We start from the raw sequence: 164,103 nt of genomic DNA, 5'->3' as shown, positions 1-164,103 counted from the left end.
GATGAGCTGAGGGTAGGGGTGAAAGGCTAATCAAACTGAGAAATAGCTCGTACTCCCCGAAATGCCTTTAGGGGCAGCGTGCGGGTTGAGTTTAGTACAGGTAGAGCTACCAATTGGACTAGGGGGAGTCACATCCTACCAAATCCAGATGAACTCCGAATGGTACTAAATATACCGTGCAGTGAGGGCATGGGTGCTAAGGTCCGTGTCCGAGAGGGAAAGAACCCAGATCTACAGCTAAGGTCCCAAAATGTACACTAAGTTGAACTAAGGCGGTTCAGTTGCTTAGACAGCCAGGATGTTTGCTTGGAAGCAGCAATTCATTTAAAGAGTGCGTAACAGCTCACTGGTCGAGCGACAGAGCATCGATAATAATCGGGCATCAAGTGTACTACCGAAGCTTAGGATTTGATAGCAATATCAACTGGTAGGGGAGCATTCTAACATCGGAGAAGCAGCCTGGTAATGGGTTGTGGAGAGGTTAGAAAAGCAAATGTAGGCATAAGTAACGATAAGACGGGTGAGAAACCCGTCCACCGATAGACTAAGGATTCCGCGGCAATGTTAATCAACCGCGGGTAAGTCGGGGCCTAAGGCGAACCCGAAAGGGGTAGTCGATGGACAACCGGTTAATATTCCGGTACTACCGTATCAAGCGAAGTGGAGACGGAGGAGTGACAGTTCCGCGAACTGACGAAATAGTTCGTTGAAAGGCGTAGGTATATTTTCTGCAGGCAAATCCGCAGAGAATGCTGAAACCCAATAGTACCTGGAGGCTTCGGCCAAAGGGATAGAGGACGTAATCAGACTTCCAAGAAAACCCGCTAGCGTTAATTGATAAGGTACCCGTACCGCAAACCGACACAGGTAGTCAAGGAGAGAATCCTGAGGTGCTCGAGTGAATCATGGCTAAGGAACTAGGCAAATTAATCCTGTAACTTCGGAAGAAGGGATGCCTCCCCCGAGCAATCGGGGAGGTCGCAGTGAAAAGGCCCAGGCGACTGTTTAACAAAAACACATGGCTTTGCGAAATCGAAAGATGAAGTATAAGGCCTGACACCTGCCCGGTGCTGGAAGGTTAAGGGGGGATGTTAGTGGGGGCAACCTTGCGAAGCATTGAACTGAAGCCCCAGTAAACGGCGGCCGTAACTATAACGGTCCTAAGGTAGCGAAATTCCTTGTCGGGTAAGTTCCGACCTGCACGAATGGTGTAACGATCTGGGCACTGTCTCAGCCATGAGCTCGGTGAAATTGTAGTCACGGTGAAGATGCCGTGTACCCGTCACGGGACGGAAAGACCCCATGAACCTTTACTATAGCTTCACATTGACATTGGGTGGATGATGTGTAGGATAGGCGGGAGGCAATGATCCCGGGCCGCTAGGTTCGGGGGAGTCAACGGTGAAATACCGCCCTTCGTTTTCTTGATGTCTAACCCCGATTAATCGGGGGACAGTGTGTGGTGGGTAGTTTGACTGGGGTGGTCGCCTCCGAAAGTGTATCGGAGGCTTTCAAAGGTATGCTCAGTACGCTTGGTAACCGTACGTGGAGTGCAATAGCATAAGCATGCTTGACAGTGAGACCGACGGGTCGAGCTGGATGGAAACATGGATATAGTGATCCGGTGGTTCTGTATGGAAGGGCCATCGCTCAAAGGATAAAAGGTACTCTGGGGATAACAGGCTGATCTCCCCCAAGAGCTCATATCGACGGGGAGGTTTGGCACCTCGATGTCGGCTCGTCACATCCTGGGGCTGGAGAAGGTCCCAAGGGTTAGGCTGTTCGCCTATTAAAGTGGCACGCGAGCTGGGTTCAGAACGTCGTGAGACAGTTCGGTCCCTATCTGTGATGGGCGTAGGAAGTTTGAGAGGATCTGACCTTAGTACGAGAGGACCGGGTTGGACTAACCGCTGGTGTACCAGTTGTGGCGTCAGCTGCACCGCTGGGTAGCTATGTTGGGACGGGATAAGCGCTGAAAGCATCTAAGCGCGAAACCCACCTCGAGATGAGACTTCCATTAAGGGGCGTCAGAGATGATGACGTTGATAGGCTGCAGGTGTACAGGCAGAGATGTCAAAGCTGAGCAGTACTAATTACCCGGGAACTTCTTTTCGGGCAAGCCCTATGTTCGTGGTTTAACCTTTACGGTACATACATTGAAAACATCTACCTCTTCCGGTGGTCAAAGATATTGGAGCAGCCACGCTTCACCAATCTTAAAGGTGATCCCGAGCAATCGGGACGTTGGGGGTCAAACCTCAATGAAAATCACTGAAGGTCTTAAGGTGACTATAGCGGTGGGGATCACCTCTTCCCATTCCGAACAGAGCAGTTAAGCCCACCAGCGCTGATGGTACTACGGTAAAACGTGGGAGAGTAAGTCGTTGCCTATTTTTTATTCAAAAGCCTCACAGAAATGTGAGGCTTTTTTGTTGGGTAAAAGTCTGTACTTTTTCTAGAAAGTAGATTTTTACACCAATTGTGGGTAAGTTGAAGACTAATTAGAAATTCAAAATCTACTAGTGAAAAGAACTCCACTGGTTTTGACGCTGCTGATTATCCTTACGATAGCAGCATTCCTTTTGTATAAGGGTTATTTTGAGACGCGTACTACAACCATTTGGGATGTAATTGCTGAGCAAACAGTCTTGGTCTACGAGGTTGGTGATTGTAAAGAGTGTCAAAGTCAAATCCAACAAATTGCAATTTGGTCAGCGGTTCAGAAAGTTATTATTGGTTCAACAGCTGACGGGGATGCCAGGCAATTGTGGGAGGTTATAGTAAAGTCAGCAGATAAGTTATTGGTATCCCTTCACATCACCAAAAAGGATGATTTCGATTTTGTTTATTACTTACCTGATAATAAAGCTAAGGGTGTTGAAGCTTTTTTGCTCTCTCTTGGAGAGAAAGGTTCTAAAGTTTCACAGCGCGAACTCAATGGAATACAAATTAATGAAGTAAGAATTGGGGAGCGTGTATTTTCATGGACGGCTTTCGAGGGAATTTGGGTAGGTAGTTTTACTCCGTTTTTGGTTGAAGATATCATCCGAACCTATAAGTCGGGAGTAAAGAGAAATTTTGGTACAACGCTGTCCGGAGTTCAGCAATTTCCGAATGTTAAGCATGATGCGGGTAACCTTTATGTAAATCTTAATGGATTTTCGCAGTGGTTAATAACCTTTTTGCAAGAGGGAAAGATTTCAAATTCGGGCCAGGCCTCTTTACTCGATGTAAAAATTAATTCAAATAATATCATTTTAAATGGCTTTAGCTCCGCAGACAGAGCTAATACGGATCAATTGCTATATTATTTTTATGATCAATCCCCTGTGCCTTATTCTTTAAAGAGATATACGTCAATGCGTGCATTGGCTGTAACGAGTTTCGGAGTAACAGATGGAAAAATTCTTTTTAACAGATTGCCGATTAGTAAGAATAGTGCTTTTCTCGACTCAATTCGGGTAATCGGAGAAATAGACCCAGAGGAACTTTATTTGGGTCTAGGCAAGGAATTGGCAATATGTTATTTCGAAGACCGGGGTGACAAGCTCTCAAAAGTTGTTTTGCTTTCGGCATCAAATACCGAACAATGGTTGAATACGTTTGATCGCCTGGCGGCAGCTACTGAAAAGGAAGATTCTCTTTATTTCGAGCGATATTCCACCTATGAAATAAAGGAAATTGATTTGATGAATTTACCCCAAAAACTATTCAAACCTTTGGTAAATGGATTTGAAAGAACTTACTATTGTCAAATAGAGAACACGGTAATATTAGCAGAACAAGTTGAAGATCTTCGTAGATTTTTAGACGACATAGATCGCGAAGAAGTTTGGGGTAAGTCTGTATTGTTTAATCAACATCTTGAATCTACTTTACTTGAGTCCAATTACAGTATTTATATAAATCCACCTCGTGCGTATGGTTATCTTCAGAAGCGACTAAATTCCAGATGGACAAATGTGTTGAATAAATCAATACGAGGAGAGTTGAATACATTGAGTTTTGCTGCAGTTCAATTCAGTTCGTTGAATAATAATTTCTATACGAATGTTTCATTTATAATAGATGATCAGAATAACATTGCGCAACAAGAGCCCAATCGAATCCAAGCAAATTTAGAGCATCGTATAATTAACGGGCCTTTTCTTGTTAAGAACCACGTGACCAAGAAAAATGAAATTGTGGTTCAGGATTCAATATATGGACTTCATTATTTCTCGTTGGATGGAAAGCGCCTATGGAAGCGTAATCTTCAGGGGGAAATTATCGATCGGATTGATCAGGTTGACTTCTTGAGTAACAATAAACTCCAATTGTTTTTTATGGCTGATGGTAAATTGGAGATTATTGATCGCCTTGGTAACACCGTATCTCCATTCCCTGTTGCTGCTCCAAATCAATTAATTGAATTTGTTCAAGTTGTTGATTATGATAACAGCAAACGGTATCGATATCTGTTAACCGAAAAGTCGGGCAAATTATGGCTACTGGACAAAGAGGGAAAGAATCTGGATGGTTGGAAGCCCCGATCCATTGATGGTCCGCTTTTGGTTTCTGCGCAACACCACCGCATTCGGGGAAAGGATTTTATCCTTGCTATTCGAAAAGATGGGATTGTTCATCTCTTTAATCGAAGAGGTGAGGATATTAAGGGCTTCCCGCTCAATCTGGAAAACAAACCTGCAGGGGGATATTTTCTTGAACCGGGAAACACCGTAGCAACAACCAATTTTGTTGTGGTGACGAAAGATGGTGTAAAAGTTAAATTCAATGTTGAAGGAAAGATCGTTAGTCGGGAGCCGCTTGTAAAAACTGCAGTTGACGATGTGTTTGCGCTGATACCTGAACACACTGGGAAATCTTTCGCCATAGCCAGACAAAATTCAAAGCAATTTGAACTGTTGAATGAACAAGGTCAGCGAATTTTGATTAATGATTTTGTCGGAAAGAATACCATTGATGTTCAGTTTTATGATTTTGGTTCTGGCCGGGTTTATTATGTGTTGGCAGATGTTACTCAGGATTTAGCATACCTATACGATGCGGCAGGTCAACTGCTGACCTCTGTTCCTGTTGAAGCTGAATCAATTGCGTTGTTTTTGGACGGAAACAATGTGTACTATTGTTCGGTATTTGCAGATCAACTTACTATACAGCCCATTCAGAATTAATCATCGGCCCCGTTGCTTTTCCAGCATATCCCACATTTGTTCAGGTATGTGTTCAAGGTGACTGAATTCACCACCATTTCTAAGCCATTCGCCTCCATCAATAGTGATCACCTCTCCATTAATGTAGGCGGAATAATCTGACATGAGGTATGCTGCAAGATTGGCCAACTCCTGATGTTCACCAACCCGTTTAAGGGGAATACGATCTGCCGGATTAAATTTTTTTACCAAATCACCCGGCAGCAATCTGCTCCACGCTCCTTCAGTAGGGAAGGGGCCTGGGGCAATCGCGTTGCTTCTGATGTTGTATTTAGCCCATTCAACAGCCAACGATCTTGTGAGGGCTAATACTCCGGCTTTACCGCAAGCCGATGGAACCACATAACCTGAGCCTGTCCACGCATAGGTGGTAACAATATTCAGGAATACGCCTGGCTGTTTTTTGGCAATCCAATTTTTACCTGCAGCCAGTGTTGTATAATATGTTCCTTTCAGCACAATGTCTACTACAATATCGAAAGCGCGGTGAGAAAGACGTTCTGTAGGGCTGATGAAATTACCGGCAGCATTATTAAGTACTCCATATATTTGTCCAAATGTTGCTTCAGTTTGACGTATTACATTTTCTATTTCCTCATATTTCCGGATGTCGCAGGCTACAGGCAAGACGTTGCCACCGGTTTCGTTTTTTAGCTCCTCTGCTGTTTTTTCCAATACAGCTTGCTTTCGACTCGTAATCACAAGATTTGCACCCAACTCCAGCATATATTTCCCCATCGATCGGCCTAAGCCCGTGCCACCCCCCGTAATAATTACTGTTTTGTTTTTCAGCGTTCCTGGTTTCAGCATTCCTTCCATATATAACTTTTTAGATTTTGTGAGGACATGAATTTAGCCTAAACTTAGTATTGTGCGTACGGCTGATGGATTTTTATTTCCGTTAGGTTGTACGATATTTGTTTCACTAATTTTTTAAACTGATGAGCTTACGATCTACAACTGCATTTTTAATTCTTATCCTCTTTTCTTCTTGTGTGGTTACCAAGAAGAAATACGATGATATTCTTGCGCAAAAAGTAAGACTGGAAGCAGATTTAGCTGACAAGGAAGGTCAGCTTGAAAAAGCTAATGAATCTTTGCAGCAACTAGATGAGCGTGTAAAGAAGCTTTCAGCTGACACCACTTCAATGGCGGAAACCCTTCGTGCGCGTGAAGCCCGTTTGAATGACCTAGATAAGGAATATACCCAGCTCAATGCTTATTATAAAAATTTACTCACCAGTAGTGGTAAGCTTAATCGTGATTTGGCGCAGCAGCAGGAGCAATTATTGGCTATTCAGGCAAACCTTGATCGTACACGTAGAATGAACGATTCTCTTAATGTAAGCCTGACTGAACGTGAAAAGAAGGTTCAAGAGTTGGAGAGTGTATTGGCAGCCAAGGATAAGGCTGTGAACGATCTTAAAAATAAAATTTCGAATGCCTTGTTAAATTTTAAAGAGAATGATCTAACAGTAAATGTTAAAAATGGTAAGGTATATGTTTCGTTGGCGGAGCAACTTCTTTTTGCTTCCGGTAGTACTGATGTGGACAGTAAAGGAATAACAGCTTTGCAGCAATTAGCCAAAGCCATTAAAGATCAAAAAGATATTAACATTTTGATTGAAGGGCACACAGACAACGTGCCGATCTCCAGAAAATCGCAATACATGCAGGATAACTGGGATCTTAGTGTGATGCGCGCCACAGCCATTACAAAAATTTTAACCAAGGCTGGTGTTTCTCCCAAGCAAATCACCGCTTCTGGTAGGGGTGAGTATATTCCCCTGGCAGCAAACGACACCCCTCAGAATAAACAGAAAAACAGGCGGACTGAAATTATCATTACGCCTAATCTTGATGAATTGTTTAAAATACTGGAGTCAAACTAAACTTGTACTTTATGGTAAGGATATTAGGACTGTTAATCATCGTTATTGCCATTTTGGCAATAATTGATGTATGGAAAAGGGAGTCCAGCGTGGAGAAAAGGCTGCTATGGACAGTAGTTATTATTTTTTTACCAATTGTTGGTTCGCTTGCCTGGTATGCGATTAGTCGCGGTATAATTAAGCTTTAATTGGTATTCAGTTTTCCGATTGCTGGCAGGCTAACGGTAAATGTAGTTCCTTCATCAAGTTTTGATGAAACACTGATCTCGCCACCTAGCTTTTCAACTGTTTCGTTTACAATGTACAATCCAAGGCCTGATCCCTTGATAGTTTCATTAGCACGATAGAACATCTTGAAAATGTTTAGCATGTGCTGCTCGGCAATCCCAGATCCATTATCAATTACCCTAATGGTTGCCAGGTGGTCGTCATAATCAACTTTTACCTCGATAAAAGGGTTTTCTTTTCGGACGTTATGATATTTGATTGCGTTGGAAATAAGGTTAGCCAGAATGATTTTTAACCTTCGGCTGTCTGAATGGAAAACTCCGTGACCGTTTACGGTAACCATTCTTAGTATTCGGTTTTTTTCATCCAGGTAACGGAGATCATCCAGCACTTCGTGAATCAGGGTATTAAATGAAATTTCTTCCCGGATAATTTCCATACGGGCGTTCCGTGAGAAGTCAATAATGTCGCGTATAAATCCATCTAATCGTTGAATACTCTTTTCAATAAGATCAAGGTAGAGTGGTATATCCTTACCATCGCTTAACCGGGCAACATTGACAAGGCCAAGTACTGATGCCAGGGGGGCGCGTAAATCATGTGAAGCGCTATAGACAAATTTATCCAATTCACTATTTACCTTTTTTAGCTCACGGTTTCGCTTTTCAATATCGGCTATCCTCCATTTGTATATGCCAAAAAGTGAACCGGCTACAAGTAAGGTAAGTAAAAAATAGAACCATTTTGTTTCATAGAAGAAAGGCTTTACATGAAATCTTAATTCGGCCCCTTGTGTATTCCAAAGTTCATCATTATTTGAGGCTATGACTTTAAACGTATACTCACCTGGGGGCAGATTTGTATAAGAAGTTTCGCGTTCCAGTCCGCCATCAATCCATTGTTTATCAAAGCCCTCCAGCATGAATTTAAAATGATTTTGCCCGGGGGCAACCAAACTAAGGCTGGTAAATTGAAAGGTGTACCGGATGTTGTCAGACTTGATTTCTGTTTGTTCACTTTTCTGAAACGTTTGCTCATCCGTAATCAAGCGGGTAATGTAAACCGGAGGAATAATAGGGTTTTCAATTATTCGATCAGGATGAATTACTGAGGCACCACCAATTGTAGGAATCCACACTTCACCGGAGGAAGCCAGCGTAGCACGTGTTGCCCCGGTGCATTCTTTATTTTTCATGCCATCGTAGTTGTTGTAAAGCCGGGTTTTTATTGGATTATTTTTGTTTCGGATGTAGTTAATGGCTTCATCTTTTCGAATGCGAAGTATCCCTTTGTTAGTGGTTATCCATACATTTCCAGCATTATCTTCTACCCAATCGAAGTAGCTTTCGCCTTTAACCTGATGTTCAAGGCCAAGCTGAATAAAATGATTGCCATCGAAATGAAATATGCCGGTATTAGCCACCAGCCAAATGTTGCCCTGTTTGTCAATGTGGATATTAAAAATCAATACACCGGAATCATCATCGGTAATGTGATGCGTTGCCAGGTTTCCATTCGTGTCTACCAACGCTAATCCGCCACCATTGGTGCCGAGGTAGATTGTTCCGTTTTGATCTTGTTCAATGGAAAGAATATAATTGGCACCCAATCCATTTTCTTTGTTGTAGCTGGTTTTTACTTTTCCATTTGAAAATACAATGGCGCCTCCCGCACGTGTGGCCAGCCATAAATCTCCATTTTTATCTTTTAATATCCTTCGGATGTCCTGAGCGGGTAAACCTGATGCAATGTTATACAGGATTTCTTGATCACCTTGCTTTCGAAGCAGCCCGCTGTATGAACCAATCCAAAGAATATCTTTATCAACGCAGATATCCCGAATACCAATATTGTTTAGCGAATGTTTAAGGTCAAGCTTTGCGAATTTACCATTGATGAAGACATCAATGCCTCCACCATCTGTGCCAATGTATAGTTCTCCTTTATTTCCCTCTGCGATGGTGTTTACCAGGTCGAGCGAAAGGCCGTTAGCTTCTGAATAGGTTACGATACCGGTATCTTTCAATCGCAGCAATCCGGCTTTACTCGTTGTGAGCCAAAGACTGCCTTCTTTATCAAACGTAAGTGAAGTAAGTTCAAGTGTTGGCAATCCTTGTGTTTTCGTAAACAGTTCTTCCGTTCCGACAGCTTCATTTATTCTTGCCAGGCCGCGTTCTGTGGCTGCCCATACTGAGCCGTAGCTATCCATGGTAAGAGCGTTGACCTGAATGTTTTGTAATAATGCGACACTTGTAATGCGATCATTCTCCAACACATCCAGCCCGTTAGTTGAGCCTATCAAGATGCGCCCATCGGAAGTTGCATATAGAGCATTGATTACATTTCCGGCAAGTCCGTTTTTGGTTGTGTAGTGGGTGAATACGCCATTTTTAATTTTAACAACACCATTACCATTGGTTCCAACCCATATTGAGCCATGAGTATCTATTGCGAGGGCCATAATGCTGGTGTTGCTTATCGGATCGAAATCTGGTTTTTCAACAATTTCATTTCTTAAAATGAACAGGCCATTATTGTTTGATCCGACATACATGGTACTGTCGGTGACCAACAGGCATCGAATTGAGCTTGGTAATGTGCCCCCTTTGGGTTGATAGGGTTTCAGTGTATTTTTTTCATAAACTACAATGCCGCTGCCCTGAGTGGCCAGCCAGAGTTTATCTCCTTCTTTATAGGTTTGATAAAAAGCATCTGACTGCAGAAAGGGAGTGTTGTCACGATCGAATAATTCAAAGTGGTGCCCATCAAAGCGTAGCAGACCATTGTATGCGGTAATCCAAAGAAAGCCATGATTACCCTGAACCACGCTTGTCAGGTTATTGGAGATGAGCCCATCGTCACCCGTCCATTGGTCAATAGAACTTTGTGAAAGTGGCTTTGATGGCGGAAATGTATTGAGCCTTTCTTGTGCCTGCACATTGGCAGACATAATCAGCACACAGGCCAGCAAAATCCGAGAGATACTCACCTTCATTTCAGAAGTAAATTAGAAAAAACCTGTGGAATTTGAGGATGTGTGCAAAATGTTGTTGAAATAAAAAAGGCCAAATCCGTTAAGAAATGGCCTTTAAAAGTTCACCCGTTGGCATGCTATTCTTTCAGCACCACGGCATCAATATTCCTTTGTTTTACCAGGTTATTGAAGGCCGGGATTTCTTCATCAAAGATTTTCTTCAGGCTGTTCAGGTGTTTGTCAATTTCGGCTGTGATTTCGTTTTTGAAAGCTACCATTTGCTCCGTTGGCGCAAAGTTTCCTGAGCTTGCCAATGAATTCAGGTGTGCCAGCTTGTTGTTAAGCCTTATCGGGAAGTTTAGCGGATCCTGACCACTTCTGTTCTTGGTTTGATACAAGGTTTCTTCAATGGTTTTCATTTGATCCTGAATTGATTTGGCTTTATCAAGAACATCTTTCATGGCTTCCTTCTGATCTTTAATTGGATCAATGGCCCGATTGATTTGCTCGCGGGCCTGCCGTATCTTTTTAATGGCATTGTGGGTTTCGCTTACTTTCGCGAGCACATCCTGTGCAAATTCAAATTGAGCTTTCATATCCGCATCGGTAGCATCCGATCGTGGATCTTTCAGGATTTCAAATTCAGTCTCCTGTGCTTTTCCATTCACGGTAAGCCTTACTTTATAGGTTCCGGGTAAAGCGCGCGGTCCGTTCAATGAAGAAGCCCAAAGGATCAATCCATCAAAGCGATCGGCTTCCGGGTAGCGCATGTTCCAGTTAAACTTGTTCATTCCCGGCTGCTTTAGCGATAGCTTTTCAACTTTGTCTTTTGGATTTGGCTTTGTTGAATATTTCTTGATCAGCTTTCCATCAGGTTGTAGAAACTCCAAACTTACCTCAGCCTTTGCTGTATCTTTTAAGTAGTAATGCACCATAACACCACCTGGGTGATTCTGGCCTGCTGTTCTGGACGCACGACCAAAACTGAAGGCCGGGCCCATGCGATAGGATGGCATGGGCTTGAATAAATATGAGTCACTTGCTGCAACCTGATCACTGAGTTGGTGTAAAGGAGTAAGATCGTCAATTAACCAAAAACTTCTTCCTTGCGTGGCTGCAATCAGGTTATCATTTTTGATGGTAAGATCGGTAATCGGTACGATTGGCAGATTTAACTGGAAAGGTTTCCAGCTAGCGCCATCATCAAACGAAATGTACATGCCTGATTCTGTACCGGCATATAATAAACCTTTTCTTTTCGGATCGGCACGCAGTACGCGGGTAAAATGCCCGGCATCAATACCATCTGTAATTTTTGTCCAGGTTTTTCCGTAGTCTTTTGATTTGTAGAGATAGGGTCTGTAATCACCAAGTTTATAGCGTGTTCCGGCAACGTAAATTCCTCCTTTTGTATGCGGATCAAATTCAACACTGTTGAACATCATAAATTCAGGCATACCTTGGGGTGTAATATTTTTCCATTCTTTTCCGCCATCGGTTGTGGCATACACAAGTCCGTCATCCGATCCGGTAACGATAAAATCTTTTTCGTATGGCGATTCGCCAGCAGCAAATATGGTACAGTAATATTCAACACTGGTGTTGTCTTTGGTAATCGGTCCGCCAGAAGGGCCGAGTTTGGTTTTATCGTTGCGGGTTAAATCCGGGCTTATTGTTTCCCAGCTCTGCCCACCGTTTAATGAAACATGCACATGATTTGAAGTAGTGTAAAGCTTTTTAGGATTATGCGGTGAAAAGAAAATCGGGAAGTTCCACTGAAAGCGATACTTCATATCCTCTGCGCCATGCCCCATGGGGTTGTTTGGCCAAACGTTTACGGCACGACTTTCACCCGTACGGTGGTTTTGCATTTCCAGCAAGCCACCGTAGTTACCGCCATAAACCACATCCGGATCGGATGGATCAGGTGCAAGGTGACCGCTTTCACTGCCGGCCGTTGTTTCCCAATCTTGTTCAGTAATGGCAAAGCCATCGGTACGATGATAGATTCTTACGGTTGAGTTGTCCTGTTGCGCGCCATAAATCCTATATGGAAAAACATTATCCGTTGTAACACGATAGAATTGCGCTGTTGGTTGATTGTGGTAGGTGCTCCAGTTTTCGCCACCATCAAACGTTACCTGTGCGCCACCATCATCGGCCATGATCATGCGCTGGTTGTCTTCGGGTGCTATCCATAAGTCATGATGATCGCCATGTGGTGCATTGGCTGATTCGAATGTGCGGCCTCCATCTTTTGATTTGTGATACGAAACGTTTAAAACATAAACGATGTCTTCATCTTTGGTATCGGCATAAATGCGCGTGTAGTACCAGGCACGCTGCCGCAGATTACGGTTGTCGTTCATCTTACGCCAGGTTTCCCCGGCATCATCCGAGCGGTACACACCACCATTTTCGTTTTCAATAATGGCATACACACGATTGGAGTTAACAGGAGAAACCGAGATGCCCACAATTCCCCAAACGCCTTTTGGTAATCCCTGGTTTGATGTGATGTTTGTCCACGTTTCTCCGCCATCCGTACTCTTCCACATGGCTGAACCATCGCCACCACTTTCAAGGCTATACGGTGTTCTTCTTATTCGCCATGTACTCGCATACATAATGCGCGGATTATTGGGATCAAAGCAAAGATCAATGGCGCCTGCATCGGCATTGGCAAATAGGGTACGCTTCCAGGTTTTCCCTCCATCAATTGATTTATATACTCCGCGCTCATCGGAAGATTTAAATAGATCACCTAATACTGCTGCATAAACAATGTCAGGATTTTTCGGATGTATTCGTATGCGTGGAATGTGGCGTGAATCTTTTAAGCCGATGGCAGTCCATGTTTTGCCGGCATCAACCGATTTCCACATGCCATATCCATACGACACATTACCGCGAACTGTTTTTTCTCCACCTCCAACGTAAATCACATTATTATCCCACTCACTTACAGCTACGGCACCGATTGATCCACCGAAAAATCCATCAGAAATATTTTCCCAACTGTTGCCGGCATCGGTAGTGCGCCAAACACCACCACCTGTGGCTCCAAAGTAGAAGAGGTTGGGTTTACCAGAAACACCGGTTACGGCAGCAGAACGGCCACCCCGATATGGGCCAATGCTTCGCCATTCTATGCCGTTGTAAAGTTTTTCATCATAGCTAACCGTAGTTTTTGCTGTTGATGTAGCGCCTTTTCGTTGTGCCCAGGTTGGCATCCACACCAGGAAAAGACATAATGCGATCAGGTAGAGCTTCTTCATAGGTTTTAGGATAAATTTTTGACGATGATAGCCTTAAATTACTAAATCATGTTGCATTTTTTTATCAATGGCAATTAAAGGCTTTGCACTTGCAAAAGTATTTTTTGACTTTGCCTGTTCAATGCTTTAATCCTATGAAGGAAGGAGACTTTAAGAAGCTTTTCAGTATTCCGGTTATTGTTGCAGCACTCGGTTATTTTGTGGATATCTATGATTTACTGCTCTTCAGCATTGTGCGAATTCCCAGTCTTCGTGGGTTAGGTGTACCCGATGCAGCCCTGTTTGACCAAGGTGAATTTTTGCTTCGGGTGCAAATGGGTGGCTTGCTTGTGGGTGGAATTATCTGGGGCATAATGGGTGATAAGCGTGGTCGCTTGTCCGTTTTATTTGGATCAATTCTATTGTATTCGCTGGCAAACATCGCCAATGGTTTTGTAACAACCGTTGATCAGTATGCATGGCTTCGTTTTATTGCAGGCATTGGTCTCGCGGGTGAGTTGGGCGCTGGAATAACGTTAGTTTCAGAAGTTCTGCCAACACGCTTACGCGGATATGGAACCACGTTGGTGGCCAGTGTGGGTTTATTAGGAGCCGTACTGGCAAATGTAGTTGCCAAGCATTTCGATTGGCAGGTGGCGTATTTTATTGGTGGCGGACTAGGTCTATTATTGCTACTGGCGCGGGTGAGCGTTTTTGAATCGGGCATGTTTTTAACAGTGAAGCAACAAACTGTTGAACGCGGAAATTTCATTTCTCTGTTTACTTCGTTTGATCGGTTTAAGCGGTTCGTGAATTGTATTCTTATTGGATTACCGATTTGGTTTACCATTGGAATATTGATCACCTTCTCTCCGGAATTTTCCCAGGAGATCGGAATTCTGAACCCGATTGTGGCTGGTGATGCTGTCATGTTCAGTTACCTCGGCCTGGTAGCCGGAGATATGAGCAGTGGATTGCTAAGTCAATGGTTCCGATCCCGAAAGAAAATTGTTTTTGTATTTATTCTTCTCACATTAGGATTTGTTTTGCTGTACTTGTATCCTCCTTTTGCCACCGATACATTCTTTTATTTTACCTGTTTTTGCCTCGGTTTTGGTGTTGGCTACTGGGCTTTATTTGTAACCATTGCGGCTGAGCAATTCGGAACGAATCTGCGTTCAACTGTTGCTACCACCGTACCTAATTTTATTCGCGGAACGGTTGTACCCCTAACGTTTGCTTTCAAGTTTTTACGGGATGATACGGGTATAATTATAGGTGCCCTTATTGTAGGAGTTGCTACAATCCTTATAGCATTGCTTGCCCTTCGATCATTGCGGGAAACCTTTGGACGGGAATTGAACTTTGTAGAAGATTGACAGGTTAATATTCCGGTCGGTTGTTTTGAGGCTTTAGAATCTTTTATAATTTGCTGTAGTATGAAAAGTGTTGGAGTTATTTTGATCGCATTCGTTTTGGTCATGGTAAATGACCAGGCTCAAGGTCAGAATATTTCCCTTATCGACAGCTTGCGCAAACAACTTAAGCAAGCAACAGGAAGGGCCCGATTTAATTTACTGAATGATATCGGATTTGAGTATCGCCTTTCCTACCCCGATAGCACCATTTTTTATTGTAATGAAGCGTACACCCTTGGCCTTGAACTGAAAGTTGATAAAGAGCTATCAAAACCACTAAGCTTTATTGGTTTGGCTAATGCCTATAAGGGTGATTATAAATCTTCATTCGATTATCATTTAAAATCTGTTGAAGTGGCTCAGGAGCAAAATGACTCTTCGCAACTGGCTTTTTGTTACAACAATTTTGGGCGCTTGTTCTATGATCAGGGAGATATGACGCGCGCTTATGATAATCTGATCAAAAGCCAGGTCATATTTGAAAAGCTAAAGGATCCTGTAGGTCTTGCTTATGTGTACAGGAGTTTGAGTAACATCTATCGTTCACAACAAGATTACCCAAAGGCCTTGGAAATGGCACTGAAGGCTTACCAGTTGCGTAATCAAATTGGCGATCCCCGTGGGTTGTTATCTGCCTTGATGGAGTTGGGTACGGTATATAGTGAGATGAAAAGTGCTCTTGACGCAAACAGTTGTTTTCAACGAGCCGATTCAATCGCTGTGAAGATTGATGATCATATCAGTTTGGCGGAAATTAAATTAGGATGGGGTGAATTTCTTTCGGCTAATGATAGCATGGATCATGCAGCTGAATTGGCTGACGAGGCCTACACCATTATTATTAAAACGGATAACATTCGTCTGTTGCCAAGGGCAAATCTATTAAAGGGCATCGTTTATTATAAACAGAAGGATTTTAAAAACTCCAGAATTTTTTTGGACAAAGTCGCCCGCATTAATAATCAAACTCATCTTGATCTGCAGCGTGACGCAAATTTTTATTTAGGAAAAATCAATGAACGTGAGGGTCGGTTGGCCGAGGCTACGGCCTACACAAATAAGTACCTAATTTTAAAGGAGTCATTACAAAGTGTTGAATTGGCTCGCCAGATTGAGAAACTTCAGTTTCAATTGGAGATTGAAAAGAAGGAACGTGAAAATGAGATGCTTAAAGTAAAACAGGCTGAGGCCGATGCATTGGTTCGTCAGAAGCAATTGGAGAATATTATTCTTATTGTCATAACCGGTTTTGTTACCGCTTTGTTTCTGATGCAGTGGCGCAACAGTAAGAAGCGGCAAGGTGCCAATGTTAAGCTCGCTAATCAGAACGAGAAAATTGAAAAACAGCGTCAGGAGATATCGCAACAAAATGAGAAACTGGAAAAACGTAATACAGAGCTCTCAGATATCAATCATGAGAAAGATACACTGATGAATATTGTTGCTCATGATTTAAAATCTCCATTGAATCGGATAAAGGGTTTATCAGACTTAGTTGAAATAGAGGGCGAACTCAATACAAATCAAAAGAAATATCTTGGGTTGATTAAAGATTCTACGCGTTCGGGATTGGATTTGATTACGGATTTGCTGGACGTTAATGCGTTGGAAGTAAATCGTGAACCCGAATTTTCAATATTTAATTTAAGTACGTTTTTAACAGAACGTGCTAATGCTTTTCGGCCGGGCGCTTCGGCCAAGGCAATTGAGATTGCACTGGAACAGCATGTAACTGAACCTATCGAATCTGATCAGGAGTATTTGTCTCGAATTATGGACAACCTGATATCCAATGCCATTAAATTCTCTCCACGGAATACGATTATTCAAATCAACTCTGAAATGAAAGGTGATCTTTTTTCTATCTCTGTAAAAGATCAAGGCCCGGGATTCAACCCGGCTGATATTAAGTTCATGTATCAGAAATTTAAAAAACTGACTGCTCGCCCAACAGGTGGTGAAAGCTCCAACGGCCTTGGATTGGCCATTGTAAAAATTCTTGTCGATCGGTTGGGTGGTAAAATCGATTTGAAAACAGAGGTTGGTAAGGGAAGTGCATTCGAAATACTCCTTCCTATTCGACCAATAAGTTCGCTTGTTTAGGATTTATTACAGCGAGAACTCGACAGCCAATATAAAGCAATTAACTTCATTAAGGGGGTAATGCACTAGAATGCCTGATTCTAAAGTCATTTATCGAGAAAACTGATAAAAATACTACACGCTTGCACCTGGGTATTTTTTCTATGAGTAGTTTTGCGGTATGAAATGGTTAATAACTGTAGGGTTTGTATTGATTTCAGTTAGTGTTAAGGCACAAACAGGTCATTTACCGAAAGAGGAAAGTTCACGCATGACGCAGGATCAACGGGTGGTTTATGAAACCGATAGAAAAACAAAGCGTGGCAAAAAAGACATCAGCCTGAAGAAACGCGTTAAGGTTGCAAAGAAGACTGATAAAAAAAGCAGAAAAATTTCGCAGCCAAGAAAACAAAAATCCAAAAAGGCGAAAGGCAAGTAAAGAACCCGAGTTACACCCGATCCAGTGCTTGCTGCAGGTCACCTATCAAGTCCTCTCCATCTTCAATGCCAATGCTCAGGCGGATGAGTGAATCCACGAGTCCGTTCTTGATGCGCTCTTCTTTGGGAATGCTGGCGTGCGTCATGGATGCGGGGTGATTGATCAGTGACTCCACACCACCAAGCGATTCAGCCAGGGAAAATAATTGAACACTTTTCATTAACGTAATAGCCTTTTCAAGGCTATCGTCTTTCAGGGTAAAGGAAAGCATCCCTCCAAAGTCGCGCATTTGTTTTTTTGCAATGGCATGATTGGGGTGATCGCTAAAGCCAGGCCAATATACCCTGCCAACTTTAGGATGATTCTTTAAAAACTCAGCCACTTTTTTTCCATTCTGGCAATGACGTTCCATGCGCAGGTGTAATGTTTTAATTCCTCGTAGTACCAGAAATGAATCCTGTGGGCCAGGAACAGCGCCACATGAATTTTGAATGAAGGCCAATTCCTGATAAAGCTTTTCGTTGTTGGTTGCAAGCGCACCCATAATGACATCCGAATGTCCGCTCAGGTATTTGGTTACCGAGTGCATCACAATATCAGCACCGATATCAAGCGGATTTTGTAAATAGGGTGAAGCAAACGTATTATCAACGGCAACCAGCAAGTTGTGTTTTTTGGCGATGGCGACACAAGCTTCAATATCGATGATGTTCATCAATGGATTGCTGGGTGTTTCCAACCAGATTAAACGTGTTTTACTGTTTATATGCTGATTAATGTTTTCAGCATGTGTCAGGTCAATGAAATGAAATTTAATCCCCAGTCGCTCATACACCCTTTTAAACATTCGGTATGATCCACCATACAAATCATTTGAGGTGATCACCTCATCACCTTGATTCAGCAACTTAATAACCGTATCGGTGGCCCCCATTCCGGAAGAAAAGCAAAGTGCGAATTGCGCATTTTCCAGGGCGGCAATGCTTTTTTGCAGCGCATTTCGGGTAGGGTTGGCTCCACGGGCATAGGCATATCCCTTATGTTTTGCAGGTTCCTCTTGTACATATGTTGAAGTCTGGAAAATCGGGGTCATAATGGCCCCGGTTGAAGGATCGGGCTCTACCCCTGCGTGAACTGCTTTTGTACCGAATTTCATCTTATTTGAATGGTTTCAAAGTAAATCGCTAAAGTAATAAATAGTTTGATCGCCAAATTTTGTAGCTTACTAAAATAATCTCTCCTAACCCTATGAAAAAAATTACCCTCTCATGGCTCACAGGCAGCCTTTTGCTCGTGTGTGTATTTACTATTTCTTCTTTTGCCCAAGTCGGTATTGGCACAAATAACCCAAATCCACGTGCAGTACTTGAACTAAGGTCTCCTAATAATAACCAGGGGTTTTTGGTGCCACGTTTAACCACAGCGCAGCGAACAGATGCCGCATTTGTTTCATCGCTTACCGATGGGGATAAAGGTTTGCTTGTATTTGATTCTGAAACTGATAAGTTTTATTACTGGAGTGGAGCAGGGTGGACAGGTATTGAGGATAGTGCCGGCACAGACAGCCAGACACTCAGCTATAATTCCGGCACAGGCTTGCTAACTATTTCAGGTGGCAATAACGTTACGATTACTGGAACTTTACCAGGTGGAGCAGCAGGAGGAGATTTGAGTGGAACGTACCCCAACCCCACGCTCGCCAATAATGCTATAACTTCGGCTAAAATTGTAGATGGTACAATCAGTACCGTTGATATTAGTGATGGATCTGTTACTGACGCTAAAATTTCAAGTGTTGCTCCAGGTAAATTAAGCGCTGCTGGCGCAGTTGCCGGGCAGGTGCTCAAATGGAATGGAACATCTTGGGCTCCGCAAGCCGATAATACTGGCACGGGTACGGTAACAAACATTTCAACGGGTGCAGGGCTTACAGGTGGCCCAATAACCACAACAGGAACCATTACTTTATCGAATACGGGTGTAACCGCAGCATCGTATGGAAATGCCACAACCGTTCCTCAATTTACAGTCGATGCCCAGGGAAGAATTACTGCCGCATCAGGCATTACAATAGCGGGTGTTGCGCCAGGTGGTACGGCAGGTGGCGATCTTACGGGTACGTATCCTTCGCCAACAGTTGCCAACAATGCGATTACCACTGCCAAAATTTTGGATGGCGCTGTATCGGATGTAAAAATTTCTACAGTAGCTCCCGGTAAGATTACACAAAGCGGAGCAGCACCGGGACAGGTGTTGAAATGGAATGGAACGGCATGGACTCCCCAAGCCGATAATACAGGAAGTAGTGGCACAGTTACGAGCATAACAACGGGTGCGGGATTAACGGGTGGGCCTATAACTACAACCGGTACAATTGCTTTGACAAATACAGGAGTAGCGGCAGCAACATATGGAGGAGCAACAACAGTTCCGCAATTAACGGTCGATGCACAAGGGAGAATTACGGCTGCATCAGGCGTTGCGATTGTAGGCGTTACTCCGGGAGGAGCCGCATCAGGTGATTTAACAGGAACCTATCCTGGTCCTACAGTTGCATCAACTGCCGGAAATAATGTGGTTACAGCCGTTAACAACGCGGCAACAACCGGAACGATAAATTCAAACCGTCTTAATGCCGCAGTTGTGCTGGATACAGAATCTCCTTCAGCAGGAGATGTGTCAGGTTCTTATTCTGCAGGGTTGAATCTGGGGAATACTACCGTTACAGCGGGATCGTACGGATCGGCCACGCAGGTAGCCACGTTTACCGTTGATGCAAAGGGAAGACTAACAACTGCCGGCACTGCAGCAATTTCTGGGGTAACACCAGGCGGTGCAGCAGGCGGTGATCTGACGGGCACCTATCCGAGTCCTTCAGTTGCATCAACTGCCGGAAATAATGTGGTTACTGCTGTTAACAATGCAGCCACCACCGGAACGATAAACACAAACCGATTAAATGCAGCCGTAGTGTTAGACACAGAATCGCTCGTAGCCGGAGAGGTAATAGGCTCATATTCTGCAGGATTGAATCTTGGTAACACCACAGTTACAGCGGGATCATACGGATCGGCCACACAGGTGGCCACGTTTACCGTTGATGCAAAAGGAAGATTAACAACTGCCGGCACTGCAGCAATTTCTGGTGTTATACCAGGTGGTACAGCAGGTGGTGATTTGACAGGAACGTATCCCAATCCAACAGTAGGAAACAATGCAATCAACTCGGCAAAAATTGCCGATGGGTCAATTGTAAATGCAGATATAAGCGGTAGTGCAGCGATTGATGTAAGTAAATTGTCGGTAGGAACACCGGGGCAAATTTTAACAACCTCTGGAGGATTGATTGCTCAATGGTCTGCGCCTGGCGGAACTACGTTGATAACTGCTCCTGGAACGAGAAATTTATTTGCCGGCTCACCAATTGGAACAACAACAACCGGAGAGGATAATGCATTCTACGGTTCGAATGCTGGAGGAACAAATACATCCGGAAGCTACAATGTTTTTATTGGACGCGGAGCTGGTCAAAATAATAGTACGGGCGGACTAAATACAGTAATTGGTTGGTTAGCTGGCTCCGCTACAACAACCGCTACATTTAATGGAAATACATTCGTTGGTGCTCAGGCTGGCCAAGTTACAACTGGAGGTCCTAATACATTTATTGGAGAAAGGGCAGGAATTGCAAATACAACCGGAACACAGAATTTATTTGCTGGGAATAGAGCTGGTGATACCAACACTTTCGGCACACAACATACTATTCTAGGGTATTTTGCTGATGTTAGTGCCCCAGGTTTACAAAATTCAACCGCTATTGGATACAATACAACAGTTGATGCAAGTAATAAGGTAAGAATTGGCAATACTGCTGTCACTGTAATCGAAGGCCAGGTTGCATTTACTGCTGCATCTGATCGAAGATTAAAATCAGAGATAAAGTCACTTGATGTTGGTCTCGACTTCATCATGCAGTTGAATCCGGTTAGCTATGAAATGAGGAATTTTAATGATGGTAAACTGAACTGGGGATTTCTTGCTCAGGATATTGAATCATTGGTTGGCGATGAAAATGCTATACTCACTATTGGCGGTGACGCTGAACGCACCCTTGGCTTGCGTTACACAGATTTTATTGCCCCGTTGGTAAAAGCCGTGCAGGAGCAACAGAAGCTGATTGCTGAGTTAAAGGAGCAAATTGAGCAGAACAGACTGGAACTCGAAACCCTGAAAATAGATGTCAAGGCATCAAAACAACCGGGTTCAGTCAGTAATTCAGCCGGCAACGACTAGATTTTAGCTAAAATAACTCAATCAAGTTACCTATACGCTTAATCTCAGATCAATATTCCGTAATTTAGTGTTCACTCGATTAATTCCGTATTTGAAATGCACCTGAAGACAATGAAGTGGTTAGTTTTTATTGTTATTCTTTGCCCGATCGTACTGTTCGGACAAGGATTTTATATCAAGAATGGGGCCACCGTGAGTGTTGAAGAGAACTTCATACTTGCTGTCAGTGATAGCCTGGTTAATCAAGGCACATTAATTAATAACGGGTCGCTGGTTATGGGTGGCGTATGGCTGAATACCGGAACGTATATTCCCGGTGACGGCAGGATCACATTCAATAGTACCAGCACAGAACAGATTATTAACCACAATGCCCAGGCGTTTAGTTGGCTAACCATTGAGGGGGGCGGAGTAAAAAAGTTTCTGGCAGATATTGTGGTGGAACGCGAGCTGATTCTCAACGATGGTATTATGGTGGCTGAGAATAATTCCAAAATTATTTTTGATAGCGATGTAATCATTACTGGTGGTTCAGACGTAGCACATGTTAATGGTGCGGTGCAACACTCCGGTGCGGGCACAAAATTATTTCCTCTAGGAAATGGGTCCGTGTATCTGCCTGTTCAACTTAATAATTTAACAGGCTCACCAGAGGTACGCGTTTCTGTCACTGAGCTAAATGGATCGATTATCTTACCTACATCTAGTTCACTAAACGCAATTTCTGACCAGCGTTATTTCACCGTTGAGCCTGTCTCGGGCTCTCTTCAAAATGCAACGGTAACACTTCCGGTTCGCAATGAGGATGCATTAGGAGTTGGAAACATTGTTATTGTTCAATCTTCCAATCTTACAGATCCGTTTACTAATCTTGGTCCGGCTACACTTACCGGCTCACTTTCGAATGGAACAATAACCAGTACATTGGCTCCGACTGAAGTGCTGTTGGCATTGGCGCGCGCAGACGTATCCGGAATTTTGGTGTATAACGCTATAGCGCCAAATGGCTATGAAGCCAATCGCTACATGCAGATTGCCAATTTGCCGGAAGGAAGTATGGTTACGATTTACAACCGCTGGGGCGACAAAGTTTTTGAAATGGCAGGGTATGATGATACCGTTGCAGGCAAACGATTTGAAGGCGTTGGATTGGATGGAAAAGAACTTCCTTCAGGTAATTATTTTTACAAAATAGAATTGCCAGATGCCTCTCCGTTAACAGGATTTCTTTCCTTAAAGCGGTGACTTTTAGTTACAGTTCAGGTATTTAATCAAACAAAATCAGTATTGTCATGATTCGAAAGGTAAAGATTCTTTTTGCGTTAATAGTTGTATCAACGTGTGCATTTGCACAGGTAGGTATTGGAACGGATAACCCCAACGCAAAGGCTGTATTGGATTTACAATCACCCGGAAATAATCAGGGGCTTTTGGTACCGCGACTTACAACTGCTCAGCGGACTTCCATAACGGGATTAACTGCTGGCGAAAAGGGTTTGTTAGTTTTTGATACCAGCGATAACAAATTCTATTACTGGAGTGGAAGCGCGTGGATTGTTATTGAAGATAGTTTTGGGACGGGCACAGTAACAGCGATCAATACAGGGGCAGGCCTCACAGGCGGGCCGATAACCGTTACCGGAACCATTGGCCTTGCTGATGGAGGCGTAACAACTGTTAAACTGGCTGATGGATCGGTAACAACTGCAAAAATTGCTGATGGTACAATTGGCACGGCTGACATTGCCAATGGTGCTGTGACCGGTGCAAAACTTTCGAACACGGGTGTAACGGCTGCAACATATGGTAGTGCTACTACTGTCCCTCAGTTTACAGTGGATGCCCAGGGGCGGATTACATTAGTAACAAATGCCACTATTGCAGGTGTTGCTCCGGGTGGCGCAGCAGGTGGCGATTTAAGTGGAACTTATCCAAATCCAACGGTTGCCAATAATGCTATAACATCAGCAAAAATTCTTGACGGCACAATTGCTACCACAGATCTGGCCGATGGTTCTGTTTCTTCAGCAAAAATTGCTGACGGAACAATTGGAACAGTTGATCTGGCTAATGCTTCCGTAACGGACGCGAAGATCAGTAATGTGGCACCTGCAAAACTGACGCAAAGTGGTGCTACAACCAATCAGGTTTTGAAATGGAATGGAACAGCCTGGGCTCCTCAAACCGATACTCAGGGAGTTACCAGCATAACTGCCGGAACAGGTTTATCGGGCGGAACAATTATATCCACAGGCACCATTGCCATTGCTGCCAATGGTGTTACCGCTACGGAATTACGAAGCGATGCTGCTACGGATGCGAATCGTGCGGTTACCACTAATCACATCCGCGATAACGCCATTACTACGGCAAAAATTACTGATGGTTCGGTTACCAGTGCCAAACTTTCAAACTCAGGAGTAACCGCTGGTGTATATGGCAATGCAACGCTTGTTCCCAGAATTCAAGTGGATGCGCAAGGTAGAATAACTGTTGCTTCCAACGTTACCATTGCCGGTGTTGCTCCAGGTGGCGCTGCGGGAGGTGACCTAACCGGAACGTATCCGAATCCTACGGTAACGACCGGTGCGATTACGTCAGCAAAAATTCTGGACGGTACAATAGCAACAGCTGATCTGGCAGATGCTTCAGTAACAACGGCAAAAATTCTTGATGCGACTATTGCCACCGCTGATCTGGCCAATGGAGCAGTTACCGATATAAAAATTGCGAACGTTGCACCAGGTAAAATTTTGCAGGGTGGTGCCGCAGCGGGACAGGTGTTGAAATGGAATGGAGCTACCTGGGCCCCCGGAACGGATAACACGGGTGGTGGAGGTGTTGGCGGAAGCGGAACAGCCGGTCAGGTGGCGTTCTGGACGGGCACGTCCAGTATTGCTGGTGATGGTAATCTGTTGTGGGATGAAAAGGATCTTAGATTAGGCATTGGGTTGCCGCCACAATTTAATTTCCATTTTGGTGGCTCGCATGGCGTTGTTTTTACGATAGCTGCTCAAGGGAATTATTTGGTTGACCCGAAGGATTACGTAATTATTGCAGACCCTGAAACCAATGAAATATTATTACCAGATTCAGATGCTGAAAGAGGACGTATTTTAATCATTCGCGCGTCTGGAGCAAAGGCAGTGACCATACGTTCAGCGAGTGGAAAGGATACGATTGATCAACTGGCAGGTATACAAATATCAGCAGCTGATAACGGTAGCCTTTATTGCATTACATTAATAGCAGTAGGGAATGGAAACTGGTTTACGCTTAATAGGGCAAGGCTCTAACAAATCAGAGCGCCCGATCAGTATCAAACTTTTCCAGGTAATCGGCTACACGTCTTACAAAGCTTCCGCCAAGTGATCCATCCACTACGCGATGATCGTAGGAGTGTGAGAGGAACATCTTATGACGGATGGCAATTACATCTCCATAAGGAGTCTCCAATACGGCCGGTTTTTTCTGAATGGCACCAACAGCCATTATACCTACCTGGGGTTGCACAATAATGGGCGTGCCCATCACATTGCCAAATGAACCTACGTTGGAGATGGTGTACGTTCCGCCCGATAGTTCATCAGCTTTGAGTTTATTATCACGGGCTCGCGATGCCAGGTCGTTTACAACTTTTGCCAAGCCTGTAAGACTATATTGATCAGCATTTTTGATTACCGGAACAATCAGGTTGCCGGAAGGCAACGCAACGGCCATACCGATATTAATATCTTTCTTCTTAATGATACGATCGCCATCTACCTGAATGTTGATCATCGGAAGATCTTTGATGGCCTGTACGAGCGCTTCAATAAAAATCGGGGTGAACGTAAGCGCTTCATTGTAACGCTTCTGAAATTCGCCCTTCATTTTGTTTCGCCAGAAAACAATGTTGGTGACATCGACTTCAACAAATGAAGTAACGTGTGGTGAAATACGCTTTGAATCAACCATGCGCTCCGCAATCATCTTGCGCATGCGGTCCATCTGAATGATTTCATCACCACCACTAATGGAAACCGGAACACCTTGTGGAGCCTTATATGCCTGTGCAGTTTGTATACCCTTACCTAGCTTGCGGTTTTCGAGGTAAGCCAGTATATCTTTCTTGGTTACCCGTCCTTCCTGGCCTGTTCCAGGTATGGTTTCCAGTTCAGCAACAGCAATGTTCTCTTCTTTTGCAATATTTTTTACCAGGGGTGAGTAAAAACGCGAGGCCGACTTAAAATCGGAAACATGATGCGTGGATCCATTTCCATTCACCGGTTGGCTGACAACCTGCTCTTCTTTTTTGATTTCCGGGCTGACTTGTTTAGGCTGATCTTTTTTCGGTTCGCTGGTGGTAACGGTATCACTTTCGGTAGAAATAACGGCAATGGGTTTGCCCACTTTCACCACGTCACCTTCTTTGGCCAGAATTTCTTTCAGCACACCGGCATGAGTGGAGGGAACTTCCGTATCCACTTTATCGGTGGCCACCTCTAATACCGACTCATCCTGCTCGATTTTATCGCCCGGCTTTTTCAGCCATGACAAAATGGTGGCCTCCATAATACTTTCGCCCATTTTGGGCATTACCAGCTCAACAAGCGCCATAATTCAATCGTTTACGGGGGCAAAGTTAGCATTTTTGATGTGTTATAGAACAGCATTTCCGGGCTGTATTCAACCGTAAAATCAAGCCCTAAAACTGATTTCAATCGCGTGCTGGAGTGACGATTATCATTCTGTTTAAGTATATGCTGGGGTAGCTTCAAACACGTTTAAACACAATTAATTATGGATACGCTAACTGTTGATAGACCGACTTCAAAAGCCACCAAAACCATGACTACTGAAACCAAATTTGTATACGCTTTTCAAGAGGGCGATGGAAAGAATAAAAAACTGCTGGGCGGCAAAGGCGCCAACCTGTGTGAAATGACACAAATCGGGTTGAATGTGCCGCCCGGATTTGTGGTAACCACCGAAGCTTGCCTGACTTACCTCGATACCAACAAAAAATTGCCGGCTGGACTGATGGATCAGGTTCATATTCAGATGAGTGAATTGGAAAAAGCTACGGGAAAAAAATTCGGAGATGGAGAAAATCCATTGCTCGTGTCCGTTCGGTCCGGCTCTGCGATGTCAATGCCGGGTATGATGGATACCATTCTGAACCTGGGATTGAATTCAGTTACCCTGCAGGGATTGATCAAACAAACCGGTAACGAACGATTTGGCTATGATGCGTACCGCAGGTTTATTCAGCTGTTCGGCAAAGTGGCATTGGGTGTGCCCGATGAAAAATTTGATATTCATTTTGAAGAAATCAAGAAACGTGCAGGGGTGAAGGTTGATGTTGGATTAAGCACGGAAGATTTAAAAGAGATAGCCGATCGGTTTTTATTGGTTGTAAAAGAACAAACCGGCAAACCATTCCCTGAAGATGTATACGAGCAACTTGAGATCGCCATCAAAGCTGTATTCAATTCATGGATGGGTAAACGGGCTGTCGACTATCGCAGAGAATTCAAGATTACACCGGAGATGGCCAACGGTACTGCGGTAAACGTGGTGACCATGGTGTTTGGCAATATGGGTAATGATTGCGCCACAGGGGTTGGCTTTACCCGCGATCCGGGCACCGGAGAAAATGTGATGTATGGTGAATATCTTACTAATGCCCAAGGCGAAGATGTCGTTGCCGGTATCCGCACACCTAAACCCGTTGCTCAACTGGCGCAGGAAATGCCAGAGCAATACAGGCAATTAGAAGAGCTCAGAAAAAAACTGGAATCGCATTACAGAGAAGTTCAGGATTTCGAATACACCATTGAAAAGGGTGTGTTGTATTGTTTGCAAACGCGCAATGGAAAAATGAACACCACCGCGTTGGTGCGTACATCTGTGGAAATGGTAAAGGAAAAACTCATCACAAAAGAACAAGCCTTGCTTCGCATTAAGCCCGACATGCTGGAGCAGTTGCTTCATCCACGTCTTGATTCCTCCAATAAAGAGGAACCATTGGCACAAGGTTTACCGGCATCACCGGGAGCAGCTTCCGGTCAAATTGTATTTGATGCAGACAGGGCAGAGACGCTCGGAAGGGCTGGTGAGAAGGTGATTCTTGTTCGTGAAGAAACCAAACCGGAAGACATTCATGGCTTCTTCGCATCGCAGGGGATACTTACAAGTCGTGGTGGAAAAACTTCGCATGCTGCGGTTGTAGCCCGAGGCATGGGCAAACCTTGTGTAGCGGGTGCGGAAGGTATTCATGTAGATGTAAAACTTCGGCAGGCCACTATCGGTGATAAGATTTTGCATGAAGGCGATTACATTACCATAGATGGTGGAACCGGTAAGGTGTACAAAGGCATGATACCCATGGTTGAGCCAACGTTTTCAGATGAGTTGAAAACCTTATTGGGATGGGCGGATGAATTGGCGATGTTGAAAGTGATGGCGAATGCCGATACACCCGAGGCTGCTCAGAAGGCGTTGAACTATGGCGCTATGGGTATTGGCTTGTGCCGTACGGAGCGCATGTTCAATGCGGTTGATCGGCTGCCTATCGTGATTGAAATGATTTTAGCAGCTACTACCGAAGAACGGGAAAGCGCACTCAACAAGTTGAAAGAAATGCAGCGTCAGGATTTTGAGCAAATTCTGACCACAATGGCCCCACGGCCTGTTACCATCCGGTTGTTGGATCCTCCCATTCATGAGTTTTTGCCTACCGAAGATGTGCTACGGGATGAATTGGATCACCTGGTGCATTTGAAGGAAACGGTAAGTGGTGTGAACAACCTGTTCAGTAGTCTGCGGTTGCTGCATGCCGACTTGAAAATTGCTGAAAACGCAACGCATCCATTCAATGCCTCGGGTGCTGAATTGGTAGGACAAGCCATTCAGAAGAAGGAACAGATGTTACGGAAGGTAAAGGAACTTCATGAAGTAAACCCAATGCTGGGTCATCGTGGTGTTCGGTTAGGGATTACGTATCCTGAGATTTATAAAATGCAAATACAAGCCATACTGGAAGCTACCGCTGATTGTCAGTTGAAAGGCGTGAAGGTTCACCCTGAAATTATGGTGCCGCAAGTTGTGGCTGCAGAAGAATTAAAGCTTATCTCTGAATTTGTTCAGGTAGCAAAATCGAAGTTAGAACAGGAACGAAGCATCAAGCTTATGTTTAAATTTGGTACTATGGTTGAAGCTGTTCGTGCTTGTTTACAGGCAGAAGAACTTGCCGCCACAGCCGACTTCTTCTCATTCGGTACCAATGACCTTACGCAGGCCACATTTTCTTTCTCTCGCGAGGATGCCGAGAATAAATTCCTGCCTTACTACATCACACATGGAATTCTGAAAGAAAATCCGTTTGAAGTATTGGACAGCAAGGCGATGGGAAAACTCATGCGAATGGCAGTACAGGATGGTCGCAAGGGAAATCCGGAGCTTAAGGTTGGTATTTGCGGTGAGCATGGCGGTCACCCCGAGTCAATCAGGTTCTGCCATCAGATAGGACTTAACTATGTTTCTTGTTCCGGACCAAGAGTGCCTGTGGCACGACTGGCTGCTGCGCATGCCAAACTTGGTGAGTCGGGTTACAACAGTTTGTAGTCAGTCAATAACTCTATATGTCACCCTGATCGATAGGTTGGGGTGACATTTTATTTTGGTAAACTCAGCCGGATAAGATTCAATACCGCTACCGATGACATGCGTATGTTGATCATACGGTCAGTGGAGAGTTGAAGTTTACGCGTAACGGTTTGGTGTTTATCTGAATAAGCAATCCAAACCGTGCCAACAGGTTTTTCAGGAGTTGCACCACCCGGGCCAGCAATGCCGCTGGTGGCAACACCAATGTCGGTATTGAACTTGGCGCGAACAATATTAGCCATTTCAATAATGGTGGGTTCACTAACGGCACCATGCTTTTCCAACGTTTCAGGTTTAACGCCAAGCTGACGCATTTTTATTTCGTAAGCGTACGGAATCATCGTGCCAAGAAAATATTCCGAGCTTCCGGGTATTGAGGTGATGAGATGCGACAAATATCCACCGGTACAACTTTCAGCGATTGAAAGCGTGAGTTTGCGATCACGCAACAACTGACCAATTACAGCCTCAAGCGGAGTTTCGTTGTAACCATAAATGTATTGCGATGCTAGCGGTTTTAGTTTTTCAACACACTCCTTTAATTCGGCATCCATCGCTTCAGCCGATTGCCCGATGGCTGTGAGGCGTAGCTTTACTTCACCCAGGCTGGGTAGATAGGCCAATTTTATATGCGATGGTAATGCATTTTCCCATGATGCAATTTTTTCAGCGAGAAAGGATTCACCAATACCAACCGTTTTAATGATCTGATGACGTATAGTTGGAGTTTGATATTTTTGAAGCAGCTGCGGTATAACGTTGTCCGTCATCATCTTTTTCATTTCGTGCGGTACACCCGGCATCGAAACGAAAACTTTATCACTACGATCGAACCACATGCCGGGAGCTGTTCCCAACTCGTTGCGCACTGCCTTGCAGCATTCTGGAAGTGCCGCTTGTTGACGATTAAGTTCCGTCAGTTCGCGGCCACGACTGGCAAAGAATGTTGTTACATCACGCAAGGCATCTTCAAATATCACAATCTTGCAGTTGAAATATTTCGCCAGACAAGGCTTAGTAAGGTCATCATTGGTAGGACCTAATCCACCAGTTATCAAAATAATGTCGGCACGTTTTTCTGCTTCCGCGAAAGCGGTAAGAATTTCAGATTCAATATCACCAACGGTAGTTCTTCGAACAACTTTTATCCCCACCTTATCCAGTTCTCCGCTTATCCAATGTGAATTTGTATCGAGGGTTTGGCCATACAGCAGTTCATCGCCTATGGCAATAATTTCAGCAAGAATTTTTTTCATAGTTGTAACGCGGACAAATATCAGATAAAAATTAAAAAATGGATATTTTGTTCGGGTGATTCCTTATCTTTTATCATAATTCCCGCATTATGAATCCGTTTTCGGCTCTGGATTGGCAAAAGAAAATTTACCTCTCAGGTTTTTCAGGAAAACTTCCGCTTGTTAAGATTGATCCGGTTCACCTGGAAGCAGCAGCTAAAGCGACTATGTCGCCACAAGCGTATGCCTACATTGCTGGAGGTGCCGGTGTGGAAAGCACGATGCGTTCAAACCTGAATGCGTTTGAATCCTGCAAGATTGTTCCGCGCATGTTGAAAAATGTAGGTGAGCGCGACATCAGTATAGAGTTATTTGGTAAAAAGCTGGCAACGCCTTTTCTGTTATCACCGATTGGTGTGTTGGAAATGGTTCATCCCGAAGCTGACCTGTCTGTTGGTCGCGCGGCAGCGCAATTAGGTATACCGTATATTTTTTCCAACCAGGCCTCGCGGCCGATGGAAGAAGTAGCCAAAGCGATGGGAAGTTCACCTCGATGGTTTCAGTTGTATTGGAGCAAATCGAATGAATTGGTAAAAAGTTTTGTACAACGCGCTGAAAAATGTGGTTGTGATGCTATTGTGGTTACGCTAGACACCACCATGTTGGGTTGGCGTACACGCGATCTTGAATTGGCGTACCTTCCCTTTCTTGAAGGAAAAGGAATTGCGCAATACACATCCGATCCGGTTTTTCAGCAGATGATGGATGAACCCGATACGCAAGAAAATGCTAAGCGTGAAATAACCTGGCAAACTTTACGAGGGCTTGTGAGCATGGTGAACCGATATCCCGGTAAGGGCTTTTTCAAAAAACTTAAATCCGGCCGACCGATTAAAGCTGTACAGAAATTCATCAGTACCTATTCCAATCCGTGCACCACCTGGGATGATTTAAAATTTCTGCGTGAGCAAACGAAACTTCCTGTTTTACTAAAAGGCATACTTCATCCGGATGATGCCCGAAAGGCTGTTGACTATGGGATGGACGGTATTGTGGTTTCCAACCACGGTGGCCGACAGATTGATGGTTCTGTTTCAACGTTTGAGATGTTGCCAGAAATTGTCAACGCTGTTAATGGACGCATTCCCGTAATTATTGATAGTGGCATTCGTGGAGGTGCAGATGCATATAAATGTTTGGCTATGGGCGCCAAGGCCGTTTGTATTGGAAGACCTTATGTGTATGGTCTTGCACTAGCCGGAGAGGAAGGTGTATATGAGGTTTTGCGAAATTTCATGGCCGATTTTGAGCTTACCATGGGCCTTGCGGGATGCAAGCATGTTTCCGAGATCAAGCGCGAAACACTGCGCTGAAACCCTGTAGGTTTTTACAAATTGTTGGGTAATTTGGAGCCCTTAAAGATAACGATTATGCGGTATTTGCTATGGATTTCAGCGTTTGTACTGGGTGCATGCACCTCAGCACAAATCAATCAGGCGTTGGGTGATTTGAATAAGTCGCTTGGCGGAGGTGAACTTACCACAGCTGAAGTGGCTGAAGGACTAAAGGAAGCTTTAGTTAAAGGAATTTCTACCGGTTCAGATCAGGCCTCGCAACTGGATGGTTACTTTAAAAATCCACAGATCAAGATTCCATTTCCACCCGATGTGAAAAAAGTAGAAGACAAGCTGCGTCAGATCGGCTTGGGCAATGAAGTGGATAAATTTGTCATGACTCTGAATCGCGGAGCAGAAGATGCTGCCAAAGAAGCAAAACCAATTTTTGTTAATGCGATCAAACAAATGACCATACAGGATGCGTGGGGAATTTTAAAAGGAGATGAGAACGCAGCTACTGAATACCTGAAGCGCACCACATCAGCCCAGCTTCGCGAAAAGTTTGCACCGGTTATCGCCAACTCACTAAATAAAGTGAATGCCACAAAATATTATGGGGATATCATTAATACGTACAACAAAATTCCATTGGTGGAAAAGGTAAATCCTGATTTGAATGATTACGCTACAACAAAAGCAATGGATGGATTGTTTTTGCTCATAGCGGGTGAAGAGAAAAAAATCAGGCAAGATCCGGTGGCACGTACAACCGAATTGTTAAAGAAAGTTTTTGGATACAACAAGTAAAAGATATAACTGAATTTGCGATATGGGATTATTCGAGAAACACAGCACACTATTGAATCAGGCGATTGATGCTTTACACAAACGCACATTCTTTGCCGCCTACCCGGAGCATCCTGCACCGGCAGTTTATGGTGAAACGGCTGATGCTGATGGACAAGCTGCTTTTAAAGCAGCATTGGGAAAGAAGTTTGAGTTATTGAAGCAGGCAGATGCGGCAGCGTGGATTGGTGTTGAAGAATCACCCTATACACAAGAACCTTTGGGTATTACCTATCCGGCTTTTTCAGTTGATACATTGATTAATCGCGCACAAAGTGCTTATCATGTTTGGAGGAAAGTCTCTGTTCAGGAACGAACCGGAATTTTGATTGAATCGCTGGAACGCGTTCGTGCCCGGTTTTTTGAAATTGCATATGCCACCATGCACACTACCGGTCAGGGTTACATGATGGCATTTCAGGCATCGGGTCCGCATGCTGCAGATCGCGCGTTAGAGGCCATCGCAGCAGGTTATGAAGAATTGCAACGATTTCCCTCCGCCACATTGTGGGACAAACCGATGGGAAAATTCAACATTCAGTTAAATAAAGAGTGGCGTGCCGTACCAAAAGGAATTTCGTTGGTTATCGGATGTTCGACTTTTCCTACGTGGAATACTGTTCCGGGACTTTACGCAAGTCTGGTAACAGGAAATCCTGTTATCGTAAAGCCGCACCCCGGTGCTGTATTGCCGATCGCGTTAGTGGTTGCAGAAATTCAGCAGGTATTGAGTGAGCAAAATCTTGATCCGAATATTTGTCAACTGGCGGTTGACGCATACGATAAGACGATCACTAAGGAATTGGCTGAGCACCCATCTGTTAAATTAATTGACTTTACCGGAAACAGTGCATTTGGAAGTTATCTCGAAGGCTTACAGGGCAAGGCTGTGTTTACTGAAAAAACAGGTGTGAATTCAGTTATTCTGGATTCCGTGGCTGATGCAGATAAAGTGGCTTCCAATCTTGCTTTTTCATTGTCGTTATATTCAGGCCAGATGTGCACCGCGCCACAAAACTTTTATATTCCTGAAAGTGGAATAAAAACAGCTTCCGGCACGGTAAGCTTTGAAGAGTTTGCGCAGAAATTGGTGGACAACATCAACAGCCTGGCCGATAACCCGAAGGCGGGACCATTTGTGTTGGGTGCCATTCAAAATAAGAACACGTGCACACGCGTGGCAGATGCCGAAAAGATTCCTGGCAAAGTTTGGGTTAAGTCGCGTGCTATAGAAAACCCGATGTTTAAAAATGCGCGTATCAATACACCCATTTTAGTGGAGGTTGATGCAGCGAAGAAGGAAATCTTCAGCAAAGAATTATTCGGCCCCATTGCGTTATTGATTAAAACCAAAGACACCGATCACGCCATTGCCTTAGCGCAAGAAATGGCGCTACATCATGGAGCTATTTCATGTGGAGCTTACACAACCGATAGTTCAGTTCGCGAAAAGATTGCAGATGCGATGGCGTTAGCGGCTACACCTGTATCGTTCAATTTAGTGGGGGGCATTTATATGAATCAAAATGCCAGCTTCTCCGATTTTCACGTAACGGGTGGTAATCCTTCGGGTAACGCGTCATTTACGAATCCAGAATATGTAATAAAGCGATTTACATGGGTTGGTCATCGTGAGCCGGTAGCTGCGGGTTAATAACCCTCAGTAGCTGTAGCGAGGCATTCGCAGGCCGCAAAGGGGAGGTGGATAGGGGCGACTGTGTCGCCCGCTTTAGATAATTTTGGTGTGTGCTATTCCTTCACGTAAAGCTTGGTTACAGATATAACTTAAGCCAATTGAGATGTTAAGAGGAGGGATATTAGTGTCCCTGTAATGGCAAGTTTACTATGCTGCGCAACTCAATTCTTCATTGGCAACCTCTCTTCCCAGGTCAATTTGTATGGAAGCTTTAGGTTTTGAGCGAGTTTGTCAAATGCTTCTCTAAATTCTCGTAAAGGTTCAATATTGCATAGTCCAGAAGCAGCAGAAAGCTTAATGTTCTTCCCATTGCAAGCCAATTGCTTGTCGGTAGGTTCGTTTCCACTCCTCCGTCTTTGTGTTGATATAAATAATCTGTCGGTCGTTAACTTGTCCGAGGTCTTTCATTTTTTTGTCTTGTCTTGCCGCCAACGTTTGTGTTTGCGCAGTGGTGGGACTTTGAAACGCTTCATTGTCCCACGTGACCAAACGTTGAACGAAGATAGAAACTTATAGAAACACCAAACCCCACCATTGCGCAAACATTTTGTTAGCAGCTGCTCTTTTTCTGTTATAGTTTAAATTTCTCAAATGCCTGTCCATCAAATTTATATGCTCCGTTTTCGTGAGTTCCAAGCCAAAGGTCACCATTGTTGTCTTTGAAAATGCTAAATAGCGTAATGTCTTGTGCGTTATTTTGAACGGGATAATGAGTAATTTTCGTTCCATCGTATTTCCAAACGCCACTGCGATAGGTTACAAACCACAAATTATTATTGTTGTCTTTAACTGTTGATAGGTACTCATTTAGACCACTGCTATTCTTTCCATCTAAACTGCCTATACTTCCATGTCTTGTATAAAACTTACTACTTTTTAAAGTTGTGCTATCGTAAACACTATAACGATTTTCGGTATTAAACCAAAAGTCACCATTTTTGTCTTCCGTAATTGAACGTACTCCGTTTGCACCTTCGTTACGAAATTCCGTTACATCTTCTTCTGTTATCCAATCAAACGATTTTCCATCATATCGGCAAACACCAACAGGGTTTGTACCAAACCAAATATTTCCTTTTATGTCTTTATAAATACTGTAAACTCCAAAAGGATTGGGCAGACTTGGTGGCTCAGGCAACTGCAATTTATGTAAACTTGTACCGTCATACCGATAAACGTAATTTTCTAAATCGTACGTATGTTTAAACCATAAATCTGTGGATTTAAGTTGCCAATCATTGCTGGAGATTGGAGCTAATGTTGTAAATGTATTTCCGTCAAACTTAACAATGGTCGGCTTTGAATAAAAGCTGGTGAAGTATATATTACCAGATTTATCTTGTTGTATTTCATCAACTCTATTGTTTGGCAAGCCGTGATTTGATGTGTAATTAATCAATGCCTTTCCATCAAATCTATAAACTCCTGTTTCCCAACTGCCAAACCAATAAACGTTTTTCTTGTCTTGGTAAACAACCATTATACTGTTTCCAAGTTCCTTTACTGTGTCGCCATTTACAATTTGGTTTGCAATATTTTTCTTATCAGTTGTCTGTCCATTGCACGATGTCAACAGAGTTAAAATGCTCAGAAATAAAAGTATGATTAATCTCATTATCGTTCTGTTTAATCTTTGAAATGTCCGGTCAGAGTTGCTGCTAACGTTTGTGTTTGCGATGTGGCCGGCTTCCGAAGCCGCGCGTTGTCCACGAAACCAAACGTTGGTTTTATAAAAATACTAAAATTTAACTGGTCGCCCGGCCATAGCGCAAACATGTTGTTGGTGGCTGGCTTTTAATCCCTAATTTCAAAATAGTTCTTAGTTTCGTCCACGGTTAAGTCAACTGTCGAGATAATTTTTGGTTCTTTGGTCGGCTTAAAGAAAATTAAATTCCATGCTGGCAAATTCTTTTTTCTTATGTCCAGGTCCCAAGTTTTATTTTGTCCCCTTAATCTTAAATAGCGTCCGCTTGCGGTAATTGTCTTAATACCTGCGGAGTCAATTTTCTCAATTGCCATTGCTTGATACCAATTACTATCGTCAGCCCCAATATAAAAATCTTCTTCTCCTTCATTCTTTTTCTTTTCGTCAATTTGTTCAGAAGTTGGATAGATTAAAATGGCACATTCGAAGTCTATTAAGTCATTTGTTTTTTCGTCAAATGAGTCTGTCGTTAAATAATTGTCCAACTTGAATTGCGCATCATAATCAAACTCATAAGTCGTGGTACTGTCAATTTCAGTTTTTAATGAGTCCGCTTGCTGTAAATTGGATGAAGTGTCTGCCGGTTTAGAGCAACTCAAAAGTCCAAGTGATATTATTGCTATAATTAGAAGTCTCATCTGTCCAAAAAAGCTTGCCACCAACGTTTTGTGTTTAAGATGCTGGCGCTTGCGAAGCCGCCAGTATCCGCGTGGGAAAACGTTGTTAAGCAAATGTATTAAATATTTGGTCGTCCACCGCCAGTAGCTTAAACACGTTGTTGGCGGTAGTACGCGTCCGCTTATCTCCTATGTCTTAACCCTAAGTCCTTTTGTTAATAATTGTCGGGATATGATAATTGTCTCAATTACTATTGCTAATGTTGTTACAAGAGATATTACCACTGTCGGCCACATTGTATCACTTACTGCAAGTGCCGAACAGACTAATGATAAAATTATTGTCCCAGTGAAACTCCGTTTGTAAAACTCGTCCACGTCTAATTTCTTTGTCACTAGATATTTTACTCCGGAAGTAATTAATATTGTCGGCAGTATCACTATCGGGACGAATAAAAGGTAAAGTCCGTCATTTTGAGAGTTCCCCCATTCGAAAAAGTCCAGCCTTAAAGTCGCCATGTACGCCAAATTATAGAAGGCAAGTCCTAATAATGTCTGACATATATAAAATAGAATGATTCTCATTTTAGGTTGTCTGATTTTTCTTGTCAGCGTATTACCGCCAACGTTTTACAATATGAAACGGTTGGGTTTTCGGAGCGCGTTCCTATCCACCGTTGGAAAAAGTTGGAGCGAGAACTAAAGCCTCGCAAACCACTGAACCCCAACTGTTTTATATTGTGTGTTGGCGGTTGTTAATATTCATATCTATAAATATAGTTTCCATAACAAACATCAAATCCTGGGTCAATTCCGAAATAGTAAGTTCTTTTTTCAATCAGTTTTTTATCAATGTAATCATTTTCCTCAATAATATTTTCTCCGTCTTGAATTTGAACTAATCGGTTTTGAGAATCATACTTGTAGGTTTTTAAATACATTAAACTGCCAGCTTTTGTCTCCTTTTTTTCTTCAGTCAATAAATCTCCAAAATATTTATAAGTCGTAATGTGGTGTTTTTCACCATTCTTGGTATAGTCAATCTTTTTAACAACCTTATCACCACTATACTCATATGTATTAAATCCACCCCAATATTCCCATTCTTTAACTAATTTATTGTTATCATATTCTCTCGGAGCTTCGTTTTCACTTGTGTTTGTTATTTGTCCATCAGTGTCATAGTCAGTGAATTTGTATAAAATATTAATTAGTTGGTTATCCTCATTATAAATATAGGTCATCTCAGTTTTTTTCCAATCAGTCAGATATATTTCTGAGGTTATCTGATTTTCTGAATTATATTCAAAAGTTGTCTCGCTATGAACCTCTCCATTTAGAATTGAGGTTTCTTTTATCAAATTAGCATTGTCATACTCGTATTCAACTATTCTTAAGGTATCATCTATTGAAGCTTGGCAGAATACTATCATACCACTTGGATTATCAAGTTCGGCAGGAATCAATAAGTCGTCATCTTTTGAACAAGATATAACTATCAGGAAAATTGATGTTAGTGTTATTATTTTTTTCATGTCAATCTAATCTTTATTTACTAATCTAAGATGAATATCACTGATTTGAGGTTGCGTTGCTGTCTCTTAATTACCGCCAACGTTTGTGTTTGCGATGTGGCCGGCTTCCGAAGCCGCGTGTTGTCCTACGAACCCAAACGTTGTTGTTTAAAATTACTAAAATTTAATTTGTCACCCGGCCATAGCGCAAACATGTTGTTAGGGGCTGGCCGCATTTACTCCAAATCTCTTACAAGAACCTTCAATTCGTCAAATGTCCGCTTAACATCAAGTAACATCTTTTCCTTGTTTTCTCCGGTCAGCCCTCTTTTTCTTTTGTTCTCAGTCACAAAAATTGTCGGCTTGTCGTCAAATATTATCTCTGTCACGATACAGTTTGTTTTTCCATGGCACTTGTAACAATTGTCGATTGATTTGTGCTTTGTATAATATTCTTTCCATTCGTCATTCGAGTCAAATGTTGCCTCCATCACGAATACTTTCTTCAGAGTCCCGTCTTTAATGAAATATAGAGTCTCTGTCCCCGCTGCTTCTGCGTCTGTTAAACTACTTATTAAAACAATTGAGTCCTTGTCGTAGTAACCTGTCACGGAACCTACAAATGTTTTGTCGATAGAACTCTTTGTCGTCAGTTTTCCTTTACTTCTTAATTTCTCAATTGTCTTTGCGTAGTTGTCTGTCGTCTGCGACCAACCTTGTCCCGATACCAAAAATGTCAGTGCTATTAGTAAACGTATCATTGTCCAATGCGGCTTGCCCCTAACGTTGGTGTTTATTTTGTTGCGGGTATAGGAGGTTTTAAAAATGGAGCGTAGCGGAATGTTAAAACCGACCTGCTCCGTCATTGTCCCCCGACACCGAACGAAATTAAGAAACAAAAACTACAACGCAACACTGCACCCCGCAATAAAATAAACATAGTGTTGTGCACCGTGCGGTCTGTCGAACGTTATAATGAAAACGAATCGTAGTCCACCGTTACGAATTTTATTTTGAAAACAGGTCTAAGTCCACCGTTATAGACAGACTGTACGGTGTCAACACGTGAGCGCGGGCAAATGCCGAAACTGTCCGCGGAACGAACTCTTGTCCACCGACTGTAAAACTCCGCGTAACCGAGTCCATTGTCTTTTGTTTTTCAGTCCGTCATTGTCTGCCGAAGCCGAAGTTGTCTCGCAGTCAGCAAACGTAATTGTGAAACTTGATTGTCGCGCGATGGCAGTGTGAACCTAAAACTTTATTGATTTCTTATCTGCCGTTATTGTCTGCGGAGACGAATTTATCTCGTTAACGTTGTCACCCGTTGCGTAGGACTTTTCTGTCCGACCGCATGGTGCACAACGTTTGGGTTTGGGCAGTGGCGGGAATAGGAGCGCTAAAAAATGGAGCTTTAGCGGAATGTTTAGCGCGACCTTCACGTCACAGTCCCCCGTGGGCAAACGTTGTAGCGAATATAAAACTTTTTACACTCTCGTCACCCCGCCATTGACCAAACCTGGTGTTGGGCGCTGGGCGGTTAGTCGACCGAAATTTTCTTCTCAAGTCTGAGTCTTTTGCTTAATCATTTTAGTCGACCCGAATCGCTATCGCAGTTGAAGTCAAGGTCGTGCTGACTGTCCAGTGAACACTTGTCTAAATTACTGTTTTACGTTTTTGTCCGCTTGGTCAAATGTTTTATTGAAGTCCCGAATTCTTTTTATTTTCTCCCCTTGTCCGAGGTTTGTGTATTCGGCCCACAGCATAACGTCACGAGGGTCATAAATGGCGCTCTCAATGTTCCTCTTTATTTTTTCCACGTCTTTGTCAGCCAAGAATAGAATGCAACGTATTATTCTGTCATGATTCAAGTAGTCAGTCTTGGAAAGTGCGTCCTTGAAAATTTTAAAAACTTCCGAAGCTCTGTCCCCAAAGTCTGATTCAATTCTTTCTTTTATGTCCTTAGTACTGATCATTAACTCTTCTCTATCGATGGACTCTTACCGCCTTGCGCCCAACGTTTGGGTTTGGGCAGTGGCGGGCTTAGGAGGCCTTAGCAATGGAGCATCGCGGAATGCTAAGGCCGACAAGGTCGTCACTGTCCGCAGTGGGCAAACGTTGTAGCGAAGATAACACTTTATACTTACACATCACCCCGCCATTGACCAAACCTGTTGTTGGCAGCTGCGCACACTTATGTAACTCTAAAATATCCAGCGTATCACAGTCACGAGTCCAATGATTGTTAAGATAACCACAGAGATTAGAACCCCAAATATTAAAACTGCACCAAAGTCCCAAGTTCCCTTTTGTTTTGTCCGCGGCATCCCAATTTTTTTCCTTCTAAATGTTGGAATGTGTCCAGTTTCTTTTTTACTCCATTCCTCAAATTGAGTCAGCTGTTGTTTGGCAAAGTTATTTAAGTTGTCTTTGTTACCTTGAAATTGAATGTCGCTAAGAATTTTCCAACCACTTTTGTTGACCGAGTCAAGGTAGATTGTCACAGCTTCGTCCATTTCTATTGTTCTATCTTTTTCCAAAAGAAAATATTGTCCTGCGTTGTCCTTAAAACCAATGCCTAAGTAAATATGTCCAAGTTTTGTTCGAAATCTTAATTCGTCTGGGTAGGTTTTAATCAGTCCGTGCAGTCGGTCAATTGCTCTTTTCTTTAATCCTTTGTCGAGGTCGTTGTCAACCCGTCCTATTTTTTCTTCGAAGTCCATCTCTGTCCAGTGTGCGTTGCTGCCAACGCTTGTATATAAAACGTGCCGGCACTCCAAATTAATAAATTAAAATCAACCGTGCCGGCATGTTTTATATACGTTGTTATGCACCGTTTTTATACCTGCTCTCTAAATGTTTGTCCTTATCAAAGGCTTTTGTTTCTATGTCGGCTAGAATGTCGGCAAGAGAGTAATTCAATTTTTTGGCCATCGGTTGGGCGTCATGAACCAATGAATACACATTTAATTTTTTGTCTGTCGCCAAATAATTCCCGTCCTCTAAGTCATAGAATGCATAATACGTCCGATTACCGAAATCAATGTCAAATATATTGTCCGGATTCAATTTCGATTTCAAATTGTCGTCAAGTCGTTCGAAGAACAAGTCTAGCTCGGAAGGTGGAAATTCCACTGGCGTCTTTTGAATGCTCTTAACTTCGATTCTTTTTAAATCAAATTCGTCAGCTTGATAATTTGAGTTTTCAACTCTTAGTCCCGCAAGATAATTATCGTTAATTATGAACTCTACATTGACAAAGTCATTTACCCTCTTTGAAAAAATTCTCTCTCCTGAAAGTCTGTAATTTTGTCCCCGTTTTTTAAAGTCATTCAGTGTCGTCCCGGGATATCCAATCGACATAAATTTGAATCCCGGGAACAAAGCCCAGTCACTCAAGAAGAATAAATTTGTTCTTCTTCTTTGTTCCTTGAGTTCGTGAAATTCCTCAGGTAAGCTATTAATCAGGCTATCCACCAACAAAGTCAACTCTTGTCGCTGAACCTTGTTTTTATAAGGTGGGAATACCAGTCCGAATATTTTTTGAAGTCCTGTCATTCAATTAAAAATGGTGCATAACGTTTGGGTTTGGGCAGTGGCGGGCGTAGGAGGCCTTAGCAATGGAGCATCGCGGAATGCTAAGGCCGACAAGGTCGTCACTGTCCGCAGTGGGCAAACGTTGTAGCGAAGATAACACTTTATGTTTACACATCACCCCGCCATGGACCAAACCTGTTGTTGTGGCCTGTGGGCTACACCGACACTATTTTTTAGATGTCTTTGAAGAATCAAACGTTATACCAACAACATATTTTTGTTTGACCTGTTGCCCTTTTATAGTTCCGGGTGTCCAGTCGGGACATTCCTTCATTAATCTAACAGCTTCCCTGTCACAATACTCATTTAGTCCTCTGACTACTTTTATTGAAAAGTCGTCTATTGAACCGTCTTTATTAATAACAAATTCTACGAAAACCTTACCGCTGATGACCTTCTTCTCTGAGTTCTTTGGGTAAATGAGATTGCTGTCAACATACTCTTTAAATTTCCCGAACCCTCCTGGGAATAGCGCGGGATTCTCCACGATAGTAAAAATTTCGTCTGATGACCATGTCGTATCAACTTTAAAAGTATTTTCAGTTGTTTCTTCTCTTATTTGTCTAGCGTTTATTTTGTCCAAAGTCTCACCGTTTATTTTTACTTTCTTTTTGTCAAGTGTTTGAAGTCCCCTAATCGTATAGTTGAATTTAAAAATGCAGTCGCACATAGCTACTTCAATGAACTCTTCTATTTCCCCCGTCTTTTTATTTTTAATTCTCGTTACCTCTGTTGAATAAATTAAGTTAAGTGTGTCATTTATTATTTTAATTTGCCCTTTTAAATTTCCGATGCAGTTAGCGTATGCTGTCAGATATATTTCTGTTACGTCATTTGTCTGAGTAACCATGTCTATAGTTGTACTGTCACCAATACATTCAGTCATGCAGTCGGAAAACTCAAACTTCTCTAGGATTTGTCCTTGGGATACAGTTAAAGTCGTTGTAAATAATATCGTAAATATCGTTCGTGTCATTCTCTATTTGCCCATTGGCCACAACGTTTGGGTTTGGGTAGTGGCGGGAATAGGAGCGCTAAAAAATGGAGCGAAGCGGAATGTTTAGCGCGACCTTCACGTCACAGTCCCCCGTGGGCAAACGTTGTAGCGAAGATAATACTTTATGTTTACACATCACCCCGCCATTGACCAAACCTGGTGTTGGGCGCTGGCCGCTAGTCTTCTTTTAATTCATTAAGTATCATCTCTTTATATCTTAACTTGTCATCAGTTAATAAGTCAGAGAGATTTTTGCTAATTATTTGGTCAAGTAATTCATCTACTGTCTTAGCAGGAAGAACTGTCTCGCCAACTGACGCGATTAGTCCAAAGGGAATTATTGCAGTCATTAGTATGACTGGTATTAATGACATTTTACTGAGAGCTGAATGAATGAACAATTCAGTTTGTCCAAAGACCAACCACAAAATAATTAACCCGACTCCTAATACAATAATCGTCATTAAGATAATTGAGATTAATGTCAGCTTTAGTGAGGGAACTTTAAAGTCTAAATAGTATGAAAATTTAATCCACTCTGTCCTTCTGCTTTTTCTCGGAAACAGTTTTGTTAAGTCGTCAGATGGTTTTATTGTCTCATTGTCAAAATATGCTTGAATATCTTTAAGAAGTATATGCTTTATGGTCTTACGGAAAAGTCGATTTGATGAAGATACGTATTGAATTATGTCGTCAACGGAAGATAATTCTTCGTCTACGTCAGAGTCCGTTAGTCCAAGAGTATCTAAATGTGTCGTTAGATTGTTCATGTCGTTAGCGGCTTGCGCCCAACGTTTGGGTTTGTTTAGTGGCGGATAAATCCAACGGATTTGTCCGCCTACACGAATATAAATAAACTTGTTTACACTACGGGCGACTGTGTCGCCCGCCATTAAACAAACCTGGTGTTGGCGCCAGTTAATCGCAAGTCCTTTCACTAAAGTCAAGGGTTTCAATTGATGTTGAAAGTTCTTTGATATTTACTCTAGTCCAAATGTCACCGTTCACCTTTTCAAATCTTAATAGTCCAATATTGTCAGCGATGATACATTCCTTTACTATGTTTTTGTCACTTGGGTCGTTCCAAATATATTTTCTCTGTCTTGAATAGTTATTTCCTTCGATTTGTATTCCTGTAAATGTAGAGTCTTGATAAACTTCAGTAAATCCATTTTTTATGTTGTCTAGGACGAACCAAACTTCAAAATACTGTTTTTCTTTTTGGTCATAGATATAATTTAATTGAAGCTTGGTCCAAATGGAGTCTTGTCCACTTATATACAGCATTTGCACGAAATCATGACAACTACAACCCGTGTCGGAAATGTATCTTGTAGTATGTTGCGCTCTTTTGTCATTAATGATGAAGTGTCTAACATTGCCCTGTTTGTCTGCGAAGCTAATTGTATCATTTAGTTGTCCGGGAAATAGGCTTAAATTCTCTGCCTTGAATTCTCTGCACTTAATCTCTTTCCAAAAGAGGTATCCGCAACTTGTTAATGAAAGAGTCAGTATTAGTAAGATTGCTTTATGTATCATTTCGTGTCAATTGTTGATTAATTGGCGCCAACGTTTTGTGTTTATTTATTTGCGGGAATAGGAGTGTTTGTTAAATGCGCAGCATGACAAACACGACCAACCACCGAAAGTATCCACCGTTGCAAGCTAAATTAAGAAACTGATTTAAATAAGGACACAAAACCCCGCAATTATTTAAACACGGTGTTGTGCGCTGTTTTCTAATTCAAGTTTTTAGTAAAGAATTTCTCTAGTTTTTCAAAAGGAATTTTATCCACTTTATCATATAGGTCTGTGTGAACAGAATCAGGAATGATCATTAATTCTTTTGGTTCATTAGCCGCTTTGATGGCATCTTCACTAAAGTATCTCGAGTGTGCATTTTCACCTGCTATGATTAAAATTGGTCTTGGTGAAATCTCTTTGATATAAGTTAAGATTGGCATGTTCATTAATGAAACAGGAGAAGTCACTGTCCATGAACTATTAGAGTTGATAGATCTTGGGTGGAAACCTCTATCTGTTTTGTAATAGTCAAAATACTCCTTAACAAATTGTGGTTCTTCACCAGACAAGTTATCAGGCAAACCAAGAGATGTTAACGCTGGTGAGCCATTCTCGGCATCAACCCACCGTTGAGCGCTAATTTGCTTTAACATTTTGGTGCGTTCTTCTGGCTTCATGCTATCAAAATAACCTTTAGCACTTACTCTCGACATGTCGTACATGCTGGTAGTTGCTACAGCTTTAACACGTTTGTCTACTGCTGTTGCATTTAATGCAAATCCTCCAAAACCACAGATGCCAATGATACCGATCTTCTCACGGTCTACATTGTTTTGAAGGCCAAGAAAGTCGATTGCGGCACTGAAGTCTTCTGTGTTAATATCCGGTGAAGCTACATTTCGTGGCTCACCACCGCTCTCACCTGTATAAGAAGCATCAAATGCTAAAGTGATAAATCCTCTGGCTGCCATTTGGTTGGCATATAATCCTGAAGATTGTTCTTTCACCGCACCAAAAGGTCCGCTGATAGCTAAAGCTGGTAATTTATCGGTTGCTTTATTTTTAGGAGTGTATAAATCACCGGCCAGTAAAATTCCATAACGGTTTTTAAATGTTACTTTTTTACGTTTTACATTTTCATTCAACTCGAATGTGTACTGTTCTAATTCTAATGTTTGATTCATTGCTTTTGAATTTTTAGTGTTTGTATTTTTTTGACTAAAGACATAGCCCATACTAAAGAGTAGTGCTATTACTAAAATTGATTTTTTCATTTTCCTTGTAGTTGATATTCATCATCGGTCACCGCTTCTTTCCAATCCACGATTCCTTTTTCAATATTCGGAACGATGTATAGTTGCTGTAGCCCCACTTCAGAGCTTGCCCCATGCCAGTGATTTACATTGGGTGGACATTTTACCACATCACCTTTTTTTATGATTTCGATAGGTTGACCTTCTATTTGGTGATAGCCAACACCATCGGTAATGATTAAAATCTGTCCGGCAGGGTGGCTGTGCCAGTTGCTTCTTGCACCTGGTTCGAAATACACATTACCTACTGCGGTAGTAAATATTGAGTCAGGTGCTACCAAACCATAGTTGTAAGCATTACCGGTAAATAATTCATTTGATCCTTTCTCCCCTTTAGGGAAAATTGCTGTTAGTTCTTTCTCTAAATTTTCCATTTCCTTTTCTGTTTTCTTTGTGTTCGCTTGGCAAGCCATAAGTAATAAGCAACCTCCTATGAGTATCGCGGTTGTCGTTTTATTTAAATGTTTCATTATCGGTTTGTTTAGCTATAGTGATTTTCAATGACCCTTTTACTTTGAAATTCTCCATTCCGCTTGTGATTTTACCAAGTGAAACTAATCCTGGAGCGTAAGGAAATGCTTCATAAAAGAGTGCCATGTTTCCCCAAGGAGAGTAGTAGGTTATATCTCCCATCGCAGCTTTAAATCCGGATGGAGCATTTTCTAATGATAACTTCTTAGGCAGCGTGGCCACTTTCTCCGTTTGCGCATAATCATCTAACGTTAGTGTAAGTGGTAATAGAGAAACAAAGTCTCTACTAGCAGGGTTATCGTATAAGATGGCTTCCGCCTTTTTGTCTCCAATTGTTATTATAAGTTTCATAATATGTTGATTGATGTGATAGCCACTTGCAGCTCCATCCAATCCGTTGATTTGGGAAAGGATGGTAATTATTAGGGTTGTGCAGATAGCTTTTATTTTGCTTTGTTGTTTGACTACAATGCAAATCTAAGGGAGCTTTTTACGATAAATGTTACACATAAATCGTATTTTGTGCCACAAATTACGTATTGAGTGAAATTAGACCATATATATGGAGAAAAGTGAGTTACAGAAAGTCTTGTTATTTGAAGCATCAGGTAAGATTGAGTTCCCGAAAAACTTTCTTGATCATTACCACACGCATATTTATTGCCATAGTGGGTTTATAGAATTTGGGTTTAGGGGTAGAACCCTCAAAGGTTCTGCGGGGGAGTTTGTATTCTGGTATGCGCATAGTGCTGTTTCGCAATTGGTGTTTTCCAATAACTTCACCGCTACGGTTTTATTGGTAGAGGAAAACTTTCTTAACGGCAATCTGCCTGACTTGAGTTGGAGTATTGATGTATTGGTGAGTACACGCGATAATCCAGTGCTACATTTCAATGAATTGAAGAACAAGGACAAAGTGATAAGCAACTTCCAACTGCTGTATGATAAATACATGGAATCAGACCATACCTTTTATGAAAATGTGGCCAGCACTCAAATGCAGATTTTTACGATGGAAATGTGGCATGTGTTTGCAGCTGAGTTTGAGCGAAACAAAAGGACGTTGCTCAGTGGTTCTATCTATGATCGATTTGTCCATCTGGTGCAAGAGCACTGCATGATCCAACGTGAGGTACAGTTTTATTCTGATAAACTGAATATCACACCAAAGCATTTAAATTTTGTGTGCAAACAAAATACAGATGTTTCAGCTTCCGAATGGATACAGCGCTTTGTTCGAGAGCGATTAATTATTTTATTGGAAAATGAGAATCTTGGCATTGCCCAAATTGCTGACATGATGGAGTTCTCCAGCCGATCTTTTTTTACGAGGTATGTGAAGAAGCTAATAGGCATCACGCCAACAGAATATAGAAGTCGAATGGGATAATTATTGAAATGACGTTGTGTGTGTGAAAATAGCGCACAACGTTTTGGGTTTATGACGGCTGCGGTTTTCGAAGCCGTCATTGTCCCCCGTGGGCAAGCGAAATTAATAAAACAAAACTATATTTTAGTGTATCACCCGCAGCTGGCATAAACCTTGTGTTACCGGCCGTGCGCGTCAATCGTCACTTAATTTTGCACTTATCTCAAGTCTACAGTTATTTTTCTTTGACGCGGACGGTCTCCATTATAAAAAAACGTTGTCTCAGTAACCACTTACAATCTGTTTTCTTGTCTTTATTTTTTTATTGTCCTTATAAAATGTCGCTTTTTTGGTGTTTAAGTCAAAATAAATGCTGTCAGTCGGGCGCTCAATTTTAAGTCTAACGTAAGGTCCAATAAAACTAATTTCAACCAAGTCTTTATTGTTTGGAATGATAAGAGTTGCGAGTCCGGTCATGTCAGTTGCTGTCCCTATGATTGGTGTATGGTCTTTTACAACAACATTAGCTCCCCGAATTATTTCTTGTCCAGCGACCAATTTAATTTTAATAGTGTCGGATGATTGTCCCAGAGCAACAGTCTCAGTTACAATAAATAAAATTGTCAGTAGTCTCAAATTCATTTTTCGTCTTTGCGCATGGCCGGTAACGTTTGGGTTTGGGCAGTGGCGGGCTTAGGAGGCCTTAGCAATGGAGCATCGCGGAATGCTAAGGCCGACAAGGTCGTCACTGTCTACCGTGGGCAAACGTTGTAGCGAAGATAAAACTTTTTACAGACTGGTCACCCCGCCATTGACCAAACCTGGTGTTGTGCACTGTGCGCCTTAGTTCCTCCATTCAATATAATCTGTCGGTTCGTCCGCATCGTCCCACTTAATTGTCATCGAGTCCTTTGTCACTTTTAACACTCGTCCTTTTTGAATGAAGTCGTTGTAATAAATTGTCAAAGAGTCTTTATCGAGTATGTAGGGCATTCTGCCGTCTCCGTCATAGTCCACGATATAAAAATGTTCTTTTTTTATCCAAAAGTCAGCGTGAGGTCCGTCTGGGTCTAACGTCCATATTCTAAAAAGTAATGCGGTGTCAACTGTCGGATTATTAATTATTGTTTTCTCGGGTCGTTTAACATTATCAACGTTCTCCAAGTCGGTGTTATATTCTGAAACTGTGTAAACAGTCCTGTCATCTTTGCCTAAAAGTTCATTATATCCGTGCAGCGTGTCCACCGTGTCCGACTTAGCAGTCGTCTCTAATTCACACTCATTAGTCTCATAGTTCCATCGTCCACCACGGTCGAGGCAAGAGTCTACCTTCAAAAACTTGTCAACCTTGAAGTACCCAAAGGTCAAACCGGTCGTTGTCAAAAGTCCGATGATTAATATTTTAGTTGTCCGTTTACTCATCTGTCCTGGCGCATTGTGCACAACGTTTGTGTTTGCGATGTGGCCGGCTTCCGAAGCCGCGCGTTGTCCCGCGAAACCAAACGTTGGTTTTATAAAAATACTAAAATTTAACCGGTCACCCGGCCATAGCGCAAACATGTTGTTATGGCGCGTTTTTCAACTGAGACTCCTTTCGAGTTCCTTGTTTACAGCGTCCCAGTCCGCGTCACCTATTCTATGATACGAAGCTCTTGATGGATGATTAATCCCAAAAACTTGAATTCCCTCAAATTGTCCACGTAGAAGTAGTGGTTTAGTTGAATTTGGTTTTGTTAAAATAGTCTCTTCAATATTACTCAAGCTCCTAAATGTCCCGAAGGACTCTGCTAAAATATTTCTGGGCTGAATTGTCTTGATAATGTCAACTAGGATATTTTTACAATAGTCAATAATTTTATTCTTGTTCTCCATCGATTCCAACGTATTTAAGTCGGGAGTTCTGAAAAATATTCTATTGGTTTTCACCGAGTCAATTAGAACTTTGTGTAGGATTTCACCTTTCAATATTTTTTCCCTAATCATCCTAGCTATCTTATAATCTTGGGCGGGGTCAATGTACTCGTGGATTTTGGGGATTTCGTAAAGTCCAGGCTCGTCCATTTGCCCACCAGGATTATCTCCAATTATCATTAATCTGGGATTCTGTCGTAGTGGGGAATAGAAGATTGAAAACTCTAGAGGTTTTTGTCTGAGTTGTATTCTCTCTTTTTTTACTTTTTCAATCAGTGCGTTACCCCACTCTGTCAGCTTGTCTTTGCTCATAAACTATTTCTCCAATGTCTGATAAATAGAGTTCTTCATCATGGTAGGCTGCTTCAACGTCAAACCGTTTGAGTTTGAAATTATAGATGCCCGCCTTACCGTTCAAGATTACTTTACCCCGTCCGTTACTGAATACATGACCAAGCCAATCGAATTCAAATTTTGAAATTATTTCGCCTGATTGACTTAGTAGGAGAGGTCTGTTAGTTATATTCTCATGGAAAATTATATAGTCCTCGTTCTCTTTAAAACTTTCTTTCCCAAGTATGTCTTCAATAAAGGAACATCTACTTTCTCCCTGATATTCAAATTCTCTGAAACCTTCTAAGCAAGGTTCAATGATAGTGTCACCATTTGAGTTTAATAGTCCGAAAACAATACCATATCGAAATGCAATTAAGTTGTCTGTCATTTCCCAAATTGCATGATACTCCTTTTTAAGAATTTCATTTCCAATGTCGTCCAAAAGTCCATATTTATTTTGAAACTGGAATTCTCCTTTGTCAACTGTTAGTGTGAACCTGTCGAGGAGTTTAATATTTTCTGCGTCCATGTCTGTAACTTTTACTGTCCCCGAAAAATGCGCCATAACGTTTGGGTTTGGGCAGTGGCGGGCTTAGGAGGCCTTAGCAATGGAGCATCGCGGAATGCTAAGGCCGACAAGGTCGTCATTGTCCACCGTTACCAAACGTTGTAGCGAAGATAACACTTTATGTTTACACGTCAGCCCGCCATTGACCAAACCTGTTGTTGTGGCCTGTTGGGCTTCGTCCATGATTGTCACACAACTCTTAGTTTTATTATCGATAATTTGAAGTCATAACAGTTGTCCTAGGGCTTTTACGGTCTGATTACTGTCGGGTAAAATGTTTTCCAATACCATAGAAGTCCAAAAGCAACAATGATGAACTCAGTCAAATAAACAATTCTCTTAGGGTTGGTTTTTATTGCCTTGCTAATCACAAGTTGAATTATTAGGTCGGCAAAAAGAATTGTCAGTGAAAAACCAATAAGTATATATGGAAGGAATCCTCCTAAACCAAGTTCATAGTCAATTTGTGAGTCCTTGTAGAATGTATATATTCCATCTCCAAGAAAGTATAGGGCTACTAAATGAAATGGTGTAAATCTATATTTGAATGTCATTCCGTTTTTTAGTCCTTTAAAATATTCTCTTCATAGTCTGCAGAGACGTAACCCCGATGTGAAAACTGTCAACGGAGAAAAGTCATTTCTTTATTAATTTTCAGTCGTCCATTTTTGTTGGCTTATACGTCACTGTCCACGAGCCGGCCCAATTGGCCACAACGTTTGTGTTTCTGCAGTGTGGGGATTAGGAGGGCTTAAAAATGTAGCGCAGCGAAATGTTAAGCCCGACCATCTCCAAACTGTCCACCGTTACTGAACGAAATTAAGAAAATACTTTTTATACCCACACTGCAACCCCACATTGCAGAAACATTTTGTTGTGGGCTGATGGGCCAACTCACTAGGTATTTTTTGTCTGTCATTCTTAATGTTATTGTCCTTATAATCCCAATCTAATTATTGGCATTTCCCCTTTAATTATTTGCGTTACTTTAGAATTTAATTCTGATAACATTCTCGCACCATTCATTGTAAATAATTGAATAAATGAATCTATATAATATTTACATACTTTCAACGGAATATCATGTCCGTATTCTTTAGCTAAGAGATGGAGTTTTTCATAGTCAAGCATAGCAACACCCCAATCATTTTCATAAATAGAAATCAAGCTTTTTAATTTAGTAAGTTTTGCTTCTTCCTCTTTTGTTAATGATACCTTGGCCTGAGTAGTTTCAGTGACTTGTAATGCTTTGATTTGAGCCAAATAAGAAGACTTAAATTTGGAAGGAGCAACAGAAGCAACAAAGCTTAGTTTATCAATTAAGACATCTGTTGTGCTGCTATTATTTGGAGAAGGAATATATTGCTTGCTACAGTAATAAACAGGACTTTCATACATTGGAACGAGAACCGAATCCATGAAATTCTTCATAAGTCTATAAGTTTGAGTGCCTTTTATTTTATCCAAATTATCGTACTCACCCATAGACAAATCATCTTGAAAAGCAACTATTCCAATCTGTTTGAACCGTTTTGACAAATCAAGATTGATAGTCCTCATTTCTTCTTTTGCAAAAAATTGGTCAAAATCATCAACATTCAACTCTCTCTTGTAATCTCTCCAAATTAAATTCAGATTTTTCACATTATTCAAATGCTCTAGATAATAAGTAAAAGATGATTGTTGGTCTTCAAAACTTGTAGGACTTCCGCAGGCGCGATAAAATCCAATTGTATTTTTGTGTTTTTCATAAAGCTCTTTTATGTTTTGCTGTGCATTTTGTGAGTATGCATTGAAAGAAATCAGAAGAGCAACAAGCGGCCAGAAAATAAGACTGTTTAACCGTTTGTAGGTTTTTAAAAAGAGAGACTCGGAACTTGATTCAATATATGTTTTCATTTTCTTGTAATTAATCCATCCAAATTGATTGTTGACTTTATGCCACTGACTTTCGGAGCAATGCTGCTCAGTATATATATCAGGGTGGAAGTCTTTAACTCCGATAAGTGGATTTTCATCCTCTTTTGTAACTACAATATGATAGTAGTTATTCAGAGATATTCCGGACAATTCTGGAACAATATCTTTCAAGACACTACTTTTTTTCAAATATCTCATTTCGGATTTTAATGAAGGCTTACTCTTTCTTTCTTCAACATATGGAGTCCTTTTAATCCAATCAGGTTCAACTAATTGGAAGTCCGATTGTTTAAACTTCGATAAAGCTAATGATAGGCAATAATTCAATTCCAGCTGACCTTTTAGAGTACTGTTATATCCCTTCTCTATTCTATCATTAACGGTGCAAGATTTTTCAAAAGATGATAGTTTTGCCTCAATAATAAAAACTTTCCGCTCGCCCGTTGTCCAATGAACCGCAATTATTGCATCGGGACTTCCAAATCCTTGTTTGCCCAAATCAGGTTCAATGATGATTCCAATTTTCTTGATGTTGTTGGGGTTTAAATTCAATGGTATTTTAAATTCGATAGTATTGGATAAAAAATCTATTAAAGAGGAAACTGACTTTTTTGACAAATCAATAAGGAAGGAACTAATTAAACCTCGTTCTCCACACATTTGTAAGTCAATAGTATCCATTGAATAATGTTATTGTCGGCTAACTCAGTCTTCAGTTTTTTGTTTTTCGTCAGCCGAGTCCGAATAATACTTGACATCTCTGTCCCCGGAACCCCCTGGCCCATTTGCCCACAACGTTTGTGCATAAGCAGTGGCGGGAATTCGAAGCACGTCACTGTCCCACGATACCAAATGTTATTTGAAAAACTAAACTACAAATTTACACCGAACCCCGCCATTGATTATGCACTTTGTTAGCGGGCGTTAACAACACCCACTCTTATTTAGTCATTCAATTCTTTTTCTCTCGTCAGTTGACTAAGCTCTGATGCATTACAACCATCGTACTTTGGAAATCTATACTTGTCATCAAACAAGTAAATAGGGAACTTAACCATTGTCCCATGATTGTCATTGTTAAAGCTTATTTCGTAATATTTCTTTTCGCCCACTTTCCATATATGGTCAAGTATAATCTTGTCCCCCGCCTCATTATTTTCAAACACTCTCTTCTCTCTGAATAAGTCTGGATGAAAAATAAGTACAAATTTGAAATAGACATTCTCCCTCAATAATTTCTTGGCTAATTCAAATTTCCCTTCTGTTATAGCTTTCTCAATTGAGTCTTGTGGAATTCTAAAGAAACTCGTTAGTTGAAAAAGTGAGTCGTTCTCAATTTTAAATTTCTTGGGCAACAATGAAACTAAAACAACATTTCCTTGTTCGTCTAGTCCCTCGACATAGTCTGTTCGTCCAAAAGATTCTTTTCTTATTTGTTTGTCGAGTTCCTCTATGTCATTATCAAGATATAGCCCACCAGTCACAGACCATTGTGACTTAGTCCAGAATATTAAAGTGTCTCCTTTTATCTGCTTTATGATTGGAATGGAGTCACAGTCATAAATTAATTCGTCTGGGTTAGCTTTTGGTAATTGTCGGAATATAATGTCGTTTTTATTGAGCCACTTTGTAAATACCTCAATTCGTTTTTCCTTGTCCTTGTCTCTTTTCTTTGATTCTTTCCCTTGTCCTATTGAATAGGTTGTCCACGATAAGAAAATCAGATTTATAATTAGGAGTTTCATCTCGATTAGTTAATGCCCGCTAACGTTTGGGTTTGGGCAGTGGCGGGCTTAGGAGGCCTTAGCAATGGAGCATAGCGGAATGCTAAGGCCGACCAAGTCGTCACTGTCCGCAGTGGGCAAACGTTATAACGAAGATAATATTTTAAATTTACACATCACCCCGCCATTGCCTAAACCCGGTGTTGGCAACCGTTTTACCCCACTGTAAGTATTTCAATGCTGTCATTATTCTTAATCGCAAGTCCTTTAAGTCGTTTATTGTAGGCCACTAAAGGTAATTCATCTTTTATGTTTTGGATTATCGAAGATTTTTGAAGACCTGTCTGAATGTCTTGAAATGTCTCTATAACTTTTCCGGTATTAATGTCGATAAGTTTCGGGTATTTGTATATGTCCCAACAATAGTCTTTGTCTATCGCAATTATATTACCATGTTCTTCTTCTATTTTGACTGATTTAGACACAGTGTTATTGGAAATGTTCCATATAGCAATGTGTCCAGGGAGAACAGAACCTGGGTTCTCGTCATCTAGCAATTCGTCTGACGCACATACCAGTATACTATCATTGTCGATAAAACTGGCTGAACAGATTTCAGCCAACGTGCCTGGTAAAGTAATTCCTTTATCAAGTAGTAGCGGATTGTCAATGCATGCATTCACTTCATAAAGTTCAAGGGTGTCAAGAGGATGCCAAACCCACCCTTTACTGATTAGATATCTATTGTCTTGACTCACTTCCAGTCTTGAGTGAAACATGTCTTTAGGTTTTCTGTCTGGAGTGTCAGTTACGATTTTACCAGTTTCAACGTCTTCAAAATCAAGTCTGCAATATTCAAAGGGGCAGTGGGCTAAATAAGTCTTGTTGTGTCCAACAGAAATAAACGCAGCTGGATACTCATAAATGTCTGCACAGTAATAACTACGATTTATTTCTCTTAGAATTTCTCCATTTTTAAGGAGTAGCCCCTTTGTCCCAAGCCTTTTATATATAAACGAGTATGTTCCATCTTTGGACGAAATGGCACTGTCAAATTTGAAAGCGAATGAGTACTTATTTAGCTGTTGTCTTTGACCGTCAAGACTGTATGTTGTACCGGCATTAGCCCAATCAATTATCTTGTCTTTGTACCAATCTATTGTTCCAAGGGAATCTACTTTTATCTTCTGTCTCTTGATTGTCATTTGTCCAAGATGTCCGGTAAAATGGTTGCCAACGTTTGGGTTTGGGCAGTGGCGGGAATAGGAGCGCTAAAAAATGGAGCGAAGCGGAATGTTTAGCGCGACCTTCACGTCACAGTCCCCCGTGGGCAAACGTTGTAGCGAAGATAAAAATTTATACTTACACATCACCCCGCCATTGCCCAAACCTGTTGTTGTGCGCTGCTTATTTTAATCTCACATTTTGATATGTGTGTATAACTCCGTCACCGAAAGTTCTCGGAGACACCGAAACAAATTCGATTGGTCTTATTTGTCCTTTCTTGGCTGCCCTAATCAATTTTTTGTCTTTTATAGCTGTTAAATATGGGTCGCCAATTTCCGTCCATTCGTCAAAGTCCTCGTCCTTCTTTCCTTTGTCCCACTTTTGTTTGAGTTCTAAGATGTTGTCGTAATAACCGAATCGTAGTCCCGCTCCGTTTTTAAAGAATTTACTTTTTACGAAACCTGTCTCAAGTTTTATTGAGTCAAATTGAAGTCCAAATTTTACAGAGTCTGGTAAATTGTCAAACATAAATTTGTCGTCCTCGGTTTTCTTTGATTCATATGTCTGTTGTCCGTTTGTTGCATAAAATCTTGCACCGTCTGGAATTGTTGTCTGTTGATGATTTAACTCAAGAGTGATTTTATAAAATGGAGGAACTGAATTGAAGATAGTTTCTAAACTGTCCCGATGCCGTTTTAATTTTTCACTCCTTTCAATCCTTTTATTCCATGTCTTAAGTTTAACACTGTCGGTCACCTGTCCCTGAGTCGTCCATGAAGTTAGTGTCAGTAGAAATAATATTAAGAAACGAGTCTTCATTAAAAATAAGTTGCGCACAACGTTTGGGTTTGGGCAGTGGCGGGCTTAGGAGGCCTTAGCAATGTAGCATCGCGGAATGCTAAGGCCGACAAGGTCGTCATTGTCCACCGATACCAAACGTTGTGGCGAAGATAACATTTTATGTTTACACATCACCCCGCCATTGCCCAAACCTGGTGTTAGCGTGCGTACCTTTTCTTGGATTCCTTAGTGAAAAATATTGGTATTGTCCACCCTTCATTCAATGGTTCTCCTCTTGAATAAAAAACTTGAACTAATGGGAAGTCTCTAATAATCTGCTCAAGTTGATTTCTGTACTCTCCTTCAAGATGTCCTTTTATTTCAGATTCACCGATTTCTCCATTTCCATTAACTTTAATGGTGACATATAATTTTTTCTCTTTGGAGAGTTCTGGTAATTTATCCCAATTAATTTGTTTGTAAATCTGTTCTTGTATGTCCTCGGGTTTTCTTGAAAATCTTTTGTCCTCAGGACTTACTCCATTTTTGTATTCCATTTCGTTTTCTACTTTACCATCTTTGACACTAACAATGAATTCTGTCTCATAGTGTCTATCGTATCCCATATGGTTATATCTTATAACTTTTCCTTTCTCTATAAACAATGGTCCGGTATACCATTCGGCAGGTATTTTTGATGGTTGTCCCTTGAATATATTTTCTTTTATGCTTTGTTTCCTGTCTCCACACGCAAAAACGTCAATTAGAAAAAGTCGGTCTTCTTTTATTTCCCAAAGTCCAACGTAACCTCTCCACAATGCTGTCGAACAGCCGTCTTTTAGAAATGGATGGAATTTCTCCCTCGGTTCATGTTTTTGAAGAAAAGTCTCCAGTGGTTCACATAACATTGTCAGCGTGTCGCCTTTGTAAATTATTAGTTCGCCTGTCTGGCCAGTCGCAAAACAATTAATTGTCCAAAAGAAGATTATAAATGTCGAAGCGAGTCTCATCTTTCTGTCGTCCAAAGGTATGCACGCTAATGTATGTGTTTGTGCAGTGGCGCTGAATCAAAAATAAAAAAATTAAATTAATTCAGCGCCATTGACACAAACATGGTGTTGTGTGCTGTTGGTGCAGCGGTCAACACTGAATTTAAAGTCAAGAAGTGTTTTTAAGTCCAAATTATGAACATATAGATGGGTCTATATGTCTGTTGTTTGGACGGTCAAAAGGGATTTTACGGCTCAATAATCGTCTAAGTAAGTCGTAAAAGCCGTAATTAACCGTTTGTAATCGGTTGCCATCTGGATGATGTCCTCGATAACGGCTAACTTCGTCCCCAAGTCCTTGGAACGGGGTCACCCGTTTGAAAGTGCGAACTTTCCACGGTCTCACCGCAAGGACTTGAATCGAAATCATACTGATTTCTCTACCGTCTTACTTTTAGAAAACTGAGCTGAAATATAAAATCCTCTTTTGTAAAAACACTTTTTATCATTTCAGCTGCACCAATTGCACACAACGTTTGGGTTTGGGCAGTGGCGGGCTTAGGAGGTCTTAGCAATGGAGCATCGCGGAATGCTAAGGCCGACAAGGTCGTCACTGTCCGCAGTGGGCAAACGTTGTAGCGAAGATAACACTTTATACTTACACATCACCCCGCCATTGACCAAACCTGTTGTTGGCAGCTGCGCACACTTATGTAACTCTAAAATATCCAGCGTATCACAGTCACGAGTCCAATGATTGTTAAGATAACCACAGAGATTAGAACCCCAAATATTAAAACTGCACCAAAGTCCCAAGTTCCCTTTTGTTTTGTCCGCGGCATCCCAATTTTTTTCCTTCTAAATGTTGGAATGTGTCCAGTTTCTTTTTTACTCCATTCCTCAAATTGAGTCAGCTGTTGTTTGGCAAAGTTATTTAAGTTGTCTTTGTTACCTTGAAATTGAATGTCGCTAAGAATTTTCCAACCACTTTTGTTGACCGAGTCAAGGTAGATTGTCACAGCTTCGTCCATTTCTATTGTTCTATCTTTTTCCAAAAGAAAATATTGTCCTGCGTTGTCCTTAAAACCAATGCCTAAGTAAATATGTCCAAGTTTTGTTCGAAATCTTAATTCGTCTGGGTAGGTTTTAATCAGTCCGTGCAGTCGGTCAATTGCTCTTTTCTTTAATCCTTTGTCGAGGTCGTTGTCAACCCGTCCTATTTTTTCTTCGAAGTCCATCTCTGTCCAGTGTGCGTTGCTGCCAACGTTTGGGTTTGGGCAGTGGCGGGCTTAGGAGGCCTTAGCAATGGAGCATCGCGGAATGCTAAGGCCGACAAGGTCATCACTGTCCGCATTGGGCAAACGTTGTAGCTAAGATAACACTTTATGTTTACTCATCACCCCGCCATTGACCAAACCTGTTGTTAGCAGCCGTGCATCACGTCAAAGTCAAGATAAGTCTCTCAAAGAATGTTAAAAATTTTGCCTTTTTTGTCCGAAAGCATAAGTGTGTGGTCATGAATTTGTCCACCGTCTGGTCTTCCAGTCCCATTATCAATTTTTTATCCGTCCGATATGCATAAACAATATAATTTTGATCATAGTCAAACCAATACCCACAGTCTGCCTCATTTCCAGTCGTTACGATAGTAATCTGCTCCTTAAATTCCTTCAATTTTCTTCCTTTATAAATCTTCACCACCTCCATCACAAATTCAACACGTCTATATTCTATTTCATATTCACTACTTGAGAATTTCTCTTTAGTCTTTATTTCATTGAAGTCAATGAGCCGTCCTTTAAATACAAAATCCGATTTCTTTTGAGTTTTTAGAATTCCAATGTGTCCGCAAGAACAAGCTAGCAAGCTTAGCGCGTTGAATACCAGTCCAACAGTAAATATTGTTCTTAAATAATGCATGGCTGCTAACGTTTGGGTTTGGGCAGTGGCGGGCTTAGGAGGCCTTAGCAATGAAGCATCGCGGAATGTTAAGGCCAACTAGGTCGTCACAGTCCACCGTGGGTAAACGTTGTAGCGAAGATAATATTTTATACTTACACATCACCCCGCCATTGACCAAACCTGTTGTTGTGGGTAGTTTTTTCAACTCGCTTTTAATACTTTGACTTGGTTTCCGAATATGTCAATGTAACCATCTTGTATAGTTATTATGATATGGCCGTCTTTAGTCGTAATCACGTCATTGTCGTAAGTCCATGTTCGTTCACTTGTGATTAGCGCAACCATTACGAAGCTTTTATTCTCTATTTTAGCTATATAGGTTTTTCTAAAATCTGTTATTACATGAAAAAGTTCTTGTTCAAAAATGAAACTTGCTAAAGCTAAAACTCCAATGCTATCTACCAGGGTCTCGGTCCCTTTCTTCGATTTTGATTCATCGTCCCCAGCGTAGCGAAATATCTTTTTCCCTTTTTTCTTTCTTGGCGGTGGCATTTGGAAGATGTCCATCGATTTAGGGTCAGAAATTTTAATTATCTCAGTAAAGCCACTCAAGTGAGCAAGGGAACTTGTTACAATGTAGTTGTCATCAATTTTGTTAACAGAGACAGGACATGTCGCCTCACAAGAATATTCTTTGCCATTTATTTTGTCCTTAAATCTTATCGTCCCTCCCCACTCTCCACTGCAAGTTTTGCTGACAGTGTAATCATTGTCCTCATAGAAACTAAGTTTATTTTTTTTTAATTTTTCAATTTCAGTCCTTTTACTGTCAGTTAATACGGTGTCGGTAACCTGAAAAAATGCTGCAATTTGTCCGCTAGAAATGAATGGTGTCAGTAAAGCGAAGGTTATGTAAATGGTTGTCCGCATGTCTTTAGAAAAAATTACCCACAACGTTTGGGTTTGGGCAGTGGCGGGAATAGGAGCGCTAAAAAATGGAGCGAAGCGGAATGTTTAGCGCGACCTTCACGTCACAGTCCCCCGTGGGCAAACGTTGTAGTGAAGATAGAAATTTATACGTACACATCACCCCGCCATTGACCAAACCTGGTGTTGTGCGCTGGTTTTTTTTAACTGGTTGTGTAATAGTCTATCAATAATTCCTCACCACGTCTCCACTTTATCCAGCCACTCTTTATTTCAATCCTATTTTGTCCTTCGTCACAATGGTCAGTCGTGAAAATTTCAATCCAGTCTCCTTTTAAAGATTTCACTTGAAAACAGTCCCGACCTTCATATTTTATTTCGTCAGCCGTGTCACTAGGTTGTTTTCTTATTATTTGTTTATGATCGGCAAGTCTGCCCACCCCAAACATTTGCTTTAAGTATTCTTCCCAAGTCAAGAATATTGTCGTCTTATTCTTTTTAATCCAGTAAGTCTGTCCGTTGTCGTTGTTCACAATAAGTTCTAACCATTCACCATTTGTCGATTTACACCTAAAGTTAAATTGTGAGTAGTCAAGCCATAGTACTTCGGGTTTTAACCAAGTCTGTTCAGTTTTCAGATTCTTTATATTCCAACTCTTTATCTCTTTGTCGTCAAAGAATTCGATTCTCTTTGAATGTACTTTGTCAGTCGGCTTAGTGTAAAAGTCAATTATTGTCTTGTCGTCAAATTCTATTTTTACAATTCCCGTCCCAAGTGTCACTTGTCCGTAACTCCGTGTCAGAATTGTCATTAATAATATTGCAGTCCAAACTCTCATAAAAAAACTTGCGCACAACGTTTGTGTTTCTGCAGTGTGGGGAATAGGAGCGCTAAAAAATGAAGCGAAGCGGAATGTTTAGCGCGACCATCTCCAAACTGTCCACCGTTACTGAACGAAATTAAGAAAACTAAACTTTATACCTACACCGAACCCCCACATTGCAGAAACATTTTGTTGCCGGCTGTGCTCATTCTCCGTCCTTAATGTGTCCATGCTTTTTTAATTCTATGAAAGCTTTGTCAAAGTAGTCCGGACTTAATAATTCACTTGTCTTTACCATTGGATTTACATGAATTCCTCTGTCCAAATTTTTAATGTGGTCTACAAGTCGTTGTTCTTCTTTTGTTAATTTTTGTCTCTTGTGTTTTTCTAAGTAATAAAGTCCTTGCACTCCGTAGGCTTGTTTTTCAGGATTCATAGATGTCAACCATTTTCTTAAGAGATTTCTGTTTTCATTTTCGTACGCGTCAATCATTATTCGGCAGTCCCTTAAAAGGGATTGATGTATCCCCATGTATGTCCCGAAATAGTCAAAATTGAATGGTCCGAATTCATTTTTATAGTCTTTGATTTTGGTTTTATAAAAGGTTTCATGGTCATGAACGAAACTGTAAAACCTCTTTTCAAAAATGTGGTCGTACAAATCTCTTCCGGATTCTGATATTTTAACTCCAATAATTGTGTCATTTCGTATTAAGAAGTTAAAGTCAAACCAAAATTTGGTTGTTATAACCCCTCGAACTAATTGTGAAACATTGAAGTCCAAATTTCTCCATACTTGATAGTAGAAATACCATTTAGTTGGGTCTTGTCTCTCAAATCTTGGTGGAAGGTCGTGGTAAGTTGAGTCTCTGTTTTTAATTTTTAGTCCAAGTTCCTTTTCAAACTCTGTCAGAGTAATTGATTCTCTTGAAAATAAGTCCTGAATTATCTTTAACTCTTTACTGTCGGCAAACTCCTGCCGTCTTTCTTTATCAATTTGTTTTCCAATGTTTCTTTGTCCCCAACTGTCCAACGTTGAGAAAATTATCATTAGGATTATTAGTTGTCTCATTTTATTTCAGAGCATTGCCGGCAACGTTTGGGTTTGGGCAGTGGCGGGCTTAGGAGGCCTTAGCAATGGAGCATCGCGGAATGCTAAGGCCGACAAGGTCGTCACTGTCCGCATTGGGCAAACGTTGTAGCGAAGATAAAACTTTATACATACACTTCACCCCGCCATTGACCAAACCTGTTGTTGGCAGCCGTACCTTCACCGCTCCACTTTTGTTGAGTCCTTTGATTTTCTCAGTATTGTCATCACGGTGTCAGCAAGTCGGTAAACTGGGTCATGTTTTACGAGGCTATCTCTCTCTTGCACTGTCAGTTTTTTAAATTCAGTTGTGTCGGGTGGTTGAACAAAACCCTTTTGAATTTCTTTTGTGTCCATTAATTCTTGATTTTCGGCAAGGTCGATTTCTACACGTCTCGTCCCCAACAAGTCTGCGTGAATTGTAAAAGTCGAACCTTTTGTCAATTTAATGTTTCGTCCCACCCAAATTGTCGCGAGTATCTTCTTTTCATTGTCTAACTCCAAGTCCTTTACTTGTCCGACCTCCATTCCTTTTAAAATCACTTTGTCTCCTTCCGTCAGTCGGTCAACATTGTCAAACTGAACTTTGTAGTATTCAGAGTCCGAACAACTAATTAGTCCCAGTAGTAAAATGTAAGTCAGAATATTTTTCATTGTCTAATATGTCCAAAGGTATGGCTGCCAACGTGAGTGCATAAGCAGTGGCGGGTTTAGGAGGGCTTAGCAATGAAGCGCAGCGGAATGCTAAGACCGACCTGCCGCGAAACTGTCCCACGACACAGAACGTTGTTTGAAAACTAAAACTACAAATTTACACTGAACCCCGCCATTGATTATGCACATTGTTGCCGGCTGGCCCCGTTGGTCAAATCTTTTTTGTCGTCCTTAATTCTGAAAAGTCAATGTCGTAGCTTTTCAATAGTTCTATGTCCAACTTCCATTTCTTTTTACTTCTGATTCTCCACTCTTTAAATACAGCTCTTTTCATCTCAAGGGCTTTCTCGTTGTCAAGTTGGTTAATCTCTTTGAATCGGTTTAGAGCCCTTTCTCCGTTCCCTCTTATTCCTGCAAGTCCAATGTGTTTTACTTCATGACAAGGTGGGCATATTGCTTGGAAATAACTTAGTCGTTGAGTAAGAGTCTGCATGTCATAAGTCCATACTTCGTGACACTCAACAGCATGAGTGTCGCCAACACCTTTACAAATTTCACATTTGTTGTCCGCTTTTAAGTATGTTCCTTTTCTAATTTTGTCCCAATGCTTAGGTCTTACATTACTTCTAACATTTGAAAACCAACTTGTCCGTGGAACAAGTTCGATTTGTAGCAATAAAGTCTTGTGTAATTCAAGAAGTTCTTTCTCTTTTTTGGTCAGTCGTAAGACTGTCGGCCTGCTCTTAACGAGTTTTTGTTTCTTAGTTCTCTTCGAAGTCGTCCCTTTGATATTTTTCTTTGTCTGTCTCATGGCTTGCTTGTCACAGGGGCTTGCCGGCAACGTGTTGTGTTTATTTAGTTGCGGGAGTAGGAGGGCTTAAAAATGGAACGCAGTGGAATGTTAAGCCCGACTTGCTCCGCAACTGTCCGCCTACAGCGGACTAAATTAATAAGCCGCTTTGAATAGCCAACACCGAACCCCGCAATTAAATAAACACGGTGTTGTGCGCTGGTTTGCTTCTCCTAAATTGGTTGTCCAAACAAATCTTTATTTCCTGTAAAAGCCCAATCTTTTTTGTCTAATAGATTGAACGGGTTATTGCAACTCTTAAGTTTGAATTTTCGAGATAGTATTTCTATGGCTTTCTTGTCATTAGTGGCAATAAATATGTTTTGTTCATTATCACTTTGTTCATGCAAAAATCCAATTGATTGTTTGTCAATGTTGTATAACTCATTCTTTACGTATTCAAAGAAGTCATTCCATTTGCTTTGAGTCTGATAGTATTGCATCTTATTTAAATTAGGTCTTTTGCCTTTTTGGTTGATTCTTGTTCTTTTCTTAATCTTTCACTGTTAATTTTTGATTCAATGTCGGGTTGATAAATTGTTAGATTTACCATATATGATGTTGTATTGTTATCAATTGATATTTTTATTCTCTTCCGTCCAACGTCCCATTGTTTGATTAAATAGCTGTATCCACTTTGAAGTTTATGTCTTGGTTCAACTTCGTTTGAGATTGTTGGTTTCCCATATTTTTGTTCGATTACGTCACTTATAAATTTAACTTGATTTGGAACTTCAAAATCATACTTTTCCCAAAGGATTGGTGTCCCCTGAATTAGTAAATAGTATAACTTGTCCTCATGGTAAAAATCTAATATTTGAAAGGACTCATATTCTCCAATGTAGTAGTAGCTCATGTATGTGCTACCTGGGGGTTTTCTTTCAATTGATTTTTTAAATTTTAGAATTTCATTTTTTGCCACTTTTTTTGTCATTGTGAATTTCACGTCCCCAATAACCTTGTCTTGTTCAATTAGTATTAAACTGTCTTTTATTTTTCTTTGTCTTTCTTCATTCACTCTTTTCAAACTGTCTTGTGTGAATGCACGTCTTTGCTCAGCTTTCTCCTGTTGTCTTTTTGAGTCCGAGTTACAGGAAAGTTGAATGATGAATATTATTGCTAAAACTATTGTCTTAAGTCTCATATGTTTTTTTTGTTTTTGCAAACTTGCGCACAACGTTTTGGGTTTATGACGGCTGCGGTTTTCGAAGCCGTTTTTGTCCCACGTGGGTGAACGAAATTAGTAAAACCAAACTACATTTCAACCTGTCACCCGCAGCTGGCATAAACCTGGTGTTGTAGCCCGTGCGCATCCACCGAAATTAATTGTCGACACTAATGTCGACCCGTTTGTCTTGAAGCGCCACGGGTCTACTTTAGTAAAACGTTGTCACCGGATTGAATCAAACTCGATTTTTATCTCAATTCCGAAATTTTGTCTATCAATTTCTAAGAGCGTCTGTCCGTTTACTGTAATGGATTTTGAGTCAATGTTAGGAAGTCCCTTTATTTCATAGGTAAAGTCAAAATGGCAATTACAGTCGGCAATCTCTAACAACTCAGTCGTCTTGCCTTTTTTGTCTTTTATAATTGTTGGCTTAACTGAAAATTTTAAGTCCAACGTCCCCGATTTTGTTAATTCAAAGTCTCCTTGGAAGTTACCACCACAAGGGGCAAATGTCCTTAGTTTAATTTTCGTCAGTCCAGAAGTCTTTGTAAAACTTTGAATTTTTGAGCTGTCCCCAATACAGTCTTTTAAGCAGTCCGAATAATTAAATTTATTCAAAGTCTGTCCGAAGAGTCCAGTTGTTGTGACTGTAAATAATAATGTCCAAAGTGTCCTTGTCATTTTTTTAGCGCATGGGCTACAACGTTTTGTGTTTATTTAGTTGCGGGAGTAGGAGGGCTTAAAAATGGAGCGCAGCGGAATGTTAAGCCCGACTTGCTCCGCAACTGTCCGCCTACAGCGGACTAAATTAGAAAACGATTTTGACTTTAAACACAAAACCCCGCAATTAAATAAACACGGTGTTGGTGGCTGGCGCTTAGTCCCTCACTTAATTTTGGAACCTGTAACATTGGAATGGTATGTTGTCATTCGTGTCATTAACTAAGTTCACGGTCACGGGAAATTTCCAGTCCATTTGTCTATTGTTGAGATGGTCGGGAAGGTCAATTTGAATGTTTTCTCCTTTCTTGTCAACGAACTCCTTTGTCACCGTAGCTGAAATTTTCTCTCCCTGTTCAGATTTGTCCAAGTTCAATAACCATTTAAGTTGGTAATAGTCACAGAAAATGTTTGCGTAAACAGGTTGGTCGTAATTGTGTTCATGAAACATAACGTTTGCAGCAATTGTGATTTTGTCGTAGTACTGAATTGCTATTGATTCAATTCCCAAATATTTTGTTGTCATTTTTTCTTGAGTCTTTTAGTCCTTTATTAAAGCCATACATGTCAATAATTTTAGCTTTTGGGTATTTAATTCCTGATTTTACTCCAGTCAAAAAGTCTATGGTCTCAATATTATTTGCCTCATTGTCAATTGTATCTTTATTCTCATTATAAAATAGTTCAATGCATTTAAGTGATTTTCTATTCACTTTTCTGAATCCGCAGCTACCTTGAAATATCTCTCTAAAGGAATTGGCAAAGTACTGGTCATAAGCTGGAATGAAACCGAAAACACCTAAAAGTATTTTAGTCGTTAAGGTCAAGTCAGCATTACTATTTTCTATCACATGTGATTTTACATTTTCATAGATGTCCAGTATTTGGTCGGCATTGCTTGAATAATTATCAACGTCAATTAACCAAATATCTTTAGGAAGTGAAGCTATGTATTCAATTACACCTGCATAATATCTAGCACTTTTTCCCAGTAGGAAACTTGACCCTCTTAACATTCCCCAACTTGCAAGATAAAATCCAAGTGTTAGACAACTTCTTTCTAAATTCTTCTGGATTTCTGATGAACTTGTTGTTTTGAAAAAGTTATAACAATAGTCAAACGATGTATATCTATCAACTGGATTGCATTTAGTCCTAAAATCGGAAATAACTAATTGAATGTCACCTTGTCTTAAATTCATGTTATCTAAGGGGTCTTATTTTTTTACAGCGCTTGCCACCAACGTTGGTGTTTATTTTGTTGCGGGTATAGGAGGTTTTAAAAATGGAGCGTAGCGGAATGTTAAAACCGACCTGCACGTCATTGTCCCCCGACACCGAACGAAATTAAGAAACAAAAATTACAACACCACACTGCACCCCGCAATAAAATAAACATAGTGTTGTGCACCGTGCGGTCTGTCGAACGTTATAAAAGAAACGAATCTTAGTCCACTGTTGCGAATTTTGTTTTGAAACCAGGTCTAAGTCCACCGTTATAGACAGACTGTACGGTGTCAACACGTGAGCGCGGGAAAATGCCGGAATTCTCCGCGGAACGAACTCTTGTCCACCGGCTGTAAAACTCTCCGCGTAAACGAGTCTTTTGTATTTCATTTTCAGTCCGTCCTTGTCTACTGAAGCCGAAATTGTCTCACAGTCAGCAAACGTAATTTTGAAACGTTAAAGTCGCGCGTTGGCAGTGTGTACCTAAAACTTTATTGATTTGAAGTCTGCCGTTATTGTCTGCGGAGACGAGTTTATGTCGTTAACGTTGTCACCCGTTGCGTAGGACTTTTTTGTCCGACCGCATGGTGCACAACGTTTGTGCATAAGCAGTGGCGGGAATTCGAAGCGCATCACTGTCCCACGGCACAAAACGTATTTTGAAAAACTAAACTACAAATTTACACTGAACCCCGCCATTGATTATGCACTTTGTTGTGTGCTGGCCGCTTTACAGGTGCTTTATTTCAACTCCTAAATTCCCTACTCTTAAAGTTTTAACATTTGTCAGTTGTCCGTCTTTAAAGTCCAATTGAACTTTAATTAATCCTTTGTCATAAAACCAATACAAGAATTCATTTTCACCTATATGGTTTATAAATCCAAAGTCCGTTATTGTTTTGTCCTCATCTATCATTGGAGAATGAGTCTCTCCATGAGAGCTTAAAATTGGTTCAATGTCACCGCTCTGTTTTATTTTTTTGAAGTCAGTCGAGTCTAAGGTGTTTGTCAGAAGTTCAGCATACTTATCTGCAATTTCTTCACTTGTCTTTAAGTGAGGCTCGAATATTTGTTTAAAAGTTGAAATGTCAATGGAGTAGGAGTCAATCGTGTCAAAGTCAATGTTGCTAGGGTCTTTAACTCTTCTTAATAGATAATTTGATTTTAAGTCGTTTATTTCTCCGTTGTCCTTGTTGTAAACTACATAATGTATGTCAGGGGTCCCGCCATAAATATCATTGTTTACTTTGTATAGGTTTAATTCTTTGCTGTAAGGTTCGATGATTTCAATGTCTATCATCGTGTCATAGAGAGTCGGTATTTTTCTAAATAGAACTTCAAGTGGTTTTGCTGTCTTTTGACTGTAGATATGAAATTTAACTTTAAAGTCCGAGTCTTCAGTAAATCTCTTGTATAGATTTACTCCAGTCAGTCCAACGATGATTATTAACAGTCCTATTAGTATTCTCCTCATGTCATTAAAGCGGCTTGCACACAACGTTTGGGTTTGGGCAGTGGCGGGCTTAGGAGGCCTTAGCAATGGAGCATCGCGGAATGCTAAGGCCGACAAGATCGTCACAGTCCACCGTTACCAAACGTTGTAGCGAAGATAAAACTTTTTACATACTCATCACCCCGCCATTGCCCAAACCTGGTGTTGGCAACCGTGCTATTCCTCACTCTCTATGTCCATTGGTCGCGAAATAAATAGATCGTCACCGTCTGGTTTAAAGTGCCCAAAATATATTGTCGTGTCCTTATTCATTATTGTCAGCCAAGAACCGCCATTTATTTGAAATTCAAATGTCCTGTCTTTTTGTCTTAATTGTCCTGTTATAGAGCAAGGTAAATGCTCAAATAAATGATGCCAGTCCGGTCCGCTTATTATCTCCGAGTCCTTTATTATTTGTTCAATGTGTTTGACCGTTAATGCCCAAGTTTTACAAATTGTCGTGTCCGTCTCGGATGAGGGATAGTCGTTTGTCTTTTTATGATTTAGTATCTCAAATATGTCTGCGTGATTAAAATCGATCAAATTGTCTTCGGCAACCATGTCTTGTGACTTGTTGTAGTTGTCATCTTTTTGTTTTGAGATGTCACACGATACACAAGTCAAAATTATGGTCAGGTTAATCAGTTGTCTCATAGCATGGTTGCCAACGTTTGTGTTTCTGCAGTGTGGGGAATAGGAGCGCTAAAAAATGAAGCGAAGCGGAATGTTTAGCGCGACCTGCTCCGTAACTGTCCACCGTTACTGAACGAAATTAAGAAAACTAAACTTTATACCTACACCGAACCCCCACATTGCAGAAACATTTTGTTGGTAGCTGTAGGGCCCTTCTCCGAACTTCATTCGTAGCCTTGTCTTTCGTCCCCCGTTAATGTTACACGTTACTTTATCATTTAGTCGTGCGGTGGGGCATTTTTTGTTGCCTACTTTGTCAACAGACACTGCACTTAGCACACTTATTGACTGGCTTTGGATGTGTGCCGCATGTGTGGCCAGACAATGTGTGTGCGAATCTATTCAAAAAAATAATTGTGGACTTACTATAATCTTGATGCCTAAATGATTTGGAAATAATGGCATAATGTCTTCAATTAACTTTTCATTGCAAATATGAATTTCATTTATGTAATAAAGTGGAATCAGTTCTTTGACTAAAACTTCTGAGCACTTGATTCTCTTGCCGTCAATGTGATTTGTCCAGTATTCATCTTTAATTACTGTCCAGTTTAGTTTGTTGAAGTCATCTATGTTAGTATAAAAACTTGTTGACCGAACGGCTGCGTTTCCGTCTGAAAAGGCTACGTTTTCTGTGAGCAGAATATGCAGATTAACTTTGAATAGAATTAGATTGTCACGATAACCATTCTTGCAAAGGAAAAACAACATTGGATTTTTAGGATTAATATACAAAGGTGCAAAATCATGGATGTTACCTATTGTCGGGTCAATTCTATTTCTTCTGTTGTTTACCTGTTGATTTGATATGTCAATAGCAACAACACCTTTGCTATGAGCGGAATTGTGAGATAAAATTCCTAGTTTAAGTATGCTCTGTATATTTTTTAAATGTGTGATATAGAATAGTCCCCCAAAAGGAATTTTAGATAGTTGATGTTCCTCTAGTTTTTTCTTTTTTGAAATGACATCTCGTTGTTCGGCAAATTGAAGAAACTTTAAAGTTTCCTCTTTAATTTGAGACAGTAAGTTCCCATATATTTTAATTTGCTCAGGATTTAAAGAAACAAAGTAGTTGTCAATTTTGGCAAATAGATGTTTATAGAATTTGACAATCTTCGAAAGTGAACCGCCATATAAATTATCAAGCCAAATAATCTCAGGTGAATTTAGTTTGAGCTTTAGATGATAATAAGAATTTCCCTTATCATATGTCGATGGAAATCTTAAATGTAAAGAGTTATGAATTCTTTGAATTTTAAAATCTATGCATCCAAATAATTTAGTGTCAGTAAATATATTTTGATATTTCTCTGTAAGGTGGTCAATATTTCGAAAGTGCTCTGGCTGAACAATTGAAGCGAGAAAACTTTCAACCGGAAATAGTTGCTCATAAAGAAATCTCAATATTTCTATATAAGTGTTTCTGTTGTAATGTTCAAGTCTCGGGTCTTGACTATTCAAAGTAGATAATTTTTAACGAGCGATTTGGCATTTCAAGCGTAAACTGTTCTATTTCCTGCAAGCCGTCCATTTGTAGCGTAAATAGGTAATCGGGGTCATATCCTTTGTATTGAAGTAAATTTGATTTGCTTGAAATCAAATAACCCTTCTTAGGCGATAAAGTAGGTTCGATACTAACAACTATTTCTTTTTTGTCATCTATTAGATTGATGTTTATTGTTCGGTCTGCTGGTGTATCAGCTACTAGATTTCCCTTTTCAAATCGTTTATGGCTTGTTGAGTAAAAAACAATGGCATTCGTAGGGACATTATCGATTTGGATGCCATGATGTTTTTGAAAGTAGTCTCGGAGATGGTCCCACATTCCTTCCCAAAGGATGTTTTGTGGTACGCCAACAAGCGCAAATGTTGCTTCACTTTCACCATATTCAGGGATGAGTTCTCTTGCGGCTTGAGCAAAGGCCGCAGCATAATGAATGCTATTTGCTAGGTCTCCATTTTGCAATACGGCAAGGCATGCGTTATTAATGACTTCAGTTTCAATATCAGGAACGGTAAGTTGGCCTCTTCTCTTTTGTAGATTAACTATTGACCTAAGCAGAATTTGTTTTGCTGTATTTACATCCATGTTAGAATAGATTTAATTGGATATTTATCGGGTCTGTCCTCATCGCATAACTGAAGCACTTTTCAATTGTTGATTCACCTAGGCCATCAACGGATATTAATTGCCCCATGCTTACTAACTCCTCAGTTTCAATGATATTCTTGATTTTTTGAATTTTGTCAGATTTTAAATGTGTCAATTTTTTAAGTGTCTCCTCTGAGTGGGTAAGGAATGCTAATTTAAAGTCTTTAAAAAGGTCATCAGGTGCGGTTGAATCGTACTCATAAACTTCACAAGGAATATCTATTTTAGATAGGTACTTGTCCAATAGTGAAAGTGATTGCTCCTTGGTAAGCCCACCGTTTTGAGCACCTAATAGAGGAAACGCAATTGATTCGATACCTTTTATCTTATAAGTTTCTATGAATTTTCTGAGTCCCTTTTCTATATAATCGGGCTTTGTATCGTATTTCCAATGCTTTTTAGTCGGGAAGTTTAAAATCCATTTTTGATGTGTCTTGTATAAATATAATCTTCCAATATCTAATAGTTTGCTATCACACATTTCTTTGTATCGTACGAACATGTCAGGATACCTGTTTTTAAATTCAAGTGCCAAACCTGCTCCCATTACACCAAAACAGTTAACAGTGTTAACCAAGGTTTGATTTTTTGTTGTGAATATGTTTCCCTTAACTATTTTCATTAACAAAAAAATTATCCGCCAAATGTTTGTAAGTAAAGAGTGAGTTCTTCTTCTGGAATATCACCAGTAGGAATAAAACCAGTTCCATCGCTTACAATTACAGGGGCAACAACATATTCTGTTGCAGAAACTATTGCGGCTCTTACTTTCCTGCCTTGATACACCATTTCTTGGTTGATTTCAATGATATGGTAAATTCTTCCTGCTCTATTTCTATTTATTACCTTAAGTGGCTTTTCTAAAAGAAGTTTAGCAATCTCTGTATTCATAGTGATAGGAATTATTGACTGAATATAGAATTAAGTTTTTTTACTTACAAAATAGTGTCTTGTGTGGTTGAGATTTGGCTCTTGCCATAGCTTTGGTGTCGCGGTGGGTTTGAGCGGCTATGGCATGTACCAAATGCGCGGGGAGAATCGAAGCACAATCTTCCAAAAAATGCGAAGGGTCGGCTGTTAGTTTTCAGTCTGTCCCACGTTTTAATTTTTCCAAGTCCAAGTTGTCTGCGAAGCCGTTAACTTGTCCACGTGGGAAAACTTTCTCAGAAAATTGTCGTCCGTTTTTTTTTTGAAACACAAATTTGTCCGGGCCCTATTGCTACCAACGTTGGTGTTTCTGCAGTGGTGCCTTATCGAAGCCGCGTCCTGTCCACGAAACCAAACGTTGAACGAAGATAAAACTTTAGACCAACTCGTCACGGCACCATTGCAGAAACATTTTGTTGGCGGCTGCTGGCATTCATACCGAGTCTGTGTACGAAGACGAAAATTAGCTAATCAATTTTTTTGAAAGTCAATATTTCTCCCGATGGAGAGTCGTAAAAATTTCCAATATTTAATTTGTCCCCTGTAACTTTAAAATAATATTCATTAAATGTCATTGTACTTGCTAATGACCAACGTATTGAAATTTTATTATCGGGTAAAATACTGTATTCATAAGGTCCAGTGCGGTAGAGTTCAGCCCTTTTTAATATTATAAATTCTGTATCATTAAACAGAGTTTCGAAAGACATTGTATCTGTCGTGTTTTTAATTTCAACCCAACTTCCCCTCAAATCTTTAATGTCAATTATTTCTGTTTTGTCGTCCGTACAGCTCAATACAGTCAATGCAAAAAGTGCTAGTATTCCGTATTTCATATTTTTGAATTTTAAATTCAGTCCCAATCAGTCAGATAGACACATTTTTTTGTCAAATGGTTGTAGTGTTTTTAAGGCTTCACTTAAATCCTTCTCTGTCCTCCAGTTGCCGCCAACGTTTGGGTTTGGGCAGTGGCGGGCATAGGAGGCCTTAGCAATGAAGCATCGCGGAATGCTAAGGCCGACAAGGTCGTCACTGTCCCCCGTGGGCAAACGTTGTAGCGAAGATAAGACTTTATACTTACTCTTCACCCCGCCATTGACCAAACCTGGTGTTGTGTGCTGGCGCTATTACACCAAGCTAATTCCAGTCCTCTTGTCAAACAAGTAGTAAATGTCTCCGTCACTTGTTACAATACGAACTCTATCAAAGTCCAGCGAGTCTACAAATTCCTTTAAGTCCTTGTCCTTGATTGCGTTTTTATTGTCTGCTGTTACTTTTATTGGAAAATTGTCCGCGTTGGGATTTTTGGTATGAATGTAAACGCAATCGTCTCCGCTGTCATTTTCGTCAATCATTATCCATAATTGAAAGTCATGGGGGTAAGTCCTCAATTTTAGTCTTAATTGGTCGAACGTCTCAAGAAGTTCTCTTAGGTATTTCTTTCTTGTCAGCCAGTCCTTGTTTCCTTTTCTGTCCCAGTCAACGTGTGTATGCCAAAGGTCAAACCAACTTTTTGGTCCACCGGAGAAGTCCAAATTCAATTCTTTGTTCATTGGTCTAATTTGTCCGAGAGCGCTTGCACACAACGTTTGGGTTTGTGACGGCTTGCTGATAGGAGGGCTTAAAAATGAAGCGTAGCGAAATGTTAAGCCTGACCAGTTGCAAACAGTCTACCGTTACGAAACTAAGTAAAGAAACGAAGACTTCATAGCCACAAATCACCCGCAAGCTGGCACAAACCTGTTGTTAGGCGCTGGGCGTTTCTGTCGACCGTTTATTTTACAAATCTTTGTCACGTAACGAAAGCATATTTGTTTAATGAGTCCGGTTTGCCAATTATATTTTAGGTCAGACTGAAACGTCCAGTGTCAACAACATTTATTTTTACTTAGTACCACTTTCTTTCATGTCCAATGTCAGTAATCCATGATTCAACAATCTCATAAGCTTCATTAAGACTGTCTTCCATGTCTTTTTTATTTACTTCTTTCTCCCATGTCTTTTTGTTCTTTAGTCTTAAAATTCTCTTGTCATTGTCGTCACTCCAGAACAAATGCAATTTAAAACTCGAGTTGCCTAATGGTACAATTGCTAATTCATATTTAGTCCCTTGATTATCAATTATTGGTATGTGTCTGACTTCTTCGTCTTTGTACTCCTTGTAAACAATTAGTCCGTACTTTTTTAACCAATTGTCCAGTGATTTATCAATTTCCTCAAATGAGCTTGTTGTCATGAAGTAAAAATGTTTCGTCAGTCGTCTTTCTGTCTAAACGCCTTGCGCCTAACGTTTGGGTTTGGGCAGTGGCGGGAATAGGAGCGCTAAAAAATGGAGCGTAGCGGAATGTTTAGCGCGACCTTCACGTCATTGTCCACCGTTACCAAACGTTGTAGCTAAGATAACACTTTATGTTTACACATCACCCCGCCATTGCCCAAACCTGGTGTTGGCAACAGTAGCCTTCTCACTTCTGTTTGGTTAAAACTTTAATGTCATCTATTTCCTTAAAAACCCTATCTGTCTTTCTGTCATGGATATAATAAATGAGTGTCCCTACGTATGGATACACAAATCCATTATTGTCGATTGTTATACTTTTCGGGTCATAATTAAGTCGGACTGTCGTTTTTAGTATGTACCTATATTTTTCAATGTCTTTAGTTTGATAGTCTTTTTTGTCTAAATAAACTGTCTCGAATTTCGGGTCTTTTAATAGAGATGTCTTTTTCTTTTGATATTTTTTAAATTCCCTTTTTTCTGCCTTCGTATCTTGAGGAGTCCTAAACTTGTGTTTCCATCTATTTAGAAAGTCTGAGTAATTGTCAAAAGTTTCGACAACCAATACACATTCGTTTAAGTTCGATGGAATTGAAGATTCGGCAGAGTCGATTTGTCTAATTAAAGAGTCCATTTGTTTTGCAATTGGACTGTTATTAATGTCAGCATACAACTTAGCTTGGTGGTCAGGGTCTCTATTTGCGTTGTCGGAGTAAACACCAAGTATTCCACAAGAAGAGTTGGTCAGTCCAATTATTATGAATAGAAATATTGTCTTAGTCGTCATTGTTCGAAATTGTCGCAGGCTATTGTTGCCAATGTATGTGTTTGTGCAGTGGCGCTGAATCAAAAATAAAAAAATTAAATTAATTCAGCGCCATTGACACAAACATGGTGTTGTGTGCTGTTGGTGCAGCGGTCAACACTGAATTTAAAGTCAAGAAGTGTTTTTAAGTCCAAATTATGAACATATAGATGGGTCTATATGTCTGTTGTTTGGACGGTCAAAAGGGATTTTACGGCTCAATAATCGTCTAAGTAAGTCGTAAAAGCCGTAATTAACCGTTTGTAATCGGTTGCCATCTGGATGATGTCCTCGATAACGGCTAACTTCGTCCCCAAGTCCTTGGAACGGGGTCACCCGTTTGAAAGTGCGAACTTTCCACGGTCTCACCGCAAGGACTTGAATCGAAATCATACTGATTTCTCTACCGTCTTACTTTTAGAAAACTGAGCTGAAATATAAAATCCTCTTTTGTAAAAACACTTTTTATCATTTCAGCTGCACCAATTGCACACAACGTTTGGGTTTGTGATGTTGCGAAATATAAAATTAAAAATTATCCACCATGAAAAAAAGTAATAAAAAACCAAAAATTAATACTGACTCTTCACAGAGCAATAGCACAAACCTGCTGTTGTGTGCTGTTAACTTGTCCTCATCTAATTTAAATGAATCAAATTCTCCAAAGTGTGATAAGGACTTAGTAGTTGCAACTTACTTTGGTCGTCCCTGTAAGCAGTTGTCACATGAGTTAATTGTTGATTCTTCGCCAATTTTACTACTGGAAAGTTGTCCTCAGTATAGGCAGTTTCAAATCCAATTAGTCCCCCTTCTTTAAAATCTAATTGAAAAGTATAAGTTTTAAGTTGTCCCTTTTGAATAATACCAAGGTTAAATTCTTTACTCTTTAATATTTTTAAAAAATAGTCAGCACTTGAATTGTCCGATGATACTAAAATTAAAATGTTTTTGTTAGCTTGTTTAGCAAACTGAACTTCTGTCCAATTGAAATCTTTTAATTCTTTATCAGTCATTGTCGCTAATTATAAAAGTCTAATTTGTCCAAAGTTAATAGCACACAACGTTTGGGTTTGTGACGGCTTGCGGATAGGAGGGCTTGCTAAATGAGGAACGAATGGCAAGCCCGACCAGTCCAAGCTGTCTACCGTTACGAAACTAAATAAAGAAACGAAAACTTCATAGCCACACATCACCCGCAAGCTGGCACAAACCTGTTGTTACCGCCAGTACGCGTCCACCGCTTAATTTTTATGACTCAATAGAGTCTACCGCTAACTTTTTTTGGGACGCGTCTGGCTCCACCTTTACCAAACGTTGTCTGTTGGGTCGTCATTTAAGTCAAAATTGTCTGAAAAAAATTTTTAAGGCGATTTTTCAAAATATCCTTCGCCAAACCTAAAAAAAATTCGCGCTTACGCGCGTTCTCTTTAGTCGCTCGGGGGGGGCGCTGTCTCGCGTTACTCAAATGTCTGCTGAAACTTTAGCCAGGGATTTTTCACCAAGTCAAACGTTACGTTACTGTCTACGAGAACGTGCGAGTCAAATGTTGCCTGCTACGTTACTGTCTGCGGAAACGAACAAGCCAAAAGTTGCCGTCATTGTCTGCGGACGAGTCAGTTGTCTTTTTATTTTTAATTTCCCTGTCCGCGTATTGGCGGTAACGTTTGGGTTTGGGCAGTGGCGGGCTTAGGAGGCCTTAGCAATGGAGCATCGCGGAATGCTAAGGCCGACAAGGTCGTCACTGTCCGCAGTGGGCAAACGTTGTGGCGAAGATAAAAACTTTATAAATACACATCACCCCGCCATTGACCAAACCTGTTGTTGTGTGCTGGCCCGCATTTCCGAAATCTTTGTTAGTAGTCATTAATAGTTGTCTAAAATGTCATCCTTGTTTAATCTCCTGTCTGCCATAAATAATATCCTGTCAGATAACTCAAACGGTATTTTTAACTTGTCGGCCACAGTCCTTAAATCTGTCAAGTATTTTAGATATAAATCAATTTGCTCTGGCAGATGTCTGTTATAGGGTAACTTTAATTTCTCGTCATATATAATTCTGTAAACTCTCTGGTCAATAATCTGAAATATTCTTGGATTTCGGAATCTAAGAATTGTAGAAGCCATTGGAAGTTTAACCCCTTTAGTCTTCAACAACTCAGAAAGAATCTCCCTTGTCAATGTTTCGTTAATTCTCAAGTCCGTCTTCTTGATTTGATTTATTTTGCTGATAAGTTCATTATCTAATTCAGCGTAGCGATTTACTTTCCAGAGAACAATTTCATTGATTATTTCTTGATTGAAGTCAACGTCAACGTTATCTAGCTTAGATGTTAACTTCGTTTGGTAGTCAAAGTCGTTGTCGGATTGAATTATTTTAAAGTCTGAATTCAGAATTGATTTCACAGTCTAATCCTAATTTTAATTTGTTAGCATTTAAAGTCTGTAGCAAATGAATTCGTAGCCCTCAGAGTCCACTTGCTCCAGTTTGAATTTTGTTTTGGGAGTCCAGGGCTTATTGTCGTTTATGTCTTGCATGTCAATTTGCCAAGCTCCATGTTCATTGATTTTATTTTCTTTCAAACTGTCAAATATCTTTTTTGCTATTAAGCTATTCTCCTCAAGTAAGAAGTTAACAAATTGGTCTTTGTCGCAAAAGATGTTTGTATAAATAGGTTTATCGGCTTGCAAGTTCGCTGCAATTGTCACGTCATTGTCCGTGATGCAAACAGTTTCAAGCTCTATTAATTGTCTCTCCATATTAGTTGGGTTCACTGTCCAATGCGGGCTTGCACACAACGTGTTGTGTTTATTTAGTTGCGGGAGTAGGAGGGCTTAAAAATGGAGCGCAGCGGAATGTTAAGCCCGACTTGCTCCGCAACTGTCCGCCTACAGCGGACTAAAATAAGAAACAAAACGTAATTGCCACACCGTACCCCGCAATTAAATAAACACGGTGTTGGCAGGCGTTTTTTCAACAGCAATTATAGTAGAGAACCACTTTTCCTTTTTTCTTTGAAAAAGCAATTTGTCGGCCGTCCTCTTCTCCGATTAGATAATAGAATCCAATTGAAGTCTGGTCGGAAATAATGTCGTCCCAAATTTCCTTATCCCCGTAGTCCTCGTCAAAAGTGTCAGTTTTTGAAATTGCCGGTTGATGAAAATTGTCTGCGTTGAAGAACTTGTCAATTCTTGTTTTTATGTAATCTTCTATTTCACTGTCGGTTGAATTAGCTTTAAGTCCATAGTCCAAAAGCATTGTTGTCTCGTAGCTCTCATTAAGAATTACTTGTCCGTCTTTTGTAATTACTTGAAATCTGAATTGTCCGTTTTTGAGAGATTGTCCTGTTACAACGATTTTAAATGAATCCTTGTCTGTCGTTGATGAAAAGTAATGAAGTGTCTCACTTTTATAAAGAACTGAGTCAATAGTCTTTACTTCAGTTTGTTCAACATTGATGTCATTGTTTAAAGTGTCGGCTTGAGTAAAGGTCTGAGTGTCCGATTTTGTCGTGCAACTCAAAAGTGTCCAAAGTCCTAAGATTAGTAGTTGATTTTTCATAGAAAAAATGACTGCCAACGTTTGGGTTTGGGCAGTGGCGGGCTTAGGAGGCCTTAGCAATGGAGCATCGCGGAATGCTAAGGCCGACAAGGTCGTCACTGTCTACCGTGGGCAAACGTTGTAGCGAAGATAAAACTTTTTACAGACTGGTCACCCCGCCATTGACCAAACCTGGTGTTGTGCACTGTGCGCCTTAGTTCCTCCATTCAATATAATCTGTCGGTTCGTCCGCATCGTCCCACTTAATTGTCATCGAGTCCTTTGTCACTTTTAACACTCGTCCTTTTTGAATGAAGTCGTTGTAATAAATTGTCAAAGAGTCTTTATCGAGTATGTAGGGCATTCTGCCGTCTCCGTCATAGTCCACGATATAAAAATGTTCTTTTTTTATCCAAAAGTCAGCGTGAGGTCCGTCTGGGTCTAACGTCCATATTCTAAAAAGTAATGCGGTGTCAACTGTCGGATTATTAATTATTGTTTTCTCGGGTCGTTTAACATTATCAACGTTCTCCAAGTCGGTGTTATATTCTGAAACTGTGTAAACAGTCCTGTCATCTTTGCCTAAAAGTTCATTATATCCGTGCAGCGTGTCCACCGTGTCCGACTTAGCAGTCGTCTCTAATTCACACTCATTAGTCTCATAGTTCCATCGTCCACCACGGTCGAGGCAAGAGTCTACCTTCAAAAACTTGTCAACCTTGAAGTACCCAAAGGTCAAACCGGTCGTTGTCAAAAGTCCGATGATTAATATTTTAGTTGTCCGTTTACTCATCTGTCCTGGCGCATTGTGCACAACGTTTGTGTTTGCGGTCGGGCGGGGTTTTTGAAAACGTAAACGTCACCCAAACCCGATACGAACTAAAGATACAAAAACTTTAATTTACCCAACACCCCCGCCTGACGCAAACATATTGTTGTAGGCCAGGGCGGTTTGATTTCCATAGAAACTTCAGTCTTTGTCGTTGGTCAACTCGTCATAGAAACTTTGAAAGTTTTTTTTAAGATCCCTGTGTCGGGCGTAGGAGAGATGTCATAGTTTACACGAAAACGTTTAGCGTAGAGTTAAACCAAAAGTCAGCGGTAGCGGCCCATCAGTTCGTTAATAAAAAAAAGCGCGCATCGCGCGACCATATTATTTTATAATTCATTATTTGATTAATTCCTTATTTGATTGGTTGGATTTACTCTGCATTAGAAGTCGTCAGAGCCAGAACTTAAACGTTTACTAAAACGTCATTTGAAAGTTACCGCCTTGCCTACAACGTTTGGGTTTGGGCAGTGGCGGGCTTAGGAGGCCTTAGCAATGGAGCATCGCGGAATGCTAAGGCCGACAAGGTCGTCACAGTCCACCGTGGGCAAACGTTGTAGCGAAGATAAAACTTTAAACTAATACATCACCCCGCCATTGACCAAACCTGGTGTTGTGGGTAGTTGCCGTCAACAATCTCTATTCGTTGTCCGTCAATGTTGTTCAACCCAAAATTTATCGGCAACACTATCAGGTCTAAATTTGATTACCAAAAAGTTTGGGTCAATTGTTGACCAACCAACCGGATAAAACATTAGAGTGTCCGGTTGTCCATGTGCGGCATACCAGTCATTAAAGTTTTTTAATGCTCTGTCCCGATTTTCTACTCTAAAATTTACAGAGTCGACCAAGGATAGTGAATCCGGAACTTGAAGTCCTTTTGGAAGTCTATTTTCAATTTTCTCCAAATATGGTCTGCCTAGTAAAATTATTATTGAGTCTCTGTGTATTCCAGGTTTTAAATAATTCTCGATTAAGTCCTTGGTCATTTGGGCTCTCGGATTGTATCTGTCGGCCATGTCATTATTTGATAGCCATACATTTTTGTTGAATTTGTCCGTGTTGTAATTACTTGAACAACTGTCCAACGTTACTACCAAGATGAAAGTCAAAATTGTTAATTTCATTTTCTGTTGTCCGTCCGTTTTTGGCAATTACCCACAACGTTGGTACATATGACGTGCAGGGTTTTTGAAACACGTCACAGTCCCATGTGGATACACTAAATTAGTTGATTACACGTAAATGGCAACACTTAACCCCTGCATGGCATATGTATTTTGTTAGCGCGCGTTTACTTACTCAAACTCCCATGTTACAACTATTGTCTCTCCATAGTCAATAGATGGTGAGTCAATTACTTGAGCTAATGTCGGCCGTACCATTGATGTCACTAAGTCCACAGTATTAACTTCTACATTTGGAGTAAAGCTTTGTTCACCGTATCTAATTTTTATTATCCTTTTCAATTTTACATTTGATGAATTTGCAATTATCTCAGCTTTCGTCTTGGCGTCAATTATTGCTTTCTCCATTAACTCTTTTCTTATTATTTCTTTTTTCGATTCCGATAACTCGAATTCAAATTTGAAATATGGTCTTAATGGATGAGTCGCCAAGTGCTCAGTAACTTTTGCGTTGAACTCATAGTCAAAGTTGTACTTTACTAGTACTCCTCTGTATCCCTCGAACCTCTTTCTCCCTTTTGGTGGCCTTCGGTATGAGTTATTGTCATTAATATTAAAGTCTGTCACGGTAATTTGGTCTTGTTTAAAGCCATATGCCAATAAATCTTTTCTAATCGTCTCTGAGTCGCTATTTAACTTTCTAACAACTTCACTTCTGTCGTCACTGTCAGCGGTCAGACTGATAATCATTTTCGCATAGTCTGCCTTAGTCGTCAGTTTCCCCACTCCTAAAACTTCAATTTCTTGGGTCTTTGTTTCTTGTCCGAAAACCAGACTGTGAATTGTTGTTGCTAAAATTATCGTCAATAGTTGTTTCATGGTCTGAATGTCAACAGTAAATGCGCGCTAACGTTTGGGTTTATGACGACTGCGGCTTTCGAAGCCGTCTTTGTCCCACGTGTGCGAAACGAAGTTAGTAAAACCGAGCTACATTTCAACCTGTCACCCGCAGTTGGCATAAACCTGGTGTTAGCGCCAGTACGCGTCCACCAGTACGTTAGTTTTGGACTCGATAGAGTCCACCGCTGATTTTTATGGACGCGTCTGGCTCCTACTTTACCAAACGTTGTCTGTTGGGTTGTCATTTGGGTCAGAATTGTCTAAAAAAAATGTTTAAGGAGATTTTTCTAAATATCCTTTGCCAAACCAAAAAAAATTCGCGCTTCGCGCGATTCTCTTGTCTACGTTGGGGGGCGGGTTTCGCGCGTGTCGCGCGCGGCACTGAATTTTATAAGTCTTTTATTAATTATTTATAAGCCCAAAACGTTCCCGCGTGTCCGCGTACACCAAACTAATTGGAAGTCTACGTCAGAAGTTACGTTTTTGTCTGCGTGAAAGAGTCGTTAACGCTAGTCAGTTGTTGCCTGCGGACATGTCTTTATTTTTTTGTCCGCGTATTGGCGCTAACGTTTGGGTTTGGGCAGTGGCGGGCTTAGGAGGCCTTAGCAATGGAGCATCGCGGAATGCTAAGGCCGACAAGGTCGTCACAGTCCACCGTGGGCAAACGTTGTAGCGAAGATAAAACTTTAAACTAATACATCACCCCGCCATTGACCAAACCTGGTGTTGTGGGCTGGCCGCTTATACTAATCTTCATAATTTTCTTTGAGTCGGACAGCTCTTGTCGTTTCGTCCAACTCGTCCAAGAAGTCGACTTCGTAACTAAAGTTCTGTATTCTCCAGCCGTTACCCGGTTGATAAAACTTAAAATTAAACCTTAAAGGCTGTCGGGAGTATTTTACAATGTAAGTCAAGTGGGTAATGCTCTTACCGTATGTACTCTCTTTTATTTTTTCCTGTCCTTGGAAGTCCCCTAGGTCAACTGCGAGTCGTTCAAGTTTTATTGCGACACTGTCCGCGTCTAGTGACGATATGTACTTATTTGTAGGTAAGAGTCTGTTCAATGCTTTTCTCGGTCCGTCCTGTTTATAGGTGTCGAAAAATTTGTTGACTATTTTCTCAGGCTCGGAGGTCTCCTTAGTCATTGTTGTTTTGTCCTCGCACGAGTTTAAAGTCAGTACTGCAATTAAAATTAAAATCCTTCTCATTTGTCGTTAGTTGTTAATTTGTCCAGCGGCTTGCCCACAACGTTTGGGTTTGGGCAGTGGCGGGCTTAGGAGGCCTTAGCAATGGAGCATCGCGGAATGCTAAGGCCGACAAAGTCGTCACTGTCCGCATTGGGTAAACGTTGTAGCGAAGATAACACTTTATGTTTACACATCACCCCGCCATTGACCAAACCTGGTGTTGTGGGTAGTGCCATCTTACTCCCATTTTTGGTTGTCGTTAATTATTAGCTCAAGTTTCTCTTGTCCTTCGTTTGTCAGTCCTCCAAATTTCATGTTGGGGGTAAATGGTCTGCTGTCGGTCATGCCACACCCGTCAAGACACAAATAAATTTTTCCAACAATCTTGTCATTACTGTAAAATCTAAGGATATACTCTGACCCTCTGTAACTCCATGTCGTTTCACCCCAGTCAAAGTTTGTCGAGTCGTTAAAAAAGTTAACAAAGTCAGTAGTGAACTTCTCTTTTAAAGTCTTTGATGTCAGAGAGCTAATGAACGGAGTGTTTTGAAATATTTTAACCTTGTCAACGGTTTGTCGTGGGAACTCGTATTTCTTGTTACCGATGTGCGAACGGTAAATCATTGTTGGGTCTGGCTCTGCTTCAAAAACTGAAGTCTCTTCTAAAGTTAAGTCGTTGTAGTCCGCTCTGAAATAGTCACTCTCCTCAGTCCAATACCAAAGTCCGAGGAGTATTATTAGTCCAACGAGTCCAATTAATCCTTTCTTCATGTGTCGTCACTGTCCGGTGGCATTACCCACAACGTTTGGGTTTGGGCAGTGGCGGGCTTAGGAGGCCTTAGCAATGGAGCATCGCGGAATGCTAAGGCCGACAAGGTCGTCACAGTCCCCCGTGGGCAAACGTTGTAGCGAAGATAAAACTTTATACATACAAATCACCCCGCCATTGACCAAACCTGGTGTTGGCGCCAGTTGCATTACTCAACTTGAATCTTGAGTTCATTAGTTTGTCGTCCGTGTACGCTTAAGGAAATGAAATATGTCCCAGATTTTAGTCCATGACCTTCGTAGCAGTCACAACCGGAAACAATCTCATTCACTTTTAAGTCCCTAGTTAATTTGCCTTTTGGTTTTATGTCTACATACTGTAAATCTTCTTTTGTAAACAATGTCGACCATAAGAAGTACTGTGTATTGTACTTACAATGACTTCTTCCTTTATCATCTTTTAACGAGGCAGTGATACATGTCGGAAACGGTAGGATTGTATGATATTTATGTGTCTCAATAAATTCTATCGTCTGAATAGAGTCAGTAGGATTGAGAATTGTCAGAGTAACTAGAATTGGTTTTCCCGCTGGATAAGGACCTTTTTGAGATATTTTAAGTTCTAATTTGTCAATCGTTTCAAGTTGTCCATATGTCAATGTTGTCCCAAATAGCAACAAAAGTAATATCTGTCTGGATTGTTTAATTTTTGTCATGCAATTGGCGGTAACGTTTTGGGTTTATGACGGCTGCGGTTTTCGAAGCCGTCATTGTCCCCCGTGGGCAAGCGAAATTAATAAAACAAAACTATATTTTAGTGTATCACCCGCAGCTGGCATAAACCTTGTGTTACCGGCCGTGCGCGTCAATCGTCACTTAATTTTGCACTTATCTCAAGTCTACAGTTATTTTTCTTTGACGCGGACGGTCTCCATTATAAAAAAACGTTGTCTCAGTAACCACTTACAATCTGTTTTCTTGTCTTTATTTTTTTATTGTCCTTATAAAATGTCGCTTTTTTGGTGTTTAAGTCAAAATAAATGCTGTCAGTCGGGCGCTCAATTTTAAGTCTAACGTAAGGTCCAATAAAACTAATTTCAACCAAGTCTTTATTGTTTGGAATGATAAGAGTTGCGAGTCCGGTCATGTCAGTTGCTGTCCCTATGATTGGTGTATGGTCTTTTACAACAACATTAGCTCCCCGAATTATTTCTTGTCCAGCGACCAATTTAATTTTAATAGTGTCGGATGATTGTCCCAGAGCAACAGTCTCAGTTACAATAAATAAAATTGTCAGTAGTCTCAAATTCATTTTTCGTCTTTGCGCATGGCCGGTAACGTTTATGTTTATGCAGTGCGGGGAACAGGAGGGCTTAAAAATGAAGCGTAGCGGAATGTTAAGCCCGACCTGCTCCGAACTGTCCCCCGTGACCGAACTACATTGTGAAACATAAACTTTAATTTAACACCAAACCCCCGCATTGCATAAACATTTTGTTGTGGGGCGTACTTTATTGAAAATCTTTTATGTTAAGGTCGTTCAAATGTTTGTCAATTATTTTTGCACCAATTGAGGCAGCCAATTTTTTCACATTGTCCCCCGGGAATGGGTCAACTATGAAACATTTCTTCTTTTTATAATCAAAATTCTCCAAAATCATTTTATTGACTTCTGAGTCTTTACTTCCGTATCCTATGATTATCAATATCTCCGCTTCTTTCAAGTTGTCACGGAACAACTGAAACAATTGCTTAAATAATAACGGCTCTTTATATCTTTCAATTTTTGACGTTGTCCCAGTCAAGAAGTCTGCATGATAGTTAACCCAGCATCTTTCGTAGCTTGAAATTCCCTTTGCGTCAGTAGTCTCCTTATAAAATTCTCCAAAACCAATTCCGTACCTAGTCTTTATGTAAGTTTCCGGAACCATTAAACTTCCATTCGACTTGTAATAAACTCCATAGTCAAAACTGCCGTGAAGTTTATACAGCTTGTACTTGCTGTTATACTTTCCTGTATAACTCCCTAGTCGGCAGTTGTAAGTTCTTCCATTGACGTCCAGTTGTCCATAATACGGAGAACCCAATTCCTCAAATCCGTCACATAGTTCTCCCTCTAACCATTCGGTGTTATTCAATCTTTCAAAAAACAAGTCATGATTTAGTGTATGGACATTGATGGAGTCAGTGTCTTTGCTTAAAGAATTTAGTGTATTCAAAAAGCCAGTGTATCCTGGGAAAATCGGTTTGAGACAATACGCTTCATCATCGTACCATTTTTTGTCGTCCTTGTCGTTTATATAAAATGAAACGAGTTGGTTGTAGATATTTTTTAGACTGAAAATTAATTGCTCAACATTGCCAAACTGAGATAGATATGGTTTAGCAATTTCTTTTACCTCAGGGTCTTTATGAGAGTCATCCATTAAGAAGTCGTAGAATTCCTCATAGTCAAAATGGCCATTCTTCTTATTGAAGTACTGAATCAGTGCTTTACAGAACTCAAATGATATATCATAACTGGTTTGATAACCCCAGTCAGGCTTCTTTCCGTCTTTCCTAACTGCAAGTACTCCACTTGAATGAAAAGCAAATTGGTCACCCGTTGATTTTAAAAGTAGGTCATTGAGTTTGTTTCCAATTGGATATCCCATGGGAGCAGAGAATCCCGCACCTAACAGAAATGAAATTGACTTTGGCATTGTTTAGTTGGTCTAATCTTTCTTAAAAGTATGCCCCACAACGTTTGGGTTTGTGCAGTGGCGCTGGACAAAAATAGAAAATACTTTATCCTTATCCAGCGCCATTGCCACAAACCTGGTGTTGGCGGCAGTTTGCCAATTCATTTCTAGTCAGAATTTTGAGGGTTGGTCTTGAATCATTTTATCCATGGGGCGGACGGCAGGTACATCTGCGGAAGGGACTGCGGCTGAATGTCGGAGCGGAGATGAGCTGTCAGGAAGTGGTTTGGTGTTCCGTGCGTTGGGAGTAATGTCCTTTCTTTTGTCCATGGGGCGGACGGCAGGTACATCTGCGGAAAGGACTGCGGCTGAATGTCGGAGCGGAGATGAGCTGTCAGAAAGTGGTTTGGTGTTCCGTGCGTTGGCCTGCATTCTTTTTTTCATCGGTCGTGTATGTCCTGGTTTTAATGGGACATACACTATGTTGGCGTCTGTTTGCTCACTAATCTTTTATCGCAAATTGACGCCAACGTTTTGGGTTTATGACGGCTGCGGTTTTCGAAGCTGTATTTGTCCCACGTGTGCAAAACGAAATTAATAAAACAAAACTACATTTCAACCTGTCACCCGCAGCTGGCATAAACCTGGTGTTGCCGCCAGTACGCGTCCACCGTTAATTTAATTTTTTGACTTGTCTCAAGTCAACCGTTAATATTTTGTGGACGCGTTTGGCTCGGCTTTACCAAAACGTTGTCTTGTTAACTTAATTGGTTCTTACCGGTCTGAAGGTCTTATAAATTACTGTCGCAATTATCAGCCCTATAAGTCCAATTAACACTGTCAAATACCAATGAGTTATAACAAATTCTGAAATTCTGTCTGTCTGCCCGTCTTGATTATGGAAATAGTAACCAGAGTCTTTCGTGTATTCATACACCCAATTGTAATACGGAAAGATGGTGAATAATATCAAAGTCAGAATTACGGTCATAATTATATTGACAAGTCTGCTATTCGATTTTCTATACAGTCCGCGAATGATGTAAGTGGCCAAAATAATTGTAATCCAAATGATTATTAAGTAAAATGTCTTTGGAAAGATGTAGTAAGTGTCGTGAATCTGTAGGTCTAGTGGTCTCCCATTAAATAATGTGTCACCGAAGCAGAGAAGTCCAATGATGAATGCAATAAATATTGTCCCAAGAATCCATATTATCTCTTTTGTCAACCGTGTCATTTCTTTTTTAGCGTATTGGCGGCAACGTTTGGGTTTGTGCAGTGGCGCTGGACAAAAATAGAAAATACTTTATCCTTATCCAGCGCCATTGCCACAAACCTGGTGTTGGCGGCAGTTTGCCAATTCATTTCTAGTCAGAATTTTGAGGGTTGGTCTTGAATCATTTTATCCATGGGGCGGACGGCAGGTACATCTGCGGAAGGGACTGCGGCTGAATGTCGGAGCGGAGATGAGCTGTCAGGAAGTGGTTTGGTGTTCCGTGCGTTGGGAGTAATGTCCTTTCTTTTGTCCATGGGGCGGACGGCAGGTACATCTGCGGAAAGGACTGCGGCTGAATGTCGGAGCGGAGATGAGCTGTCAGAAAGTGGTTTGGTGTTCCGTGCGTTGGCCTGCATTCTTTTTTTCATCGGTCGTGTATGTCCTGGTTTTAATGGGACATACACTATGTTGGCGTCTGTTTGCTCACTAATCTTTTATCGCAAATTGACGCCAACGTTTGGGGTTTGTTTAGTGGCGGGATAAATCCAACGGATTTGTCCGCCTACACGAATATAACTAAACTTGTTGACACTACGGGCGACTGTGTCGCCCGCCATTAAACAAACCCGGTGTTGTGGCGCGTGTTATAATCGCTTAACAAATCTACTACTAATCCACCCAACTACACGTCCGTATTGAGTTGTGTCAAAGTAGTTGTCCCCATAAAACACACTATTTTGAATTCTGTATTCAGGTAAGATTTCAACGAACCACCATGTTCGTCCTGTTGAGTCGATTTTCTCAGCAAGTGCCAATCCTTTTGTCCCCTTAGTTAGTTCTCCTATTTGATTTCCATTCTTTTCTAGGAATTCGTCAAACGGTTCGTCCTTTATCTCTGGTTCACTTCTTAGAAAATATTTTTCATTTAGTGTCTCAAATGCTATTGGGCTGTCAAAGAACTTGTCTGGTAGGGTTGTATGAGTTAGCATAGTAGCCTGAAATGTCTTTATAAATTCAAATTTTCCGTTCTCATACTTGACGTCATAAGTTTTTAGTATGGTTGTCGGGTCTGCGCAACAACCAGGCTGTGCAATGTAAAGTCTTCTAATTATTTTATCCTGATAGTCAATCTTGCAAAAATGTCCCGATGCGGTAAAGATACTTTTATGTCCTTCATTGGTGCTGATGTAGAATTCAATTAGAAGTCCTTCTGCTAGATAAACCCCATTATAGATAAAGTCACGTTTACCGTCATTATTAAAGTCAACGGCATGTACATAGTCTGGAAAATTGTCCTTTTCATGAGTATAAGTCTCAAAGAATGTGTCTTTCGAAACTGATTTTATAAATTCTGCTCTTTCCGTCCTAGAAGTCTTAATTTCAATTTGAGTCAATTGAAAGTTGTCACATGAATTATATGGAAATATGGTTTGTGAAAAACATACTCTGGTCGTTAGAATTAGTAAGATAAATAGTCTATTCATTTTATGTTGTCTCATAACATGCGCCACAACGTTTTGTGTTTATGCAGTGCGGGGAATAGGAGGGCTAAAAAATGTAGCGCAGCGAAATGTTTAGCCCGACCTGCACGTCTCCGTCCCCAGACACCGAACTAAATTAAGAAAATACTTTTAGTACCTACACAGAACCCCCGCATTGCATAAACATATTGTTGGCAGTAGTAGGGCTAATGGTGGAACTTTATTAATGGCCTAACCTTGACTTTTTCTTAGGAATCACTAATCACTAAAGATAATTGACGAACTACAACCACTGCTCCCGTTATTACATGTACAAGTTTGGCTTACACATCTTTGTATTATTTCTTGCGTACAAGAAGAGCATGGCCAGGAGGTAGTGCATTTCATTTCGCATGATTCAGCTATACGCATGTAATATGTTGCTCCCTTTGATTCATTAGAATTTATTTCCGATAGCGGTATCGTAAGTTTTGTAATAAATTCACCGATTTGATAAGTCATTGAAATCGCCTTAAAGTCACCTTTATTATCTGTTAGGGTTAAAATAGTCGGCTTGTCAACGACAGAAATCTTTTGTTCTTCCTTGGCCAGAATTCTAACTAACTCATTTGATTGAAGTTGGTCATTAAGGTTAAATTTTTCGTCTGTCAAGGCGTCATAATAAATAACTTTCTTGTCAGTAAAGGGTGTTTCAGGCTCACAACTGAAAATTATAGTAGAGATAGTTAGAGCAATTAATACTGGGTATACGATTAGTTTTTTGTTATTTCTCATATTTTTATTTTAAACGTCAGAAATTATCAATCGCTAAAAATTATTGATGCGTCACAACCACTACTAAAACCGCTACATGTGCAACTTTGACTCTTACATCTCTCAATCACGGTCTGTGTGCGTATATCACAATTACTAGCCGTACACTTCATTTCACAAGATTCTGCTTGTCTTGTATAGAAAACCTCATTTTTGGATTCTCTAGCAGAATGAACAGATAACTTATCTGCTGAAATCTGGATAATGGGCACAATCATACTTACCTTGATTCCATTAACTTCATACATAACCACGAGAGCTTCATAGTCACCTTTACTGTCAGATAATTCGGCAATTTGTGCGTCTTTCAAAATCTTAACCTCACCAGATTCCTTTGATAGTATCTTAACTAGTGAATTCAAGTCTGTTTGATTTTCTAGATTAAAACTTTGATTGGACTTTGCGTCTAAGAATATGAACTTTTTTGTTACGTAAGTATCTTCTTTTGTACAACTATGAATTACTGCTGAAAGCATGAGTAAAAACATGCTGAATATTACTGCTGGATGTTTTTGTTTCATAATTATGCTTTTAAGTGGGAGTATAGATTGTTAAGAATTGTAATACACAAATTAAATCGAATGATTACTAATCGCTAAATATAATCGACCCTGTACATTCACCAGTACTTGAACAACTACATGTTTGCTTCTTACATCTTTCTGTTACTTCCTGAGTACAAGTTCCGCATCCTGGTCCCGAAGTGCATTTCATTTCGCAGGACTCCACTAACTGCATATAGTAAATTTGTCCATTAGCCTGTTCAATGTTTTTTGACTTAATATTGTCCACTGAAACTTGTGATATTGGCACAATCATTTTAGTTATAAATTCATCAACTTGGTAATGAACTGAAATGGCTTCATACTCTCCTTGGCTATCTTTGAGAGTTACCAATGATACATTTTTCAATAGTTTGAATGCCTTTGTCTCCTTTGAAAGGACTTTAGATAATTCATTTAAATCTGACTGATTATTTAAACTGAAAATCTTTTCAGAGCTACTTTCAAAGAAAATCCTTTCGGGTTTTGGATTAAATTCTTCCTTGTCTCGTGAACACCCCAGCATAATCCCGAGAGTAACGACCAAAAACATGGAAAATTTAGAAATTTTTGTTTTCATAATTATTTGGTTTAAGTGAACTGTTCTTGTGTTAGAAGTCTAAGTAGTACATTAGAATTTGCGAATAATCAATTAATATCAGCTGAAGTAGCAAAGTTATCTACCAATTCTAATGAGATTCTACATAAAAATTGTAAATGAAATCCCAAGGCAATGCGGTTGTATAGAAGTAACTCCTATGTTTTTTCAAAAAAAATCTGAAATTTTTGGCCTGAATTGACTTTCATCCATAAAACGATGCAAATAGAGGTTTATTTCCAGCCATTAGAACTTCATTTTAGTCCAAGTAGGGAATATTTTAGTTAGTAGAGTGTCCCTCATTAAATGACCAAAATGTCTTGAGCCCTATTACTGCCAACGTTTGTGCTTATGCAGTGGCGGGAATAGGAGCGCTAAAAAATGGAGCGTAGCGGAATGTTTAGCGCGACCTACACGTCACTGTCAACCGTGACAAAACGTTATTTGAAAACTAAAGCTACAAATTTATACCGAACCCCGCCATTGCATAAGCATTTTGTTGGGCACAGTAGCATCACCGTAAACTTTTTAGGAGTCGACTAAATTCGAGAATATGTCCCGCACAGTTCATTTTAGTCGGTAAGGGCGTACTGTGTCCTGCGTCAGGATTGAATTTACAATATCTACAATCTTGATTGTAGTTTGCATAAGTCAGTCCTTTATTTCGTCCCCCTCTCCAAACTCTTTTGTTAATCGGACAATTGTCCACGTAATACATCTCCTTAGTCGATGTGTCAAAATAGAAGTCAAAGTCGTTGTCTTTAAACTTAAACTTCAAATACTTGACCTCCTTTTCTTCGCAATAATTCTTTAATTCATTTTTTATTTGTTTAATCTTTTCGTCTGCCCTTGAGTTGTGTATCCATCTTTTATAAGCTGATTCCTCAATCAGAATTCTTTTATATTCAGCGTCATTGAGAAAATATTTCTTCTCTGTATATAATCTTTTTATTAGTTGTCCTGCGAATACTTCAACTGCAGGTAAATTAAGTCTCCTTATTTTATAAGTCTTTTCATCGTCTACTCCATGTGTTACTCGTATTTCAACAATCAGACTCTTTGTCCCTGAGTCTATAATTATGTCGGGAACTATAAAACCAAGTCGTGATTCAAGTTTAACATCGTCAATTGGGACTTGTGCCTCTTCAATTATTGGAACTTTTGTCCCAGGGAAAAAAATTGGAGGTGTCGTAAAGAATTTAGCCTCTTTAATAAAGTCCTTAGAAAGTCTGTGGGTTACAGTCTCAACGGCTTTACCGCAGTCCGAAACTTTATAGTGTGCAAAATGGTGTTCTTTTACTTCTCCTTTCCTTGCAATCAGTCTTTGTTTGCAGTGTGGGCAGACACAATTGCATTTCAGTCCACTGTCTACATCGTCAATAGTTACAAGTTCGTTGTCCCTTAGTCCGTATGGTAACTTTAACTCCATTCATGCTATTGTGCCCAACGTTTGGGTTTGTGCAGTGGCGCTGGACAAAAATAGAAAATACTTTATCCTTATCCAGCGCCATTGCCACAAACCTGGTGTTGGCGGCAGTTTGCCAATTCATTTCTAGTCAGAATTTTGAGGGTTGGTCTTGAATCATTTTATCCATGGGGCGGACGGCAGGTACATCTGCGGAAGGGACTGCGGCTGAATGTCGGAGCGGAGATGAGCTGTCAGGAAGTGGTTTGGTGTTCCGTGCGTTGGGAGTAATGTCCTTTCTTTTGTCCATGGGGCGGACGGCAGGTACATCTGCGGAAAGGACTGCGGCTGAATGTCGGAGCGGAGATGAGCTGTCAGAAAGTGGTTTGGTGTTCCGTGCGTTGGCCTGCATTCTTTTTTTCATCGGTCGTGTATGTCCTGGTTTTAATGGGACATACACTATGTTGGCGTCTGTTTGCTCACTAATCTTTTATCGCAAATTGACGCCAACGTTTGGGTTTGGGCAGTGGCGGGAATAGGAGCGCTAAAAAATGGAGCGTAGCGGAATGTTTAGCGCGACCTTCACGTCCTTGTCCACCGTTACCAAACGTACTGGCGAAGATAAAAACTTTATACATATAAAGCACCCCGCCATTGACCAAACCTGGTGTTGTGCACCGTGCGGTCTGTCGGACGTTATAAGTAAACAGAGTCTTTGTCTGCCGTTGCGAATTTTATTTTGAAGCTAAGTCAAAGTCGCCAGTTATAGACAGACTGTACGGTGTCAACACGTGCGCGCGGGAAAAAGCCGAAACTATCTGCGGAACGAACTTTTTCCACTGACTGCAAAACTGTCCGCGTAAACATGTCCTTTTTTGTTTCAATTCATCCTTGTCTACCGAAGCCGAAAATGTCTTGTAGGTGATAGTGATGTATTGAAACTTTGATGTCGAGCGTTAGCAGTGCGAACCAAAAACTTTATTGATTTGAAGTCTGCCGTTATTGTCTGCGAAGGCGAATAAGTCTCGTTAACGTTGTCACTAAATGCGAAGGACTTTTCTGTCCGACCGCATGGTGCACAACGTTTGTGTTTGCGCAGTGGTGCGGTTTCGAAGCCGCGTCCTGTCCCCGACACAAAACGTAGAACGAAGATAGCACTTTGAGTAACACGTCACCGCACCATTGAGCAAACATTTTGTTGTGGGTAGTGGCATCTTCACTCGCTTGATATTTTAAGAATTCTCACCGCACCTCTTGTCACGATTACAAAAACTATTGTCCCAATAATTAAGTCCGGCTTGTTAGAATTAAAAAAGTAAACCAGTCCACCGGCTAAAATTACTCCCATATTTATAATAACGTCATTTGACGTAAATATCATGCTCGCTTTCATGTGGGCCTCATTACTTTTTGTCCGTTGTAGCAGGTACAAACAAATTCCGTTGCCGATTAATGCAAAAATTGAAACAATAATCATTGTCGTAAAGTTGGGTGGACTGTCCACCGAAACAAAACGTCTGATAACTTCGATGAACCCAATAATTGCTAAAATCATTTGAAAGTATCCACTAAGTCGGGCTACATTTTTCTTTGCTTGGATTGCTCTTCCAACAGCGTACAAACTAAGTCCATAAACCAAAGCGTCTGCCAACATGTCCAAGCTGTCGGCTACAAGTCCCATTGATTTTGAAATAAGTCCCGTGATACTCTCTACTGCGAAGAGTCCAAAATTGATTAGTAAAACAGTCCAGAGTAATTGCCTTTCATTTATTTGGTTCTCAATCTTTATGTCGGTCGTTATTTTCTCTGTCCCAATTCTTTTTGAGTTCAGTTTTAAGTCGTCTATTGATTTCTCTATTTCGGTTGTCAGTCCGTTATGATAAACTGTCAGTCTACGCTTTTCTAAATCAAAGTCTAAGTTTTTAATGTTTGAGAAATTGTCCAGCTTCATCCTTATCAGTCTCTCCTCTGATGGGCAGTCCATTTTCGTTATCTCAAATGTCGTTTTGTCCATTACACTAAATTGTCCGATGCCATTACCCACAACGTTGGTGCATATTGTCGTGGCGGGTTTAGGAGCGCTTGTTAAGGCCGTGAGGCCGACAAGCGCGACCAGTTGTAAATTGTCCGCGTGACAAATGCACATAAAGATAACGGAAGTTATGAGGACACCGAGCCCCGCCATGCAATATGCACACTGTTGTGGGCTGGCACTTTATTGTACCACCTTAATGTATTCTAAAATTTCAGGCGTAATATATGCGCTTTGTCCCCTAACTGAAAATATCGACAATAGTCCTGTCTTTACAGCTTTGTCCTCCGAGTCAAATGTGCTTAACCCTCCAACTGCAGGTATGTGGGGCTGTAACCACCTTGTCCCAAATGTTGTTCGTTTGTCTTCAATGAAATATCCAAATCCTGGCTCGTAACCGTAGTCTTCACTCCTCACGATAGTAAGTGTAATGTCGGTCTTATTATAATTAGTTGCTCGAATTGTTATCTCATTTATTTCAATTGGCGTAATTTTAAAGTATCCACTTATTTCATTACAATTAAGTCTCAGTTGTCCTGATAGTGTCACAGGTTGAAAATCAGCTGCTATGTCACCTGTCAACTCGGTGCATGGTTTTAAAATTCCTTTCTCGTCAGTAATTATTTCAAATCCGTCAGTCGTCTCTACAACAAGTCCGAAAATGTTGTCAACCGTCTCGGTCTTTGTCCCGTCACACCCGCATTTCTCGACTTCAATGTCGGCCTCTTTTGAACAACCAAAAACTAACAAAGTCGTCCAGGTCATGATTGTCAGTCCTTTTTTCATGGTCTAATAGTTTTAAAAGTGCTTGCCCACAACGTTTGGGTTTGTGACGGCTTGCGGATAGGAGGGCTTAAAAATGCAGCGTAGCGGAATGTTAAGCCCGACCAGTCCAAGCAGTCTACCGTTACTAAACTAAGTAAAGAAACGAAAACTTCATAGCCACACATCACCCGCAAGCTGGCACAAACCTGTTGTTACCGCCAGTACGCGTCCACCGTTACTTTAATTTTAGACTTGTCTCAAGTCTGCCGTTAACTATTTGTGGACGCGTCTGGCTCCAACCTTGCCAAACGTTGTCTGTTGGGTCGTCTTTATAGGTCAAAACTGTCTGAAAAAATTTTTTAAGGCGATTTTTCAAAATATTCTTCACCAAACCTAAAAAAAATTCGCGCTTACGCGCGTTCTCTTTAGTCGCTCGGGGGGCGGGCTGTCTTGCGTTACTGATTTGTCTGCTGAAACTTTAACCAAGACTTTTGCACCAAGTCAAGCGTTACGTTATTGTCTACGAAAACGAGCAAGTCAAAAGTTAACCTGTGACGTTATTGTCTGCGGAAATGGGAAAGTCAAAAGTTGCCGTCATTATCTGCGGACGAGTCAGTTGTCTTTTGACTCTTTGATTTCTCTGTCCGCGTATTGGCGGTAACGTTTGTGTTTGCGCAGTGGTGGGCTTTTGAAAACGTATCTGTCCCACGTGACCAAACGTTGAACGAAGATAGAAACTTATAACTTACATCAAACCCCACCATTGCGCAAACATTTTGTTGGCGGTTCGTGCTTTCTTACCCGACTATTTTAATTGAACCCCAAGTCCCTTCGATAATTCAAATACATACTCCTTGTGTCCTTTAAGGTCAATGTTATCGTAGTAGTCCTGAATTAGCTGTTTACCTTTTTCTTTGTCGGTCTGCAAAACGATAAGTGCCACATCAAGTTTAGCTCGTCTTGCATGAGTTACGTCTGTCCCCCAAGTCCGGCAAATCTTTTCTCTGTTGTCAAAGGTGTCAAGCCAATTCAGTCCTTTGTTACTTAGTCCTTCAACAATTTCAGCTGCTGTTTCTTTGGTATTTGATGAGATTGTCCACCAAAAGTCCTGTCCCATTGTCAAGTGCGGAAGTCGTTCCCTGATTTGGCAATTGTATTCGTGGTAAAAGTCAGTTGGTTTATTATGAACGTCCAATTCGTAAAGCTCTTTAACTAATACTCCAAGGTTTACTGTAAACTTTCCGTAGTAATTCTCCCTAAGTCCGGGGATTACATACTTGTCACCGAATTCGTATCTGCCACTCTGTAAGTTTATCACTTGAAAAATACCATGCTCAGTCTGTCGGTTGAAAGTCCGTCCTTTCTTTTTAAAACCAAGTGGTTTTAGGAATGAAAAAACGTCTGCTTGAATCGAGTCCAAGTATTTTTTCATTTCTACCTTGTCCAGGATTTCAGTTTTCTTCTCAGTCCGTCTGTTCTTTATAAAATCAAAAAGTCCCACGTTAATCGAAGTCTAATTTGTCCAGAAAGCATGACCGCCAACGTTTGGGTTTGGGCAGTGGCGGGCTTAGGAGGCCTTAGCAATGGAGCATCGCGGAATGCTAAGGCCGACAAGGTCGTCACTGTCTACCGTGGGCAAACGTTGTAGCGAAGATAAAACTTTTTACAGACTGGTCACCCCGCCATTGACCAAACCTGGTGTTGTGCACTGTGCGCCTTAGTTCCTCCATTCAATATAATCTGTCGGTTCGTCCGCATCGTCCCACTTAATTGTCATCGAGTCCTTTGTCACTTTTAACACTCGTCCTTTTTGAATGAAGTCGTTGTAATAAATTGTCAAAGAGTCTTTATCGAGTATGTAGGGCATTCTGCCGTCTCCGTCATAGTCCACGATATAAAAATGTTCTTTTTTTATCCAAAAGTCAGCGTGAGGTCCGTCTGGGTCTAACGTCCATATTCTAAAAAGTAATGCGGTGTCAACTGTCGGATTATTAATTATTGTTTTCTCGGGTCGTTTAACATTATCAACGTTCTCCAAGTCGGTGTTATATTCTGAAACTGTGTAAACAGTCCTGCCATCTTTGCCTAAAAGTTCATTATATCCGTGCAGCGTGTCCACCGTGTCCGACTTAGCAGTCGTCTCTAATTCACACTCATTAGTCTCATAGTTCCATCGTCCACCACGGTCGAGGCAAGAGTCTACCTTCAAAAACTTGTCAACCTTGAAGTACCCAAAGGTCAAACCGGTCGTTGTCAAAAGTCCGATGATTAATATTTTAGTTGTCCGTTTACTCATCTGTCCTGGCGCATTGTGCACAACGTTTGGGTTTGGGCAGTGGCGGGCTTAGGAGGCCTTAGCAATGAAGCATCGCGGAATGCTAAGGCCGACTTGGTCGCCACAGTCTACCGTGGGCAAACGTTGTAGCGAAGATAATACTTTATACCTATACATCACCCCGCCATTGACCAAACCTGGTGTTGGCTGCTGGCTTTTTATTCTGCAATGCCAAAATAGTCTCTGATTTGTTGGGTTGTTAAATCAACCGTGGATACTACTTGTGGTCCTTTCGTCCGAGAAAAGAGAATTAAGTTCCATCCAGTCAAGCTGTCCCTTTTTAAATCAAAACCCCAAGTCCTGGATTCTCCCTTAAATCTCAATGAGTCCCCGTGAACTGTCGCCTTTTTTATCCCTAATGAGTCCAGCATTTCAATTGCCATTCCTTGATACCAATTGTTGTCATCAGCAATTATATAAAAGTCATCTTCACCGTATTCCTTTTTCATTTTGTTAATCTCTGCTTCGTCTGGATAGATTAGAACCGCACAGTCAAAATCGATTATCAAGTCAGACGGAATATTTGTCGTGTCTGAATTGTAAAATTCTTTGTATTCGTCTAGTGTCAGAGCGGAGTAGACTGGCTCGGAATGTAAACTATCCTCTTGGGAAGTCATACTGCTGTCCCTTTTCGAGCAGCTAAAAAGTCCAATGCTAATTATCAAAAAATATTTCAGTCGCATCTTGTCAAAAAAGCTTGCAGCCAACGTTTGGGTTTGTGCAGTGGCGCTGGACAAAAATAGAAAATACTTTATCCTTATCCAGCGCCATTGCCACAAACCTGGTGTTGGCGGCAGTTTGCCAATTCATTTCTAGTCAGAATTTTGAGGGTTGGTCTTGAATCATTTTATCCATGGGGCGGACGGCAGGTACATCTGCGGAAGGGACTGCGGCTGAATGTCGGAGCGGAGATGAGCTGTCAGGAAGTGGTTTGGTGTTCCGTGCGTTGGGAGTAATGTCCTTTCTTTTGTCCATGGGGCGGACGGCAGGTACATCTGCGGAAAGGACTGCGGCTGAATGTCGGAGCGGAGATGAGCTGTCAGAAAGTGGTTTGGTGTTCCGTGCGTTGGCCTGCATTCTTTTTTTCATCGGTCGTGTATGTCCTGGTTTTAATGGGACATACACTATGTTGGCGTCTGTTTGCTCACTAATCTTTTATCGCAAATTGACGCCAACGTTTTGGGTTTGTTTAGTGGCGGATAAATCCAACGGATTTGTCCGCCTACACGAATATAAATAAACTTGTTGACACTACGGGCGACTGTGTCGCCCGCCATTAAACAAACCCGGTGTTGGCGCCAGTTACTTGTCCAACTCCTTTTTAGTCAACTTAATTAATTCGTTTCTAAATTCATTAAATTCCTTGTCCGGAGTGACGTTATAGTAGTCAATTGAAGTCTCTTGTCCATTGTCATTTAGTACAAGTGTGTAGTAAATTCCACCAAGTTTAAAGTCAGCATCTAAAGTTTTAGACTCAGTCCATGTCCTTTGAAATTTGCTTTTTAGTCTTTTGAAGCTACTTGAGTCAACTTGAAGGTGATAAGATTTTATTTTTTGCGAGTCATTGAACCAACAGTCCCTTAAAACCGTCAGTTGTCCCTTTTCATTTATTTCGATTGATATGTCAATGGTTGGGTCGTAATAGAATCTGTATTTGATTGTCCTTATTGAAGTGTCATGTTGAAAGTCATTTGCTTGAAGTTTGTCAACACGTTTTTGTAGCCAGTACTCCGAATAGAACTTGTCCGCATTGAATAACCAAACTGTCCCACTGGTTATTAATACCATTAATACAAGTAAAAGAATTAGAAGTCCCTTTTTTAAATTCATGTCGGGTCAGTCAAGTAATTGGCGCCAACGTTTGGGTTTGTGACGGCTTGCTGATAGGAGGGCTTAAAAATGAAGCGTAGCGAAATGTTAAGCCTGACCAGTTGCAAACAGTCTACCGTTACGAAACTAAGTAAAGAAACGAAGACTTCATAGCCACAAATCACCCGCAAGCTGGCACAAACCTGTTGTTAGGCGCTGGGCGTTTCTGTCGACCGTTTATTTTACAAATCTTTGTCACGTAACGAAAGCATATTTGTTTAATGAGTCCGGTTTGCCAATTATATTTTAGGTCAGACTGAAACGTCCAGTGTCAACAACATTTATTTTTACTTAGTACCACTTTCTTTCATGTCCAATGTCAGTAATCCATGATTCAACAATCTCATAAGCTTCATTAAGACTGTCTTCCATGTCTTTTTTATTTACTTCTTTCTCCCATGTCTTTTTGTTCTTTAGTCTTAAAATTCTCTTGTCATTGTCGTCACTCCAGAACAAATGCAATTTAAAACTCGAGTTGCCTAATGGTACAATTGCTAATTCATATTTAGTCCCTTGATTATCAATTATTGGTATGTGTCTGACTTCTTCGTCTTTGTACTCCTTGTAAACAATTAGTCCGTACTTTTTTAACCAATTGTCCAGTGATTTATCAATTTCCTCAAATGAGCTTGTTGTCATGAAGTAAAAATGTTTCGTCAGTCGTCTTTCTGTCTAAACGCCTTGCGCCTAACGTTTGGGTTTATGACGGCTTGGGAATAGGAGTGTTTGTTAAATGCGCAGCATGACAAACACGACCTGACCAAATCGTCCACCGTTGTGACACTAAATTAAGAAAACGATTTACATTTTTACACAAAACCCCAAGCTGGCATAAACACGTTGTTAGGTGCTGGGCGGTTTCGTCAGACCGTTATATATTAAAGAGTCTATGTCTGCCGTTCAAAGTTGAATTGTCCAACGAGACTGTGTCAACTTACGTGTCCAAGGTCAGACGGAGCCGTCTAGCGTCAACAACTCAATTGTTAGTTATTTTATTGAATTCTCTTTTTGTTACCCACTTGTCCTTAACCTTCCAATATTGCAAAGTCGTGTCGTAAGTTATTTCAGAGTCCGACTTTTTGTATTTGAACTCTACGTACCAACATTCTCCAAGTGTCCCGTCACACTGATAGTCCGAGGTTTTTATTATTTCACAGTCCGGTTTTAACTCTTTAAATTCTTTCAGTGCAACTTCCTTGTCAAACGAGTAACAACTTGTCATCAAGCAGAAAAGTCCGAAGTAATAAGTCCAAGTTGTTCTTTTGTTCATTTCTTTTTTTGTCGTCCTACCGCCTTGCACCTAACGTTTGGGTTTGTGACGGCTTGCGGATAGGAGGGCTTAAAAATGCAGCGTAGCGGAATGTTAAGCCCGACCAGTCCAAGCAGTCTACCGTTACTAAACTAAGTAAAGAAACGAAAACTTCATAGCCACACATCACCCGCAAGCTGGCACAAACCTGTTGTTACCGCCAGTACGCGTCCACCGTTACTTTAATTTTAGACTTGTCTCAAGTCTGCCGTTAACTATTTGTGGACGCGTCTGGCTCCAACCTTGCCAAACGTTGTCTGTTGGGTCGTCTTTATAGGTCAAAACTGTCTGAAAAAATTTTTTAAGGCGATTTTTCAAAATATTCTTCACCAAACCTAAAAAAAATTCGCGCTTACGCGCGTTCTCTTTAGTCGCTCGGGGGGCGGGCTGTCTTGCGTTACTGATTTGTCTGCTGAAACTTTAACCAAGACTTTTGCACCAAGTCAAGCGTTACGTTATTGTCTACGAAAACGAGCAAGTCAAAAGTTAACCTGTGACGTTATTGTCTGCGGAAATGGGAAAGTCAAAAGTTGCCGTCATTATCTGCGGACGAGTCAGTTGTCTTTTGACTCTTTGATTTCTCTGTCCGCGTATTGGCGGTAACGTTTGGGTTTGGGCAGTGGCGGGAATAGGAGTGCTAAAAAATGGAGCGAAGCGGAATGTTTAGCGCGACCTTCACGTCACAGTCCCCCGTGGGCAAACGTTGTAGCGAAGATAAAAAATTATAGTTACACATCACCCCGCCATTGACCAAACCTGGTGTTGGCAACCGTGCTAGTCCTCACTCTCTATGTCCATTGGTCGCGAAATAAATAGATCGTCACCGTCTGGTTTAAAGTGCCCAAAATATATTGTCGTGTCCTTATTCATTATTGTCAGCCAAGAACCTCCATTTATTTGAAATTCAAATGTCCTGTCTTTTTGTCTTAATTGTCCTGTTATAGAGCAAGGTAAATGCTCAAATAAATGATGCCAGTCCGGTCCGCTTATTATCTCCGAGTCCTTTATTATTTGTTCAATGTGTTTGACCGTTAATGTCCAATTTTTACAAATTGTCGTGTCCGTCTCGGATGAGGGATAGTCGTTTGTTTTTTTATGATTTAGTATCTCAAATATGTCTGCGTGATTAAATTCAATCAAATTGTCTTCGGCAACCATGTCTCGTGACTTGTTGTAGTTGTCATCTTTTTGTTTTGAGATGTCACACGATACACAAGTCAAAATTATGGTCAGGTTAATCAGTTGTCTCATAGCATGGTTGCCAACGTTGGTGCATATTGTCGTGGCGGGTTTAGGAGCGCTTGTTAAGGCCGTGAGGCCGACAAGCGCGACCAGTTGTAAATTGTCCGCGTGACAAATGCACATAAAGATAACGGAAGTTATGAGGACACCGAGCCCCGCCATGCAATATGCACACTGTTGTGGGCTGGCACTTTATTGTACCACCTTAATGTATTCTAAAATTTCAGGCGTAATATATGCGCTTTGTCCCCTAACTGAAAATATCGACAATAGTCCTGTCTTTACAGCTTTGTCCTCCGAGTCAAATGTGCTTAACCCTCCAACTGCAGGTATGTGGGGCTGTAACCACCTTGTCCCAAATGTTGTTCGTTTGTCTTCAATGAAATATCCAAATCCTGGCTCGTAACCGTAGTCTTCACTCCTCACGATAGTAAGTGTAATGTCGGTCTTATTATAATTAGTTGCTCGAATTGTTATCTCATTTATTTCAATTGGCGTAATTTTAAAGTATCCACTTATTTCATTACAATTAAGTCTCAGTTGTCCTGATAGTGTCACAGGTTGAAAATCAGCTGCTATGTCACCTGTCAACTCGGTGCATGGTTTTAAAATTCCTTTCTCGTCAGTAATTATTTCAAATCCGTCAGTCGTCTCTACAACAAGTCCGAAAATGTTGTCAACCGTCTCGGTCTTTGTCCCGTCACACCCGCATTTCTCGACTTCAATGTCGGCCTCTTTTGAACAACCAAAAACTAACAAAGTCGTCCAGGTCATGATTGTCAGTCCTTTTTTCATGGTCTAATAGTTTTAAAAGTGCTTGCCCACAACGTTTGGGTTTGTGCAGTGGCGCTGGACAAAAATAGAAAATACTTTATCCTTATCCAGCGCCATTGCCACAAACCTGGTGTTGGCGGCAGTTTGCCAATTCATTTCTAGTCAGAATTTTGAGGGTTGGTCTTGAATCATTTTATCCATGGGGCGGACGGCAGGTACATCTGCGGAAGGGACTGCGGCTGAATGTCGGAGCGGAGATGAGCTGTCAGGAAGTGGTTTGGTGTTCCGTGCGTTGGGAGTAATGTCCTTTCTTTTGTCCATGGGGCGGACGGCAGGTACATCTGCGGAAAGGACTGCGGCTGAATGTCGGAGCGGAGATGAGCTGTCAGAAAGTGGTTTGGTGTTCCGTGCGTTGGCCTGCATTCTTTTTTTCATCGGTCGTGTATGTCCTGGTTTTAATGGGACATACACTATGTTGGCGTCTGTTTGCTCACTAATCTTTTATCGCAAATTGACGCCAACGTTTGGGTTTGTGCAGTGGCGCTGGACAAAAATAGAAAATACTTTATCCTTATCCAGCGCCATTGCCACAAACCTGGTGTTGGCGGCAGTTTGCCAATTCATTTCTAGTCAGAATTTTGAGGGTTGGTCTTGAATCATTTTATCCATGGGGCGGACGGCAGGTACATCTGCGGAAGGGACTGCGGCTGAATGTCGGAGCGGAGATGAGCTGTCAGGAAGTGGTTTGGTGTTCCGTGCGTTGGGAGTAATGTCCTTTCTTTTGTCCATGGGGCGGACGGCAGGTACATCTGCGGAAAGGACTGCGGCTGAATGTCGGAGCGGAGATGAGCTGTCAGAAAGTGGTTTGGTGTTCCGTGCGTTGGCCTGCATTCTTTTTTTCATCGGTCGTGTATGTCCTGGTTTTAATGGGACATACACTATGTTGGCGTCTGTTTGCTCACTAATCTTTTATCGCAAATTGACGCCAACGTTTGGGTTTGGGCAGTGGCGGGCTTAGGAGGCCTTAGCAATGAAGCATCGCGGAATGTTAAGGCCAACTAGGTCGTCACAGTCCACCGTGGGTAAACGTTGTAGCGAAGATAATATTTTATACTTACACATCACCCCGCCATTGACCAAACCTGTTGTTGTGGGTAGTTTTTTCAACTCGCTTTTAATACTTTGACTTGGTTTCCGAATATGTCAATGTAACCATCTTGTATAGTTATTATGATATGGCCGTCTTTAGTCGTAATCACGTCATTGTCGTAAGTCCATGTTCGTTCACTTGTGATTAGCGCAACCATTACGAAGCTTTTATTCTCTATTTTAGCTATATAGGTTTTTCTAAAATCTGTTATTACATGAAAAAGTTCTTGTTCAAAAATGAAACTTGCTAAAGCTAAAACTCCAATGCTATCTACCAGGGTCTCGGTCCCTTTCTTCGATTTTGATTCATCGTCCCCAGCGTAGCGAAATATCTTTTTCCCTTTTTTCTTTCTTGGCGGTGGCATTTGGAAGATGTCCATCGATTTAGGGTCAGAAATTTTAATTATCTCAGTAAAGCCACTCAAGTGAGCAAGGGAACTTGTTACAATGTAGTTGTCATCAATTTTGTTAACAGAGACAGGACATGTCGCCTCACAAGAATATTCTTTGCCATTTATTTTGTCCTTAAATCTTATCGTCCCTCCCCACTCTCCACTGCAAGTTTTGCTGACAGTGTAATCATTGTCCTCATAGAAACTAAGTTTATTTTTTTTTAATTTTTCAATTTCAGTCCTTTTACTGTCAGTTAATACGGTGTCGGTAACCTGAAAAAATGCTGCAATTTGTCCGCTAGAAATGAATGGTGTCAGTAAAGCGAAGGTTATGTAAATGGTTGTCCGCATGTCTTTAGAAAAAATTACCCACAATGTATGTGTTTGTGCAGTGGCGCTGAATCAAAAATAAAAAAATTAAATTAATTCAGCGCCATTGACACAAACATGGTGTTGTGTGCTGTTGGTGCAGCGGTCAACACTGAATTTAAAGTCAAGAAGTGTTTTTAAGTCCAAATTATGAACATATAGATGGGTCTATATGTCTGTTGTTTGGACGGTCAAAAGGGATTTTACGGCTCAATAATCGTCTAAGTAAGTCGTAAAAGCCGTAATTAACCGTTTGTAATCGGTTGCCATCTGGATGATGTCCTCGATAACGGCTAACTTCGTCCCCAAGTCCTTGGAACGGGGTCACCCGTTTGAAAGTGCGAACTTTCCACGGTCTCACCGCAAGGACTTGAATCGAAATCATACTGATTTCTCTACCGTCTTACTTTTAGAAAACTGAGCTGAAATATAAAATCCTCTTTTGTAAAAACACTTTTTATCATTTCAGCTGCACCAATTGCACACAACGTTTGGGTTTGGGCAGTGGCGGGCTTAGGAGGCCTTAGCAATGGAGCATCGCGGAATGCTAAGGCCGACAAAGTCGTCACTGTCCGCAGTGGGCAAACGTTGTAGCGAAGATAACACTTTATGTTTACACATCACCCCGCCATTGACCAAACCTGGTGTTGTACGCTGGCCGTTCTACTCAGTCCCAATTCCATTGACGTAATTGACAATCGCGGGATAATGAAATTTCCCGTCCTTAATTTCATTTTTAGTCCTTATTATTATGTCTTTGTACTTAAGTCTTTCGTTTTCATCCTTTAATTTGTCTCCAGTTATTGTCCTGTACAGAAACTCAAAATAGTCTTTGTGCTTATTGTCTGAAGGTTTTACAATTGATTCAACTGTCCTTAATTCCTTATTGTCTATTGTCCTTGGTTTAAGTGTTACGATGTCTCCGGGAATATATTGCGGAATTACTGAGGTGTCTTCAGGGTCAAAGTCGTCAAATTTCTTAATTATAAATTCGTTGTTGTTAAGTCGTTCCACATCTACAGGAACCCAAATGTCTGTTCCGTCAATCATGTGAATGTAAATCTTCTCTGTCATTTTATTTGAACGGCTTGCGTACAACGTTTGGGTTTGGGCAGTGGCGGGCTTAGGAGGCCTTAGCAATGGAGCATCGCGGAATGCTAAGGCCGACAAGGTCGTCACTGTCTACCGTGGGCAAACGTTGTAGCGAAGATAAAACTTTATTTTACACATCACCCCGCCATTGACCAAACCTGGTGTTGGGCGTCCGTTATTTTTTTTGCACCACTCTAATAACTTTAATCAATATTAATAGACCCAATAGTCCCCATAACACTGGATAGAGTAAAATGATAAAGTCATAATGATGTCTACCGTTAATTTCAAAGCTAGTCTTCTTAATTAGGTCAGCTTGTCCCAAAATTTTCTGCTTGTCTGTTGTTATAATGAAGTACCTTATCTTGAATTCTGAGGCCTCATTGTTAGGATACTCAAACCAATTTGATATTTCAATTCGTTGTCCTGGGCATATTTTTATTTTCTCACTTTTTAACAAACTTTCCTCTTTGATCCCACCTAAAGAGTCAAATTGTAATTCATTAATGTCGGCAATTCTTGTTTTAACTTTCTTGCATAGGATTTCCTTATCATTATATGTTTCTGAAATAGCTATCTCAAGACTGTCGACCGTGAAGCATTTATCTGTCACGAAATACGTATGAGAGCCAATTGTCCGAGTAGCCGGACTTATTGAATGCTCAGATTCAATAAATAAATCGTCCGTTAATACTAATCGATTGTTGTTGTCCATATCAGCTCCCTTTTGCTCAACAGATGTTTCCCAGTCACCTCTCGTCATGATAATGTACAACTGCAACAAACCTGTCAACAGGATAAATATTAAGAGTTTGTCTTTGATAAATTTCATTTAAAAAATAATGGCGCCCAACGTTTTGGGTTTGTTTAGTGGCGGATAAATCCAACGGATTTGTCCGCCTACACGAATATAAATAAACTTGTTGACACTACGGGCGACTGTGTCGCCCGCCATTAAACAAACCCGGTGTTGCCGGCTGTGCGCCTCCACTCAGTCCGTCTTTTATATATACATTGTCCGCTTTCTCTGAACATTCATGGACAGTATGGAAACGCAACTTTTATATAAGCACTTTTATAATTCTTACTGTTCAGAAATACAGAACCATGTAGGCTTGAATGTCTGTTGTTATAATAGCTGATATTCATAAGTGCGATAATAAATCTGTCAACTCGATTTGAAAATCTATAAATTGTCACATTGTCGTCTTCCAATTGGATTTTAGTCTGAACACATTTTTCAAAGTCGTAGGGATTTTTAATTTCCTTTGCGTCTAAGTGGCAATACAAGCAATGAGACATTAAGAAAATATCGGAATTGTCATAAATTTCGTCCGAGATGATTCTGTCCCCGGTCATATAGTCTGGATTGTTACTTAAAAATGAGATTACCTGGTCATTCGTTCTTTTAACATATATATAACTGTCTGTCAAAGTAACTGTGTCTACTAGATAAACGCTTTTCGTTATCTGGTCACTGTCGAAATTCAAGTCTTGGTATATTTTGGTTTGAGAAGTCTGATTAGAACTTTTGCAATTCGCTAGTAGAATTGTCATTAGGAGGAATCTAAAAATTACAATTCTCGTCATCGAGTCTTTCTCATTAGTATTTTGTCTGTCTTTGTTTTGTGCGCATTGCCGGCAACGTTTGGGTTTGTGCAGTGGCGGGCATAGGAGGGCTTGGCAATGTAGCGAAGCGGAATGCCAAGACCGACCAGTTGCGCCTTGTCCCACGTGACAATTTAAATAAAGAAACCGAAAGTTATGAGGACACCGAACCCCGCCATTGCACAAACCTTTTGTTGGCGGTAGTGGCATTTCACGCTCTCGATAATTTTAAGATTCTCAACGCTCCCCTTGTCACGATTACAAAAACTATTGTCCCAATAATTAAGTCCGGCTTGTTGGAATTAAAAAAGTAGACCAGTCCACCGGCCAAAATTACTCCCATATTTATAATGACGTCATTTGATGTAAATATCATGCTTGCTTTCATGTGGGCCTCATTGCTCTTTGTCCGTTGTAGTAAGTACAAACAAATTCCGTTGCCGATTAATGCAAAGATTGAAACGATAATCATTGTCGTGTAGTCGGGGGGATTGTCTGCCGAAACGAACCGTCTGATTACTTCAATGAAACCAACTATTGCTAAAATCATTTGAAAATATCCACTTAGTCGGGCTACATTTTTCTTTGCTTGAACTGTCCGTCCTACGGCATATAAACTTAGTCCGTAAACTAAAGCGTCCGCCAGCATGTCTAAGCTGTCGGCCACGAGCCCCATTGATTTTGAAATGAGTCCCGTTATGCTCTCAACTGCAAAAAAACCGAAATTGATTAGAAGAACTGTCCACAGTAACTGTCGTTCATCTTTTTTGTTGTCAAGGTTTAAGTCGGTCGTTATTTTCTCAGTCCCAATTCTTTTTGAATTTAGTTTTAAGTCGTCTATTGATTTTTCTATCTCGTTGGTCAGTCCGTCATGATAAACTGTCAGCCTACGTTTTTCTAAATCAAAGTCCAGGTTTTTAATGTTTGTGAAACTGTCCAGCTTCATTCTTATCAACGTCTCCTCTGATGGGCAGTCCATCTTTGTAATCTCAAATGTCGATTTGTCCATTTGCTCACTCATCTTAAATGCCATTACCGCCAACGTTTGTGTTTCTGCAGTGGTGCGCTTCCGAAGCCGCGTCTTGTCCCACGAAACCAAACGTTGAACGAAGATAAATATTTATAGCTTACATGTCACCGCACCATTGCAGAAACATGTTGTTGGGTGCTGGGCGTTTCTGTCGACCGTTATCTGTCAATGAGTCTTTGTCAGTCGTTACAGTCAATGTAGTCGAACGAGTCCAAGTCATGCGTTAAGTCAAGGTCAGACGGAAGCGTCCAGCACTTATGTTATCTTCAAAATAAATCTCTCCAAAAAAGTCATTGGCTTTAATTCCTTTGTCCTGGTGCATAGATGAGTTGTCATAAAGGGATTAGTACTTTGGTCCGCAATTTCCATTTTTAATTTCTTGTCCCCTTTGAATGAGTATACGATGTATTCCTTCTCTTTATCAAATCGATTTCCACAATCAGCTTCTCCACCAGTCGTGATAATTGTAATTTGATTTTGAAATTCTTTTAATTGTTTCCCTTTATAAACTCTTGTAACCTCAAAAGTAAATTCAATCCGTCTATATTCAATTTTATAATCTGTCCCCGTTACCGTTTCTGTAGTATTGATTTCATTAACTTCTACGACTCGTCCACGAAACACAAAGTCAGCACCTCTTTGTCCCTTTATTACACCAACACGTTCACACGAACAGGAATAGATGTCTGTCATGATAAAGACTAGTCCAATGATAATCAGTAACTTCATTTTTCTTTAACGCCTTGCACCCAACGTTTGGGTTTGGGCAGTGGCGGGAATAGGAGCGCTAAAAAATGGAGCGAAGCGGAATGTTTAGCGCGACCTTCACGTCACAGTCCCCCGTGGGCAAACGTTGTAGTGAAGATAGAAATTTATACGTACACATCACCCCGCCATTGACCAAACCTGGTGTTGTGCGCTGGTTTTTTTTAACTGGTTGTGTAATAGTCTATCAATAATTCCTCACCACGTCTCCACTTTATCCAGCCACTCTTTATTTCAATCCTATTTTGTCCTTCGTCACAATGGTCAGTCGTGAAAATTTCAATCCAGTCTCCTTTTAAAGATTTCACTTGAAAACAGTCCCGACCTTCATATTTTATTTCGTCAGCCGTGTCACTAGGTTGTTTTCTTATTATTTGTTTATGATCGGCAAGTCTGCCCACCCCAAACATTTGCTTTAAGTATTCTTCCCAAGTCAAGAATATTGTCGTCTTATTCTTTTTAATCCAGTAAGTCTGTCCGTTGTCGTTGTTCACAATAAGTTCTAACCATTCACCATTTGTCGATTTACACCTAAAGTTAAATTGTGAGTAGTCAAGCCATAGTACTTCGGGTTTTAACCAAGTCTGTTCAGTTTTCAGATTCTTTATATTCCAACTCTTTATCTCTTTGTCGTCAAAGAATTCGATTCTCTTTGAATGTACTTTGTCAGTCGGCTTAGTGTAAAAGTCAATTATTGTCTTGTCGTCAAATTCTATTTTTACAATTCCCGTCCCAAGTGTCACTTGTCCGTAACTCCGTGTCAGAATTGTCATTAATAATATTGCAGTCCAAACTCTCATAAAAAAACTTGCGCACAACGTTTGAGTTTATGCAGTTGCGGGATTAGGAGGGTTTAAAAATGGAGCGCAGCGGAATGTTAAACCCGACCTGCTGTAAAATTGTCCCCCGTGACCGAACTGCATTTGAAACATACATTTAAATTTAACACTACACCCCGCAATTGCATAAACTTTTTGTTGGGTGCCGTTCCTTTTTTCACTCAATCTGTTTCTCTCTCACCGTCAGTAATGATTCCAGTAAACTCAAGTTCTTCAAGTCCCGCGTACCAAGTTCTTCTTGTCCTGTCAACCCTTACGTTAAAGAGTCGTTTGTAACCTTTTCGTCTTTCTAACTCGTTATGAATTCGATGTCCGTCCGATATTTCGTCAGCGAAAATAGGAGCCTGATATTCTGTCGCTATGTCAAAGTATTCTCGAAGTCCTTGGATGTCATTTGAGTTATACTCTTGATACCATATTTTAAACTTGCGATTGAAGATTTGTCCGTATCCAGGGAAATAACTACAATCTTTACCCCGCCCAAATAGTTCAGCAAACCTGTCGGTTTTGTAATAGACCATTTCTGTAGTGCCAACTTTTAAAGGTTCAATTCTGTTTGCTCTGAAACATTGTCCCAAGGTTTTCTGAGAGCTAGTCCACTTGGGGTATTTGTTTTGATATTCTAATTGTTCTTGTATTTCTTCTTTAGTTCTTTTGGGCTCACTTGTTGTCACTATGAATTGCACGCCACTTTGACTTTCGACTTGTCCTCTACCTCCTGAGTTTAGAAATCCAATTGCACCGTTCAAGTATTGAGAAAGCCTGACTCCGTCAAAAACTTTAAATATCAACGGATTCCCACTCGAACGAATTATCTTAACTGCGTCACTAAAAGGCTCAATGTCAATAATTGATTTTAAAGGAATCGTTAGATTCTTGTCGTTATTCTTGAAGAGAATTCTCTTGGTTGTTAGATTAAGAGTTCCAGTGCCTTTTGATTGATTAACTGTTTCTTTCTCTTGACTTATATTATATGAACCGACACTATAACTAACTCCTTTCATGATATTCATTCGAACTCTTGGGCCAGCATAATTCACTCTCGTTGTTATTTGTTTCCTTTCCAATAATTCCGCAGACCTGTTCTTGTAAATACATTGCTCATCTTTTTGAAGAATGAAATCGGAGTCGTAATTGGGAAATATTCCGTTTTGCAATTCCCAGTTCAAAATATTGTATTCAAACTTAGTCTTAACTTTTTCAACGGTGTTAAAGTCATCAATTCCCATTTCCAAACTTTTTGAAACAATTTCATCAACTCCGTCCGGGCTTAATGACCGATTTGAATCAATCATCTTCTGCGCAAAAAACTCTACCCTTCCTTTTTTTATTTTTTCTTTTATTTCTTGTCCTTCGTCTTCAGGGAATATTTCTCTGAAAAAGGATAAATACTTATCACCAAGGCGGTCAAGCTCATATATACTTACTCTTTTATCGAAGCCGTCAATTATCCTTTTTTTAATGTCTCTATAAAGTTCGGGGCTCCAAATATCCTTTCTGCTCAAATAGGTATGAATTACTCCCTTGTCAATATTAGGAAACTGTCGTATCGACTTGTCAACCGCAAGTGCGATTTTGAGTCCAATGAAGTAAGCCGCAATTGTTTGGAATATATTCATGGTCACTCTGTCTTAAAAGGAATGGCACCCAACGTTGGTGTTTATTTTGTTGCGGGTATAGGAGGTTTTAAAAATGGAGCGTAGCGGAATGTTAAAACCGACCTGCACGTCATTGTCCCCCGACACCGAACGAAATTAAGAAACAAAAATTACAACACCACACTGCACCCCGCAATAAAATAAACATAGTGTTGTGCACCGTGCGGTCTGTCGAACGTTATAAAAGAAACGAATCTTAGTCCACTGTTGCGAATTTTGTTTTGAAACCAGGTCTAAGTCCACCGTTATAGACAGACTGTACGGTGTCAACACGTGAGCGCGGGAAAATGCCGGAATTCTCCGCGGAACGAACTCTTGTCCACCGGCTGTAAAACTCTCCGCGTAAACGAGTCTTTTGTATTTCATTTTCAGTCCGTCCTTGTCTACTGAAGCCGAAATTGTCTCACAGTCAGCAAACGCAATTTTGAAACGTTAAAGTCGCGCGTTGGCAGTGTGTACCTAAAACTTTATTGATTTGAAGTCTGCCGTTATTGTCTGCGGAGACGAGTTTATGTCGTTAACGTTGTCACCCGTTGCGTAGGACTTTTTTGTCCGACCGCATGGTGCACAACGATTTGTGTTTATGACGGCTGCGGCTTTCGAAGCCGTCATTGTCCCCGTGGATGAACGAAATTAATAAAACAAAACTACATATCAGAGTATCACCCGCAGCTGGCATAAACACGGTGTTGTGCACCGGGCGTTTCTGTCGACCGTAATAGTTAAACGAATCTTTGTCGTTAGTCAGGTCATAATTTGTCCCATTAGTGAAAGTCGTTCACGATGTCAAAGGTCAGACGGAAATGACCGGTGTCAACACACTAAATCAATAAGTTGTCTATCTGAAAAAAACTTTGTGTACTGTAAATTCCATTCGTTTTTGCTCAATTCCTCTCTCGCTATAGGTTGCTGCAACTGGAGTGTCAACCGAAAGGTTTTGTATCGAGTCTAGCATTACTTTGTTATGAAATATTGTGTCGCTGTCCTGTGTACTTTGAAGATATTTGTTGATAAAGTCATTCAATGACATTGGGGCAACTGTCTTGACCCAACCATACTGTGATTTTGTTTTTTGGTCTATATGGTCCACAAAATAATGTCCTACGTAGCCTGTGTTTTTCTTTAGTCTTTTAGGTGTCACTATTAAGATTGCACCATCTTCAACGTTACACCTATTCTCCGGGCTAAATTTTGAGACAAGTAGTTTGTCGTAATATTTTATCTCCATTTATTAGTTTCTCTATGTCGTCTTTACGCCTGGTGCACAACGTTTTGGGTTTATGACGGCTGCGGTTTTCGAAGTCGTCATTGTCCCACGTGTACGAAACGAAGTTAGTAAAACCAAACTACATTTCAACCTGTCACCCGCAGCTGGCATAAACCTGGTGTTGCCGCCTGTGCGCGTCCACTGCTATTTATATTTGGACTTGTCTCAAGTCCGCCAATGTATAATTTTGGACGCGTCAGGCTCTATGTAAAACGTTGTCATTTGGTCAAGAGTCATTGGTTGCATTAATTCATTTTCATTATCTGCTCTTGTATTCACGTCCCTTAAGTCGAGTGAGTGGAAATTTTATCATGGCTCTCTTTATTGTCTATGGGGCATTCCTTATTACTTTTTGTCGATTTTAAGAACTTAACCTTAATAAATTTTATAACAAAAGTAGTTGCAATTATTAAGCTATAAATCAGTAGTCGATCTTCTCTGAGTTCATTCCCTTCATAGATAACAGCAATAATAGCCATTACCATCAAAACAGAAGTCGGTACAAAAAAGAACAAAAGGAAGTTTAATATTCTCAAAAAAATTGATTGTCCATTTATACTCATTGATGTCTATTAAATGTTGTATGCTTGCTGAAATCCTTTCAAAAAGTCGTTCTGTGTTTATTTTTTGAATTCAAGTCGTCCTTTACTTTTTAGCCCACACGTTTTTATCGGAGCGCATTGGCGGCAACGTTTGTGCTTGTGCAGTGCAGGGTATAGGAGCGCTAAAAAATGGAGCGTAGCGGAATGTTTAGCGCGACCTACGCGTCACTGTCAACCGTGACCAAACGTAATTTAAAAACTAATATACAAATAAACACCTAACCCCTGCATTGCACAAGCATGTTGTTGTAGGCCGTTCGCTTCCACCGTCATTTTATTGTCGACCGTGTCGACCACGAATTTGATTTGGAAGTGAAACGGCTCCATCTAATACATCGCTGTCGGTAGTTTAGTATTTTGAATTATCTGCGTCTCCAATTTTGTCCAAGGAAAGGAAAATTTGGTTATGTGTCTGAATATTGTTTTCCATTCATTGTCAATTGGTTTTTGCAATAATGATTTATAATCTGTCTCTGCTTTGCTAAATTTTAGAATTCTATATTCTCCAGTTATTAATCCCTTTACTGCGTCCACATATTCTTCGATTACTTCATCTGTCAGCGGAAACCATTCACACCAAATGTCCTTAGTCGATATATGAAGCTCGTCTTCATTTTGGAGATTTAAGTAAATGTCAAAATCTAGTCCAGGTTGTTTTAAAATGTCCATGCTGAGTTCAACGTGTTCTGGGTCTCTGTCAATTGTCATTGTCAGATTAGGAAACATATTTTGGATTTTCTCAAATACCTTGGCTGCTAATTCAATGTTACTTGTCTGTCCCATGTTATATGTCTGCGAACACCGAATTTTATAATTTAGCACTTCTCTGTCCACGGAGCCAAGCGAATGGCCTACAACGTTTGGGTTTGTGCAGTGGCGCTGGACAAAAATAGAAAATACTTTATCCTTATCCAGCGCCATTGCCACAAACCTGGTGTTGGCGGCAGTTTGCCAATTCATTTCTAGTCAGAATTTTGAGGGTTGGTCTTGAATCATTTTATCCATGGGGCGGACGGCAGGTACATCTGCGGAAGGGACTGCGGCTGAATGTCGGAGCGGAGATGAGCTGTCAGGAAGTGGTTTGGTGTTCCGTGCGTTGGGAGTAATGTCCTTTCTTTTGTCCATGGGGCGGACGGCAGGTACATCTGCGGAAAGGACTGCGGCTGAATGTCGGAGCGGAGATGAGCTGTCAGAAAGTGGTTTGGTGTTCCGTGCGTTGGCCTGCATTCTTTTTTTCATCGGTCGTGTATGTCCTGGTTTTAATGGGACATACACTATGTTGGCGTCTGTTTGCTCACTAATCTTTTATCGCAAATTGACGCCAACGTTGGTGTTTGTGCCATAGCGCTGGGTTAAAAATATAAAAATACTTTCATCCGATCCAGCGCTATGGACACAAACATATTGTTGTGTGCTGGCCAGCCGCAACTGCACTATAGTTTGGTCGTCCACGTAATTTGAACTCAAATCTGTATGCAAAAATCATCGACAACCCTGACCTCTGGGTTGGCATGAATTTTTGCCCAACTTGTACGATGTAGTAAGCCTGAATCTTTTTGAAGTCAGAAACTTCATTACGCAAAAACAGTTAACCATCCGGCCTCGTGATTGGAACTGTTTTTGCCCGCCCAATTTATCTTAAGAAATTGGGCGGCAGGCTTGCACATCAATGTATGTGTTTGTGCAGTGGCGCTGAATCAAAAATAAAAAAATTAAATTAATTCAGCGCCATTGACACAAACATGGTGTTGTGTGCTGTTGGTGCAGCGGTCAACACTGAATTTAAAGTCAAGAAGTGTTTTTAAGTCCAAATTATGAACATATAGATGGGTCTATATGTCTGTTGTTTGGACGGTCAAAAGGGATTTTACGGCTCAATAATCGTCTAAGTAAGTCGTAAAAGCCGTAATTAACCGTTTGTAATCGGTTGCCATCTGGATGATGTCCTCGATAACGGCTAACTTCGTCCCCAAGTCCTTGGAACGGGGTCACCCGTTTGAAAGTGCGAACTTTCCACGGTCTCACCGCAAGGACTTGAATCGAAATCATACTGATTTCTCTACCGTCTTACTTTTAGAAAACTGAGCTGAAATATAAAATCCTCTTTTGTAAAAACACTTTTTATCATTTCAGCTGCACCAATTGCACACAACGTTGGTGTTTGTGCCATAGCGCTGGGTTAAAAATATAAAAATACTTTCATCCGATCCAGCGCTATGGACACAAACATATTGTTGTGTGCTGGCCAGCCGCAACTGCACTATAGTTTGGTCGTCCACGTAATTTGAACTCAAATCTGTATGCAAAAATCATCGACAACCCTGACCTCTGGGTTGGCATGAATTTTTGCCCAACTTGTACGATGTAGTAAGCCTGAATCTTTTTGAAGTCAGAAACTTCATTACGCAAAAACAGTTAACCATCCGGCCTCGTGATTGGAACTGTTTTTGCCCGCCCAATTTATCTTAAGAAATTGGGCGGCAGGCTTGCACATCAACGATTTGGGTTTGTTTAGTGGCGGATAAATCCAACGGATTTGTCCGCCTACACGAATATAAATAAACTTGTTTACACTACGGGCGACTGTGTCGCCCGCCATTAAACAAACCCGGTGTTGTGGGCTGCCTGCCAGTCCCTACTTTTTTAAGGGTCCGTATATTGAGTCCGCTTTTTTCCAATTCTTTGAAAGAATGGGTCTTCGTTTTGTAGTCTCACCGTTTGATGGTTCTCCGGAAAAATGACAATATTTCTCAGGATAGTCATCGTTTTTATGCTCATCCCATTTTTTAAAAGCATCGTAACTAAATGGTCTTTGAATGTCAAATGGAATTGGAATACCTGTCCTAATACAATATCCTGTTAACTTGTCCGGTGAAGATTTCGTTTCTGCTTTTTTCTTCTCCGTCTTTGGTGGGGTATCTACTGTAACTTTTTTTACTGTCACTCTAATTTCTTCACTGATTGTCAGAAGTCGTTGAACTTCTTCAAGCGTGGCATTGTACAATTCACTGTCCTGTGACTTGGTAATGTAAATCCCCATTTCATTATTATTCTGCTGCGAGAATTCATATAAATTCATTGAAGTTATGATTGCTTCATTCTCGTTTAAATAGCACTTGGCATGTAAATTCTTACAAAGACTTGTCCGAATGCCAATTTGACTTTCTAACCAATTATTCTCTTCTGGTTGTAGTTTGTTTTCTCTGTAAACAATTCTTATGTCCCGTTTTTGAATATTAAGATTGCTGAGGTGCTCTTTTATCCTGTCCGTAAACTGTAAGTATGGGCTTATGAGTATCAGTCTGTCTTTTGTCCCCTTAATGAGTTCTTCTAGATGATAGGAAACTCCAGTCGTGTTCAGAAATTTTGCCATGTCTCTATTTATTTTTACTTGTCATTAGTTGTCCGAAATTTTTTAAGCAGGTTGCCCACAACGTTTGGGTTTGTGCAGTGGCGCTGGACAAAAATAGAAAATACTTTATCCTTATCCAGCGCCATTGCCACAAACCTGGTGTTGGCGGCAGTTTGCCAATTCATTTCTAGTCAGAATTTTGAGGGTTGGTCTTGAATCATTTTATCCATGGGGCGGACGGCAGGTACATCTGCGGAAGGGACTGCGGCTGAATGTCGGAGCGGAGATGAGCTGTCAGGAAGTGGTTTGGTGTTCCGTGCGTTGGGAGTAATGTCCTTTCTTTTGTCCATGGGGCGGACGGCAGGTACATCTGCGGAAAGGACTGCGGCTGAATGTCGGAGCGGAGATGAGCTGTCAGAAAGTGGTTTGGTGTTCCGTGCGTTGGCCTGCATTCTTTTTTTCATCGGTCGTGTATGTCCTGGTTTTAATGGGACATACACTATGTTGGCGTCTGTTTGCTCACTAATCTTTTATCGCAAATTGACGCCAACGTTGGTGTTTATTTTGTTGCGGGTATAGGAGGTTTTAAAAATGGAGCGTAGCGGAATGTTAAAACCGACCTGCTCCGTCATTGTCCCCCGACACCGAACGAAATTAAGAAACAAAAACTACAACGCAACACTGCACCCCGCAATAAAATAAACATAGTGTTGTGCACCGTGCGGTCTGTCGAACGTTATAATGAAAACGAATCGTAGTCCACCGTTACGAATTTTATTTTGAAAACAGGTCTAAGTCCACCGTTATAGACAGACTGTACGGTGTCAACACGTGAGCGCGGGCAAATGCCGAAACTGTCCGCGGAACGAACTCTTGTCCACCGACTGTAAAACTCCGCGTAACCGAGTCCATTGTCTTTTGTTTTTCAGTCCGTCATTGTCTGCCGAAGCCGAAGTTGTCTCGCAGTCAGCAAACGTAATTGTGAAACTTGATTGTCGCGCGATGGCAGTGTGAACCTAAAACTTTATTGATTTCTTATCTGCCGTTATTGTCTGCGGAGACGAATTTATCTCGTTAACGTTGTCACCCGTTGCGTAGGACTTTTCTGTCCGACCGCATGGTGCACAACGTTTGTGTTTGCGATGTGGCCGGCTTCCGAAGCCGCGTGTTGTCCTACGAACCCAAACGTTGTTGTTTAAAATTACTAAAATTTAATTTGTCACCCGGCCATAGCGCAAACATGTTGTTAGGGGCTGGCCGCATTTACTCCAAATCTCTTACAAGAACCTTCAATTCGTCAAATGTCCGCTTAACATCAAGTAACATCTTTTCCTTGTTTTCTCCGGTCAGCCCTCTTTTTCTTTTGTTCTCAGTCACAAAAATTGTCGGCTTGTCGTCAAATATTATCTCTGTCACGATACAGTTTGTTTTTCCATGGCACTTGTAACAATTGTCGATTGATTTGTGCTTTGTATAATATTCTTTCCATTCGTCATTCGAGTCAAATGTTGCCTCCATCACGAATACTTTCTTCAGAGTCCCGTCTTTAATGAAATATAGAGTCTCTGTCCCCGCTGCTTCTGCGTCTGTTAAACTACTTATTAAAACAATTGAGTCCTTGTCGTAGTAACCTGTCACGGAACCTACAAATGTTTTGTCGATAGAACTCTTTGTCGTCAGTTTTCCTTTACTTCTTAATTTCTCAATTGTCTTTGCGTAGTTGTCTGTCGTCTGCGACCAACCTTGTCCCGATACCAAAAATGTCAGTGCTATTAGTAAACGTATCATTGTCCAATGCGGCTTGCCCCTAACGTTTGGGTTTGTGCAGTGGCGCTGGACAAAAATAGAAAATACTTTATCCTTATCCAGCGCCATTGCCACAAACCTGGTGTTGGCGGCAGTTTGCCAATTCATTTCTAGTCAGAATTTTGAGGGTTGGTCTTGAATCATTTTATCCATGGGGCGGACGGCAGGTACATCTGCGGAAGGGACTGCGGCTGAATGTCGGAGCGGAGATGAGCTGTCAGGAAGTGGTTTGGTGTTCCGTGCGTTGGGAGTAATGTCCTTTCTTTTGTCCATGGGGCGGACGGCAGGTACATCTGCGGAAAGGACTGCGGCTGAATGTCGGAGCGGAGATGAGCTGTCAGAAAGTGGTTTGGTGTTCCGTGCGTTGGCCTGCATTCTTTTTTTCATCGGTCGTGTATGTCCTGGTTTTAATGGGACATACACTATGTTGGCGTCTGTTTGCTCACTAATCTTTTATCGCAAATTGACGCCAACGTTTGGGTTTGTGCAGTGGCGCTGGACAAAAATAGAAAATACTTTATCCTTATCCAGCGCCATTGCCACAAACCTGGTGTTGGCGGCAGTTTGCCAATTCATTTCTAGTCAGAATTTTGAGGGTTGGTCTTGAATCATTTTATCCATGGGGCGGACGGCAGGTACATCTGCGGAAGGGACTGCGGCTGAATGTCGGAGCGGAGATGAGCTGTCAGGAAGTGGTTTGGTGTTCCGTGCGTTGGGAGTAATGTCCTTTCTTTTGTCCATGGGGCGGACGGCAGGTACATCTGCGGAAAGGACTGCGGCTGAATGTCGGAGCGGAGATGAGCTGTCAGAAAGTGGTTTGGTGTTCCGTGCGTTGGCCTGCATTCTTTTTTTCATCGGTCGTGTATGTCCTGGTTTTAATGGGACATACACTATGTTGGCGTCTGTTTGCTCACTAATCTTTTATCGCAAATTGACGCCAACGTTTGGGTTTGTGCAGTGGCGCTGGACAAAAATAGAAAATACTTTATCCTTATCCAGCGCCATTGCCACAAACCTGGTGTTGGCGGCAGTTTGCCAATTCATTTCTAGTCAGAATTTTGAGGGTTGGTCTTGAATCATTTTATCCATGGGGCGGACGGCAGGTACATCTGCGGAAGGGACTGCGGCTGAATGTCGGAGCGGAGATGAGCTGTCAGGAAGTGGTTTGGTGTTCCGTGCGTTGGGAGTAATGTCCTTTCTTTTGTCCATGGGGCGGACGGCAGGTACATCTGCGGAAAGGACTGCGGCTGAATGTCGGAGCGGAGATGAGCTGTCAGAAAGTGGTTTGGTGTTCCGTGCGTTGGCCTGCATTCTTTTTTTCATCGGTCGTGTATGTCCTGGTTTTAATGGGACATACACTATGTTGGCGTCTGTTTGCTCACTAATCTTTTATCGCAAATTGACGCCAATGTATGTGTTTGTGCAGTGGCGCTGAATCAAAAATAAAAAAATTAAATTAATTCAGCGCCATTGACACAAACATGGTGTTGTGTGCTGTTGGTGCAGCGGTCAACACTGAATTTAAAGTCAAGAAGTGTTTTTAAGTCCAAATTATGAACATATAGATGGGTCTATATGTCTGTTGTTTGGACGGTCAAAAGGGATTTTACGGCTCAATAATCGTCTAAGTAAGTCGTAAAAGCCGTAATTAACCGTTTGTAATCGGTTGCCATCTGGATGATGTCCTCGATAACGGCTAACTTCGTCCCCAAGTCCTTGGAACGGGGTCACCCGTTTGAAAGTGCGAACTTTCCACGGTCTCACCGCAAGGACTTGAATCGAAATCATACTGATTTCTCTACCGTCTTACTTTTAGAAAACTGAGCTGAAATATAAAATCCTCTTTTGTAAAAACACTTTTTATCATTTCAGCTGCACCAATTGCACACAACATTTGTGTTTATGCTATGGCGTATATTTCATATATAGCATGAGATGCCAATCTAACCCGAAATTTCCTTATTTCCAGCTCAATTTCAAGGATATATTTTTTGTGCACCACCATTATTCAGGTACAATTTCGTCATCTCCCCGCAATTGTTTCGTGGCGGCTAATTGGTCCAGCGGACTAACCACTTTATCTAAACCAAAGCGTGTAACCTTGGCGTAAATCTCTGTTGTTTTGGCCGACTCATGACCCAATAGAATCTGAATATATCGCGTGGCGGTACCTGATTCAAGCAAATGTGTGGCAAAAGAATGACGCAACATGTGCGATCTCACATTCTTTTTAATACCGGCCCGCATCGCTGCCCGCTTCAATACTTTTTGCAAACTGGTTGAACTGTATCGCTCACCAGAAACACCTTCAAACAACCAATACCCGGGTTTGTATTCGGTTATATATTGCCTCAACATCGGCATTAAACTTTGTGCCATCACACTGTGGCGGTCTTTACGACCTTTTCCGCCTCTTATCAACACTATGCCACGGTCAAAATCAATGTCGCCAATGCGAAGGCCTAGTAATTCACTGCGCCTGAGCCCCGAAGCGTACATTACCATTAACATGGCGCGATGCTTCAAATTGCCTGCGTTATCAAAAATCGCCATCACTTCTTCCTGGCTCAATACTTCCGGCAATCTTTTTTCTTTCATGGGGCGCTCCAGGTCATACACCTTTCGCTCTTGCTTTAGCATCTTCTCATAGTAAAATTTAATTGCATTGATCGCCTGGTTTTGTGCCGACACACTTAATTTTTTATGTTCAATTAAATGCAGCATGTAATGTTGAATCTCATCTTCACCTAATTCTTCAGGGTAACTTTCGGGGAAGAATTGAAGAAACAATTTAAATTGTTCAGTGTACGTCTTCTGTGTGCTCTCGCTATAGTTTTTAAATTTCAGCTTTCTACGCATTGCTTCAAGCGCCCGTTCCCGCGATTCTTTTGGAGAGAGAATGCCAGCCTCAGTGAATACCGGTTCCGTAATTGCTTCAACCGCTATTGGCTCAACAACGGGTTCTGCCGTGGCTTTTTCTTTTACAATTTGATGAAGTTCTTTTGTCTTCAACGCACGTATATCAAGCCACACCTTGCCCTTAAGGACACTAAAGATTGAATTGAAGGCTTCCTTCGTATCAGGCAAATACCAACAGGTGTGTGTTTTACTGAATTTAATATCAGGAATGTTTTTTACGAGTTTAATGATCGTGTAGTCCTTGGGAAAGAATAACCCTATACAATCCATTTCCCGATGGTGAATGCGCTTCACCCGAATTGTTTTAGCCAACATATCGTATTCGGTTTGGTGAATGAGTGGTTGAATATAGTGGAAGTCGGGGCCAAAATCCAGCGAAAGCGGTGGGTACATCGCAGATTTTAGTATCTTAAAACCACCAAATCCTCAACTATGCAAGCCAACGTCCTCACCGAAATATTTCTGCCCGTAGCCCTCGGCATCATTATGCTCGGTATGGGCCTCGCCCTCACACTTGAAGATTTTAAACGCGTGGCGCTTTTTCCCCGGGCCACTTTCGTGGGATTGTTTTGTCAGCTGATTGTGTTGCCACTGGTGGCGTTTGCCATGCTGCAGGTACTCAGTCTGCCGCCCGAACTGGCCGTTGGGGTAATGCTGCTTTCGTTTTGCCCGGGTGGGGCAACATCAAACCTGCTGTCAAACCTGGCACGTGCCGATGTAGCCTTATCGATCACGCTCACGGCTATCTCCAGCATGATTACAGTATTCACCATTCCATATTTTGTTAACCTATCGATGGAGTATTTTATTGGCGAAGGCAAATATGTGGAATTACCTGTGCTCAAAACCATGTTGCAGATTGTGGTCATCACCATCATTCCCGTTTCCATCGGCATGCTTATTCGATGGAAATTTCCGGAGGGTGCGAAGCGATCGGAGAAACCGGTAAAAATTGCATCGGCTGTTTTCATTACGCTGGTTATTCTGGGGGCTATCCTGAAGGAGAAGGATAACATTGCCGGATATTTTGTTCAGGTTGGTGTTATTACGTTGCTCATAAATGTGGTTATTCTGGCTGGCGGATACCTGATGGGAAAATTATTCCGGCTAAGCCATCCGCAACGTGCTGCGGTTTCTATTGAATCCGGAATTCAAAACGGTACACTGGCCATTGCCATCGCCACAAGCAGTTTGTTGTTAAACAATTCACAGATGTCGATACCGGCCGCGGTATATTCACTCATCATGTTTGCTACCGGTGGTGTGGCGGTTTACCTCTACAGCCGCAATGTGATGTTTGATCGTGCCTGATTAAATTTTCAGACAGGTTATGATTTTCTGTTTCGGATGGATAAATCCGAGTATTTTTGGTTTTTATTGATATGGAAAATCCGGTTATAATTTTTGGTGCAGGTTATTTAGGCCGCATTGCCAAGGAAATTTTTGAAAGCAACGGTAATGTGGTATATGGATTTCTGGACGATGATAAAAAACTTCACGGAACTGAAATAGATGGCGCCACGGTGTTGGGCAGTACCGATGATGATGGCTTCCTGAAACTGATCGGCAAAAAGTGTGAAGCCTGTATCGCGGTGGATGATAATCGTATTCGTAAAAGTCTGGCAAAAATGCTCAACGAGGTGCGCCACGTGCAGCCGGTAAACAGCATTCACAGCCGTGCGTTCCTGGCGCAACATGTTTCGCTGGGGCATGGCAACTTTATTGAGGCTGGTGTTCAGGTGGGTGTGGGCACTACATTGGGCAATCATACCATCCTGCAGGCGGGTGCGCTCATCGGTGCTTCCGTTAACCTGGCCGATTTTGTTCAGGTAGGAGCCGGAAGTATTATTAACTCGGGGGTTGTGGTTGAAGCGGAAGCGTTCATCGGATCTGGAGTAACCATTGTGTCTGGCGTTACGGTGGGGAAGGGTGCACGCATTGGTGCGGGGTCGGTGGTGATTGCACCGGTAAAGGCAGGCGAAACTGTTTTTGGAAATCCTGCTCAACCTGTAAGTCGTTAACGGTATGCCAAAAGTTTCTGAAACGGATTTGATCTTAAATAAAGATGGTAGTGTTTACCACCTCAACCTGTTGCCCAAGCATGTTGCAGATATCGTTATTGCGGTAGGCGATCCGGGTCGGGTATATAAGGTAAGTCAGTATTTCGATGAGGTAGAGTTTGAAATGAACAAGCGCGAGTTCATTACACACACCGGTCATTTTAACGGCAAGAAAATTTCAGTGATCAGTACGGGCATCGGCACGGATAATGTTGAAATTTTCATGACGGAGCTGGATGCACTGGTGAACATGGATTTAAAAACCCGTGAACCGAAATCGCGAAAGAAAAAACTGAAGATTATTCGCATCGGCACTTCGGGTGCGTTGCAAGAAGATATTCCGGTGGGTTCACATTTGGTTACCGACTATGCTGTGGGCATCGATAACCTGATGGGATTTTATGAAGTGCCGTTTACAAAATTTGAAAAAAGTATTGCAAGTGATATCCGCAAAAAGGTGAAGCTTCCGTTTTTGCCTTATGTAGTTCAGGGTTCATCGGCACTGCTTTCACGCATCGGCCACGATATGATCAAAGGCAACACCATCACCACACCGGGTTTTTATGCTCCGCAAGGTCGTAAGGTACGCGCAGCAACACGTATGCCGAAATTGCTGGATGATTTCAATTACTATCATAACAAGACCAGCGATTTCTGGTTAACGAATTTTGAAATGGAAACGGCAGCGCTTTACGCGATGGGTCGTTTGCTTGGCCATGATATGTTGAGTGCCAATGCCATTATTGCCAACCGAATCAAAAACAAGTTCGCCAAAGATCCCGAAAAGGTGGTGGATACACTAATCAAAACGGTGCTGGAGCGGATTTGAGTTGAAAATTACGAAGCGAATAATTTGGAGATAAGTTTGTAACTTTGATTTCATGTACAAGGTGAAAGACTATATTACTATTGACAAGGAGATTCTTTCCGGAAACCCTGTATTTAAAGGAACCCGTGTTCCAATTGAAACATTATTTGACCACCTGGAAAAAGGAGTTTCGCTTGACGAATTTCTGGGCGATTTTCCAACTGTGGCAAGAGAGCAAGCTATTGCGGTAATTGAAATTGCCAGTAAAATTCTAACCTCAAAAAATATCGAGCAGATATATGAAACTGCTGCTTGATGAAAATTTGCCAAAAAGATTAAAACTGGATTTTACTGAATTCGAAATATTCACCACTGCCGATTTAGGTTGGACAGGCGTAACGAACGGACGATTGCTTGAGTTGCTGATTGAGAATGATTTCAACGCGTTGTTAACATTTGATAAAAATTTGCAACATCAGCAAAACTTTATGCGGTATTCAATAGCTGTTTTGGTTATCGAGGCTTCTGATAACCGATATCAGACTTTAAAAAACCTCATACCAACTATTAAGCAAGTTTTAGCTCAACAACTAAAACCTGGTCCAACTATCGTGCGCGAACAGGGGTGATCAGTTGCCATTCACCGCACTGTCCATACGAACAATGTAGCGCCCGGCCGTGAACGGCTCATCGTTGTAGAAGCCCGACAAAATGCGGTGGGCAATTTGTTCTACAATCAGCTCATGATCGGTTTTACCTTCTTTGCCCCGCCAGAAAACCCGGTTGGGGTGGCGCTTCATGTCTTCTACATAAGCCTTTGCCCGATTGAATTGTTCATCGGTGAACGTAATGGTAAAGCAGGTTTTAACGCGTTGTGTATCCATAGTGCTGTAAGGTTTACAATTGATGTGCCAAATGAAAGCTAATCAAATTACGTCAAATTCATCTACCAAAGTCAAGCCCTTGCCCGCCATCGGGCATCGGTGTTCGCAGTTGGGACGGTAGGCATTATCGCAGTATTTTTGTGCCGGTATGAAAGATTTGCACGAAGTTGAGTTGAATAATGGCATCCGGTTGGTGTACCAGCAGGTTGACGGTACACACCTGGTTCATTGTGGTGTGTTTTTAGATGTGGGCAGTCGCGATGAGCGGGAGGAGACGCAGGGCATCACGCATTTTTGGGAACACCTGGCGTTTAAAGGAACGAAAAAAAGAAAGGCCTATCAGATCATCAGCAGCATTGATTCTGTGGGCGGTGAGTTGAATGCCTATACGGATAAGGAGAAGGTAGTTTTCTTTGCGTCTGTGCGCGATGAATATTTTGAACGCGCCATTGATGTATTGGCAGACATTACCTTTCATTCTGTTTTTCCCGAAAATGAAATTGAAAAGGAGCGCGGTGTAATCCTTCAGGAGATGGCCATGTACCTGGATAATCCGGATGATTCGTTGCAGGATGAATTTGAGTCGGTGATTTACCGCAAGCACCCGATGGGCATGAACATCTTAGGTAAAAAAGAGACGGTGCTGGGTTTTCACAGGCGCGATTTCACTGAATATTTCAAACAGCGGATAGACACACGCAGAATTGTGTTCAGCTGCGTGGGCGATCTGCCGGTGGCACAAGTTGAGCAGGCGTTTCAACGTTACTTTAATGTGAAGGCAACAAAGCGTTTGGCGAAGCGAAAACCTGCAGGGTTGTACAAACCCATGCAAAAGCAATTGCTGCGACCGGTTAAGCAAGCGAAGTGCGCAATCGGGCGGCCTGCTTATCCCATCCATCATCCCGACAGGATTCCGTTTTTTCTGCTGGTGAATATGTTGGGTGGCCCCGGAATGAACTCCCGGTTGAATATGGCGCTTCGTGAAAAGCATGGATACGTATATTCCATTGAAGCACACTATATGTCATATTCTGATACGGGCATGTTCGCAGTATTTTTTGGAACAAAACCCAGCAAGCTGGATCGGTGCATCGAACTGGTGCAACGTGAGTTGGATAAGTTTTGTGATAAACCGCTTACAGTACGTCAACTGAATGCTGCGAAGGAACAACTGAAAGGTCAGCTGGCTATGGCAGAAGAAAACAACCAGAGTTTGATGATGATGATGGGGCGGTCCATGCTGGACCTGAATCGTGTGCCTTCGCTGGAAGAAATTTTTAACATCATTGATGGCGTGAGCGCAAAAGACATTAATCGTGTTGCGCGGGAAATGTTCGATTCGAAAGGACTCAGTTATTTAACCATGGTACCTAATTAACAATGGATATTCTGCAACCCGACTTACAGCGCTATGCTGAACAACATACCTCCGCTGCGACTGATCTACTGAAGCGCATCGATCGGGAAACGCATGCCCGCGTTATGATGCCGCGCATGTTGTCGGGACATTTGCAAGGCAGGTTACTGGCCATGCTCAGCCACATGATTAAGCCTAAATCCATTTTAGAGATTGGAACCTACACGGGCTATTCAGCCATTTGCCTGGCAGAGGGGTTGGCACCCGGTGGCAAGCTCATAACCATCGATAGCAATGAAGAACTGGAAGACACGGTTCGCTCCTATATAAAGGAGGCCGGGTTGGAACAGACCATCGATTACCGGATTGGTAATGCACTTGAGTTGGTACCGAAGCTAACCGGCCCGTTCGACCTGGTGTTTATTGATGCGGATAAAGAAAACTACCACCGCTATTACGATTTCGTATTCAAACTCGTACCTTTGGGTGGTTATATTCTGGCCGATAACGTGTTGTGGAGTGGCAAGGTGTTGCAGTCGAAACCCGACAAAGACACCAAGGCAATTCAGGAGTTCAATGAAAAGGTTCAACATGACCCGCGTGTTGAAAACATCCTGATGCCGGTTAGGGATGGCATTATGATTGCACGTAAGGTTAAAGAATAATTTTTTAAGGCTGACCATTTTTTAAACGTAGCCATTATGCGATTAACAGCCCTTTTTGTTTTCCTGCTTCAGTGTGCGCTGGCTCAAAGCCCGGAAGTGCCACACAAGTTGAACTTTGCCGGCATCACCCTCACCATTCGCGATGATGCACGCAGGGAAATCCAGAAAGATGTAGATGCACTCACGCAGTATCCCAAGTACTTCAACATAAAAGTTGAGCGTGCCAAAACATATTTTCCCATCATCGAAAAAATATTTCAGCAAGAACGCCTTCCCGATGATTTTAAATACCTGGTGTTGCAGGAGAGCGCACTGATTGCCGATGCAGTTTCCGTTTCCAATGCGGTGGGCTTCTGGCAATTCAAAGATTTTACGGCCGTGGAGATGGGCCTGCGTGTGGATAAGGAAATTGATGAACGCATGAACATTGTGTCATCCACGCGTGCAGCGGCACAGTATCTGAAAAAGAACAACGCTTATTTCAATAACTGGCTGTATGCCTTGCAAGCCTACCAGATGGGGGCTGGTGGAGTAATGCGTGCTGTTAAAGACTATGAGAGCGGTACCAAGCACATGGAGATCACCAGCCAAACATATTGGTATGTGAAAAAATACCTGGCACATAAAATTGCTTTTGAAGGTGCCGTTAAGGGTGAAGGTGAAATTAAATTGCTCGAGTACGAAAACCGCAACAACCGCTCGCTTCATGCATTGGCAAAAGAAGTTTCGGTGGATGAAGAACAATTGCTGGCTTACAACAAGTGGGTTCGTAAAGGCCATATTCCACACGACCGTACCTACATCGTAGCCATACCGGTTCAGGGTGAATCCAAACAAACATACGCATCGGTAACAAAAGCCAATGCAGACTTTCAAAAAGTTGGTGAACATAAAAAGTTAGATGCGAAACCAGCGCTAGCCACGCGTTCTGATAAAAAGGTTTGGAATGGCATACCGGCCATTCAGGCGGAAGCCGGTGAAAATGCGGCTACGCTTGCCAAACGGGCTGGTGTTGGCTTGTCATTTTTCTTGTCGTGCAATGATCTGTCCATTACGGATCCGTTAGTAACGGGTAACTATTATTATCTGAAAAGAAAAAAGAACAAAGCATCTGCCAATGTACATGTGGTACGCAAAGCCGGTGAGCGTTTGTGGTCGGTGAGTCAGCAATACGGCATTCAACTAAAACGACTTGAACGATACAACCCAACCTTGTCTGTAAATGAGTTGCCGGTTGGTACAACTGTGTTGTTAACATCAGCAAACCGTGTGCAAACAAATGAACTGCAAGCGGCTGCTGTTGAAGTTGAACAGGATGAATTTTTTAATTGGGCTGTAGCGCCTGAACCGGTTACGGCCAGTATTTCAAACGAGGTTTCTGCATCAGTAGTAGTAACTCCTACTTCAAAAGGTGATACAACTACAACTAAGGTCGGAGATGTTGGAGAAAAGGACAAAACCGACCAAAACAATACAAGCCCCGTTTTGGTTGAGGAGGTAAAACCTACACAGCATACCGTTGCTGCCGGTGAAACGCTTTATGCACTATCCAAACGCTACAACGTGGGTGTGATGGACCTGGTAAACTGGAATAACCTGAAGATGGAGGAGGGCATTAAACCGGGGCAGGTGTTGAAATTAACGGGCCCGGTAGAGGAAGAAACTGAAAATGATGGATTTGTGGTGTATGAGGTTCAATCATCCGACACATTATATAGTGTGGCGCGCAAATATGGGGTAACCATTAAAGAGTTGATGGATTGGAATCAGAAGAAAGACTTTTCGGTTTCTGCTGGCGAAAAGCTTCGGATTCAAGTCAAGTAACCCTTGTTTTTCTTCTTATTTGGTAAAATTATTACGTCTGGGCGGCTAATTCTCTCCGCAATCCCCGAAAATGTTCAAAAAAGGATATTTTTGTGATCTGCGATTTTGTTTAAAAACTTAGGAAAGAAAATTTGATGCAAACGGATACAAAATCCATTGACCTGGTGATGCTGGTTGATGATAATGACACGGATAATTTTATCAGCAAACGTATCATTGAAATCACCAAATTTTCAAAGCGGGTTGAAGCAAAAGGTTCAGGCAAGGCTGCACTGGACTACCTGCGTGAAAACGAGAATAATCCTGAAAATCTACCCACACTAATCTTCCTGGACATCAACATGCCCATTGTTGATGGTTTCGTGTTTTTGTATGAGTTCGAAAAGTTCAACGAACTGGTGCGCAACAAATGCAAAGTCATCATCTTATCCAGTTCCGATAACAAGCGCGACATCGACAAGATCGTGAATAACAACCACGTGATAAAATTCATCACCAAGCCCCTGACCGAGGTGGCCCTGGAGGAAATCAAGCTGAATAACATCTAAAGAGTTTCTTTTACTGGTGCTGGCCATGGACCTCAGCTATACTTTTATTTTCTGAAAGGCTAAGCGCGGTTTTTTGATTTTACGTTTGTTCACTCAGTTTCTGTATCTTAGCACAAGTAAAAATTCATTTGTTATGTTGAAAAAGACTCTATTGCTGAGCACGTTTTCACTTTGTGTCATGCTGCTCTGTTCCCATTCACTTCAAGCGCAAATTGTTAAGCCTGATACTACTTCCAATTGGAAGAAGCGGTTTATGTTTAATGCAAGTTTCAACCAGGCATCTTTTTCATCGAACTGGAAGGCTGGTGGAATTAACTCGGTTGGTTTGAACGGAGCCCTTAATTACAAGGCCAACTACGCCAAAGACAAAATTACCTGGGATAATGAAATTGATTTTCTGTACGGTTTCGTAAACAACAGTGGCCAGGGTTTTCGTAAAACACTCGACCGCATGTTTTTTGATACCAAGGTGGGCTATAAGATCAGCGATAAATGGGACTTGTTCACATCGTTGAATTTTCTCAGCCAGTTTACAGAAGGGTATCGCTACAACGATGATGATACCCAGGATCTGATCTCCGATATTTTTGCTCCGGCATTTATCACGTCAGCATGGGGTTTACAATATCAGCCGGCCCCTTATTTTAAAGTGCGTATTGCACCGTTTGCACCCAGGGTTACGATTCTAAGTGATAATAACGGTCGTTTCGATGCGGTTGATCCGGTAAGTCCGTATGGCGTGTTGTTGGGCGAGACAACACGTTTTGAGTGGCTGGCGTTTCAGGCAACAGCTGATTTCGATAAGGACATTGCCAAAAACCTGAATTTGAAATGGCGTTACATGTTGTTTGCGAATTATGAAACGCTTGAAGGAAAGACTATCGACCACCGCCTTGATTTGATGCTTACCGCACAGGTGAACCGCTTTATCAGCGTGGGGCTGGGTGGTATTTTAATTTACGATTTCGATCAGGATGATGAAGTGCAGCTGAGCCAGAACTTCAATTTTGGATTCCGGTACACGTTCCAGAATTACGAGGAAAAGAAGTAGTTAAGGGCAGTCCCGTGGACAACGTGACAAAGTTTTTAGAGATACTTTATGTGAGTATCCGTAAAGAGTCCTAACTAACGAGTTAACGTCATTGCGAGGGATCCCGATAATCCCGATAGCTATCGGGATCGGGAGACCGAAGCAATCTCATTTTTTAATTTAAAATTGGGATTGCTTCGCTACCGCCCGCCTACCGCAGGCAGGCTCGCAATGACGGGGTATTTAGGACTTGAAGCGGATACTCATAATACTTTATTTCTAAAAATCCGGATCGAGCCCGAGTTTTTCTTTTAGTTCGAGTAAAAGCGGATTCTTTTCTGCGAGGTGTTCAAACTTTTCGCGGTTGGTGTAGATCACTTTTTTTGAGTCTGTGTTTTTGTTCTCGCCCGTAACCTGAATGGAATAGTTTTGCAGGCTCTCCCGAATGAATTGCATCAAATCGCTTTTCATTTCATTCAGCAAGGTCTCCTGAACCGGGTTCATCAAATGCAGCACAATGGTTGAATCGTGTATCTCAAACTCTTGCGTAAGCAATTGATATTCGGCTTTGTACTTTTTGCGTTGTTCCGCAAATGCTCTCCAGGTTTCCTGAAGCTGTTCGGTAGTAAAAGGTTTATTGTCAACCTGCTTTACGGGCGCAACGGTTTTTTCTTCGGTTGCCGATTCTGTAGTTAGAATGGAATTCAGGGCAGGAATTTTTGGCGTGCTTTTTTGTTTGGAAAACCGACTGGTGCCATTGCCGTTTCCATTGCCATTTGTAGGCTTGGGAGGTTCAGGAATTTTTGGGATGGATTGTGTGACTGGCGGAGCAACTTCAGTAGTCTCTTGAGGCGCTACGGGTTCGTCACTAATTTTTTTTTTACTGCCTCTTGTTGAGGAAGTGATGCCAGGTTAAGCACGGATTGTACATGCGCCATTTTCATCAACGCCAACTCAACAGAAAGGCGCTGGTTTTTGCTGCTCTTGTAGTTGATGTCGCATTGATTGGCAATGTTGAGCCAAGAAAGCAGGAGGGAAGGCGGAGCAGCCTGTGCCTGCTCGGCATATTTTTTCTTTACATTTTCCGGTACTTCCATCAGTTGTGTGGTGCGCGCATCCTGCGATACCAGCAAATTCCGGAAGTGCTCACTCAATCCCACAATGAAATTTTGTCCGTCAAAACCTTTTTTCAGGATTTCGTCCAAAATCAACAAAGGTTGGGTGTGGTTCTGCGTAAGCAAGGCATCCACCACCGAGAAATAGTAATCGTAGTCGAGAATGTGCAGGTTGCTGAGCACATTTTTGAAGGTGATTCCTTTACCTGAGGAATAAGTCACCATCAAATCGAAAATCGATAACGCATCGCGCAGCGCACCATCGGCTTTTTGGGCAATCAGGTGCAAGGCTTCATCTTCCGCCTTGATGCCTTCATGCTTGGCGATTGTTTTTAAATGACCGCTGATGTCGGAAATCTGAATCCGGTTGAAATCAAAAATCTGGCATCGCGAAAGGATGGTTGGAATAACCTTATGCTTTTCGGTAGTAGCCAGAATGAAAATGGCATATGGCGGTGGTTCTTCAAGCGTTTTCAAAAAAGCATTGAAAGCCGCATTGGAGAGCATGTGAACCTCGTCTATTATATATACTTTGAATTTGCCGAATTGGGGCGGGTAGCGTACCTGGTCGATCAGGCTACGGATGTCTTCCACCGAATTGTTCGAGGCGGCATCCAACTCAAAAATATTGAGTGTATTGGTTTCGGCTTTTTCTTCAAATCCATTGATCAGCCGGGCTACAATACGCGCACAAGTGGTTTTTCCTACCCCCCGCGGGCCACAAAACAGGAGGGCCTGCGCCAGTTTATTATTGTCGATGGCATTTTTGAGCGTGGTGGTAATGTGCTCTTGTCCCACCACCTCAGCGAACCCGGTAGGCCGGTATTTTCGTGCCGAAACGACAAAATTATCCATGCGGCAAATTAACCTTTTTAGGATGCAAATCGGAAAAACTACTCATCAAAAAAAACTGGCAATACGAGGGGCAAAATTGTAGCTTTCACCATACTCAACTTAAAATCATTTTCCTATGAAAAGAATCCTATACGTTTTACTGGTTCTATGCGGCACAACGCTGTTCGCACAGGAAAACCTTACGTATCAGCGACCACCGGAAGAAATTGCCCGGTTGTTGGAAGCACCGCTTACACCGTTCGTAACATTTTCGCCCGATAAGCAGTGGATGTTGCAATTGGAGCGTTCCGATTATCCAACCATTGAGCAACTTTCGCGGCCCGAATTGCGCATCGCGGGTATGCGCATGAACCCGGCCAACTTTGGCCCCAGCCGGGGGAATTATATCATTGGCATTACCGCCAAACGAATTAAGGATGGCCAGGAGGTGGCTATAAAAAATCTTCCGGCAAACCTGTTGATTAGCAGCGCAAGCTTTTCGCCCGACAGCAAGAAGTTGGCGTTTCTGCAAAACAATCCTGATGGCATTGAGCTGTGGGTAGTGGATATGACCACATTTACAGCATCAAAAGTGACCGATCGAAAAATCAATGCTGTTTTTGGTGGAGCGTTCGAATGGCTATCGGACTCACAGCATATATTGTTTACTGCCGTTCCGCAAAACCTGAAGGCCCTCCCGGAAAAGAGCCGCGTACCAGCCGGACCAATTGTTGAAGAGAACCTGGGTAAGCGCGTGCCTTCCCGCACGTATCAGGATTTGATGAAAAATCCGTACGATGAATCCGTCTTCGATTATTATACCACTACTGATCTTGTGCTGAAAAATATTGGCGGAGAAGAAAAAGTAATAAGTCCTTCAAAAATTCATTACAACTTTTCTCCATCACCCGATGGAAAACTAATTCTGACAGAAACCATTCAGCGTCCATACTCTTACCTGGTTACAGTTTACAGTTTTCCAAAACAAGTGAACGTGTTGGACACCAACGGTAAACTGGTTGTGGATGTAGCCACCATTCCGTTAACAGACTACATACCGACAGCCTTCAACGCAACACAACGCGAACCACGTAGCCACAATTGGCGAGCCGATAAACCGGCTACCTTGTACTGGGCGCATGCGCAGGATGGAGGCGATCCAAAAACAAAAGCTGACATCCGTGACAAGGTGTTTACCTGGGACTTTCCCTTTAAGGATGAACCAAAAGAATTGATCAGCTTACCCCTTCGCTACTCCCGTGTTGCTTGGGGTAACGATCAGGTGGCGTGGGTGTATGAACGCTGGACCAGCGATCGTAAAGAACGTGTGTACCAGGTTAACCCGACTTCGGGTGCAAAGAAAACCGTGTTTGACAGAAACTATGAAGATGCTTACAATGATCCGGGGAGCGTGCTTACCGAAGTCAATGCTTATGGTCGTTATGTATTAACCATTAATAAAGACAACAGCGTTTACCTGACCGGTCAGGGGGCAAGCCCGCAAGGCAACATGCCGTTTTTGGATAAGATGGATTTGAACACCGGAAAAAAATCACGGTTGTGGCAATGCCAGGCACCGTACTATGAATACGTAGTAACCTTGCTGGATCCAAAAAAGCGTGTGTTTGTTACTTCGCGCGAATCGAATACCGAAAACCCGAATTACTATTTACGTACAGCCGGATCAACCAAATCAACTCAACTTACTGCTTTCGCACACCCATATCCACAGATAAAAGATGTTAAGAAAGAAGTGTTGAAGTATAAGCGCAATGATGGTGTGGAGTTAACTGCCGATCTCTATCTGCCTCAAGGCTATAAGAAAGAAGATGGTCCGTTACCGGGATTGGTTTGGGCGTATCCGCGCGAATTCAAATCGGCTGATGCTGCAGGGCAGGTCAAAACGTCTCCGCATATGTTTACCCGTTTAAGTTGGGGCGGACCGATTTACTGGGTAACGCGTGGCTATGCCGTGCTCGATAATGCTTCTATGCCCATTATTGGTGAAGGCGACAAAGAACCGAACGACACGTACATTCAGCAACTGGTAGCCAGTGCACAAGCTGTGGTTGATCATGCTGCATCATTAGGTGTTGTTGATCCGAATCGTGTGGGCGTTGGCGGGCATTCGTATGGCGCTTTCATGACAGCCAATTTGCTGGCACACTCCGACATTTTCAAAGCCGGTATTGCACGAAGCGGTGCATACAACCGAACGTTAACGCCATTTGGTTTTCAGGCCGAGGAGCGTACGTATTGGCAGGCACCTGAAATTTATTACCAGATGTCGCCTTTCTCGTATGCCGATAAGTTGAAAGAACCGATTTTATTTATTCACGGTGAAGCCGACAATAACTCGGGCACTTTCCCCATCCAGACAGAGCGTTTTTATAACGCCATTAAAGGCCATGGTGGAACATCGCGTTATGTAGTGTTGCCGTACGAAAGCCACGGCTATGCGGCTAAAGAAAGTATTTTGCATACGTTGTGGGAAATGGATCGCTGGCTGGAGACCTACGTGAAAAATGCAGAGAAGCAGGCACGTAAGTAAAATTCAGTCATTTAATCTTTTGTTGAGATGCCGGCTTTTCTGTCGGCATCTCTTTTTTGTATTGTTGTAAGTATTAGCTGCATTTTAAATGACCTGGGCCGAGCGGATTATTACTTTTAATCAATCATTAAAAATTGAGGCTAAACTCCCAAAAGGCGTGGAGGTGCTTAATCCGTTTACCGATACGCTTACATGTGAGCTCAGTAAAAAATTTTATTTCAGGTATTACAATGACTCAAATCCGAGAACTTTGATACTCGGCATTAATCCGGGGCGATTTGGTGCCGGTTTAACCGGGGTTCCATTTACTGATCCCATCAAGTTGGAAGAACGTTGTGGCATTGCCAACACCCTTCCAAAAAAAGCTGAGCTTTCTGCGGATTTTATCTGGATGATGATTGATGCCTATGGAGGCCCGGAAAAATTTTTCAGTCAATATTATATCAGTTCGATTAGTCCGCTGGGGTTTACCCTTGATGGGAAAAACTTAAATTATTATGACGATAAACGGTTGGAGCAAGCCATTACACCGTTTGCTGTCGATAGCCTTCATAAGCAACTTGAATTTGGTTTAAAAACTGATGTGTGTTATTGCCTTGGGGAGGGAAAGAATATTCAATATTTATCAAAACTGAATGAGGTAAATCACTTTTTTGAAACCCTCATTTCGCTTCCCCATCCGCGTTTTATTATGCAATACCGCAGAAAAAGGCTGGATGAATTTTTAGCGCTTTATATCCGCCAACTCCGGTAATTTATCGCCTTAATGGCATGGTCATCGGAGCGTGTGCCTGTTAATCCAAACCGGTGGTTACATTTGTTCCTGGAAAACATAATAACCTAATGAGACAAATAAGTAAGCATATGAAACGCGTGAAATTGATTCCCTTATTCTTTCTGACCCTTCTTTCAGGATTTATCATGATGTCCTGTTCAGAAGATGGAAAAAATGCACGGTTGGAAGTACGTCTGACTGACGCACCCGGTGATTATGAAGAAGTGAACATTGATATTCAGGGCGTTCAGGTACACGCTTCCAGTGATGATACGGAAGGCGGATGGAAATCCCTGGATGTTACCCCCGGGGTGTATAACCTGCTTGAACTGACTAATGGATTGGATACATTGTTGGGAGCAATTGAGTTACCGGCTGGTCGCATTTCACAAGTACGATTGATTTTAGGAAACAACAACACGCTTAAGGTAGATGGTGAAACCCATTCACTGACTACGCCAAGTGCACAGCAGAGCGGGTTAAAGCTGAATGTTAATGCCGATTTGATTGAAGGGATTACATACACCCTGTTGCTTGATTTCGATGCAGCCCGTTCAATTGTTATAGCGGGTGCCAGCGGCAAGTATTTGTTGAAGCCGGTTATCCGAACCATTACAGAAGCCACCAGTGGTGCCATTGCCGGAACGATTTCCGAGCCATTGGCAAAACCAGCCGTTTATGCCATTGTTGCTGATGACACGTTAGGTACTACGTACGCCAACGATGAGGGTAAGTTTTTGATTAAGGGCTTACAGCCGGGTTCCTATACCGTTTCTTTTTCGCCTGTAACCGGATATTCGATTGCTGACATTACGGATGTTGCGGTAACCTTGGGAAATGTGACCGATTTGGGTGAAGTGGCGGTTGATGTAGAAGAATAATACATCCGGATTTACTAAAGAACATAGTGGAAGGATGGTCGAGGAGGCCATCCTTTCTTTTTATCAGATTTTTTCCTCCCATGTATTTGATTAATTTTGCGCACTCTAGCCGTTGTTCACGGCCATGCCTCCGTAGTTAAATGGATATAACGAGAGCCTCCGGAGCTCTAGGTGCAGGTTCGATTCCTGCCGGGGGTACTTATCATTTATGCCATGTACTGTGCTTAGGTACTTAAAAGTGTTAATCACGACTTTTACTAGAGGCCATCTCAAAAATAGAAATACAGAAAACACGAAGGGCACAAAGGCTTACACAAAGGCCTCAAAGTGATTCAATAAAGCGACTTTTTCTTTGTGAACCTTGCCTGCGGCAGGCGGGCTTTGTGCCTTCTTTGTGTGCTTGTGGTTAAACTTATTTTTGTGATAGCAATATAAAGGTCATTATGAAAACCTGAATGAAAGCCTGAAGCAGCATAATTCAGTAGAATAAGCATTGTCGTAGTGAATTCGTAGTCAATTCACATCCAACCTAAGCTCTTTCCTAACCTTCTTTGTGAGTTTTTGACCGACCAGTTTGTATGATCGTGTAATGAGTTGATTCAGTTCCTTCTGTTTCACCTGTGTGAGATCAGTTACACTTACCCATTTGGCACGCGCCATGTATGGTGCGGGCATGAAACCTTCGCGCAGGGTCAGTTCATCAAACACTTCATCGTCTACTTTAAAGGAGATTCGAAGCGGTTTCTCCAATGATGCAACGCAAAACATTTTTCCGCCAACAGAAAAACATAAATCATTATCCCATTTGATATCTTCGGTTACTGCTTTGAATGATGTGCACAGCGCTTGAAGTTCTTCAATGTTCATGTTGTGATGTTGTGTGATGAATTTTCAGTTGATGTGAATGATGGTATGAGCAACGAAAATGTGAAGTGCAAATATTTTACGAAATATTTTGCAAATATGAAATCAAGTGCTACCTTTATTTAGCTTTTTAATAAATGTTTAACTAAAAACTAAAAACGCTATGGCAAAGAAAGCGAAGAAAGCTGCCAAGAAGAAAGCAGCAAAGAAAAAAGTAGCCAAGAAAAAAGTAGCTAAGAAAGCTAAGAAGGCTGCAAAGAGGAAGAAGTAAGTTGATGAGATCATCAACAAACAAAAAGAGCTGATCGATGATCGGCTCTTTTTGTTTTTAGCGCCTTTTGCAATTATTTCTTATCACCGCTTTGAGCAGATTGAATAACCATGGAAGCCAAAACCGCCACCGAAAGCGTAAGCACAATGAAAGCGAGTGATATCTCTATGGGTATTTTGTAAAAATCGGCAATACACATCTTTACTCCGATGAAAATCAGAATAGCTGCCAGTCCGTACTTCAGGTAGGTGAAATACTTTTCAATGCCTGCCAGTGCGAAGTAAAGTGATCGTAATCCCAAAATGGCAAATACATTGGAGGTATAGACAATGAACGAATCATCGGATATGGCGAGTATGGCGGGAATACTATCCACAGCAAAAACCAGATCGGTTCCTTCAATAACCATCACCACCAGGAATAAAGGTGTTGCCCACAGCTTTCCATTTTCGCGTATGAAGAAGTTATCGGCCCTGAACTCGGGCGTGATTGGAAAAATCCTACGAAGAAATTTCACAAACGGATTCGAATCCAGGTCTACCGGTGCTTCTTTCTGGGTAAGAAAGCGAATGCCTGTGAATATGAGGAATCCACCAAATACATAAATGAGAAAGTGGAAATTGTGAATTAATTCCACCCCAGCCAGGATGAAGATGATGCGCATGACCAACGCACCTAAAATTCCCCAGAACAAAACCTTATGTTGATATTCTGCAGGCACTTTGAAATAGGAGAAGATCAGGATGATGACGAAAATATTATCGACACTCAGCGATTTTTCAATGACATAGCCCGTAAAGAATTCAAAGGCTTTGGTTTCACCAAGGTGGAAGTAAACAAACACGTTAAACAAAAAGGCCAGAAAGACCCAAAAGGCTGTCCAGCCAAGAGCGGCCTTCACGGTTATCTGTTTTGATTTGCGGTTGAATACACCCAAATCAAGAACCAGCATAATCAAAATGAAGATGTTAAAGGAAATCCAAAGAATTGATTGATTCATAAAAGTGATTAAGAAAGATGATTGATAAGCGACTCACCACCCTGGTAGCGGTAAGCGGGTGTGGCGTATATCCACAGCATGAATCAACTGGTCTTATAACCTGAGCACCCGATTGAGGAGGAACAATGGCTTTCTGCTTTGGAAGGTACCGGTTATGATTTGCTTAAGCGGTGTTCCTTTGTTTAGCCATACTAATCGAGGTCGTGGGGTGCAGACCTGTTCCTTGGTTTTGCCGGTAAGTACCCGGTACTCAACCTGAAGATTTCCCCGAACGGGTGCTTCGCGTTCAACCGGATTAAACGAATCCAGGTTGCCCCGTAGCGGAATATCCGCGTTAAGGGCTACCAGCATGGTAAGCACAACGGTAAAGGAATATTTACTGAATGTCTGAATCATGCTTTTAGCAGGAATTGTTAAGTGAACGGTGTTTTGTTCGAAATGTTTACCGGTTCAGGCCAATCTCCCATTTACAATTCTTATAGCAGCCATAACAAACATAAATAAAAATCTATTGATCACCAGCCGTAAAATTGCCTCAGAAATTTACAGGATATGAAGAGCAAGGCATTGATCAGAAAAAGGTATGTAAAACCGGTTGCCAACCGACCCCTGCAGCATACGTATACAAGAGAACCACAGGCATACCGTGCCATACCGGATGTGCGGTTATTGGTAATTGGTGTTGCGCTGGGTATACTGGTCATGCTCATTATTTTTTCGGCCAGTGGCCTGCTTGGCGATTTATGGGTAGCCTTGGGAATTGTGGCTGAACTGGCAGCTCTGCATGGGCTGTCGGTATCGCAAGGGTAAAAAAGTGGAGCCGCAGGGAATCGAACCCTGGTCCAGAGAAGATGATAATCGTATCTTCTACATGCTTAGTTGACTTTACTTGTCGGGAATAGCAAGGCAGGCAACAGCCAAATTACTCCTTAGTTACTTTGTCTTAACCGCACGCTGTAACTTCGTGCAGTGCAGTTCCGCAAAACGACACCGCTAAATCAGCACCTGCAGAACAACGTGCTGAGCGATGATGGCCCTCCGATTCTTAATCGGAGTAAGCTAATCTAACGTACCGTCAGATTAAGCAGCCATGGCGTAGTTATTCTCGCCACGTATGGTTTAGGACTATCTTTCAAGGCTCTCATCCTATGAGCCTGCATGCTTACACACGTCATCACACATCCTGTCAAAACCGGTCGGCCCCAATATTTCAAATAACACTGCCTGAAACCCCAGGCAAAAGGGAGACAAATATACACGTAAAATGGTTCCTTTGTGATTGGTTTATAAGCAAAGAATCAGCCCTGCTTTTCCTTCCACTCCTTCAATTGTCGTTGTAGGGTGTCTGTTACTTTATGGATACCCTCTTCAAACGACTCAAATTTTTTGCTGACAAACAGGTCGTTTCCGGGAATCACCACCCGCACTTCGCAAATCTTATTGTCACGTTTATCAGATTTTTCTACCCGTAACACCACCCGACTTTCAACAATGCGATCGCTAAAGCGTTCCAGCTTTTCAACTTTTTCATTCACCAGGTCGAGTAAATCTTGTTTGGGGGTAAAATCAAGTGTTTGAATATGAATTTTCATGGCTATTAATTTTCGATTGGTTGTAAGGTTAATGAACGATGATTTTACTGAAACGCACAATACTTCAGTCATTTTTTCAGGCTGATCTTTGTCAGTCGGAGGTTGGTTTCAGTATAAGTTTAAGTTTTGTCTGTTGTACAATCTCCTCCCGATTCATCATCATTTTTCGGTATTGGCCAGTGGCAAACATTTCCGCCTGATCCTTGTAGTAGGCGCTCATGACATTACCGCTTTGCCCGGTAGGTGAAACCGTTTCGCCTTGTTCAATATTGGCGAAGTCGGTCACTTTACGCAAGGCCGGTCCGCCTATCACGGGGAAGTATCCGGTGGTGTCTATACTAAACAGTAAGTTATTCAACACTTCATTTCCGCCACCAACTTCAAACGCGCCCACATTGAAAAATTTATTCAACGGTTTAACATCTTTAAACGCATGTGGGTGAGTAAGGGTATGTATTTTTCCCCATGTCCATTGTTCGGGCTTGTTGCCACAAATTTTCTTAAGGAGCCTTATCGTTTCCTGTGCTGATTCGACTAAGATGTCTTCGCGTGATTCTTGTTTGTCTTTCGTGCGCACATCATCCCACCACGGTGAAGAAGCGTTGGCAATAAACGTGTGGTAGGAGTTTTTCGGAACAGAAGTGCCATGCAGGGATTTTAATGCCGTAACACCAATCTCATCCTGCATTGACCGGTAGGTTATCTGCGAAAGCATGTTGTAATAGATGGAGGGCGCTGTCTGTGTTTTAGTGTGATCACCATTCCAGTTTTTGAGTTCGCGAACAATCACACCGAGTTCGGCATCATCTGCGTAAGCATGAAGGGCATCTGCCATGATGTGAGCTGTTTCGGCTTGCTGGTGAGAAGTAATATCAAGTTGAATGGCCTTCATGTCGGCCATTGAAAACTTTTTGTCGGATGAGAGCAATTCATAAATACGTCCTGCACGACTTTTCGGGTAGTAATATCCCGGATACAAAATACCATCCACGCTATCGGGTTGGTTATTAGCGGAATAAACAAAGCCCCAGGGCGGATTGATGGCGTGCGGGTTTTTATCGAAATCATAATAACCTTGATATTCATCGTTGCCACTGGCACCATCCAGGAAGAGTTTACTCTGTACATGTGCTGGCCGCACCGGAAGTTTAGCCGCAGCCCACCACGCAATGTTGCCATCGGTATCGGCATACATTACATTGAGTCCGGGGGCGGAGAATTTCGAAACAGCATCACGTGCTTCGCTAAAAGTGGATGCGCGATTCAGCTGATAAGCGGCCTGAACGGCATTGTTTTCCACCTGAAGCAAGAGCCAGGAAAGTGCTACAGGGTTTCCAGCTTCTTCAACATTTTCAACGATGCCATTAATGATTGGGCCGTGCCGACTGGTTTGCACCAGAAAGTTGATGTCTTCCTCACCATGTACTTTAATTACTTCAGTTCGGGTTTTAAGTTTTTCCCAGCTTTCCTGAAATTTTACATAGGTTGAATCTTCTGGGTTGGGTATTTCAACAAAAAAATCCACATCATCGTTTTCAAACATGGTAAGGCCGAATCCGCAATAGCGGTTGTTACCAAGCAAACCAAACGGAATGCCGGCCAGGTGATGTCCGTAAAAGCTGAAGCCCGGATATTCGATGTGCGCCTCATACCAAACTGCAGGCTGTGAAAAGCCAATGTGTGTGTCGTTGGCAAGTATTGGAAACCCTGAAACGGATTTCGCACCCGAGACTACCCAACCGTTGCTGCCTTGTAAAAGTGGAACGGGAATTTTTTCGATGGCTTCATTAATTTTTGAGATGAGCTGGTTGGAGGCAGTTGGTTTGAGTTCACCATCATGGTTTTTGATCAGTACAGCGTCTGGTGGTGTTTGCACAGCAAGGTCTTTGAGGTATTCATCTCCCCATTCGGTTTTGATTTTTTGTAAAACCGGGTCGGCATGGAACCCTTCGGCAAACCCAAACGACATAAACCCCACTGCGAGGTAAATATCTTCGGGAGTAAATTCCTGCTTAGGTATACCCATAATGGAAAATTCGATAGGCACTTTGCCTGTGTTGATATACTGGTTGATGCCTTTCTGATAGGCATGCGCAGCGCGTTGAAAGGAAGCGGTATCACCAGAAAGAAATTTTGCAGCATGTTCTTTGGCAAAGTGATTGATGCCCAGTGTTCTGAAAAATTTGTCGACCTCAACCAACTCAGGTCCCAATACTTCGGCTAACCTGCCCGAAGCAGCACGCCTGAGCATTTCCATTTGAAAGAGCCGGTCTTGTGCGTGCACATAGCCAAGTGCATAGTAGGCATCTTCTTCATGTTGTGCATAAATGTGTGGTATACCCCATTCATCGTACAACACTTCAACATCGGCTTGCAGGCCAGGAAGAGTCAAGGTTCCATCCAACGTTGGCTTGGTGGTTAGTAAGTAACCATAAATGGATAGCGCGATGAGGATACCCAAGAGTAGAAATGCAATAATTACCCGCTTGATAAATTTCATAAGAACAGCATTAAAGTGCGTTGAAAACAAGAAATGAATTGATGGCAGCAAAGGCTATGAATACGGCAACGGCCGAAATAAAATTGATTTTTTTAGCCTGAATAGCATTCCCTTTATGATAGCTATGCAACGTTACCGCGCTTAGAAACAAAATGATGAATATGCTGAGAAACGTGATGGAATGAAGGGAATCAACCAGCGTAAAGGTGTTGGATTCAGGTAACAAGGAATCGATAATGTATTTATTACCGACAGCAGCAAACAAACCACCCACGGGTAAGCCAAACCTGGGCTCAAGTTCATTCACTTGCAGCCCGAAACTTACCATGGCAATCAGAAAGGCAATGTACATCCCTGAGAAAAGCTTCCAGAACAGACCCCAGCCATCGCGTTCGATGTCGATAATGATGTCGAAAGAGGAATATTCAGAATGAAGCATGTCGGAGGAGGGATCTCCAAAAACGGTGGTATATTCTTTATCGTTGGCGATCACTTCAAAATTGGAGATGCTCCAACCATCCAACGTCAATTCGCGATCGTAACCGCTTCCTAGTTGGTCGGGCTTAAACACAAGACTGCTTTTATCGAAAATCGTATTTTCAATATGTACAACCAGATGCTGTTTGTCGAACGGGTAGTTGCCTACTTTCCAGTTTTGTTTCATGGTGGCGCGGAGCTTCATCAATTGCCAGGTGGTGCCATCCACAACATCCACAATGGTAAGGGGTTCATCAATAGATTTTGCATTCGGAATATCCAGTTGTTTTGACAGGTCGAAACCAACGTTGTCGAACAAAGCCCATAGCCAAAACCGGAGCGTGTACTCCTTATCTTGAAAATTAATGTCATGAATGCTGATGATGTAGGCACCGATTTTTATGGTATCGGGTGCCGAATCGACAGGTAGGTCTTCATCCTGCGGAAATCCGTAGAGCGATGTGGTAAGCAGGATTAGGGTGAGGATGAAGCGTTTCATTACAGGTTATCCTCCAAATTATGGAGTTTTTCGGAAGTTTCGAAAAGGAGTACTATTTTCGGGGCATTAAATTTTTAAACTATGCATACCGGTTTATTACACACTCATTCGCTGTTGCGCTATTTCGTGCTGATCATGTTGGTTGTTGTGGTGATTGTTTCGCTGCTGAAGTGGCTGGGCAAGAAACCCTATACCAAACTCGATAATAAACTGGGACTTTACCTCTTCATTTTCACCCACCTGCAATTGCTGATCGGGCTAATACTCTATTTTGTGAGTGATGTGGTGCAATTTAATGCGGGCACCATGAAGAATGCTGAACTCCGGTACTGGGCTGTTGAACACCTTTCTTTAAACCTGATCGCCATTGTGTTGATTACCCTGGCGCGTACCACTTCTAAGAAAATGGGTGATGACACCGCCAAACACAGGCGCATGTTTGTGTTTAATGTGCTGGCCCTAATCATCATTTTTGTTTCACTCAGCATGAGTGGGCGAGGTATCCTGATTCCCGGTACGTTTTAATTAAGCCATTCGCTGCAAAAAGTCGCCCGGTTACTGAATTCAGCGTTTTTATAGGCTGAATTGTGCGCCAATGTTTTTACCTTTATAAATGGTAAAAAATATAGGAACAATGTATCGCTTACTTTTCATTATTCTATTCTCCGCATTCACGCTTCTATCATCTGCGCAGGAGTTTGCACCGCGCTATGAAATGGTTAAGCTAAATAAGGAGGTGAATTCCTTCTATCATGATGCGGCACCTATCATTTCCATCGATGGCACCAAGCTGTATTTTTTTGTGCACAATCACCCTGAAAACACATTTGGAAAAACAGGTAGTGATGACATCTGGATGTCGACCATTAAAGAAGATGGAACATGGGGTGCTCCTGTTCACCTGAATAATCCGTTTAATATTCACCGCAGCAACCAGGTTTTTACGGCTTTGCCGGATGGTTCTCTCTTTATTAAAGGAGGCAGGCAAAAGGATACCAAAGGATTTTCCATAGTGACCGGTGGCTCACTTGCTGAAATTGAAGTTCCGGGTTTTAAAGAAATGAATAAGGGCCGATTCTATGGGGCCAGCATGTCGTCCGATAAGAAGCATATGATCATTTTTCTTGGTGAGATGACGAACAGCACACGCAGTAATTTATATGTAAGCAACCTGGGTGCGGATGGTAAATGGTCGCGCCCGGTAAAATTGAATATCAGCACACGCGATGATGACTTCGGTCCGTTTATCGGCCCCGATGACAAAACCCTGTACTTTGCCAGCGATAGAAATGTTCCCGGAAAATTTGGGAAGTCGGATATTTACAAGACCACACGCCTGGACGACTCCTGGCAAAAATGGAGTGAACCAGTGAACATGGGTTCACCCATCAACACGGCTGCCGGTGAAATGTATTTCTGCATCGATAAAACCGGTAATGTATTTATGAGTCGCTCGGTAATTGGTGGAGATGGCGGAACGCTTGATTTATGGAAGCTTGTGCCTCGCGATATTACCGTAAAAGTGGTGGGCACTATTTATAATGAGAAAACGCAACAGCCCATTGATGCGAACGTTCAGGTGAAGCCGGCCGGATCGGAAGTGATTCAATTGCATGCGCAGGCAGATGGTAAATTCGAAACCAACATTCCTGAAGTAAGCGGTGTTTCGGTTTCAGCTTCCCGGGCTGAATTCCTGCCAAAAGATATTTCTATTCCGTTACCCGACCAACTCGGCAACGACACCACACTTTATGTTGACTTGTACCTGACGCCTATTGCGAAAAAATTATTACTGACAGGTACCGTGTATGATAACAAAACCATGAAACCTGTTTCAGCAAACCTGCAAATACAACTGAAGGAGGATCGGAGAGTGAACTTTTCAATGCGTGCTGGAAATGGAAAGTATGAGCAAGAGATTAAGCGGACGGGTTGGTATATGTACGTGGCCACTGCCGAAGGCTATGTAAACGCTACCGATAGCGTTGAAGTAATCAGTGAAGAAATAACACCGGTTATCAAGGACATCATTTTACAACCGATTGAAGTTGGCTTAACGGTGCGGTTGAAAAATATCTATTTTGATTTTGATAAGACCACCTTGAAATCCGAATCCTTTGTAGAACTGAATAAGGTGGTTGATTTTCTGAAACAAAATGCTTCCATTTCCATCCAGATTGAAGGCCACACCGATAGCAAAGGTTCGGATGACTATAACCTGAACCTTTCGCAAGGCCGTTCGCAGTCAGTGGTGGATTACCTGATCAGTCAGGGAATTGATGCTTCGCGTTTAAGTGCGCAAGGTTTTGGCGAGAGCACACCCATTGACACCAACGATACCGATGCCGGCCGTGCCAACAACCGCAGGGTTGAGTTTAGGGTGGTGAAGATGTAGGATTGGTTGATGGGGCCTTCGGGAGCCTCAGGCCACGGAGGTGGCTTCGGGTGCCTCAGCCACCGGAAGGTTGTTTGCCTGAGGCCCTCGAAGGCAACACCTCCATAAAATTATTTACACAACTATTCATTGCTGACAATCCGTTGTCACTCCCCGGTTTGAGCTTGTGATGAAATTAACATTCACACAAAACTCAATCATTATGACACAAACACAGCAGGAAACGAGAACCGTAATCACAGGTGAGCAATTATTGAAACATTGGCAAGGACATCGCGCCCTCACAAGAAGGGTAATTGAAGCCTTTCCGGAGAAGGAACTGTTCACCCATTCTATTGGCGGTATGCGCACGTGTGCAGCACTTGTTCAGGAGTTGCTGGCTATTGCGGTACCCGGCTTACGCCAGATTGCGCTGGGATCAACAGAGGAATTGAAGGAACATCTTGAGTTGAACAACAGCAAAGCAAAACTTTTGCAACTCTGGGATGAGGCAACACCGGAGATCAACCGGTTGTGGGCATTAATTCCGGAAGAGAAGTTTCAACAATCCATTGTTACATTCGGACAATACGAGGGCACCGTATGGTCGTCTGTTTTCTATTTTATTGATAACGAAATTCATCACCGGGCGCAGGCGTATGTGTATTTACGTTCGCTCGGCATTGAGCCGCCTGCTTTTTGGGAGCGTTAGTGTAAAAAGTTGACAGTTGGCAGTATGCAGGAGGTAGTCGCTTGCTGCATGCTGTTGATTGCTTGTTCAGGCTTCTATTGTATTTTTGGTACATGGAGCGAATCCGTAAAATCGTTGTTCAGGGAAAGGAGATTCTGGCTATTGATTATTCCCGTTTGAAGGAGCCTGGGATGATTAACCTGGCCATAGAGGTGAAGCAATTAATACTGCATGACGCGGATCATAAACTTATCATCAATTCATTTCACCATGTATTTGTAACGCCTGGGTACGTTCGGCACATGGAACACGAATCGGGAGAAATCAAACACCTGATTAAGCGCAATACACTTGTAGGATTGAATTTGCCCAAGATGATGATTTTAAAAGGCTTCAACCTTCTCATGAATACTGATTTCAGGGCCTTTGCTACAGAAAAGGAGGCTATTGAATATTTGATTGGAGAACCACTTATTGAATACGTTGCGCCCATCTTCACGCGATAATCGTCAGAACTTTTTCGGGTTTTGTTTCATCCAAGTAAAATAAACCCGATATTCAGACAGTTAATTCATTAGTCCCCTAAACCCTCACATCATGCGCGTTAAAAATTTCCTACTTCCTGTATTTGCTGCGTTGTTGTTATCCGCATGCAAAAAGGAGCCTATTGTAACTAAAATTCGTTCTGAGGTTTTGAATATTGAACCTGGAACGGAGATAAAGCTCACGTATTTAAGTGATGCAATGGGATATGAAAGTAAAGAACCCATCGTAACAGCCACAACCGATTCTCTTGGTCATTTTCAGATGGAAGCAACAATCGACAAGCCCGGATACTATTCATTGTCGGGTGTTTATGTTAGACTTTACCTGAAGCCTGGTTTTGATTTTACAATAAAGGGAGATTATAAGAACAAGGATACATCGCTTGCTTTTGAAGGAAACGGAGCAGACTATCAACAGACAATGTTGCATTTGAATAAATCAATGTTTGTTCCATTCAGAGACCTGGTTATGCGCGAACCGGCAGCTTTTGAGGATACATTGAAATTGATTTTCAGTAAGGCAACAAATTTTCTTGACTCATCTAGTCTGCAAATAACTGATGAGCTTTTTTTGAATAGTCAGAGAGCTTTTTTACAAGCTAAAAAATCGGAGTGGTATTCCTATTATCCAAGTAACTATAAGTATTATGCTGGAAAGGAACCGGAGTATACGCCCGATAGCTTAAAAACGTACTGGTCAGTTTTTGAACAACACGCAACCGCAGGCATGCTTCATCCGGATTACCGAAGCGCGGCTAATGTATATTTTAGTGATTTAAATTACCTCACTGAAAAGGCTTACCAAAAGAAGGAGAATCTGGAACAGATACCTGATTCGGTATCGCATCAATTGGAAAAGGAAACACTTGGAAAAATTACCAATTTAGAATTGCGCGAGTTAGCTTATGCAACGCATGTTTATAATCACATTCAGTTTTCGGGTATTGATAATCTAGGTGATCGTTTTGATTGGTTTAAGAGTACATTTCCCGAATCTGCATATACCCCAAGATTACAGCAAGCCTACAACAAATGGCTGAAACTTGCGAAGGGGAACCCGGCACCCGACTATACAGGATTAACACCCGATAGCATCTCACGTTCATTGGCTGACTACAAGGGAAAAGTCGTGTACGTTGATGTGTGGGCTACCTGGTGCGGGCCGTGTCGGGCTGAGTTTCCGAATTCGAAGATTTTAAAAAATGAATACAAAGACGAGGAGGATTTGGTGTTTATGTATGTTTCGATTGATTCGGATAAACCTGCATGGAAAAAATACCTGACAAATGATCCGGAGTTTACCGGAGAGCACTTGTTTGTTGACGGGGCTTGGAATTCAGAAATTTGCAAGGCCTATAATATAATGGCAATACCACGCTACCTGCTTATTGATAAGGACGGAAAGATTGCAGATTCAAATGCTCCGCGTCCTTCATCTGGCGAGGTTATTCGCAATGCCATTAATGCGCTTTTATAAAATTAAATTTTGATTTACATGCCTGCTTACGTTATTGTTGATGTTAACATTACCGACCCTGTGCGGTACGAAGACTATAAAAAACTAACCCCTGGAATTGTGGGTTCATACGGTGGAAAATTTATAGTGCGCGGTGGCCCTACCGAAGTGCTGGAAGGAGATTGGAAACCCGGAAGGGTTGTAGTGTTGGAATTTCCTGATATGGAGAAAGCCAAGGCCTGGTACTATTCATCGGAATACACCGAAGCGAAAAAGATCAGGTTTGAGGCTTCAACCGGAAAGATGATTTTGGTAGAAGGGTTTTAATTGAAAAGGATTACCGGATCTGGTTCAGACTCACATAATCCCGAATCAGGTTAATGGCATCTTTTACCGTGTTTACTGGCGTAACGCGATAGGTTCCGATTTTTTTGAAAAACATAACCGTAAGTTCATCCTGCGAAAGTAGAATTACTTTTTTATTGGCTTTAATCGCCAATGCAACTTCTGAAGCTGTTCCGGCTGCCATACCCAATACTACAATTACGTGACTGCTCAGCACCGTAATGTTGTTACGTGCACTGCCCATGCCGGTAACAATTTTAAGTTGTGCATAAGGGGAGGAGCCCCGGGTTGAGTCGGCCGGCAACACCCCAATGGTTAACCCGTTGTTATCGCTTGCGCCTTTCATGGCTGCATGCATCACACCAAACTCACGGCCCCCGGTTAACAACACCCAACCTTGCTTGGCAATGGCTTCACCCAGTTCGTAGGCCAGTTCATTTTCTTCCGGTGACGCATTTTCACCCGGCCCCATTACACCAATAATTGTTTTTGATTTCATTTCGGGTTAAAGATAAAATGCGCCCACCTGATAACAAGCGTTAGGGGAGGTGGTTAAAATTCATAATGGCAATCCTGGCACCGGTAAACTTTTCGAAGCGGAAACACGGCAAGAAAGAATGTTACCAAGATTGAGATGAACCGCGAACTGAGCTTTTGTGTGTATTCCATCTCAACATGGGTTGACCGGCATCTCGGACAGCGCGTTAACTGATCGTCTTCCAGCGGAACCGTTTCACTCAGCACCTCATGTGCTTGTTCATAATCCTTTTCAAAAATATGCAGGCGTACGCTGAAACGCGGATTTTGAATCGGGTAAAGATTGGCCAGGTTTTCTTCCGTAAGGAAACACGGAATGCCATATGCATCCAGCTTGGCTTTGGCTAAGTTTCCATCCATGCTGTTTTGAAAGCTTCTGTAAACAATAATGCGCTCCTGTTTTTCGGGTTCCATCTCAGGTAAGGTAACAAAATGACCCGTAACTTTTATAATTTCAGGGTATGAAAACCCTCCGGATACTTTCTGTCCTTATTTGCTTTGTCATTTCATCGCAGGCGCAAACGCTTTCAGATGTGCAACAAAAAGCAATTAACAATTACATCACAATGGCCAACCAGCTTTCTGCTGATGTTGGAGCCATCGGTACTTCGCTGTTACAGTCGTATCGGCAGATGCAGGAGTGGAGAGGCAAATCGGGCAGACCGATTGTACCCTATACGTGTGTGTGTCGCGATAAGAGTTATTATGTAACCGAAGCAGAAAAAACTGCGCCTGCATTAGGAAGTGGAGGAACAATGATTATCTCCAAAGCAAAAGCAGTGCATAGTGCCTATCAGAAAATTGATGAAACCTGTAAAGGCATTGAAATTTATTACCGCTTGAAGGATTATGAGTCGGATGGTTTTAAGAAGCTTGACGAGATGATCAAGACCATGCAAACACAAGTAGCCACGTATCATAACCTGATCAATGATTTTCGTAAGGAAAGTGAAAAGCTGGTGTCTGCGCTACAACCCTTCAATGCTTCATCATCGTACCATAAGGCTGAACGACTCATGCGTGATCAGCTCAGGTATGAATTGAATTTGCTTGAAGCAATGACATTTAATGTGAACGAGGGCACGCATACCGGCTGGCCAGTTGAGGTGGCAGAGAAACATATTCTGGAAAATGTTAAGCGGCTTGAAACGCTGAATCAGTCTATTGCAGGTTTACAATACCCTGCCTCATCCATGTACAAGTCGTTTGTTGAATCAATTGCATCCTTGCAGCAAAGTAAACGGCATGGGGTGGATGATTACACGTATGAGAATCAACAATCCGACCGGCATAGCAATGAGGTGTATAAAAACCTGATCAACTACTTTAATAATGCCGGAGTTTCATTCTATAACAACTTCATAAACATGTCGGTACAGAATGGATACCGCGGAATTCATTTTGTAAACTTTTGCCCGGTTTTCACAGTAAAAACTGAAACAAAAAAAATCGACATCAGTGTAGCTCCGTTTGCGGATAAACCTGCTGTTGATATTACAGTGAAACCGGTGGCCACATCAATCAGTTCTGCTGTTTTTTCAAGTCTTTCAAATTATGTGGAGTTCATCAACGAAGGCATGCGGCAAATCAATAACCTGATGAACCCGATCCACAATTTAAACAGCTCCGCCTCAACGGGCAGAAGCCGGTTACGCAATACGGGCAGGATGAATCTTGAATATTACAATAAGAGTTTTGCGCTGCCGGTAACGTTGTACCAACAAACCATCAGTCAGACTAAAACGTTACCTGCGGCTTATCAAAAGCCACTGACGGAACAGGCTGAGGTGCTCTATGCTATTCTTACCGAATTGAATCAATGGAACAATGCCTTGCTGGCTCATTCGGAGACCAAGCAACTGACAAAGGACAGTATGGAATACGTATATGGTGTGGTTCAACGGTTTAAAACTTTGTCGGAAGTATTTGACGAGAAGAAAGAGAAACTTTACACCGATGTCCGCTCAATTTTCGAATCGTACAAACAAGCTGATGCAAAAAATTCATGGCAGCTTTCGGGTAATGCCTTGCGTGCACTCCTGGATGAGAATTATGCTGTGCTGAAAAAATCCAAACAGTTTTTACAAGGTGATTCAACCGTATCACTCAACACCACAACTATTGAGCAGGGAGCACGAAACCTGATTGTAAATGAGTTTACGAACCTGGCGGGTATTCAGAAATTGGGACGAAACAATGGGAATTGTCCGTATACGCCTTATGAAGGCTTTGCAGAATCCACCAATCATTTTGCTGAGGCAGTTCAAAAAGCAAAGCCGGGTAAGGTGACATCTTCGTATCATCGGCATCCGTACAACGACCTTATTTACCGGTATAACCAGATCCTTGTTCGGGATTACAACAAGTTTGCTGAACTGGCAAAGGTGCCTCTTCTCCAGGCTGTCATTCAGGTTGAGCTGTTTGAGGTTGTTCCGCCTCGCGAGGTAGCGGTTTCTAAACCGGTTACGCAACCTATAGCACAAAAAGAGGATGTTCCTAAAACCGGGGAGTCATTGTCGGGCACAAAGCAAAATCAAAAACCATCAGAAGCGAAACAAGTTTCCGGTAGTGTGATTCACGACACCGTTCGTATTACCGATGTCATCCGCATTGAAACTATCCGACAGGATACCGTTTATGTTTCTCGCGTGGATACGGTATACGTAGGCTTGCCTGGTGAAAACCTGATGTCGATGGAGGGGTATGCCACGAATAATATGGTGTTGCTGTTGGATGTATCCGGTTCTATGAATAACCCGGACAAGTTGCCGCTGCTAAAGAAATCCATTTTGTTGTTAATGAAAATGATGCGTCCTGAAGATCAGGTGTCCATTATTACCTATTCAGGAAAAGCAAAAATTGAATTACCGCCTACATCGTTTAAAGAGGAGGAAAAAATTACCAGGGTGATTGAACGATTGAAGTCGGAAGGAAAGACAGACGGCAATGCGGGTATCAAACTTGCTTACCAGACAGCTGACAAGAATTACATTCGGGGCGGCAACAACAGAATAATTTTGGCCACCGATGGAGAGTTTCCGATTGGCTCACCAACCTATGACCTGGTGAAGAAATTTGCGGGTGAAGATATTTTTATAACAGTTTTCAATTTTGGTAAGACCACACTATCAGCTAAAAATCTGCAGCAATTGGCTGAACTGGGCAAAGGAAACTACGAGTACATCACCCGCGAGAATGTGGATATGAAATTGATTCGGGAAGCAAAGGCAAAGCGGAAGAAGTAGAATTATCCACGTTCAGCAGGTAGATTATTGACAGCAGCAAAAGCCATTGCTTCCAAAACATCTTCACGGGTAACCCAATTGAATTCTTTCAAAAATTCCTCAATAGTCATTCCGCTTGCCAGGTAAGATAAGATGGAAGAAACGGGCATGCGGGTTCCCTTTATCCTGGGTTTTCCGAAGCATATTTCAGGATCGGCAGATATTCTGGGGAAATCCGGATGAATAAATTCCATAGTATCAAATTTACAAAAAATGAAGCGCTTTGGTTCTTTTTGGGTTTCTCATAAATATTTTCCGGTACCTTGTAACATCTGTAACTTCCCATCGTCTGGTTATTGGATTTTGATTAATGGATCTCGAGGCTTTTCAAAACCGCGTTCTACCTGCTAAAAACAAGCTTTTTCGGTTTGCCCTGCGTATGCTGGGTAACGATGAGGAGGCCCGCGATGTAATACAAGAGGTATTTATCCGGGTTTGGAATGGCCGTGAAAACTGGGGCGACATACAAAATATGGAAGCCTGGTGCATGCGGATAACCAAAAACCTTTCGCTCGACAGGCTCCGGTCAATACAGCGAAAAGGTACCTACCCGGTAGCCGAAGGTTTTGATGTTCAGCACGCAGACGTAACACCCGATGTAAAAACTGAACTAGGTGAAAGTATGCAGCATGTAAGTCAACTGATTGCCGCCCTGCCCGAAAAGCAACGGCAAATAATCCACCTTCGCGATGTTGAAGGGTACACGTATAATGAAATCAGCGAAATGCTGGAACTTGATATGAACCAGGTGAAAGTAAACCTGTTTCGGGCAAGAAACGCAGTGCGCGAAAAATTGATGAAAATCAATGCTTATGGACTCTAAGAAACTGGAAGAATTAGTAAAGAAGTATTGGGACTGTGAAACTTCCCTGGATGAAGAACAGCAGTTGCGCGAATACTTTCGGGGAGATACCATTCCCGAGACATGGCGCGAAACAGCTACGCTCTTCCGCTACTTTGATGAACAGAAATCCAAAACGGTGGAGCCGCAGTTTGATGAAACGGTGGTGAGCCGGATAAAGGAAATACCAAGGAAGCGCGAGGGTAAGGTCGTGAAATGGGTAACTGCTTCACTACGCATTGCGGCAGGCGTAGCGGTGTTATTGGCAGCCGTCTATTTTGTGCGGCAGGAATTGCGTGAAGATCAGGCAATCGCGACAGAAGACACGTTTGAAGATCCGCAGCAGGCCTTTGAAGAAACGAAAAAAGCATTGCTCATGATTTCAAAAGGCTTTGGTCGGGCGGAACAACAGACTAAGAAAATCAACATGTTCAATGAAGCTCAGGAAAAAATTCAAACAACAGAATCAGAATTATAACTACTAAGAAATAACGACTATGAAAAAAATAATTGCAGTAATCGCTTTAATCGCTTTGGGTACGGGAGTGTATGCGCAGAGTGATGCCATCAACAAGTTTTTTTCCAAATATGAATCCGATGAATCGTTCACTACGCAGGTGACGGTTTCCAGTAAGATGTTCAGTCTGTTTACCAACATGGAAGTTGAAACGGAGGAAGACAAAGAAGTACTTGAGGCGATCAGTAAGTTAAAAGGCTTGCGTATGATTGGTAAAGAGAACAGCAGCGATGCCCGTAATCTCTATAAGGAAGCTTCTTCGATCGTACTTCAAAATAAGTTTGAAGAATTAATGTCTGTTCGTGATAAGGATAAGGATATGAAATTCTATATCCTGGAGAAAAGCCCCGGCAAGATCAGCGAGCTGGTGATGATTTCGGGAAGCCCACGTGATTTCATGGTCATGACCTTATTTGGAGAGATTGATCTGAAGCAGGTTTCACGCATCGGTAAGAAGATGAACGTAGAGGGCTTGAATGAGCTTGAGAAAATGAATGACGGTAAGAAGAAAGACTGATCGTAAAAATAATCCTGATAAAAAAGCAACGGGTGGCAACCGCCCGTTGCTTTTTGCGTAATTAGCTATAACCCTATCATCATGAAAAATCTTTTTACTCTTTTACTCATTGCTGGTGTTGCTGCCCATTCTTTTGGGCAAAGTAAAACAACTGATAAACTTCAAGAGAAATACGACAAGGCCTTCTCGCTTTTCTTTTATCAGAATACCTTGCGCATGATCAACCAAACCGAAGACAAGGAATTTGATGAACTCATCAAGGACATTGAAAAAATGAAATTCCTGATGATCGACAAGGAAGCTTCATTTAAGCCAGTGGATTACACGAGGCTTAAGAAAGATTATGGAACCGAAACGTTTGAAGAAGTAATGAGCACTCGCTACCAAGGGCGTAATTTTGATGTCCTGTTAAAAGAGAAGTCGGGTAAAACATTGGGAATGGTGGTGCTCATCAATGATTCTACCAGTTTATACGTGTTGGATTTGGTAGGAAGCATTGCCCTGGATAAGGTGACCACCTTGTATAACAAGCTGGATGAGAGCACGGACGTAGGCCAGAAAATTAAAAACTTCTCCAACCGTAATGCAAAGCGCAAAGAAGGCGACAAAGAAGAAAATGATAACGATCAGTAAATGCTGATCTATTTACGAACCAACCCTACAAAATTTGGCAACCGTACTCTCCATTCAAAATCTTACAAAGCATTTCAGCAAGATTAAGGCTGTTAACGGACTAAATCTGGAGGTTCAGGCCGGACAGGTGTTTGGCATGCTTGGCCCAAACGGAAGTGGAAAAACCACCACCCTCGGTATGCTGATGGGCGTTACCAACCCCACTTCAGGAAGTTTCTACTGGTTTGGTGAAGAGCCAACACCACAGTTGCGAAGAAAAATCGGTGCCGTATTGGAACACCCGATTTTCTATCCGTACCTGAGCGGTCAGAAAAATCTGGAGCTAAATGCCATGATTAAGCAATGTCCGCAGGAAAATATTCCGCATGTGCTGGAGTTGGTTGAGTTGACTGAAAGGAAAGACGATAAATATAAAACGTATTCGTTGGGAATGAAGCAACGGCTTGCGATTGCATCGGCCTTATTGAACGATCCTACCGTGTTGATTCTGGATGAACCCACCAACGGACTTGATCCGATGGGTATTGCGGAAATCCGGGAGATCATACGAAAGATTGCAGAAAGTGGTAAGACGATTATTCTGGCCAGCCATTTGTTGGATGAAGTACAGAAGGTGTGTACGCATTTTGCCATTCTCAAGCGTGGCAATATGGTGCATACCGGCCCGATTGGTGATGTGGGCGCGGGCGCTGAAACGGTTGAAGTAAATGCCGAAGTAGAAAACCTGAATGAAGTGCTACTCGGTTTTTCAGGCACTGCCTCTGTTAACCGCGAGAATGGGGTGTACCAGGTCACCATGCGCGATGGTTTTCATGGTAAAGATTTGAATCGCTTTCTTTTCGATAAGCACATCGTGGCCACACACCTGGTTACCCGAAAGAAAAGTTTGGAAAAACAGTTTTTGGAAATTCTTGCTGAATCCCATTAATCAGACGACATGCTGCAACTGCTTAAAATAGATTTAAAAAAACTGACGAGCTACCGCACGTTTTGGATTATTTGCGGACTTTACTTTTTTACGCTGCTCACCACCACCGCCAGCGGCATGGAGTTTTTAAAATGGCTGGCACGAACCATTGAAGGGTTTGGTCAGTCGATAAACATTAACCGTATACCACTGTATCACTTTCCTGATGTGTGGCAAAACCTGGCGTGGGCTAGCGGGCTGCTAAAGATCATGATCGGTATCATGGTATTGATCTCCATCACCAACGAGTACTCGTATCGTACCATTCGGCAAAATATTATCGATGGCTTAAGCCGAAAGGAATTTCTGCTTTCGAAAATATATACAAATGCGTTACTGAGTGTACTCAGTATGGTGTTGGTTTTTCTGGTGGCGTTGGTTACCGGATTGATTTACTCAAGCCAGTTGGACATGAGTTACATGTTTCAAGGTGTTGAATTTTATCCTGCCTATTTTCTGGAAGTGTTTGCCTTTCTTTCCTTTGCCTTGATGCTCGGAATTTTTGTTCAGCGATCGGGGTTGTCCATTATTTTATTGTTGAATTCCTATTTAATTGAATTGATTATCAAAGAAAATATTGATGAGTATGTTCCCTGGATGATCAAATTCTTTCCATTGGAATCGATCATGAACCTGGTACCTATGCCATTTGCCCGTTATGCCTTTCAACAGATACAAGATTACGTAAGTCTGGAGGCTGTGGGTATTGCATTAGTATGGACATTCTTGTTCAATTATTTTAGCTACCTCAGGTTGAAAAAGGCTGATATCTAGCCTGTTGATAGCGCAATCGTTTTCACCGACATATTTCCTTATAATCCTACATGCCGAAACCCTTTTGGAGGAATCGCGTTAGCTTTGTCGTAAGATTACTGGAATTATGAATACGATTCAGCTTTTGGGTTTATTGGCAGGTTCTTGTACCACTGCGGCATTTATTCCGCAAGTTGTGAAAACCTGGAAGAGCCGCTCAGCCAAGGATTTGTCGCTGGGCATGTTTTCCATTTTTTGTGCCGGGGTAGTGCTTTGGTTAATATACGGTTTGTTGATTATGGATATCCCCGTAATCATCGCCAACATGGTTACGCTGGTGCTGGCTTCTTTCTTGTTGTTTTTAAAACTTCGTTGGAAACACTAATCGTGATCGCAGGCGCAGTATTTATCGCTGGCAGCTTTTTCAAAACATTCTTTTCCTTCTTTGTACGAGAACCAGGCGAGGCCCAACGTTCCGGCTGCATCAATATAAGGTAAACCGGTTAGTTCATAGAGTCCGCTGGAGATCAGTAAAATGATCGACATGTACACGCAAACCAATGTACAGTTTGCATCGGCCAGTATGGCTTCACTGTTCAACCCACGACCGGCTTTTCGTTTGCCATAGATCAAACCAAGCATAACCAAAATGCTGATGCTGGAGATAATCACTCCCCAAAATGTGGTTTCGGGTTTTTGACCTGTGTAAATAACCAAACTGGCACCAACAAGCAATCCGACAACGAGCAGGTAAAAAGCAGTACCGGTTATACGGAGGGCGGTGCGTTCAAATGAATCGCGCTGCACCTCAGGATTATACCGGATGCGCAAAATCATGTGCACGATGCCAACCCCTGAAATCAATTCGATAAAACTATCAACGCCAAAACCAAAAAGGGTGAGGGTTTCATCTTCATAGCCAAACCAGGTTGAAATAATGCCTTCAACTAGGTTATACAGAATGGTAAATACAGCCAGACCCAACGCCAGCGTGTAAAGTTTATTTTCTTTCTCAGATAGTGCAATGATGGACATCTTAAATCAGTAACAGGGCAACCAGGGTAATTGTTCCGGTTAGTCGTTTACGGCTTGATAGGTAAGCACCTTGAATTTCTCACCGATGCTCCAATGCGGTGTATCATACATGTTGGTAAAAATCAATCCGATTATTTTTTCTTTCGGATCAGCCCAGTAATGGGTGTTGAAGGCACCTGCCCAACTGAATGTGCCGAGGGAGACAACCGATCTGAAATCGTTGGCTGCAGTCTCTAATCCAAAACCAAGCCCAACCGGTGATGTATCAGGCAAGGTTAGTTGACTGGTTAGCATGAGTTCAATGGTTTTGCGACTAAGTAATCGCACACCATTATACTGACCATTGTTTAAAAAAAGTTGCAGAAATTTTGCGTAGTCTTCAACTGTGGAGGAAAGTCCGGCACCACCCGAGAAATATTTTCCTTCGGTTTTTGGATAATCGATGTTCACATTGTCGAATACCATTCCGGTAACTTTTTTTGTTTTACCATTCTCACCGGAGTACACCGGCACCAGTCGGTTGTATTTTTCTTTGGGCAGATAGAACCATGTATCATTCATGCCGAGTGGTTCGAAGATTCGCTTTTTCAGGAATTGATCAAACGGCATCCCCGACCAGATCTCCACTAAATAACCCAATACATCGGTGTTGAGTCCGTACGTCCATCGCTCACCGGGTTTATGTTTGAGTGGCAGCTTAGCCAATATTTTCATTTTATCGGCCAGCACATCGTTGTTGTTGCCAATGCCGCTGGGTACACCAGCTTTGGCATAGATGGCTTTGAATTCCGTACTACCGATGGCAGGATAGTCAATTCCAGAAGTATGGGTTAACAATTGGCGAACCGTAATTTCTCTGCCAGCCGGTTCCGTGGTGTACGAACTATCGGCTGCGTTGAATGATTTGAGCACCGTTGGATTCTTGAATTCAGAAATATACTTTGATATCGGTTCGTCCAGTAAAAATTTTCCTTCTTCCCACAACATCATTACCGCCAGGCTGGTGATGGCTTTGGATTGTGAAGCGATGCGGAAGATGTTGTCTTTTTGCATGGCTTTTTTTGTTTCGGTATCGCTTAAACCATAGGCCTGATGAAAAACAATTTTACCATTTCGCACAATCAAGGCCACCGCACCCGGAATGGCTTCCTGTTGCACAAGTGATTGCACCATGTTGTCGATACGCTTGAGTCGTTCCGGAGAAAATCCCGTTGCTTCAGGTTTGGCAGGTGTTAAGACCTGCGCGTGAATAGAGACGGAAAGAAATATTAGAATCGGGTAAATGAAATTCTTCATAGGCTTGAGGCTTTACCGGTAAGTTACAAAAGTTCAGGAGCAGTTCCCAAGTGATTCATTAAACAACAACTCGTACCTCGTACCTCGAAATTCGTACCTAACAACCCTGCCCTGAGGTTCTCGAATGGCCATCAGATTTTCACATGTGCCCAATTCTGTCCCGACTTAATCCGGTAGAGCTGCATTTCAGAAATACCGAATTGCTTGGAGAGAATTTTCATCCGCGTTTTTCCTTCAGCAAGCTTTTTCTTGATGAGTTTTACCCGTTCCGTGGTAAGCTTTTGCCCTCGCCCGCTAAATTCTGCTTTAGATTGTTTGTAGTTCGGATCCTTCACCATGTGAACATCTTTTTCCGCTTTGGTAGCCCACTTCAGGTTGCGGTAGTAGTTGTTTTCTTTTTTGTGATCAATGTGTATCACAAACTTGTGCGAACCACTTGGTTTGTCACAGAAATGTTCTGCCACCAGCCGGTGTACTAAAAAGCCTTTGCTACTGCCGTTTTTTCGTAGCTGAATGCCCGGATAGTTTTTAATGTAGCTGTACCGTAAAAAGTACCCGTTGTCGTGCGTGTCCCAAAAGGCCACTACACGACCAAAGTTAGAAATGGCATAACGTTGTCCATCGCTTCCTTTGAATCCGCGAAGCGTAACCCATTTTTCGGATGAATGGAATTTCAGTTTTTCAATTTTTCTTCCTGTGCTCATATATCAGAATGGTAGTTTTTCAGCATACAGTGGAATCAGGTCGTGAAAGTGATGCTGCAGTTTAGGGAGCAACTGAATGCCTGAACGATTGATGATTTTTCTTCCATCAATTTCATGCACAGGTGTCAGTTCGCCCATGGTTCCGGTAGCAAACACTTCATCGGCTGTATAGAATTCTGTAAGGGACAGGTTTCGTTCTTCATTTGGGATTTTATGGGTGTTGCAAAGTTCCAACACCAATCCACGGGTGATGCCATGCAAACAGGCATCAGCAAAAGGGGTAAATACATGGCCATCTTTTACCATAAACAGGTTGGTGTCGTTGAGTTCAGCAACAAAACCGTTATTGTCGAGCATGATGGCGGCATCCACTCCAGCCACATTTGCCTGAATCTTGGCTAAGATGTTATTCAATAAATTATTGTGATGGATTTTGGAATCCAGGAATTGCGGATTGTTTCTGCGCTGTGAACTGGTGATTACCCGAATGCCTTGCTCGTTGTTATACACGAGCGGTTTCCATTCGGCCAATACAATCAGGCAGCAACCTTTCGTGTTCAGGCGCGGATCCATACCTGAGGTAACTTTTTCACCACGGGTAAGCGTTAACCGGATGTGCGCTTCATCGCGCATGCCATTGGCCTCTAACGTTTCAAAGATGGCTTTTTTGATTTCTTGCTTGGAAGGGATATTGGCAAAGGCTAACGTATGTGCCGAAGCTTCCAACCGGTCGAGGTGTTTGTCGAGGCAGAAGATACCGCCATTGTATACGCGCAGCCCTTCCCATACAGCATCACCGCCTTGTACGGAGCTATCGAACACGGATACTTTCGCTTCACTTCGCGAAAGAAGCTTGCCGCCAACATGAATTTTTATGTCAGCGTTTTTTGGATTGTACGCTTGAAGCATAGAACACTAAAAAGCAACTGTTAATGAGCCGGGGGGACTAAGACTAACGCTCAGTTGGAGTATAACCGTTACGGTTTGATGGCAAAAGGTAATAACTTTTCGTAAAAGATGCGCGCTTCTTCGTATAAAGAATTTAAATTTTGAGGTAATGGCCTGTCGCTGGTCGGTTGTTTTTCAAAACCGGTGGATTTGTGCACGTTGGCATACCAGTAGGGCGCCCATACACCATCGTATGGTTTTGGCCCGGCAGACCAGCTAAGCATGGATTCTTCAAAAGGTAAGCCGATTGCATCGCAGGTTTTACGCAACACACTTTCCGGATTCTCTAATAAGAGGTTTGTATCCAATACCACCGGCTCTTTTCCGGAGGAAGCCAGTTTTTCAAATAGTTTGTATTGATATTCAATCCCGATATCACGCATTACCGGCTGGTCAATTACCTGGGCGTAAGAAGCTATGATTTGCTTTGGATTACGGATCAGGAAAATGTTCTCGCACTTTTCATATGGAAAGTGCCGTAACACTTCCAGGTGGTGTGCCATATTCTTTATGAAGTAAACAGGCCGGAGATGCTCCGTAAATAATTGCGTCAGTACTTCTTCTTCTTTGTGCGGCTGATGGTTTAAAACCTCATCCTTACCGGGATGTACAATACCCGTTTTAAGAAAGTAGACTGCGTAAAAGGGTTCATCCACTACGGTTGTATCGCTTCGCTGGGCAAACGAATACATGAGGGCAGTGGAAATGTTACGTGGGCCGGAAATGATGTGTATTGTTTTCAAGCAGAATAGGTTAAGGTGGCTACATTCTTTTGGAGGATCAAGTCATATACCTAAAACTAAACGATAATCTTACATGAATAAGACAGGATGGTAAACCAACAGCCTTAAGGATAATCGTCAGGATACATTTGCACATCAATCAACAAAAAAGTACCACATGGCACAAAAACTTTACGAATTCTTTTTGAAAGCGGGTGAAATTGGAGGTGTTCAAGCCCGCACACGTTTATCCATTTTGTCACGCATGACTTCCACCGAAGCGAAAGCTATGGAAGACTCAGATGACAAAATTAAATTTCTTCAGGGGCATTTTGATGCGGTATTAAAAGAATTTGGCAAAGGATCAATCGCCAAATCTTTCAGTACAACAATTAAGGATTCCGGTGCAAACATTACCGATAAACTGCGCAAGCAAATGTCGGTTTTTGCCGACCTGACTGCCCAGCGTTCTGTTTATGGCGATAGCCTTCAGGCAACAGCCAAACGGATTACCGAATCGCTGGTGGAAGCGATTGATGTGGAGCGTGCAAGTATCTGGTTATATAATGATGATCAAACAGCAATTGAATGTGTTGATTTGTTTATTCGTACCAAGCGTGAGCACTCCGCAGGAGTTGTTTTGAATGCTGCGGATTTTCCTGCTTACTTCAAGGCTGTTGAATCTCAGCGTACCCTTGCTGCTGTTAATGCACATACCGATTCTGCTACATCTGAATTTTCTGAAGTTTACTTGCGTCCATTAGGCATCAACTCCATGTTGGATGTGCCCATTTGGGCCAATGGTAAAATGGTGGGCGTGGTTTGTCATGAACATACCGGTGATTTCCGCAAGTGGACCACCGATGAAGAGACGTTTGCCTACATCATGGGAAATATTGTGGGTATGACTATAGAAAAACTTGAGGCTGTTGAAGCCTGATAATCATATTTGGTAGTTTAGTGTGAGAGAAGGGGCATCGGTTATGATGTCCCTTTCTATTTTAAGGTGCAACCGCTTGCATCATAATCCCGCAAAGCCACGCACCGTATGTTCCCAAGGCATAACCCAACACTGCCAACAAAACACCAACCGGTGCCAGCGATGGATGAAAGGCAGATGCCACAATGGGAGCCGAAGCTGCCCCACCAATGTTGGCCATGCTTCCTACTGCAGTAAAAAAGAATGGCGCTTTTATAAGCTTGGCCGTAAGCAGCAAAATGCCTACGTGAATCAGAATCCAGATGCCGCCCACCATGAACAATTCAATGTTGTAATAAATAGATTTCAAATCCATCTGCATACCGATGGTGGCCACCAATACATAAAGCAGTGCACTTCCCAAACGCGATGCACCTACACCTTCCAGGTTACGCGCTTTGGTAAAGGATAGAAGCAAACCAAATGTGGTAGCGAGTACCACGATCCAGAAAAAAGGTGAATCGAGACTTAGCCTGTCGAGCTCCCATTCAGCGGGTAGACTTTTGATATAAGGTACAATGTAATCGGATAGAAAATGAGAGAGGCCTGTAAGCCCAAAGCCGATACCAAAAATTAACATCGTATCGGCAAGCTTTGGCATTTTCATTACGCTCAGCCGGAAATTTTCAATGCGCCTTTTTACATCTTCAATGGCTGATGAGTCGGCTTTGAACGCAGCATCAATTTTATCGGCACGACCTGCACTATATAAAATAGCTGCCGTCCATACGTTGGCAACAATCACATCCACAGTAACCATAATGGAAAACAAGGCGGCACTGGCGCCAAATACTTCAAGCATGGCTGCCTGGTTTGCCCCACCGCCAATCCAGCTTCCGGCTACCGTTGTCATGCCGCGCCATACGGCATCGGCACCTTCGCCTCCAACAAGATCCGGATTGAAAACCGATACAATCATGATGGCGAGCGGTCCGCCAATAACAACACCAACCGTACCGGCCAGAAACATGATTACGGCTTTTGGCCCGAGTCGCATGATGGCTTTCAGGTCGATGCTTAAGGTGAGCAGTACCAAACTTGCCGGTAGCAGGTAACGCGAGGCTATTTTATATAGCCCCGATTGTTCACCGGAAATAATGCCAGTAGAATTTAAGATGGAGGGAAGAAAATAGCAGAGCAGGAGTGAGGGCACATAGGTATAAAACTTTTGCCAGAACGGCTTTTCACTGCTAGCGGTTTTAAACACAAATGCCAGGATGACCATTAACAGGCCTAATACGACAGCATCGTTGGTGATCAGCGGTTCGTGCATGAGGTTTCAGGTTTTGGTGCACGACAATACTACCAAATTGATTTCAATTCGTAGGCCT

Annotated in this window: 161 protein-coding genes, 1 tRNA gene, 2 rRNA genes and 1 other RNA gene (2 of these 165 running past the window's edge); 57 read left to right on the top strand and 108 right to left on the bottom strand. The window is 41.8% G+C overall.

The features are described 5' to 3' along the window. From QY309_13520 to QY309_13510, 3 genes are all read left to right on the top strand, one after another. Positions 1–2,113: ribosomal RNA gene (locus QY309_13520) — 23S ribosomal RNA — on the top strand (it extends 788 nt beyond the left edge of the window). A 168-nt stretch (positions 2,114–2,281) separates the two neighbouring features. Beyond that, positions 2,282–2,393, top strand: a 5S ribosomal RNA gene (rrf, locus tag QY309_13515). A gap of 129 nt (positions 2,394–2,522) precedes the next feature. Then, on the top strand, positions 2,523–5,174 hold the full coding sequence (locus tag QY309_13510) for a hypothetical protein (GenBank protein WKZ58885.1): 2,652 nt from the start codon (positions 2,523–2,525) through the stop codon (positions 5,172–5,174). On the opposite strand, the gene QY309_13505 is transcribed toward QY309_13510, so the two are convergent. Then, positions 5,175–6,032 (bottom strand): SDR family oxidoreductase, encoded by an 858-nt coding sequence (locus QY309_13505; GenBank protein WKZ58884.1) that lies wholly within the window; start codon positions 6,030–6,032, stop codon positions 5,175–5,177. Between the two features lie 122 nt (positions 6,033–6,154). Here QY309_13505 and QY309_13500 point away from each other — a divergent pair, with 122 nt between their 5' ends. Beyond that, positions 6,155–7,105 (top strand): OmpA family protein, encoded by a 951-nt coding sequence (locus QY309_13500; GenBank protein WKZ58883.1) that lies wholly within the window; start codon positions 6,155–6,157, stop codon positions 7,103–7,105. A gap of 11 nt (positions 7,106–7,116) precedes the next feature. Beyond that, positions 7,117–7,293: a PLD nuclease N-terminal domain-containing protein gene (locus QY309_13495; GenBank protein WKZ58882.1), complete on the top strand. Its 177-nt coding sequence runs from the start codon at positions 7,117–7,119 to the stop codon at positions 7,291–7,293. Here QY309_13495 and QY309_13490 read toward each other — a convergent pair. Both QY309_13490 and QY309_13485 read right to left on the bottom strand, forming a co-directional pair. Then, on the bottom strand, positions 7,290–10,328 hold the full coding sequence (locus tag QY309_13490; protein WKZ58881.1) for a two-component regulator propeller domain-containing protein: 3,039 nt from the start codon (positions 10,326–10,328) through the stop codon (positions 7,290–7,292). The genes QY309_13495 and QY309_13490 overlap by 4 nt on opposite strands. Before the next feature lie 116 nt (positions 10,329–10,444). Continuing rightward, on the bottom strand, positions 10,445–13,585 hold the full coding sequence (locus tag QY309_13485) for a glycosyl hydrolase (protein WKZ58880.1): 3,141 nt from the start codon (positions 13,583–13,585) through the stop codon (positions 10,445–10,447). A 134-nt stretch (positions 13,586–13,719) separates the two neighbouring features. Between QY309_13485 and QY309_13480 the strand changes: the two genes are divergently transcribed. From QY309_13480 to QY309_13470, 3 genes are all read left to right on the top strand, one after another. Continuing rightward, positions 13,720–14,943 (top strand): MFS transporter, encoded by a 1,224-nt coding sequence (locus QY309_13480; protein WKZ58879.1) that lies wholly within the window; start codon positions 13,720–13,722, stop codon positions 14,941–14,943. A gap of 60 nt (positions 14,944–15,003) precedes the next feature. Then, entirely contained in the window at positions 15,004–17,085 is a 2,082-nt protein-coding gene (locus QY309_13475) for a tetratricopeptide repeat-containing sensor histidine kinase (protein ID WKZ58878.1), read from the top strand. Positions 17,086–17,245: 160 nt separating this feature from the next. Beyond that, positions 17,246–17,503: a hypothetical protein gene (locus QY309_13470; GenBank protein WKZ58877.1), complete on the top strand. Its 258-nt coding sequence runs from the start codon at positions 17,246–17,248 to the stop codon at positions 17,501–17,503. A gap of 10 nt (positions 17,504–17,513) precedes the next feature. Here QY309_13470 and QY309_13465 read toward each other — a convergent pair whose 3' ends face one another. Continuing rightward, positions 17,514–18,659, bottom strand: a complete 1,146-nt coding sequence (locus QY309_13465) for a PLP-dependent aspartate aminotransferase family protein (GenBank protein ID WKZ58876.1) — start codon at positions 18,657–18,659, stop codon at positions 17,514–17,516. A gap of 92 nt (positions 18,660–18,751) precedes the next feature. Between QY309_13465 and QY309_13460 the strand changes: the two genes are divergently transcribed. The 3 genes from QY309_13460 (at position 18,752) to QY309_13450 (ending at position 25,095) form a co-directional block, all read left to right on the top strand. After that, positions 18,752–21,799, top strand: coding sequence for a tail fiber domain-containing protein (locus tag QY309_13460; protein ID WKZ58875.1), 3,048 nt, complete (start codon positions 18,752–18,754; stop codon positions 21,797–21,799). A gap of 96 nt (positions 21,800–21,895) precedes the next feature. Then, entirely contained in the window at positions 21,896–23,044 is a 1,149-nt protein-coding gene (locus QY309_13455; protein WKZ58874.1) for a gliding motility-associated C-terminal domain-containing protein, read from the top strand. A 47-nt stretch (positions 23,045–23,091) separates the two neighbouring features. Beyond that, positions 23,092–25,095: a hypothetical protein gene (locus QY309_13450; GenBank protein WKZ58873.1), complete on the top strand. Its 2,004-nt coding sequence runs from the start codon at positions 23,092–23,094 to the stop codon at positions 25,093–25,095. Positions 25,096–25,099: 4 nt separating this feature from the next. On the opposite strand, the gene QY309_13445 is transcribed toward QY309_13450, so the two are convergent. Then, on the bottom strand, positions 25,100–26,398 hold the full coding sequence (locus QY309_13445) for a dihydrolipoamide acetyltransferase family protein (protein ID WKZ58872.1): 1,299 nt from the start codon (positions 26,396–26,398) through the stop codon (positions 25,100–25,102). A 183-nt stretch (positions 26,399–26,581) separates the two neighbouring features. Between QY309_13445 and ppdK the strand changes: the two genes are divergently transcribed. Further along, a complete protein-coding gene (ppdK, locus tag QY309_13440; GenBank protein WKZ58871.1) occupies positions 26,582–29,407 on the top strand; it encodes a pyruvate, phosphate dikinase in 2,826 nt (941 codons plus the stop codon). A gap of 50 nt (positions 29,408–29,457) precedes the next feature. On the opposite strand, the gene QY309_13435 is transcribed toward ppdK, so the two are convergent. Then, a complete protein-coding gene (locus tag QY309_13435) occupies positions 29,458–30,705 on the bottom strand; it encodes a competence/damage-inducible protein A (GenBank protein ID WKZ58870.1) in 1,248 nt (415 codons plus the stop codon). Between the two features lie 89 nt (positions 30,706–30,794). On the opposite strand from QY309_13435, the gene QY309_13430 reads away from it, so the two are divergent. The 3 genes from QY309_13430 to paaN are packed head-to-tail and all read left to right on the top strand — an operon-like array spanning position 30,795 to position 34,521. Continuing rightward, positions 30,795–32,057, top strand: coding sequence for a lactate 2-monooxygenase (locus QY309_13430; protein ID WKZ58869.1), 1,263 nt, complete (start codon positions 30,795–30,797; stop codon positions 32,055–32,057). Between the two features lie 57 nt (positions 32,058–32,114). Next, entirely contained in the window at positions 32,115–32,828 is a 714-nt protein-coding gene (locus QY309_13425) for a DUF4197 domain-containing protein (GenBank protein ID WKZ58868.1), read from the top strand. Positions 32,829–32,850: 22 nt separating this feature from the next. Then, positions 32,851–34,521 (top strand): phenylacetic acid degradation protein PaaN, encoded by a 1,671-nt coding sequence (gene paaN, locus QY309_13420; protein ID WKZ58867.1) that lies wholly within the window; start codon positions 32,851–32,853, stop codon positions 34,519–34,521. Between the two features lie 336 nt (positions 34,522–34,857). Here the strand turns inward: paaN and QY309_13415 are convergent, their stop codons facing one another. The 13 genes from QY309_13415 to QY309_13355 all read right to left on the bottom strand — a co-directional run bounded on the left by QY309_13415 (position 34,858) and on the right by QY309_13355 (position 46,649). Then, on the bottom strand, positions 34,858–35,052 hold the full coding sequence (locus QY309_13415; GenBank protein WKZ58866.1) for a hypothetical protein: 195 nt from the start codon (positions 35,050–35,052) through the stop codon (positions 34,858–34,860). 82 nt (positions 35,053–35,134) lie between these two features. Then, positions 35,135–36,178 (bottom strand): two-component regulator propeller domain-containing protein, encoded by a 1,044-nt coding sequence (locus QY309_13410; GenBank protein ID WKZ58865.1) that lies wholly within the window; start codon positions 36,176–36,178, stop codon positions 35,135–35,137. A 179-nt stretch (positions 36,179–36,357) separates the two neighbouring features. Continuing rightward, a complete protein-coding gene (locus tag QY309_13405; protein WKZ58864.1) occupies positions 36,358–36,927 on the bottom strand; it encodes a hypothetical protein in 570 nt (189 codons plus the stop codon). Between the two features lie 713 nt (positions 36,928–37,640). Further along, positions 37,641–38,420, bottom strand: coding sequence for a hypothetical protein (locus tag QY309_13400; GenBank protein WKZ58863.1), 780 nt, complete (start codon positions 38,418–38,420; stop codon positions 37,641–37,643). Positions 38,421–38,635: 215 nt separating this feature from the next. Beyond that, positions 38,636–39,010: a hypothetical protein gene (locus QY309_13395; GenBank protein WKZ58862.1), complete on the bottom strand. Its 375-nt coding sequence runs from the start codon at positions 39,008–39,010 to the stop codon at positions 38,636–38,638. Positions 39,011–40,600: 1,590 nt separating this feature from the next. Next, complete coding sequence (locus tag QY309_13390; protein WKZ58861.1) at positions 40,601–41,119, bottom strand: hypothetical protein; 519 nt, start codon at positions 41,117–41,119, stop codon at positions 40,601–40,603. 103 nt (positions 41,120–41,222) lie between these two features. Further along, on the bottom strand, positions 41,223–41,954 hold the full coding sequence (locus QY309_13385) for a hypothetical protein (protein ID WKZ58860.1): 732 nt from the start codon (positions 41,952–41,954) through the stop codon (positions 41,223–41,225). Between the two features lie 205 nt (positions 41,955–42,159). After that, positions 42,160–42,879 (bottom strand): energy transducer TonB, encoded by a 720-nt coding sequence (locus tag QY309_13380; protein ID WKZ58859.1) that lies wholly within the window; start codon positions 42,877–42,879, stop codon positions 42,160–42,162. A gap of 287 nt (positions 42,880–43,166) precedes the next feature. Then, positions 43,167–43,928 (bottom strand): hypothetical protein, encoded by a 762-nt coding sequence (locus tag QY309_13375; GenBank protein ID WKZ58858.1) that lies wholly within the window; start codon positions 43,926–43,928, stop codon positions 43,167–43,169. After that, positions 43,909–44,529 (bottom strand): hypothetical protein, encoded by a 621-nt coding sequence (locus QY309_13370; GenBank protein WKZ58857.1) that lies wholly within the window; start codon positions 44,527–44,529, stop codon positions 43,909–43,911. The genes QY309_13375 and QY309_13370 overlap by 20 nt, the downstream gene beginning before the upstream one ends. A 200-nt stretch (positions 44,530–44,729) precedes the next feature. Beyond that, positions 44,730–45,788, bottom strand: a complete 1,059-nt coding sequence (locus tag QY309_13365) for an alpha/beta hydrolase (protein WKZ58856.1) — start codon at positions 45,786–45,788, stop codon at positions 44,730–44,732. Further along, positions 45,785–46,297: a cupin domain-containing protein gene (locus QY309_13360; protein ID WKZ58855.1), complete on the bottom strand. Its 513-nt coding sequence runs from the start codon at positions 46,295–46,297 to the stop codon at positions 45,785–45,787. The genes QY309_13365 and QY309_13360 overlap by 4 nt, the downstream gene beginning before the upstream one ends. Then, positions 46,281–46,649, bottom strand: coding sequence for a cyclophilin-like fold protein (locus QY309_13355; protein WKZ58854.1), 369 nt, complete (start codon positions 46,647–46,649; stop codon positions 46,281–46,283). The genes QY309_13360 and QY309_13355 overlap by 17 nt, the downstream gene beginning before the upstream one ends. A gap of 211 nt (positions 46,650–46,860) precedes the next feature. Here QY309_13355 and QY309_13350 point away from each other — a divergent pair, with 211 nt between their 5' ends. After that, positions 46,861–47,688 (top strand): helix-turn-helix domain-containing protein, encoded by an 828-nt coding sequence (locus QY309_13350; GenBank protein WKZ58853.1) that lies wholly within the window; start codon positions 46,861–46,863, stop codon positions 47,686–47,688. 261 nt (positions 47,689–47,949) lie between these two features. Here QY309_13350 and QY309_13345 read toward each other — a convergent pair whose 3' ends face one another. From QY309_13345 to QY309_13140, 42 genes are all read right to left on the bottom strand, one after another. Beyond that, positions 47,950–48,309, bottom strand: coding sequence for a hypothetical protein (locus tag QY309_13345; GenBank protein ID WKZ58852.1), 360 nt, complete (start codon positions 48,307–48,309; stop codon positions 47,950–47,952). Between the two features lie 201 nt (positions 48,310–48,510). Then, positions 48,511–49,227, bottom strand: coding sequence for a hypothetical protein (locus QY309_13340; protein WKZ58851.1), 717 nt, complete (start codon positions 49,225–49,227; stop codon positions 48,511–48,513). Positions 49,228–49,245: 18 nt separating this feature from the next. Then, the gene (locus QY309_13335; GenBank protein WKZ58850.1) at positions 49,246–49,890 is read right to left on the bottom strand and encodes a hypothetical protein; all 645 of its coding nucleotides are present in this window, start codon (positions 49,888–49,890) and stop codon (positions 49,246–49,248) included. Next, entirely contained in the window at positions 49,859–50,479 is a 621-nt protein-coding gene (locus tag QY309_13330; GenBank protein WKZ58849.1) for a WG repeat-containing protein, read from the bottom strand. Before QY309_13330 ends, QY309_13335 begins: the two co-directional genes overlap by 32 nt. Positions 50,480–51,418: 939 nt before the next feature. Continuing rightward, entirely contained in the window at positions 51,419–53,083 is a 1,665-nt protein-coding gene (locus tag QY309_13325; protein ID WKZ58848.1) for a hypothetical protein, read from the bottom strand. A 263-nt stretch (positions 53,084–53,346) separates the two neighbouring features. Continuing rightward, positions 53,347–54,147 carry a hypothetical protein gene (locus QY309_13320; protein ID WKZ58847.1) on the bottom strand — a complete coding sequence of 267 codons (801 nt, stop codon included), beginning with the start codon at positions 54,145–54,147 and terminating at the stop codon, positions 53,347–53,349. 194 nt (positions 54,148–54,341) lie between these two features. Further along, on the bottom strand, positions 54,342–55,331 hold the full coding sequence (locus QY309_13315; GenBank protein WKZ58846.1) for a hypothetical protein: 990 nt from the start codon (positions 55,329–55,331) through the stop codon (positions 54,342–54,344). Positions 55,332–55,533: 202 nt separating this feature from the next. Continuing rightward, positions 55,534–56,190, bottom strand: coding sequence for a hypothetical protein (locus QY309_13310; GenBank protein WKZ58845.1), 657 nt, complete (start codon positions 56,188–56,190; stop codon positions 55,534–55,536). Between the two features lie 161 nt (positions 56,191–56,351). Then, positions 56,352–57,158 (bottom strand): hypothetical protein, encoded by an 807-nt coding sequence (locus QY309_13305; GenBank protein WKZ58844.1) that lies wholly within the window; start codon positions 57,156–57,158, stop codon positions 56,352–56,354. Positions 57,159–57,841: 683 nt separating this feature from the next. Continuing rightward, positions 57,842–58,360, bottom strand: coding sequence for a hypothetical protein (locus QY309_13300; GenBank protein WKZ58843.1), 519 nt, complete (start codon positions 58,358–58,360; stop codon positions 57,842–57,844). Between the two features lie 199 nt (positions 58,361–58,559). Then, entirely contained in the window at positions 58,560–59,120 is a 561-nt protein-coding gene (locus QY309_13295) for a hypothetical protein (GenBank protein ID WKZ58842.1), read from the bottom strand. A gap of 105 nt (positions 59,121–59,225) precedes the next feature. Next, complete coding sequence (locus QY309_13290) at positions 59,226–59,954, bottom strand: hypothetical protein (GenBank protein WKZ58841.1); 729 nt, start codon at positions 59,952–59,954, stop codon at positions 59,226–59,228. 200 nt (positions 59,955–60,154) lie between these two features. Continuing rightward, entirely contained in the window at positions 60,155–60,763 is a 609-nt protein-coding gene (locus tag QY309_13285; GenBank protein WKZ58840.1) for a hypothetical protein, read from the bottom strand. 217 nt (positions 60,764–60,980) lie between these two features. Then, positions 60,981–61,847, bottom strand: a complete 867-nt coding sequence (locus QY309_13280) for a hypothetical protein (GenBank protein ID WKZ58839.1) — start codon at positions 61,845–61,847, stop codon at positions 60,981–60,983. Between the two features lie 198 nt (positions 61,848–62,045). Next, complete coding sequence (locus QY309_13275) at positions 62,046–62,519, bottom strand: MCE family protein (protein WKZ58838.1); 474 nt, start codon at positions 62,517–62,519, stop codon at positions 62,046–62,048. A gap of 211 nt (positions 62,520–62,730) precedes the next feature. After that, positions 62,731–63,330: a hypothetical protein gene (locus tag QY309_13270; protein WKZ58837.1), complete on the bottom strand. Its 600-nt coding sequence runs from the start codon at positions 63,328–63,330 to the stop codon at positions 62,731–62,733. Between the two features lie 212 nt (positions 63,331–63,542). Next, positions 63,543–63,812 carry a hypothetical protein gene (locus QY309_13265; GenBank protein ID WKZ58836.1) on the bottom strand — a complete coding sequence of 90 codons (270 nt, stop codon included), beginning with the start codon at positions 63,810–63,812 and terminating at the stop codon, positions 63,543–63,545. Positions 63,813–63,817: 5 nt separating this feature from the next. Beyond that, positions 63,818–64,513, bottom strand: a complete 696-nt coding sequence (locus QY309_13260; GenBank protein ID WKZ58835.1) for a hypothetical protein — start codon at positions 64,511–64,513, stop codon at positions 63,818–63,820. Between the two features lie 246 nt (positions 64,514–64,759). Continuing rightward, entirely contained in the window at positions 64,760–65,218 is a 459-nt protein-coding gene (locus tag QY309_13255; protein ID WKZ58834.1) for a hypothetical protein, read from the bottom strand. Positions 65,219–65,757: 539 nt separating this feature from the next. Continuing rightward, a complete protein-coding gene (locus tag QY309_13250; GenBank protein ID WKZ58833.1) occupies positions 65,758–66,459 on the bottom strand; it encodes a hypothetical protein in 702 nt (233 codons plus the stop codon). A gap of 755 nt (positions 66,460–67,214) precedes the next feature. After that, positions 67,215–68,054 (bottom strand): hypothetical protein, encoded by an 840-nt coding sequence (locus tag QY309_13245; GenBank protein WKZ58832.1) that lies wholly within the window; start codon positions 68,052–68,054, stop codon positions 67,215–67,217. Positions 68,055–68,153: 99 nt separating this feature from the next. Further along, positions 68,154–68,630 (bottom strand): hypothetical protein, encoded by a 477-nt coding sequence (locus QY309_13240; GenBank protein ID WKZ58831.1) that lies wholly within the window; start codon positions 68,628–68,630, stop codon positions 68,154–68,156. Between the two features lie 381 nt (positions 68,631–69,011). Further along, a complete protein-coding gene (locus tag QY309_13235; protein ID WKZ58830.1) occupies positions 69,012–70,133 on the bottom strand; it encodes a DUF4433 domain-containing protein in 1,122 nt (373 codons plus the stop codon). Next, positions 70,126–70,761: a hypothetical protein gene (locus QY309_13230; GenBank protein WKZ58829.1), complete on the bottom strand. Its 636-nt coding sequence runs from the start codon at positions 70,759–70,761 to the stop codon at positions 70,126–70,128. The genes QY309_13235 and QY309_13230 overlap by 8 nt, the downstream gene beginning before the upstream one ends. 1 nt (position 70,762) lies before the next feature. Beyond that, positions 70,763–71,446 carry a macro domain-containing protein gene (locus tag QY309_13225; protein ID WKZ58828.1) on the bottom strand — a complete coding sequence of 228 codons (684 nt, stop codon included), beginning with the start codon at positions 71,444–71,446 and terminating at the stop codon, positions 70,763–70,765. Positions 71,447–71,457: 11 nt separating this feature from the next. Then, the gene (locus tag QY309_13220; GenBank protein ID WKZ58827.1) at positions 71,458–71,715 is read right to left on the bottom strand and encodes a hypothetical protein; all 258 of its coding nucleotides are present in this window, start codon (positions 71,713–71,715) and stop codon (positions 71,458–71,460) included. Between the two features lie 503 nt (positions 71,716–72,218). Further along, entirely contained in the window at positions 72,219–72,587 is a 369-nt protein-coding gene (locus QY309_13215) for a hypothetical protein (GenBank protein WKZ58826.1), read from the bottom strand. A 291-nt stretch (positions 72,588–72,878) separates the two neighbouring features. Next, positions 72,879–73,304: a hypothetical protein gene (locus tag QY309_13210; protein ID WKZ58825.1), complete on the bottom strand. Its 426-nt coding sequence runs from the start codon at positions 73,302–73,304 to the stop codon at positions 72,879–72,881. 335 nt (positions 73,305–73,639) lie between these two features. After that, the gene (locus QY309_13205; protein ID WKZ58824.1) at positions 73,640–73,987 is read right to left on the bottom strand and encodes a hypothetical protein; all 348 of its coding nucleotides are present in this window, start codon (positions 73,985–73,987) and stop codon (positions 73,640–73,642) included. 229 nt (positions 73,988–74,216) lie between these two features. Continuing rightward, positions 74,217–74,816, bottom strand: coding sequence for a hypothetical protein (locus tag QY309_13200; GenBank protein ID WKZ58823.1), 600 nt, complete (start codon positions 74,814–74,816; stop codon positions 74,217–74,219). Between the two features lie 656 nt (positions 74,817–75,472). Next, the gene (locus QY309_13195; protein WKZ58822.1) at positions 75,473–75,847 is read right to left on the bottom strand and encodes a hypothetical protein; all 375 of its coding nucleotides are present in this window, start codon (positions 75,845–75,847) and stop codon (positions 75,473–75,475) included. 850 nt (positions 75,848–76,697) lie between these two features. Next, positions 76,698–77,237, bottom strand: coding sequence for a hypothetical protein (locus QY309_13190; GenBank protein ID WKZ58821.1), 540 nt, complete (start codon positions 77,235–77,237; stop codon positions 76,698–76,700). Between the two features lie 30 nt (positions 77,238–77,267). Continuing rightward, positions 77,268–77,591 carry a hypothetical protein gene (locus QY309_13185; protein WKZ58820.1) on the bottom strand — a complete coding sequence of 108 codons (324 nt, stop codon included), beginning with the start codon at positions 77,589–77,591 and terminating at the stop codon, positions 77,268–77,270. Positions 77,592–77,805: 214 nt separating this feature from the next. Continuing rightward, on the bottom strand, positions 77,806–78,483 hold the full coding sequence (locus QY309_13180; GenBank protein ID WKZ58819.1) for a hypothetical protein: 678 nt from the start codon (positions 78,481–78,483) through the stop codon (positions 77,806–77,808). A gap of 103 nt (positions 78,484–78,586) precedes the next feature. Beyond that, positions 78,587–79,126 (bottom strand): hypothetical protein, encoded by a 540-nt coding sequence (locus QY309_13175; protein WKZ58818.1) that lies wholly within the window; start codon positions 79,124–79,126, stop codon positions 78,587–78,589. A gap of 728 nt (positions 79,127–79,854) precedes the next feature. After that, positions 79,855–80,190: a hypothetical protein gene (locus tag QY309_13170; protein WKZ58817.1), complete on the bottom strand. Its 336-nt coding sequence runs from the start codon at positions 80,188–80,190 to the stop codon at positions 79,855–79,857. Between the two features lie 309 nt (positions 80,191–80,499). Continuing rightward, positions 80,500–81,207: an SIMPL domain-containing protein gene (locus QY309_13165; GenBank protein WKZ58816.1), complete on the bottom strand. Its 708-nt coding sequence runs from the start codon at positions 81,205–81,207 to the stop codon at positions 80,500–80,502. Positions 81,208–82,652: 1,445 nt separating this feature from the next. Then, a complete protein-coding gene (locus QY309_13160; GenBank protein ID WKZ58815.1) occupies positions 82,653–83,186 on the bottom strand; it encodes a hypothetical protein in 534 nt (177 codons plus the stop codon). Between the two features lie 206 nt (positions 83,187–83,392). Then, positions 83,393–83,899, bottom strand: a complete 507-nt coding sequence (locus QY309_13155) for a hypothetical protein (protein WKZ58814.1) — start codon at positions 83,897–83,899, stop codon at positions 83,393–83,395. Positions 83,900–84,135: 236 nt separating this feature from the next. Then, positions 84,136–84,495 carry a hypothetical protein gene (locus QY309_13150; protein WKZ58813.1) on the bottom strand — a complete coding sequence of 120 codons (360 nt, stop codon included), beginning with the start codon at positions 84,493–84,495 and terminating at the stop codon, positions 84,136–84,138. A 199-nt stretch (positions 84,496–84,694) separates the two neighbouring features. After that, the gene (locus tag QY309_13145; protein ID WKZ58812.1) at positions 84,695–85,885 is read right to left on the bottom strand and encodes a hypothetical protein; all 1,191 of its coding nucleotides are present in this window, start codon (positions 85,883–85,885) and stop codon (positions 84,695–84,697) included. A 12-nt stretch (positions 85,886–85,897) separates the two neighbouring features. Further along, on the bottom strand, positions 85,898–86,029 hold the full coding sequence (locus QY309_13140; GenBank protein WKZ58811.1) for a hypothetical protein: 132 nt from the start codon (positions 86,027–86,029) through the stop codon (positions 85,898–85,900). A 43-nt stretch (positions 86,030–86,072) separates the two neighbouring features. On the opposite strand from QY309_13140, the gene QY309_13135 reads away from it, so the two are divergent. Then, positions 86,073–86,462, top strand: a complete 390-nt coding sequence (locus tag QY309_13135) for a hypothetical protein (protein ID WKZ58810.1) — start codon at positions 86,073–86,075, stop codon at positions 86,460–86,462. A gap of 635 nt (positions 86,463–87,097) precedes the next feature. Here the strand turns inward: QY309_13135 and QY309_13130 are convergent. Then, positions 87,098–87,229 (bottom strand): hypothetical protein, encoded by a 132-nt coding sequence (locus tag QY309_13130; protein ID WKZ58809.1) that lies wholly within the window; start codon positions 87,227–87,229, stop codon positions 87,098–87,100. Positions 87,230–87,272: 43 nt separating this feature from the next. Between QY309_13130 and QY309_13125 the strand changes: the two genes are divergently transcribed. Continuing rightward, entirely contained in the window at positions 87,273–87,623 is a 351-nt protein-coding gene (locus QY309_13125; protein WKZ58808.1) for a hypothetical protein, read from the top strand. A gap of 101 nt (positions 87,624–87,724) precedes the next feature. Here QY309_13125 and QY309_13120 read toward each other — a convergent pair whose 3' ends face one another. The 5 genes from QY309_13120 to QY309_13100 form a co-directional block, all read right to left on the bottom strand. Then, positions 87,725–88,474, bottom strand: a complete 750-nt coding sequence (locus QY309_13120) for a hypothetical protein (GenBank protein ID WKZ58807.1) — start codon at positions 88,472–88,474, stop codon at positions 87,725–87,727. A 345-nt stretch (positions 88,475–88,819) separates the two neighbouring features. Next, positions 88,820–89,335 carry a hypothetical protein gene (locus QY309_13115; GenBank protein WKZ58806.1) on the bottom strand — a complete coding sequence of 172 codons (516 nt, stop codon included), beginning with the start codon at positions 89,333–89,335 and terminating at the stop codon, positions 88,820–88,822. A gap of 26 nt (positions 89,336–89,361) precedes the next feature. Further along, positions 89,362–89,895, bottom strand: coding sequence for a hypothetical protein (locus tag QY309_13110; GenBank protein WKZ58805.1), 534 nt, complete (start codon positions 89,893–89,895; stop codon positions 89,362–89,364). Between the two features lie 67 nt (positions 89,896–89,962). Further along, positions 89,963–90,496: a hypothetical protein gene (locus QY309_13105; protein ID WKZ58804.1), complete on the bottom strand. Its 534-nt coding sequence runs from the start codon at positions 90,494–90,496 to the stop codon at positions 89,963–89,965. Between the two features lie 532 nt (positions 90,497–91,028). Further along, positions 91,029–91,943, bottom strand: a complete 915-nt coding sequence (locus QY309_13100) for a hypothetical protein (GenBank protein ID WKZ58803.1) — start codon at positions 91,941–91,943, stop codon at positions 91,029–91,031. Positions 91,944–92,107: 164 nt separating this feature from the next. Here QY309_13100 and QY309_13095 point away from each other — a divergent pair, with 164 nt between their 5' ends. Continuing rightward, positions 92,108–92,458 carry a hypothetical protein gene (locus QY309_13095; protein ID WKZ58802.1) on the top strand — a complete coding sequence of 117 codons (351 nt, stop codon included), beginning with the start codon at positions 92,108–92,110 and terminating at the stop codon, positions 92,456–92,458. A 677-nt stretch (positions 92,459–93,135) separates the two neighbouring features. Here QY309_13095 and QY309_13090 read toward each other — a convergent pair. The 5 genes from QY309_13090 to QY309_13070 all read right to left on the bottom strand — a co-directional run bounded on the left by QY309_13090 (position 93,136) and on the right by QY309_13070 (position 97,668). Further along, complete coding sequence (locus tag QY309_13090) at positions 93,136–93,933, bottom strand: cation transporter (GenBank protein WKZ58801.1); 798 nt, start codon at positions 93,931–93,933, stop codon at positions 93,136–93,138. A gap of 201 nt (positions 93,934–94,134) precedes the next feature. After that, complete coding sequence (locus QY309_13085; GenBank protein ID WKZ58800.1) at positions 94,135–94,737, bottom strand: hypothetical protein; 603 nt, start codon at positions 94,735–94,737, stop codon at positions 94,135–94,137. A gap of 784 nt (positions 94,738–95,521) precedes the next feature. Then, the gene (locus QY309_13080) at positions 95,522–96,217 is read right to left on the bottom strand and encodes a DUF4304 domain-containing protein (protein WKZ58799.1); all 696 of its coding nucleotides are present in this window, start codon (positions 96,215–96,217) and stop codon (positions 95,522–95,524) included. Between the two features lie 216 nt (positions 96,218–96,433). Continuing rightward, positions 96,434–96,973, bottom strand: coding sequence for a hypothetical protein (locus tag QY309_13075; GenBank protein WKZ58798.1), 540 nt, complete (start codon positions 96,971–96,973; stop codon positions 96,434–96,436). A gap of 236 nt (positions 96,974–97,209) precedes the next feature. After that, a complete protein-coding gene (locus tag QY309_13070; GenBank protein WKZ58797.1) occupies positions 97,210–97,668 on the bottom strand; it encodes a hypothetical protein in 459 nt (152 codons plus the stop codon). Between the two features lie 236 nt (positions 97,669–97,904). Here QY309_13070 and QY309_13065 point away from each other — a divergent pair, with 236 nt between their 5' ends. Continuing rightward, the gene (locus QY309_13065; GenBank protein WKZ58796.1) at positions 97,905–98,291 is read left to right on the top strand and encodes a hypothetical protein; all 387 of its coding nucleotides are present in this window, start codon (positions 97,905–97,907) and stop codon (positions 98,289–98,291) included. A gap of 62 nt (positions 98,292–98,353) precedes the next feature. Here the strand turns inward: QY309_13065 and QY309_13060 are convergent, their stop codons facing one another. The 4 genes from QY309_13060 to QY309_13045 all read right to left on the bottom strand — a co-directional run bounded on the left by QY309_13060 (position 98,354) and on the right by QY309_13045 (position 102,401). Further along, the gene (locus QY309_13060) at positions 98,354–98,881 is read right to left on the bottom strand and encodes a hypothetical protein (protein ID WKZ58795.1); all 528 of its coding nucleotides are present in this window, start codon (positions 98,879–98,881) and stop codon (positions 98,354–98,356) included. 330 nt (positions 98,882–99,211) lie between these two features. Beyond that, positions 99,212–99,559, bottom strand: a complete 348-nt coding sequence (locus QY309_13055) for a hypothetical protein (protein WKZ58794.1) — start codon at positions 99,557–99,559, stop codon at positions 99,212–99,214. 2,104 nt (positions 99,560–101,663) lie between these two features. Then, positions 101,664–102,266 carry a hypothetical protein gene (locus tag QY309_13050; GenBank protein WKZ58793.1) on the bottom strand — a complete coding sequence of 201 codons (603 nt, stop codon included), beginning with the start codon at positions 102,264–102,266 and terminating at the stop codon, positions 101,664–101,666. 12 nt (positions 102,267–102,278) lie between these two features. Next, a complete protein-coding gene (locus QY309_13045; GenBank protein WKZ58792.1) occupies positions 102,279–102,401 on the bottom strand; it encodes a hypothetical protein in 123 nt (40 codons plus the stop codon). A gap of 43 nt (positions 102,402–102,444) precedes the next feature. On the opposite strand from QY309_13045, the gene QY309_13040 reads away from it, so the two are divergent. Beyond that, positions 102,445–102,900, top strand: coding sequence for a hypothetical protein (locus QY309_13040; protein ID WKZ58791.1), 456 nt, complete (start codon positions 102,445–102,447; stop codon positions 102,898–102,900). Positions 102,901–102,912: 12 nt separating this feature from the next. After that, positions 102,913–103,263: a hypothetical protein gene (locus QY309_13035; protein ID WKZ58790.1), complete on the top strand. Its 351-nt coding sequence runs from the start codon at positions 102,913–102,915 to the stop codon at positions 103,261–103,263. Positions 103,264–103,408: 145 nt separating this feature from the next. Here QY309_13035 and QY309_13030 read toward each other — a convergent pair whose 3' ends face one another. The 9 genes from QY309_13030 to QY309_12990 all read right to left on the bottom strand — a co-directional run bounded on the left by QY309_13030 (position 103,409) and on the right by QY309_12990 (position 113,976). Then, positions 103,409–104,137: a hypothetical protein gene (locus QY309_13030; protein ID WKZ58789.1), complete on the bottom strand. Its 729-nt coding sequence runs from the start codon at positions 104,135–104,137 to the stop codon at positions 103,409–103,411. A 681-nt stretch (positions 104,138–104,818) separates the two neighbouring features. Further along, positions 104,819–105,229 carry a hypothetical protein gene (locus QY309_13025; protein ID WKZ58788.1) on the bottom strand — a complete coding sequence of 137 codons (411 nt, stop codon included), beginning with the start codon at positions 105,227–105,229 and terminating at the stop codon, positions 104,819–104,821. A gap of 193 nt (positions 105,230–105,422) precedes the next feature. Continuing rightward, on the bottom strand, positions 105,423–106,079 hold the full coding sequence (locus QY309_13020; protein WKZ58787.1) for a hypothetical protein: 657 nt from the start codon (positions 106,077–106,079) through the stop codon (positions 105,423–105,425). Between the two features lie 987 nt (positions 106,080–107,066). Beyond that, complete coding sequence (locus tag QY309_13015; protein ID WKZ61704.1) at positions 107,067–107,864, bottom strand: cation transporter; 798 nt, start codon at positions 107,862–107,864, stop codon at positions 107,067–107,069. 276 nt (positions 107,865–108,140) lie between these two features. Further along, complete coding sequence (locus tag QY309_13010) at positions 108,141–108,578, bottom strand: hypothetical protein (protein WKZ58786.1); 438 nt, start codon at positions 108,576–108,578, stop codon at positions 108,141–108,143. Positions 108,579–108,814: 236 nt separating this feature from the next. Next, positions 108,815–109,423, bottom strand: coding sequence for a hypothetical protein (locus QY309_13005; protein ID WKZ58785.1), 609 nt, complete (start codon positions 109,421–109,423; stop codon positions 108,815–108,817). Between the two features lie 227 nt (positions 109,424–109,650). Beyond that, on the bottom strand, positions 109,651–111,108 hold the full coding sequence (locus QY309_13000) for a hypothetical protein (protein WKZ58784.1): 1,458 nt from the start codon (positions 111,106–111,108) through the stop codon (positions 109,651–109,653). Positions 111,109–111,985: 877 nt separating this feature from the next. Further along, on the bottom strand, positions 111,986–112,375 hold the full coding sequence (locus QY309_12995; protein WKZ58783.1) for a hypothetical protein: 390 nt from the start codon (positions 112,373–112,375) through the stop codon (positions 111,986–111,988). 968 nt (positions 112,376–113,343) lie between these two features. Beyond that, a complete protein-coding gene (locus QY309_12990; GenBank protein WKZ58782.1) occupies positions 113,344–113,976 on the bottom strand; it encodes a hypothetical protein in 633 nt (210 codons plus the stop codon). Positions 113,977–114,019: 43 nt separating this feature from the next. Here QY309_12990 and QY309_12985 point away from each other — a divergent pair, with 43 nt between their 5' ends. Next, positions 114,020–114,361, top strand: coding sequence for a hypothetical protein (locus tag QY309_12985; protein WKZ58781.1), 342 nt, complete (start codon positions 114,020–114,022; stop codon positions 114,359–114,361). Positions 114,362–115,651: 1,290 nt separating this feature from the next. Here the strand turns inward: QY309_12985 and QY309_12980 are convergent. Then, the gene (locus QY309_12980) at positions 115,652–116,389 is read right to left on the bottom strand and encodes a phospholipase D family protein (GenBank protein WKZ58780.1); all 738 of its coding nucleotides are present in this window, start codon (positions 116,387–116,389) and stop codon (positions 115,652–115,654) included. A gap of 207 nt (positions 116,390–116,596) precedes the next feature. Between QY309_12980 and QY309_12975 the strand changes: the two genes are divergently transcribed. Further along, a complete protein-coding gene (locus QY309_12975) occupies positions 116,597–116,947 on the top strand; it encodes a hypothetical protein (GenBank protein ID WKZ58779.1) in 351 nt (116 codons plus the stop codon). Positions 116,948–117,631: 684 nt separating this feature from the next. Here QY309_12975 and QY309_12970 read toward each other — a convergent pair. Further along, positions 117,632–118,282, bottom strand: a complete 651-nt coding sequence (locus QY309_12970) for a hypothetical protein (GenBank protein WKZ58778.1) — start codon at positions 118,280–118,282, stop codon at positions 117,632–117,634. A gap of 43 nt (positions 118,283–118,325) precedes the next feature. Between QY309_12970 and QY309_12965 the strand changes: the two genes are divergently transcribed. From QY309_12965 to QY309_12955, 3 genes are read left to right on the top strand one after another with little or no spacing between them, the layout of a single operon-like run. Next, positions 118,326–118,781 (top strand): hypothetical protein, encoded by a 456-nt coding sequence (locus tag QY309_12965; GenBank protein WKZ58777.1) that lies wholly within the window; start codon positions 118,326–118,328, stop codon positions 118,779–118,781. Between the two features lie 12 nt (positions 118,782–118,793). Continuing rightward, complete coding sequence (locus QY309_12960) at positions 118,794–119,249, top strand: hypothetical protein (protein WKZ58776.1); 456 nt, start codon at positions 118,794–118,796, stop codon at positions 119,247–119,249. A 12-nt stretch (positions 119,250–119,261) separates the two neighbouring features. Further along, a complete protein-coding gene (locus QY309_12955; GenBank protein WKZ58775.1) occupies positions 119,262–119,609 on the top strand; it encodes a hypothetical protein in 348 nt (115 codons plus the stop codon). 569 nt (positions 119,610–120,178) lie between these two features. Here QY309_12955 and QY309_12950 read toward each other — a convergent pair. Then, a complete protein-coding gene (locus QY309_12950; GenBank protein ID WKZ58774.1) occupies positions 120,179–121,486 on the bottom strand; it encodes a tyrosine-type recombinase/integrase in 1,308 nt (435 codons plus the stop codon). Between the two features lie 39 nt (positions 121,487–121,525). Between QY309_12950 and QY309_12945 the strand changes: the two genes are divergently transcribed. The 5 genes from QY309_12945 to QY309_12925 all read left to right on the top strand — a co-directional run bounded on the left by QY309_12945 (position 121,526) and on the right by QY309_12925 (position 124,590). Continuing rightward, on the top strand, positions 121,526–122,404 hold the full coding sequence (locus QY309_12945; protein ID WKZ58773.1) for a bile acid:sodium symporter family protein: 879 nt from the start codon (positions 121,526–121,528) through the stop codon (positions 122,402–122,404). Between the two features lie 71 nt (positions 122,405–122,475). After that, positions 122,476–123,114, top strand: coding sequence for a NeuD/PglB/VioB family sugar acetyltransferase (locus tag QY309_12940; protein WKZ58772.1), 639 nt, complete (start codon positions 122,476–122,478; stop codon positions 123,112–123,114). A gap of 4 nt (positions 123,115–123,118) precedes the next feature. Next, positions 123,119–123,982: a nucleoside phosphorylase gene (locus tag QY309_12935; protein ID WKZ58771.1), complete on the top strand. Its 864-nt coding sequence runs from the start codon at positions 123,119–123,121 to the stop codon at positions 123,980–123,982. 52 nt (positions 123,983–124,034) lie between these two features. Beyond that, positions 124,035–124,277, top strand: coding sequence for a DUF433 domain-containing protein (locus QY309_12930; protein WKZ58770.1), 243 nt, complete (start codon positions 124,035–124,037; stop codon positions 124,275–124,277). Then, the gene (locus tag QY309_12925) at positions 124,261–124,590 is read left to right on the top strand and encodes a hypothetical protein (GenBank protein ID WKZ58769.1); all 330 of its coding nucleotides are present in this window, start codon (positions 124,261–124,263) and stop codon (positions 124,588–124,590) included. Before QY309_12930 ends, QY309_12925 begins: the two co-directional genes overlap by 17 nt. Here the strand turns inward: QY309_12925 and QY309_12920 are convergent, their stop codons facing one another. Beyond that, a complete protein-coding gene (locus QY309_12920) occupies positions 124,591–124,845 on the bottom strand; it encodes a hypothetical protein (GenBank protein WKZ58768.1) in 255 nt (84 codons plus the stop codon). It lies immediately after the preceding gene. Positions 124,846–124,993: 148 nt separating this feature from the next. Here QY309_12920 and QY309_12915 point away from each other — a divergent pair, with 148 nt between their 5' ends. The 5 genes from QY309_12915 to QY309_12895 all read left to right on the top strand — a co-directional run bounded on the left by QY309_12915 (position 124,994) and on the right by QY309_12895 (position 130,290). Further along, positions 124,994–126,223, top strand: coding sequence for a pitrilysin family protein (locus tag QY309_12915; protein WKZ58767.1), 1,230 nt, complete (start codon positions 124,994–124,996; stop codon positions 126,221–126,223). Positions 126,224–126,225: 2 nt separating this feature from the next. Further along, complete coding sequence (locus QY309_12910) at positions 126,226–126,867, top strand: O-methyltransferase (protein ID WKZ58766.1); 642 nt, start codon at positions 126,226–126,228, stop codon at positions 126,865–126,867. A gap of 36 nt (positions 126,868–126,903) precedes the next feature. Then, entirely contained in the window at positions 126,904–128,691 is a 1,788-nt protein-coding gene (locus tag QY309_12905) for a LysM peptidoglycan-binding domain-containing protein (GenBank protein ID WKZ58765.1), read from the top strand. A gap of 134 nt (positions 128,692–128,825) precedes the next feature. After that, positions 128,826–129,239: a response regulator gene (locus QY309_12900; GenBank protein ID WKZ58764.1), complete on the top strand. Its 414-nt coding sequence runs from the start codon at positions 128,826–128,828 to the stop codon at positions 129,237–129,239. 133 nt (positions 129,240–129,372) lie between these two features. Continuing rightward, positions 129,373–130,290, top strand: coding sequence for a DUF3078 domain-containing protein (locus QY309_12895; protein WKZ58763.1), 918 nt, complete (start codon positions 129,373–129,375; stop codon positions 130,288–130,290). A gap of 258 nt (positions 130,291–130,548) precedes the next feature. On the opposite strand, the gene QY309_12890 is transcribed toward QY309_12895, so the two are convergent. Together QY309_12890 and dnaX are read right to left on the bottom strand one after the other, a co-directional pair. Then, a complete protein-coding gene (locus tag QY309_12890) occupies positions 130,549–130,824 on the bottom strand; it encodes a hypothetical protein (GenBank protein WKZ58762.1) in 276 nt (91 codons plus the stop codon). A gap of 299 nt (positions 130,825–131,123) precedes the next feature. Next, complete coding sequence (gene dnaX, locus QY309_12885) at positions 131,124–132,239, bottom strand: DNA polymerase III subunit gamma/tau (protein ID WKZ58761.1); 1,116 nt, start codon at positions 132,237–132,239, stop codon at positions 131,124–131,126. 115 nt (positions 132,240–132,354) lie between these two features. On the opposite strand from dnaX, the gene QY309_12880 reads away from it, so the two are divergent. From QY309_12880 to QY309_12865, 4 genes are all read left to right on the top strand, one after another. Beyond that, complete coding sequence (locus tag QY309_12880) at positions 132,355–134,769, top strand: prolyl oligopeptidase family serine peptidase (GenBank protein WKZ58760.1); 2,415 nt, start codon at positions 132,355–132,357, stop codon at positions 134,767–134,769. An 88-nt stretch (positions 134,770–134,857) separates the two neighbouring features. Further along, on the top strand, positions 134,858–135,523 hold the full coding sequence (locus QY309_12875; protein WKZ58759.1) for a DUF4918 family protein: 666 nt from the start codon (positions 134,858–134,860) through the stop codon (positions 135,521–135,523). 110 nt (positions 135,524–135,633) lie between these two features. Then, a complete protein-coding gene (locus QY309_12870; protein ID WKZ58758.1) occupies positions 135,634–136,425 on the top strand; it encodes a DUF4382 domain-containing protein in 792 nt (263 codons plus the stop codon). Positions 136,426–136,551: 126 nt separating this feature from the next. Then, positions 136,552–136,623 (top strand) — tRNA-Arg (locus QY309_12865). 315 nt (positions 136,624–136,938) lie between these two features. Here the strand turns inward: QY309_12865 and QY309_12860 are convergent. From QY309_12860 to QY309_12850, 3 genes are all read right to left on the bottom strand, one after another. Continuing rightward, positions 136,939–137,292 carry an MmcQ/YjbR family DNA-binding protein gene (locus tag QY309_12860; protein ID WKZ58757.1) on the bottom strand — a complete coding sequence of 118 codons (354 nt, stop codon included), beginning with the start codon at positions 137,290–137,292 and terminating at the stop codon, positions 136,939–136,941. A gap of 341 nt (positions 137,293–137,633) precedes the next feature. After that, positions 137,634–138,560, bottom strand: a complete 927-nt coding sequence (locus QY309_12855; GenBank protein WKZ58756.1) for a TerC family protein — start codon at positions 138,558–138,560, stop codon at positions 137,634–137,636. A gap of 93 nt (positions 138,561–138,653) precedes the next feature. Next, entirely contained in the window at positions 138,654–138,956 is a 303-nt protein-coding gene (locus tag QY309_12850; protein WKZ58755.1) for a hypothetical protein, read from the bottom strand. A 156-nt stretch (positions 138,957–139,112) separates the two neighbouring features. Between QY309_12850 and QY309_12845 the strand changes: the two genes are divergently transcribed. After that, positions 139,113–139,370 carry a hypothetical protein gene (locus tag QY309_12845; protein WKZ58754.1) on the top strand — a complete coding sequence of 86 codons (258 nt, stop codon included), beginning with the start codon at positions 139,113–139,115 and terminating at the stop codon, positions 139,368–139,370. 2 nt (positions 139,371–139,372) lie between these two features. Here the strand turns inward: QY309_12845 and ssrA are convergent. The 4 genes from ssrA to QY309_12825 form a co-directional block, all read right to left on the bottom strand. Continuing rightward, positions 139,373–139,764: a transfer-messenger RNA gene (gene ssrA, locus QY309_12840) on the bottom strand. A gap of 94 nt (positions 139,765–139,858) precedes the next feature. Then, positions 139,859–140,152, bottom strand: coding sequence for a ribosome-associated translation inhibitor RaiA (raiA, locus tag QY309_12835; GenBank protein WKZ58753.1), 294 nt, complete (start codon positions 140,150–140,152; stop codon positions 139,859–139,861). A 91-nt stretch (positions 140,153–140,243) separates the two neighbouring features. Beyond that, on the bottom strand, positions 140,244–142,652 hold the full coding sequence (locus tag QY309_12830; protein WKZ58752.1) for a penicillin acylase family protein: 2,409 nt from the start codon (positions 142,650–142,652) through the stop codon (positions 140,244–140,246). Positions 142,653–142,662: 10 nt separating this feature from the next. Next, positions 142,663–143,628, bottom strand: a complete 966-nt coding sequence (locus tag QY309_12825) for a hypothetical protein (protein WKZ58751.1) — start codon at positions 143,626–143,628, stop codon at positions 142,663–142,665. An 81-nt stretch (positions 143,629–143,709) separates the two neighbouring features. On the opposite strand from QY309_12825, the gene QY309_12820 reads away from it, so the two are divergent. From QY309_12820 to QY309_12795, 6 genes are all read left to right on the top strand, one after another. Then, a complete protein-coding gene (locus QY309_12820; protein ID WKZ58750.1) occupies positions 143,710–144,153 on the top strand; it encodes a cytochrome B in 444 nt (147 codons plus the stop codon). A 109-nt stretch (positions 144,154–144,262) separates the two neighbouring features. Continuing rightward, the gene (locus QY309_12815) at positions 144,263–146,023 is read left to right on the top strand and encodes an OmpA family protein (GenBank protein WKZ58749.1); all 1,761 of its coding nucleotides are present in this window, start codon (positions 144,263–144,265) and stop codon (positions 146,021–146,023) included. A 202-nt stretch (positions 146,024–146,225) separates the two neighbouring features. Next, positions 146,226–146,714, top strand: coding sequence for a DinB family protein (locus QY309_12810; protein WKZ58748.1), 489 nt, complete (start codon positions 146,226–146,228; stop codon positions 146,712–146,714). A 92-nt stretch (positions 146,715–146,806) separates the two neighbouring features. After that, positions 146,807–147,199: a hypothetical protein gene (locus QY309_12805; protein ID WKZ58747.1), complete on the top strand. Its 393-nt coding sequence runs from the start codon at positions 146,807–146,809 to the stop codon at positions 147,197–147,199. Positions 147,200–147,290: 91 nt separating this feature from the next. Then, entirely contained in the window at positions 147,291–148,715 is a 1,425-nt protein-coding gene (locus tag QY309_12800; protein WKZ58746.1) for a TlpA disulfide reductase family protein, read from the top strand. 18 nt (positions 148,716–148,733) lie between these two features. Further along, the gene (locus tag QY309_12795; protein ID WKZ58745.1) at positions 148,734–149,021 is read left to right on the top strand and encodes a DUF1330 domain-containing protein; all 288 of its coding nucleotides are present in this window, start codon (positions 148,734–148,736) and stop codon (positions 149,019–149,021) included. 10 nt (positions 149,022–149,031) lie between these two features. Here the strand turns inward: QY309_12795 and QY309_12790 are convergent, their stop codons facing one another. Beyond that, positions 149,032–149,538: a TIGR00725 family protein gene (locus tag QY309_12790; GenBank protein WKZ58744.1), complete on the bottom strand. Its 507-nt coding sequence runs from the start codon at positions 149,536–149,538 to the stop codon at positions 149,032–149,034. 53 nt (positions 149,539–149,591) lie between these two features. Then, positions 149,592–149,990, bottom strand: a complete 399-nt coding sequence (locus tag QY309_12785) for a DUF2007 domain-containing protein (protein ID WKZ58743.1) — start codon at positions 149,988–149,990, stop codon at positions 149,592–149,594. A gap of 47 nt (positions 149,991–150,037) precedes the next feature. On the opposite strand from QY309_12785, the gene QY309_12780 reads away from it, so the two are divergent. Beyond that, on the top strand, positions 150,038–152,821 hold the full coding sequence (locus QY309_12780; GenBank protein ID WKZ58742.1) for a VWA domain-containing protein: 2,784 nt from the start codon (positions 150,038–150,040) through the stop codon (positions 152,819–152,821). A gap of 2 nt (positions 152,822–152,823) precedes the next feature. Here QY309_12780 and QY309_12775 read toward each other — a convergent pair whose 3' ends face one another. Further along, positions 152,824–153,054: a DUF433 domain-containing protein gene (locus tag QY309_12775; protein ID WKZ58741.1), complete on the bottom strand. Its 231-nt coding sequence runs from the start codon at positions 153,052–153,054 to the stop codon at positions 152,824–152,826. 116 nt (positions 153,055–153,170) lie between these two features. Between QY309_12775 and QY309_12770 the strand changes: the two genes are divergently transcribed. The 7 genes from QY309_12770 to QY309_12740 all read left to right on the top strand — a co-directional run bounded on the left by QY309_12770 (position 153,171) and on the right by QY309_12740 (position 157,473). Then, entirely contained in the window at positions 153,171–153,683 is a 513-nt protein-coding gene (locus QY309_12770; protein ID WKZ58740.1) for an RNA polymerase sigma factor, read from the top strand. Continuing rightward, positions 153,673–154,179 (top strand): hypothetical protein, encoded by a 507-nt coding sequence (locus tag QY309_12765; protein WKZ58739.1) that lies wholly within the window; start codon positions 153,673–153,675, stop codon positions 154,177–154,179. The genes QY309_12770 and QY309_12765 overlap by 11 nt, the downstream gene beginning before the upstream one ends. A 19-nt stretch (positions 154,180–154,198) precedes the next feature. Beyond that, positions 154,199–154,735, top strand: a complete 537-nt coding sequence (locus QY309_12760; protein WKZ58738.1) for a DUF4252 domain-containing protein — start codon at positions 154,199–154,201, stop codon at positions 154,733–154,735. An 81-nt stretch (positions 154,736–154,816) separates the two neighbouring features. Further along, a complete protein-coding gene (locus tag QY309_12755) occupies positions 154,817–155,368 on the top strand; it encodes a DUF4252 domain-containing protein (protein WKZ58737.1) in 552 nt (183 codons plus the stop codon). A 34-nt stretch (positions 155,369–155,402) separates the two neighbouring features. Continuing rightward, entirely contained in the window at positions 155,403–156,296 is an 894-nt protein-coding gene (locus QY309_12750; GenBank protein WKZ58736.1) for an ABC transporter ATP-binding protein, read from the top strand. 9 nt (positions 156,297–156,305) lie between these two features. Continuing rightward, positions 156,306–157,109 carry an ABC transporter permease subunit gene (locus QY309_12745; GenBank protein WKZ58735.1) on the top strand — a complete coding sequence of 268 codons (804 nt, stop codon included), beginning with the start codon at positions 156,306–156,308 and terminating at the stop codon, positions 157,107–157,109. A gap of 106 nt (positions 157,110–157,215) precedes the next feature. Next, positions 157,216–157,473, top strand: a complete 258-nt coding sequence (locus tag QY309_12740) for a SemiSWEET transporter (protein WKZ58734.1) — start codon at positions 157,216–157,218, stop codon at positions 157,471–157,473. On the opposite strand, the gene QY309_12735 is transcribed toward QY309_12740, so the two are convergent. The 5 genes from QY309_12735 to QY309_12715 form a co-directional block, all read right to left on the bottom strand. Beyond that, positions 157,470–158,123, bottom strand: a complete 654-nt coding sequence (locus tag QY309_12735) for a cation transporter (GenBank protein ID WKZ58733.1) — start codon at positions 158,121–158,123, stop codon at positions 157,470–157,472. The two genes, QY309_12740 and QY309_12735, sit on opposite strands and share 4 nt — an antisense overlap. Positions 158,124–158,162: 39 nt before the next feature. Further along, the gene (locus tag QY309_12730; protein ID WKZ58732.1) at positions 158,163–159,419 is read right to left on the bottom strand and encodes a serine hydrolase domain-containing protein; all 1,257 of its coding nucleotides are present in this window, start codon (positions 159,417–159,419) and stop codon (positions 158,163–158,165) included. Between the two features lie 131 nt (positions 159,420–159,550). After that, positions 159,551–160,123 (bottom strand): HNH endonuclease, encoded by a 573-nt coding sequence (locus QY309_12725; GenBank protein WKZ58731.1) that lies wholly within the window; start codon positions 160,121–160,123, stop codon positions 159,551–159,553. A 3-nt stretch (positions 160,124–160,126) separates the two neighbouring features. After that, the gene (locus tag QY309_12720; GenBank protein ID WKZ58730.1) at positions 160,127–161,032 is read right to left on the bottom strand and encodes an aminotransferase class IV; all 906 of its coding nucleotides are present in this window, start codon (positions 161,030–161,032) and stop codon (positions 160,127–160,129) included. A 68-nt stretch (positions 161,033–161,100) separates the two neighbouring features. Next, positions 161,101–161,814 carry a sulfotransferase family protein gene (locus QY309_12715; GenBank protein WKZ58729.1) on the bottom strand — a complete coding sequence of 238 codons (714 nt, stop codon included), beginning with the start codon at positions 161,812–161,814 and terminating at the stop codon, positions 161,101–161,103. A 157-nt stretch (positions 161,815–161,971) separates the two neighbouring features. Here QY309_12715 and QY309_12710 point away from each other — a divergent pair, with 157 nt between their 5' ends. Beyond that, positions 161,972–162,733, top strand: a complete 762-nt coding sequence (locus QY309_12710) for a GAF domain-containing protein (protein ID WKZ58728.1) — start codon at positions 161,972–161,974, stop codon at positions 162,731–162,733. Between the two features lie 61 nt (positions 162,734–162,794). Here QY309_12710 and QY309_12705 read toward each other — a convergent pair whose 3' ends face one another. Then, on the bottom strand, positions 162,795–164,045 hold the full coding sequence (locus QY309_12705) for a DUF819 family protein (protein WKZ58727.1): 1,251 nt from the start codon (positions 164,043–164,045) through the stop codon (positions 162,795–162,797). A gap of 29 nt (positions 164,046–164,074) precedes the next feature. Next, a protein-coding gene (locus QY309_12700; GenBank protein ID WKZ58726.1) for a glycoside hydrolase family 32 protein crosses the window boundary here: on the bottom strand, positions 164,075–164,103 show its 3' end. Its footprint extends 1,465 nt past the window's final position; the window shows 29 of its 1,494 coding nt (coding positions 1,466–1,494); the start codon falls outside the window, past its right edge; its stop codon occupies positions 164,075–164,077.

The sequence above is a fragment of the Cyclobacteriaceae bacterium genome, assembly GCA_030584025.1.
GTDB lineage: Bacteria > Bacteroidota > Bacteroidia > Cytophagales > Cyclobacteriaceae > UBA2336.
The sequence above is the reverse complement of the archived record's forward strand: the minus strand, read 5'-3'. Positions and strand labels throughout refer to the sequence as shown.

Excerpts from the sequence above, each read along its gene's own strand:
- QY309_13125 (WKZ58808.1), top strand. The coding sequence starts at position 87,273 with ATGGGGCGGACGGCAGGTACATCTGCGGAAGGGACTGCGGCTGAATGT.
- QY309_12900 (WKZ58764.1), top strand. The coding sequence starts at position 128,826 with ATGCAAACGGATACAAAATCCATTGACCTGGTGATGCTGGTTGATGAT.
- QY309_13145 (WKZ58812.1), bottom strand. The coding sequence starts at position 85,885 with ATGCCAAAGTCAATTTCATTTCTGTTAGGTGCGGGATTCTCTGCTCCC.
- QY309_13020 (WKZ58787.1), bottom strand. The coding sequence starts at position 106,079 with ATGAAATTTATCAAAGACAAACTCTTAATATTTATCCTGTTGACAGGT.
- QY309_13055 (WKZ58794.1), bottom strand. The coding sequence starts at position 99,559 with ATGACAACAAGCTCATTTGAGGAAATTGATAAATCACTGGACAATTGG.
- paaN (WKZ58867.1), top strand. The coding sequence starts at position 32,851 with ATGGGATTATTCGAGAAACACAGCACACTATTGAATCAGGCGATTGAT.
- QY309_12780 (WKZ58742.1), top strand. The coding sequence starts at position 150,038 with ATGAAAACCCTCCGGATACTTTCTGTCCTTATTTGCTTTGTCATTTCA.
- QY309_13165 (WKZ58816.1), bottom strand. The coding sequence starts at position 81,207 with ATGAAACAACTATTGACGATAATTTTAGCAACAACAATTCACAGTCTG.
- QY309_12845 (WKZ58754.1), top strand. The coding sequence starts at position 139,113 with ATGAAGAGCAAGGCATTGATCAGAAAAAGGTATGTAAAACCGGTTGCC.
- QY309_13480 (WKZ58879.1), top strand. The coding sequence starts at position 13,720 with ATGAAGGAAGGAGACTTTAAGAAGCTTTTCAGTATTCCGGTTATTGTT.
- QY309_13010 (WKZ58786.1), bottom strand. The coding sequence starts at position 108,578 with ATGACAGACATCTATTCCTGTTCGTGTGAACGTGTTGGTGTAATAAAG.
- QY309_13270 (WKZ58837.1), bottom strand. The coding sequence starts at position 63,330 with ATGAGACAGACAAAGAAAAATATCAAAGGGACGACTTCGAAGAGAACT.
- QY309_12990 (WKZ58782.1), bottom strand. The coding sequence starts at position 113,976 with ATGAATTGGCAAACTGCCGCCAACACCAGGTTTGTGGCAATGGCGCTG.
- QY309_12825 (WKZ58751.1), bottom strand. The coding sequence starts at position 143,628 with ATGAAACGCTTCATCCTCACCCTAATCCTGCTTACCACATCGCTCTAC.
- QY309_13495 (WKZ58882.1), top strand. The coding sequence starts at position 7,117 with ATGGTAAGGATATTAGGACTGTTAATCATCGTTATTGCCATTTTGGCA.
- QY309_13250 (WKZ58833.1), bottom strand. The coding sequence starts at position 66,459 with ATGAATTTAAGACAAGGTGACATTCAATTAGTTATTTCCGATTTTAGG.
- QY309_12720 (WKZ58730.1), bottom strand. The coding sequence starts at position 161,032 with ATGCTTCAAGCGTACAATCCAAAAAACGCTGACATAAAAATTCATGTT.
- QY309_12965 (WKZ58777.1), top strand. The coding sequence starts at position 118,326 with ATGGGGCGGACGGCAGGTACATCTGCGGAAGGGACTGCGGCTGAATGT.
- QY309_13095 (WKZ58802.1), top strand. The coding sequence starts at position 92,108 with ATGGGGCGGACGGCAGGTACATCTGCGGAAGGGACTGCGGCTGAATGT.
- QY309_13340 (WKZ58851.1), bottom strand. The coding sequence starts at position 49,227 with ATGTTTGCGCTATGGCCGGGTGACCGGTTAAATTTTAGTATTTTTATA.
- QY309_13130 (WKZ58809.1), bottom strand. The coding sequence starts at position 87,229 with ATGAATTGGCAAACTGCCGCCAACACCAGGTTTGTGGCAATGGCGCTG.
- QY309_13065 (WKZ58796.1), top strand. The coding sequence starts at position 97,905 with ATGGGGCGGACGGCAGGTACATCTGCGGAAGGGACTGCGGCTGAATGT.
- raiA (WKZ58753.1), bottom strand. The coding sequence starts at position 140,152 with ATGAAAATTCATATTCAAACACTTGATTTTACCCCCAAACAAGATTTA.
- QY309_13320 (WKZ58847.1), bottom strand. The coding sequence starts at position 54,147 with ATGAAACTCCTAATTATAAATCTGATTTTCTTATCGTGGACAACCTAT.
- QY309_13370 (WKZ58857.1), bottom strand. The coding sequence starts at position 44,529 with ATGATACATAAAGCAATCTTACTAATACTGACTCTTTCATTAACAAGT.
- QY309_13030 (WKZ58789.1), bottom strand. The coding sequence starts at position 104,137 with ATGCGGACAACCATTTACATAACCTTCGCTTTACTGACACCATTCATT.
- QY309_13485 (WKZ58880.1), bottom strand. The coding sequence starts at position 13,585 with ATGAAGAAGCTCTACCTGATCGCATTATGTCTTTTCCTGGTGTGGATG.
- QY309_13090 (WKZ58801.1), bottom strand. The coding sequence starts at position 93,933 with ATGGACAAAACGACATTTGAGATAACGAAAATGGACTGCCCATCAGAG.
- QY309_13400 (WKZ58863.1), bottom strand. The coding sequence starts at position 38,420 with ATGAAAAAAATAATAACACTAACATCAATTTTCCTGATAGTTATATCT.
- QY309_13025 (WKZ58788.1), bottom strand. The coding sequence starts at position 105,229 with ATGACAGAGAAGATTTACATTCACATGATTGACGGAACAGACATTTGG.
- QY309_12745 (WKZ58735.1), top strand. The coding sequence starts at position 156,306 with ATGCTGCAACTGCTTAAAATAGATTTAAAAAAACTGACGAGCTACCGC.
- QY309_13385 (WKZ58860.1), bottom strand. The coding sequence starts at position 41,954 with ATGACAGGACTTCAAAAAATATTCGGACTGGTATTCCCACCTTATAAA.
- QY309_13330 (WKZ58849.1), bottom strand. The coding sequence starts at position 50,479 with ATGGCGCATTTTTCGGGGACAGTAAAAGTTACAGACATGGACGCAGAA.
- QY309_13430 (WKZ58869.1), top strand. The coding sequence starts at position 30,795 with ATGAATCCGTTTTCGGCTCTGGATTGGCAAAAGAAAATTTACCTCTCA.
- QY309_13365 (WKZ58856.1), bottom strand. The coding sequence starts at position 45,788 with ATGAAAAAATCAATTTTAGTAATAGCACTACTCTTTAGTATGGGCTAT.
- QY309_13040 (WKZ58791.1), top strand. The coding sequence starts at position 102,445 with ATGGGGCGGACGGCAGGTACATCTGCGGAAGGGACTGCGGCTGAATGT.
- QY309_12985 (WKZ58781.1), top strand. The coding sequence starts at position 114,020 with ATGGGGCGGACGGCAGGTACATCTGCGGAAGGGACTGCGGCTGAATGT.
- QY309_12905 (WKZ58765.1), top strand. The coding sequence starts at position 126,904 with ATGCGATTAACAGCCCTTTTTGTTTTCCTGCTTCAGTGTGCGCTGGCT.
- QY309_13455 (WKZ58874.1), top strand. The coding sequence starts at position 21,896 with ATGCACCTGAAGACAATGAAGTGGTTAGTTTTTATTGTTATTCTTTGC.
- QY309_13300 (WKZ58843.1), bottom strand. The coding sequence starts at position 58,360 with ATGGACTTCGAAGAAAAAATAGGACGGGTTGACAACGACCTCGACAAA.
- QY309_12755 (WKZ58737.1), top strand. The coding sequence starts at position 154,817 with ATGAAAAATCTTTTTACTCTTTTACTCATTGCTGGTGTTGCTGCCCAT.
- QY309_13490 (WKZ58881.1), bottom strand. The coding sequence starts at position 10,328 with ATGAAGGTGAGTATCTCTCGGATTTTGCTGGCCTGTGTGCTGATTATG.
- QY309_12790 (WKZ58744.1), bottom strand. The coding sequence starts at position 149,538 with ATGAAATCAAAAACAATTATTGGTGTAATGGGGCCGGGTGAAAATGCG.
- QY309_13255 (WKZ58834.1), bottom strand. The coding sequence starts at position 65,218 with ATGACAAGGACACTTTGGACATTATTATTTACAGTCACAACAACTGGA.
- QY309_12725 (WKZ58731.1), bottom strand. The coding sequence starts at position 160,123 with ATGAGCACAGGAAGAAAAATTGAAAAACTGAAATTCCATTCATCCGAA.
- QY309_12975 (WKZ58779.1), top strand. The coding sequence starts at position 116,597 with ATGGGGCGGACGGCAGGTACATCTGCGGAAGGGACTGCGGCTGAATGT.
- QY309_13195 (WKZ58822.1), bottom strand. The coding sequence starts at position 75,847 with ATGACTGATAAAGAATTAAAAGATTTCAATTGGACAGAAGTTCAGTTT.
- QY309_13290 (WKZ58841.1), bottom strand. The coding sequence starts at position 59,954 with ATGCGGACAACCATTTACATAACCTTCGCTTTACTGACACCATTCATT.
- QY309_13220 (WKZ58827.1), bottom strand. The coding sequence starts at position 71,715 with ATGAATACAGAGATTGCTAAACTTCTTTTAGAAAAGCCACTTAAGGTA.
- QY309_12805 (WKZ58747.1), top strand. The coding sequence starts at position 146,807 with ATGGAGCGAATCCGTAAAATCGTTGTTCAGGGAAAGGAGATTCTGGCT.
- QY309_12795 (WKZ58745.1), top strand. The coding sequence starts at position 148,734 with ATGCCTGCTTACGTTATTGTTGATGTTAACATTACCGACCCTGTGCGG.
- QY309_12940 (WKZ58772.1), top strand. The coding sequence starts at position 122,476 with ATGGAAAATCCGGTTATAATTTTTGGTGCAGGTTATTTAGGCCGCATT.
- QY309_12930 (WKZ58770.1), top strand. The coding sequence starts at position 124,035 with ATGTACAAGGTGAAAGACTATATTACTATTGACAAGGAGATTCTTTCC.
- QY309_12875 (WKZ58759.1), top strand. The coding sequence starts at position 134,858 with ATGACCTGGGCCGAGCGGATTATTACTTTTAATCAATCATTAAAAATT.
- QY309_12855 (WKZ58756.1), bottom strand. The coding sequence starts at position 138,560 with ATGAATCAATCAATTCTTTGGATTTCCTTTAACATCTTCATTTTGATT.
- QY309_13465 (WKZ58876.1), bottom strand. The coding sequence starts at position 18,659 with ATGAAATTCGGTACAAAAGCAGTTCACGCAGGGGTAGAGCCCGATCCT.
- QY309_12920 (WKZ58768.1), bottom strand. The coding sequence starts at position 124,845 with ATGGATACACAACGCGTTAAAACCTGCTTTACCATTACGTTCACCGAT.
- QY309_13260 (WKZ58835.1), bottom strand. The coding sequence starts at position 64,513 with ATGAGACTTAAGACAATAGTTTTAGCAATAATATTCATCATTCAACTT.
- QY309_13435 (WKZ58870.1), bottom strand. The coding sequence starts at position 30,705 with ATGAAAAAAATTCTTGCTGAAATTATTGCCATAGGCGATGAACTGCTG.
- QY309_12815 (WKZ58749.1), top strand. The coding sequence starts at position 144,263 with ATGTATCGCTTACTTTTCATTATTCTATTCTCCGCATTCACGCTTCTA.
- QY309_12880 (WKZ58760.1), top strand. The coding sequence starts at position 132,355 with ATGAAAAGAATCCTATACGTTTTACTGGTTCTATGCGGCACAACGCTG.
- QY309_13390 (WKZ58861.1), bottom strand. The coding sequence starts at position 41,119 with ATGGACTTCGAAGAAAAAATAGGACGGGTTGACAACGACCTCGACAAA.
- QY309_13060 (WKZ58795.1), bottom strand. The coding sequence starts at position 98,881 with ATGAATTTAAAAAAGGGACTTCTAATTCTTTTACTTGTATTAATGGTA.
- QY309_13425 (WKZ58868.1), top strand. The coding sequence starts at position 32,115 with ATGCGGTATTTGCTATGGATTTCAGCGTTTGTACTGGGTGCATGCACC.
- QY309_13160 (WKZ58815.1), bottom strand. The coding sequence starts at position 83,186 with ATGAAGAAAGGATTAATTGGACTCGTTGGACTAATAATACTCCTCGGA.
- QY309_13050 (WKZ58793.1), bottom strand. The coding sequence starts at position 102,266 with ATGAAAAAAGGACTGACAATCATGACCTGGACGACTTTGTTAGTTTTT.
- QY309_13505 (WKZ58884.1), bottom strand. The coding sequence starts at position 6,032 with ATGGAAGGAATGCTGAAACCAGGAACGCTGAAAAACAAAACAGTAATT.
- QY309_13155 (WKZ58814.1), bottom strand. The coding sequence starts at position 83,899 with ATGACAAAAATTAAACAATCCAGACAGATATTACTTTTGTTGCTATTT.
- QY309_13325 (WKZ58848.1), bottom strand. The coding sequence starts at position 53,083 with ATGGATACTATTGACTTACAAATGTGTGGAGAACGAGGTTTAATTAGT.
- QY309_12995 (WKZ58783.1), bottom strand. The coding sequence starts at position 112,375 with ATGGAGATAAAATATTACGACAAACTACTTGTCTCAAAATTTAGCCCG.
- QY309_13410 (WKZ58865.1), bottom strand. The coding sequence starts at position 36,178 with ATGAGATTAATCATACTTTTATTTCTGAGCATTTTAACTCTGTTGACA.
- QY309_13225 (WKZ58828.1), bottom strand. The coding sequence starts at position 71,446 with ATGAAAATAGTTAAGGGAAACATATTCACAACAAAAAATCAAACCTTG.
- QY309_13380 (WKZ58859.1), bottom strand. The coding sequence starts at position 42,879 with ATGACTGAATGTATTGGTGACAGTACAACTATAGACATGGTTACTCAG.
- QY309_13170 (WKZ58817.1), bottom strand. The coding sequence starts at position 80,190 with ATGACCAAGGACTTAATCGAGAATTATTTAAAACCTGGAATACACAGA.
- QY309_12910 (WKZ58766.1), top strand. The coding sequence starts at position 126,226 with ATGGATATTCTGCAACCCGACTTACAGCGCTATGCTGAACAACATACC.
- QY309_13460 (WKZ58875.1), top strand. The coding sequence starts at position 18,752 with ATGAAAAAAATTACCCTCTCATGGCTCACAGGCAGCCTTTTGCTCGTG.
- QY309_12775 (WKZ58741.1), bottom strand. The coding sequence starts at position 153,054 with ATGGAATTTATTCATCCGGATTTCCCCAGAATATCTGCCGATCCTGAA.
- QY309_12730 (WKZ58732.1), bottom strand. The coding sequence starts at position 159,419 with ATGAAGAATTTCATTTACCCGATTCTAATATTTCTTTCCGTCTCTATT.
- QY309_13445 (WKZ58872.1), bottom strand. The coding sequence starts at position 26,398 with ATGGCGCTTGTTGAGCTGGTAATGCCCAAAATGGGCGAAAGTATTATG.
- QY309_12830 (WKZ58752.1), bottom strand. The coding sequence starts at position 142,652 with ATGAAATTTATCAAGCGGGTAATTATTGCATTTCTACTCTTGGGTATC.
- QY309_13315 (WKZ58846.1), bottom strand. The coding sequence starts at position 55,331 with ATGACAATCAAGAGACAGAAGATAAAAGTAGATTCCCTTGGAACAATA.
- QY309_12860 (WKZ58757.1), bottom strand. The coding sequence starts at position 137,292 with ATGAACATTGAAGAACTTCAAGCGCTGTGCACATCATTCAAAGCAGTA.
- QY309_13105 (WKZ58804.1), bottom strand. The coding sequence starts at position 90,496 with ATGAAAACAAAAATTTCTAAATTTTCCATGTTTTTGGTCGTTACTCTC.
- QY309_12735 (WKZ58733.1), bottom strand. The coding sequence starts at position 158,123 with ATGTCCATCATTGCACTATCTGAGAAAGAAAATAAACTTTACACGCTG.
- QY309_12895 (WKZ58763.1), top strand. The coding sequence starts at position 129,373 with ATGTTGAAAAAGACTCTATTGCTGAGCACGTTTTCACTTTGTGTCATG.
- QY309_13240 (WKZ58831.1), bottom strand. The coding sequence starts at position 68,630 with ATGAGACAACTGATTAACCTGACCATAATTTTGACTTGTGTATCGTGT.
- QY309_12980 (WKZ58780.1), bottom strand. The coding sequence starts at position 116,389 with ATGGCAAAATTTCTGAACACGACTGGAGTTTCCTATCATCTAGAAGAA.
- QY309_13000 (WKZ58784.1), bottom strand. The coding sequence starts at position 111,108 with ATGAATATATTCCAAACAATTGCGGCTTACTTCATTGGACTCAAAATC.
- QY309_12955 (WKZ58775.1), top strand. The coding sequence starts at position 119,262 with ATGGGGCGGACGGCAGGTACATCTGCGGAAGGGACTGCGGCTGAATGT.
- QY309_13285 (WKZ58840.1), bottom strand. The coding sequence starts at position 60,763 with ATGACAATTCTGACACGGAGTTACGGACAAGTGACACTTGGGACGGGA.
- QY309_13110 (WKZ58805.1), bottom strand. The coding sequence starts at position 89,895 with ATGAAACAAAAACATCCAGCAGTAATATTCAGCATGTTTTTACTCATG.
- QY309_12950 (WKZ58774.1), bottom strand. The coding sequence starts at position 121,486 with ATGTACCCACCGCTTTCGCTGGATTTTGGCCCCGACTTCCACTATATT.
- QY309_13360 (WKZ58855.1), bottom strand. The coding sequence starts at position 46,297 with ATGAAACATTTAAATAAAACGACAACCGCGATACTCATAGGAGGTTGC.
- QY309_12970 (WKZ58778.1), bottom strand. The coding sequence starts at position 118,282 with ATGAATTGGCAAACTGCCGCCAACACCAGGTTTGTGGCAATGGCGCTG.
- QY309_12770 (WKZ58740.1), top strand. The coding sequence starts at position 153,171 with ATGGATCTCGAGGCTTTTCAAAACCGCGTTCTACCTGCTAAAAACAAG.
- QY309_12935 (WKZ58771.1), top strand. The coding sequence starts at position 123,119 with ATGCCAAAAGTTTCTGAAACGGATTTGATCTTAAATAAAGATGGTAGT.
- QY309_12800 (WKZ58746.1), top strand. The coding sequence starts at position 147,291 with ATGCGCGTTAAAAATTTCCTACTTCCTGTATTTGCTGCGTTGTTGTTA.
- QY309_13450 (WKZ58873.1), top strand. The coding sequence starts at position 23,092 with ATGATTCGAAAGGTAAAGATTCTTTTTGCGTTAATAGTTGTATCAACG.
- QY309_13115 (WKZ58806.1), bottom strand. The coding sequence starts at position 89,335 with ATGAGAAATAACAAAAAACTAATCGTATACCCAGTATTAATTGCTCTA.
- QY309_12785 (WKZ58743.1), bottom strand. The coding sequence starts at position 149,990 with ATGGAACCCGAAAAACAGGAGCGCATTATTGTTTACAGAAGCTTTCAA.
- QY309_12810 (WKZ58748.1), top strand. The coding sequence starts at position 146,226 with ATGACACAAACACAGCAGGAAACGAGAACCGTAATCACAGGTGAGCAA.
- QY309_13185 (WKZ58820.1), bottom strand. The coding sequence starts at position 77,591 with ATGGAGAGACAATTAATAGAGCTTGAAACTGTTTGCATCACGGACAAT.
- QY309_12960 (WKZ58776.1), top strand. The coding sequence starts at position 118,794 with ATGGGGCGGACGGCAGGTACATCTGCGGAAGGGACTGCGGCTGAATGT.
- QY309_13475 (WKZ58878.1), top strand. The coding sequence starts at position 15,004 with ATGAAAAGTGTTGGAGTTATTTTGATCGCATTCGTTTTGGTCATGGTA.
- QY309_13335 (WKZ58850.1), bottom strand. The coding sequence starts at position 49,890 with ATGAGCAAAGACAAGCTGACAGAGTGGGGTAACGCACTGATTGAAAAA.
- QY309_13140 (WKZ58811.1), bottom strand. The coding sequence starts at position 86,029 with ATGAATTGGCAAACTGCCGCCAACACCAGGTTTGTGGCAATGGCGCTG.
- QY309_12870 (WKZ58758.1), top strand. The coding sequence starts at position 135,634 with ATGAAACGCGTGAAATTGATTCCCTTATTCTTTCTGACCCTTCTTTCA.
- QY309_12945 (WKZ58773.1), top strand. The coding sequence starts at position 121,526 with ATGCAAGCCAACGTCCTCACCGAAATATTTCTGCCCGTAGCCCTCGGC.
- QY309_12740 (WKZ58734.1), top strand. The coding sequence starts at position 157,216 with ATGAATACGATTCAGCTTTTGGGTTTATTGGCAGGTTCTTGTACCACT.
- QY309_13265 (WKZ58836.1), bottom strand. The coding sequence starts at position 63,812 with ATGCAATACTATCAGACTCAAAGCAAATGGAATGACTTCTTTGAATAC.
- QY309_13280 (WKZ58839.1), bottom strand. The coding sequence starts at position 61,847 with ATGAGACAACTAATAATCCTAATGATAATTTTCTCAACGTTGGACAGT.
- QY309_12915 (WKZ58767.1), top strand. The coding sequence starts at position 124,994 with ATGAAAGATTTGCACGAAGTTGAGTTGAATAATGGCATCCGGTTGGTG.
- QY309_13200 (WKZ58823.1), bottom strand. The coding sequence starts at position 74,816 with ATGACGACTAAGACAATATTTCTATTCATAATAATTGGACTGACCAAC.
- QY309_13015 (WKZ61704.1), bottom strand. The coding sequence starts at position 107,864 with ATGGACAAATCGACATTTGAGATTACAAAGATGGACTGCCCATCAGAG.
- QY309_13470 (WKZ58877.1), top strand. The coding sequence starts at position 17,246 with ATGAAATGGTTAATAACTGTAGGGTTTGTATTGATTTCAGTTAGTGTT.
- QY309_13355 (WKZ58854.1), bottom strand. The coding sequence starts at position 46,649 with ATGAAACTTATAATAACAATTGGAGACAAAAAGGCGGAAGCCATCTTA.
- QY309_12705 (WKZ58727.1), bottom strand. The coding sequence starts at position 164,045 with ATGCACGAACCGCTGATCACCAACGATGCTGTCGTATTAGGCCTGTTA.
- ppdK (WKZ58871.1), top strand. The coding sequence starts at position 26,582 with ATGGATACGCTAACTGTTGATAGACCGACTTCAAAAGCCACCAAAACC.
- QY309_13350 (WKZ58853.1), top strand. The coding sequence starts at position 46,861 with ATGGAGAAAAGTGAGTTACAGAAAGTCTTGTTATTTGAAGCATCAGGT.
- QY309_12760 (WKZ58738.1), top strand. The coding sequence starts at position 154,199 with ATGAAAAAAATAATTGCAGTAATCGCTTTAATCGCTTTGGGTACGGGA.
- QY309_13275 (WKZ58838.1), bottom strand. The coding sequence starts at position 62,519 with ATGAAAAATATTCTGACTTACATTTTACTACTGGGACTAATTAGTTGT.
- QY309_13230 (WKZ58829.1), bottom strand. The coding sequence starts at position 70,761 with ATGGATGTAAATACAGCAAAACAAATTCTGCTTAGGTCAATAGTTAAT.
- QY309_13035 (WKZ58790.1), top strand. The coding sequence starts at position 102,913 with ATGGGGCGGACGGCAGGTACATCTGCGGAAGGGACTGCGGCTGAATGT.
- QY309_13205 (WKZ58824.1), bottom strand. The coding sequence starts at position 73,987 with ATGACAACAAGCTCATTTGAGGAAATTGATAAATCACTGGACAATTGG.
- QY309_13085 (WKZ58800.1), bottom strand. The coding sequence starts at position 94,737 with ATGAAAAAAGGACTGACAATCATGACCTGGACGACTTTGTTAGTTTTT.
- QY309_13100 (WKZ58803.1), bottom strand. The coding sequence starts at position 91,943 with ATGGAGTTAAAGTTACCATACGGACTAAGGGACAACGAACTTGTAACT.
- QY309_12765 (WKZ58739.1), top strand. The coding sequence starts at position 153,673 with ATGGACTCTAAGAAACTGGAAGAATTAGTAAAGAAGTATTGGGACTGT.
- QY309_12850 (WKZ58755.1), bottom strand. The coding sequence starts at position 138,956 with ATGATTCAGACATTCAGTAAATATTCCTTTACCGTTGTGCTTACCATG.
- QY309_13210 (WKZ58825.1), bottom strand. The coding sequence starts at position 73,304 with ATGAACAAAGAATTGAATTTGGACTTCTCCGGTGGACCAAAAAGTTGG.
- QY309_13215 (WKZ58826.1), bottom strand. The coding sequence starts at position 72,587 with ATGAAATACGGAATACTAGCACTTTTTGCATTGACTGTATTGAGCTGT.
- QY309_12820 (WKZ58750.1), top strand. The coding sequence starts at position 143,710 with ATGCATACCGGTTTATTACACACTCATTCGCTGTTGCGCTATTTCGTG.
- QY309_13135 (WKZ58810.1), top strand. The coding sequence starts at position 86,073 with ATGGGGCGGACGGCAGGTACATCTGCGGAAGGGACTGCGGCTGAATGT.
- QY309_13500 (WKZ58883.1), top strand. The coding sequence starts at position 6,155 with ATGAGCTTACGATCTACAACTGCATTTTTAATTCTTATCCTCTTTTCT.
- QY309_13005 (WKZ58785.1), bottom strand. The coding sequence starts at position 109,423 with ATGACAATTCTGACACGGAGTTACGGACAAGTGACACTTGGGACGGGA.
- QY309_13070 (WKZ58797.1), bottom strand. The coding sequence starts at position 97,668 with ATGACTTCCCAAGAGGATAGTTTACATTCCGAGCCAGTCTACTCCGCT.
- QY309_13045 (WKZ58792.1), bottom strand. The coding sequence starts at position 102,401 with ATGAATTGGCAAACTGCCGCCAACACCAGGTTTGTGGCAATGGCGCTG.
- QY309_12710 (WKZ58728.1), top strand. The coding sequence starts at position 161,972 with ATGGCACAAAAACTTTACGAATTCTTTTTGAAAGCGGGTGAAATTGGA.
- dnaX (WKZ58761.1), bottom strand. The coding sequence starts at position 132,239 with ATGGATAATTTTGTCGTTTCGGCACGAAAATACCGGCCTACCGGGTTC.
- QY309_13150 (WKZ58813.1), bottom strand. The coding sequence starts at position 84,495 with ATGAATTTGAGACTACTGACAATTTTATTTATTGTAACTGAGACTGTT.
- QY309_13345 (WKZ58852.1), bottom strand. The coding sequence starts at position 48,309 with ATGAATTTGAGACTACTGACAATTTTATTTATTGTAACTGAGACTGTT.
- QY309_12925 (WKZ58769.1), top strand. The coding sequence starts at position 124,261 with ATGAAACTGCTGCTTGATGAAAATTTGCCAAAAAGATTAAAACTGGAT.